We start from the raw sequence: 220,042 nt of genomic DNA, 5'->3' as shown, positions 1-220,042 counted from the left end.
CGCCCCACCGGGACTTCTTGACCCGAAACCCGCCGACCGACAGGAATTTCGACCCCCCGTTTCCGGGGCAACCCCTCTAACTTACCCGAACCCCCAGCCCGGCGCAAAACCACCGAGAACCAGAAGATCGAAAAGCCAAAGGAGCCGCCGGCAACCGCCGCGCACACACAAGACAACCACCGAAGTGATCGAAGAGGAGTGCGCCGAACCGCGCCGACACCACAAGATTACCAGGGTCCGGCACCGCCATGACCCGGTTCGAGAACAACGCCCTCACCGTGCGGGGTATTCCCCCGCTGCGCCGGCTCGGCCCGTGGGCAGCGGTCGTCGGACACGCGAGGCCGTGGCGGCTGTTCCCGCAGGTCGGAGCCTGGAGCGCACCCCGCATGCCATACGTGGCAAAACGGGCGAGCGTGCGGGGACAACCAGATCCGTCTCTCAGGCATCTACTTAGCGCCGCGGCGATCAGCCGGCACGGCATGGACGATCGGGGAGGCACGACGTGAAGGACGACAGCCGCGCATGGCCGTCTTCCCCGCGTCCCGCGACGGCTGCAGGTGGCCGCCGTCTTCCCACGCAACCGAACGTCAAGCCGCTCGCAATCGCCCCGCGCTACGAAGACGATGCGGAAGTCCCCGTACGGCGCCAACCCGGCCGCCCGGACTTCTGTCGCTGGAGGTGGCCATCATCATGCGGTCGGAGTTCGACGACATCCGCGCCCACATCACCGCCGAGCCGCCGCGGCCGAGCGAGTTGCTCGAGCTCGCGCACTCCCTGCTCGACGACCTGGAGCAGTTGCGGACCCGCGAGGCGATCCTGCGCTCGCACTACCTCGCTCTGCTGACCGCCGCCCGCGCCACCGTGGCCGCGGACTCCGCCGGGCACCCCGCCGCGCTCACCTTCCTGCAGCACGAACTGGCCGAGCACGGGCAGCTTCCCGACGGCGAGCAGGCGCAGCGGATCCTGTCGGACGCCGTGGCCGCGCAGTCCATGCTCGCCCACCTCGACGAGCCCGCGGGACCCCGTCGGTCCCGCGGCGCCCGCGGCCCTGTCTGCGGCGGAGTCAGCCGCAGTCTGCGGAGCTGAGCGGCTCAGCCACCGGGGATGAGCTCGTGCACGAAGACGACGTTGGGGTAGGCCGGGTTGTCGGTGTACCCCTGGACGTTGCCAAGGTAGGCCCGCTGGTAGTTCGAAACCCACGGCACCGCCACCACGGCCTTCTCGTCGATGAGCGTCTTCTGGAGTTCGGCGTACGCCGTCTCCGCGGCGGACCGGTCCTTCGTCAGCAGTGACGGCAGCCGGTCGATCTTCGCGTCGACGTCCCTGTCCTTGAGGTAGGTGAGGTTGAAGGACACCGGATCCGCGCTGTGGAAGACGTTGAGGAACCACGAATAGGCGTCGGCGTAGTCGGGCCACCAGTACATGACGAGGATGTCCTGTCGCTTGGCCGGGTCGGCGGCCTTGCCCTGGTCCCACTGCTGGGTCCACTGCATCGCCTTCGCGTCGAGCTGGACGTTCAGCTCGGCGAGCGCGCTCCTGAGCTTGCGCACGAGCAGTTCCTCGTCGTCGTCCCCCTGCGCGTACGTCAGTGTCAGGCGCAGGGGCCTGGCGCCCGGGCCGTACCCCGCCTCGTTCAGCAGCGCGGCGGCGGCGGTCAGGTCCTGCTTCTGGGGGAAGCCGGGCGTGTGCCCGAGCAGGCCCTCGGGGACGAGCCCGGAGGCGGGCGCCCCGGCGCCCTTGAGCGCGGTGATCAGACCGTCGTAGTCGATCGCCTTCTGCACCGCCTTGCGCAGCCGTACGTCGGTCAGCGGGCCCGAGGCGGTGTTGAACAGCACGAGCATGTTCTGGAACGACGGCACCTGGAGGGTCCGGACGCCCGCGGTCGTGCGGGCCCGGCGGTACAGCGCGGGGTTCAGCCGTTGCACGTAGCTCGCCTCGCCGCGCAGTAGCAACTGGTAGGCCCTGTTGAGGTCGGGCGTCACGCGGAACTCGATGTTCCGGTAGTGCGGGCCCTCCCAGCCGCCCCAGTAGCGGTCGAAGGCGCGCAGCACCAGTTCCTTCTCGCGGCCCTTCTTCCAGTTCGCCACCGTGTACGGCCCCGAGCCCGCGTCCCTGCCGGCCTGGAACCACTTCTTGAGGTCGCCCGCGCCCGCCGCCTGCGTGTCGTAGATGTACGCGGCGTAGTCGGCGGAGGCGATCAGGTCGAGCGGTGCGGCGTACTTCAGCCGGAACTCCACGGTGAGCGGGTCCTTGACCGTGATCTGCTGGACGGAGTCCCAGATGTAGGCCGCGCCGGCGCCCATCCGCTTGGTGCGCTCGACGGACGCCTTGACCGCGGCGGCGTCCACCGGCCGGCCGGTGTGGAAGACCACACCGGACCGCAAGGTGAAGGTCCAGACCTTGCCGTCGGACGCGCTCTGCCAGCGCTCGGCCAGGCGTGGCGCGGCCCTGCGCGTCCGGGGGTTGTACATCGTCAGCGAGTCGTAGACGTTCTGCATCGACATGATCTCGTTGGAGTACGAGCTCGCGGGATCCCAGTCGGTGACGACGTCGAGATTGGACAGGTAGACGAAGGTGGAGTCCTTCGTCGAGGGGAGGTTCGCGGCCGAGATCTCCCGGACCTCACCTCCGCCGCAGCCCGCCAGGGCCAGCACGGCCATCACTCCCAGCACGAGTAAACGGCGCATGCGTGCGGGTCCTTTCCGTGTCTACCATGATCGACGCTACTGCAAGATCACGATTGGACACGATATTTCCGGCTAACCGATCACAGACCCCTCATCCGACCCACCTCGCTGCTAGTCTCTATCCCTGTCGCAAAAAGGTTTTATGTGAGGCTTGTCCCTCACTGGGCGAGGTGCCATGAGTCCGCGCAGGCGTGACCGGCCGATCAGGTCCCGGCTCATCGGCCTGCTGCTCGTACCGCTCTTCTCGCTGATCGCCCTGTGGGCGGTCACCGCCGGCGTCACGATCGGCGAGAGCCTGAGCCTGCGCACCTACAACACGCTGTGGTCCACGCTCCGGCGGCCCGCCGACTCCCTGATCGTCGACCTGCAGGCCGAGCGCCTGACCACGGCCCGCTACCTCGGCACGCGCAGCACCACCGACCGCGACGCCATGGTCCTGCAGCGCCAGCGGACGGACAAGACCAGGGAGCAGGTCCGCACGCTCGCCCTGTCGAGCTCCTCCCGCTCGGCCACCACTCCGGCCATGCGCACGCAGGTCGACGAGATGCTGGCGGGGCTCAGCCGGATCGACGAGATCCGGGCGGAGGTCGACGAGGGGCTCTCCGAGCGGCTGCGCGCCATCGAGACCTACAACCTGGTCAGCGACTCGATCTACCGCATGCACTACAGCCTGGCGCTGATCGACGACATCCCGATCTACCAGCAGTCGCGTGTAGTGATCTCGCTCGGGTACGCCAAGGAGCTGCTGACCCGGGAGCAGGCGCTGGAGGCGTCGGTCGGCGCGTCGGGCGGCTTCACCGACGAGGAACGCAAGCTGTTCACCCAGCTCGTGGGCAACCGCCGGTTCCTCATCGACCAGGCGCTGCCCGAGCTGGACACCGGCCTGCGGCAGCTCCACGTCAACCTGATCACCACTCCGCTCTACCAGCGGCTGCGGCTGCAGGAGGAGCAGATCATCGCCGCGCCCAGGCTCTCGGCGCGTACGCAGCGGGTGTGGCAGTCGACCTCCGACGACCTGGCCGAGTCGTTCCAGAAGGCGCAGACGGAGGCGGCGGCCCTGCTCGCCGAGCGCGCCGCGCCGATCGCCGACTCGATCCTGCGGCGGGCCGTGCTGGTCGGAGGTTTCGGTCTCCTCGCGGTCGTCGCCTCGATCCTGATCTCGCTGCGGGTCGGCGGACGTCTCGCCCGCGAGCTGGCCGACCTGCGGCAGGCCGCGCTCGACCTGGCCAACAAGCGGCTGCCGGGCGTGCTGGCCAAGCTCAAGCAGGGCGACGACGTCGACGTGGCCACCGAGGCGCCCCCGCTGCAGACCGCGGGCGGGACCGCCGAGATCCAGGACGTGGGCCGGGCCTTCTCGACGGTGCAGGAGACCGCGGTGGAGGCCGCGATCGGGCAGGCCCGCCTGCAGCGGGGTGTCAGCCAGGTCTTCCTCAACCTGGCGCGGCGCAGCCAGACGCTGCTGCACCGCCAGCGGACCCAGCTGCACGGCATGCAGCGGCACACGACCGACCCGGACATGCTGGAGGAGCTGTTCCGGCTCGACCACCTGACGACCCGCATGCGCCGGCACGCCGAGGGCCTGATCATCCTGTCGGGCAACGCCCCCGGCCGCGCCTGGCGCAAGCCCGTCCCCATGTACGACGTCGTACGCGGGGCCGCGGCCGAGGTGGAGGACTACGCCCGGGTGAACGTGCTGCCGATGGAGGACCACGGGCTCGACGGAGCCGCGGTGGCCGACGTCATCCACCTCATCGCCGAGCTGGTCGAGAACGCCACGATCTTCTCGCCGCCGCAGACCACCGTGGCGGTGCGCGGCGAGCTCGTCGGCACGGGCTTCGTGGTCGAGATCGAGGACCGCGGACTCGGCATGACCAAGGAGCGGCTCGCCGAGCTGAACGAGCGTCTGGCCAACCCGCCGGAGTTCGACATCGCGGACACCGACCGCATGGGGCTGTTCGTCGTCGCGCGCCTTGCCGCGCGGCGGGACGTCCGCGTGACCCTGCGGCCCTCGCCCTACGGAGGAACTACCGCCATCGTGCTGATCCCATCCGTGCTCATGGTCGGCCCCAAGGACCCCGATCTCGCCCGTCTCGCCGCGGGAGAGGTCACCCCGGAGGACATCATCCTCGCCTCGCTGCAGCGGGGGCCTCAGGAGAACGAGAACACCGGCGAGGAGGACCGAAAGTGACGGAACGCATGCAGGACCAGTGGCTGGACGAGGAGGCCGGGCCGGTCGTGCCGGCCTACGCCCTGACCCGCGGACGCGTGCGGCCCTCCAGCCAGGACATCGACCTGGTCGCCATCGTGACCGCGACCGGCGGGCCCACTCCGGTGAGCCTCGGTCCCGAACAGTGGATGATCCTCAGCCTGTGCGCCCGCCCGGCGTCGCTGGCGGACATCGCCGCGGCGATCGACCTGCCGCTCGGCGTCGTACGCGTGCTGGTGGGCGACCTCCACGAGCAGGGTCTCGTGCAGGTGCGCCCACCCGCCAACGTCGCGCGCTTCCCCACCCCCGGCATCCTGACCGAGGTGATCAGCGGCCTGCGCGCGCTCTGATCCTTCTTCGGCGGTAGCCGGCGCCGGATCAGAGCGCGTGCGGGTCCTGGCGCGTATGGGTTGGAGCGCGTGTGGGTCAGAGCGCGTGCGGGTAGTGCCGCGCGGCGTGCTCGGGGGTGATGTATCCCTCCCGCAGGTCCGCGCGCACAACCTCGGGGTCGCGCTCGGCGGGCGGGCCGTACCCGCCGCCCGAGCCGGTGCGCAGGTGCACGACCGCGCCCTTGGGCAGGAAGATCCGCGTCTTCAGGGAGAAGTCCTCGGCGCGCCCGTCGGGATACTCCACCGTGAGCCGGTTGGGCCGGCCGGGCAGGCCGCCCTCCAGGCCCCAGGGCGCGAGCGCGGTCCTGGCCAGGCCCGCGGTGAGGTACTGGTCCTCAAGGATGCGGAAGGACAGGTCGAGCCCCAGGCCCCCGCGGTGACGGCCCGGGCCGCCGGAGTCCTCGGCCAGGGCGAGCCGCTCGATCCGCCAGGGGTTGCGCGCCTCCCACACCTCGGCAGGGGTGAAGCGGGTGGCCGACTCCGAGATGTACATGAGCGCGCTCGCGCCGTCGGCCGACGGTCCCGCGCCCTGGCCCACCGGGTGGGGCGCGCCGTCGGCCCACGGCTCGCCGGTCGCCTCGCGGTTGCCCCACCACACCAGGGCGTTGATGTCCCCGCCGCTGGCGGCCGGCACCGATTCCGGCACGGCCTCGGCCAGCGCCTTGATGATCAGCTCGATGGCGTGGTCGGAGGGGATGCCGTACATGAAGCAGGGCGCCGGCCGTACGGGGTGGAACAGCGAGCCGAGCCTGGTGACCAGCTCCAGCGGGCGGAAGTGGCCCTCGTTGGGCTGCTCGCCGGCCCCGGCGAGGAAGGCGACCGCGATCCTGACGGCCGCCACGGTGGACGGCAGCGGGCAGTTGACCGGCCCGCCGACCTGGTCGGGGCAGTCGGTCAGGTCGACGGTCACCGACGAGCCCTCCACGACGACCCGGACGCCGAACGGGATCGGCGTGCCGTTCACGCCGTCGGAGTCGATGACGCTGGACTCCTGGTAGACGCCGTCGGGCAGGCGCTCGAACCAGCCGCGCACCAGCGCCTCGCCATGGGCGTACATGCGGGCGACGCAGCGGCGGAAGGTGTCCAGGCCGTGCCTGCGCACCAGCGCGCCGAGGGCCTCCGCCCCGGTCCGCGCCCCGGCCACCATCGCGTTGATGTCCCCGATGACCATCTCCGGCATCCGGCTGTTGGCCAGGATCATCCGGTAGACGTCGCTGACCAGCCGCCCGGCGTCGTACAGCTTGACGCCGGGGAAGATCGTGCCCTCCTGGTGGACGTCGACCGTGTCGGTGCAGTAGGGGTCCTTGCCGCCGATGTCGAGCCAGTGGGCCTTGATGGCCGAGTAGGCGACCAGCGTGTCCTCGTGGAAGATCGGCACGACCATGGCGGCGTCCTGGGGATGGGAGCCGGTGCCGTACGGGTCGTTGTAGAGGATCACATCGCCGGGGCTGAGCGCGGCCGGACCGCCGACGCCCTCGACGGCCTCCCGCACGCAGAAACCGAGGGTGCCCATGAACGCCGGCAGTGTCGGGGCCTGCGCCAGCATGCACATGTCGGCGTCGTAGAAGGCGACGGCGAAGTCCAGCGCCTCGTAGATGATCGGTGAGAACGCGGTGCGGATCAGCGACTGCTTCATCTGGTCGGCGGCCGCGTTGAGGCCCTGCCGGATGATCTCGGTGGTGACGGGGTCGGCGCCGTCGCCCAGGCCGGGGTGGGCCTCCGCGTATCGGGTGCGGACGATGGTCATGCGCTGTCCTTCCGTGTGATCAAGAGGCAGCCGCTCTCGTGCGTCTCCGCCGCGAATCCGGCGTCCACGTAGGTCGTCGCGGTCGGCTCCACCACCAGCAGCGGGCCCTCGGCCACGCCGTCCAGGTCCTCCCGCCGTACGACCGGGGCCTCGGTCCAGGCGCCCCGGCGGAACGACCACAGCCGCGTCGTCCCCCGCCCGCTCCCGCCGGACGGCGGGGCCGGCACCATCGGGCGGTCCGCGTCGAGGACCACCCTGCCGGTCGCGCGTACGGTGACGATCTCCAGTGGGTCGGGCAGGGTGTGGCCGAACGCCCGGTGGTATGCCTCGGAGAACCGGGCCGACACGGAAGCCACGTCGTCCTCACCCAGCCGCACCGGGATCGTCAGCGTGTGCTCCTGTCCCCGGTGACGCAGGTCGAGGTCCACCTCGCGTACGGCTCCGGGCTGCGCGAGCCGTTCGAACAGCGTCTCCGTGACCCGCTCGACCAGCGGCAGCGCCTCGTCGTCCAGGGGGCGCACCATGGTGCGGGCCGCCGTCCGCACGATGTCGGCCTGCACCAGGCCGACGGCGGAGAAGTTGCCCGCGTTGGGCGGCACGACCACGGTGTCCACGTCGAGCTCGTCGGCGAGCAGGCAGCCGAACACCGGTCCGGCGCCGCCGAAGGCGACCACGGCCCCGCCGCGCGGGTCCACGCCCCGCTCCACCGTCACGCCGCGTACGGCCTGGGCCATGTGCGCGGCGGCGATCCTGACCACGCCGACCGCGACCGCGTCCACGCCGTCGATGCCGGTCGGTTCCGTGAGCGGCGCGAGCGCGCGGGCCGCCGCGTCCTCGGACAGTTCGATGCCGCCGGAGATGTGCCCGCGGGGGATCATGCCGAGGTGCAGGGCGGCGTCGGTCACCGTCGGCTCGGTCCCGCCGCGCTGGTAGCAGGCGGGCCCGGGGTCGGCGCCCGCGCTGCGGGGGCCGACGCGCAGCAGGCCGCCCGCGTCGGCGTACGCCACCGAGCCGCCGCCCGCGCCCACCGACCGCACGTCCACCCAGGGGCTCTGCAGCGGCAGGCCGACGACCTCGCCCTGGTAGAGCAGCGGGAGCCGCCCGTCCTCGATGAGCGCGGTGTCGAAGCTGGTGCCGCCCACGTCGGCGGCGACGGCCGTGCCCATGCCGAGGGAGGGGCCGAGCGAGGCGGCCAGGCGGGCGGTGGCGGCGGCCCCGGCCACCGGGCCGGACAGGATCGTCTCGAACGGCCGGGCCGCGGCCTCGGCCAGCGCCAGCGCGCCGCCGCCGGACCGGGTCACGAGCAGCTCGCCCGCGAACCCCCTCACCCGCAGCTCGTGGTCGAGGTTGTGCAGGTAGGGGCCCATGCGGTGGCGGACGAAGGCGTCCACGACCGTGGTGCAGGTGCGCTCGTACTCCCGGTATTCCCCCGAGACCTCGTGCGACAGCGAGACCGGCCCGGCGAACCCCGCCTGCCTGAGCAGCTCGGCCGCCCGCGCCTCGTGCGCGGGGTTGGCGTAGGAGTTCATCAGCACGATCGCGACGGCGTCCACGCCCTCGGCGGCGAACGTCTCGGCGGCCCGCCGCACGTCCTCCGGCTCCAGGTCGCGTACGACCGAGCCGTCGGCGGCCACCCGCTCGGCCACCTCCAGGCGCAGCCGCCGGGGCACGAGCGGCGGCGGCGGGGTCCAGAACAGGTCGTAGGGGTCGTCGCGGTCGCCCCTGCGGATCTCCAGCACGTCGCGGAACCCGGCCGTGGTGAGCAGGCCGACGGTCGCGCCCCGCCGTTCGAGCAGCGCGTTCAGCCCCACGGTGGTGCCGTGCACGAAGTGCCGGCAGCGCGCGAGCAGCTCCGGCGGCACCGCCGCGTCGACCGCGGCGAGGACCCCGCGTTCGGGGGCGGACGGCGTGGTGGGCTGTTTGGCGACCCTGATCTCGCCGGTCGCGGCGTCGTGCAGGACGAGGTCGGTGAAGGTGCCGCCGACGTCCACTCCGATGACCGTTGTCATGCCTGGCAACGTAGATGCGGCCGCGCGCCGCGTCGATGTGTCCTCACGACGACGAGATCGTCGTTGTTGTCCCGGGGAGACAGTCGTAGTCGAGGACCACGTGGCAGGCGAGTTGGAGCGCGAAGCGGGTCTGCGGGTCGGACAGGTCGGCGTCGAGCGCCTCGGCGATGCGCCTGATCCGGTGGGCCACCGCGTTGGGATGCAGGCTGAGCAGCTCGGCCGCCCTGGTGCGGGAGCCCCAGCTGTCCAGGTAGGCCTTCAGCGTGGGCAGCGCGTGGGCGCTGAGCGCCCCAAGGCGTTCCAACGGGGCGAGCATGTCCCTGGCGGCCACCAGCGCGCTCTCGCTGCCGCTCAACTCCGCGAGGAGCGCGTGCACCCCGAGCCGGTCGAACCGCACGACCTCCCCGGCCGCGGCGCGAGCGGCGGCCGCCCGCGCCTGCGCGGCCGTACGGCGCAGCCCGTCCGGCCCCGCCTGGCAGGTGCCGAGCCCTGCTCCCGTGCCTCCCGCCGCCGAACCCCCTGTCCCCACGACCGACGGCCACAGCGCCGATGACCGCTGCGCCGGCGACCGCTGTGCCGACGACCGCTGTGCCGACGACCGCTGCGCCGACGACCGCTGCGCCGGCGGAAGGTCGATGGTCGTCCGCTCGTCGGCGGTGAGGAGCACGAGCACGCCGTCCTGCCACCGGGTGACCAGCGGCGGCGCGGACAGCTCGGCCGTCCCGCCGAGACCGAGCGCGCCGGGCAACGCGGCGGCGATCCCGCGTGCCTCCCGGAGCACCGGATCCGCCGCCCCCGGGGGCGCGTCGCCGCCGGGGTCGCGCAGGAAGACGGCGACGTGCCAGCCGTCCACCGGGACGCCCTCGTGCCGTGCGCGGCGGGCGGCGATCCGGGTGTCCTTGGCGCCGAGCAGGGCCAGCAGCGCGCGCTCGCGGGCCGCCTCCGCCTCACGCGCGGCCGCCCGCACCCGGCCGAGCGTGGTCGCGACGACCTGGGCGACGATCGCCGCCGCCGGGTCCTCGCCCTCCCAGCACACGTAGCCGTCCGGCCGGCCGCCGACCCGGATCACCGTCGCGTTCGCCCCGGGGCCGGCCAGGCCGGCGACCACGTACGCGACGCCGACGGAGGCGGACGCCGCGCGCAGGATGTCCTCTTCTCCCGCGCCCTCCATCGCGCCGATGCCGTCGATCGCCTCGCGCGTACGGCGCAGCAGCAACCCGGGATCGGCGCGTACGGCCGCGCTGAGACCGAGCACGGTGTCCGACAGCGAGTGGTCGGAGGCACCGGCGAGCAGCGCGACCCGCTCCCGCCTGGCCAGCTCCACCATCTCCGGCGTCGTGCCCGAGGGGCCGGGCAGCACGATCCCGGCGAGGCCGCCGCGTCCGGCCAGGCGCAGCGCGTCGAGCACGTCGCACGACCGCATGGCGTGACGGGACAGGATCGCCAGCGCGCCGGGGGCCGCCGTGGTCAGTTCGCGCATCTCGTCGACGAGGACCACGCTGCCGACCTCCCGGGCGTCCCAGGGTCCGGCGACGAGCGTCAGCCTGCGGCCCGCGGGCGTCCTGAGCAGGTCACTGACGCGGCGCATCGGGGGTCTCACCTCCATGGGGGACGCGCGGAGCCGAGGAGGCCGGGGTCTGCAGCACCTCCTCCGCGCGATGACATGCCACCCTACGCCCCTCCACCTCACGCGCCTGCGGAGTCTCCTCCCGGCAGCGGTCCACCGCGAGAGGACAGCGCAGCCGGAACGGGCACCCCGTCTCCGCCGCGGCCGCCTCGGTCCGCCCGGCAGCGCGCGGGGGCTCGCCGCCGAGGCGCGGCACCGCGTCGCGCAGCGCCCGGGTGTACGGGTGGGCGGGCCGGGTGAGCAGCTCCCCGGTCGGGCCCGACTCGACGACCCGCCCGGCGAACATGACCGACGACGTACGGCACAGCCGCCCCACGACGCCGAGGTTGTGCGTGATGAGCAGATAGCCGAGCCCGTGCTCGGCGGCCAGCCTCTCCAGGAGGTCGAGGATCCTGGCCTGCACGGTGACGTCGAGCGCGCTCGTGGGCTCGTCGAGCACCAGCAGCCGCGGCTCCACGGCCAGGGCTCGGGCGATGGCCACGCGCTGCCGCTGCCCGCCGGACATCTCGTGCGGCCTGCGGGCGGCGAGCCCGGGGTCGAGTCCCACGTCGGCGAGGAGCGCGGCGACCCGGTCCGCCCGCTCGGTCCTCGACATGCGGTGGTGGGTGGTCAGCGCCTCGGCGATCGACGCTCCGGCCGTCATGCGGGGGTCGAGCGCCTCGCTGCCGTCCTGGAAGACCGGCTGCACGGCCCGGCGGAACTCGGCCCGGCCCGCCCTGCCGAGCCCGGCCAGGTCGCCGGCGCCGTACCGGACGACGCCGGAGCGGGGGCGCATCAGACCGAGCAGGGCGCGGGCGAGCGTGGTCTTGCCCGAGCCGCTCTCCCCGATCAGTCCCACTCCGCCCTCGTCCACGGCGAGGCTCACGTCGTGGACCACCGCCGTCGTGCCGTAGGCGAGGGTGACCCCCTCGGCGGCGAGCAGCGTCATGCCCCCTCCTCGGCTTCGGGTAGCGCGGGCCCGGCCTCCGGTAGTGCGGGCGCTGCTTCTGGTAGTGCAGGCACGGCGGCGATCAGCTCGCGGGTGTAGGAGTCGCGCGGCCGGGTGAACACCTCGGCGGCGGGCCCGCTCTCCACCACGGCGCCGTCGCGCATCACCACGACCCGGTCGGCGATCGTGGAGACCAGCGCGAGGTCGTGGGAGACCAGCAGCACGGCGAGGCCGCGCTCGTCACGCAGGCGGCGCAGCACCCCGACCACCTCGGCCTGCACGGTCACGTCCAGGGCGCTGGTCGGCTCGTCGGCCAGCACGACCTGCGCGCCGAGCGCGAGGGCCAGCGCGATGGCGAACCGCTGCGCCTGGCCGCCGGACACCTGGTGGGGGTAGCGGCGCAGGATGCCCGGGTCGAGCAGCACCGCGCGGACCCCCTCCTCGGCCCGCTCCCGTGCGTCCGCGCCCTTGACGCCGTGGCGGGCGAGCGCCCGGCGCATCAGCGTGCCCAGGCGCATGGTGGGGTTGAGCGCGGCCTGCGGGCTCTGCATCACCAAAGCGGCCCGCGAGCCGCGGATCTCCCGCAGCCGGGCCTGGCTCGCCGTGAGCACGTCCAGGCCGCCGACCGTGATCCGGCCGGAGACGTCCGCGCCGTGAACGAGGCCGAGCGTGCTGAGCAGGGTGGTCGTCTTGCCCGACCCGCTCTCGCCGACGATCGCCACGCACTCCCCCGCGGCCACGTCTAGCTCGGGGACCGACGCGATCACCCGGTCGCCGATCCGCACGACGAGATCTCTCACGCTGACCAAACTCATCGCGACAGCCTCGCCCTCAGTCCCTCGCCGAGCACGTTGAACGAGAACGCGGTGACCAGGATGGCGAGGCCGGGGAAGGTCACCACCCACCAGTCGGTGGTGAACAGCGACTGGCCCTGCTGGACCATCAGCCCCCACTCCGAGGTCGGCTCGTGGGCGCCCAGCCCGAGGTACGACAGCGCGGCGGCGGTGAGGATGACCCCGCCGCCGTCCAGCGACAGCTGGACCAGCACCGGCGTGAGCGAGTTCGGCAGCACGTGCCGCAGCACGATGAGCGGTGCGGGCACGCCCAGGCACCGCGCGGAGTCGACGAACCCGCGCGTGGCCACGGACGCGGCGACCGACGCCGTGAGCCGGGCGTACCACGGCCACCAGGTGACCGCGATCGCGACGATCACGGTGGTCACGCTCGGCTGGAGCACCACGGCGAGCGCCAGCGACAGCAGCAGCGCGGGGAAGGCGAGGAAGACGTCGGTGACCCGCATGATCACGTCACGGGCCCAGCCGCCGGCGTACCCGGCGACCACTCCCAAACCGACGCCGACAACCCCGGAGATCGCCAGCACCGCGACGGCGATCAGCAGCGAGGTGCGGGCGCCGAACAGGACCCGGCTGAGCACGTCGCGGCCGACCTGGTCGGTGCCGAACCAGTGGGCGCCGCTCGGCGGGAGCAGCGACTCCAGGGGATGCGTGGCCGAGCCGCCGTCGTCCGGGTAGGGGGCGATCCACGGCGCGAGCAGCGCCGCCAGCACGACGACGCCCAGCAGCACGCCCCCCGCCACCGCGAGGCGGTCCACCCCCGCCAGGTGCCGCAGCGGCGTACGGCGGAACGTGGTCAGGGCCGGAGCGGTCATCGCGCCCTCACCCTCGGGTCGACCACGCCCTGGAGGAGGTCCACGGCGAGGTTGGCGACGACGTACAGGACGGCGACCAGCAGCGTGACCCCGGCAATGGCGGGAGTGTCGAGCGAGCGGATCGAGTCGGCGGCATACCGTCCGAGGCCCGGCCAGTTGAAGACGGCCTCCACGAGGAAGCCGTTCACGATCGAGTACGCGAAGACGAGCGCGATCAGCGACAGCACCGGGTTCAGCGCGGGCCGCAGGGCGAACCGGGTGAGCACCGCGGTCTCGCCGAAGCCGAGCGCGCGCTCCAGCCGGGCGTGGTCGCGCGACGACTCCTCGATGAGGGCGGCCCTGGTCATCTGGGCCACCACCCCGGCCGGATACGCCGCGATCACCAGGGCGGGCAGCACCAGGTGTGCCAGCGTGCTCGTGAGAATCGGCCAGTTGCCGGTGATCAGCGCGTCCACGGCCGTGATGTTGGTGTAGAGGTGCAGGGGGCTGGTCCGGTCGAGCGACGCGTCGTACTCCCCCGCGACGGGGAACCAGCCGAGCCCGCTGGCGAAGACCGTCTGCAGGGCCAGCGCCAGCCAGAACACCGGCACCGACACGGCCAGCATCGACGACAGCCGCACCGACAGGTCGGGCAGCCGGCCCTTGTAGCGGGCCGCGGCGATCCCCAGCGGGATCCCCACGACCAGTGCGATGATCAGCGCCGCGCCCACGAGCTCCAGGGAGGCGGGGAAGGCCTGGAAGAGGTCGTCGCGCACGGGCTGCCGGGTGTGCAGGCTCGTCCCCCAGTCGCCGCCGAGCAGGTCGCGCACGTAGTTCCACAACTGCACCGGCAGCGGGTCGTCCAGGCCGAACCGCTGCCGGGCCGCGGCGAGCTCGGCCGCCGTCGCCTTCGGCCCGGCGTACGCCACGGCGGGGTCGCCGGGCACCAGGCGCATGATGGCGAACGTGAGGACGATCACGCCGGCCACGACCAGGAAGGCCTGGCCGAGCCGGCGGATCAGATACCTCGGCATGATCAGGCGCCGGGCTTCAGGTCGTAGACGAACACCACGTTGGGATAGGCCGGGTTGTCCACGTATCCCTGCACCGACTTGGCGAACGCCCGCTGGTAGTTCTGCACGTACGGCACGGCCACCGCCGCCTGCTCATTTATGATCTTGTTCTGGAGGTCGGAGTACGCCTTCTCGGCGGCGTCCTTGTCGGTCGCCGTGAGCGCGGGCAGCTCGTCGATCTCCTTGTCGATCGCCGCGTCCTTCAGGTAGGAGAGGTTGAACTGCACGTCCTTCTCGCCGTGGAAGACGTTGACGAACCACGAGTAGGCGTCGGCGTAGTCGGGGAACCAGTACATGACGAAGATGTCCTGGCGCTTCGACGGGTCCTTCGCCTTGCCCTGGTCCCACTGCGTGGTCCACTGCAGCGGCTTGGCCGACAGCTTCACGTTCAGCTTGTCCAGCGCCGAGGAGAGCAGCGTGACCAGCAGTTCCTGGTCGGCGTCGCCCTGGGCGTAGGTCAGCGTGAGGTCGAGCGGCTTGCCGCCGGGGCCGTACCCGGCCTCCTTGAGCAGCGCCTCGGCGCCCGCGAGGTCCTGCTTGGGCGTCATGCCGGGGATGTTGCCGAGCAGGCCCTCGGGAACCAGGCCGCTGGCGGCCACGCCCGCGCCCTTCATCGCCGCCACGAGGCCGTCGTAGTCGATCGCCTTCTGCAGGGCCTGGCGCAGCTTCACGTCCTTGAGCGGGCCGTCGGCCGTGTTGAACAGCACGAGCAGGTTCTGGAACGACGGCGTCTGCGAGGTCTGCACCGTGTCCGTGCTCCCCGCCTGAGCGAACAGCTGCGCGTTGAGCCGCTGGACGAACGACACCTCGCCGCGCTGCAGCAGCTGCCAGGCGGTGGTCAGCTCCGGCGTGACCCGGTAGGCGATCTTCTTGTAGTGCTGGCCGTCCCAGCCGCCCCAGTAGTCGTCGAACGCCTTGAGCGTGAGCTCGGTCTCCTTGCCCTTCTGCCAGCTGTCGATCGTGTACGGCCCGGAGCCCGCGTCGTGGCCCTCGCCGAACCACTTCTTCAGGTCGCCGGAGTCGGCCGTGGTGTCGTAGACGTACGACGCGTAGCCGGCCGAGGCGATCAGGTCGAGCGGCGCGGGGTACTTGAGCGTGAACTCGAGCGTCGTGGCGTCCTTGGCGTCGATCTTCTTGACCGCACCCCAGATGTAGGCCGCGCCCTGCCCCTCCTTCATCGTGCGCTCGATCGCGGCCTTGGCCGCCGCGGCGTCCACCGGCTTGCCGGTGTGGAACTTCGCGCCCTCGCGCAGCGTGAACGTCCACTTCTTGCCGTCCGGCGAGGAGGTCCACGAGGCGGCCAGCCGCGGCTCCGCCTTCTTCGTCTGCGGGTTGTAGCGGGTCAGCGACTCGTAGATGTTCTCCATCGCGATGTTCTCGTTGGAATACGAGCTCGCGGGGTCCCAGTCGGTGACGACGTCCAGGTTGGGGACGTACACGAACGTGCTGTCGGCCGTGCCTGCGGCCGAGCCCGCCGAGGAGCCGGGCTCCGGGGAGGAGTCGGCGGCGCCCCGAACCTGCCCGCCCGAGCAGGCCGCGGCGGTGACGGTCACGGCGGCCACGGCCCCCGCGGCGAGAAGACGCATGTGCCAGCGCATGTGAGGGAGTTCCTTTCCTATCCGGCCTGCCGGGCGAGGGGGCCGGCGGCCTTGACGTGCAGGCGCACCGCGGGCTCAGGAAGGTAGCTGAGAGGAATCTCGCTGAGCTCGACGATCTGAACGGTTGCGGGGTCGGCCCCGGCGGCGACGGCCCGTGCGGCCGCCTCCTCCTTGGCGTTGTCGATCAATCTAGCCCTGGAGCTCCCACCACCAGAAGCGGGCACGATCGTTTCGATCCTGCCGCTGGCGAGGGCGATGGCCGCGCCCACCGCGTTGGCCACTTCCGCGTGCGCAGGGCGGATCACCTCGCGAGCGCCCGGCACCTCGTCGGCCAGCAGGAACGCGCCGCCGCCGACCGCCACGAGCGGCCGTTCGGCCCGCCCGGAACGCGAACGACCGAGCGCGACCCGGTCCACCGCGTCCGCGACGGCCTCGTCGGCCGCACGCACGGCCAGGGCCAGCCGCTCGCGCCACTCCTCGGGAACGGGCCGGGTGCCGACCGTTCCCCGCCCGGCCGCCACCGCGGCGTCGGTCATGGTCGGCGTGGAGCCGCCGAAGACGAGCGCCTCCGTGCCGATGCGGTAGCCCACCGAGCGCGGCTCCGCCCCGACGATCGTGCCGCCGCCGAGCGCGATGGACAGGATGTCGGGCATCCGGAAGTTGGTCGTGACCCCGCCGATCTCGACCGCCGCGGCCGACTCCCGGGGAAAGCCGCCCACGAGCACGCCGAGGTCGGTCGAGGTGCCGCCGACGTCGGCCACGATCGCGTCCGCCACGCCCGACAGGTACGCCGCGCCGCGCAGCGAGTTGGCCGGACCGGAACCGATGGTCAGCACCGGGTAGCGAGCCGCGTAGTCGACGGCCATCAACGTGCCGTCGTTCTGCGCGAAGAACGTCTCGACCTCCAGGCCCCTCGCCGTCAGGGCCTCGCGCAGCGCGGCGGTGACGTCGCGGGCCACGCCGTACAGGGCGGCGTTGAGCACGGTCGCGTTCTCGCGCTCCAGCAGGCCGAGCGAGCCGATCTCGTGGCTGAGGCTCACCGGCACGTCGCCGACCTCGGCGCGGATGATCTCGGCGACCCGGTTCTCCTGGTCGGCGCCGGCCGGGCTGAACACGCCGGCGACGGCGATCGCGTCGGCGGGCGTCGTGGCCACGAACTTCCTGACCGCGTCCACGTCGAGCGGCGCGATCTCGCGTCCGTCGACGAAGTGCCCGCCGCGCACGATCGCGGTTCCGGCCGCGACCGTGTCGCGCAGGTCGTCGGGCCACTCGCTGAGCGGCGGCACGGACGTGGTCGCCGGGGCGCCGAGCCGCAGCACGGCCACCCTGCCGAGGGCGCGCCGCTCCAGGATGGCGTTGGTCGCGTGGGTGGTGCCGAGCATCACCCGCTTCACGCGCTTTTCCATGCCCGGCTCGGGCAGCTCGGCGAGGACCGCGTCGAGCACCGCGCGCAGGCCCCCGGTCACGTCGGGGCTGGTGGGCCGCTTTGCTGTGGCGAGGACCCGGTCGTCGTCGTCCAGCACCACGGCGTCGGTGTTGGTGCCACCCACGTCGATGCCGACCCGCAGCATCCCACTCATGCCACCTCCTCGCCTTCGGCTCGGAGTGGCATTCGCCAGACGCGGTGTTCTCCGATTCGCTCGCTTCGCTCGCTCATGCGATCTTCTCCACCGGCAGGTAGTCCATGTCGTAGCCGAACGCCCGCGGGCCCGCCGTCTCCAGGCCCTTCGGCGTACGCCACAGGGGGTCGCAGGGCCAGGCCAGCACGGTCACCCGCTGGCCGTACCGCAGCCCCTCGGTCTGGATCGCCGTCGCCGTCTGGCTGTCGACCACCGTGATCAGGTCGGGGACCATCGCCCTGACCCGGCCGTCCTCGACGGCGACGAGGTTCTCGTTCTGGATCTCCAGGGTCAGCGTCCTGCCCCGGTCGTCGCCGGTGCCCTCGATCGTCGCCGTGCCCCGGGCGAACCCGCCGGTGGTCCTGCGCTCCAGGTCGGCCAGCTTGCCGGAGATGAGCCGTACGGCGCCGAGCTCCGCGGTCAGGGTGGCCAGCGGGTCGGCGGCGCCCTCGGTCGCCCGGCCGACGGCGATGGCCCGGCTCACCGTGCCCTCGATCACCGCGCCCGCGCACTCGCGCGCGGTCAGCACGTAATCGGCCATCAGGGCGCTCGACCCCGCCGCCACGCAGACGGCCCGCGCGATCTGCTCCGACCACAGGCCGTCGATCGGCCGGATCGTCACGACGTTGCCGACGACGTCGGTCATGACCACGAGGTTGGCCGGGATCCCGGCCACGTACATCGAGACCATCTGAACCTCGGGGAAGGCCCGGCCCATCGCGTCGGCGTCGAGCAGCGGCAACCCGAGCCTGGCCGCCCAGGCCACCGGGGCGACGCCGTTGCCGCCGCCGATCTCCGATGACATGACCGCGGCGGGCGGCCGGCCGAAGATGCGCTCGATCTCCTCGGCGATCCTGACCGGCTCGTCCGTGCCGTGGACCATCTCGTTGCTGACGGTCGGGGCGCCGATACCGGACAACGGCAGTACGAGGGCGTCATCGGGCAGTTCGTCCAGGGTGACCAGCGGCACCTCGCCGTGCTCGCGTATGGCGCGCCGGGCGGCGATGGCGCCCGGCCGGACGTCCCCGCCGCCGCCGGTGCCGAGCACGGCGCAGCCACGGGCCAGCGCGGCGACGTCCTCCAGTGTGATGCGGGCCTGCATGCGGGGAGCCTTCACCACCGGACGGTCCGGCCTCAATGTCGCCCTACGACATCAACTGCCGATTTGTTGTCGTGCCACGACAAGGCGCCCGATGCACGATGACCAGGCAAAAGCCTCCATCAATGCGACAATCAACGCTTTATTCCTTTACAGGGCATATCCCCTGCGGAGTAATCCGGAAATGTTGTTCATTTTGGAACTTTGACATCCCGGGAACCACCACCCTCATGCGGTACGTTCTACCGGCACACAGCAAAACGAATGTAAGGAGCCTCCAATACGAACAGTGATGTTCATCTAGGAAGCTGCCTTACCGAACATAAGCCGGGAAGGATCGGCAAATATGGCTAAAAATGGGCATTCAGGGATGCCGACCCTTATCTGGCGCGCTCTCGAACTATTCTGGGCGGCCAGAACCGGCCGCCGCGACGGCCGGCTCGGCATTCCGTACGACATCGCCATCGGGCCCGCCGGCGGCACCGTTCAGTCGGGCGGGGCTCAGTGGGATGGGGCTCAGCGGGGCGGGGTCCAGTGGGACGGGGTCCGGACGACCGAATTCATGCGGACGCTCGCGGCGCGGGCCGAGCGCCGCCGCACCCGCGTGATGCGAGGCTTCGTCCGCGGCGCCGAGCGAGACCGAGGCGCCATGCTCCGGGCGGCCGGCGCGGTGATCGACCTGACCCGGCGGCTGGCGCAGGACGGACCCGCCCCCGCCCCGGACGGCGGGCCCGCGTCCTATCCCCTCTCCTACGCCGACGTGCAGACCGCCCGGCAGGCCCGGCGGCGGCACGAGCGCAGGCAGGCCGCCGGCCGCGAGCTCGCGGACGCCCGCCAGGCGCTCTCCGCGGCCGTGTCCGCCTTCGAGGCCGCCGTACGGCAGATGCGCACGGACCTGGCCGAGATCACCAGCTGGGCCAACGAGGTGGCGGCCCACTACCGGCAGGCGCTCGACGCCGCGTATTTGGAACGTGCCAGAAGGCAGGGCGGCACCGCACCGGTCCCGGCGTGGAACCCGGCGCCGATCGCTCAGCACGAGGCCGAGGAGCGAGCGGTGCTGTCGAAGGACATCGTCAGCCTGCTTCCCACGGGGGTCGCGGACGTCGTGAACGAGGCGCTGCGCCACCTCGGCGGCCTGGCGGGAGAGGGAGGCCGGGCATGATCGCCGCCGGGCGGGCCCTCGCCGCGGCCGCCGCGCTGTGCCTGGCGGCGACCGCCGCGACCGCCTGCTCCGGCCCCTCGGGGCACCGATTCTGCGGCATCGCCGCCGACGCGACGTCGTTCGCCGAGAACACCGACGTGCCGAAGAAGATCCACGACACCGTGCCCCGGTTCCTCACCGGCTGCGACACGGTCGCCATCACCGTCATCACCGGTTCGGTGCAGCAGTCCGACTGCCGGCGCGCCCCGATCCCGCTGACCCCGACCGCGGAGGACAACCCCAACGACAACCCGAAGACCGCCGAGCGGATCAGCCTCGCCAGGCGGGCGTTCGCGGTCAAGACGCTGAACGACCTCGTCTCCTGCGCCCGCGCCGAGCGCTCGACCCGCAACGGCTCCGATGTCGTCGGCGCCCTTCTCGACATCGCGCAGAAAACGCGCGGGCTGGAGCCCCCACCGCGGATTCTTCTCATCAGCGACATGGCACAGCGCGCGCCGGAACTGAACCTTTATACGGCGAACATATCCACCGAAGAAGCGCGAAAGTCGATCATTTCGAGCCTGTCGGACCGCATGCCCCGTCTGGAAGGCGCCGAGATCCAGATCCTCGGTTTCGGCGTCGGGGTGAAGTCAGACCATGTGCGGCAGCAGCAGTTCCGGGACTTCTGGGAGCTGCTGTTCCGTGAATCCGGCTCTCTGCCGCCCGCCTACCTCTGAGACCCGACAGGAGACATCACATGGGATCCAACCAGCGGCGCGCCCGGTGGTGGCGGATACAGCCGTACCTCGGCGGCGGGCGCAACGAGGCGCTCGACCTCGAACTGGAGATGGAGCAGGACCCGTACGGCGGGCCCGTGCCGGCCGTACCGGTTCCCGAGAAGGAGCTGCGGCGGCTACGCGACGAGGCGCGGCGGCACGGCGCCCGCGACGGCTCCTCCGGCATGTACGACGAGTGGAGCCTGGCGACAGGGAGCCGCCCGCCCTACCTGATGATGCTGGACGCGCGATGCAGGCAGGTCGTCGCCGACGAGGAGGTGCGCAAGCTCAGGGACGCCCACCGGCTCGACCAGCGCATCGCGGCGGCCAAGCAGGACCTCAAGCTGTACGAGGAACGCTCGCGGCGGACCCAGGAACGACTGGCCACGGTGCGGGAGGAGGAAGAGCGACTCGAGAAGATGCTGGACGGCGCACCCGAGGAGGCCGGGAACGGCGCGGGCCGATGGGCCGAGGCCACCCGCAGCGTCGGCAGGCAGCGTGCCGGCGCGGCCGCCCGCGCCCTCGTGATCGCCCTGTTCGCCGGTGTGGAACTGCCCATCCAGTACGCCACCTTCCTCTCCTTCGGCGAGAGCCGGGAGATGACCTGGGCATTCGTCCTGGGCACGGTCGGCGCGATGATGGTGGCCCCGCACCTGGCCGGCGGCTGGACGAGACGGCTGTGCGTGGAGGGCCGGCGGTCGGTGCTCCTGGTGACCACCGCCCTCGTCGCCCTCGCCTGGGTCACCGGCGTCGTCCTGCTGGCCTCCCTGCGGACCGACGTCCTGTTCGCCCCCACCGTCGACTCGGTGACGCTGGAGAAGGCGGCGTCGGCGATCGAGGGCCTGGGGCTCGGGCACACCACCGTGACCTTGCTGTTCACCGCCCTGCTCCTGCTCAGCGGGGTCGTGACGTTCTCCTTCGGCTACCTCGCGGAGAACCCGTACGCCGCCAAGCTCGCCGACGTCCAGCGCGTGCGCGCGAAGCTGGAGAAGTCGCTCGACCGGGCGGTGGGCGAGCGCGACAAGAACCAGCATCTGGTCGGGCTGGAGACGACGCTCAAGGAGCGGCACGCGCAGCGCTGGGAGGCGAGGATCGCCGCCCGCGCCAGCACGTTCGAGGTGTGCAGCGCGCTCTACCTCCAGGCGGTCGCGGAGACGATGCGCAACCCCGCCTTCACCGAGTCGGCCAGCCAGTGGCTGAAGACCCCGGCCCTCTGATCCCCCAGCGGAGCGACACACGTGGACAAGGTTCGAGTCCTCGCGGCGGGCCTGGGGCTCGCCATGATCCTGGCCGGGGTGTTCGCCAGGCCCATCACCGTCATGAACGCCGTCTCGATCGACCCCACCGACGCGGGCACGAGGTTCGAGCTGATCGTCATCGGCGCCGTGCTGTTCGCCGGGTGCCTGCTGCTTGAGAGGCAGGCCGACGGCCTGCGGCTGTGGCACGTGACCGGCGCGGTGGCAAGCGGGCTTGCGGGCCTCGTGGTCGTCTACCTGACGAGCACGGTCGCGATCTCGCCGCACAAGCTCGCCGGCCCCTCGCTCAGCGGCAGGTGGCAGGGCCGGATCGACTACGGGGAGGTGGGAAGCCGCGAGGTCACCCTGTACGTGAAGCCGGTCACGCCCGGATACACGCGCACCGGGCAGCTGATGATCGACCTCGGCAACGGCGCCTGCGTCTTCGGTCTGGAGGCCGAGCCGGACGGCATGTCGTTCGCCATCTCCCTTCCGCCGGACGGAGGCGGCCCGGTGTGCCAGGACCTGGACGGCGGCGAGCTGCTCCTGGAGGGCACGCCCGGTTACGACGTCCTGCGGCTCGCCCTGACCGCCTCCGGCATGGCCCAGGCGAGCGGCACGGTCAGCCGCTATCGCCCGATGCGCGGCACGCCTCCCGCCTGAGCCGCGTCCGCCTCCTGCTGGCCCTCCTGTGGACCCGGTACGGCGGCCGGGTACAGCGATCAGCGCAGCGGGTCGAACTCCCGCAGGGCGTCGGGCTGCTTGCCCGTGGTGATCTGCTCGGCGAGGAGCCGTCCGGTGGCCGGGCCGTGCGCCAGGCCCCACATGCCGTGCCCGCCGGCCACGTAGATCCCCGGGGCGTCGGTCGCGCCGATCAGCGGCCGCCCGTCCGGCGTGACCGGCCGGGGGCCGACCCAGACGTCGGTGCGTTCCTCCCAGCGCACGCCCCGCAGCAGGGGACGGGCCGAGGCGATGATCGCCCGCAGCCGGGCCTCGACGGCCGGAGCGTCCGGGTCGCGGAACTCCATCGTGCCCGCGACGCGCAGCCCGCCCTGGTAGGGCGTGCACGCCACCCGCACGTCCGGCAGGTAGATCGGGCCGGGCACGGGGTGGTCCACCGGCACGGTGAACGAGTAGCCGCGGCCGGCCCGCACGGGCACGCGTAGGCCCCGGCGGCCCGCGAGCCGCGACAGCCAGGCACCGGTGGCCAGCACCGCCGCGTCCGCGGACAGGTTGGCGCCGTCCCGGCCCACGACGACGACCTTCCCGGCGTCGGTGCGCACGTCGGCGACCTCGTGCTTCTCGACCGTGGCGCCCCGGGCCACCACGGCTTCGCCCAGCGCGTGGACGAAGCGGCCGGGGTCGACGTAGCGCTGCCCGTCGATCCGCACGCCCGCGGTCAGCGCCTCCGAGGCGAGCGGCACGGCCTCGGCCAGCCGCCGCCCGTCCAGCGCGGTGTGGTCGACCGGCTGCCCGGCCTCGGCCATCCTGCGCAACTCGCGGAGCAGGCCCTGGGCCTCGCGCGGCGTCCGGAACCCGGCGGTGATCGGCGCGTCCTCCACGGGGGCGGCCACGCCGTTGGCGGCGAGCACCTCGTACGCCTCGATGCACTCGTCGTTGAGCGGCAGGTTGGCACGCACGGCCCGGGTCCACGACGACCACCGGCAGTTGGCGGCGAAGCGGGTCAGGAACGCCCACAGTCCCGGATCGACGGTCGCCGGCACGTGCAGCGGCGCGGCCGGGTTGAGCAGCGAGCGCAGGCCGTACCGCAGCACGGAGGGCTCGTTCAGCGGGATGGCCAGGCCGGGCGCGATCCAGCCCGCGTTGCCCCAGGACGCGCCGGCCGCCACGCCCCGGCGGTCGACCACGGTGACCTCCACACCGCGTTCCTGCAGGAACCACGCCGTGGACAGGCCCACGATCCCCGCGCCCACCACGACGACCGACCGCGGCCAGTCGTCGACGCGCTCGGACATGCCCCACCTCCACACCAGGCGACTGTTTGCCCTGCCAGCATCGCCCGTACGGCGCCGCGAGCCGTTGTAGAGGCCGCACAATCGCGGCGCTCCTGTTGTGGATTTCGGACAACCCGCTATTCGTCCTCGGCCGCCAGGGTGATGACCATGGCGAGGCGCTTGCGCGGGTCGTCCAGGTTCAGCGGGGTCACCTCGCTCATCCTGCGCAGACGGTTCCGGACGGTGTTGGCGTGCACGCCGAGCCGTTCGGCGGCGGCCACGAGATCGCCCTGGGCCTCCAGCCAGGCCCGCAACGTCGCCACGAAGTGGGTGTCGTGGACGGCGTCGTGTCGGCGTAGCGCGCTCACCGGTCCGCGTGCGGGGACGCGGCCCGCGCGCGCCGCGGCGCGCAACCGCTGGAGCAGGATGTCGTCCCAGGACTCGTCGTACGCCGGCGGCTCTGTGCGGGAGGCGTCCCTTTCGTGCAGCGCCAGGCACTCCTCCGCCTCCCGGCGGCTCGCCGGAAGCTCGGCCGCCTGGGCCGCCGCCCCGATCCCCGCCACGACGCGCACGCGCGGCGGCAGCCCGGCCGCGAGGGCGGCCACCCATTCCCGTGCCGCCGCCGCCCCCGCGTCGGGCAGGACCGTGTAGAGCGTGTCGCCGAGCAGCGCGCTCCTGCCGGGCCTGGACCAGCCGAAACCGGTGGTGGCCCGCTCGAAGGCCAGCAGGAGCATGGCGTGCGGCTCCTCCGAGGTGTGCGTGCGCACCGCGACGACCCGCGTCTCACGGGCCGCCAGCCCCAGCCGGCTGACCACGGTCGCCGCGTCGGCGGTGCCCTCCAGCAGCCGGACGACCAGGTCGGACTCCACCTGCCGTTCCAGGTCCGCGCTCGCCCTGGAGCGCAGCAGATGCAACGCCACGGTGCGCGCGCCGTTCGCCAAAGCGGTGTGCCGGGTCCCGGTCAGCGGGCTGCCGCACGTCACCCACAGCGACCCGAGCAGTTCGCGGCCCGCTCGCACCGCCACCGCCATCCGCCCGGTCATACCGTGCGACGGGTCCGGCTCGACGAAGATCGGCTCGTCCGTCGCCGCCAGGCGGGCGAACACCCCACGCGCCCGGAACGTCTCCCGCAGCCGCTCGGGCACCTGCCGCACCAGGATCGTCTCCAGCCGGGCCGGGTCGCCCGCCTGCTGGGACCGGGAGTACGCGAGGACCCGCGAGAGCGGGTCCTCAATGGTCACGGCGCCGCCGACGGCGTCCGCCAGGCTGTCGGCCAGCGCGAACAGGTCCGTGGGCCCCCGCCCCGACTCGGTCTCCCGCCCTTCCAGCACCAGTCCGTAGACCACTCCGACGAGGTGGCTCCACGAGACCGCGGGATCGACCAGCATCACCGCCACGTCGTTGCTCTCGCCGGCCACGGCCGCCTCGCGCGCGGTCTCGGCGCCCGCCCGCACCAGGACCACCACGGCCTGCGCCGCGACCGCCCACCGCACCGCCTCGGTCACCGACCCGGCGCCCACCGCCAGGAGTACGTCACCGGCGACCCGGCCGTCGGTGGCGTCCGGCATCGCCACGCTGCGCAGCCGCGCCGAGCGCCTCTCCGGCCGCCCGCACAGCCGCACGCCGTACGCGCCCAATACGTTGACCAGGCGATCCAACGTGATCATGCGCTACTCCCGCCCGAGGCCCTGATGGCTGTGCCCGCACCGGACCGGACCCGTGAAACACCGAAGGCCCGGTCTCCGTTTCCGGAGGCCGGGCCTTCGACTCTTGGTAGCGGGGACAGGATTTGAACCTGCGACCTCTGGGTTATGAGCCCAGCGAGCTACCGAACTGCTCCACCCCGCGTCGTTGTGTCCACAACCTTACCCGTCCCACGGACAAGTGCCAAATCGTTTCTCAGGACCCCGCCCAAGCTGCTCTTCACCCCCACTGTCGCCTCATGCTCAGCGGCCGGAATCAGATTCAGTCCGGGGAGAAGGAGACCCAGAACTTCGGCGGATCCACCAGAGGATCGATCACATGCAATCGGGCCTTCGACGTCGGGTCGATGCTGCGCAGAGCGATCAGTCGCTGGCCGTTCGCCTCCTGCAATACGGCCAAGGCGCCGGGGAGACCCGCAGCGACTGTCGCGATGGCAATCCCCATACCCGCCAGGCCATGGTGCTTGTGTGGATACTCGATTCGGTGCAGGCCCGAGGCTGCGATCGCCGCGACCTCCCGCGGGCGCTGCATCTGCCGCCCGTCGTTGGTCACAACCACGTGGAATCCCTCGGCCGCCGCCAGCGTGTTAAGGCTCTCGTCACGAGTGCCAGACCAGCTTGGCACGTCAAGCAGGTGAATGATCTCGTGATTCAGAATGAAGGCGGCGAGGGCCTGGTAGAGCGGCTTGGGGACGTTCTCATCCAGCAGCAGCCTCACGCGCTCCTCTAGGGGGGTCGTAGCTGTCGACGTAGTCGGCGAAATCCGCGGCCTCGATCGCGGCAGTCGCGGTGACGCTCGGGTAGTAGGCAGGGATCCGCTCAGCGGGAACACCGTCACGGAGGAGCGCGGCGACCTCGTCGTAAGGCACCCTCGTGCCCTCGATCACCGGGATTCCACCTCTGACCGCCGGATCCACCGTGACGTGATCACGCGGGCGCAGGAGATCGGGGATATGACGACCGTCGCGGTAGAACGGCCGCAGGACGTCCACCATCTCGTGGATGACGACGTTCCTCTTGCTGCGAACCAGGTCGACGGCCTGACCGGGCTCCACCAAATAGATGCTGCTGCCGTCAGCCACGAGGCGGTAGGCCGAAAGGTGGTCACGCTCTCCCAGATCATCGCGGAGCGTGTCCAGCGCCCTTCTGATCTTCTGCAGTGAGGCGTCGTTGCGCAGCTTGACGCAGGTTCGCAGCGCCATAACGTCCCGGAAGGAGTACAGGACAGGACGGACGGCGGAGATCTCGGGGACCAGCACGGCCCCACGACCTGAGCCGGCCTTTCGCCAGTGGGCGAGCTGGCGAAGCGTGGCACCCGACAGCGCCGCGGCGAGCTTCGGACTGTAGGACAACCACTTCACCTTCTCCCTACCGGGGCGTGCGGGACGCTACCTGGCCCATCATGGCAAAGATCTCCCCGATGTTCCCGGTCTTCCCCGCCTCCTGTGCAGCCGCTCATCGCCCCTGTTCAGAGGCCCAGACCATATTCGCTCAGGCCGCCTCGCAAACCTGCATGGCCTTCATCGCACGCTCGACATCGTCATGTCGCGGCCCTTCCGGGAGAAATAGGCCGTCCTCGACGACGGCGGGCTCTCCCCCCGCCGAATCTGGACGAAAAGAAACCCCCGGACCTGTGGGTCCGGGGGTTTCTCCGATGTCTCGCGACATCTTTTGGTAGCGGGGACAGGATTTGAACCTGCGACCTCTGGGTTATGAGCCCAGCGAGCTACCGAGCTGCTCCACCCCGCGTCGGCTCTGTAAGGCTATCCCGGCATCGCGCGGGAGGCAAACCGGAGCCCCGCGCCCGTGGGGACGCGGGGCTCCGGAAGGGCTCAGCCGCTCGTGTCTCAGCCGCTCGGTGCCGGGCTGGGAGTCGCACCGGCCGGTGGACTCCCGCTCGCACTCGGACTGGCGCTCGCGCTCGGGGCGGGAGACGCCGTCGAGGCGGGCGTCCCGCCCTTGAGCTTGCCCAGGTCGTCCAGCGCCTTCTTCAGCGAGGTCTGGGCGTCGCCGTACGCCTTCCAGTCGGGCGGGTTCGACGACAGCGCCTTCTGCGAAGCGTCGTACGCTTGCTGGGCCCGGTCGAGCGCCGACGTCAGCGCGGACGAGTTCTCCGGCGGACTCACCTGATCGGGCGGCTGGTTCGCCGTCTGATCGGGTATCTGGTCCGGCGGCGTCGCCACGGTGCCGCCGAACACCTGCTCCAGCGCGTTGCTGAGCGTGGGGCCGAAGCCGACCTTCTCGCCGTACAGGACGAGCACCCGGCGGAGGGTCGGATACTTGCCCGAGGTCTCCGCGCGCGGCTGGATGTAGACCGGCTCGACGTACAGCAGGCCGTTGCCGAACGGCAGCGTGAGCAGGTTGCCGTACAGCACGTCGGTGCCGCCGCCGCGCAGCAGGTTGAGCTCGGTCGACACCGTGGTGTTCGACTCGAACAGGTTCTGCGCCTGTGGCGGACCCTGGATCGCGGTCGTGCTCGGCAACTGGAGGATCTCCAGTGACGGGTTCGGCGTGGCGGCCGTCGCGTCCACCGCCATGAACGCCGCCATGTTCTGCCGCTGGTTGGGCACGAACGTGGTCGTCAGCGAGAAGCGCTCGGTGTCGCTGCCGGGCATCTTCATCGTCACGTAGTACGGCGGCTGCTTGCTCTTGCCGGTCGCCGGGTCCTCGGGGACCTTCCAGAAGTCCTGACCGCCGAAGAACGCGTTGGCGTCGGTGACGTGGTAGGAGGTGAGGATCTCCCGCTGGGCCTTGAACAGGTCGGCCGGGTAGCGCAGGTGGGCGCGCAGCTCCCCGCTGATCTGCGAGGCCGGCTTGACGACCCCGCCGAAGGCCTTCTCCCAGGTCTTGAGCACCGGGTCGGACTCGTCCCAGGCGTACAGGGTGACCGTGCCGTCGTAGGCGTCCACGGTCGCCTTGACCGAGTTGCGGATGTAGTTGATCTCGTCCCTGGGCACCTGCGGCACGCCGAGGCGGCTCGACTGCACGTCGGTGGTCAGCGACTCCAGGCTCTTGCGCTCGGAGTAGGGGTAGGAGTCGGAGGTCGTGTACGCGTCCACGATCCACACGATCCGCCCGCCCACCACGGCCGGGTACGGGTCGCGGTCCAGCGTGAGGAACGGCGCGACCTGCTGGATGCGCTGCACCGGCTCGCGGTTGTAGAGGATGCGGGACTCGGCGTTGATGTTCGAGTTCAGCAGCAGGTTGGTCTCGCCGTACTTCACCGCGTAGAGCAGGCGGCGGAAGAAGTTCCCGACCGAGACGCCGCCCTTGCCCTCGTAGGTGCTGTTGACCTGGCCGGTCTTGTTCTGCTGTGCGTCGCCCGCCTGTCCCTGCTGCGGGTAGTCGAGCTCGTTCTTCTTGCCCGTCTTGGGACCGCCGACGATCGAGTAGTCGGGCGAGTTCTCGCCGAAGTAGACGCGGGGCTCGTAGTCGCCGAGGTCGCCGACGGGCGGGATGTCGCGCTCGCTGAACTCCGGCAGGCCGCTGCTGTCCACCTTGTTGCCGGGCGCGGCGACGAAGCCGAAACCGTGCGTGTAGACCAGGTGGTCGTTGATCCAGTTGCGCTGCCCGTCCGGCGGGCGGCCGATCTCGCGGACCGCCACCACCGTGTCACGCGGCTTGCCGTCGACGGGATACCTGTCGATGTCGAGCTGCTCGGGGAACTGGTAGTAGCCCTTGATCTGCTGCTTCTGCTGGAACGTCGGCGACAGCAGGCTCGGGTCGAGCAGGCGCATGCCGGGGATGGCCGACGCCTCGGTCTGCAGCACGGAGGCGTCGGCGTCGGTCTTGGCGCTGTACTCCGTGACCTTCGCCGTATCGACTCCGTAGGCTTTTCGTGTCGCGTCGATGTTGCGCTGGATGTACGCCTGCTCCTTGCTCTGCTGGTTCGGCTTGACCTGGAACTGCTCGACCAGCGAGGGATACACGGTGCCGATCAGGACGGCCGACAGCACGAGCAGCCCGAACGCCACGCCCGGGAACATTCCGCCCGGCCGGATGACGCCGGCGAAGAAGATCAGCGCGCAGATGAGGGAGATGACCGCGAGGATCCCCTTGGCCGGGAGCACCGCGTGGACGTCCGTGTACGACGCGCCGAAGGTCTTGCCGCGGTCGGAGAAGACCAGGCTGTACCTGTCGAGCCAGTAGGCCGCGGCCTTGAGCAGGACGAACACGCCGAGCAGCACCGACAGGTGCGCCCTCGCGGCCCGGGTCGCGTGCACCCCGCCGGGCGAGGAGATGCGGAACCCGCCGTACAGGTAGTGCACGACCACGGCCGCGATGATCGACAGCACCACGGCCGTGAACAGGAAGTTCAGCAGCATCCGCAGGAACGGAATCGTGAACACGAAGAACGACAGGTCGAGGCCGAACTGCGCGTCCTTCTCGTTGAAGGGCGTGCGGTTCACGAACTGCAGCCAGGTCCTCCACAGCCCCGCCGTGGACGAGCCCGTGAACAGGGCCAGGACGCCCATGCCGACCAGGAAGACCAGCCGACGGTGCGGGTCGAGCGCGACGCGGTAGCGGTCGGCGCCCTGCGGCGCTCCGAACATCCCCGGTCCGAACATCGGGCGGGTGCGGTGCGCGAGCACCATGTTGCCGCCCACGATGGCGATCATCAGGACGGCGCCCACGATGAACAGCACCACCTGGGTGATCAGCATCGTGGAGAACACCGAGGAGAAGTGCACCGAGTCATACCAGAGGTAGTCGGTGTAGATCCCTGAGAAGACCAGCAGTAATACGACGATCGCCACGACGGCGATCAGCACAGGTATCAGAAGGCGCGGCCGTCGGGGCAAGCGCACCGCCCGTCCGGCTCCGGGGCTCCGGAAGCTCAACGCTCAACCCCTTGTCTCAGATTGGCAGGGCCCTGATTGTCAGAGGGCAACGGTCCGTGCTTGGAAACCTACACCGCGACCGGCGTGGTCGTGGTAACAGATCTGATCGTTATCACGACGCCACGTGCGGGCAAGACGAGCAGGTCACGGCCCCGCGCCCGCGGCGTACGGTCAACCGGCCGGGCAGGCGGGGACGTCTCCCGCGTGATCGCGCAGGGCGTCGACCGCCTTGATGGCGCCCTCCAGCGTCTCGACCCGCACCAGGCGCAGCCCGGCGGGCACGGCCTTGACGGCGTCGGCGCAGTTGCCGGCGGGCGTGAGGAAGACCGTCGCCCCGGCCTTGCGCGCGCCGACCATCTTCTGCTCGATCCCGCCGATCGGGCCGACCTGGCCGGCCGGGTCGATCGTCCCGGTGCCCGCGATCGACATGCCTCCGGTGAGCGCCCCCGGCGTCAGCTTGTCGTAGATGCCCAGCGAGAACATCAGGCCCGCGCTCGGCCCGCCGACCTCGCCGACGCTGATGTCGACCTTGAACGGGAACCGGTAGCCCGAACGCATCTGGACGCCGACCTTGGTCTTGCCGTCCTTGCCCGCCACAGTGCCGACCTGCACCTGCGTCGAGGCGCCGGCGCGCCTGACCGTGAACGTCACCTGCTCGCCGGGCTTGCGGCTCTGCACGGACGTCGCGACGGACGCGAGCTCGCCCACCGTCGTGCCGTCCACGGCCGTGATCTCGTCGCCCGCCTTGAGCTTCCCGTCGGCCGGCGCCCCCTTGTCGGTCTCGGCGACCGTGACCACCTTCTCGATCGGGATCTTGAGGGCGTTCAGCGCGGCGGCGGTGGCCGACTGCTGCGAGTCGGTCATCTCCTGGGTGTTCTGCTCCTCGACCTGCTGGGCCGAGGTGGACTTCGGGAACAGCGTCTCCTCCGGCACCACGGCGACCGTCGGGTCGAGCCAGCCGCGCAGCGCGGTGAGCAGGTCGAGACGGTTGTCGGGCCCGCCCTGGTAGGCGACGGTGACCAGGCTCAGCCTGCCCTGGGTGGGATAGGTCTCGTGGCCCGAGATCGCGATGACCGGTTTCCCGCTGACGTCCCCGATCGTGTTCTCGGTGGGGCCGGGGCTCAGCACGACGTACGGCACCGGCAGCATGGCGCCGATCACGGCCAACGCGAGCGCGAGGAAACCCGCGACCAGCAGGGTCAGAGCGCGTCGGGACATGGACGAACTCTATGCGTTCCGGGCTCCGGGCATTTCGGGTGCACTAGTCGCAGGCGCCGACCCACTCGGTGTCTCCGTCGGCGAACACCTGGTGCTTCCAGATGGGCACCTCGTGCTTGAGGTCGTCGATCAGCCTGCGGCACGCCTCGAACGCCTCGCCGCGGTGGGGGCAGGCGGCCGCCACGACGACGGCGATCTCCCCGAGGCGCAGGTCGCCCACCCGGTGGACGGCCGCGAGCGCCGTCACCCGGTGGTCGGCCGCCACCTTCTCCGCGACCCTGCGCAGGTGCTCCTCGGCGGACGGATGCGCCGAGTACGACAGGAGCGTCACCGGCCTGCCGCCGTCCTGCTCGCGTACGGTGCCGACGAATACCGCCGTGCCTCCGGCGGCGTGGTCCTCCACCGCGCCCAGCACCTCGTCCACGGACAGCGGGGTGTCGCGAATGCCCAGCAATCGGATGACGTCCACGTCACCGAGGGTAGTGCCTGCGGCGGATCAGGTGCGGCGCTTGCGGCGCGCGGCGCGGACGATCGCGGCCGTGCCGATGACCGCGACGGTCGCGCCCGCGGCGGTGATCGTGGCCTCCTTGCCCGACAGGCGGCGGCCGACGACCGCGTGCCTGCCCTCGCACAGTTCGAGCAGTTCCCGCAGGGCGGCGTCGTTGGTCCAGGCCGGTTTCCAGCCCGCCTCCCGCAGCGCCACGCCGTCGACCACCCAGGGATAGACCACGTAGTGCAGGTCGGTCGCGGCGGTCGGCGTGATGCCGAGCCGGTGCAGCCGCTGCGCGGTGCCGAACGTCACACCCGCCGGCAGCTCGAACCGCTTCAGGCCGGAGATCTCCTCGACCTGCTCCATCTCCAGCCAGCCCTCGGAGCCGACCGCCACGACCCCGCCGACCCTGCCCAGGGCGGCGGCCTCCAGCGCGGACACCAGGTCCTCGATGTGGCAGAACTGCCAGCGCGGCAGGCAGCCCTTCACCACGAGCAGCCGCGGCGCCTCGAAGTGGCGGGTGATGACGGTGTCGACGCCGGGCCCGACCAGGGCGGCGGGCCGCAGCACGGTCACCTCGAGGCCGGGGTGCGCCCGCAGCGACCGCCGCACCAGGGCCTCGATCTCCAGATGGTCGCCCACCAGGCCGGTGTCGGGCTCGGCCGCGACCGGGGCGTCCTCGGGCAGGGGCACCGGGTTGTCGGCGGCGGCGCCGTAGACCATCGCGCTCGTCACCAGCACGACCCGCCGCACCCGGGCCGCGGCGCAGGCCGTGAGCACGGTCTGGGCGGCGCGCAGGTTGTAGCGGCGGCGCTCGGCGGGATCGGTGTCGAGCGACTCGTCCGTGCCGAGATGCACCAGGACGTCCACATCGGAGATCCGGTTCGCCAAGAGCGGATCCCGAATGTCGAGGACCCGCCAGGTGACGTCCGGGGTGTCGCCGCGCTGCTCGTCGATGGCCACCACGCGGCGGAAATCCGCAGACGAGGCCACTTTCGCGAGGAACGCCCGGCCGAGACCGGAGGCGGCGCCGGTGACGGCGACGACGGGGGGACGCAGGCGTTTCGAGGTAGGCACGAGGTCCTCACTTTGCACTGATCCGCCCCACGGCGGATAACGTGGCGGATGTGGACTCCTCCATCCTGCACGAGGTGGCGCGGTGACTGACCTGCCAGGTCGCGAAAACGACCCCAACGACAACCCGTTCGCCATGTTCGGCAGCCCGGAGCAGATCGCCGCGGCCATGCGGCAGTTCGCCGACATGCTGTCGGCCTCACCGGAGGCCGGGCCCGTCAACTGGGACATGGCGAAGAACATCGCACGGCACGCCGTGGTCGCCGAGGGCGATCCGAGCGTCATGGAGGGCGAGCGACGCCAGATCGTCGAGGCCCTCAACCTGGCCGACCTGTGGCTCAACGAGGTGACCACGCTGCCGAGCGGCGTGACCACCCCGCAGGCATGGAGCCGGTCGGAGTGGATCGAGAAGACGATCCCGGTCTGGAAGCAGCTGTGCGATCCCGTCGCCGCCCAGATGGTGGAGACGATGGGCGGCACGCTCGGCGGGTCGGGCCTGCCGCCCGAGGCGCAGGCCATGGCCGGGCCGCTCATGGGCATGCTCAGGCAGATGGGCAGCATGATGGTCGGCCAGCAGATCGGCCAGGCCCTCGGCTCGCTCGCCCGCGAGGTGGTCGGCTCCTCCGACATCGGCCTTCCCCTGTCGGACACCGCCGCCCTGCTGCCCGGCGGCGTGGCCGCCTTCAGCAGCGGCCTGGAGACGCCCTCCGACGAGATCCGTCTCTACCTGGCGCTGCGCGAGGCGGCGCACCACCGGCTCTTCCAGCACGTGCCGTGGCTGCGGGCGCACCTGCTCGGCGCGGTCGAGGAGTACGCCCAGGGCATCACGGTGGACGTGTCCGCCCTGCAGGACAAGCTCCAGGGCCTCGACCTCAGCGACCCCGAGAGGATCCAGGAGGTCCTGGGCGGCGGCGAGCTGCTCAAGCCCGAGGAGACCGAGCGGCAGAAGGCGGCGCTCACCCGGCTGGAGACCGCGCTCGCGCTGGTCGAGGGCTGGGTGGCCAGGGTGGTCGACTCCGCCGCCGAGGGCAAGCTCCCGTCCGCCGCGGCGCTGGCCGAGACCGTACGGCGCCGCCGCGCCACGGGTGGCCCGGCCGAGCGGACCTTCGCCACGCTGGTGGGCCTGGAGCTGCGCCCGAGACGGCTGCGCGAGGCGGCCGCCCTGTGGAAGGCCCTGGGCGACGAGCGCGGGATCGAGGGCAGGGACGCCGTCTGGGGTCACCCCGACCTGATGCCCACCGCTGACGACCTGGACAACCCCGAGTCGTTCGTGAAGGGCGAGGCCGAGTTCGACCTGTCGGCTCTGGAGGAGCCCAAGGAGCCCAAGGAGCCCGGCTCCGGCGGGGAGAGCGGCGAGTAGCAGCGGCCGCGAGGTTCACCGGCTGTCGGTAGGCTGCGCCGGTGAGCCTGCATCGTGACGCGCAAGCCGTACTGGCCGGATGGGTCGCGCCCACCCCCGAGGAGGAGCGGCTCCGCGAGGAGTTCCTGACGCACCTGCGCAGCCACGAGGACGCCATGTGGCGCGAGTGCGCTCCCGGCCACCTCACGGCGACGACGGCCGTCCTGTCGCACGACGGCGAGCGGGTGCTGCTGACCCTGCACCCCAAGGCCGGGATGTGGCTGCCCATGGGCGGGCACTGCGAGGCGTCCGACACCACGCTCGCGCGGGTCGCTCTGCGCGAGGCCACCGAGGAGTCGGGCATCCCCGGGCTGACCCTGCTGGACGGGCCGCTCGCGCTCGACCGGCACAAGGTCTGGTGCCACCCGCCGCACAGCTGGCATCTGGACGTCGAGTACGGCGCGGTCGCGCCTCCCGGGGCCGAGGCCGTGATCAGCGAGGAGTCCCTCGACCTGCGCTGGTTCCCGGTGGAGGAGATCCCGGAGCTGAGCGACGAGGCCACGCGGCGGCTGGCCCGCCGCGCCCGGTCGCTGTGCCGCGCCTGACTTCGCACGCTTCGTGCACGTGCTCCTTACATCGCGTTTCGCATCCGGTGGTTAGTGTCGCCACATGACCAAGGTGGACGTGGGCGGTGAGATCGTCTCTCCCCCGCGCCGCAGGCTCCGGGTCCCTCCGCTCCTGGCGTGGATCGCGGTGGCGCCGTTCGCGATCTGGGCGGCGGCCCGCCTCACGGGGGCCGACGGCGCCGTCCCCCTTGGGGAAGTGGGCGTCGCACTGATGACGGGCACGCCCTACGTCGCCGCCGCGTCACTCCTGGCGGTGCTGATCGCGCTGGCCGCCCGCCGTGCGGCAGTGATCGCGGTGGCGGTGGCGGCGTCGGTCCTCCTGGCGGCCGTGGTCCTGCCGCGCGCGGCCGGCTCGGCCTCCACGGCCACCGGGCCGTCGCTGCGGATCCTCACGGTCAACCTCCTCTTCGGCGCGGGCGACGCCGCGACCGTGGTGGACCTCGTACGCAGGCTCCACCCGGACGTGCTCAACACCCAGGAGCTCACCCCGGAGGCCGTCGAGGCGCTGGACGCGGCGGGTGTGGCGAGCCTGCTGCCCTACCGGCACCTGGAGGACGGGCCCGGCCCCTCGGGCAGCGGGATCTACGCGCGCCACCCCCTCACCGAGGCGCCCGACTTCGTGCCCGAAGGCGGCCACAAGATGCCGAGGGCCCGGCTCGCCCTGCCCTCGGGGCCGCCCGTGGAGATCGTCGACGTGCACACCCTCGCCCCGTTGAACGGTCCCCACGCAGCCCGGTGGACCGCTGAGCTGGCGGCGCTCCCGGCCGCGTCCCCCGGCGTCGTACGCGTCCTGGCGGGCGACTTCAACGCGAGCCTCGATCACGCCGCCCTGCGCGCGGTGCTCGGGCGGGGCTACGCGGACGCGGCCGACGCGACCGGCGACGGCCTGACCGCCACCTGGCCCGCCAACCGGCGGTTCCCGCCGTTGATCACGATCGACCACGTGCTGTACGACCAGCGGGCCTCGGCGGTGAGCACAAGCGTTCACCGGGTTCCGGGCAGCGACCACCGGGCGTTCTTCGCCGAGCTTCGCCTGCCCGCACGCCTGTGAGTCCCCGAGCGGGACTCAGGTCAGCAGAGCGCGGGTGTTGTCCCAGCCCTCGAGGCCGGGATCGAGTCGGGCCACGTCCTGTGGTTTCCTGAGCCGGTGCCAGCCGGGGCCGGTGGCGACCATGCGGGGACCCGGCGCCCGGCGGCGCATCGCCGCGACGGCGTCGGGTTCGTCGAGATCGGGCGCGGCCCACCCGGGGACCGGCAGGCGCGCCGCCACGGCGACGGCGCCTCCGCCCTCGGCCGGGCAGACCGCGAGGTGCGCCCGCCCGAGCTCCCGGAAGAGCTTTCCGATCAGCAGCGGCGGCAGGTCGGGGGCGTCGGCGCTGACGATCACGCCCTCCTCGGCGGTCTCGTCGCCGGCGGGCAGCGCGGCGAAGGCGTCGGCGGGCGAGGCGATGCGCAGGACGGGCGTGCCCGGCCAGGCGATGTCCTCGAGCCCCGGCACGCCGGCCGACAGGATCACCGGCCGCACCAGTTCGAGCCCGGCGACCATCTCGTAGGTGTCCTCGGCCATCGCCGTCAGGAACTCGGCCGGGTCCACGCCGGGCGGAGCCGCGTCCGCCATGCCCGGAGTGACCAGCACCGCGGCGATCCGGGTCAACACTCCTCCGGTGAGCCGTTGGCGGCCATCGAGAAGCCCTCCAGGAAACCCCTGGCACGTTCCGCCCGAGGGTAGCGCTCCACGAGGGCCCAGAAGCGCGGGCCGTGACTCGGCACGAGCAGGTGGACGAGCTCGTGCATGATGACGTAGTCGACGACCCAGGCCGGCATGCCCCGCAGCCGGACCGACAGCCTGATCGTCCCGTGGTCGGGGGTGCACGAGCCCCACCTGTGCATCTGGTTCTCCACCCAGCGGACACTGGTGGGCAAGGCCTTGCCGTCCAGGTAGCGCGCCGACAGCTCCGCCGCCCGCTCGAGCAGGTCGTCGTCGCTCGGGCGTCTTCGCTGCTCCTTGGCCGCAAGGCGGTCGAGCATGCGGCGTACCCACTGCTCCTCGTCGGTCGTGCTCAAACCAGCCGGAAGCAACACGATGGTCTTGTCTCCATCGCGGTACGCGGAAACGGTTCGCCGCCGTCGTGCGCTCCGACGAACCTCGACTGTCTCGGGGGGCACATATGAAAGGTAGCCGACACGCGCCGAATTCCACAGGGGGTGGTACACGTTCTCCCTGGTCAATCGGGCGAACGTGACCTTGCGGGCGTGAAAACTACGGGGTTGCGGATATTCACCGGCCACGATCACCCCGGTAATTATCCACAGCCCCGCAGGTACCGGCGCCGCGCCTTCCCGGTGTATGGCAAGGTCTGGCGACTATGAGACCTCGCCTCAAGCCCGTCCTGCGCCGGGTAGAACGGGACGGCCGCACGCTGCAGTTCGGCGTCCACCCGCTCCGGGCCGTCGTGCTGACCGGCGTCGAGCCGCCCGTGCGCCGCCTGATCGACGGTCTGGACGGCGCCCGCACCCTCAGGCAGGCGGTGGCCTGCAGCGGCCTCGACGAGGCGTCCGCCCAAGAGGTCGTCGCCCGGCTCGCCGCGCACGGCCTGATCGAGGACGCCGCGGCCCGGCCGGAACCCCTCGCCGACCTGCCGCTCGCCGAGCGGGACCGCCTCCGCCCCGACCTGGACAGGCTGGCGCTGACCTCCACCGACGGCGGCATGGGCGGCCTGTCCGCGCGGAGAGCGGCCCGGGTCCGCGTGTACGGCGCCGGCCGGGTCGGCGCGCGGGTCGTCACCCTGCTCGCCGCGGCGGGAGTGGGCCACATCTGCGTGGTCGATCCCGGCACGGCCACCGCGGGCGACGTGGTCCCCGGCGGGCTCGGCCGCGCCGAGGCAGGGATGACCCGCGAGGAGGCCGCCGTGCTCGCGGCCCGGCGGATCTCCCCCGCCGTCAACGCCTGGCCCGGGCGGGCCGCCTCCCGCCTGTCCGACGGCGGGGTGCGCCCCGACCTCGTAATCCTCGCGCCCGCCGACCCGCTCGACGCCACGCTGGTCCACGAGATCGTCACCGAGGGGGTGCCGCACCTGCTGGTCTGCGCCTTCGAGGGACACGGCTCGGTGGGGCCCTTCGTCGTCCCCGGGCTCACCCCCTGCCTGCGCTGCCTCGATCTCAGCCGCCGTGACCGGGATCCTTCCTGGCCGCTCGTGGGCGCCCGGCTCGGGGGCTACCCGGCGGGCGAGATCGCCTGCGACGCGGTGCTGTCCTGCCTGGTCGCCGCGCAGGCGGCCGGTCAGGCTCTGGCCTATCTCGACGAGGGACGCGTGCCCGGCGGCCTGCTGGAGGTGTCGCCCGGGTGGCGCTGGCGGCACCGCGCCTGCGAGCCGCACTCCGACTGCGGCTGCGTCCCGAGCGACCCGACCGGCGCGGCACGCCTCTCACCGGCGGATACTCCCGTCACGGCAGTGACGATGTGACCAATCTCATAGACCGCCTATTCCCCCGGGAGGGTCGCGCCCGCCGGAGCCGGGGTGCCCGCTCGATCGGAAATTGTGGTCGAAAGCACTCTTCATCGCCGACAATGGTCGTGTGAGTGACCTTCCCCACCGCGCCGTGACCCGCTCGGCGAAGCTCGCGACACTCCCTCTCGGGTTCGCCGGCCGCACCGCGCTCGGCCTGGGCAGGCGGCTCGGTGGCGCCTCCGCGGAGATCGTCGCCCAGGAGATCCAGAAACGTACGGCCGACCAGGTCTTCAAGGTGCTCGGCGAGCTCAAGGGCGGGGCGATGAAGCTCGGCCAGGCCCTGTCGATCTTCGAGGCCGCGCTGCCGCCCGAGATCGCCGGGCCGTACCGGGCGACGCTGACACGCCTGCAGGACGCCGCGCCGCCGCTTCCGGCCGCCACCGTCCACCGGGTCCTGACCGAGCAGCTGGGCGACGACTGGCGGGAGAACTTCCTGGAGTTCGACGACCGGCCGAGCGCCGCGGCGTCCATCGGGCAGGTGCACCGCGCCGTATGGCACGACGGCCGCCCGGTCGCCGTGAAGATCCAGTATCCGGGGGCGGGCAAGGCGCTCATCTCCGACTTCAACCAGCTCGCGCGGCTCGGCAAGCTCTTCGGCGCGCTGCTGCCCGGCCTGGACATCAAGCCGGTGCTGGCCGAGCTGAAGGAGCGGGTGGCCGAGGAGCTCGACTACCTCAAGGAGGCCGAGGCCCAGCAGGCGTTCGCCGAGGAGTTCCGCGACGACCCGGACTTCCACGTGCCCGCCGTGATCGCGGCCAACGAGCAGATCCTCGTCTCCGAGTGGATGACGGGAACCCCGCTCTCCAGGATCATCGCCGACGGCACCCAGGAGGAACGCAACCACGCCGGCCTGCTGTTCGTCCGCTTCCTGTTCTGCTCCCCCGCCCGGGTCGGGATGCTGCACGCCGACCCGCACCCCGGCAACTTCTGGCTGCTGGAGGACGGGCGGCTCGGCGTGCTGGACTTCGGGGCGGTCAACCGCATGCCCGACGGCTACCCCGTCGCCTTCGGCAGGCTCACGCGCATCTTCAACCAGGGCGACATGGGCGCCGTCGAGCGCGGGCTGCGTGCGGAAGGGTTCATCCGCCCCCACATCGAGGTCGACGTCGACGCCCTGCGGGCCTTCCTCGCGCCGTACGTCGAGCCGACCCGGGTCGAGGAGTTCGCCTTCAGCAGGGAGTGGCTGCGGGAGCAGGCGGCGACCGTGGCCGACCTGCGGTCGAACAGCGTGGTTCGCCAGCTCAACCTGCCCGCGTCGTACGTGCTGATCCACCGCGTGCACGCGGCCGGCGTCGGCGTGCTGTGCCAGCTCGGCGCCACCGCCCGCTTCCGGGACGAGGTGGTGCGCTGGGTGCCGGGCTTCGCCGACGAGACGGGCGAATCCGAGGACAGCGCGCTCGCCCTGACCTGAGCCGGCGCGCTCCGCGCTATCGGCCGCCGCCCCGGCTCTCGACCGTCCGCAGGTTCTGGTTGATGACGCAGCTCTTGATCCCTCGCTTGCAGTTGCCGTTGAGGGTGTTGGTGAAGACGCTGACGCTCGACACCTGCTGGACGCCGGCGAAGGTGACGGCGCTGTTGGCCGCGGGGGCGTTCACGTTGCGCCGGCCCCCCGATATCTGCTTGGGCGGGCTCTTGATGGTGGGCGAGTTCGACGTGTTGGTGCCCCCGGTAATCTGCGTCGCGCCGTGGCCGTCCCCGTCGCCGTGGCCGTTGCCGTGACGGGCCACCCGGAGTGTTCCGGCGATCGGCGCGGCCTCGGCCCCCGGCGTGACCGAACCCCACAGTCCGACGACGAGCGCGGTGACGGCGAGCCGTCGCGCACCCGCCACGAGATCACGTGCGCCTGACGTACGGTCGCCCATCCGAGTCCCACCCACCGCTAGTGCACCACTTCGCCCGCCGCCCGTGACCATCCGGCCTGGGGCGGCGCTCCGGCTCATACCCCGTGGTCCTCGCCCGCTCCCGCGGCAGGCGATCTCCTGTGCGTTCGGTGATCTCATCTTTACGAGGACGGCCGAAGGCCCGGGCCGTCAGCCGGGCCCGGGCCTTCGTCATCGGTTCACTTCGCCGGTTGTCGCGTCAGGCTCGCGTCACATGCGCGCCAGCGCGGAGCTCAGCCGCCGGGACGCGCGCTCGGCCTGCCGGCGTGCCCTCTGCACGCTCCTGATACGGCCGGCCAGCCGCTCCTCCGCAGCCTCGCGGTGGAGGTTTCGTATTCGCTCATGCGCCAGTTCTTGGTGCAGATACAGGGCGGTGGTCGGGGAGATGCTCATCTGAAATCGGTTCCTTCCGGAATTGCTGTGGTTGCTGCTGGTCAGGCGGCGACAGGAGACTTGCGCGGGCGCCCACGGGGACGCTTGCGGGGCACGACGACCCCCCGCAGGATGAGCTCCCCGCCCCACACGCCCCACGGCTCCTCGCGCTCCAGCGCGCGGGCCAGGCAGGCCTTCTGGATCGGGCAGCCGCCGCAGAGCGCCTTGGCGAACTCCACGTCCTCGGGAGACTCGGCGAACCACAGGTCGGGCTCGGTACGACAGGGGATTTCGGCTTCGATCAGGTCCATGACCGGGGCCGCCATCTGCGTCACCTCTTTGAATGAATTGGTCTGGGTGTCCTCGTTCTGGGGTGTGGATTCGTGGCCGACAAACAAGAAGGCCGCGGATCCTAGTGCGGATCCGCGGCCTGGAGGTGGAGACCGGTCAGGGTATGACTGGTCCTCTCCAGGCATCGTGCGGACCCTGCGCACCGCCGCGAGCGGCGGCGCGGATCTGCTCATCGCCCATCGGCCGGTGCACATAGACCGGACGCTGGACGGGGTTGCGGTGGCTGGCCAGGCGGGCGAACGCGCCGAAGGCGGCCGAGCCCGGGACTCCGGTCACCGGAGTCTGGGCAGAGGCGGCCCCGCCACGCCGCAGTTTCGTCGGCATGACAATGGCGGCCGGGCATGCGGAGGCGAGCCACAGCGTGCGGGATGTCGTTATGTTCCTCACTGGACTCACCTCCATTTCAGTGCGATCGTGCCGGAGCGAAGCGTCCGGCTGACTTGTCCAAGACCCTAAACCGCCGCGGCAGGGTGGGCAACCTATTTTCTACCTGCGATTTTCACGACTTCGTGACACCGGCGTGCAGCGCGGGCGACACCCGGATGAGGCACTCCTGGACCACGGATACGGCGAGCTCCCCGGCGGCGGTGAACATCTGCCCGCGGGCGAGCCCGCGCGCCGCCCCCGACCAGGGCGACTCCTGGGCGTACAGCAGCCATTCGTCGGCCCGGAAGGGCCGGTGGAACCACATCGCGTGGTCCAGCGAGGCGCCGGACACCGCCGAGGACCCCCAGGCGAGCCCGTGGGCCAGCAGCACCGTGTCCACCAGCGTGAAGTCGCTGGCGTAGGCCGCGAGCACGACGTGCAGCAGCGGGTCGTCGGGCAGGTCGGCGTCGTACCGGAACCAGACGTTGTTCTCCGGGGTGATCAGGGCGGGGTCGTGGGCGGCCTCCCACGTCAGCGCGTTCACGTACCGCGCGTCCACCGGGCGCGGCTTGGCCAGCAGCTCGCGCCAGCCCGGCTCGTCGCCCACGACGTCGAGCATCCGCTCCTGGAAGGTCGGCAGGGTCTCGGGATCCGGCACCTGCGGCATGCGCACGGCCTGGTGGCTCACGCCCGGCTCATCGATGTGGAACGACGCCGACATCGAGAAGATCGCCTTCCCGTGCTGGATCGCCGTGATGCGCCGGGTGGTGAACGACCGCCCGTCGCGCACCCGCTCGACGTTGTAGACGATCGGGACGGCCGGGTCCCCCGGCCGGATGAAGTAGGCGTGCAGCGAGTGGACCATCCGGTCGGACGGCACCGTACGGCCGGCCGCCACGAGCGCCTGCGCCGCCACCTGACCGCCGAAGACCCGCTGGATGCGCTCCTCCGGACTGCGCCCCCGGAAGATGTCGAGCTCGATCGGTTCGAGATCGAGCAGGTCCAGCAGCTCCTTCAGGGCCGAGTTCACGGGAACCTCCAGCGCACGGGGGTATTACTCGTCGGTAACACTATCGGCGCCGCGGCAGAGCTCGAGGACCGCGTCGCCATACCGCTCAAGTTTGACGCGTCCGATTCCGGCGATCGCGAGCAGGTCCTCCTCGGAGGCGGGCGCCCGCTCGGCGATGGCCTGGAGGGTGACGTCCGTGAAGACGACGTACGCCGGCACCTTGGCCTCCTTCGCCGCCGCCGTGCGCCACGTCTTGAGCCGTTCGAGCAGGGCCTCGTCGTAGTCCGCGGGGCACGTCGCGCAGCGGCCCAGCTTCTGCTCGGCCGCGACGGAGAGCGTCTTGCCGCAGATCCGGCAGTGCAGCGGCGCCGCCGACCGCTTCGCCCGTCCGCCCGCGCCTCCCGGCCGGTCGGCCCGGGCCACGCTCGCCGTACGCGGGGACAGCCCGTCGAGGAAGCGCGAGGGCCTGCGGGCGCGGCGGCCTCCCGGCGAACGGGCGAGCGCCCACGACATGTGCAGGTGCTCGCGGGCCCGGGTGATCCCGACGTACAGCAGCCGCCGCTCCTCCTCGATCTGGTCCGGCGTCTCCGCGTAGACGATCGGGACCATGCCGTCGGTGAGGCCGACGAGGAAGACCGCGTCCCACTCCAGGCCCTTGGCGGCGTGCAGGGAGGCGAGCGTCACGCCTTCGACCGGCGGCGCGTGCTGCTCCATGGCCCTGCGCTCCAGCTCGCCGACGAACCGGGGCAGGTCGGCGCCGTCGGCCGCCATGTCCTCGGCCAGGTCGGCGAGCGCCTTGAGCGACTCCCACTTCTCCCTGGCCTTGCCGCCCCCGGGCGGCTCGGCGGTGAGCCCGATGCCCGACAGGATCGCGTGCACGGCGGGCGCGAGCGGCTCGTCGGCCGACGACCGGGCCGCGCCGCGCAGCAGCACCACGGCCTGGCGCACCTCGGGCCGCTCGAAGAACCGCTCCGCCCCGCGCAGCAGGTAGGGCACGCCGGCGTCGGTGAACGCCTGCTCGTACGCCTCTGACTGGGCGTTGACCCGGAACAGCACCGCGATCTCGCGGGTGGGCACGCCGTCGGCCATCAGCTTCTTGACCGTGAGCGCGACGCCGAGCGCCTCGGCCTGCTCGTCGTCATACTCCGTGAAGACCGGCTCGGGACCGTCCGGCCGCTGGGCGACCAGTTCCAGCCGGTGGGGCGAGCGCGCCATGACGCGGTTGGCCAGCGTCACCACCTGCGGGGTCGAGCGGTAGTCGCGCACCAGCCTGATCACGGCCGCCGAGGGGTGCTCGACGGCGAAGTTGGTCAGATAGTGGGGCGTCGCGCCGGTGAACGAATAGATCGTCTGGTTGGGGTCGCCCACCACGCACACGTCGTCGCGCCCGCCCAGCCAGGTGTCGAGCAGCAGCTTCTGCAGCGGGTTGACGTCCTGGAACTCGTCGACCACGAAATAGCGGTACTGCTGGCGGATCTGCGCCGCGACCTCGCGGTGCTCGGTCATCACGGCCGCCGTGAGCTCCAGGATCGTCTCGAAGTCGATCAGGTTGCGCTGGCGGCGCAGGCTCTCGTACCCCTCGTACAGCCGCGCCACCTCCTCGGGTGCGATCGGCGGCGTGCGCCGCGCCTTGACCGCGGCGGCGGGGTAGTCCTCGGGACCGACCTGGGTGACCTTCGCCCACTCGATCTCGCTCGCGACGTCGCGCAGCTCGCCGCGGTCGGGGTTCCTGCGCAGGCGCCTGGCCGCCTCCACGAGCAGCGGCAGCTTCGACTCGACCACCTGCGGCGGGTCGCCGCCGATCACCCGCGGCCAGAAGTAGCTGAGCTGGCGCAGGGCCGCCGCGTGGAACGTGCGGGCCTGCACGCCGGCCGCCCCGAGGCCGCGCAGCCGCTGCTTGAGCTCGGCCGCCGCGCGGGTCGTGAAGGTCACGGCGAGCACACCCTGCGGCTCGACGACCCCGGTCTGCACGGCGTACGCGATGCGGTGGGTGATGGCGCGGGTCTTTCCGGTCCCCGCGCCGGCGAGCACGCACACCGGTCCGCGCACCGCCTGGGCGACCTCGCGCTGCTCGGGATCCAGACCGTCGAGGACGTCCAAGGAACGGCTCCCAACATGCGTTGCGGACGTTGTTACTGGCATCATCCTTCCAGCAGCCGACCGAGCGTGTCCCGGGGACCGGTCGGCGCACGACGCGACATCGGGGAGGAACACACCGTGGCCACCGCGGTCCGAACTGTCTTAGGCATGGGTGCCGCCGCCCTCGCCACCCTCATGCTCGCCCCGCCGGACGCCCAGGCGGCCACCTCGGCGGGCGCCCCCGTCCACCGTCCCTCCGCTTCCCCCAACCCGTCCGCGACGCCCTCCGCGCGGCCCTCGGCTCGGCCCCCGGCTCGGCCCTCCGCGAGCCCGTCGCCCTCCTCCTCGCCGTCTCCGTCGGCCTCGCCGTCGTCGGCGCTCGCGCCGCCCGACGTACGGATCCACACCTACGCGTACGGTTCGCACGCGCGCCAGACCATGGACGTGTGGTGGCACACCACCGGACCGCGGCGCCCGGCCGTGTTCGTCATCCACGGCGGCTGGTGGTCCGGGGGCGACAAGAAGTACATGAAGTCGATCAGCCGCAGCTACTCCGAGCTCGGCTACACGGTCGTGAACCTCGACTACCGGCTGTCGGGCGACGCGGCCTGGCCGGCGCAGCGCACCGACGTCCTGACCGCCGTCAGCGCCGTGCGCAGGCACGCCGCGTCCTTCAACACCGACCCCGGCCGCTACGTCCTGGTCGGGTTCTCCGCCGGCGGCCACCTCGCCGCCGCCGTCGGCGCGTACGGCGACGGCCGGCCGGGCCTGCGCGGCGTCGTCGGGATCTCCCCGCCCGTCTCGCCGCTTTCCGCGTTCGCGGACGGCAGCGCGTTCGGCACCAAGGAGCAGCAGAAGCTGCGCAAGGCGGCCATCAAGCTGGCCGGCGGCTGCACGCCCGCCAAGTGCCCGCGCATCTGGTCGAGCATGGAGGTGCCGTTCCACGCCTCGCCCGGCGACCCGCCGATGCTCGCCTTCCACTCTTCGGAGGAGTTCGTCCCGCCGTACCAGAGCGAGATGCTCAAGGATTCGCTGGCGAGCGTCGGGGTCCGGATGATCGTCAAGACCATGGCCGGCACCCAGCACAGCTCCCCGCTGTACCGGGAGCCGGGGGTCGCCGAGACCGTCCAGTCCTGGATCGTCGCCCGGCTGGGCCGCGTCGCCGGATAGCCGGGAACATGCGGCGCGCTCACGATGTTGCCATGACTGCTCTCGGCAACAGTGATGCGCACGGAAGGGACGACAGATGGCGCTGACGGTTTACACCACGAGCTGGTGCGGCCCCTGCAAGCGGCTGAAGAGCCAGCTCACCCGGGAGGGCATCGTCTTCAGCGAGGTGGATATCGAGCGCCACCCGGACGCCGCGGACTTCGTCGCGAGCGTGAACAACGGCAACCAGGTCGTCCCCACCGTGGTCGCGGACTGCCACACCATGACCAACCCCTCGGTCGCCGAGGTGAAGCGGCACCTCGAAGGCGCCTGCTGACTCACCAGTCGGTGTCGGGGATCGGCGCTCCGTACCAGGTCTCGATCAGCCTCCGGGCGATCGAGACCTGGCCGGGCAGCACCAGGTCGCCCGACCGCACCTGGGTCTCCAGCTCCTCCCGGGAGAGCCAGCGGGCCTCGGCGATCTCCTCCAGGTCGGGACGCAGGTCGGTGGTGACGGCGCGGGCGAAGAACCCGAGCATCAGGCTGCGCGGGAACGGCCAGGGCTGGCTGCCGAGATACCGCGGCGCGGTGACGGCGACGCCCACCTCTTCCAGGACCTCGCGGGCCACCGCGTGCTCCAGCGACTCCCCCGGCTCGACGAACCCGGCGAGCACCGACATCCGGCCTCGGGGCCACTCGGGGCCGCGCGCGAGCAGGATCCGGCCCTCGTCGTCGTGCACCAGCATGATCACCGCGGGGTCGACGCGCGGGAAGTGCTGACTGCCGTCGCGCGGGCACACCCGCATGTGGCCCGACGCGGTGACGTCCGTGAGGCTGCCGCACCTGGGGCAGTACTCATGTGTCGAGTGCCACGCCTCCAGGGCCACCGCGTAGACGAGCAGCCCGGCGTCGCGGTCGTCCAGCAGCACCGCGGCCTCCCTGAGCCCCGCGACGTCGCCCTCCGGGAGCGGCGTGTTGACGGCGAAGTAGGCCACGCCGTCCTCGTCCACGCCCAGCAGGTAGCGGGTGCCCTCCGGCGCCTCGGCCGGCGAGGTGAGCACCAGGGCCGCGCCGTCGGTAAAGCGGCGGACCAGCGTGCGGCCGTCGTGAATGAGGAGGACGCGCGTCTTCTCCGCCTCCCACGCCTGTCGCAGCCATTCCTCGTCGCCGCGCAGGGCCGCCGATCGGTCGATGGCGCTGCGCGCCAGGAGCAGGGGTCCGAGCAGTCCGTCCGCGATTTCCACGCCGTCATCCTTCCACTGGCGCCGCCCCGGCAATCTCCCCGCCCTTTTCCGTTCGCCGGTCAAATGATCGGGGTCCCGGCTAGGATGCGCTTACTTAGGTTAGCCTTACCTATGGAGGGCCGGTGCGGCTGTACCTCACCACGCTCAACCCGACCGATTCGGTGACCGGCGGGTTCCTCCCCGCCGCGGCCGCGCTGGGCTGGGACGTGACGATACTCACCGACCAGCCTGATCGGTATCCGGGCCACGACGTCGTGGCGGCGGACGTCCGCGACTTCCGTGCGGTGGTCGACGCGGTGGCCGCCCACCACCGGCCCGACGTGATCTTCTCCAACTCCGACCACCTCCAGGCCGCCACCGCGCTCGCCGCCGAGTATTTCGGCCTGCCCGGCAAGGACTGGCGGGCCTGCGTCACCGCCAAGAACAAGGCGCTCACCCGCCGTGCCCTCGCCGCCGTCGAACCGGTCAGGTCCGTACGGATCCCTCCCGGCGCGGGACTGCCGGAGGGTCTGCCGTACCCGGTGGTGGTCAAGCCCGCGCAGGGCGTGGCCAGCGAGGACGTCGTGCTGGTGGACGGCCCGGACGCGCTGGCCGCCGCCGTCGCGGCGACGAGGGAGCGGCGGCCGGAGGAGGTCCTGGTCGCGGAGGAGTTCCTCGACGGGCCGGTGCGCACGCTGGAGACGCTCGGCGACGGCGGCACCCGGCGCGTGCTGGGCGGATTCGCCACCACACTCGGCCCGCTGCCGCACTTCGTGGAGGAGCGCCTCGACTGGCGGCCTCCCGACGCGGCCCACCTGGCCCACCTGGGCGCGGCGCTCGACGCGGCCGGGGCCGGCTTCGGCGTGTGCCACACCGAGTATGCCGTCACCCGGGACGGCCCCCGCGTCATCGAGATCAACTATCGGCTGATCGGCGACACCTGCGACTTCCTGCTGGCCGACCTGCTCGGGGCGCCCCTGCACCAGTGGATCCTGCGCGTCCACGCGGGCGAACCGTTGTCCTCCTTCGATCTCGACGGTCTGCGCGCGGCGTACGGATCCGTGGTGAGCCTCGTGGCCGAGCGCTCCGGCACGGTCGCCGGCGCTCCGCCGGACCTCTCCACGCACAAGGACGGCGTACGGCTCTGGCACCGGGCACTGCGGCGGATCGGCGATCACGTCGAGGTGACGGGCACGAACCGCGACTACCTCGGCCTGCTCCGCGCCGTCGGCCCGGACCACGCGAGCGTCGACACCGCGATCGACGCCTTCAAGAAGGAGCACCCTTGGGTGCTCGCATGATCCCGGCGACGCGCGATCACCGTGAGTCCACGGGCGGGGAGCACTACCTGGCCGCGCGGGTGCTGAACGCCCTGCTGCGGGAGGACTACGCCGGAATCTCCGCCAGGGTCACCCACGACAAGGACGGGGTCGCGATCGTCCTCGCCTCGGGACGGCGGGTGGGGCTCGCCGCGGGCAGCCCGTTCCAGGACTTCGCCACGGCCCCGTACGAGCGCCTGCGCCTGGCGGAGGTGCTGGAGACGCTCCGGGCCGTCGCCCACCCCGCCGACGCCGAGGGGGTCGCCGCCTTCGAGCGGGAGTGCCACGAGGCGCTCGCGGCCCTGGAGGCCCACCACCGGATGCGCGGCGAGGTGGCCCGGCGGCTGCGCGGGCGTCGCGGCCTCATCCGCTATGAGTCGCTGGCCGCGTCGGTGGACCACCCGCTCTATCCGACGGCCCGCTGCCGCCTCGGGATCTCCCCCGGCGACCTGGCGGCGTACGCGCCCGAGTTCGCCCCGGAGTTCACGATGCGGTGGGCGGCGGCGCCGCGCGAGCGGGTGACGCTCTCGCGGCCGGACCTCCCCGGCTGGTGGCCCACGCCGCGTGACGTGGGGCTGCCGCCCGATCTCGCCCCCACGCACGTGCTCCTCCCCGTCCACCCGCTGACGGAGCCGCTGGTGGCCGGGCTTCCCGGGCTGCTGGCCGCGCCCGCGCCCCACCTGGTCGTGCGGCCCACCCTGTCGACCCGGACGGTCGAGGTCTCCGAGCGCGTCCATCTCAAGGTGCCACTCCCGGCCAGCACGCTGGGCCTGCGCAACCGCCGGTCGATCAGACCGGGCACCCTGCGGGACGGCGCGCTGGCCGAGTCGCTGCTGCGCGCGATCCTGGCGCGCGAACCCGGCCTGCGGGTCTGCCTGGCCGGCGAGCAGACCTACGGGCACGCGGAGCACGAATACCTGGGCTGGCTCGTCCGCGACCTGCCCGTAGGGGAGATCGTGCCGGTCGCCGCCCTGCTCGCGCCGCTGCCCCAGCCGTCGGAGGGGGGCGGCGGCCGGCGGCTCGTCCTGCACGAGGTGGCCGAGCGCCGCCACGGCGGCGACGTGGAGGCGCTGCTGCGCGACTACCTCACGGCGCTGCTCGCGTGGAACGTCACTCTGTTCGTCCGGTACGGCGTCGCGCTGGAGGCCCACCAGCAGAACCTCGCGCTGGTGTTCGGCGACGGGCCCATGCGGCTGCTGGTGAAGGACAACGACGGGCTGCTGGCCTCACCCCGGAGGCTGCACGCGGCGGGGATCGAGGCGCCCGGCTTCGGCGACGAGCGCATGCTGACCGACGACCCGTACGCGCTCGCCGACGTCTTCGTGACGATCACCCTGCACCTGGCCGCCATGGCCGTGGCCCACGGCGCGCTGCCCGGCTCCGCCGCCAGGCTCGTCGGACGGGCGCTGACGGCCGCGCTGGAGCCGTACGGGGACGACCCGATGGCCCGGCTGCTGCGGGCTCGCACGCTGGAGGCCGCCCGCCTCACCGGCAAGTCGATGGTCGTCGCCGGGACGCTCGTCGCCAAGGACCGCACCGGGGCCAGGGACGTCAACAAGTTCTACGGCACGACCGGCCCCAACTACCTGAGGGGTGCCTGACCCGTGGACGGCCTGCTGCTTGACCCGCACGCCGCCCTGGCCGAGGAGGCGGCGCTCGGGGCGCTGCTGCGCTGCTGGCTGCGCGAGGTCGGCGGCCCTCGTGGGCACGTGCACGCCGCGGGGCCCCACCTGACGCTGCGGGTCGCGGGCACGCCGGTGCGCGTACGCGTCCGCGGCGGCATCGCGCTGCGCTTCGACGGCCCGCCCGAGCACCTCGAGGAGGGGCGCTGGCGGCCCCTCGACCTGTCCTCGCTCGTCGCGCTGGTGGAACGGGAGCTGGACGGGGGCAACGAGGAGTTCGCCGCCCAGGTGCGGGCCGGGCGGGAGGCGGTCGCCGCGATCCTGGCCGCCCGCGAACGGGCCGTCCCGCCCGCCGACCCGTGGCTCGCCTCCGAGCAGGCTCTCGTGGCCGGACACCCGTTCCACCCCGCTCCAAAGGCGCGCTCGGGCGACGACTGGCTGGACTACGCGCCGGAGACGCACGCGCGGTTCGCACCGCGGCTGCTCGGCGTGCGCGCCGACCTGGTCAGCCAGGAGGGCGACACGGCGGCGCTCGACGCGTTCGGCGGCGCGCCTGCCGGGTACATCCCGCTGCCCGCCCATCCCTGGCAGCTCGACCTGCTGGCCGCCGAGCTGCGCGGGCCGCTCGCGGACGGGCGGCTGGCCGACCTCGGGCCCGCCCCCCGCGCGGTCGTGCCCACGTCCTCCGTCCGGACCGTGTACGACCCCGGCACCGGGATGTGCCTGAAGTTCAGCCTGAACGTGCGGATCACCAACTGCGTGCGGAAGAACGCGTGGTATGAGCTGTCCGGCGCGGTCGAGCTGACCCGGCGGCTCGCTCCCGTCTTCGAGCGGCTGGCCCGCCGCTTCCCCGGCACGCGGTGGCTGCCCGAGCCCGGCTATCGGTCGGCCGTTCTCGGCGCCCGGCTGCTGGAAGGGCTCGGGGTGATTGTCCGTACCGGCCCGTGGGCGGTGTGCGGACCGGGGACCACGCCGGTCCTCGCCGGCGCCCTGGCCGCGGGCGCGGACGGGGTGCCCGAGACCGTCCTGGCCCGCCGGGCGGCCGACCCCGTGGCGTGGTGGGAGGCGTACGTCGAGCGGGTGGCGTTCCCGGTGCTCGACGCCTTCTTCCGGCACGGGGTCGTGCTGGAGGCGCACGTGCAGAACGTGCTCGTCGGTTTCGACGCCGCCGGGTGGCCCGTCGAGGCGGTCTTCCGCGACCTGGAGGGCACCAAGCTGGTCGCCGGCCGGCACGACCTGACCGGCGTGCCGGGCGAGGTGGCGGCCCCTCTTTCGTACGACGCCACGCGGGGCTGGAACCGGGTCGCCTACTGCCTGTTCGTCAACCACCTGGCGGAGGTGGCCGCGACGGTGGCCGGCCCGGCCGGCGGCGTCCTGCGCGCGTTGTGGGCGGTCGCCCGGGAGTCCCTGGAGCGTTACGTGGCGGACCACGCCGTCGACACCGCCGTCGACACCGCCGGGCCGCTGACGCAGCTGCTGGCCGGGGCGCCGCTGCCGGCCAAGGCCAACCTGGGGGTGCGCTGGGCGAGGGCCGCCGACCGGGCCGCCGGATACGTCCCCGTCCCGAATCCGCTGGGGTTCGCGGAAGGAGAGCACCGATGAGCATCGAGGTCCCGGCCGGCCTTCGGAAGGTCGCCGAGTCTCTGGACGACGTCCCCGCCTACGTCTACGACCTCGCCGGGCTCGACCGCCACGCGGCCGCCGTACGGGCCGCCCTGGCGGGGACGGAGATCTGCTACGCCGTCAAGGCCAATCCCGACCCGGAGGTGCTCCGGGTGCTCGCGCCGCACGTGGACGGCTTCGAGGTCTCCTCCGGCGGCGAGTTCGCGCACGTCAGGGCGGTTCTGCCGGAGGCCGCGCTGAGCTTCGGCGGGCCGGGAAAGACCGGCGGCGAGCTGGCCCTCGCCCCCTCGGCCCACCGCTGGCACGTCGAGAGCCCGGCCGAGCTGCGGCGGATGCGGGAACCGGCGGACGTGCTGCTGCGGGTCAACCTCGACGTGCCCGTCACCGGTGCGGCGCTCGCGATGGGCGGCGGCGCCACGCCGTTCGGCATGGACCCCGGCGGCGTCGCCGAGTGCCTGGCCCTGCTCGGGTCCTCGCCGGTGCGGCTGCGCGGCCTCCACGCGCACCTCGCGAGCGGCCTGGCCGCCCCCGATCTGCTCGCACTCGCCGAGGCCGTCCTGGCGTACGGCAGGAGCCTCGGGCTGCGCGAGTTCAACCTGGGCGGCGGCATGGCCGTCTTCTACACCCGCCCGGAGGAACGGTTCGACTGGGCAGCGTACGGCGCGGGCCTGCGGGCGCTGGCCCGGCCGGGCGAGACGCTGCGCGTGGAGCCGGGACGCGCCATGACGGCCTACTGCGGGTGGTATCTCACGACGGTGCTCGACGTGAAGCGCGTCCACGGGGAGCGCTTCGCCGTCCTGTCCGGCGGCACGCACCACCTGCGGACGCCGGTGACGAAGGGACACGACCAGCCGTTCGTCGTGCTGCCGGGGGGCGGGGAGGGCGAGGACGGGCCGGTGACCCTGGTGGGGCGGCTCTGCACGCCCAAGGACGTCTTCGCCCGCCGCGTCACCGCCTCACTCGCCGTCGGCGACGTCGTGGCCTTCGCCATGGCCGGCGCGTACGCCTGGAACATCTCGCACCACGACTTCCTCATGCACCCGAAGCCCGCGTTCCACTACCTGAGGTGACGGGCTACCAGGACAGCGTGAGCGTGCCGTCGAGGACCTTGGCGGAGTTGGCGAGGCGGGCCTGGTTGAGCGACCTGATGACGTCGAGCCGGGCCCGGTTCCGGCCGATTATCCGGTTCTCGGCCTCGGCGACGACCTCGCGGCGAACGTCGGTGTAGCCGGTCTCGGCCCGGCATCGCGCGTCCGCGACCGCGGTGTCGATCTCGGGCTTCGTGCCGCGCGGCTTTGGGGTGTGGCCGATCGAGTCGTCGTTGACGGTCGCCGCCCAGCGCCGGTCGCCGACGGCGTGGACGGTGCTCCGATAGTCGAAGCCCTCCGACCGCATGCAGTCGCTCCACTCGCGTTCGGCCGCCGCGATCCGCGGGTCCTTGTAGGCGAGATCGGTCACGCTGTCGACAAAACGCGGCACCTCGTCCTCGTCGAATCTCTTGCCGGCATCGGCCGGGGTCACGCCCCGCGCTCCCCGGTTCAGCAGGGCGTCCGCCTTGGCCATGCAGCCTCCGGGCGGCACCGTACGCCCGTGGTATCGCCGGACCTTCCCTTCCAGCACATAGAACTCATCATCGGTGACGGAGTACGACGGAATACCGGTCATCTCATCCGGGCTCCGCCCGGCCTGCACATATCCGGATTTGGCCGCCTGGCGAGGATCAAGCCACCCGAGGAGATCGACATTGCGCAGGTCGGTCACCGGTTCGACGGCAGGTAACCGGAAATCGATCCCCATATGGCGCATGCATTCCTCCATCAGCATGAACCGGGCTCGTATCACCTGAGCACGATCCTTCGCGCCGAGACTGTAGGCGTCCAAGGGAAGGGCGAGATCCGGAGGATTCGCCGCTGCCGACGCCGAACACCCGGTCACCACCGCGACGCAGGCCGCCGCCATCGCCATCCGCACAACCGACATAGGACACTAATAGCCGATCATGAATGGTCGGCGTCTGCGGAATACAGAGTCGCTCCCGCGGATAATCCCGATCCCGGCGCGAGACGTTTGCGGCAGGTACGTCGCCCATGACCGATTCGCAGAGCTAGTTTTCCTTCACCCGGTAGGGCTTTCCTTCACCTCGCCGCCCTTTCCGGGGAATTTCCCTCCCACCACCTCCCTGTTACTTTCCGTGGCGATCCGGAAACCTTCCGTACTATCGATGGAGGAGCAGGAGAGGATGGCGGCATGGCCCTCACGAAGCCGACCAAGCACGGCAGGCACGACCACCCGGTCCCGCACAAGCAGGACGACCCCGTGCCCGACGATCTCGATTCGGACGAGCACGAGCCCTCAGAGGCCAGGCAGCCCGAAGAGTCCCAAGAGCTCCCTGACGAGGTGCTGCACCTGTGCGTGCAACTCCACGACGCCGGTTATCGGGCGGAGATTCGTCTCGGGCAGGTCGTCGTGACGCCGCCCGCGGGAAGGGAGAGCACATACATCGTCGACAGGCTCTCCAATCTGCTGATCCCGCTGAAACTGGCGAACGGCTGGCGGTTCCACCAGACCTGGGGGGTGCACATCCCGCCGTATCAGGATCTTCGACTGCCCGATCTCATGGTCGCCCCCGACGAGGTCGAGCAGTTCGACGATATGCGCGTGCGCGGGCGCTGCGCCCTGCTCGTGGATGAGGTGTGCTCGCCCGGGACGCACAAGGTCGACTGGCGGGAGAAGCCGCTCGACTACGCGCGGGCGGGCGTGCCGCTCTACCTGATCGTGGACCCCGTGGCGTCTCCGCGCAGAGTGACGCTGATGAGCGATCCTCTCCTCGACCTGGAGCCCTTCGATTACCACCGGCAGGCGTACCAGCGGATCGTCACCGTCGAGGAGGGCGCGGTCCTGGAACTGCCCGAGCCGTTCGGGATCAAGATCGAGACGAGCGCGCTGTTCGACTAGAGATCCTGTCCGGAGGCCGCTGGAGGGCGTCCGGATCACAGCGCGACCAGGCGCCCGCCACGCCCCTGGAGACGGACAGCGGCCAAGGCGCCGCAGGCCGACGCGACCACGAGCAGCACGCCGCAGGCCGTCGCCACGGTGGGCGTATCCCCGGCGACGGCCGGCGGCTCCCCCTGGGTCAGTCCTGCGGAACCCGCTGGATGAGCGCGGTGAGGCCGTCCGCGTCGAGGAGGTCCACGGGACGGACGGTGTCGTTCGAGCGGACGTAGTGGAAGGCCGCGCCGACCTTCTCCAGCGGCGCCCCGGCCAGCGCGGCCCAGGCCACCCGGTAGGCCGCGAGCTGCACCGAGGCGGTCTCGGCGGCCCTGCCCTGCGGCCGTTCACCGGTCTTCCAGTCGATCACCACGTAGCCGTCGCCCTCGCGGAACACCGCGTCCATCCGCCCGCGCACCAGCCGGTCGCCGATCATGGTCTCGAACGGCACCTCCAGGTCGACCGGCTCACGCGTGGCCCACTCGCTCTCCTCGAACCGGTCCTGCAGCTCGGCGAGCTGGATCTCGGTCTCCGACAGCTCGTCGGCGGCGCCGGGCAGCTCCAGGTCGTCGATCAGTCGCTGCTGGCCCCAGCGCGACTCCAGCCATCGGTGGAAGGTGGTGCCCCGGCGCGCCAGCGGGGCAGGTTTGCGCGGCACCGGGCGCCGCACCTGCCGGGCGAACGCCGCAGGATCCTGGGCCAGCGTGACCAGCGACGACACCGACAGCCGCGACGGCAGCTCCACGACCGCCCCGGCCCGCTGACGGTTCGTCTCCCGCTCGCGCAGCAGCAGGTCGGTATCGCGCGCCCAGGCCCGCAGCCGCTCCCGGTCCCGGTCCCTGAGGAGCGCGCGACCGTCCGCCGAGGCGGGCGGGGCGTCGCCCATCATCGCCTCCTCCACCAAGCGGGCGCCGTCGAGGATCCCGTCGCGCACCGTGACGGACGGCCACTCGGCCACCGGCGGCTCGGCCAGCAGCGGATTGTCCGAACTTTCCGGATCCTCCGCCCAGCGGACGACCCGGGCGCCCGCCTCGCGGATCTCCCGCAGGAATTCCGACGGCTCCAGCGGCCGCGACGAGGTCCCCCAGCGGTAGCCGGAGGCGATCAGCAGGTAGTGCGCCCTGGTGACGGCGACGTACGCCAGCCGCCGCTCCTCCATCAGATCGCGGTCGCGGCAGCGCTCGTCGAAGGCGCCCAGCGCCTCCCGGTCCAGCCCGGCCAGCTCGGGCAGGTCCGCGCTGTCCCCCCGCAGCGGGTACGGCAGCTTGCGCGGGTTCTCCGTCCACCGCGAGTTGGTGACCGGAGTCGCGGGGAACATGCTGCCCTTGATGAGCCCGCCCTTCTGGGACGTGAGCTGCGACAGGCCCGGCACCACCACGACCGGCCACTCCAGTCCCTTGGACGCGTGGACGGTCATCAGCTTGACGGTGTTGCTGTCGCCGACCCGCCCGGCCTCCAGCCCGAACTCCTCGCTCTCCGCCGCCTTGAGGTACGCCAGGAACGCGCCGAGCGTCGGGTCCTCGGAGTCGCCGGCGAACCGGGAGGCGGCGTCGAGAAAGGCATCGAGGTCGGCGCGGGCGGCAAGCGGGCTGCCTCCCCTGGCGGCGACCTCCACGTCGAGACCGAGCCGGCGTTCGATCTCGCTGATCAGGTCGGGCAGCGGCTGCCCGGCGTGGGCGCGCAGCTGGCGCAGCTCGCGGGCGACGGCGGGCAGCCGCATCCGCGCCAGCGGGGAGAACCGCTCCAGCCAGTCGGGCCGGTCGGGCAGCTCGTCGAGCGCGTCGATCAGGCTGCCGCGCTCCTCGGCGAGGTCGGCGACGACCTGGTCGAGCGGGTCCTCCGGCCGCGGTCCTCCCCTGGCCGTCCTGATCTCCTTGTTGAGCTCGCGGGCCAGGTCGCCCAGCACCTTGAGGTCGGCCGGGCCGATCCGCCGGCGCGGCCCGGCGAGCAGCCGGACCAGCGCGTCCCCTGCGGTCGGGTCGTACAGCGCACGCAGGGTCGCCACGATGTCGGCGACCTCGGGCACCGTGAGCAGCCCGCCGAGGCCCACGACCTCCACGGGGATCCCCCGGGCCTCCAGGGCCCGGCGCAGGGCCGGGAACTGCGACCGCTTGCGGGCGAGGATCGCGACGTCCTGCGGCTGCAGGGCGGGGCCGCGTTTGACCCGCTCGCCCTCGCCCCAGGGCAGGCCGTCCGGGGCGCCCTCGCCGTGCAGCATGCCGGCCAGGCCCTCGGCGATCCACTCCGCCTCGTCCTCGGCCGTCTCGTGGAAGGCGCAAAGCACCCGGCCGCGGCCCACCCGGTTGCCGCCCGGCACCAGCACCGGCACCTCACGGGCCTCGTGGCGCAGGGGCGTCTGGATCCGGGCCGCGACGCCGAGCACGTGCTCGCCGTTGCGGAAGCTGACCGACAGCCGCCGCACCTGCGCGGGATCTCCGGACGCCGCCGGGAAGTCCGTGGGGAACCGAGACAGGTTGCCCGCCGACGCGCCGCGCCAGCCGTAGATCGACTGGCAGGGGTCGCCGACCGCCGTGACCGGGTGGCCACCGCCGTACAGCGAACGCAGCAGCACGAGCTGGGCGTGGCTGGTGTCCTGATACTCGTCGAGCAGCACGACGGAGAACCGCGACCGCTCGGACGCGCCGACCTCCGGATGCCGCGAGGCGATCCGCGCGGCCAGCGCCATCTGGTCGCCGTAGTCGATGACCTCCCGGCCACGCTTGAGCCGTTCGTACGCCTCGACCATCGGCAGCAGTTGCTCGCGGACGGCCTGGGTCTCCACCGGCTTGCGCTGGTCCTTGACGATGCGCCCGGTGACCGAGGCCAGGCGCTCGCGCAGCCAGTCGCCGACCTCGCGTACGTCCGCCGGGTCGCGCAGGTGCTCGGCCAGCTCTCCGGCCAGTTCGAGCACGGCGGCGGTGACGCTGGGCGGGGACAGGTCCACCCGGTCCATCGGCCCGTCGTACTGGCCCACCACCCGCGCCGCCATCTGCCAGGCGACGGCGGGCGTGACGAGCCGCATGGTGGGCTCCAGCCCCTCGCGCAGCGCGTGGTCGGTCACCAGCCGGGCGGCGTACGCGTGATAGGTGGAGACCGTCGGCTCGGAGTCGAGCAGCTCGGGCTCGACCAGCCCGGCCGCCGCCAGCCCCGCCAGCCGCTGGCGGACCCGCTCGGCCAGCTCGGCGGCGGCCTTGCGGGTGAAGGTGAGTCCGAGGATCTGCTCGGGCCTGGCCAGGCCGTTGGCGACCAGCCAGACCACCCGCCCGGCCATGGTCTCGCTCTTGCCGGACCCCGCCCCCGCCGCCACCACCATCGGCTCCGGGGGCGCCTCGATGACGGCCGACTGCTCGGGGGTGGGCGGGAGGATCCCGAGCCGACCGGCCAGCTCACCGGGCGTCAGCACACCTGTCCTCCGTTGTCGTTCACAGGGCAGGCGATTTTAGCGGCACAGGTGCGGCAGCCGTCGTTGACCGTGGCGACGAACACTCCTGCGGACATGCCGGTCGCCACCGTCTTGACCAGGCTCTCCGCCCAGTCGGGCTCGGAGTCGTCGGCGAGCGCCCGCTGTGCCTGCTCCCTGGCGTCCGCCCCCTGGCCCGCGGCCTTGCCCAGGTGCAGCAGTGACGCGCCGCCCGGCTGGACGAGGCCGTGCCGTTCGAACGCCCCGAGCGTCGTCGCGAGCTGGTACACCCCAAGCTGCGGATGCCGGTCGATCTCGGTGTCCTTGGGCCTGCCGCTGCCGGTCTTGATGTCGATGATCACGGCCCGGCCGGTCTCGTCCCGCTCGACCCGGTCCACCCGGCCGGTGATCTGGATGTCGTGACCAGGCACCCGTACGGTGAACGCCTCCTCCACCGCCACCAGGTCACGTGGTCTGTCCTTCTGCCACCGGACGAACCTGTCGACCATCTGCTCGGCGACGCGGCGCTGCTTGCGGTTGAACCACAGCCCGCCGAAGTCGAACTGGTCCCAGATGTCGTCGAGCCGCTTGACGTAGTCGGTGCCGTCCTCGGTGGCCATGGAGGCGATCGCGTGGACGACCGTGCCGAGGCTCTGGGTGACGTTCGACGACCCGGCCCCGACCGCCGTCTCCAGCATCCAGCGCAGGCCGCACTTGGTGAAGCTCTCCACCGACGACGGAGAGATCTGGACGACGTCGTCGGGCCAGCCGAGCGGCCGGTCGTCGGAGATCGGGGTCAGCGCGTACCACTCGCCGGGATTGGCGCCGGGCACCCCGGCCTGGGCCAGCCTGGCGAGGTGCGCGGCGGCCTCGCGGCGCATCGCCTCGGACTTGCTCGTGTCGCACACGGCCGCGCGCAGGTCCGCGACCAGCGCGGACATGCTGAGCCACCGCGCCCGGTCGTCCACTGTCGCCGGCTCCACTCCGCCGGGCAGCAGCTCGGTGAGGAACCGGGAGGGCCGTTCGTCGGTGTCCTCGCCGCCGACCGCCGTGACGACGAGCTTCCTGCGGGCGCGGGTGGCCGCGACGTAGAAGAGCCGCCGCTCCTCGGCGAGCAGCTTGGACGCCAGCGCGGCCGTCGCCGCCTGCGTGGTGTCCAGCGCCGAGCCGCCCGCGAACTCCACCAGCGCCTCGGTGCCGAGGAGCGAGCCGCGCAGGCGCAGGTCGGGCCACAGGCCCTCCTGGACGCCCGCGACCACCACCACGTCCCATTCCAGGCCCTTGGACCGGTGCGCGGTGAGGATCCGTACGGCGTCCCCCTCGGGGGCGGACTCGGCCAGCGAGTCCCCGGCGATCTCCTGGGAGGTCAGGTCGTCGAGGAACACCGCCACCCCGGCCCTGGGCAGCCGGTCGGTGAAGCGGGCCACGTGGTCGAACAGGGCCACGACGGCGTCGAGGTCGCGGTCGGCCTGGGCGCCCCGGGCCCCGCCCGCGAGGCTGGCCTCCGTCCAGCGCTCCGCGAGCCCGCTGGCCTGCCAGATCTCCCACAGCGTCTCCTCGGCGCCCTGGCCGTGCCGTACGGCCTCGCGGGCGGTCGCGATGAGCCGCGCGAGCCGTTCGGCCGGCGCCGCGACGTGCGGCTCGACGCCGCCGAGCTCGCGGGCGTCGCGCAGCGCCGCGACCAGCAGCTCGTCCGACGAGCGCGGGGTGAAGGGCAGCGCCGGCTGCCCTGCCTCCTCCGCGGCGGCGGCCTCCGCGGCGATCGCCTCGTGCTCGGCGATCCGCAGGGCGCGGCGCAGCCGGCGCACGCCGATCATGTCGGTGCCGCCCAGCGGACCGGTCAGCAGTTCCTCGGCGGTCGCCACGTCGAGCGTGGACGGTGCGGCGGCGATCCGCAGCAGCGTGATCAGCGGCCGGACGCCGGGCTCCTGCACCAGCGGGAGCTCGTCGCCCGCGACCACGACGGGCACCCCCGCGGTGACCAGCGCCCGCCGCAGCAGCGGCACGTGCCGCACGGCGCTGCGCACCAGCACCGCCATGCGCGACCACGGCACCCCGTCGAGCAGGTGCGCCCGGCGCAGCGTGTCGGCGACCACCGCGGCCTCCTGGCTGGCGCTGTCGGCCAGCAGGACCTTCACCTCGCCAGGGTCGGCGTCCCCGACCGGGATCAGGTCGCGGTGGCCACCGGTCCTGTTCTCATGACCCGGTACGGCCGGCAGCCTTCCGGCGACGCGGCGGGAGGCCTCCAGCAGGGCCGGGCCGCTGCGGCGGCACACCCGCAGCGCGACCACCGGGGCGTCCTGCCCGTCGCGCGTCGGGAACCGCTCGGGAAACCGCAGGATGCCCTGCACGTCGGCGCCGCGGAAACCGTAGATCGACTGGTCCGGATCCCCCACGGCGATCAGGTCGCGGCCGTCCCCCGCGAGTTGTCTGAGCAGGAACTCCTGCGCCGGGTCGGTGTCCTGGTATTCGTCGACGAGCACCAGGTCGTACGCGTCCCGCTCGCGCCGCCGCACCTCGCCGTCGGCCAGCAGACCGGCCGCCTCGCGGATCAGCTCGGAGTAGTCGAGCGCGGGCACCGGATCGAGGTCGAACCGGTCCTGGTAGCGGTAGGAGAACAGCCCGGCGGCTTCCCAGTCGGGCCTGCCGTGCTCACGGCCCAGCTGCACCAGCGCGTCGCCGTACAGGCCGCGCTCGGCCGCACGGGACAGGAGGTCGCGCAGCTCCTCGGCGAACCCCCGGGTCTTGAGCAGCTCGCGCATGTCCGGGGGCCAGTGCCGCGCGCCGTCCTCCAGCTCGCCGTGCAGCAGCCGCCGGATCTCCAGCAGCTGCTCGGGGCCGGTGAGCAGGCGCGGGGGCGGCTCACCGGCCAGCACCGCCTCACGGCGCAGCAACGCGTACGCGTAGCTGTGGAAGGTGAGGGCCAGCGGGGTCCTGGTGGTCCTGCGCATCCGGGCGGTGATCCGCTCGCGCAGTTCACCGGCCGCCTTGCGGCTGAAGGTGAGGACGAGCACCCGCTCGGGGTCCACGCCGCGGCGCTCGACCCGGTCGACGACGGTCTCCACGATCGTGGTGGTCTTACCGGTGCCCGGCCCGGCGAGCACGAGCAGGGGGCCGCTGTCGTGCTCGACGACGGCGCGCTGATGTTCGTCCAGCACGGGAGCCGCGCGGCGTCCCACTCCCCCGCGACGCACCAGCCGGTAGTTCTGACCACTCACAACACAGCATTCCACCAGATCACTGAGACAGATCGTGCCCGAATGCCCACTCCGTGTCCCAGTAGGGCGGATCAGCCCGCCGCCGTCACCCGTACGTCCGGCTTGTCCAGATCACCCTGATAGGCCCGCCGCAGCCGGGCCAGTGTGCGGCCGGTAGGGGAGGCCGGATCGGCGGTGCACATCACGACCAGCAACTCGGGGTCCCCCGGCAGGGCCAGGGTCTCGTAGGCGAAGTCCAGGTCGCCGAGCTCCGGGTGGCGCAGCAGCTTGACGCCGAAGGTCTTCTCCGCGACCCGGTGCTCCTCCCACATCCGGGCGAAGTCGGGATCGGCGGACAGGTCGGCGACGAGCGGGCCCAGCAGCGGGTCGTCGGGGTGCCGCCCGGCGTACAGGCGCAGATAGGAGATGGTCTCGGCGGCCACGGTCGCCCAGTCGCGGTAGAGGGAGCGCGCCCGCGCCTTGAGGAACGTCTGGCGGGCCATGTTGCGCTCGCCCTCGGGCATGCCCGAGAAACCGTTGATCGCCTCGGCGAGGGCGTTCCAGGCGAGCACGTCCATCCGGGGCCCGATGACGAACGCCGGCATGGAGTCGGCCGCGTCCAGGAGCATCCGCACCCCGGGCCGGACATGGCTGAGGGGAGCCCGCCGGTCGTCCGGCGGCCGGAGGAGGCGGCGCAGGTGGGCCCGCTCGGTGCCGTCCAGGCGCAGCACCCGGGCGACCGCGTCGAGCACCTCGTCGGAGACGTTGCGGACGCGCTGCTGCTCCAGGCGGATGTAGTACTCCACGCTCATGCCCGCGAGCAGCGCGACCTCCTCGCGCCGCAACCCGGTGACTCGCCGCCGTCCGTGCGCCGGGAGCCCGGCGTCCTCGGGCCGGATCCGGGCCCGGCGGGATCGCAGGAACCGTCCCAGATCGCCATCCATGGCATCCAAGCCTAGTACTGGCTTTACCAGGAAAAAGCGTGCGCTGGGTAGGCCCGGCCCGCCCCGGCAGGGTGGTTCTCGTCAACCTCGAACTCGAAGGAGTCACCATGAGCTACGAGAACCTGGCCGGACGCGTCGCCGTCGTCACCGGGGCCGCCAGTGGCATCGGAGAGGCGACGGCGCGGCTGCTGGCCGCCTCCGGCGCGAAGGTCGCGCTGCTCGCGCGCCGCGCCGACCGGCTGGAGGAAGTGGCCCGGAAGATCGCCGCCGACGGCGGCACCGCCCTCGCCGTGACGGCCGACGTCACCCGGGACGACAGCGTGGCGGCCGCGGTGGACCGCGTCCACGCCGAGCTCGGGCCGGTGGACCTGGTGGTCAACACCGCGGGCGTGATGCTGCCCAACCCGATCGACGACGGCCGCATCGACGAGTGGACGCGGATGCTCGACACGAACCTCGCGGGCGCCCTGCGCATCATCCGGGCCTTCACGGCCGACCTGCTCGCGGCGGGGGCGCAGGGCCGGACGGCCGACCTCGTCAACATCTCGTCGATCGGCTCCCACGTCGTCTTCCCCGGCTATGCCGTCTATGGGGCGACCAAGGCCGCCCTCACCCAGCTGTCGGCGAACCTGCGTTCGGAGTTCGGCCCGCGCGGTGTGCGGGTGACCAACATCGAGCCCGGCCTGACGGCGACGGAGCTGGGCGACCACGTCGACAGCCGGGAGATCGGGGCGCAGCTCGCCGGGATGTACGAGGTCATCACGTCCCTGACCGCCGAGGAGGTCGCCGACCTGATCGCGTACACGGTCAGCCGGGCCAGGCACGTCAACCTCCGTCAGGTCGTCGTGCTTCCGACGAACCAGGCCTGAGGTCGCCGCGCGCCGGGCGTCCCCCGTCTCAGCCACGTGCAAATGAGCGTCGTACCGGAAACCCCGATTGAAGGAAATAACCAATTGTTTTCGGCGCGCAAGCGCCCCTGCCCGAAAATCGCCACCGCACCCGGACGCCACTCGACGCGCGACGGAATCAACCCGACCCGTGCGAGAGCGTCCGGGATTGGCCTTGTCGCGGATAGCGTGCGAAAGGAATTCCGTCAGCCGACGGTCAGGCCCACAACGCCCAGGTCGGCCCGTAGGTGTTGCTCATGTAGGAGCAGCTGTAGGAGGTCCACCATCCCCACTCGATGCCGAGGTTCCCGCCGTTGACGCAGTCGGAGTAGAGGTAGTAGACGTACCTGATGCTGGCGGCCTGAGCAGGGGCCGTGCCCACTGAAAGTGTCAGGCCGGCGGCCAGCGCCGCGGTGACGGCCAACGCTCGAGGTTTGCCCATTGACTCTCCCTGGGGATTCGTGACGGACATCTCGGAAATCATGACAGCGCTTCCCGCCCGCGACGAGCCCCGAATTTCTGCCGGCGCTCTCACGAAATCGTGAGCTTGTCACGGATCGCCGGAAGCCCCCGAGATCTGTGAAATATTCACGTGGCGACGCAAGGAAAACTCGACCGACGCCGGCACACCCGCTAAGAGGAAATCCCATCCGGTGTGTGCGGCCGGGTGACTCGGATCCTGACGAGGCTGATGAGCGAGGGACCGCCCCAGAAGCACCACAGGGCGATGACGGGATCGCAGACGGCGCAGCCGAAGGACGAGTCGTGGGCGAAGGGGATGATCGGGCTGCCCTTGAGGTGGTGGAGGATGTCCCAACCGGTGTGCAGCAGCCAGGCGATCCCGATGAACGTCCACGACTCCAGGCCGCGGAAGGCGCAGTACGCGACGAGGGCGGTGAAGGGGAACTCCCAGCCGCCGAGACCCCCGCCACTAAGGTAGGCAGCCCCCGCCCCGCCCACCATGATCGCGTTGAAGCGACGCCGGTGCGGTTCGGGGATCAACGACATCAGCACGGCGTAGGCGAGGCCGATCAGGATCGGCAGGACAACACTCATGATCGTGCGGCTCTCTCGAATGACTGTCGTGGGCGCGAGCGGCGAGCCCGCGCCAGACAGCCAACCAGCCGGCAACGTGCCTTCCCAGGGGCATTGGCGACAGATGCCGACGGAATTCCGCCAGACGTCGAAGCACGTCAACCTCCGTCAGGTCGTCGTGCTGCCGACGAACCAGGCCGAGGCCCTGACGAGCAGCGCCCCCGGTGTCCAGGTCGATGTCGAATGGGTGCGGCTTGATCACAGGGACCGGTTGACCTGGGACATTTATGGTCTTGTCACCGTGGGCGATCCCGAGACGACGCGGGTTCCGCCGAGCAGGTCGTAGGGCGTCCTGGTCGAGGGCAGGAAAAGGGCGCCCAGCCAGGCGAACATGATGACGTAGACGATGATCGTCAGCACCATCAGAGACGCGGACGGGTTCCGGCCCGCGGCGGCGAAGCCGTACGCGACCGTATGCCCCAGCTCCCACGGCAGAGCGATCTTGGCGGTGTTGCGCAGCAGCGCCCGCCCGAAGCCGATCGGTCGCCCGGAGTGGGCATCGACGACGATCAGGCCCCTGGCCCTTTTCCCGGGCGTGGCCTGGAAGCGGCCGGACTCGCGCGAGGCACACCACAGGGTCACCGGCGCGATCAGAAGGAGGAACGATATGAGGTTCCACAGGCCGACGGGCAGTCGCAGTCCCGCCGAGTAGACGGCCACGCCGACGGGGACCAGGAGCAGCGGAAGGATGAGGATGAGCAACCAGTCGATCAGCCAGGCGGCGATGCGGCGCCAGGCCGGTGCGCGGGTCCCCCCATTGATCGGTGACGTAGTCGACATGGCGTCCTTTCCTGAACGAACAGGACGCTACCCGGGCGGACTCGCAGGAGATACCGCATCCGTCGTGTGAGGCCGGGTGATCCAGGTCCGTACGAGGCTGATGAGCGAGGGACCGCCCCAGAAGCACCACAGGGCGATGACGGGATCGCAGACGGCGCAGCCGAAGGACGAGTCGCCGGCGAAGGGGATGATCGGGCTGCCCTTGAGGTGGTGGAGGATGTCCCAACCGGTGTGCAGCAGCCAGGCGATCCCGATGAACGTCCACGACTCCAGGCCTCGGATCCCGCCAGATGCCTAGGCGGACGGGAGTCCCTTGCCGGGCACGCCCGCGAGAGGGACGTCGCGCAGGCTCAGCAGCAGGAGGAAGGCGCAGCCCACGGTCAGCACGATGTCGGCGACATTGCCGACGAACAGGCCGCCGTAGTCGATGAAGTCCACGACATGACCCTGGGCGAAGGCGGGCGGGCGGAAGAGGCGGTCGAGCAGGTGGGTTGTGGCGCCCCCGAGCAACCCACCCAGCACGAAGGTCCAGGCCCGGGAGCGCAGCCGCCGCCCGACGAGCAGGATGACGGCGACCGCGGCGGCCGCCGCCAGCGTGAACACCCACGTCACCCCCGTGCCGGTCGAGAAGGCGGCACCAGGGTTCAGCAACAACCGCAACCGGATCAGGCCCGGGATCACCGTGATGGACTCGCCGTCGGAAAGCGCGGAGGTCGCCCAGAACTTGGTCGCCTGGTCCACGAGCAGCACCCCCGCGGCCAGCACGAGCATCCGCCTGTACGGCCGCATCCCCGGCCTCGCCCCCTGGGGACCTCCTCCGTCCGGCACCGCGCCTCGCGCTCCGGGGCGTTCTCGGTGCCGGTCAGGAGGAGAAGACATGGTCGATGACCCGGGCGGTGGCCTTCCCGTTGTCGTGCGGCGCGTAGGTCCGCGCGAAGGCCGCGTAACGGTCGGTCAGCTTGGCGGTCACCGCGTCGATGTTCCGCAGGGCCTCCACGACCTCGGGCGAGGTCTCCAGCCGCGGCCCCGGACGCTGGGACTCCAGGTCCAGGTACAGCCCGCGGGACGAGCGATACTTGGCCAGGTCCGGCGTGAACAGCACGACCGGCCGCCCGGTCGCCACGAAGTCGAACATCACCGACGAGTAGTCGGTGACGAGCACGTCGGCGATCAGCAGCAGATCGGCGGTGTCGGGATAGGTCGTCACGTCGATCGCGAAGCCGTCGTGTGCGTTCACGTGCGGGAAGGCCTGCATCATGTGGCCGCGGACCAGGACGACGTGATCGGCGCCGAGTGCCCGCTTCGCGTCCGTCAGGTCGAGCTTGACCGTGGCGTTCCTGCGGTCGTAGTCACGGTAGGTCGGCGCGTACAGGACGACCCGCTTGCCCTCGGGGACGCCGATCCGGCGCCGGATCCCGGCCGCCAGCGCGTCACGGTCGCCGGAGACGAGGACGTCGTTGCGCGGATAGCCCGACTCCAGAATCTCGCCCTCGTAGCCGAAGGCCTTGCGCAGGACGGACGACGCCCACGGGCTCTGTGACAGCAGCAGGTCCCAGCCGCGGACCTCCACCGCCTGGCGATGCCAGACCGGGGGACGGGGCTCGCGCTTCATGTGGGCCTGGTCGCGGCCGATGTGCTTGACCGGCGTGCCGTGCCAGGTCTGCACGCACACCTGGTCCTCACGGGTGCGGAACCACTGCGGCATGAAGCCGTTGGACACGATGTAACGGGCGCGGGCCAGCGCCTCGTAGTGCTCCCGGCTGCCCTCGCGGACGACCGTGGGCGCCACGCCGTCGCCGAGCCCCAGCTCGCGCGAGCCCGGCGGGACGAACGCGCCGTCCCTGACGACCCAGATGTGCTCGCCCTCGTCGCCGCGCCGCAGCCGCTCCTCGTAGATGGCGCGCGGGTTGTCGGAGTAGGCACGGCCGTCGAAGGAGACGTAGACGGTGGCCTCGCGCAGCGGCCGGGCGCGCTCGGCGGGGTAGAACGTGCGGCTGAGCGCCCACACGCCCGCCGCGCTCCGCTCGTCGCCGGGCCGGTCCTCGGCCGCCACCAGCACCGGCACGTCGTAGCGTGTGGCGACGAACCGGTAGACCCGGCCGCCGATGAGCCGGGGGCTCTCGTCCAGCGCGTCGAGGCCGGCGTGGTCGAACCGGACGGGCACCATCGCGGGGCCGTACCTGCCGGGCGGGGCCACCGAGACGTTCCAGGTGCCCTCGGTCAGCGGCACGGCCGACCCGAAGCGCGGCATCGCGCCGGGCGACAGCCGTACGGTGAAGCGCTCGCCGTCGCGCTCGAGGGGCACGCGGATCGTGAGCCCGCCCCGGTGCCGCAGCACGAGGTCACGCGGGCCCTGGTCGGGGTCGGGGTAGCGGCCGGTGAGCGTGATCGACTCGTCGTGCCACTCGGCCGAGGTGATCACGGGCAGGATCTTGTGGCCCGAGATGACGACCCGGTCGCGCCGGTCGCCCTGCACCGTGATCTCGCGCTCGCCGAGCAGGAGGCGGGTCTCCTCCGCGCCCTCCAGCATGACGGCCGCGGCCGGGTCTCCCTTGGGCTCGACCCACAGCCGCCGGGACTCCGCGTTGAGCAGGGTGCCGACCGCGAGCGACAGCGAGAAACGGCTGCCGCCCTCGATCGGGGCGAAGTCGGCCGACATGCGGTGGCCGCCGACGCGGGCCTTGCCCTTGGTGACGGGCCGGCCCGGCAGGAAGCCGGTGAGCTCGATGTTGTCGCCGTTCAGCCGCACACCGGTGAGCTCGGCGCGGGTCGGCTGGTAGACCACCTGCAGCGCCTTGTCCGAGGTCCACACGGGCCGCACCCACCAGCGCGGGCGCACCTGCAGCCCGGCCGGGCGCTCGGTGCGGCCGATCACCGGACCGCGCAGCACGCCCTTGGCGCGGGCGGCGCGGCTCCAGATCACGATCTCGGCCCGCCAGGTGGTGGTGTCCTGCACGATGTGGCGGCGGCGCAGCATCCGCTTCGTGCCGCGCACCAGGGCCCGCACCCCGGCGCGCCAGCGCAGAGCGAACGGATGCACCTCGGCCGTGAAGCCCGCCCAGTCGTAGTTGCATCCGGGTTCGCGGGCGGCGTGGGTCGCCTCGGGACGGTAGGTCCTGCGGGTCCTCATCGTGATCCGGGGCAGCCAGCGGGGACCGCGCAGCACGACGGTGGCGCGGTTGAACCGCCCGCTGCGGACCGACAGGCCCGCGATGTACGCGTGGCCCGTCACCCTCAGGCGGTTGCCCACCCAGGTGATGTCGTCGATCTGCGTGACCGGCACGAGGTCGGCCGCCCGCAGGCGCAGCAGCGAGGGGTCGCCGACCTCCACCGGCAGGTCGGCGTACCACCGCAGGCCCCGCCGCACCCGGCGGGAGGGCTCGGCCGCGGCGGCGGCGAGCTTGGCCAGGACGTCGCTCTCGGCGAGCTCGCCCGGGTCCTGCGTCTCGACCATGTGGCAGGCGACCCGGCGCCCGACCGGCAGCTCCCGCTTGACCTTCGGGTCGACCTCCGCGAGGTAGGGCCGGAGCGCGTCGATGGTCTGGCGGCGGCGGGCGGGCCCGCGTTTGGCTGCGGCGTCGAGGCGCAGACCCAGGGGACCGACGATCGCCTCACGGTCGACCTCCCGGCGCTGCGTGGGGCTGAGCCCCTCCGCGCGCACGAGCGCGACCAGCGCGTCTATCGGCTCGCCCCGGTCGTAAAGCTCCTGGACAGCCCGCAGTCGTTCAGCGACGGCGTCGCTCGTGGGTGCGGGTGTCATTCGGGAGGCACCACCCTTCGCCAGACCAGTGTTCAGAAAATGGTAATGCCCTCAGAACACTGCCAGACCTGACTCGCGGAAGCCTGTGGATTTCCTGTGAATCAGCGGGTGACACCCCTGTGGCACCGGGTGACGAGCGGCACTACCGCGACGGGTGAGGCGTCGATCCGACCGCCAGGGGCGCGGCTTGTCAGCCCCCAAGTCAGGGCCGGGGACAGGCTACGGTGATCACTGAGAGGGCCGGTCCCGGCCGTCCCAGCGGGCCGCGCGCATGTCGGCGCGCGTCCCCCGGACCGGGGTGCCCTCCTCGCGCCACCGGGCCAGGCATTCGGCCTCGAGACCGGCCGCCGGGGTGCCGTCGGCGTGGATCACCCGCCACCACGGCACGGCTCCGCCCCACAGCGACATCACGCGGCCGACCTGCCGCGGGCCGCCCTCGCCGAGATACTCGGCGACGTCCCCGTACGACATCACCCTGCCGCGCGGGATCCGCTCGACCACGTCGAGCACCCGCTCCGCGTACGGCGGCGGCTGGCCGCGGCCGTCTCTCAAGCGCTCCACTCGGTCGGCCCGGCCGCGATGATCTCTTCGAGCTTGCCGAACTCGTAAGTGGACGATCCGTTGATCTGCTCGACGACGCCGTTCCTGATGCCGTACGCCTCGCCGTCCTCACCCACGAGCCGGGCCCCCATGAGATCGGTGAGAAGTGCCAGTTGGGCGACCTGCCAGTCGGACCCGGGCTGGCCGGAGAGCCGTCCCGACCAGGTCGCGATCTGATGCACGGAGTCGCCGTGGCGCGCGACGATCTCGCCCGTCTCGTGCGACCCGCGCAGCTCGAATCCGGCCTTCGCCGAGACGCTCGCGAGTTCGGCGTAGGCGAGCGGTGCATCCCGCTCTACGCGCAGCTCGTACCCCATGAGCCGCGACCTTAGCGAAATTTGACCTGGCTTTGTCACCGGAAACCCGAACATCGGGAAGACCGCGTCCGAAATGCTGCAGAACGGCGGCCAACATGTGATCACCTGCGCCACCCGTTCATCGGCGACACCGCATCATCGGCGACGCAGTGCGATCGCCGCGGCGCAGAAACCGCCTATTCCGAGAGCGACGGCGATGCCGTAGATCCAGAGCCTAACCGGATCCGCCCCCGGGCGCGCGGGCCCCTGCGAGACCGGGCCCTTGCCGAAATGCGCGTCGTCCTGCACCGAGGACGCTGGGCCATATGCGGTCAGCTCCGCGGCCTTCCGCAGGGCCGCCGCCGCGTCCACGACGCCGAATCCGACTTTGTCGTCATAACCGGCGGGCGGATGAGGGCGGGAGGTCGTCGTCAAAGCGCGCGACACCAATTCCGGCGGCAAATCCGGATATTTCGCCTTTATTAGTGCGATAGTGCCCGCGACGAGCGCACTGGCGACACCGGTCCCCGACACGGCCCCCCGGCGGCTCCCCGCGAGGGTGACGGGCACGCGGTCCCCCGGCGCGGCCACCAGGACCGAGAGGTTGTCGCTGCTGCCCGGGGTCTTGGCGCCCTTCCGGTCGACGGCGGCGACGCCCACCACCCCCGGGTAGCCCGCGGGGAACGCCCAGTAGGAGGTGCCGTTCTGCCGGGCGTACGGCGACCGGCCGGCGTCCCCCACGGCTGCGACGACCACCACGCCCCTCGCCAGCGCGAAGGAGATGGCGTCCCGCTCCACGCGGTCCACGGCGTACACGGGGACGGGCAGGCAGATGACCTTGGCGCCCCGGCCGGTCGCGTAGCGGATGCCGCGCGCGAGCGGACTGTCCTGCGTCTCCGCGGGCGCCTGTCCCGCCGAGCCCTCGGAGTGGCTCCGGACCACGGGGACGGACAGCACCCGCGCCTCCGGCGCGATCCCGGGGGTCCCCCCGCCGCGGCCGCTCCCGGCGATCGCCGAGACCAGGGCGGTCACGTCGTCGCCCGGCCGCACCGTGTCGTCGCCGAACATCGCGCCCGCCAGGTCCGGCCCGAGTTCGATCCGGCCGCTCAGCTCGGGCAGGCCGGCGTCGGGGTGCCCGCCGCCGAGCAGGGCGACGGTCACGCCCGCGCCCTTGCTGACCTTCCAGGCGGCGCCGGCGTTGAGGGCGTCGAGCGCCCACCGCCCCTCCTCGCCGCCGGGGGCCGGCGCCGCCGCCACCGCCGGTCCGATCCCCAGCAGGACGGCCGTGAGCGCCGCGCAGAGGAAGGCCGGCCTCAGCACACGTTCCCCTGGGTGCAGCGGGGGACGTCGGGGGGCTCTCCGAGGGCGCGCGCGATGCGCCCGGCCACGGTCTCGGCCACGGGCCACATCTCGCTGTTCACCTGTTCCTCCAGGGGGACGGAGGCGCGCGTCCTTCCGTCGGTGTACCCCACAGTGGAGAAGACGATGTACGGCCCGGCGCCCACCCATCCGGTGCGCTGGCGCTGGGCCGCGCCGAACATGTCGGTGACCGTGCCGGGGAAGGCCACCGGCCGTACGCCCACGCGGTCGTCCACGGGCAGTTCGCCCGCCGCGTCGGCGCGGGCCTGCTCGCTCGGCAGCACGGCGACGCCCACGGTGACCGCGAACGTCGAGGTCTGGTCGACGTAGGTGGCGCGCAGCACGGCCTGGCAGCCGTGCTTGCGCAGCACCGACGCCACCGGCGCGTCGACCGCCGCGGCGCACGCCGCCTCGGAGGCGATGCCCACCCTGCGCGCGTACTGCTGGGCGCGGCCGAGCGCCGTGTACGGAAGTTCCTCGGGGAAGACCATGCCGGCGGGCCACGCGCGCCACCGGCGGGCCACGTCCTCGGCCACGTATCGGGCGCGCTCGGCCTCGGTGAGCGGCCTGACCTTGTTCTCCTGGATCAGCCCGACCGATCCCAGCAGCACGTTCACCGCGGCGACGGCGAGGACGACACCCATGATCGTCAGGTAGAGCGAGCGGAGGCGGATGCCGCGCTCGAGTTCGGCCCGCTCCCTGGCCGCCTGCGCGGCGGCGGCCCGTCCCCTCGACGCCGTCCAGGGCCGGGCGCGGGCGCGGCGCGCGGACGCGCCGAGTGGCAGCGCCCGCGGATTCGCCCGCCGGAGACCGGACGGCGTCCGCGCCGTCTGCGGGATGCGGGACTGCTCGGGCGGCATACCTCGATGCTACGTCGGCAGGCCCGTCGGCCAAGGAGCAGGCGGCAGCGCGTCGTCTTCCTCCCGCTCTCGTCTGCGCGCCCGCCGGCTGAGGACGAGGATGACGGCCACGCCCGCGCCGGAGCCGGCGAAGGCGCCGAGCGCGACGGCTCCGTAGAGGAGGATCGCCCCCGTGTCGCGCCGTACGACCACGATGGGGTCCTGGTCGGTCGCGGCCGGGCGGACGGCACGCAGGGGGTTCTGCACGCCCGTCCCCGACGCCGTGGCGCGATGGCGGGCGAGGGTGGCGGCGACGCTCAGCGCCCGGTAGGCGTTGACCACGCCGAACCCGGTGCCGGTGTTGTACGGCCCCTTCCGGGCCGGCGACGACGTGAGCGCCTGCGCGACGAGGGCGGGCGACATGCGGGGATACCGCGACTTGATCAGCGCGGCGACGCCGGAGACGAGCGCGGTCGCCTGGGATGTCCCCCGGCCGACCCAGTACTCGTCGCCGGGACCGGCCCCGAGGACGTCGACGCCCGGCGCGGCCACCATCACCGAGGAGTTCCGGTTGGAGAACGAGGCCCGCCTCAGCGTGGACGTGACGGCGGCCACCGAGATCACGCCGGGGATCGCCGCCGGGTAGGAGTACGGCGCGGTCCGCTTGCCCGCACCCTCGTTGCCCGCCGCGGCGACGAGGACGACGCCCTTGGAGATCGCGTATCTGATCGCCGTGCGCTCGTCCTTCGTCGGCATGTCCTTCGACAGCGACAGGTTGATGACCTCGGCTCCGTGGTCCACGGCGTAGCGGATGCCCTTGGCGACCACGGCCTCGTACCGGGCGTCGGAGTTGAACGTGCGGAACCCGGGCTCCTCGTCTTCGAGGATCACCCGCACGGACAGCACCCTGGCCTCCGGCGCGATGCCGACGATGCCGTCCGCGCCGCCGGGACCGTGCCCGTGCCCGGCGATGAGCGAGGCCATGTACGTACCGTGCAGGCGCACCGGCTGCACCCCGCGCGGGTTGGCCCCGGTCGTGAAGTCCCGCCCGGTGACGACCGATCCGGCGAGGTCGCGGTGATCGGGATCGACACCCGAGTCGAGCACCGCGACGGTCACGCCCCTGCCCTTCGTCAGCCGCCAGGCGTCGTCGACGTCGAGCGTGCGCAGCACGTCCTGCTGGCTGAGCCGTACGTCGTCGGCCCTGGCCGGGCCGGGAACGAGGAACGCGCCGCCCGTCAGGGCGAGCGCGGCGGCGGACGCCGCGAGGACCCTGCGGCGCAGCGCGGTCAGCACTGCCACTCCTTGGCGGTGCAGTCCGGGGACGCCGGGGCGGTGAGGATCGCGCCGACCTTCTCGGCCAGGTCCTCGGTGAACGAGAACATGGTCTCCCGCTGCTCCCCGAGCGCACGGGCCGGACGCCCGTCGACCTGGCCCGCCGTCGCCATCACGAGGTACGGCCCGGCGGTGCGCACGATCAGCGACTGGCGCCCGCCCGCCGAGAAGCGGTCGGTCACGGTGCCGGGAAACGCGAGGGCGCGCAGGCCCGGGGCCGCCGCGCCGTCGTCCGGGAAGATGGGGACGGCCGCGCGCGCCCTGGGCTCGTCGGGGAAGGCCGCCACGCCGATCGTCACCACGATGCCCTGCAGGGCGTCGAGGTAGGTGGCCCGCAGGACCGCCCGGCAGCCGGCCGCCGTCATCCGGCCGGCGACCGCTGTGTCGACGGCGCCGCGGCAGTCGGTGCGCGAGGAGATGCCCACCCGCCGCGCCAGCTCAGGCCCGCCCTGCTCGCTGGTGTAGGCCAGGGAGGCGGGGAAGATCCGGCCGGCCGGCCAGCGCTCCCATCGCAGCGCCGTCTCGGCCGCCTGCGCCTCGCGCAGCTCCGCCGCCCTCGGGCCTCTCGTCAGCTCGGCGACGGCGGCGCTGGCCGCGATCCCGCCGACGATCGCGCAGACGAGGGTGATCGCGGAGGCCACGGCCACGGCCGGCCAGGTCCGCGTCTCGCCCACTGCGCCTCCGTTCTCTTCGCGGCCTCCCTCCTCCAGTGACCTTAACGCGACCTACCGTCCGCCATCCCCACAAATGCACCCGGAAAGTAGTTGACGCTATGGAAAGTGGAAAGTACTTTCTGAGATGGAAAGAGGTGGTGCGGATGAACCCCGAGGAAGCGGCGCGGAGCCTGGCGACGATCCGGCAGACGCAGGCGAAGGCGATGAGATCCCAACCATGGCTGCCCACGTGGTTCATCTCGGCCATCGGGCTCACCGTGACCGGGATCCTCCTCGTCAGCGAGCCCGGCACGCCGATCCCGGTGACCGTGGGCGGCGGGATCCTGATCTGCGCGGCGCTGGGCGCCCTGATCGCGGTCTTCGCCAAGACGCGGCCGATGACCGTCCACGACCCCGCGATCACACGGGCCTTCTCGGCCGTCTACCTGCCCTGGCTCTTCGGCGGCATCGTCCTGTGCTGGGTGGTGTCGTTCGCCCTCCAGGCCGCGGACGTGCCGTACGGGATGGCCTGCGGCGGTGTCGCGATGACCGCGTACTTCGCCCTCGGCAGCCGGGCGATCTCCCGCCGCATCGCCCGCCGGGTGGCCCGCCGGTTCGAAGAGACCCGGTGATGGAGCTCGATCCCGTCATCCACGCCCCCACCCGGCTGCAGATCGTCTCGCTGCTCGCCGCTGCCGACGAGGCCGAGTTCGCGTTCGTCCGCGACACTCTGGGCGTCAGCGACTCGGTCCTGTCCAAGCACGGCAGCGCACTGGAGGCCGCCGGATATGTCGCCGTACGCAAGGGCTACGTGGGCAAGCGGCCCAAGACGTGGTTCAAGCTCACCGGCAAGGGGCGCGCGGCGTTCACCGCGTACGTCGAGAACCTGCAGCGCATCGTCGCGCCCAGCGGCCTCAGCGTGGTGCCGGACGAGCGCGGTTAGCGCCTGGACGACGACGGCCGCCGCCTCGTCGTGAGGCGGCGGCCGTCGACCGGTTTCCGTGTCAGTAGGTCGGCAGGCTCGGGTCGACCGTCTTGATCCAGCTCAGCACGCCGCCACCCACGTGGACGGCGTCGGAGAAGCCGGCGTTCTTGAGCACCGCGAGCACCTCGGCCGAGCGGGCGCCCGACTTGCAGTGCAGCACGATCTTCTTGTCCTGCGGCAGCGTCTCCAGGGCGGAGCCGTTGAGGAACTCGCCCTTGGGGATCAGCACGGCGCCAGGGATGTTGACGATCTCGTACTCGTTCGGCTCGCGAACATCGATGATCATGATGTCCTCGCCCCGCTCGCGCATCGCCTCCAGCTCGGCCGCGGTGATCGTGCTGCCGGCGGCGGCCTGCTGCGCCTCATCGGAGAGCGTGCCGCAGAACGCCTCGTAGTCGATCAGCTCGGTGATCGAGGGGTTCTTGCCGCACAGCGGGCACTCGGGGTCCTTGCGGACCTTGACGTCGCGGTACTTCATCTCGAGCGCGTCGTAGATCATCAGACGGCCGACGAGCGGCTCGCCGATGCCGGTGATGACCTTGATGGCCTCGTTCACCTGGACGGAGCCGATCGACGCGCACAGCACGCCGAGCACGCCGCCCTCGGCGCAGCTCGGGACCATGCCCGGCGGCGGGGGCTCGGGGTAGAGGCAGCGGTAGCACGGGCCGTGCTCGGCCCAGAAGACGCTCGCCTGCCCGTCGAACCGGTAGATGGACCCCCACACGTACGGCTTGCCGAGCAGCACGGCCGCGTCGTTGACCATGTAGCGCGTGGCGAAGTTGTCCGTGCCGTCCACGATGAGGTCGTAGCCGGAGAAGATGTCCATCACGTTGTCGGTCGTGAGAGCGACGTTGTGGATGATGACGTTGACCAGGGGGTTGATCTCACGCACGCTGGCGGCGGCGGACTCGGCCTTCAGGCGGCCCACGTCCGACTGCCCGTGGATCACCTGGCGCTGGAGGTTCGACTCGTCGACGACGTCGAAGTCGACGATCCCGAGCGTCCCGACCCCGGCCGCGGCCAGGTACAGCAGCGCGGGAGAGCCCAGGCCGCCCGCGCCCACACACAGCACCTTGGCGTTCTTGAGGCGCTTCTGACCCGCCATGCCCACGTCAGGGATGATCAGATGGCGCGAGTAGCGGCGCACCTCGTCAACCGTCAGCTCTGCTGCCGGCTCTACCAGCGGTGGCAACGACACAGTCCCACTCCTGCTCTCCGTGTCCCGTTTTCGTGCCAATGGTCGCGCTCGGCTCCATGGGCCCAACACAAGCTCTTCTCACAACTTAACCGGGGTAGCCCCGCATTCCCCAATCAAGGCATTCCCCGATCACGCTGTCCGGCGCAGGGGCGTCCTCGTGTAGGCCAGCAGGCGCCGTGACTCCCGGGCCACGAGCTCGGGATACTCCATCTGGGCCACGTGACCGGCGTGCGGGAGCGTCACCAGGCGCACGTCGCGGAAGACCCGCCCGGCCCGGTGCGCCATGCGGGCGTGGACCAGCCGGTCGCGCAGGCCGTACACGACGAGGGTGGGCGCGGTGATCCGCTCGGCCTGCCGCCAGAGGTTGTCGGGGCCCAGGCGAAAGTACTCGCGCACGATCGCGCGGGCGCAGCCGACCATGGCCGCCCCGGCGTGCGGCAGACCGTCGCGGTGGCGCAATTCCTCTATCGCCTCGCGCAGCCGCTCCGGGTGGACCCGGCCGGCGTCGCCATAACACATGCTGAGCGACGCCTGGACGCGCCGTTCCGGCGGCAGCGCACCGAGCCAGCGGACGGCCAGCTCGCCCAGGCGCGGGGCGGCCGACATGGCGATCCTGGCCGGGCCGTACCTCGGCAGCAGGTCGGGCAGCGCCGGCGAGACCAGCGTCAGCGACCTGACGAGGTCGGGCCGCGTGGCCGCGACCCGCACCGAGACCGCGCCGCCCATGGAGTTGCCGAATAGGTGGACCGGCCCCTTCCCCAGGGCCTCGACGAGCCGGACCACGGCCCCGGCGTGGGCGGGGACCGAGTAGTCGCCGTCCGCGGGCTCGGGGGAGTGCCCGGCTCCCGGCAGATCGACGGCGACCCCCCGCGCCTCGTCGGCGAGCTCGCCCATCAGGTCGGTCCAGTCGGTCGCCGAGCCCGCCAGGCCGTGCACGTATACAGCGGTCTCGGGCGGCCCCTCCGGGGTCGTCCGCACATGCAGGCGCGCGTCCCCCACCTGGATGAGCCTGCCGGGCCACGGTGGAATCGGCTCGACACCCATGCGTCCTCCCCTGTTCGCCTCGCGTTTCTCGACCATAACCCTGCCCGTACGCCGTCTCGGGCGGCACTTCCGCGCTACCCGGGGGACGCGGGATCGATCATCCGGGTTCGCCCCGATCAGTGAGAGCGACATATGGCCAATATCGCCCTCATTCGGACATATCGAAATGCGGATACGAATCACAATTCGGACCAAAGCCGCCCTATCGGTGTCAACGATGCCAATAAAGCGATAAGTGAATGGCAAAAGCCGCCGACCGCCGTTTGTCGCTAGGACGGTGAGGAAAACAAGACAATGCAGGGATGATCCACCAAGGGTCATCAGTAAGGGCATTTTCCGAACGACTTGGAAAACGCCGGAGTGTCGGGGCAACAATCCTTCAAGGAGGACATGAAATGCCCAAGTTCAACAACCTGGTCGGGATCCTCGCGATCAGCGCCGCCCTGACCGGTGGCGCCGTCACCCTGGGCACCGCTGTGGCCGCCACCAGCGCGAACGCCGCCACTGTCATGGGCGGCTACGTGGGCGGCGGCGGCTACTACCCCAGCTACAACTACAACCGCAACCGCAATGCGCAGCGCCAGAAGAACAAGGGTGCGAACGCGAACAAGAACAAGAACAAGAACAAGACGAAGCAGTGGCAGCACGAGCGGCAGAACCAGGCTCAGAACCAGTTCCTGCTGCGTGACTTCACGCTCGTCCTCACTCCGTTCCAGAAGACGGACACCGACGCGCGGGCGCTTCCGTACAACTGGCAGTACGGAAACACGCAGTCGTACCCGTACACGCGCACGAACAGCTTCAGCGACCAGTTCAACAACCCGCGCCAGGACCAGGACTCCCTGGCCCAGCCGAAGACGAACACGGCCACCGAGGTCAACCCGCGCGTGAAGAAGAAGGACATCGACGCGGACATCGACGTGGACGTGGAGAAGGAGAAGAAGAAGGGCTACGACCGCGGCGAAGACCCGGTGATCGTGCCCTGACGGGATCCACACGAGCGGCCTCGGTGAGCGTCCCGGCCACGGCGGGTGACGCGGCAGCCGACGGCCACCCGTACTCGTGACCGGCGGCCTCACCTGAGCCGGAACCCGCGAGCGACGGGAGACACGCGCGAGCGGCGGAGCGGCGGACACCGCCCGGCGGGTGGGCGGCGCCCGGTGACCGTGAGACACGGCGCCGGCGCCACCCGTCCGCCGCTTCGCCGGCGGGCGAACGAGCAGTCGAGAGAGCAGCGCACCGGCGGCGCTTTCGAGGAGAGGACAGCCGGTGCCAGGCGAACGCATCGCGCCGCGTCACGCACGACGGCGCCGAACCCACTACCACCCGCCCTGATCCTTCACGGGACCGGGCCGGGGTTGCGATATTCAGAGGAGAAACACCCAGATGTCCGTGTTGAAGAACATCGCCGGGGCCCTCGCCCTCGGCACCGCGCTGAGCGGCGCGGCCATCGTGCTCGGTGGCGCCACCGCCGGCACGGCCAGCGCAGCCACCGTCATGGGCGGCTACATTCCCGCTCCGTCCGGCGGCGTCCGCTACGTGCGGCCGAGCTACAACCGCAACTACAACACCAACCGGCAGGGCCAGGGGCAGAAGGGCAAGAACAAGAACAAGAACAAGAACAAGAACAAGAACCACGAGTGGCAGCACGTTCGTCAGTCGGAGAACCAGAGCCAGTTCCTGCTGCGTGACTTCACGCTCGTTCTGACGCCGTTCCAGAAGTCGTCGAACGGCTCGGCGGCGGTTCCGTACAACCAGCAGTGGTCGCAGAACTCCACGCTTCCTTACACCAGCACGAGCGACTGGAACCAGCTGCACAACCGGCCCTGGCAGGACCAGTCCGCGCAGGCCGACCCGCGCACGAACACGGCCACCCAGGTCAACCCGGAGGCCAAGACCAAGGATGTCGACCTCGACGTCGACGCCGACATCGAGAAGAACGACAGGCACAAGAGGGGCAACGGCCCTCGGCCGGAGTACGAGGCCATCCCCTGATCCGCAGCGGTCCACCGCGCGGCCGCGCTGACCGGTCGCGCTGAGCCTCGGGCCAGTGGCCCGGGCGTCGAATGAATGTGCCCGTGCTCGCCGGGGCGTGGACTCACGCCCTTCGCGAGCACGGGCACTCGTCGTCTCCCCCACTTCCGGTGTTCGTCATCGGCTCGGTCTCCCCCAGCCGCCCGCGGTCGCCTTTCCCGAGCCCGTCCGTGGCCACCCTGGGACCGCCACCCTGGGCCGCCGCCCTGGGACCGCCCCAGTCCGCCGCGGCTCCCTCCCCGCCCCCGCGAAACGCCCCTCGGTGCACCCCCTCGATGCGCCCTCGGACGTGCCATGCGCTCCCAGCTGCTCACGCAGGCCTGTCGCCATGCTCGCGCCACCGCTTTCGCGCATCCGGCGCCTCGGATTGAAATCGGACATTACGGGACAAGTCGCCCCTATTATCCCCAATTCGTTCCATAGGCTGCTAATAGCTGATCAAAAGCCATAGAGGCGCGTTTGTCGGGTGATGCTGCCGGACATCAACGTATCGCAGGAACCCGGCCCACGGGGGCCAAAGAGATATTTCTCTCGAATCTCCAGCGAGAAATATCGAAGGATGCGGGGATTTCCAATTCTTTCAAGGGGGACAGCAATGCCCAAGTTCAAGAACGTTCTCGCCGGACTCGCACTCGGCACCGCGATCGCCGGTGGCGCGATCGCCATGAGCGCCACGGCTGCGAGCGCCGGCACCGGAGACTTCTTCGGTCTCGGTGGCATGCCCTGCAACAACAACACCTTCGTTCCCTTCAACTGCAACAACAACAACAACTGCCAGCCGTTCAACAACAACAACTGCAACAACAACAACTGGTGCAACAACAACCAGAACAACAACTTCTGGAACAACCAGAGCTTCTGGAACCAGAGCGCGTTCAGCGACAACCTCGACAGCGACTCCAACTTCGCGATCGTCGGCCCCTGCGCCACGATCGCCTTCAGCGACAAGACCAACCGCGACAGCAACTTCTTCAACAACGGCTGGTTCAACAACAACTCCTGGTTCAACAACAACCAGAACAACAACTGGTGCAACAACAACAACGACAACAACTTCTGCAACTGAGAAGGCGGGGCCGCCAACGGCCCGTGAGACGACCGCGCCGCTCGGAATCCCGGCAGGTGAAGGGATGACGCAAACGGCCGGCCGCACCGTCCTCCACCGCCTTGACAGGAGAACGGCGCCCTGAGGCGCAGTCACGTTCCCGTGGCGTCGAAAGCTCCGTGAGCGCTCCCCGCTCCGGGAACGGCCGTTCGATCAGCAGAGACAAGGGCTCCGGCGAGACTCTCGCCGGAGCCCTGACTTTTTCTCCCCCTACTCCGAGCCCAGGAGCCCGAGCGGCAATTTCACGCGCGCAAGCCGGCTACCGGACAGCATGAAGCCCTCCCGCGCCTTTCCCCAGGCCGGCAAGGACCGGCCGCGCCCCCAGGCCGCAGCAACAGGCCCCAGCAACAGGCCGACGCAATACGGCAACGGCACGCATACGGACGACGCCCCGGACACCACAGGCGCTCAGGCCCGGCCATCGCCGCCCCGCTCTCACTGCCGAGCTCTGGGGCGCGAACACCCTTCGCTAAATCGGTCAATCGAGACATTTCTCTCTTAATACCTCTAAGTCAGTTCATAAGACTCTAACTAGTGATCAAAAGGCTTAGACGGCTGTTTGTCGGGCCACCTCGCTGGAAATCATGACAGCACAGGAAGTTAGGGCTCAATTAAGAGCCCGAAGGACATCTCTCACAATCAAGAGAAATGCCCTGAACAAATTCAGGAATACTGAATCCTGTCAAGGGGGACACGCATGTCCAAGCTCCACAAGATCATCGCCGGTCTCGCGCTCAGCACCGCCGCTGTCGGCGGCGCGCTCGCCCTGGGCGCCGGTGCCGCCGGCGCCGCAACCAGGACCGGCGACGTCGACCGTCCCATCGCCCGGGACGGCCTGGCCAACGGTGTCGACGACAGCACGGGCGGCATCGCCCAGGGCAACAGGGGTATCGGCGATCGCGGTGATCGGGAGAACGTCTTCCCTGTCTTCTTCAACCCGAACAACAACAACAACTTCGAACGGAACGATCGCAACCAGAACCTGAACCAGAACAACGACAACAACTGGTGGAACAACCAGAGCTTCTGGAACCAGGGGGCGTTCGCCGACCGGCGCGACGACTCCTCCGGCTTCGGGCTCGTGGCCAAGGACGTTGCGATCGGCTTCCAGGACAAGACGAACAAGGACAACACCTGGTTCAACAACAACTGGTGGAACAACAACAACTGGTGGTGCAACAACGACGACAACTGGTGGAACAACAACAACAACGACCGCATGAACTGAGAAGGCAGGTCCAGCGGCTCCTGCGAGACGATCGCGCCGTTCCGAGAAGATGACGGATCCGGAGAACCTCCACGAGGCCTCCGAGCCCGGCTGACGGACTGGCGCCGTTGAGTGCAGAGACACGTTCCCCGACCGGCCGGCCGCTCGCTCACCGAGCGACGGCGACCTGAACGGGAACGGCCGTCAATCCTTCTACAGTGACAACCAAGGGCTCCGGCGGGAAGGTTCCGCCGGAGCCCTGCTCTTTGCCCCGGCCGCGCTCGTCGCCGCTACTCACCTCCCTTTTGCCTCCTTCCCTCCGCGGCCTTTCCCCGGCCCACCACCGCGACCGCCGCCGAACCTCCACCGGCGCGAGCGTCATGACGTACGAACCGGCGGCACGCCCCCCGCACCGCCCCCATCGGGTCGCCCCATCAGGTCGCCCCACCGAATCGCCTCACCGAATCGCATCGCAATGCGGGTAAGCCGGCACCCCTCCGGCCGAGGCGTCAGAAGGCCGTCACGCCAGGGGGGCAAATCGTACCTATCACTACATAAGGCGCATTATCCATCGAATCAAGCCTATACGCAGCTAATCATTAACCAAAAGCAGCAGACGTCAGTTTGTCGGGCCGCCCGGCAGGAAATCACCACTAGCGTCGGAAGCAAGGCTCAATAAGAGCCACGAAGGAATTCCCGCCCACAGCAGGCGGACGGGAAATGCCGATAGACGCAGGGCAATTCGAAATCGAATCCTGTCAGGGAGGAACCATAATGCCCAAGCTCAAGAAGATCTTCGCAGGGCTCGCGCTCAGCACCGCGGTCGTCGGCGGAGCCGTCGCCATGGGCGCCACGGCCGCCAGCGCCGACGACAACCCCTTCTGGGCCAAGAAGAGCGACGAGCGCCCCATCGCCAAGGACGGCGCGGCCAACGGCGTCGACGACAGCACGGGCGGCATCGCCCAGGACAACAAGAAGGGGGACGACTTCTTCCCGCGGACGTTCTCCCCGAACAACAACCGGGAGCGCAACGACCGCAACCACAACATCGACGACCGCAACCAGAACAACATGTGGGACACCAACAACTGGTGGGGTCAGAACCTCTACAAGGACGACAAGTCGGGGCACGACGCCTTCGGCCTCGTCGCGAAGGATGTCGCGTTCGGCTTCCAGGAGAAGGACGACCGCGCATTCAACTGGCTCAACAACAACTGGTGGGCCGACCAGAACTGGTGGGACCACAACAACAACGACTGGTGGAACCGCAACGACCGCGAGCACAACGACAAGAACAACAACAACCGCAACGACGTCTGATCCGCGAGGCGTGACGCCTCGCGGGACACCGCGCCGTCCGGCCGGGTGACGGGAGCCGGTGGGCAGGACCGCCCACGAGCGCATCTCCGTCATCAGCCGGGGACGACGGCGCCGGTGAGTGCAGCCAGGTGTTTCCAGCGCAACCGCGCGCCGAGCGACGGCAGGCCTGGAAACACCTTCCACCGGATGGCATGAGACAAGGGCTCCGGCGAGATCCTCGCCGGAGCCCTGACCATTTCCGGCCCCCGAACCCGCCCCCGATCCCGCCCTGCTCCCCCCTCACGTGCCGCCCCCAACGGCCCGCTCCCACGGGCCGAAGCGAACGAGAACAGGGGATTGAGGAACACCACCGTGGGGAACCACGGCCCGCCCTACCCCGGCTGCCGCACTGACACGTCAGGCATGAACGTCGATCAGGTCAGCGGTCGCCTAACCCGAGGCATCGCGCCACAACGCGGGCCCAAATTCCCTCCGGGCCAGTTTGCCGGTGGGCCGTCTCGGCAATTAAGACGCCACGGGCGATGACCGGACATACAGGACATCGCCTGACATTTCCGACAGACACCGGGAATGTCGCACTCGGGCACTCCATCCTTCGAGGAGGACCTCAATGCCCAAATTCCGGAACGTCATCACCGGTCTGGCGGTCAGCACGGTAATGGCAGGCGGTGCTCTCGCCCTGAGCACCACCGCCGCTCACGCGGCCGCCCCTGGCGCCCCGACCATCAGCGCCAACTGGGGCCACGGCTCAGGCCACTGCAGGCGTCACGGACGCGGTTTCCGCAACACGGCCGTCAACCGCAACGACCTCCGCTTCTTCAAGTTCAAGAAGGAGAAGAAGGTCATCCGGCCCGTCGAGGCCCACGCATCCGGTGACGCCGTCCTCGAGATCGACGGCGACGACGACGACTGACACTGACGGGTGAATCCATTCGTACGGGGCTGTCAGCGCGAAGCCGCGGTGTCCGGGCCCGCCCTGATCACGCCTCCGCCACCTCCGTGGCGATCGGGCGGCGGTGAACGGGCGGCCGAGAGCTTACGGCCCTGTACGGATCGCCCACTTCCGTACCGTGAAGAAAGCCCCGGCGGCAATGCCCGCCGGGGCTCCTCTGAAGAGATCCGAACAGACCTGGCAGGCTCAGGCGGAGCGGCGGGTCTTCCGCTTCTTCGGCGCATTCTCCTCCTGGTCCGCACCGTCAGAGGCGGCCTTCCCGGAGGCGGCGGCCTTGGCCTTGGCGGCCCTGCCGGGCGACTTGGCCGGGGCGGCGCCCTGGCGCTCCCGTTTGGCCGCCTCCACGCTGGCCCGCAGCGCGGCCATGAGGTCGACGGCCGGCCCGGCCTCGGCCGGGGCCTCGGGGGCGACGATCTCCTTGCCCGCCACCTTGGCCTCGATGACCTCCTGCAGCGCCTCCCGGTAGGCGTCCTTGTATTCGGCGGGATCGAAGTCCGCCACCATCGTCTCGATCAGGGACTCGGCCATCTTCAGTTCCTGGGGCCGTACGTCGACGTCCTCCTCCAGGAACCCGAAGTCGGCCTCGCGGATCTCGTCCGGCCAGAGCATGGTCTCCAGCACGAAGACGCCGTCGCGGACGCGGAGCGCGGCCAGCGACTCGCGCTGCCGCAGGGCGACCTTCACGACCGCCACCTGTCCCGACCGCTCCAGCGCGTCCCGCAACAGCACGTACGGCTTGGCGCCCTGACCGTCCGGCTCCAGGTAGTAGGACTTGGCGAAGTAGATGGGGTCGATCTGGTCGGCGGGGGTGAACTGCAGCACGTCTATCCTGCGGGAGGTGGTCAACGGCAGGTCGGCGAAGTCCTCGTCGGTCAGCACGACCATCTCGCCGGTCGCGAGCTCGTACCCCTTCGCGATGTCCGAGTAGGGCACCTCTTCGCCGTCGACCGAGCAGACCCTCTTGTACTTGATCCTCCCGCCGTCCTCCCGGTGCACCTGGTGGAACGCGACGTCCTTCTGCTCGGTCGCCGAGTAGAGCTTCACCGGGATGGTGACAAGACCGAACGAGATCGCGCCTTTCCAGATGCTGCGCATAGCCACATTCTCGTCTCTGTGTTCGAACGACGCTATGGTGGGATTCAAGGGAGTTACCTCATGGGCAGGTACCCACTATGGCGGTGCCGTATCCGATCGAGCCGATGCTTGCCATTCCAGGAGAAATCCCTTCCGACTCCGGGGCGTACGCGCTGGAGGTGAAGTGGGACGGCATCCGCGCACTCGCGTACGTCGACGGCGGCGTGCGGGTCACCGGGCGGCACGGCGCCGACTTCACCTCCCGATATCCCGAGATCTCCGCCGCCATGGCCCCGCTGGCCGGGCGCAGGGCGGTGGTCGACGGCGAGGTGGTGGCCTTCGACCCCGAGGGCAGGCCCAGCTTCGGCCGGCTGCAGAGACGCATGCATGTCACCGATCCCGCCGGGGCCCACCTGCTCGGCCGGTTGCCGGTCTCCTACCTGCCCTTCGACCTGCTCCATCTCGACGGGCACACGCTGCTCGACCTCCCCTACCTGGACCGGCGGGCGCTGCTCGACTCGCTCGGCCTGGGCGCGCCGCCATACCTCCCCTGCGAACCGGCGGTGCTGGAGGCGACCAGGCGGCAGGGGCTGGAGGGCGTGGTGGCCAAGCGCCTCGACTCGCCCTACCGGCCGGGGCGAAGGGCGGAGTGGTGGATCAAGGTCAAGAACCTGCGGACCTCCGAGGTGGTCGTCGGCGGCTGGCGGCCGGGCAAGGGCCGCCGCGCGGGCGGCATCGGCTCGCTCCTGCTCGGCATGTACGCCGGGGCCTCCCCTGCCGAGTTCCTCTTCGTCGGCCATGTGGGCACCGGGTTCACCGACGCGATGCTCGGCGACGTCCTCCGCCTGATTGAGCCGCTCGAGATCGGGCAGAGCCCCTTCTCTGACGGGCTTCCGCGGGAGATCTCCCGGAACGCCCGGTGGGTCAGGCCCGAGGTGGTCGGCGAGGTGGCGTTCAGCATGTGGACGCGCGACGGACGGCTGCGCAACCCCGTGTGGCGGGGCGTGCGCGCCGACAAGATCCCCGCGGAGGTGCGGCGGGAGGAGCTGCGATGACGGAGAAGGTGCGGGTGAAGGTGGAGGGCCGCCTGCTCGTCCTGACCAACCTGGACAAGGTTCTCTATCCCGACGCCGCATTCACCAAGGCCGAGGTGATCGACTATTACACCCGGATCGCGCCGGTCCTGCTGCCGCACCTCAAGGGGCGTCCGCTCACGGTCAAGCGTTACCCGAACGGCGTCGACGGCCAGTTCTTCTTCGAGAAGAACGCCCCCGAGCACACCCCCGACTGGGTCCGTACGGTCACCCTGCCCGCGCCGGGCAGCACCAAGAACCGCGAGGAGATCGACTTCGCGGTCGTGGAGGACCTGCCGGCCCTGGTCTACTACGCCAACCTGGCCGCCCTGGAGATCCACGTGCCGATGTGGCGGGTGGCCAAGGACGGCGAGCCGCAGCCGCCCGACACCCTCGTCTTCGACCTCGACCCCGGCGCCCCCGCCACCATCGTCGACTGCTGCCGGGTCGCCGTCCTGCTGCGGCAGGCCCTGGCCGACGACGGCCTGGAGAGCCACCCCAAGACCAGCGGTCAGAAGGGCATGCAGATCTACGTCCCCTGGGACCGGGGCCAGGACACCTCCGGCTACGCCAAGGCGCTCGCCCGGCGGATGCAGGCCGAGCATCCGTTCGTGACGAGCGTGATGGCGAAGAAGGAGCGGCCGGGCAAGGTCTTCATCGACTGGAGCCAGAACAACCCGGCCAAGACGACGGTCGCGCCCTACTCGCTGCGCGCCGCCGGGCGGCCGACCGCGTCCACCCCCCTCCTGTGGGAGGAGGTCGAGGCGTGCGACAGCCCGGACCGGCTGGTGTTCACCGCACCTGACGTGCTGGAGCGCGTGGAGAAACACGGCGACCTGTTCGCACCCCTCACCGCTTAGCCCCGCTGCTTAGTTCCGCCGCCACCCTGGCCGTAGTGTGGACCTGTCGCAGCCGACCGTCGAACGGAAGGACAAGCACATGCCCGAGATGGACCCCCTCGACGAGGTGGTCGAGGAGATCTCGATCGAGGCGCCGGAGGCCGACGCGGTCGAGCAGCACCAGCTCGTCAAGGTCGCCGACGACAGGCGCTGGCCCGAGCACGTTCCGTTCGACGCCGACCCGGCCGACGTGGCCGAGCAGGAGCGTACGGTCGACCTCGACGACGACGACTATCGCTGATCCGGATTACCGACACGTAGGATGAGGCCCCGGGGCGGGAGCCCCCGATGCGCATCTTGCAAGGAGACTGCCGTGACCGCTACCCCGGACGCCAAGCCCCGGGGCACCCGGCTACCCCGGATGGCCCGCCGCCGCCAGTTGCTGAGCGCGGCACAGGAAGTGTTCGTGGAGAACGGCTATCACGCGGCGGCGATGGACGAGATCGCCGAGCGGGCCGGTGTGAGCAAGCCGGTGCTCTACCAGCACTTCCCGGGCAAGCTGGAGCTGTACCTCGCGCTGCTCGATCTGCACGTCGACGACATGGTGACCCGGTGCCGGCAGGCGCTCGAGTCCACCACCGACAACAAGCAGCGGGTGCAGGCCGCCATCGGCGCCTTCTTCGACTTCGTCTCCAGCCAGGGCGAGGCGTTCCGGCTCGTCTTCGAATCCGACCTGCGCAACGTCGCCCCCGTACGGCAGCGGATGGAGCGTTCGCTGCACGAGAGCGCCGAGGCGATCAGCCGGGTGATCCAGGAGGACACCGGCTGCTCCAGCGACGAGGCGCACCTGCTCGGTGTGGGCCTGGTCGGCATGGCCGAGGTGAGCGCGCGCTACTGGCTGAGCAGCCACGGCTCGATCCCCAAGGAGGCGGCGACCCAGCTGATGGCGCGCCTGGCATGGCGCGGAATCAGCGGTTTCCCGCGCACCGGCTGACCGGAATCCTGTTCGCTTCACGCGATCACGGTGCCGGCCGCTCCCGGAGGCGACGACGATGGGGAGTGGACCAGCCCTCGCGAAAGGGGAGCCCGATGGAAATCAAGATCGGCGTACAGTCGGTGCACCGAGAACTCGTCGTGGAGACCGACCTGTCGGCCGAGGAGATCGAGGAGGAACTCCGCAAGGCGCTCGCCTCCGAGAAGGGCGTCTTCTCGCTCACCGACACCAAGGGCCGCCGCGTGGTCGTCCCCGTGGACTCACTCGGCTTCGTCGAGATCGGCGAGGACGAGTCGCGCCCCGTCGGCTTCGGCGGGACGCTCTAAACGCCTCCGTCATCGCCACCGGCCGCCCGGCGGCGCGCGCCCACACCGCGCGCCGTCACGGCGGCCGATCGTGATCCGCGCTGGGTCAGGTGCGTCCGTATCCGCATCCGCGGGGACGGCGGGTCAGATCCGCGCGATGGGGATCCCGCCTCCCGCTGATCGTCGGACAACCCGCGCTTCCTCTCCGCAACACCGCACGCGGAGTCCAGGTGTTCGGCCCACATCTCGTCAAGGAAGTGCCGTAGCGGCGCGAGGCCCTCATGCTCGCACCGTACATCCGTTTGGCACGTGCGCGACCCATGAACGCCGGACCGGCCGGTGCGCGAAACGGGCTCCCGGCCCTCCCCGCCGCCGCCGTTCCGGAATCCCGGCCAGGTCAGAGGGATCGCGGGCACCGAGCGCCGCATCGACGGCCCTGGCGCGAAGCCGTGAAGATCACGGTCCGGGCGTGAGGCCGAGGGCGGCCATCCGCTTGCCGTGCTCCTCGGTCAGCCTGGCGAACATCCGCCCGATCTCCGCCAGGTTCTCGCCCTCCTCGCCCACCAGCAGAGCGGCGAGCCGCGGCCGGACGGCGGCGAGCCGCTGCCCCTGGCTCAGCGCCTCCCCTACCATGCGGCGCGCCCACAACGCGAGGCGGCCGCACAGCCGCGGGTCGGCGTCCAGCGCGGCGCGCACCCGCTCCACCGCGAACTCCCCACGGCTCTCGTCGGTCAGCACCTCGTCCACCAGGGCGCTGATCGAGGGAGTGGTGTGCCGCGCCGCCTCGCGGTAGAAGTCGCCCGCGATCCCCACGCCGACGTACGCCTTGATCAGCGCCTCGTGCCAGTCCTTCGGCCTGGTCTGGGCGTGCCAGTCGTCGATCGCCTCCACGAAGGGGGCCATGGCCTCCTCCGGATCGACGCCGAGCGAGGCCAGCCGGTCTCGCAGCACCCGGAAGTGGCCGTACTCGGTCGCGGCCACGTCCCCGAGGGCGGCCCTGTCGTTCAGCGTCGGAGCCAGCAGGGCGGCGTCCTCGGCCATCCGGAGGAAGGCGGCGAGCTCGGCGTACGCGAGAACACCGAGCAGGTCCACAATCCCGGGAGAGGAATCACTCATGGGTGCAGCGTACGGCTCCGCGGCTCCCCCGCCGGCGCCCTCGCTCACCCCCGGCGCAGCAAGAGCTTTTAGCGAGAAGACGCAGAAATCGGTTCCGTGTTGTGGTATCGAGTAGACTGCTTCGTGGAAGTGCGACCGCACTGTGTGGATCGGTGCTGTGTAGATCACCGTAACGATCCCTGTGTCGATCCGGGGCCATCCCCCGGACCCCAGGAACCACTGGATGCCGCGGTCGCTGATTCATGACGAGGGCGTGACTGTCCGCGAGGACCCGGACCGGGGAGGCTCTGCCGGCCGGCTGTCCCGGAGGGTCGCCTTCGCACTGATTGAGGCAGGCCACGCTGACAACGACGTTCCGAGACCTGGGAGTCATCCCGGAGATCGCCGATGCACTCGAGACCGAGGGCATCACTTCACCATTCCCAATTCAGGAGATGGCGCTCCCGCTGGCGCTCGCCGGCCAGGACGTCATCGGACAGGCGCGCACCGGCACCGGCAAGACCTATGCCTTCGGCGTCGCCATGCTCCAGCTCGTCGGCAAGCCGAGGAAGAACCGCAAGAAGCCCCGCGGTCTGGTCCTCGTCCCGACCCGCGAGCTGGCCCTCCAGGTGACCGAGGACCTGGTCCTCGCCGCGGGGAAGCTGGGGTCGCGCATCCTCACCGTGTACGGAGGGCGCGCGTACGAGCCGCAGATCGAGGCGCTCAAGAACGGCGTCGACGTGATCGTCGGCACGCCGGGGCGGCTGCTCGACCTGGTCAAGCAGAAGCACCTCGACCTCGGCCAGATCACCATGCTCGTCCTCGACGAGGCCGACCGCATGCTGGATCTCGGCTTCCTCCCCGACATCGAGCGGATCATCAAGCTGGTGCCGGAGCAGCGGCAGACCATGCTGTTCTCCGCCACCATGCCCGGTGAGATCGTGAACCTGTCCCGCCGCTACCTCACCCGGCCGACCCGGGTCAGGGCGGAGAGCAGCACGGCCGAGGCCGAGACGACCACGCTGACGACGCAGCACGTCTACCGCACGCACCGCATGGACAAGATCGAGATCGTGGCCCGCCTCATGCAGAGCAGGGGCGCCGGGCTCACGATGGTCTTCTGCGAGACCAAGCGGGCCTGCGACATGGTCGCCGAGCAGCTCAAGGACAAGGGCTTCGCGGTGGCGGCCGTCCACGGCGACCTCGGCCAGGGCCAGCGCGAGCAGGCGCTGCGGGCGTTCCGCAACGGCAAGATCAGTGTGCTGGTGGCGACCGACGTCGCGGCGCGCGGCATCGACATCGACGACGTCACCCACGTCGTCAACTACGACTGTCCGCAGGACGAGAAGACCTACGTCCACCGGATCGGCCGCACGGGCCGGGCGGGCCGCACGGGCGTCGCCGTGACCTTCGTCGAGTGGACCGAGCTGGCCCGCTGGAAGGTCATCAACAACGCCCTCTCGCTGGACTTCGCCGATCCCGTCGAGACCTATTCGAGCTCCCCCCATCTGTACGCCGAGCTCGACATCCCCGAGGGGACCAAGGGCGTGCTCCCGCGCGCCCAGCGCTCGCGGGCGGGTCTGGAGGCCGAGGAGATCGAGGACCTCGGGGAGACCGGGCGCACCCGCTCCCGCGGCAAGTCCCGGCGTGACGACGCCCGTGACAGCGCCCGCGACACCGCCGAGGACCGCCGTGAGCGTCCCGCCCGCACCCGCGAGCGGCGGCGGACCCGTGGGGGCCGCCTCCATGACGCCGCGGCTCCCTCGGGGGAGACCGAGGCGGCGCCGGTGGAGACTCCCGTGGAGACTCCTGCCGAGGTCACCGTGGAGACTCCGGCCGAGGCCGCGTCTGGGCGGCGCGGGCGCAGGGGCGCGAACACGGCGGCCCTGACCGGCGCGCTGGCCGACGCCTCGGCCGTGAGGTCCCCTGCGGACGGCACGGTGGACGACGCGGTGGACGGCGCGGTGGACAGCCCCGTGGACAGCACGGTGGACGGCGCGGTGGACCACGCCGAGGCCGTGGACGGGCCGGAGCCGGAGGCCACGCGCAGGACCACCCGCCGCAGGGCCCGCGCCGCCGATCCGGCGCCCGCGGCCGAGGCGCAGGTGGAGGAGCGCCCGGCCCGCCGCCGCAGGACCCGCGCCGCCGACGGCGCCGGTCAGGCGCTCCCGGTGGAGGCGGAGCCGACCGTGGCGGCGCCCGTGAGCGAGGTCGCCGACGAGCCCGCCGTGCGGCCGGCTCCGAAGCAGGAGCCGAAGCACGAGCCGGAGCAGGAGCCGGAGCGGATCATCCCGGCCAGCCCGTTCATGATCGTGTTCAAGTCTCCCGACCTCGCGACCGATGACGACGATCCCGCGCCGTCCGCTGCGAGCGAGCGCGCCCAGCAGCGGCGCCGCCCGCCCCGGCCGCGGCCCCGCCGTACGGGGTGAGGGGCCGGCACAGGCCCGTCCGGCGATGAGCACGACCGCAGGGGCAGGGAGGGCACCGGGCAACCGGCGCTCTCCCTGCCCCCTTTCTTTGAGGGCCGCTTCGCCCGCAGTGGGTATGACCTGGACAGGAGGCATGCGCAATGACCGTCCGAAACCCTCGTAGTCGCTTTGGCAGTGTCGCCGGGATCTTTCCTGGGTATCGTGATGCCACGTGAGTGAGCGAGCCTTCAGCAGACGGTCCAGGACGTGTGGCCGGTCCGGCCCATCGGTTCCCGGGATCCGGGGTGAGGTGGAGGAGGCCTCGTGAGCACGCCACGGTTCCTGACCCTTCCTCCAGGTGTCAGCAGTGAGCAGATCGAGACGCCGCTGGGCTCGTTCGCGGTGCTCGAAGCGCTTCCGGTCAGCGGCGTCCCCGAGCGCTGGCCCGCCCTTCTCGTCCCCGGCTTCACGGGGTCGAAGGAGGACTTCATCGCCGTCCTGCAGACGCTCGCGCAGGCCGGTCGCAAAGTGATCGCGGTCGACATGCGCGGGCAGTACGAGACGCCCGGCCCCGACGACCCGGCAGCGTACTCGTGCGCGTCCCTCGGCGCGGACGTCGCCGCGATCGCCGCGGTGGTCGGTCAAGGTGAGCCTGTCCACCTGCTGGGGCACTCCTTCGGCGGGCTGGTCTCCCGGGAGACGGCGCTGAACGGCACCGCCAAGCTCGCCTCGCTCACGCTCATGAGCTCGGGGCCCGCGGGCATCGTCGGACCGCGGGAGCAGATGGGGCGGGTCATGCTGGCCGAGCTCCCGGAGTACGGCCTCGACTACATGTGGTCGAACCGGATGGAGCCCGAGGCGCTGGCGGCGGGCGTCCCCGACGACATCGTCGCGTTCCTGCGCAAGCGGCTGCTCGCCAACCACCCCACCGGTCTCGTGACGATGGCGCACGAGGTCCTGGGCGCCCCCGACCGCTGCACGGAGCTGGCCGAGTGCGGTCTCGATCTCCTGGTCCTGTACGGCGAGCACGACGACGGCTGGCCGCCGCTGCTGCAGGCGGAGATGGCCCGCAGGCTCGACGCGGAGTGCGTCGTGGTGCCCGGGGCGCTCCACTCGCCGGCCGTCGAGGCCCCCGAGACCACCGCGGCGGCCCTGACCCGATTCTGGAACGCGGCGGAGAGCCGGCTGCTCCAGCACCAGCACGGATGACCCGGTCGCCATGCCCGGAACCAGCGGCCTGACCGCCCAGCCTCCGGAATCGGCGACGTGGCTGGTCCACGTCGACCGGACCATGTGGGTGGGCGGCGTGCGCGGCCTGATGCTGCAGGCCCTGCATCCGCTGGCGATGCGGGGCGTGTGGCAGAACTCCAACTTCCGGGAGGACCCCTTCGGCCGGCTGCGCCGCACCGCGGACTTCGTGGGCCGCGTGACGTACGGCAGTCCCGAGGAGGCCGAGGAGATCGGCAGGCGGGTGCGCGCGATCCACCGGACCCTGCGCATCCGCGACCCCGACACGGGCAGGACCCACCGGGTGGACGAGCCCGAGCTGCTGCTGTGGGTCCACTGCGCGGAGGTGACGTCCTACCTGGAGGTCGTCCGCCGCGCGGGCGTCCCGATCACCGACCGGCAGGCCGACCAGTACCTCGCGGAGCAGCGGCGCAGTGCCACGTACGTCGGGCTCCACCCGGACGACGTGCCTGGCTCCGTCAGCGAGATGAACGACTACTTCGCCCGGATGCAGCCGGTCCTGCGGGTCATCCCCGAGTCGGCCGCCGCCGTGCGGTTCCTGCTCTGGCCGCGCCTGCCGGAGAGCATGCGCTTCCTGTCCCCGGCCAAGCCGGTCTACTTCCCGTTCGGCGCGCTGTGCTACTACACGTTGCCCGACTGGGCCCGCCGCCTGTACGGCGCGCTGCCCGAGGTGCCGCAGATCGCGGTCACGGCGGCGTTGCGGGCCTTCCGGCTGACCATGAACACGATCCCCGACTTCGTGCACCAGCAGGTGCTCGACGACGGCACCAGGGCGATGCTGCGGGCCTCACGCGAACGCCTGGGTGCCGCCGGATACGACGTCGACAGGGGCCTCAGGGCGCTGGTCGATCCTCGCCGCCATCCCGGCCGGGTGACGGGGTGACCGGCGTCTCCGCCAGGCCGTCCCAGGGGAGCCGGTCGGGCGAGGCCGCCCGCCCCTCGGGGCAGTGGCGGCGGAAGTCGCACCAGGAGCAGATGGGGCCGGGCTCGGGCGGGAACAGCCGGTCGATCTCGGGCGGCACCGCGAGCGCCCCCGCGCCCTCCTCCCGTCTCGGTGCGGGAACGGCGCCCTTCGTGGGTCCGGCCCACTCGCGATAGGCGTCGTCGGCGTCGGCCGCCTCCGTCGCGATGTCCTCGGCACGGCGCAGGTGCCGGGCGAGCGACTCGTCCGTGTGCTCCCACTCGGCGACCGTGCCCGAGGGCAGGTGGTGTAACTCCACGCGGTGGCAGGCGCGGCGCATCATGCGGGACGACGCGATCGCGTAGATCGCCAGCGCGATCGACGAACGGGCGTCGTCGGAGGTCGGCGGGCGGCGGCCGGTCTTGTAGTCGACCACGACCAGTTCGTCCCCGCGCCGGTCGAGCCGGTCCACCCGGCCGGAGACGGCGATGACCGACGTGCGCGTGGCGACCGTGCGCTCGACGCCCACCGGCTCGTCACCGGGGTCGAGCGTGGCGACGTAGGAGGAGACCATCGCGCGGGCCCGGTCCCGCCACGCGGCCGACTGCTCCTCGTCCCTGAACCCCTCGCGGATCCAGCCGTTGGTGAGCAGCACGGCCGCCATGACCGGCGAACGCCGGTCGTACGGCTCCCGCCACCACGCCGCCAGCGCGTTGTGGACGGAGGCCCCCACGCTGTTGTGCGCCCACGGGGGCCCCTTCTGCGGAGCGGGCCGGTCGAGGTAGGTGAAGCGGTAGCGACGCCGGCAGTCGAGCCAGGTGTTCAGGCGCGACGGAGTGCAGGTGTAGAGCCGCCTCGGCATACCGTCGAGGCCGAGCTGCTCCACGGCCCTACTCGTCGAGGTTCAGCTTGATGCCGGACGCCGTGGTGCCGTCCACGAGCGGCGGCGGCGCCGCCTCGGCCTCCTGGGCTCCGGTCAGCGACCCCGACAACCAGCGGTCGAACTCGGGCTCCAGGTCGCCGATCCTGCCCTCCTCGCCGTGCGCGGGCAGCACCCTCGTCTCGTGGGGCAGCGTGAACAGCCGCTCGCCGATCGAGGTGAGCTGGTCGGCGAGCGCGGGATACTCCCCGCCGAGCTTGCCGGGGCCGTCCATGAGCAGGGTCTTGCCGCTGAAGACCGCGCCGAGGCCCTCGCAGTAGAGCGAGACGCCGCCCGGCGTGACGCCCGGCGTGGAGAGCACCTCCAGCTCGACGTCGGCCACGGAGAACAGCCCCTCGTCCTCCATCTCGATGTCGGGCCAGGTCTCCTCCCAGGTCTGCCGCCACAGGCGCTTGTCCTTGGGGTGGACGGCGATCACGGCCTCGTCCCTGGCCGCCACCTCGATCGCGGCGCCCACGTGGTCGGGCAGGCCGTGGGTGCAGATGACGGCGAGGACCTCGCGGTCGCCGACCTTTTCCAGGATCTTGTCGGCGTCCCGCGCCGGGTCGATGACGATCACCTCGTCGTCGTCGCCCACGATCCAGGTGTTGTTCTCGACCTTGTGCTCGTCGCCTTCGATGTCCACGAGGCCCGAGGTCACCACTCGTTCGATGCGCGCTGTCACGGCTCAGAACCTTACTATCCCTCGCGGATCCAGCCCGCCGTTCAGACATCCCCGTCGAGGCGCGGCGAGAAGGCGCCGAACGGCAGATCGAGCGCCTGATCCTGGTCCCGCAGGTCACGCAGCGACAAGTTGGCCAGCGCGATGAAGCAGCCGGCCTCGACCGGCCAGGCGACCGTCCACAGCCAGTTGCCGAGAGCCTCGCCCACGTAGACGGCCCGGTCGCCCGGCACTCCCCGCCCCGCGCACCACAGCGCCGTCGGATGGCCGCGTGCGTCGATCTTGGCGTGCGGGGGGCCGGCGTCGAAGCCCTCACCGGGGTCCGGGCCCGGCAGCCCGGCGTACGCGGCGCCGAGACCGATGCCGGGTTCCTCGGCGATGATCAGCATGTCGGCAGGCCCCTGGGTGACCGACGGGCCCGTGAGGGCGACGACGCTCGCCCTCACGCCGGTGCGGTCGTCACCCACTTCTCCGAAGCCCGTCACCAGCCACCCGGTGGGCAGCGGCCACGGGAGCCAGACGGGCACCCTCGCCGCCTCGCACAGGGCCTCTGCAGCGGCCTGGGAGGGCCGCCGGGGCGGCTGGAAGGGCAGGACGTCCCCGTGAGCGGCGCATCGCCAGGAACTCGACCAGACGTTCGGTTCGTGTAGCGGCCCGAAGCACCGCGGACATGTTGGCGCGGTTCTCACAAATATTCACGGTGCTTCCGTGACGTCCGTACGTCAAGAGTCTGCCCGTTATCCAGTCGTAATCTTGGTGATGTGCGGTGCATCAGATGTGTGGGCGCGATCGTCACCGACACCGAAGGGCGTCTGCTGCTGGTGCGGCGGGGGCGCCCTCCCGGCGAGGGGCTGTGGTCGCTGCCGGGCGGCAGGGTCGAGCCCGGCGAGACCGACGAGCAGGCGCTGCGCCGCGAGCTGCGCGAGGAGACCGGCCTCGACGTCACCGTCGTACGGCTCGCCGGGACCGTGCTGCGGCCCGCCCCCGGCGGCGGGACCTACGAGATCCACGACTACGTGGCGACGGCCTCGGAAGGCGTGCCGGTGGCCGGGGACGACGCCGCCGACGCCCGCTGGTGGGCGCCGTCCGACCTGGCGCGGCTCCCGCTGACCGACGGCCTCGCCGGCGCCCTCGCCGAATGGGGAGTCGTCCCCGGGATCACCGCTCCCTGATCATCGCTCCGTGACCGTGCTCCGCCAGATCGTCAGATGGTCGTCGGCGTAACCGGCCGACCTGCCGACGGCCACCACGCGGTCTCCGGAGACCGCGACCGCCCCGAGCCACTGCGATCCCTCGCCGCCGAGGCCGTCCTGGGTGAGCGTCTGACGCGACCAGTCCACCCCGTTCTCGGACGCCCACGCGGCGCTGTCGGCCTCGCCGCCCTCCCCGGGCGACCGATGCGATCCGACGGCGACCAGTCCCCGCCCGGTCGAGGTCAGGTCGAGGACCGAGGCGGCGGCGTCGGCGGGCAGCGTGCCGAACTCCCAGCTCGCGCCGTCGTCGGTGGACAGCGCGGAGAACGGCCGGGGGCCTTCCTCGGTCATCGCGGTGCCGACGACCACCACGCCGGCCTCGGTCGCGACCACGTGGCGCAGCCCGGCCGAGGTGGTCTCCGGCGGCAGCACCCGGCCGCGGGCGCTCCAGTTGAGCCCGTCGGAGGAGACCCAGACCACCCCCGTCTCGCGGTCGGCGGTGCCCGACCCGCCGACGGCCATGAACCCGTGCGGCGTCGCCGTGACGCCGTACAGGCGCACACCCGCCCCTCCGGCCGGCATGCTGCCCGGCGCGGAACGGGTGTACCGCTTGAGGTCGGGGCTGAACCACAGGGCGGGCAGCGTCCCCGTGGCGGACCGGTCCTCCCCCGCCAGGACGTAGCCCTTCGGTCCGGCGGCCACCACGCCGGGCGCGAGCAGGAAGTGGCCCGCGGGCACCTCGATCGCGGGACCCGGCCGCCAGCTCTTCCCGTCGGCGGAGGTGACCAGCAGCGGCCGGGTGACCGCCGGGTCGGTCGTCGTGCTGCCGACGGCGAGCCATCCCCTGGGGCCGTGCGCCACGCCGCTGAGCGCCTGGCGTCCCGGCCCGCCCAGCAGGTCGGGGAACGCCGCGTCCTTCCAGTTGGCGCCGTTGTTGCCGCTCGTCCAGATCGCGGCGTCGCCGTTGGCCGCGCCCACGGCCACGAACGTGCCGCCGGACGCCGCGACGTCCGCGGTGTCCCTGGCGAGCCGGTTGAGCCCGGCGATCTCCTTGAGCGGCACGGTGTGCGCCGCCTCGCCCTTCCCCGCGGTGATCAGCACGGGGAGGTTCTCCACATCGCCCGGCCCGCGCCTGTCGCCGCCCGCCACGAGGACCCCGGCGTCGGTGATGGCCAGCCCGCGCAGCGTCCCGGGGATCTCGCCGAGATCGGCGCTCCTGGTCCACTTGTGCCCGTCCTGGCTGGTGTAGACGGCGTACCGCTCCCAGGCCGACTCGGCCACCGCCGCGACGCCCGCCGCCGACGCCGCCAGGCCGCGCACGCCCGTCCCCTCCGCGCCGAGCGGCCCTATCGTGCCGCACTGGGTCCAGTCGGCGCCCTCGGGCGAGCAGTAGACCCGGACCTCGCCGGCGTCCGACTTCTGCCGCGTGGGCACGAGCACGAAGCCCTTCTCGGTGACGGCCAGCGCGCCGGGCTCCGCGCGTACGTCCGCCAGGGCCGCGGCCGTGCGCAGCCAGGTGCGGCCGCCGTCGTCGGAGCGCAGGACGACCGAGATGGAGTCGCCCGAGCCCGGATCGGCGAGCGCCACCACGCTGTCGCCCCTGGCGGCCACCGCCCGCATCGCCCTGATCTTGTCAGGGGTGCCGATCTGGTCGCCGTCCACTCTCGTCCAGCCGACGCCGTCGGGTGACACCCAGGCGACCGGGCCCGCCGTGCCGTCCCGCAGGGTCGTGGCGCCCACGGCGAGGAAGCCGGTCGCGGTCCGCGCCACGTCGGTGATCCTGTCCTGGCTCCAGAACGCGGTCAGCCGGGCGGGATCCACCGCGGTCCAGGACCGGCCGTCGGAGGAGACCCAGATGCCGCGGGCGGCCGGGCCCGCGGAGCCGGGCGCGTCGGTGCCGACGGCGAGCCAGCGCCCGTCGCCGCCCGCGATCCTGCCGACCGCCCCGGGCGCGGACTCGTAGCCCGGGGCGTCGGCGACCCGGCCCGTCTGCCAGTGCGCGCCTCCGTCGGCGGACACGAGGAACAGCGGCCGGGCGAGCGGGCTCGTCGTGTCGCTGCCCGCCGCCACCACCGTCGCGCCCGCAGCGGCGAACGCGGTGAGCACCTGGCTGGAGCCGTTGCCCGGCAGCCCGGGCGCGGAGAACGCGGCGTCGCCCGACTGGCCGTCGCCGGCGGCGAGGCGCAGCCCGGCCCTGGACGGCCCGCCGGCCCACCTGACGACGGCCACGCCCAGCACGGCGGCCGCCACGAGGACCACGGCGATCACCGCCGGAGCGACCATCCGGGGCAGGCGCGGGGTGAACCGCCGGACCGGCAGCACCCGCCTGTGTCGGCGTCCGCCACCCGGCCGGGGCGGGCCGGAGGCCACGAGCATGTCGGGACGCGCCGGGCGGCCTCCCGGCGGGCGCCCGATGCGCTCGACCGGCTCGACCGGCTCGACGGGTTCGGCCGGCTCGACGGGCGGGTCGTCGCGCTCGGGCTCGACCGGGATCTCGGAGCTGATGCGGATGCCGCCCGGCTCTCCCAGGCCGTGGCGGGAGGCGGGCTCGGGCGGCGTGTGCGTCCACACGTGCTCTGTGCGGTCGTGCTCTGTGCGGTCGTGCTCTGTCGGATCGTGCTCTGCGGGGTCGTGCTCGCGCAGCGGTCCCGACGCGGGGGTGTCGATCTCGGGGGCGCCGGGCCCGTCCGGGTTCTCACGGGGGATCTGGGCCCGCCGGGGCCGGGGCGGGCCTGAGGCGACCAGCTTGTCCGGCCGGTTCACGATCCGGCGACGCCGGCCCTCCTCCTGCCCGGGTGACTCCTGCGCCGGCTCCCCCGCCGACCTGGCACCCTCGCCATGCCAGGTCGTGGGGGCGCCGGCGGGACCGGGCGGGCCGGTCGCGCCCGCGTCGCCCGCGTCGCCCGCGTCGCCGGGGTCGCCGGGGTCGCCGGGGTCGCCGGGACTTCGTCCGCCGGAGCGGCTGTGGCGCGGCTCGCCCGTCCCGTAGGGCCTCGCCCCGTACGGCGCCGCGTACGGTCTGCGGCCCGTCCTGGGCCCGCGGTCGCGCCGCGCCTCCGGCTCCGGCCCGTCGCCCGCATCCGATCCGGGGCGCGGAGCCCAGATGCCGCCGGGTAAGTCCGGGTCGCGTAAGCCCGGGTCGTCGATCTTGCGGTACGGCCGGGTGTCCTCGTCGTCCTCCGGCTCGCCCGCGTCATCGGCCACGTCATCGGGGATGGGGGCCGCGAACGGAGGCAGCGCCCACGGGGACGGGCCGGGCGGCCGGTGGTGCAGCTCCGGCGGGGGCACGGAGGAGGGTTCGCCGGCGGCGCGCCGGCGGTCGGGCTCGTCTTCGTGGGGGCCTGAGGCCACGCTCAGCACCTCCTCCCCGGAGAGGTCAATCCGGACCGTTCCACCTGTCGTACGGCAAAGCGATCACAGTGATACCCCATCACGAATCCAGAGCAACACGGGAAGAGCGTGGGGGCCATACCTCTCTAGTGAGATTTATCGGGAGAGAGTCTGAATTGCCCACTTTCGGGCGATTATCAGCACCCCGACGCCGAAAACCGCGAACTGGACGGCCGATCCGATGAGCGCCTCCCAGGGCACCTCGCCCTGTTCCATCGCACTTCCCATGTCCCCCGAGGCCGCGACAACCCCGAAAGCCATGATGTTGTTGGTCGCGTGCAGCGCGATCGGCGCCTCCAGCCCGCCGGTGCGGACCGCCAGCCACCCCATGAGCATGCCGAACGCGAAGACGTAGACGATCCCCCAGCCCGTGTAGCCGTGCGAGGCGGCGAAGGCCGCCGCGCCCACCAGGATCGCCGGCCACGGGTTGCGCAGATACGCCCCGAACCCCTGGATGATCCACCCGCGGTAGGCGTACTCCTCCGCCGCCGACTGGAACGGCACCAGCAGCAGGATCACGATGATGGCCGGGAGGAACTCCTCCCAGCCCGCCCAGCTGAATCCGGGGTCCACCCCGGCGGACATCAGCATCCCCGCCTCGACCGCCTGCCCGAGCACGACCGCCAGCAACGCGACCAGCAGGCAGGCCCCCAGCCACCGCCACCGCAGCCGCAGGGCCACCGACGACAGCGACCCCGGCGGCCGCCGCTGGATCAGCCACGCCGCGCCGAGCACCAGCGGCAGCAGCAGCGCGATGACCCCCAACTGGAACCCGAGGTCGAGGACGGGGTCGGCGAACAGCCGGGCCCCCGTCCGCGCCATGGGCACGCCCGTGACGAGCGACACCGCGAAGGCCACCAGGCCGACGAGGATCGAGAGCGCCAGGAAGGCCGCGATGATCGCCGCCGTGCCGAGGATGGGCCGCCACCAGCGGTGCAGCGGCGTACGGCTCAGCCGGTCGTAACGGGTGCCGGGCGGAGGCGGAACGTCCCAGCGGGCACGCGGGGGCGGTCCCCACGAGTACGGGCCGGGATACGGCCAGGCCGCGGGGGGCGGCTGCGGCGGCGGCTGTGGCTGCGGCGGACCGGCCGGCCAGGCCGTCCCGCCCGCGTACGGCCCGGGCGCCAGGTAGGGACCGGGCAGCTGGTTCGGGCCGGCGGCCTGATCCGGGCCCGGCTGTGGTTCGTTCATATGTCCATTCTTCGCGTGCCGAGGGTGATCAGCTGGGCGGGGTGAAGGAGCTCGACCTGGAAAGACCGGCGGCGCGGCCCTTGGCCGCCACAACCAAGGCCATCTTCCGCGACGCCTCGTCGATCATCTCGTCCCCCAGCATGACCGCGCCCCGCTTCTCGACCGTCGTGTAGTACTCGTACGCGTCGAGGATGAGCTCGGCGTGGTCGTAGTCCTCCTGCGACGGCGAGAACACCTCGTTGGCCGCCTCCACCTGCGACGGGTGGAGCACCCACTTGCCGTCGAAGCCCAGCGCGGCCGACCGCATGGCGACCCGGCGGAAGCCGGTCAGGTCGCGGATCTGCAGGTATGGCCCGTCGATCGCCTGGAGGCCGTTCGCGCGGGCGGCCATGAGGATGCGCATGAGGATGTAGTGGTAGGCGTCGCCCTCGCCGTACCCGGGGGGCTGCTCGCCCACGACCAGCGTCCGCATGCCGATCGAGGCCATGAAGTCGGCCGGGCCGAAGACCAGCGTCTCCAGCCGGGGCGAGGACGCGGCGATGTCGTCGGCGTTGACGAGGCCCCTGGCGTCCTCGATCTGCGCCTCGATGCCGATGCCGCCCTCGGGCAGGCCGATGGCCCGCTCGATCTGGCCGAGCAGGGTGTCGAGCCAGGCCACGTGGGAGGCGTCCGCGACCTTCGGCAGCATGAGGCAGTCGAGCCGGTCCCCGGCGCCCTCGACGACCTCGATGACGTCCCGGTAGGTCCAGCGGGTGGTGAGGTCGTTGACCCGGACGACGACCGTCTTCCCCGCCCAGTCACCCTGTCCGAGCGCGGCGACGACGTTGCGGCGCGCCTCGTCCTTCGCATCGGGGGCGACGGAGTCCTCCAGGTCGAGGAAGACCTCGTCGGCCGCGAGACCCTGGGCCTTCTCCAGGAAACGCGGGTTGCTGCCCGGCACCGCCAGGCACGAACGTCGAGCGCGCATGGGCACACCGTAGCGCGGTGATTAGGCTGGGGCGCATGACCCTGCCGGTGATCGAAGAGGGCGCGAAGAAGTCCGGTGTGCTGTGGCTCGGCCTGCCGTCCGGGGTCCGGCTGGCCTGGCACGCGTGGCACGACGGCGCGATCCACGTGGTGACCGGCGGAGGGGAGCAGTCCCTGCCCGGGCTGGCCGAGCTCGCCGCCGGGCACGGCGAGATAGAGGTGGTTCTGCGCAGCAAGGACAACGGCGCCGAACTCATCCGTTTCCCGGCCGTCGCCGAGGTGGTGGACCAGGCGGCCGCCCCGGGGGCCGTGGCCGCGCTGGCCAAGGAGCGCCTCAACGCCCGCGACGCCGCCGGGCTGACCGCCCGCTGGGCCGAGGAGTCCACCGTCGTGCGGCTCGCCCCCCGGACGTGACGGCGTCAGACGCGTACGGTCTCCACCACCTCGGCGGCGTGGCGCTCGGAGCCGAGCCGTACGGTCGCGGTCTGGGCCAGCAGGGCCCCGGCGAGCACGATGACGCCTCCGGCGATCTGGGCGGCTCCCAGGCGCTCGCCGAGCAGCACCCAGGCGACCAACGCCCCCGCGATGACCTCCACCGAGGCGACCGTCGACCCGACCGCGGCCGACAGCCGCCGCACGGCCGTGACCCCGGTCGCGTACGCGACGACCGTGGCCACCACGACCAGCACGACGGCGGCCGCGGCGACGGGGACCGAGTGACCGGAGACCTCGACGACGCGGGTGAACGCCGCCCAGTCGATGTTCCAGGGCCGGGAGAGGGGCAGCAGGACCACCGCCGAGCCGAGCATGGCCCAGCCGATCAGGCCCAGCGTGTCCACGTCGTCGCCGAACGAGTCGCTCATGAGGAAATACCCGGCGCAGCAGGCGGCGGCGATCAGGGCGAGCAGCAGCCCGAGCGCGTCGAGGCGCAGGCCGTCCCAGACCTGCACGACGATCGCCAGCCCCACGACCGCGATCAGCGCCCCCAGGTAGGCTGAGCGCGGCAGCCGTAGCCGCCGGACGAACCGCACCCACAGGACCACCAGCACCGGCGAGGTGTACTCGATCAGCAGCGCCACGCCGACCGGCAACCGGGTGATGGCCACGAAATACAAGGCCTGCACGGCGGCCACCGCGATCACGGCGTACGCCGCGAAGAACAGCAAGCGGTCGCGGGGGATGCGCAGGGCTCGCGGCCTGACGGCGGCCAGCACCGCCAGCAGGAGCACGCCGGCCCCCGCCATGCGGATCCACACGGCCTCCAGCGGCGTGAGCCCGGCCATGCCGAGGACCTTCGCCATCGGTCCGGAGAACCCGAAGCAGAAGGCCGAGACGCCCGCGATCGCCAGGCTGACAACCCTCATCGTCACCTGCCCATGTAATTACCAATAAACGGCTTTGATCCTGTCATAACACGGAGCGGCCCGCATCCTTGCGTAACCTGACAGAGTGGATCGGATCTTCGTGGCCCGCCTGGCGGGGCTGGCGGTCTTCGACCCGGCCGGCGACCAGATCGGCCGGATCCGGGACGTCGTCGTCTCACTGCGGGGACCGCTGCTCCCCCGGGTCCACGGCTTCGTCGTGGAGGTCCAGCCACGCCGCCGGGTCTTCCTGCCGATCACCAGGATCACCAGCATCGAGGCCCGCGCCCTCATCTTCACCGGCAAGCTCAACATGCGCAGGTTCGAGTGCCGGGACGCCGAGACGCTGGCCATCGGGGAGATGCTCGACCGCACCGTCGAGTACAAGGGCGAGCGGGTGACCGTACAGGACCTGGCCATGGAGCAGCCCCGGCCGTCCGAGTGGCTCATCACGAAGGTCGCGGTGCGCCGGGGGACGCGGCGCAAGGGCGAGACGCTGATCGTGGACTGGGACGAGATCACCGGCTTCACCGGGATACAGAAGGACCAGGGCGCGGCCAACCTTCTCGCCGCCTTCGAGGCGCTGCGCCCGGCCGACCTGGCGAACATGCTGCACGAGCTGCCCACCAAGCGGATGGCCGAGGTCGCCGCCGCCTTGGACGACGACCGGCTCGCCGACGTCCTGGAGGAGCTGCCCGAGCGCGACCAGGTGCTCGTGCTGAGCCGGCTGCACCGGGAGCGCGCCGCCGACGTGCTGGAGGAGATGAGCCCGGACGACGCCGCCGACCTGCTGCAGGAGCTGCCCGCGGAGCAGGCCGAGGGGCTGCTGCGGCTCATGGTGCCGGAGGAGGCCGCGCCGGTCCGGCGGCTGCTGACCTACGGGGAGTTCACCGCCGGCGGCATGATGACGACCGAGCCGGTCGTCCTCCCGCCGACCTCGACCGTGGCCGAGGCCCTCGCGCACATCCGCCAGCAGGAGCAGACCCCCGCCATCGCCGCCCAGGTGTACGTGACCCGCCCGCCGACCGAGACCCCGACCGGACGCTTCCTGGGGGCGGCGCACTTCCAGCGCCTGCTGCGAGAGCCGCCGTCGACGCTGCTCGGCAGCGTGATAGACATCACGGTGGACCCGATCAGGCCCGAGCTCACGGTGCACGAGGTGGCGGCCTACCTCGCGACGTACAACCTGGTCGCGGTCCCCGTCGTGGACGAGCTGTGCCGCCTGCTCGGCGCGGTGACCGTCGACGACGTGCTCGACCACATGCTTCCGGAGGACTGGCGGGAACGCCCATGACAGAACGTCTCGACCAGCCGCGCGAGCTGACTCCCCGCCTGCGGCTGTACTACGACCCCGAGGCGTTCGGCGAGTTCTCGGAGCGGTTCGCGCGGTTCCTCGGCACGGCGCGGTTCATCGTCTACATGACCGTGTTCGTCTCGGTCTGGCTGCTCTGGAACGTGTTCGCGCCGTACAAGTTCGACCCCTATCCGTTCATCTTCCTGACCCTGATGCTCTCGCTCCAGGCGTCGTACGCCGCGCCGCTGATCCTGCTCGCGCAGAACAGGCAGGCCGACCGCGACCGCGTCCAGTACGAGCAGGACAGGGTGGCGGCCGAGCGCAACCAGGCGGAGATCGAGTACCTCACCCGGGAGATCGCCGGCCTGCGCATCGCGCTCGGCGAGGTGGCCACGCGCGACTACATCCGCTCCGAGCTCCAGCGCCTGCAGGAGGAGCTGAGCGAGGCCGGGGCTAGATCACGTGGGGCGGGTTCGGAGGATTCCCGCTGAGTCCATAGCATGGATTCATGGCACCATCCCCTGAACTGGTCATGGCCGCGCTGGCGACGGTGAACGACCCGGAGATCCGCCGGCCGATCACCGAGCTCGGCATGGTCAAGAACGTCGACATCTCCCCCGACGGGGTGGTGCGCGTTGGCGTGTACCTGACCGTCGCCGGCTGCCCGCTGAAGGACACCATCACCCGCGACGTCACCGGCGCCGTGTCCCGGATCGACGGCGTCTCCCGCGTCCACGTGGACATGGACGTCATGAGCGCCGAGCAGCGCAAGGAACTGCAGACGAAGCTCCGCGGCGACCGCGGGCCGGAGAAGGAGATCCCCTTCGCCAAGCCCGGCTCGCTGACCCGCGTGTTCGCGGTCGCGAGCGGCAAGGGCGGCGTCGGCAAGTCGTCGGTCACGGTGAACCTCGCCGCTGCGATGGCCTCCCAGGGCCTGAAGGTCGGCGTCGTCGACGCCGACATCTACGGCCACTCGGTGCCGCGCATGCTCGGTGTGAGCGAGCGGCCCACCAAGGTCGAGGACATGATCATGCCGCCGGTGGCGCATGACATCAAGGTCATCTCGGTCGGCATGTTCAAGCCCGAGGGCAACACTCCGGTGGTGTGGCGCGGCCCGATGCTCGACCGCGCGCTCTACCAGTTCCTCACCGACGTCTACTGGGGCGACCTCGACGTCCTGCTGATGGACCTGCCCCCGGGCACCGGCGACATCGCCATCTCGGTCGCCCAGCGCATGCCCACGGCCGAGATCCTCGTCGTGACGACCCCGCAGCAGGCCGCCGCAGAGGTGGCCGAGCGCGCCGGGTCGATCGCCGCCCAGACCCACCAGCAGATCGCGGGCGTCATCGAGAACATGGCGTGGCTGCCCTGCCCGCACTGCGACGAGCGCATCTCGGTGTTCGGCGAGGGCGGCGGCCAGACCGTGGCCGACGCGCTGACCCGCACGCTGGGCGCGCGTGTGCCGCTGCTCGGCCAGGTGCCGATCGACATGCGGCTGCGTGAGGGCGGCGACGAGGGCAAGCCCCTCGTGCTGACCGACCCCGACGCCCCCGCGGCCGCGGAGCTGCGCAGGATCGCGGCCGGGCTCGGCAAGAAGTCGACCAGCCTCAAGGGCCTGAAGCTCGACATCTCCCCGGTCAAGCACTAGGGAGTGCCTGACACGCCCCAGAGCAGGTCAGGTCGCCTCGTTGTCGTAGGGCGGGATCTCCCCCACGCCGAGTTCCGGCGTGGGGGCGGCGACCGGCTCGGCCGTCGCCGGAGTGTCGTTCCAGTCCTTCTCGATGTCGTCGAGCAGGTGCTTGCGCACGAAGTTCTTGGGGTTGAGATCGGCCGGGTCGAAGTTGGCGAACTCGGGCCCCATGTTGGCCTGCAGGTCCGCCTTCGCGTTGTTGGCCATCTGCCGCAGCTGCCGCAGCGTACGGCCCGCCTGCGATGCGGCCTGAGGCAGTTTCTCCGGCCCGAAGACGAGCAGGGCGATCACCACCAATGCCAGGGCCTCCCCCCAGCCGAGTCCGAACATGGCGATCTCCTCCTGCACGTACGACTGAATTCAGATTAATGCCCGCGCCCCAAGCTGTGGACAGGGGAGCCCGGCTCTTATGACGGCCGTGCGTTGGGGGCGGGGGCCGCGCCGACCGTGACCGTCGCCGTCCGCACCTCGCCGTCGTGCCGGAACTTGATCCGCACCTGGTCGCCGGGGGCCTTGCTGCGGATGGTGACGATCAGCTCCTGGCTGTCGCTCACGGGCCGGCCGTCGACCTCCAGGATGACGTCCCCCGCGTGCAGGCCCGCCTTCGCGGCCGGGCCTCCCGGCGTGACCGGCACGGCGCCGCCCTCCGTCTGGGTGGCGATCCGCACCCCCTGGCCCTGGTAGGTCTGGTCGATCGTGATGCCGATCCTGGAGGTGCGGGCCGTTCCGGTGGTGATGAGCTCCTGGGCGATCCGGCGCACCTGGTTCACCGGGATCGCGAAGCCCAGGCCGATGCTGCCGGACTGCTGGCCGAGCAGGGAGCCGCCGACGGTGGCGATCGCCGAGTTCACGCCGATCACCTCGCCCGCGGCGTTCACCAGCGGGCCGCCCGAGTTGCCGGGGTTGATGGCGGCGTCCGTCTGGATCGCGTTGATGAGCGCGTAGTCGGACCCGGTGCTGCCGCCCGCCTCGACGGGCCGGTTGAGCGAGCTGACGATGCCGGTGGTGACCGTGCCGCTCAGCCCGAGGGGCGAGCCGACCGCGATGACCGGGTCGCCGACCACGACGCCGTCGGAGTTGCCGAGAGGCAGCTCGGGGGCCCTGACGGTTCCGTCGGGCTTGACGACCGCGATGTCGGAGTTGGGGTCGCGGCCGACGACGCGCGCGCCCGAGGAGGTGCGGTCGTTGTAACGGATGCGGATCTCCCCGGCCTGCCCCGCGACGGCCACCACGTGGTTGTTCGTGACGATGTAGCCGCCCTTGACGACGAAGCCCGATCCGGTGCCGGACTCGCTGTTGCCCTTGACCTCCAGCGAGACCACGCTGGGCAGGACCTTGGCGGCCACCCCGGCCACGGACTGCGGCGGCCGGTTCGTGGGCTGCTTCGTCGGCGTGCTCAGCGTGTATGCGGGGTCGATGCCGGAGGACGGGCGCGTCAGCAGGAACGTGCCCCAGCTCGCCAGACCGCCCGCCACGAGCGCGATGACCACCGCCAGGGCCGCGTAGAGCGCGATGTTGGGGCCGCGCGGCTCCCGCTGCGGCACGACGGGGTACAGCGGCGGCGGAGCCCAGCCGGGGCCCATGCCGTACGGGCCGGTGGGGGGCGGAGGGCCGTCGGGAGGGCCCTGCGGCTCCTCGCCCGCGGGAAGGAACTCGGGCCGGTCCGACGCGCCGTACGGACGCGTGTTGTCGGTCATCGCGGCAGTCACTCCTCGCACACGGCGTCATCCGCTGGGCAGCCGCGGTAACGAGGAAGACGGCACACGACGGCTGCGGTGTCCGATCGTATGCCGATTCCCCGAATCAGCGCGAAAAACCCCTGCTTACGCTGGGTGACGGGCTGGGTGACACGCTCACCACGGGCGCCCTGTTCTGCGCGGGATGCTGTACGAACATCTGGCCGGGCGTCGGGTTCGGGGTGGCCGTGGATCCCCCGGCCATGAGCATGGTGCCGAGGGCGACGGCGGCGCCGGCCATTCCCACGGCGACGTATCCGGCCCGTCTGGCCCTTCCCGGCCGCCCGGGCCCCGATCGTCCCTCGTCCCGGCCTCGGGGCCGGTTGTCCATGGGTCCGGCGGCGTGCATGCCGGGTAGCCGCCCGGTGCCGAAGGCCGGGTGGTCGGGAAAGGGCCGCATCCGCGGCGGCAACGGCCCTCCTGGCTCGGCCATGCGCAGCAGCGACATGGTGAGGTCCGCCGGCATGGCGGGCGGATCCATGGACCGCAGGCGGGTCTTCAGCGCCCGCATCGCGTCGACCTCCGCGCGGCAGTCCGCGCAGAACGTCAGGTGCGCGAGCGCGCGTTCCCGCTCGTTGTGACTGAGTTCGCCGTCGATGAGCGCGGAGACGCGCTCGCCAAGATGACTCACAGTCCCTCCCTGCTGATTGAAGGGGGGGTTTGATCGCCGTTCCGGTTCGCGGAGGGCGCCCGGTGGTCGAGTGCCTCCCGCAGTTGGGCGCGGCCCCGGTGGATGCGGCTGCGCACCGTGCCGAGTTTCACGCCGAGCGTCGCGGCGATCTCCTCGTAGGACAGTCCCTCGATGTCGCACAGCACCACGGCCGCCCGGAAGTCCGGGGCCAGGGCGTCGAGCGCGGCCTGGATGTCGGGCTCCAGGTGCGCGTCGTCGTACGCCTGCGCCGGGGACGGCTCGCGGCCGCGCAGCCGCTCGGCGGCGTCGTCCGCCAGCCCCTCGAAGCGGATGCGCTGCCTGCGCCGCGCCATGTCGAGGAAGAGGTTCGTCGTGATCCGGTGCAGCCACCCCTCGAACGTTCCCGGGGTGTAGCTCGACAGGGACCGGAAGACCCGGACGAAGACCTCCTGAGTGAGGTCCTCGGCGTCGTGGACGTTGCCCGTGAGCCGATAGGCCAGCCGGTAGACCCGAGCCGAATGAGTTCGGACGACCTCCTCCCAGGTGGGAGGCGTCCAGTCGGACACCGAAGTCTCCGCCTGGTGGTCGTGCTCGTCCACCGGCATTCCTCTCTGCAGGATCGTCGCTACAGCCATAGTGCCTGGTTTCGCCCCTTCCTGCGCACCGCGGGCTGAGCGGTCTCGAACAAAGACCGTTCAAAGCGTGCAACGTCCCCGTTGTGGCGTGAGTTCCCGTTCCGGTCCGACTCCCCTAGGCTGCGTCCAAGATGAAGCAGGGGAGGGAGAGGCCGATGGCGACACCGGCCAGCCTGGAGTACGCGGAGGAGTTCGTCCCGGAGGACGACATCCTGCGGACCGCGCGCCGGCGGGGCATCGAGGTCGGGGCGCGCCCGATCCTGCCCGGGTGCGGAGCGGCGCTCTGCTTCCTCGCCACCGTGGTGAACGCACGCTCGGTGGTGGAGGTCGGCACCGGGTGCGGGGTCTCCGGCCTGTGGCTGCTGCGCGGCATGCGCCCGGACGGCACGCTCACGAGCGTGGACGTGGAGCCGGAGCATCAGCGCATGGCACGGCAGACGTTCGCGGAGGCGGGGTATTCCGGCAGCCGCATCCGCCTGATCGGCGGCCGCGCGCTCGACGTCCTTCCCCGCCTCGCCGACGGCGGCTACGACATGGTCTTCTGCGACGCGGCCAAGCAGGAGTACATCGACTACCTCACCGAGTCGGTGCGGCTCCTGCGCCCGGGCGGGGTCGTCGTCTTCGGCGACGCCTTCTGCGACGACCAGGTCGCCGACCCCACCCAGCGCGACCCCGACACAGTCGCGATCCGGGAGCTGGGCAAGCTCGTCAGGAACGACGAGCGACTGCGCCCCCTGATGGTGCCGCTCGGCTCAGGGCTGCTGGCCGCCGTCAGGCTCCTCTGACCGGCGCCGGCCGAGACGCGGTGGCGAGGTAGCGGAGGAGCAGGCGGACGCCGAAGCCGGTGCCGCCCTTGGTGATCTCGCCCTCGTCTGAGGCGGCCCGCGCGGGCCCCGCGATGTCCAGGTGCGCCCAGGGCCGCCCGCCGGTGAACTCCTGCAGGAACAGCGCGGCGGCGATCGACCCCGCCGCACCCGACATCGTCCTGTCGACGTTGGCCAGGTCGGCCACGTCGGAGTCGAGCATCGCCCGGTAGTCCTCCACGAGCGGCATCCGCCACAGCCGCTCCCCGCCGGCCTCCCCGGCGGCGATCAGGCCGGCGGCCAGCGACTCGTCGGTGGCGTAAAGCGCGCCCAGGTTCACGCCGAGCGCGACCTTGGCCGCGCCGGTCAGCGTGGCGACGTCGATCACCACGTCCGGGTCGAGTTCCGCGTGCGCGTACGCCAGCGCGTCGGCCAGCACGAGACGGCCCTCCGCGTCGGTGTTCAGCACCTCGACCGTGCGCCCGCCGTACTGGGTGATGACGTCTCCCGGCCGCTGCGCCGAGCCGGAGATGGAGTTCTCCGCGCAGGCCACGAGGCCGGTGACCCGCACCGGCGCCTCGAAGGCCGCCAGCGCGCTCATCGCGGCGATGACGGCGGCCCCGCCCGCCATGTCGGTCTTCATCGTCTTCATGCCCTCGGTGGGCTTCAGGGACAGGCCGCCGGTGTCGAACGTGATGCCCTTGCCGGCGAGCACCACGTGGGCGCGCGGGTTCTCCGGCGTGTAGGAGAGCTGGACCAGGCACGGCGGGCTGATCGACCCCTGCCCGACAGCCCGGATGCCGCCGAACTCGCCGAGCTCGGGCCCCTCCCACACGCATACGCCGAGCCCGGACCCGGCGGCGACCGCCTTCGCCTGGTCGGCGAGCCAGGCGGGCGTCTTCACCGACGACGGGGTGTTGACGAGGTCGCGGGCGAGCGCGGTGGCCCGCGCGACCGCCTCGCCGCGCTTCAGGTCCCGCTCGTCCCCGCCGAGGAAGACGATCTCCCCGACCGGCTTCGTGCGGCCGTTGCCGATGGTGAACGTGTACGCCGCGAGCAGCGCGCCCTCGACCAGGGCGGCCGTCTCCCCCTCGGACGGCACGACGACCGACAGCGACGCCCGGCCCTTCGCCCGCCTCGCGACGGCCGCCCCGGCCTTGCGCAGCGCGGCGGCCGAGCCGTCGCCGGTGCCGTACAGCAGGACGCGCCGCACGCCGCCGTCCCTGACGGTGGGCACCTCGACGACCTCGCCCGGCTCTCCCTTGGCCTCGTGGTGCGCCAGCAGCGCATCAACCGGCACCGGAGACTCCAGCCAGGGCGCCGGGGCAAGGACCGGTCCGGGTCCGAAAGGCACGGCCACCAGGTCGGCGTCCGGCGCGGGCCCGGCGCCGTCACGACCGGCGACGCCGTGAGAACCGGTGAGGACCGGCGTGGTCTCGATGGGCACGTCCACCTCCAATAGGGCGGCCCCGGCGCGGGATCACCCGCCGCCAGGGCCGTGAATCAAACGGGTCGGCTGACGAGGTCAGCCGACCACCTTCTTGAGCGCGTCACCGAGGGCGCTGGCCTCGTCCGCGGACAGCTCCACGACGAGTCGGCCGCCACCTTCGAGAGGGACCCGCATGACGATGCCCCGTCCTTCCTTGGTGACCTCCAGCGGACCGTCACCGGTCCGCGGCTTCATCGCCGCCATGCGTGTATCCCTTCCCGCGTTGTCGGCCGCCCCGGAGGGTAACCGGCGTATTCACGTTTCTGTGATGTTCTATTATCCCGCCTCCGAGCTCAAAAAGGTAACGGCCCGGCTCCGGTCAGTGGATCAATGCGGCGAGACGCGCGTTGTGGACGGACCGGGCGTGACCCCACACTGGGTGGGGTGAACGCCCGAGCCGCGCTTTTCGATCTCTATGGGGACCACCTTCGCACCCGCGGCGGCCGTGCCTCCGTGGCCGCGCTCGTGAGGCTGCTCTCGCCGCTCGACGTCGCGGCGCCGGCCGTCAGGACCGCCATATCCCGTATGGTCCGGCAGGGCTGGCTCGATCCCGTACGGCTGCCGCAGGGACCGGGGTACGCGGTCACGCCGAAGTGCGAACGCAGGCTCGACGAGACCGCGACGCGCGTCTACCGGCGGGGCGACGCACCGTGGGGCGGCCGCTGGCACGTCCTGGTGCTCGAACCGGTCAGGGACCGGGCGCGGCGCGAGCGGCTCCGCGCCGACCTCGCCTTCCTCGGGTACGCCCCGCTGTCGGAGACGACCTGGATCGGTCCGCGGCCCTCGCCCGAGCTCGACGCGCTGCTGGTCCCCGGCCACCGGTTCGACGCCGCGTACGAGGGCGACCCGCGGGACCTGCTCGCACGCGCGTGGGACCTGGACGGCATCGGCAGCGCGTACGAGGATTGGCTGGCCAGCGCGGCGGAGCTGGTGGGCTCGCTGCCGGAGGACGCCCCGGACGACCGGGTCTTCGCGGTTCGCAGCCGGCTGGTGCACGGCTGGCGCAACTTCCTGTTCCGCGACCCCGGACTGCCCGCCGACCTGCTGCCGCCGGGCTGGCCGGGCGAGAAGGCCCGCACCTTCTTCGAACAGGAGGCCGCCCGGCTGCTGCCCGCCGCCGCCGCGTTCGTCGAGCGCAATCTGACCATGATGTGAACGGAGCCGCCCGAGATGACCGTGACGTATGACGTCGACGAAGCCGTCGCCACGATCACGCTGAACCGCCCCGACGCGATGAACTCGCTGACCGTCGCCACCAAGACCGCCCTGCTCGCCGCCGTGCGGCGCGCCGCCGGCGACACGTCGGTGCGGGCGGTGCTCCTGACCGGCGCGGGCCGAGCCTTCTGCGCGGGGCAGGACCTGCGCGAGCACGCCGGCAACCTCGACCGGGGTCTCGGCCTGGCGAACACGGTGCGCGACCACTACAACCCGATCGTGCTGGCCGTCGCGACGATGGGCAAGCCCGTCGTGGCCGCCGTCAACGGGGTGGCCGCGGGGGCGGGCGCCTCGCTGGCCTTCGCGTGCGACTTCCGCGTGGCGGCCGAGACCGCGAAGTTCTCGATGGCGTTCGCCGGGATCGGGCTCGCCCCCGACTCCGGCGCGTCGTGGACCCTCCAGCGGCTCGTCGGCCCCGCGCGCGCCCGGGAGATGCTGCTGCTCGGCGAGGTCGTGGACGCGACCAGGGCTCTGGAGCTCGGGCTGGTCGGGCAGGTGGTCCCGGCCGACCGGCTGGCGTCCGCCGCCCGCGACCTCGCCGTACGGCTCGCGCAGGGCCCCACCCGGGCGTACGCCGCGACCAAGGCGGCGCTGGACCACGCGGCGTCGTCCTCCCTCGCCGAGGCGCTGGAGCGGGAGGCGGAGCTTCAGGACGAGTGCGCCGCCACCGCCGACCACGCCGCGGCGACCAAGGCGTTCCTCAACAAGGAACGGCCCCGCTTCGAAGGCCGATAGGCGCTTCGAAGCCATTGAACACAGCGAAGGCCGATAGGCGCTTCGAAGCCATTGAACACAGCGAAGGCCGATAGGCGCTTCGAAGCAATCAGACACGGCGAGGGGCGGTGACGGCCTCGCGGACGTGGCAGTCGGCGACGTGGTCGTTGACCAGGCCGATGGCCTGCATCAGGGCGTACGCCGTGGTGGGGCCGACGAAGCGGAAGCCGTGCTTCTTGAGCTCCTGGGCCAGCGCCGTGGAACCGGGCGTGCGGGCGGGGACGTCGGCGAGAGTGGCCGGGACCCTGCCGGGCTCCTCGGCGTGCCTCCACACCAGCTCCGACAGCCCGCCCGGCACCTCAAGCGCGGCGCGGGCGTTGGCGACGGCCGCCTCGATCTTGGCGCGGTTGCGCACGATGCCCGCGTCGCCGAGCAGGCGTTCCATGTCGCCTTCGTCGAACGCCGCCACCGCCGGGATCGAGAACCCGGCGAACGCCTTGCGGAAGTTGTCACGCTTGCGCAGGATCGTCAGCCACGACAGGCCGGACTGGAACGCCTCCAGGGTTATCCGCTCGAAGACGAGATCGTCCCCGTGGACCGGGCGGCCCCACTCCTCGTCGTGGTAGGCAACGTAGTCGGGCGTCGTGCCCGCCCATCCGCAGCGGACCAGCCCGTCGTCGTGCGCTGTCACCATGCCTCTTCCGCGTCGGCGCGATCACCGGCCAGGCCGTCGGAGTCTTCGGTCTTCTCCGTCGTGAACTGCTGCGTTTCGGTCTGTCTGACCTCCTCGCGGGCCTGCAGCCGTGCATACGATAACTCGGCCACGCGCTGCTCCAGCACGGCGATGCGGGTGTCGCGCTCCCCGAGCGCGACCGAGACGCGGTGCAGCGTCTCGTCCACCGCCTGGGTGCTGTAGCCGACGAGACCGATCGGAAGCCGGAGCGCGATCAGATCGGCGGGAGTCATCTGGCCGGCCACGGGCAGTTCGAGCGGCGGCACGTCCGGGGGAAACTCCGCCATCTCGCCGCCGTGTCCCAGCGAGACCATGACCACACAGGCGATCACGGCGAGTCCGGCGATGACGAGTACGACCAGCACATACGAATCGTGCCACAACTCTTTTGCGTGCGAGCATGGAAGCATGACGCGCGTGATCGGGCCCGACGACGAGACCGAGTCCACCTGGGTCGAGGCCGCCTCGCTGCCGGAGGCGTCCGCGCTGGCCCGGGCGGGACACACCGTCGTGGTGACGCTCCCCGGTGACGAGACCGAGGCGATCGCGGCCGCGGCCGCGTACGCCTGGGCGGGCGCGAGCGTCTTCCGCACCTCCCACGACGTGCGGCAGGCTCTCGACATGACCGAGGCCCTGCTGGGCCGCAGGCCCCCCGCCCTGACCCGCCGCGGCCTGGCCTGACGGAGCGTTACTAGCTCTCGCCGAGTTCCTCGCCCGTGGGGCTGAGGCGGACCGTGGACAGTTCGAGCAGGTCGAGCGCCTCGTCCACCGTGGTCGCCCACGAGATCGCGTCGAACACGTTCGGCCGGGTGAAGCCCTGCTCGTACATGCCGTCGACCAGGTCGCGCAGCGGGCCGTACAGGCCCCACGGGTCGAGGACGACCAGTGGCCTCTCGTGCATGCCGAGCACCCGGGAGGTCCAGATCTCGAACAGCTCCTCCAGGGTCCCGATGCCGCCCGGAAGCACGAGGAACGCGTCGGATCTGGCGTCCATGATCCCCTTGCGCTCGCGCATGCCGGGGGTGACGATCAGCTCGTCGGAGTCGGTGTCGGCGATCTCGATGTCGACGAGCGCCTGGGGGATCACCCCGACCGTGTGGCCGCCGCCGTCGCGGACGGCCCGGGCGACCTCGCCCATGCAGGAGACGATGGCGCCCCCGCTCACGAGGCCGTGGCCGCGGCGGGCCAGCTCGGCGCCCACCTCCCGAGCGAGGTCGAGGTACTTGCGGTCGATTTTCTGACTGGACGAGCAGTACACGCAAACGAACACGTCGCAACCCTACTGAGTGGGGGCGCGCCGGTCCGCCTCCAGGATGATGCGCACGGCCTCGTCGGGGTCGTCGGTGACCGAGACCAGCTCCGCGTCCTGCGGCGAGACCTTCCCGGTGGCCAGCAGCGTGTCGCGGATCCAGTCGATCAGCGGCGACCAGAACGAGACGCCCATCATGATCACCGGGAACGAGGTGACCTTCCGCGTCTGCACCAGGGTCAGCGCCTCGAACAGCTCGTCAAGCGTTCCGAACCCGCCGGGCAGGGCCACGAACCCGCTGGCGTACTTGACGAACATCGTCTTGCGCACGAAGAAGTAGCGGAACTCGATGCCGAGGTCCACGTAGTCGTTGAGACGCTGCTCGTGCGGCAGCTCGATGCCGAGGCCGACCGAGACGCCGCCGGCTTCGAGTGCGCCCTTGTTCGCCGCCTCCATCACTCCGGGGCCGCCACCGGTGATCACCGCGTAGCCCGCCTTGGCGAGCGCCGAGCCGACCTTCACCCCGAGTTCGTATTCGGGACTGTCGGGACCGGTGCGAGCCGAGCCGAAGACCGTCACCGCCGGAGGAAGGTCGGCCAGGGCGCCGAAGCCCTCGACGAACTCCGACTGGATGCGCAGGACGCGCCAGGGATCCTCGTGAAGCCAGCCGGTGGGGCCGCGGCGGTCGAGGAGGCGCTGGTCATGGGTGGATTCGGGGACGAGGCCGCCGCGGACCAGCGACGGTCCCTGGCGGCGTTCGGGTCGGGTGTGGTTCATGACGGTCACGCTAACGGTCGGGGTCGGGAACGGCGCAAGCCGCACGCGCCTCCCCCAGCCCGAAAGAATCTTGAAAGAGACCTCGGAAGGATGGAACCGGTCGTCGCCGAGGCCCCGTCTAAGAAACGAGGGTGCTGCTCGGGACGAAAGTGGCTTTCCCCGCCAAATGGCCGGCGAGGAAAGCCACTTTCCTCTATCTACGGCCTATTCGGCCAGCCAGGCCGTCATCCGGCGCTCGCTGTCGACGATCTTGGCGAGGCTCACGTTCTCCCCCGCCGTGTGCGCGATGTCGGGATTACCGGGGCCGCAGTTGACGGCGGGCATCCCGAGGGCGGAGAACCGCGCGACGTCGGTCCAGCCGAGCTTGGCCCGAGGTGTGCCGCCGATCGCGGCCGCGAAGGCCGCGGCGACGGGGTGGGTCAGCCCCGGCCGAGCGCCCGGCGCTCCGTCGGTGAGCCGCACGTCGAAGCCGTCGAAGACCTCCTGGACGTGGGCGAACGCCTCCTCCAGCGTGCGGTCGGGGGCGAAGCGGTAGTTCACGGTCACCACGCACTCGTCCGGGATCACGTTCCCGGCCACCCCGCCGCGTACGCCCACCGCGTTGAGGCCCTCGCGGAACTGGAGGCCGTCCACCACCGGGCGCCGGGCCTCGTACCGGCGGAGGGCGTCCAGGACCGGCGCGACGCCGTGGATGGCGTTGACGCCCTCCCACGACCGGGCGCTGTGCGAGCGCACGCCCTTCACCGTGATCTCGGCGCGCAGCGTGCCCTGGCAGCCGCCCTCGATCAGCCCGTCGGTCGGCTCCATCACGACCGCGAAGTCGCCCGTGATCCACTCGGGATGGGTGCGGGTGAGCCGCAGCAGGCCGCTCCGCTCGGCCTCGATCTCCTCGCAGTCGTAGAAGACGAAGGTCAGGTCGCGGTTCGGCTCGGCCAGCAGGCAGAGCTTGAGCTGGACGGCCACGCCGCTCTTCATGTCGGACGTCCCGCAGCCGTACAGCACGCCGTCCTCGACCCTGCTGGGCAGGTTGCCGGCCACCGGGACCGTGTCGATGTGCCCGGCGATCACCACGCGCTCGGCCCGGCCGAGGCCGGTCCGCGCCACCACCGCGTCGCCGTCCCGCAGCACCGTCAGGTGCGGCAGCGGAACGAGCGCCTCCTCGATGGCGTCGGCCAGCGCCTTCTCCCCGCCGCTCACCGATTCGATGTCCACCAACTGCGCCGTCAGCGCACCCACGTCCTGGGCTAGGTCAAGCCGCATGTCACCCGACCTTAATCCACGGGTTCACGCGACCTGGACGGTGGCGACGGGCTTGGTGGCCTTGCGCCAGCCGTCGTGGCCGCTCGCGGCCGTCCAGGTGACGCCCTCGAAGCGCACCTGGCGCAGGCCGTACTTCTGGGCGTGGGTGACGTACCAGGCGGCCACCAGCCAGCCGCGCTTGGGCGCGGAGTCGGTGCCGAGCGCGCGCACGAGCTGCTTGCGCGCGGTCTCGGGCTGCGGCGTGACCGGCTTGTCGGACGGCGGATACCAGCAGTGCACGGCCTGGGGCACGCGCCCGATGAACGCCGCCGACAGGATCTTGGCGTTGTACTCGTGCTCGGCGTAGGCCGAGCCGTCGGCGGAGCGCTGCACGGCCTGGGCCGCCTCGTGCAGCGGCAGGGTCTTGTAGTGCCTCACCTTCTCCAGGGCGGAGAAGAACTTCCGCGCGGCGTAGACCGGGTCCTGCAGCTGCTCGGCCGTCCCCCAGCCCTGCGAGGGCCGCTGCTGGAAGACGCCCACCGAGTCACGGTCGCCGTACGGCAGGTTGGCCAGCTTGGACTCCTGGATCGCCGTGACGTAGGCGATCTGCAGAGCGCGCTCGGACAGCTTGCGCCGCACCGCGACGGCGGCGATGGTCGCGGCCACCTGGGCCTGCTCGATGTCGAGATCGAGTGTGCCGTCGGGGGTCTGCACCATGCAGTGTTCGCCCAGAGCGAACGGCTGGGTCCGCTTCAGCAGGTGATAGGCGCCGTAGAAGATGGCCGCGCCCAGCAGGACGACGATGACCATGACGGTCACGACAGGTTTGGTAAGGCGCCGTTCCACAAGCAGAACCTACCCGTGTGATCAGGGAAGCCGATCCACTCGAATCGAACCAGGAGTCAGCGGCCGGGCGTAGGACGCCTCCCACTGCCCCCCCTGCACACGCTGGAACGACAGCAGGCGGCCGTCGCCCGTCCGGTAGTCGGCGAAGTCGAGCAGGCCGCGCTCGGGCAGCCCGGTGTTCCCCTCCGAGCGGAAGGCGGCCGTGCCGCGCTCGATCGGATAGAACTCCAGGCCGTCGACGATGAGCATGTGCCTGGCCGGCACCATGCCCTGGGTCGGTACGTCGGTCCATAACAGGACCTCCAGGTGGAGGGTCTCGCCCTCCTTGCCCGGCCGTTCCTCGACCGACAGCCAGTTGTAGCGCCTGGCGCCCTCGTCCAGCAGGTACTCCGTCCACTTCTCGCCCTGCATCGTGCAGTGCAGGGCGCCGACGGCCCGGTAACGGGCGGCCTCCACGTAGACGGTGTCGCCCACCCTGATCGTGCGGGGGTCGAAGAAGTCGGGTTCCGCCTCGGGATCACGCGGCGACGGTTCTCCCGGCGCGGCGGGCGGTGTGCGGACCGGCTCGCGCGTACGTACGCGCCGGGTCACGGCGATGGCGCCCAGCACGACGACGACCGTGGCGAGGCCAAGCACGATCACGATCGCTGTCGTCATGGCGGGCGATCCTACTGGAGGCGGCTCACCGCCGCATCGACGCGCTCGTCGGTGGCGGTGATGGCGACGCGGACGTGGTCGCGCCCGGCATCGCCGTAGAACTCGCCCGGCGCGACGAGGATGCCACGCTCGGCCAGCGCGCGCACCTGGTCCCAGCAGCCGGTGCCGTTGGTGGCCCACAGGTAGAGCCCCGCGGCCGAGTGCTCGATCCGCCAGCCGGCCCGCTCCAGCGCGGGCCGCAGCACCGCCCTGCGCCGGGCGTACCGCTCGCGCTGCTCGTCGGCGTGCGCGTCGTCGTCCAGCACGGCCGCCGTGGCGGCCTGGACCGGGGCGGGCATCATCATGCCGGCATGCTTGCGCACCTCCAGCAGCCGCCGTACGAGCCGGGGATCGCCGGTGACGAAGCCGGCGCGGTATCCGGCGAAGTTCGACCGCTTCGACAGCGAGTGGACCGCGAGGAGGTTCTCGTGGGAGCCCTCGCACACGTCCGGGTGGAGGACGGAGACCGGGTGCTCCTCCCAGCCCAGCTCGATGTAGCACTCGTCGGACGCGACGACCGCGCCACGCTCGCGCGCCCACGCGACGACCTTGCGCAGGTGCTCGGCGGGCAGGACGCGCCCGGTGGGGTTGGACGGCGAGTTCACCCAGACGAGGGGCACCCGCTCGGGGCCCAGCGCGAGGAGCCCGTCGGTCGCGTAGGGCTCGGCCCCGGCCAGCCTCGCACCCACGTCGTACGTGGGATAGGCGAGCTCGGGGAAGACCACGCGCTCGCCGGGCCGCACGCCGAGCAGCGTCGGCAGCCAGGCCACCAGTTCCTTGGAGCCGATGGTCGGCAGCACGTCGGCGGGGTCGATCGTGACGCCGTGCCGCCGCCGCAGCCAGCCCGCGGCCGCCTCACGCAGCCGCGGCGTGCCGTACGTCAGGGGATAGCCGGGGCTGTCGGCGGCGGCGGCGAGCGCCTCACGGGCGACCGGGGGAACCGGGTCGACGGGCGTGCCGACCGACAGGTCGACGATCCCGCCGGGATGCGCCCGCGCCAGGTCCTGATAGGGCACGAGCCGATCCCATGGGAAGTCCGGCAACGCAAGCAAAGAAAATCCCCCAGTCGTCACGGACCACGCCGGTCAGGCGTCGATCAGTGGTCCGGTCAGTGGTCCTCGCCCTGCGGCGGGAGCGCCGCGACGAGCGGGTGGTCCTTGTTGATCTTTCCGACCTTCGAGGCGCCGCCGGGCGACCCCAGCTCCTCGAAGAAATCGACGTTGGCCTTGTAGAAGTCCTTCCACTGCTCGGGAAGGTCGTCCTCATAGAAGATCGCCTCTACGGGGCACACCGGCTCGCACGCACCGCAGTCCACGCACTCGTCGGGGTGGATGTAGAGCATGCGTTCGCCCTCGTAGATGCAATCGACGGGGCACTCCTCGATGCACGCCTTGTCCAGGACGTCCACGCAAGGCTGCGCGATGACGTACGTCACCTCGGGCTCCTTCTGGGTTGCACGGCTCGACCGCGGGTTGCTAGCCCTAGTATTGCGGTGCCTGCCGACTAGCCGGAACAGGAGGGGGGCAATCGTCGTGGCCCCTCGGTTCGGAGCCCGTCTCGTGATCGCCATCACCCCTGCGGACGTGGGCAAACGGGTGACGACGCGACGCAGGGTGCCCGGTGGGCACAGGGACGCCGTCGGCGTGTTGGAATCCTGGCACGACGGGATGCTTACCGTGCGCAAACGGGACGGAAGCCTCGTAGAGATCGCCGAGGACACCCTGGCCGCCGCCAAGGTCGTGCCGCCGGCACCGCCCGCGCCACCTGCCCGGTAATCCCCGCGCCTGGTGCGTGCGCCGACTCGGTAATGCGCCAGCGCGCCGCCGGGAACGAGCACCGCCGTGCGGGGAGCATACGCGGCGTGACCATACGTGCCTGCGTCGTGACGATCTCCTCGGCGGCCCTCCTCCTGTTCGCGGTCTCCGCGTGCTCGAAGCCGTCGTCGTCGCCCTCGTCGGACAAGCCGCTGCCGCCTCTGAACCCCCGCGCCGACAGTCTCGAGTCCGGGTTCGGCACCATGGACAGGCTCGTCGACGCGGCCAAGAAGGAGGGCGCGCTCACGGTCGTGGGCCTGCCGGGCGGCTGGGTCGGCTACAAGGAGATCATCGCCCGCTTCTCCGACAAGTACGGCATCAAGGTGACCTCGGTCGTGCCGGAGGCGAGCAGCAAGCAGGAGATCGACACCGCGGCCCGAATGAAGGGGACCGCGCAGGCGCCGGACGTGTTCGACCTCACCCTTGAGGTGGCGGTCGCCAACGCCAAGCTCTTCGCGCCCTACCGGGTGACCGGCTGGTCCGACATCCCGGACGAGGCCAAGGAGCAGCGGGGCCGCTGGTTCGCCGCCTACGGCGGATACATGTCGATCGGCTACGACCCGAGGAAGGTCCCCGCTCCCGCGTCGTACAGCGCGCTGGTCAGGCCGGGGACGATCGTGGCGCTGCCGGGCGACCCGCTCCGGATGGCCTCGGCGTTCAGCGCCGTGATGGCCGCCTCGCTCGGCAGCGGACTGCCGGACGCCGCACGGGGCGTGGACCTGTTCGCGCGGCTGAAGAAGGGCGGCATGCTCGGCCGGCCCGACCAGGCGACCGCGGTGGTGGACTGGGACTTCATGAACGCGGCGCGGGCCGCCTCCGGGCGCGGCGCGGCGGCCTGGCGGGTGACGATCCCGAAGAACGAGGTGCTCGCCGCCTACTACATGCAGGCGATCAGCGCCGACGCGCCGCACCCGGCCGCCGCCCGGCTGTGGGAGGAGTTCCTGCTGTCCGACGAGGGCCAGAACCTGTTCCTCAAGGCGTACGCGCGGCCCGCCCGGATGGAGGCCATGGAGATGCGCGACACGCTGGACGGGGACGCCGCCGCCAAGCTGCCGGAGGCGTCCGGCGACCCGGTGATCCTGAACATCCCCGAGCAGGATCAGGCCAAGTCATACGTGACCGCGCACTGGGCCCGGATGGTCGGCTGAGCCCGCCGATCGTCCCCCGATCTCGCGGAGGCGACGGAAGCCGTAAAGTGTGTCGTTAGCCCAGCAGTCTCACAAGTCGGCATGAGATTGCGGCAATCAAGACACCGGGCACCACGTGTCAGAATGCGAGCCGATCTTGAGGTACGAAACTCCCAGTCTCAGCCGGTGGAACGCTCGCGCCTACGACAGCTCCTTCGGCTACGTCTCGGCTCAGGGCGCGCCACTGGTGGAACTGCTCGACCCGCGCCCCGGTGAGCGCGTGCTCGACCTCGGATGCGGCACCGGCGTGCTCACCGCCGACATCGCCAGGCGCGGCGCCCACGTGCTGGGCATCGACGGCTCCCACTCGATGATCGAGCAGGCCATCGCGCACCACCCCGGACTCGACTTCACCGTGGGCGACGGTTACGACTTCACCGTCGCCCAGCCGTACGACGCGGTCTTCTCCAACGCCGCGCTCCATTGGATGAGCCGCGACCCCGGCGCGGTGATCGACTGCGTACGGGAGGCGCTGCGGCCGGGCGGCAGGTTCGTCGCCGAGATGGGCGGCGCGGGCAACTGCGCGGCCCTGACCTCCGCCGTGCTCACCGCCTGGCGGGAGTACGGCCTGCCCGAACCCGAGCTGCCGTGGTACTTCCCCAGCCCGGCGGAGTACGCCCACCGGCTGGAGAAGGGCGGGTTCACCGTCCGGCTGCTGGAGTATTTCGACCGCCCCACCCCGCTCGACGAGTGCCCGAACGGCGCGGCCGACTGGGTCCGGATGTTCGCCGGCTCGCTGCTCGACCGGGTCCCCCCGGCGGCCGTGGAGCCGCTGCTGCGCCGGGTCAACGAGCTGGCCGCCCCCGCGCTTCGCCGGGAGACCGGCTGGATGGCCGACTACGTCCGCCTCCGTTTCGCCGCGGAACGTCACTGACATCTCCACCACGACGGGGCGATTTGCCAGACTATGGACTGGTCTTCGTGAGTGATGGGGAACGCATGAACTTCTGCCTGAGTGACCTCGTGCCACCGCTGCGCTGGAGTGACGCTGCCCGCATCACGGCCCTGGCCGACCGGCCCGGCCTGCCGGACGCCTGGTGGCGGGCGCTGCCCCTGCACCGGGTGCTCGCCGTCCTGGACGCCGAGGCGCTGGGTGACCTGCTCACCGAGCTCGCGCTCGACCACTGGCCGGCGGCGGCCGTCGGCGACGTGCTGCCCGCGCTGCACGTGCTCGACCCCGACGAGGCCGACGACCCCCAGGTCGCGATCGCGCTCGACCGGGCGGGGTCGTGGCACGGCCTGCTCGCGCTGTCCGGCCGCGAGCTGGCCGACCAGCCGTTCGTCAAGGCCCGCCCCGTGCTGACCGCTCTGTTCACCGCCGTGTTCTTACGGATGTCCCCGGAGTCGCCGGTCTCCGAGTCTCTCCCCGAGCCGATCCCCGAACCGATCCCTGAGCCGGTGGAGGATCCCCCGGACGAACAGGTCTCCGAGCTCCCCGAGCTGATCGACGCGGCGTTCGGCGACCTGGACGACCAGACCTGGATGGTGGCGCAGAACCGGGTCTTCGCCGACGAGCCGTCCGACTCCGAGCAGCTGGCCAGGCTGCTGGCCGTCCATCCCGCCGTCATCCACGACCTCGAAGCGGCCCTGCGCGACCGGCTGTCCCACTGGCTCGCGCTGCCGGAGGCGAAGCCGTACACCGAGCATCTGACCTGGCTCACCGACACCTTCGGAGCCGCGGTCCCGAAGGACCGGTTCGTCGCGGCGGCCGAGTGGCACGGACGTGAACTGCGCTCGCTGGAGGTGCCCGCCTGGCGGTTCGTGCTCGCCACGCTCCCCGGGCATCGCCTCTCCGGCGACTGGCTCGTGGCCGGCGACATCGAGGACCTGCGGGAGAGGACGCGGAGCCTGATCGCCTCGGCCGAGCGCCCGCCGACCGTCCCCCAGGCGCTGGAGATGATCGCCTCTCTCGGCATCCGTCCCGACGTCGCCAGGCAGTGGCTGGAGAGCGTGCCGCAACTGCGCGCCCAGAAGGCGTCCCAGATCGACCCCGACCGCCAGCAGGGCGGGCAGCCAGGTGGACAGCAGGGCGGGCTCAAGGACGTCGCGCTGACCCGGCGGTGCTTCCGGCAGCCGGACGGCAGGTGGTGGCTCAGGGTCGACGTCTCCGGCGACCACCTCGACGGCGGCGAGGTGCCGCTGCCCAGCGGGTTCGCGGCGTACGTCGGTCTCGCGCCGGGCGAGGACCGCGCGGTGCGCAGCGCGGCCGGAGAGGTCGGCCTCTCCTGGCACGCGCGGCCGATCCTGGGCTCCCTCAGGCGGATTCTCGACGAGGTCTCCGCCGAGGAGGGCAGCCACATCTTCCTGACCCTGTCCGAGGAGGGCATGCTGCGCGTACGGCACCTGCCGGCGGCGAACGGCGGCGACGAGACGAGCCGCGCGCTGCGCCTGGTCGGCTACACCGCGCCGAGCGGCACGCCCGAGCAGGCGGCGCGGGTGATCGCGGCGCGCGTCGGCCTCACCGCACCCGTCGAGCGGCCCGAACTCCTCGCGCGGCTGCGAGAACGCGGGGACCGCGACCTGCTGACCCTGCTGGGATAGCCGATGCCCCGGCTCGCGATCTCCCCGGAGTTCCTGCGCGGGCTCGGCGCGCTCACCCGGCCCGTCCGCCGCGACGTCGCCGTCGCGGTGCGCCGGTTCCTGCTGAACGCGTCCGCCGCGCCGCACCCCGAGAGGGTGCGCAACTGCCGCGATCCCCGCGTCGTCACGCTGCGGCTCGCCGACCGCCACCGGGGAGTGGTGGTGCGGCAGGAGGACGTCTACTGGCTGCTGACCGTGCTGCCGGACGCCGAGGCGTGGTCGTACGCGCAGCGGTACAGGTTCGGGGTCAACACGGCCATCGGGATCGTCGAGACCTGGGACGCCGAGGCCCTGGAGCGGATCGAGCCGGCCCTGCGCCGCGCGTCGGAGAGCGGCGGCCGGCCGCTGTTCGAGAACTGGTGCGACGCCGATCTGCTGAACATCGGCGTCGACGCCCACCTGCTGCCGCTGTTGCGGCTGATGACGTCGGAGTCGCATCTCGCGGCCGTGGAGCCCCTGCTCCCGTACAGCCAGTACGCGCCGCTCGCGGCGCTCGCCCGCGGCGGCTCCCTCGCGGCGGCCTGGCGCGAGCTGGACGCCTGCCGTTCCCGCGTCGCCGACGAGATCGACCCCGAGGACCTCCTGTCGGCGCTGCGGCGCAGCCCCGACCGGGCCGCGTTCGCCGCCGACGCGGCGGAACTGGAGCGCATCCTCACGCTGCCCGGCTGGTGCACGTTCCTCTACCCGCCCCAGCACACGTACGCCAACTGGCCGGCGTACGAGCAGCCGCTGCTGATCACCGGGGGCGCGGGCACCGGAAAGACGGTCATCGCGCTGCACCGGGCGGCCCTGCTGGCGCGGGCGGCCACCGGCCCGGTGCTGCTGGTGACGTTCTCCCAGAGCCTCGCGACCGAGCTGTCCACGCGGCTCGACATGATCATCGACGACGAGGTGGTCCGCAAGCGCGTCGAGGTGGGCAACGTCGACAGGATCGCGCACCGCATCGTCGCCGAGGCGGAGGGCCGCGCCCCCGCCCTCGTCTCCTCCGACGACCTGGCCGAGCTGTGGCAGGAGGCGGCCGTCGGACGCTTCGGCAGCGCGTTCCTGCTGCGCGAGTGGGAGCAGGTGATCCTCTCCCAGGACCTGCGGACGCTGGAGGAGTATCAGTCGGCCGGCCGGCCCGGCCGCGGCGTCCGGCTCGACGCCGAGTCCAGGGCGCTGGTGTGGGAGGCCGTCCAGCAGGTCGTGCGGCGCCTGCGCGAGTCCGGCCGGCGCACCCTGCTCCAGCTCGCCTCGGACGCGGCGGGCCTGCTCGGGCGGGCCGTGGGCGACCTGCTCGGCGACGAGGCGCCGGGGCGGGAGCCGTACCGGCACATCGTGGTGGACGAGGCGCAGGACCTGCACCCGGCCCAATGGCGGCTGCTGCGGGCGGCGGTCCCCGTCGCCCCGAACGACCTGTTCATCGTGGGAGACCCGCACCAGCGCATGTTCGACACCCGGGTCGCGCTGGCGGACGTCGGCATCCCCGCCCGCCACTTCCGCCTGAGGATCTCCCACCGGCTGCCCACCGAGATCCTGTCGTGGGGAGTGCGCCTGCGCGGCGGCGGTCCCGCCGACGGCCTGGTCGCGGGCAACGCCGCGATGTACGGCTACCGCGCGGTGGACCACGGCTTACGCCCGATGGTGCGCGCGTACGTGGACGCGGAGGCGGAGATCACCGGGCTCGTCTCCACCGTGGCCGAATGGCTGGAGGAGGGCGTGCCGACCGCCCAGATCGCGGTGGCCGCCCGCACCTCCGACCTCGTGCGTACCGCCCGCACCGCACTACGCGAAGCGGGCATCACGGTCAAAGTCACCTCCCTCCACGGCATGAAAGGGCTGGAATTCCGCCGCGTGGCCGTGATAGGCGTGGCTGACGGAATCGTGCCGGCGCCGGACGCGCTGACCCCGGCCGACGAGGACCCGACGGCCCGGGCGCACGATCTGCAACGCGAACGGGGGCTGCTCTACGTGGCGTGTACGCGGGCGGGGGAGGTCCTCTACGTGTCCTATTCGGGGCGCGCCAGTCCCTTCATCCCGGCCTGACGTCCGATCCCCTAGTCTGAACTGCGGATATATTCCCCCTGCCGGTTGGACCTGCATGAACCTCAGCCTTAGCGACATCGTGCCTCCGCTGCGCTGGACCGCGCCCAGCCAGGTAGAGCCGATCGCGAGCGACCCCGGTCTTCCCGACGCGTGGTGGCAGGCGCTTCCCCTCGACCGGGCCTGCGCGGCGGTGGGAACCGGCCAGGTCGCCTCCCGGCTCGCCGACCTCACCACCGCCTGCTGGGCGCACCTGGTCCTCGGCGACATCCTCCCGCTGCTGAGGTTCACACACCCCGAGGAGAGCCTCCAGACGCCCGGCCCGCGGGAGAGCGTCCACGACCTGTACGTCGACGTGATCGACAAGCTGCTCGCCACGGAGCCCGCGCGGGAGCCGGCCGGGGCGGCGGTTCCGCCGGCCCTCCCCGAGCGGCCGATGCCCGAGATCGTCGACGAGATCTTCGCCCGGCTGGACGACCGCCAGCGGGCCATCGCGCGCGACCGGCTCTACTTCGACACCTCCCAGCAACCGGGACAGGGCCAGCGGGCCACGCTGGACGAGCTGGCCCAGCGCTTCTCCGTCACCCGCGAGCGCATCCGGCAGATCGAGCGCGACCTGCGCGACCACGTGATGGACTGGCTGAACGGCCCGTCCGCCGCGCCGCTGAACGCCCACCTGTCCTGGCTGCGCACCCGGCTGGGCTCGGCCGTGCCCGCCGACGACCTGGCCGCCGCCGTGCCGTGGCACCGCACCGAGCTGATCACGCTCGCGATCCCCGCCTGGCGGGTCGTCCGTACGCTCCTGACCGGGTATGAGCAGGTGGACGGCTGGCTGATCGCGGGCGGCGCCGACGAGCTCAGGGAGAAGACCCGGCAGCTGTTCGCCGACGGCCCCCGTCCGCTGGAGGAGGCGGTCTCCCTCGTCGCCCAGCTCGGCATCCGGGAGGACGTCGCCGAGCGCTGGCTGACGTCGGTGCCGCAGCTGCGGATCATGGACGGTCACGCCGTCCCCTGGCCGCGCAGCATGGGTGACAAGGCGGAGGCCGTGCTGGCCGTCGCCCACGCCCCGCTCACCCCCGAGGACATCCAGTCCCGCATCGCCGAGGACTACAGCCTCGTCGGCATCCGGAACCAGCTCGCCTCCGACGAGCGGTTCATCCGGCTCGACCGCAGCAAGTACGGACTGCGGCGCTGGGGCGGCGACGAGTACCTGGGCATCCGAGAGATGATCATCCGGGAGATCGAGCGTGCGGGCGGCGAGGCGTCCGTGAGCACGGTCGTGGACAACCTGACCTCCCGCTACGACGTGAGCGAGAGCTCCATCAGGGCGTACGCCGGAGGGCCCGGGTTCGAGCGGACCCAGCGCGGCTACATCAGGGTGGCCGTCCAGGACCAGGCCGAGGCCTACCAGCCGCGCCGGGACGTGTCGATGACCCGCCGCTGCTTTCGCAGCAGGGACGGCCGTTGGTGGCACCGTGTCGACGTGAACGCCGAGCACCTGCGCGGCTCGGGCTCCCCGCTGCCGACCGGCTTCGCCGCGCACCTCGGCATGGCGCCAGGGGGGCAGCTCACCGCCTCCACCACGTCGGGTGAGGTGGTGATCAGCTGGCACAACCAGCCGACCATCGGCTCGATCAGGCACGTGCTCGCCGAGTACAACGCGTCCGAGGGCGACCACGTCTTCCTCACGGTCTCCGACGGCGGCGAGCTGCTGACCCGCTTCCTGCCCGCGGCGGGGGCCGGGCTGCCCGCGATCAACCATGCGCTGCACCTGATCGGATACACCGCTCCGGTGGCGTCCGAGGCCGAGGGCCTGCGGCTCATCGGCGCCCGCATCGGCCTGCCCGAGGGGTCCGCCCGCGAGGAGGTCCTCGACCGCCTGCGCGACCGCGGCGACCGCGACATCCTGACCTTCCTCCCCTGATTCCGGGGATTTTCCTGTGAATGTGATCAGGATCCGGGGCCGGGGCGGGGATGTCGGGGGCAGCACGTAGGCTCGGAGCATGTTGCGGCTCCACGACACCCTCACCCGGCAGGTCGTGCCCGTCGCCCCGGCCGGTTCGCGGATCCTGCGGATGTACACCTGCACCGCGCACGAGCCCGCCGGCCTCGCCGACCTGCGCCCCGCCCTGCTCGCCGACCTCGTCCGCCGCGTCGCCGAACGCGCCGGGCTGCGGGTGCTCGCCTGCCGCAACGTCTCCGACCTCGTTCACCGGAACGGCGGTCGCGCTCGTGACGGCGACGGCGCGTCCTTCGACGCCGACACGCTCGCGCTCAATATGCGCGCTCCCGAGCACTCCCCCAGGACCAGCGAGACGATGGGCCTGGTGATCGAGCTCATCGGGCGGCTCATCGAGCGCGGCCACGCGTACACCACCCCGGAGGGGGCGGTGTTCTTCGACGCGGCGTCCTTCCCCACGTACGGCGAGATCTCCGGCAAGCCGGGCTCGGCGCCCGACTGGCCCCTCTGGGAGCCGGCGCCGGAATCGCCGGGGGACTCGGCCGGCGACCACGCCGGACCGGTCTGGAACGGGCCCTGGGGCCGCGGGCTCCCCGGCCACGACATGGAGTGCTCGGCCGCGCCGCTGCGGTTCCTCGGCCCCCGCTTCGACCTGTACGTGGGCCGTGCCGACCTGTGCTTCCCCCACCACGAGAGGGCACGGGCCCAGTCGAACGCCGCCACAGGCCGGGAGGCCGCCGCCCACTGGGCGCACTCCGGACACCTGCTGTTCGAGGGCCGCCCGGCCGGCACCGGGGACGTCGTGCCGCTGTCCGGCGTCGTCGCCGCCGGTCTCGATCCCCTCGCCGTACGGCTGGCCCTGCTGGAGCACCACTACCGGCGGCCGGTCGACCTCACCTGGGACGCCCTTCGCGCCGCCGACGAAGAACTGCGGCGACTCCGGCGGCGGGTGGCCGAATGGGCGGAGTCACCGAGCCGCCCGATCGACCAGGCACACTCCGAGCGCGTCCAGCGGGCATTGGACGACGATCTCGACACTCCTGCGGCGCTACGCCTGCTGCGCGATCTGGAGGCCGACGAGTCGATCGCGCCGGGGTCCAAGTTCGAGACCTTCCTCCACTTCGATCACGTGCTCGCCCTCGGCCTGCCCGCCGACATCGGCCGCATCTGACCGACGTTCCGCGCGCCTGAACGGGCCGATCGGGATGTTCCTCGCATACTGACGTCGAGTCACGACCGTGCGCGGCAGCAGGTCCAGGTACAGGTACAGGTGCAGATGCAGGCGCAGGTCCGCGAGCCGACGGACCGGCGGAGTTGAGGACCGGCGGAGCTGTGGACCGGCGGAGCTGTGGACCGACAGGCCCAAGCCGCGTTCGGCTTTGCCCTGCTTGCCCGGCCTCCGATGCGCGGGTGCAGCCGGACAACTCAACCTGTCGCTCCAACAATTCGCTGCTCACCCCGGTGTGCAACGCACGACGCCATGAAAGATCCTGCTGGAGCTCGCAACCAAAGCAGGCGCGGCCGAGGTCGCCAAAGCGGGCCGCTACCTGCGGGCGGTGCTGGACCCCGACGGAGAAGACCGCGACGAGCGGGCCGACTACGGGCGGCGATTCCTACGGGTGCGCTCCGGCCGGGGCGGCGGCCTGGAAGGGGAGTTCTACCTCCCCCGCGAGGCGGCAGCCCGGCTACGCGCCCTGCTCGACGCCTACGCCAAACCCCGCGCGGAAGGCGATGACCGCCCGCTGAGCGTGCGCCAGGCCGATGCCCTCATCGCCCTGCTGGAACAGAAGATCGCCACCGAACTCCTCGTCCTCGTCAACGCCGAATCCCTCCCCAGCGACCCCCACCCTGCCGACTCCGACCCCGCCGACACCGCCGACACCGCCGAAGCCGAGACTGAGGCGCATGCCGGTGCCGATGGAGCGGCGGCCGCCGGTGCCAGGAGCGACGCCGGAGCCGATGGAGCCCCGGACGCCGATGCCGGAAACGCCGACCGTGCCACCACCGGTCCCCGCGATGAGGAGTCTCGCCACCCCGGACCTGGCGAGCGCGGGGCGGGTGAGCACGGAACCTCCGAGCGTGGGACTGGTAGGCGCGCGTCCCGTGAGCGCGGGGCTGGTGAGCGGCGGGCCGGTGAGTGTGAGCCGCGTAAGGCCGCGAGCGCCGTCTCTGCCGAGGGCGACGACACCGCGCCCGTGGAGGGCGATGACTGCGGCCGTGCTGTGGCACAGACTGGGGCACCGGACGCGGGGCGGCGCGGGTCAGCATCGCCTGCAGACGGTGGCGGGCCTTCGAACCCAGCGCCTTCGGACGCAGCGCCTTCGAACCCGGCGCCTTCGGGCATAACACCTTCCGGGACAGCGCCTTCCGAGGCAGCGCAGCAGGATCCTCCTCCCGAGGATGCCTTCGAGCATCACGCCCACGCCGGGTCTCGGCCTGCGAGGGACTGCCGCCATGGGCAGGGCACGCGTGAGGACCACGGCGACGTGCGCCGTGGCCAGGACCGCCATGACCGGAACCGCCACGAGCAGGGCGGCGAGGAGCAGGGCCGGGCTCGGCAGGACGCGGCGGACGGCCAGGGCGCGTGCCGGTGCGGCAGCGCGGCGCGGTGCTCGTGTGCGACGCAGGCACCGGGAACGGCGGGACCAGAGCCGGAGACGCCACCGGGACATCCACCGGGACCAGAGCCAGGGACGCCGGGGGCGCTGTTCGGGACGTCACCGGGGGCGTTGTTCGGGACGGCGTTGGGGACAGCGCCGGGGTTGTTGCTGGCGACCGGGCAGATGCTGCCCGTCACCAGCGTGCACCGCCTCGCCCGCACCTCGACTCTCGTGCGGCTGGTCATGGACGCCGAAGGGCAGGTGCTGGACATGGGCCGCAAGGTCCGCCTGGCCATCCCCGCCCAACGGCGGGCGATCTTCGCCCGGTATGCCACCTGCTGGATCGACGGCTGCCCGCTCCCGGCGAGCATGTGCCAGATCGACCACGCCGACAACTCGAGCACCGGCGGCCTGACCGACCTGAAGCTGCTCGGACCGGCCTGCCAGTTCCACAACCGCGACCGCTACCAGCACCCCCACCGCTACACCCGCCGCCAAACCGGCACCGACCGCTGGACCTTCACCTACGAGCGGCCCCGGCCCAGGCGACTACGGGAATGAGGGAGGCGGCCGGGTGGCGGCACCAGCAGTCGCCGGGTAGCTCAGACGCCGAGGCGCTGATCGCTGATGAGGATGCCGTCCTCGTCGCTGTAGAGCCATGCGCCCGGGGCGAAGGTCACGTCGCCGAAGTTCACCGGGACGTCGATCTCCCCCAGGCCGGTCTTGGCGCTCTTGCGCGGGTTGGCGCCGAGCGCCTTGATACCGAGGTCGAACCCGGCCAGGGCTGCCGTATCTCGTACCGCGCCGTTGATCACCACGCCCGCCCAGCCGTTCTCCATTGCCGAGGTCGCGATCATGTCACCGAGCAGCGCCGTACGCAGCGATCCGCCGCCGTCGACCACCAGCACCCGGCCCTCTCCCGGTGTCGCGAGCACCTGTTTGACGAGCGCGTTGTCCTCCAGGCAGCGGACCGTGGCGATCTGGCCGGAGAATCGCGCGCGTGAGCCGTACGAGCGGAACTGGGTGACACAACTGCGCAGCGCGTCACCGTGGGCGTCGTAGAGATCAGCGGTCGCGAAGCTCATGGCCGCATTGTGCCAGTGCCCGCGCGGTCGTTGCCGCTGCCCGGAAATACAGAGTTCGTCATTCCGTAAATGCCCTGATTATGAGAGCGAAGCCCACCGCGAAAACAATACGGATGTGCATGATGTTTCGCGCTTCCGCCCGCTTCCGCTCGCCGTGCTCGCCGCTGTCGCGCTCAGTGGGTGTCAGGCGAGCGGAACAGCCGTCGCGGGGGGCGCCGCTCTCACCGCGTCGCCCGTGCTGAGCGGCAGCCAGACAGCTGGGCAGACAACCGAGAAAGCGACCGAGAAGGCAGTACGGATGCTCGACAACGCGATTCTCCCCCTGGACGCTTTCGCACCGACACCCGAACAGCAGGCCCGGCTCGTCAACGCCGTGCGCCACTCGGTGGCCCTGTGCACGAATAGGTTCGGAATGAAGGGATACGACGACACCCCGTTGCCACCGCAGCGCGATACGACGCCCAGAGCCCGCCGTTACCTGTTCGTCGATCCTGCCCTCGCCGGCCGATACGGGTACGCCGTGCCGTTGCAGCCTCCCTCGCAGCAGCAGAAACCGCCAAGATCCACGAGAGCGGGCACGGGCATGACCCCGATCGAGGAGCAGGCCGTTCTGGGCGGACAGGGGCCGAAGACGGTCAGAGGCATCCGCGTGCCGGAGGGCGGCTGCATCGGGGCGGCGAACCGGCGCGTGATGAAAGGGGTCCCACCCGACGCGGAGTGGCTGGTCGTCCGGCTGGGCATGCAGGCCTACGACAAGGCGCTCGATGATCCCCGGGTGAAGGCGGTGAACGCGGCGTGGAGCGCCTGCATGAAAGGGGCCGGCTACACCTTCTCGGCACCCGTCAAGGCGTGGGAGAACCCGCGCTGGCGAAAGGCGGGTGACAAGCGGGAGGAGGCCACCGCGGCGGTGACGGATATGCGCTGCAAGCTGCAGGTGGATTACCTGACGGTGCGGCTGACGACGGAGATCGAGGCCCAGCAGAAAACGATCAAGGCACACGGCTCCGAGCTCCGGGCGTTTCGGCGGCATCTGGGCACGCGACTGGCCAACGCCGCGGCGATGCTCGGAGAGCGGCCCTAGCCACAGCCCGAGCCACAGCCGGAACCGCTCTCCCGCAAGCGCATCCGGGCCGTCCCGTCAGGGGAGCGTACGGCTCTCGCCGACGGCGAGGTCCCACAGGTCGGCGGGATCGAGGCCGCGTGACTCCCACACGACGCGGGCCTCGCGCACGGGCTCCAGCAGCGGCTCGCCCGACAGCACGAACGTGCCCCAGTGCATGGTGGCCATCCGCCGCGCTCCCACGTCGAGGCAGCCCTGCACGGCCTGGGCGGGGTCGACGTGGGAGACCTTCATGAACCAGCGCGGCTCGTAGGCGCCGACCGGCATGAGAGCGAGGTCGATGCCCGGGTAACGCTCGCCGATCTGGGCGAACCGCTCCCCGTAGGCCGTGTCGCCGGCGAAGTAGACCCGATGCTCGGGGGAGGTGAGCACCCATCCGCCCCACAGGGTGCGGCAGGTGTCCCAGAGGGTACGGCGGCTCCAGTGGTGAGCCGGGACGAAGTCGAACGTCACGTCGCCGAGGCGAGCCGACTCCCACCAGTCCAGTTCGGTCACGTCACGGAAGCCTCGCCGCCGAAACCACCCGCCGAGCTTGGCAGGTGCGAAGACGGCCGTGTCCCTCGGCAGGCGGCGGATCGTCGGTGCGTCCAGGTGGTCGTAGTGGTTGTGGCTGATCACGATCGCGTCGACCTCGGGCAGGTCGGACCAGGCGACGCCGGGAGGGGTCAGCCGCTGGCGCACGCCGGGGATCTTGCGTGACCACACCGGATCGGTCAGCACGGTGAGCCCGCCGATCTGGAGCACGAACGTCGCGTGGCCGACCCAGGTCACCACGGTCTCGGTCGCGGCGGCGCGGGGCAGGCCGACACGGTGGACGGGAATCTGGTCGCTGTCCCCGATGTCGGGCCGCAGCTGCCCGTGCCACATAACACTGGTGACCTCGCGGAAGTCGGGAAGAGGGGCGGTCAGCCTGTCGGCGAAGCTGGACGGCCACCGGCGGGGTCCGGCGGGCCGGACAATCGGCGCGCTCGGCGCATTCGGAACGGGAGATACGGGGATTTCTGGAGCCTCAGGACTTTCCGGGTGAATCGTCTGCGACATGGGGAACTCCCTTCCGCTCTCCATGATCCCCGCAGGGCCGAAAATATTCCTCCTACGACTGGTCGATTCGCATCATGTTTCCTCCACCCTCAGGCGGAATGCGACCTACTCCCCCTTCTCCTCCACCATGGGTGCATCCGGGGATAACCGCCGTCGTCCAGACCGGCCATCCGCTCGAAAAGATTCCACGAGGCCGGATGACCGCAGACGGCGTACGAAACGGCTGAGGCGAGCACGTACAGCACGAGCATGGGCAGGCCGACGCAGAACGCGTACTGGGTGGCGTGGCGAGACTCGTGGTCGAGCAGGCAGCCGGTGAGATAGCCCTCCCCGTGCTCGGTCAGGACGACGTTGCCCACCGTGAACGCCCCGGCGACGGGGAACGGGATGCGGTATCCGTGCGCGTAGACGAGGCCCCGCTCCCCCCTGCGGGTGCGGGCTCCGCCGATCCGCGCGATCAGCAGCCCGAGGGGCGTGGAAAGGTTGACGTAGTTGATGACCTGCCGGACCCGGTGCGACCGCCGCATGTCCCCAGGATCCGCGACCGGTCCCACCTGTACAAGCTCACGGGCGGCCGTACGACTTCAGCAGCCACGAACCGGCGGAGCGGGTGACGACCACGGCCGCCGCGACGGCGACGGCGCCGCCGTAGAGGTACCAGTAGCCGGCCGAGTTGCCCGCGATGGCGAGGTCGCCGGCCCGCTGAGGCGTGGCCAGCAGGAACGACGCGAGGAGCCAGCCGGCGGCGGGGACGAGCGCGCCCAGCTTGCCGCCCATCAGCCGTCCCATCGCGTACGGCACCGCGAACAGGGCGGCCAGCCAGGCGATCGCGGCGACCGGCACCTCCCCGGCGTACCACGCGTGCTGGAAGCCCCCGACGACGCCGAGCACCACGCCCAGCAGGAAGAGCACGCCGTACGCCGCGCCGGTGACGGCCCCGGCCAGCGGGCCGGGGACGTTCTCGGCGGGTTCGACGCCGCTCTGCGCCTCCTGGGTCATACCGCCCAACTTATCCGACACCTCAGCCGATACCGGCGAACAGGTCGGTCTCGCGGTTGTACGGCTCGCCGATGCCGCCCACCTCGGGCGGAGCGCCGATGCCGGGCTTGCCGGGAACCCCGGCACGCAGGATGAAGTGCTCGACCCCGAGGGCCTGCTGGCCGACGTTGTTCGACAGCGCGAACCACGGCGCGTCCACGGCGATCTGCGTCGCGTGCGCCCGCATCGCGTCGAGCTTGGCCTCCACGTGGGGCCTGGCGTCGATCTCCGTCGTCACGTCCTCGTCGGCGCACCCCGGCATGTCGTCGATCGACTCCGGCACCCAGAAGCCGACGCCGGCCTCGCGCATGGTCTCGATGGTCCGCCGCAGCACCGACTTGGGCATGGCGGTGAGGTAGAACTTGGCGATCCGCCACGGCTCCCCGCCGGGAAACGCGGGGTCGGCGGCCAGTTCGAAGGCCCGCCGGGAGACGCGGTGCGCCTGGATGTGGTCGGGATGGCCGTAGAAGCCGTTCTCGTCGTAGGTGACGAGGACCTGGGGCCTGACCTCGCGGATGACCTTGACCAGCTCGCCCGCCGCCTCGTCGAGGTCGGCCCGCCAGAAGCAGCCGGGGCGGTCGTTGGTCGCCGCGCCCATCATGCCCGAGTCGCGCCAGCGGCCGGCCTCGCCGAGGAAGCGGTGGTCGGTGACGCCGAGGGCCTTGCACGCGGCGGCCAGCTCGCCGATGCGGTACTGACCGAGGGTGTCGTCCCTGTCGGCCGCGTGGTGGGCGAGCTCCGGAGGGATGACCTCGCCCTCCTCCCCCAGAGTGCAGGTCACGAGCGTCACATGCCCGCCCTCGGCCACGTACTTGGCCATGGTCGCCCCGGTGCCGATCGTCTCGTCGTCGGGGTGGGCGTGCACGAGCAGCAGGCGGCGGTCAGTCATGCCTCCGAGGGTAGTGCCCCTGTGCTGGCAGTATGAGGAGCTATGACGGAGAGCTTCCCGCGGTTGCATGCCAGGACCCGGCGGTTCACCCTTGGGGTGCCGCGCAACTTCACGATCTCCCCTGACGGGGGTCGGGTGACCTTCCTCAGGACGCGATCGGGCACCGATCCGGTGACGTGCCTGTGGGAGCTGGACGTCGCGTCCGGGGCCGAGCGGCTCGTCGTCGATTCCCTCGCCCTGGGCGCCGCCGACGAGGACCTGCCGCCGGAGGAGCGCGCCCGCCGCGAGCGGTCGCGGGAGTCGGCGGGCGGCGTGGTGGCGTACGCCACGGACCGGGAGGTCCGGCGGGCCGTCTTCGCGCTGTCGGGCGACCTCTACCTGACCGATCTAGCCTCGGGCGGGGCACGGCGGCTCCCGGCGGCCGGGCCGGTCATCGACCCCCGGCTCGACCCCACCGGCGCGCGGGTCGCGTACGTCACGGGCGGCGCCCTGCACGTGCTGGAGATCGATACCGGAGCCGGCACCTTGCTGGCCGAGCCCGAAGGCGACCTGGTCACCTACGGTCTCGCGGAGTTCATCGCGGCCGAGGAGATGGGGCGGATGCGCGGCTACTGGTGGTCGCCCTCCGGCGACCGCCTGCTCGTGGCCCGCGTGGACGAGTCTCCGGTGACCCTGTGGCACATCGCCGACCCGGCCAACCCCGATCGTCAGCCCGTCCCGCAGCGCTACCCCGCCGCCGGCACGGCCAACGCCGAGGTCACGCTGCACGTCATCGGCCTGGACGGCGCGCGTACGGCGGTGCCGTTCGAGCAGGAATACCTGGTGACGGCGGCCTGGGACGCGCACGGCCTCGCGATCGTCACGCTCTCGCGGGACCAGCGGACCATGCGCCTGCTGTCGGCCGACCCGGACACGGGCGAGACGACGCTCCTGCGCGAGGACACCGACCCGGCCTGGCTGGACATCGTCGCCGGCGTTCCGGCCCGCCTGTCGGACGGCAGGCTCGTGTGGGTGGCCGACGCCGACGGCGGCCACCGCCTCGTGGTCGGCGACGAGCCGGTCACGCCGCCGTCCCTGCAGGTGCGCGCGGTGCTCGACGTGGACGGCGACACCGTGCTCTTCCAGGCGAGCGGCGAGCCCAGCGAGGTTCATCTGTGGACCTACACGGCGGGCACCATCAGCGCCGTCACCACCGAGCCGGGCGTCCACTCCGGCCGCCGGGCGGGCGGCGTGACGCTCGTCGCCCGGCAGAGCCTCGACACCGAGGGCACGACGGTGACCGTCGGGTCGGCGTCGATCAATTCCCTGGCCGAGCGCCCCGGCCTGGAGCCGCGGGTGTCGCTCGTCCGGGCGGGCTCTCGCGAACTGTCCACGGCGATCCTGCTGCCCTCGTGGCACGTGCCCGGCTCCGGTCCGCTGCCCGTCCTGATGGACCCGTACGGCGGGCCGCACGCCCAGCGGGTGCTGTCGGCCCGGCGGATGTTCCTGGAGTCCCAGTGGTGGGCCGAGCAGGGCTTCGCGGTGATCGTGGCCGACGGGCGGGGCACGCCGGGACGCGGCCCCGCCTTCGAGCGGGAGATGCTGCACGACTTCACGATCTCGCTGCAGGACCAGGTGGACGCCCTCCAGGGCGCGGCGGCCCTGCACCCGGGTGACCTCGACCTGTCGCGGGTGGCGATCAGGGGCTGGTCGTTCGGCGGCTACCTCGCCGCGCTCGCCGTGCTGCGCCGTCCCGACGTGTTCCACGCCGCCGTCGCCGGGGCGCCGGTCACCGACTGGCGGCTGTACGACACCTGCTACACCGAGCGCTACCTCGGCCACCCGGACGAGGGGCACTACGAGAGGTCGTCCCTCCTCGGCGACGCGGAGAAGGGAGACACGGAGAAGCTGGAGCGCCCGCTGCTGCTGATCCACGGCCTGGCCGACGACAACGTCGTCGCCGCGCACACGCTGCGGCTGTCGTCGGCCCTGCTCGCGGCCGGCCGCCCGCACACCGTGCTCCCGTTGTCGGGCGTCACCCACATGACGCCGCAGGAGGTCGTCGCGGAGAACCTGCTGCTCCTGCAGCTCGACTTCCTCAGGAAGTCGCTGAACATCACCGGCTGACGTGACTACCGGGCGGTGCCGTGCCAGCTGTCCCACAGCGCGGCGTAGGCACCGCCCGCCTCCACCAGGTCGTCGTGGGAGCCCAGCTCGCTGATCCGGCCGTCCTCCACCACGGCCACCCGGTCGGCGTCGTGCGCGGTGTACAGCCGGTGCGCGATGGCGATCACCGTACGGCCCTCCAGCACGGCGGCGAGCGACCGCTCCAGGTGGCGGGCGGCCCGCGGGTCGATCAGCGACGTGGCCTCGTCCAGGACGAGCGTGTGCGGGTCGGCCAGCACCAGCCGGGCGAGCGCGAGCTGCTGCGCCTGGGCAGGGGAGATCGCCGTGCCGCCGGAGCCGACGGCCGCGTCCAGGCCCTCGGGCAGCGCGGCCACCCACTCCCAGGCGTCCACGGCCTCCAGCGCGCGGCGCACCTCGGCGTCCGAGGCGCCGGGCCTGGCGATCAGCAGGTTGTCGCGCAGCGTCCCCCGGAACACGTGGTGCTCCTGGGTGACCAGGGCGACGTGCCCGCGCAGCTCGTCGAGCGGCAGCTCGACCAGCGGCACCCCGCCGACCGTGACCGACCCGCTCGCCGGCGCGTGCACCCCGGCGATGAGGCGGCCCAGCGTGGACTTGCCCGCCCCCGAGGGTCCGACCATGGCCAGGCGCTCCCCCGGGCGTACGTCGAGGTCGATGCCGTGCAGCACGTCGTGGCCCTCGCGGTAGGCGTACCGCACGCCGCCGACCTTCAGCTCCTCTCCCACCGGCCGGGCGTCGCCCGAGACCCGGTCGTCGGGCACGTTGGCCACGCCCAGCAGCCGGGCCATCGAGGCCCCGCCGACCTGGAGCTCGTCCACCCACGACAGCAGGCGGTCGAGCGGGTCGATGAGCTGCTGCACGTAGAGCGTGGCGGTCGTCACCTGGGCCACCGTCACCCAGCCCTCGATCGAGAACAGCCCTCCGATGAGCAGGGTCGCCACGACCGGGATCACGTAACCGAACTCGACCGCCGGAAACCACACCGTGCGCAGGCCAAGCGTGTACCGCTCGGCGGCGAACGACCGGGAGATGTCCCGGTCCGTACGGTCCCGGCGGCGGCCCTCCAGCCCCAGCGCCTCGATCGTGCGCGCGCCCTCGACGGTCTCGGCCAGGCCCTCGGTCATGTCGGCGTACGCGGCGTTCTCCCGCAGATAGCCGTCCCTGGCGCGGTTGAGGTACCACCGGGTGGCGCCCCACAGCAACGGCACGGCGACCAGCGACGGCACCGCCATCACCGGCCCGACGAGGATCACCGCGCCGACGACGAAGACGCCGGTGACGACCGCGATCAGCGTCTCGGGCACGGCGTGCCGCACGCTCCGGGACAGCGCGTCCACGTCCCTGGACGTACGGGTGATGAGGTCGCCGGAGCCGGCCCGCTCCACCGTCGAGAGCGGCAGCGCGAGCACCCGGCCGACGAAGTCCTCCCTCAGCTCGGCCAGCACCTTCTCGCCCAGCCGCGACGACGCGTACACCGCGAGCCTGACCAGCACGGCCTGCACGACCACGAAGGCGGCGATGGCCAGGACGACGGTGTCCACACGCAGATCGCTGCGGCCCTTGGCCAGGCCGCCCACCAGGTCGCCGAGCATGCGGGGCGCGACGAGCCCGGCCATCGCCGCCAGCGCGTGGAGCGCCAGCGCGAGACCGAGCTCGCGCGGATACTTCAGCGTCAGCCGCCGCGCGTAGGCGCGCACCTGCGCCCGGTCGGCGACCGGAAGGATCTCGCGGGCCATGCTCAGTCTTCCCCTCGTGTCACGGTCGAGCGGTACGCGGGCACCTTCTCCAGCAGCGCCCGGTGGGCGCCCTCGGCCCGCACCACGCCGCCCTCGACGTACAGCACGTGGTCGGCCCGGTCGAGCACGAGCGGGCTGGTCGTGCAGACCAGGGTCGCCCGGCCCGTGCGCGCCTTGCCCAGCCGTTCGGCGACGCGCGCCTCCGTGTGCGCGTCGACGGCGCTGGTGGGCTCGACCAGGATCAGGATCTCCGCGTCGGCGAGCAGCGCCCGGGCCAGCCGCAGCCGCTGCTGCTGACCACCGGAGAACTCACGGCCCGACTCGGCCACGTGCGCGTCCAGGCCCTCGGGCAGCGCCGCCACGATGTCCTCGGCGCACGCGGCGTACAACGCCTCGCGGACGTCCTCGTCGGTCGCCGCGCCCCGCACGTCGAGCTCGTCGCGCAGCCGTCCGGTGAACAGCCGCGCGCCGTTGTCGGCCACCAGGATGTGCCGCCTGACCTCGGTGAGCGGCGACTCCGCCAGCGGCACGCCGCCGAGCGTGACGTCGCCGGGGGCGAACCTGCCCAGGCGGTCGGCGATCGCGATGGCGTCCTCCGGCGCGGCCGCCGCGAGCGCCGTGAGCCGGCCGGGCCGGACCTCGACCCCCGACTCGCCGTCGCGCAGCGTGCCCTCGCCCGTGAAGAGGCGGCCGCCGCCGCCCGCGATCTCGGGCTCCAGCGACAGGATGCGGCAGACGCGGCGCGCCGCCACGTGCCCCTTGGTCAGCTTGTCGGCGGCCTCGGTCAGCGTCCGCAGGGGCGCGATCAGGAACACCGCGTAGCCGTAGAACGCGACGAGCTGACCGGGCGTGATGCGGCCGTCGAGCGCGAAGTGCGCGCCGAGCCAGGTCACACACGCGATCAGCACGCCGGGCAGCAGGATCTGGGCGCCCTCCAGCAGGGACTCCACCGAGGCCACCCGCACGCCCGCCTGCCGTACGCGCTGCGACTCCTCGCGGTAGCGCGCGGCGAAGACCTGCTCGCCGCCGATGCCGCGCAGCACCCGCAGGCCGGCCACGATGTCGGCGGCCCGGGTGGCCAGGTCGCCCTGGAGGTCGCGTTGCTCGTGCTGGCGCCGGTGCAGCGGCTTGAGCAGGGGGCCCACCGCGGCCGCCATCAGCGGCACGCCGACCAGCACGACCAGGCCCAGCGGAACCGAGGTGGCGATGAGGATCACGGTCACCGCGACGATCGCGACGCCGGCGCCGGCGCCGCGCAGGACGATCTCCATGGCGTTGCCGATGTGGGCGATGTCCGAGTTGCCCACGCTGACGACCTCGCCCGTCGACAGCCGCTTCGGCAGCGTCGCCCCGAGCCTGGCCGCCTGCCGTACGGTCACCTGGACGGTGCGGTAGGCCGCCGACAGCCAGCTGAAGACGGCGTAGCGGTGGCGTGCGACACCGGCGAGCGCCTGGACCACGCCGAGACCGAGCACCACGGCCGACCATCTGAGCAGCGTGCCCGCGTCCCGCGCGGCCATCGCGTCGATCGCCTTGCCCAGGGCCGCCGGGACGAGCGCCTGCCCCAGCCACCACAGCACCGCCAGACCGATTCCGGTCAGCATCGAGCCGGCCTGGCTGCGGGCCACCCACCACAGGTAGCGCAGCGGCCCGCGGGCGTCGGGAGTGCCGGGATCGGCCACAGGAAGAGTGCGCATCGTAGTTCCAGGCTCGCAAACACGCAGGTCGACCGGCAAATCGTTTTACCCGTCAACCAAGGTTGACATCTGGGTCGCGTCAACCTATGTTGACGACATGAGTGATACGGCACAACTGGCGAGCGACGCCGGCAGCCGCGATCCGGCCGTCGGCCTGCGGGCCGTACGGGCCCTGCGACTCCTGGTGGAACGGCTCGAAGCGCTGCAGGTGGAGAACGCCCGCAACGCCGGGTGGTCGTGGCAGGACATCGCGCTCCTGCTCGGGGTGTCCCGGCAGGCGGTGCACAAGAAGTACGCGGGCGGCCGAGGACTGCTGAGACGGGAGAAGTAGATGCTGGAGAGATTCACCGACGACGCGCGGCAGGTCGTCACGCACGCCAACGAGCAGGCCAGAGAGCTCCGGCACAGGCAGGTGGGCACCGAGCACCTGCTGCTCGGCCTGCTGAGCCGTCCGGAGACGCTGTCGGCCCGGCTCCTCACGTCTCGCGGGATCACCCACGAGCGGGTGCGGGCGGAGGTCGTACGGATTCTCGGCGACGCCGCGGGCGGGGACATCGACGCCGAGGCCCTGGAGTCGATCGGCATCGACCTGTCGGCCGTCCGGGAGAAGATCGAGGAGGTCTTCGGCGTCGGGGCCCTCGACCGGGAGCCGCGCCGCGATCACCGCGGGGCTCTCCTCAGCGGGCGCCGGGCCCCGTTCGGCCCGCGGGCGAAGAAGACGCTCGAACTCGCGCTGCGCGAGGCCATCGCGCTCAAGAGCAGAGACATCCGCGACGGGCACATCCTCCTGGGCGTCATCCGGGAGGGCGAGGGCCTGGGCGTCCGGATCCTGACCGATGCCGGGGTCGACCTGTCCGAGCTGCGGGCGGAGGTCAGGAGCGTCCTCTGACCGACGTCAGCCGTCCAGGGCCGTCAGGGCTTCCGCGACGGTCTCGTGGATGGGGAACGCGACGTGCAGCCCGGTCACGGTCAGAATCCTCCGGAAGACGCCCCGGACGCCGACCAGCTTCATGAACCCGCCCGCCTCCACGGCGTGGTCGTGCGTCTCCAGCAGGAGCCGCAGGCCCATGGAGTCACAGAAGGTCAGCTCGGAGGTGTCCACGACCAGCCGGGCGGCGCCCTCCTCCGACAACTTGCCGAACACGGTGCGCAGGCGTTCGCCGGAGATCACATCCAGCTCGCCGGTCAGGGTGACGAGAGTGTGCGTCGCCTCATGGCTCACCGTGACGCCAAGTCTCGTCGTCATCGCCTGTCCTCATCCTGAAAGATCTTCCTCTTGGGAGATCTACAGAGAAGTTACACCCCTACTTACCCCGCCAGGCAGAGAGAGGCAAGGAGGACGGGACGGCGGGGCCGGCAGTGCTCAGCGGTCGCCGGCGATCTCGTACAAGCCGCCGGAATCGGAGTCCGAGCCCGGCCCGCCGTCGGGCCGAGGGTGACGCGGGCCCGCGTCGGCCGCCTGGCTGAGCGCCTCCGCGACCGTCGGGTGCTGCTCGAACACGTTGCGCAGGCCGGTGATCGTCAGCACCCGGCGCAGCACGCCCTGCACGCCGCTCAGTATCAACCGGACGTTCAGGGCCTGGCCGCGCTGCAACGCGGAGATCAGCTCGCTGAGCCCGCGCGAGTCGCAGAACGCCAGCTCGGCGACGTCGAGCACGATGACGGACGTCCCGGGCGACTCCCAGGCCTGATGCAACTCGTTGTGAAGCAGATGAACGGTGCCGGCGTCCAGGTCGCCTTCCACACGCACGACGACGGCCGCGCCGTGCACTGCGGACGCGACCTTCAAGGTGGAACGTGGACCGGTCACGGACATGCTCACTCCCTCGCCTGCGGGATCACGGCAGGCGTGTTACGCCAACACAAAGCACACGTTACCCAGGAGGAGAGGTGATTATGTTACGGCTGACCGGTCCACGTTCTCGACCGCTACTGGAAGACGGCTACTCGAAGGCGGCTACTTGGAGGCGGCCCTGAGGTAGTCGGCGTTCATCTGAGCGATCGTGTCGAACGGGATGCCCTTCGGGCACACCGCCGTGCACTCACCCGTGTTGGTGCAGCCGCCGAAGCCCTCGGCGTCCATCTGCTCGACCATCGCCCTGGCGCGCGACTCGCGCTCCGGCTGGCCCTGCGGCAGCAGGCTCAGGTGAGTGATCTTCGCCGCGGTGAACAGCGACGCGGAGCCGTTCGGGCAGGCCGCGACGCAGGCGCCGCAGCCGATGCAGGTCGCGGCGTCGAAGGCGGCGTCGGCGTCGGCCTTCGGCACCGGGACGGAGTGCGCCTCGGGGGCGGACCCGGCGGGAACGGAGATGAAGCCGCCCGCCTGGATGATCCGGTCGAACGCCGACCTGTCCACGACGAGGTCCTTGACCACCGGGAACGCCGCGGCCCGCCACGGCTCGATCGTGATGACGTCGCCGTCCTTGAAGTGCCGCATGTGCAGCTGGCATGTCGTGGTGAGCTTCTGCTCGCCGTGCGCGACGCCGTTGATGACCATGCCGCACATGCCGCAGATGCCCTCGCGGCAGTCGTGGTCGAAGGCGACCGGGTCGTCGCCCTCCAGGATCAGCCGCTCGTTGAGGACGTCGAGCATCTCCAGGAACGACATGTCGGGCGAGACGTCGTCGACCCGGTAGGTCACCATCCGTCCCTTGTCCGACGAGCCGTTCTGCCGCCAGATCTTGAGGGTCAGGTTCACTTGTAGCTCCGCTGGGTCATCTTGACGTACTCGTAGTTCAGCTCTTCCTTGTGCAGGACCGGGCCCTCCGGAGTCCACTCCCACGCGGCGACGTAAGCGAAGTGCTCGTCGTCGCGCAGCGCCTCGCCGTCCTGGTCCTGCGACTCGGCCCGGAAGTGACCGCCGCACGACTCCGTGCGGTGCAGCGCGTCGACGCACATCAGCTCGGCGAGCTCGAAGAAGTCGGCCACCCGGCCGGCGCGTTCGAGCGCCTGGTTGAGCCCCTCGGCGTCGCCCGGCACCTTGACGTTGTTCCAGAACTCCTCGCGCAGCTCGGGAATGCGCTCCAGCGCCTTGCGCAGCGACTCCTCGGTGCGCTCCATGCCGCAGTAGTCCCACATGATCCGGCCGAGCTCGCGGTGGAAGGAGTCGGCGGTGCGGTTGCCGTTGACGGACAGGAGCTTGTCGATCTTGTCCTGGACGGCCTTCCTGGCCTCCGTGACGTCACCCTCGTCCACCGGCCCGAACGAACCGGCCCCGGCGAGGTAGTCGCCGATCGTCGTCGGCAGCACGAAGTAGCCGTCCGCCAGTCCCTGCATGAGGGCCGAGGCGCCCAGGCGGTTCGCGCCGTGGTCGGAGAAGTTGGCCTCGCCGATCACGAACAGCCCGGGGATCGAGGACTGCAGGTCGTAGTCCACCCACAGCCCGCCCATCGTGTAGTGGACGGCCGGGTAGATGCGCATCGGCACCTCGTACGGGTTCTCGCCGGTGATGCGCTCGTACATCTCGAAGAGGTTGCCGTACTTCTTCTCGACGGCCTCCCGGCCCAACCGCCTGATGGCGTCGGCGAAGTCGAGGTAGACGCCGAGCCCGCCGGGACCGACGCCGCGGCCCTCGTCGCAGACGTTCTTGGCGGCGCGGCTGGCGATGTCACGCGGCACGAGGTTGCCGAACGCCGGGTAGATGCGCTCCAGGTAGTAGTCGCGCTCGTCCTCGGGGATGTCGCCGGGCGCGCGGTTGTCGCCCTTGCGCTTCGGCACCCAGACCCGGCCGTCGTTGCGCAGCGACTCCGACATCAGCGTCAGCTTCGACTGGTGGTCGCCGCTCTGCGGGATGCAGGTCGGGTGGATCTGCGTGTAGCAGGGGTTGCCGAAGTACGCGCCCTTCTTGTGCGCCCGCCAGATCGCCGTGGTGTTGCAGCCCTTGGCGTTGGTGGACAGGTAGAACACGTTGCCGTAGCCGCCGCTGGCGAGCACGACCGCGTCGGCGAGATGGGTCTCGATCTCACCGGTGACCATGTCGCGGACCACGATGCCCCGGGCCCTGCCACCGCTGATTACGAGCTCCAGCATCTCGTGGCGGGTGTGGACCTCCACGTTCCCCGCCGCGACCTGCCGCTCCAGGGCCTGGTACGCGCCGAGCAGGAGCTGCTGGCCCGTCTGGCCCCGGGCGTAGAAGGTGCGCGACACCTGGGTGCCGCCGAACGACCGGGTGTCGAGCAGGCCGCCGTACTCGCGGGCGAACGGCACGCCCTGCGCCACGGCCTGGTCGATGATGTTCACGCTGACCTGGGCGAGGCGGTAGACGTTCGACTCGCGGGCGCGGTAGTCGCCGCCCTTCACGGTGTCGTAGAACAGCCGGTAGACGCTGTCGCCGTCGCCGCGGTAGTTCTTGGCGGCGTTGATGCCGCCCTGGGCGGCGATCGAGTGGGCTCGGCGGGGCGAGTCCTGATAACAAAACGACTTGACCTTGTAGCCCAGCTCGCCGAGCGTGGCCGCGGCGGAGCCGCCCGCCAGGCCGGTGCCGACCACGATGACGGTCAGCTTGCGCTTGTTGACCGGGTTGACCAGCTTGGCCGAGAAACGACGCTTGTCCCAGCGGTCCTCGATGGGACCCTCCGGCGCCTTGGTGTCGCGGATAGGGTCACCCACCCGGTAGTGCCCGGCGATGGCCGGTTCTGCGCCCTGATTCTCCTGCTGGGCGTTCTCTTGCTGGGCGCGGCGGCGGAACTTCACTTGACCACTCCGATCAGAATGCAGACGGGCGCGGCGACGAACCCGATCACCAGCACCGCGGAGACCGCGACGGCGGTCGTCTGCAGGGTGCTGCGGACCTGGGGACGGCGGGTCAGGCCGAGCGACTGGAACGCGCTCCACATGCCGTGGCGCAGGTGCAGGCCGACCATCACCATGGCGACGAGGTAGAACAGCGCCACCCACCAGCGGTCGGGCTGGAAGCCGGCGATCATGCGGGCGTACGGCGTGGCGTCGCCGCCCTCGGGGTTCACCGTGCCGAAGGTCATGTCCAGCAGATGCCAGATCACGAACAGCACGATGATCACGCCGCCCCACCGCATGGTGCGCGCGGCATACCCGTTGGCCTGCGACTTCCGCTTGGCCGCGTACTTCACGGGCCGCGCCTTGGCCGCCCGCCGGGCGAGCGACACCGCCGCCCACATGTGCAGCACGACGCAGACCGCGAGCACGATCTCGGTGATCGTCAACACCGTCCGGTTCGGCAGCGCGGGCGAGCCCACGGTGCGCAACCATTCGGCATAGTGGTTGAAGGAGTCGGCGCCCAAGAAAATCTTGAGGTTGCCCAGCATGTGGGCGATCAGGAAGAGCACGAGAACGGCGCCCGTGACGGCCATGACGGCCTTCCTGCCGGCCGAGGTGCCGAGCAGTCCACGACGGGCGGGCGTGCGGGGGGAATTGGGGGAATTATGTGTGGGGACCGGAGCGGTCGCCGAACCGCGATCCACGGAAGCGGAGTCCACAGAGTGGTCAACAGTGGCAGTCACGACTCCACACGCTAGGTTTGCGCTGTTCAGACGTCCAAGTCATGACAGGCCTGGTTTCGATAGCCCGCGGCTATGTGCTCTGTCCCACACGGTTTCCAAGAGCCGAAGGTCCCGAGGGTGTGCGACGAAATTCACATCGGGTCACACGGTGGGGGGCGCATCGAGCCGGCTTCGGCGATAGCCCTAGGCTATTGAGGTGTGCAGCTCCAGCAACTGGCCTACTTCACGGCCGTGGCCGAGACGCGGCACTTCACCCAGGCCGCGGAGCGGATGCGAGTCGCCCAGCCGTCGCTGAGCAAGCAGATCAAGAGCCTCGAGACCGAGCTGGGAGCGCCCCTGTTCAGCCGGGCCCGGGGCAACGTCACGCTCACCGCGGCGGGTGAGGCGCTGCTCCCGCTCGCGCGCCGCATGCTCGCCGACGCCGAGACCGCCCGGCGCGAGGTCGCCGAGCTCGCCGGGCTGCGGCGGGGACGCGTGCGCCTCGGCGCGACTCCGTCGCTGTGCGCCGGGCTGCTGGCCGACGCGCTGGCCCGCTTCCACCTCGCCTACCCCGGCGTGGAGCTGAAGGTCGAGGAAGGCGGGTCCCGCGACCTCGTCCGCGACCTCGCCCGGGGCCAGCTCGACCTGGCGCTGATCATCCTGCCGCTGCAGAGCAGCGACCCCTCCCTGGTGACCCAGGAGATCCTCAGCGAGAACCTCGTCGTGGCCTCCGCGTCGCCCCGGGGGCGCAGATCGTACCTGCGGATCGAGGACCTGCGCGGACGGCCCATGGTCATGTTCCGCAGGGGCTACGACGTGCGGGAGGCGACGCTGGCGGCCTGCCGGCAGGCGGGGTTCGAGCCGCGCTTCGCGGTGGAGGGCGGGGAGATGGACGCGGTGCTGCGGTTCGTCGAGGCGGGGCTGGGGATCGCGGTGGTGCCCTCGATGGTGCTGGAGAACCGGCCGACGCTGACGGGCACGCCGTTGCTGCCCGGGCTGCGCCGTACGGTCGCCCTCGCGCACCGCAAGGACGTGGAGCCGACCCGGGCCGCGCAGGCCTTCCGCGGGACGCTGTTGTCGTTTCTCGGCGAGGCCGCGCGTGATGGGACGCTTCCTCAGGGAATAGAGGCGCTCGTTGACGTGTGAGCCCTAATCATGCTGTTCCCAGACGATAGGTTTGTGCGCACGATGCTGCACGACGATGATGCCGACGCTGACGAGAGGCGTTCGTGACCCCCGTCTCCCCTGATCTGCCCGATCCGCTCACCCTCCTGCTGATCGAGGACGACGCCGGCGACGCGTTTCTCGTCGAGGAGTTGCTGGCGGGCGCCGAGAGGCCGCCGAAGATCACTTGGGCGCGGACGCTCGCCGAGGGGCGGGCGCGGCTCACCGACGACGTGCAGTGCGTGCTCGTCGACCTCTCCCTTCCCGACGCATCGGGGCTGGAGGCGCTCCAGCAGGTCCTCGCCATGGCGACGGACACGGCGGTGCTCGTCCTCACCGGGCTCGGGGACGCGCACGTCGGCATCGAGGCGGTCGCCGCCGGGGCGCAGGACTTCCTGGTCAAGCAGGATATCGACGCCCGGCTGCTGATCCGCGCCATCCGCTACGCCATCGAGCGCAAGCGCGCCGACCTCGCCATGCGCGAGCTTCTCCAGGAACGCATCCTCAGCAAGGAGAACTCCCGGCTCGAACGCGGCCTGCTGCCCGTCCCCCTGCTCGACCCCTCGATCCTGCACCACCAGGCGCGCTACCTTCCCGGACGTGCGGGCGGGCTGCTCGCGGGCGACTTCTGGGACACCGTGCAGACGCCCGACGGCGCGGTGCACGTGCTGATCGGCGACGTGTGCGGGCACGGGCCCGACGAGGCCGCCCTCGGCACGGCGCTGCGCATCGCCTGGCGCACGCTGGTGCTGGCCGGGCAGACCGGCAACGACGTGCTGCGCACGCTCGACACGCTGCTGCGGCACGAGCGCAAGTCGCCGGAGATCTTCACCACGATGTGCACCGCGGCCATCGCCCCCGACCTGACCACCGCCCGCCTGCACGTGATCGGGCATCCACCGCCGCTGCTGCTGCGCGACGGCGTGCTCGGCGTGGTCACCGAGACGCCCTCGGGCCCGCCGCTCGGGATCTTCCGGGGCGTCGAGTGGACGCCCATCGACGTCACCCTGGGCGATCGGTGGTCGCTGCTGCTCTACACCGACGGCCTGATCGAGGCCACGGTCGGCGAGAACCGCGACCTGCTCGGCACCGAGGGGCTCGCGAACCTGATCCGCGCCCATGCGGGGATCGACCTCGACCGCATCATCGCGAGCCTCGACGGCGCCATGCACGACGACGTCGCGGCCGTCCTCGTGTCCCGGGGTGAGGACGAGTGAGCTCGCCGGCCCCGCTGCCCCCGCTGGCGCCGTCCACTCGGGGCTCACGCCTGCCGGTCGGCCGGTGGTTCGTGCTCGCCGGAGCCGGCGTCCTGGTCATCTTCGTGATCGCGGTCAGCGCCATCCTGCTCGCGCTCTCCACGACGCACGAGGCCCGGGAGACCCTCGTCGACGCGGTCGACCCCGCCGCCCTGCAGACGCTGCGCGTCGCCCGGGCGGTGCAGGCCCAGGAGGGCGCGATCCGCGGATACGGGCTCACCGGCGAGCAGCAGTACCTCGACGCCTACCGCCAGGGGGTCGCCGAGGAGCGCTCGGCGACCGACGAGATCGGCAGGCTCGCCCCCCGTCTGCCCCAGGGGTACGGCGTGCGCGCGCAGATCGGCGCGATCAACGACGCCACGACCGCGTGGCGGCGCGACTACGCCGAGCCCGTGGTCACGCGGACCCTCAAGAGCGGCCCCGGCTCGCTCACCGACCTGGCGAGGAACAACCTCCAGCGCTTCTCCGCGGTCAGGAGCGCGCTCGACACGCAGCAGGCGCTGCTCGGGCGGCTGCACGACGTCGCCAGAGAGCGGCTCTACTCCGGCTGGAACACCATCTATGCGGCGGTCGCGGCGCTGGCCGGCGCGATGGTGCTGGCGATCGTGTTCTGCACGCTGATCGTGCGCCGCGCGGTCACGAGCCCGATCGCGCGGCTGACCCGGCAGGTCCGGGCGGTGGCGGCGGGCGACTTCGACCACGAGCTCGGGGTCGAGCGCCCGGCCGAGCTGTGGGAGCTGTCCGGCCACATCGACGGCATGCGCCGCCGGATCATGACCGAGTGGCAGTCGTCCGTCGATGCCCGCCAGCAGCTCGCCGAGCAGGCCGAGGAGCTCAGGCGCTCCAACCGCGAGCTGGAGCAGTTCGCCTACGTGGCCAGCCACGACCTGCAGGAGCCGCTGCGCAAGGTGGCGAGCTTCACCCAGATGCTGGAGCAGCGCTACGCCGACCGGCTCGACGACCGCGCCCGGCAGTACATCGGCTTCGCCGTCGACGGCGCCCGCCGCATGCAGCTGCTCATCAACGACCTGCTCGACTTCTCGCGGGTGGGCCGGGTCGGCGGCGAACGTGAGGAGATGGACACGGGCGACGCGCTGGCCGGCGCGCTGCGCAACCTCGACGCCCGGCTGTCGGAGACCGGCGCGACGGTCACCCACGACGATCTGCCCAAGGTCGTCGGCAACCGCACGCTGCTGACCCAGCTCTTCCAGAATCTCGTCAGCAACGCGCTCAAGTTCCGCTCCGAGGAGCCTCCCCGCGTCCACATCGGCGTACGGCGGGACGGCGACATGTGGGAGTTCAGCTGCTCGGACAACGGGATCGGCGTCGAGCCGAAGTACGCCGACCGAATCTTCCTGATCTTCCAGCGCCTGCACCCGAGGGACGTCTATCCCGGGACGGGCATCGGACTGGCCCTGTGCCGCAAAATCGTCGAATATCATGGCGGCCGGATCTGGCTCGACACGAGCGAGGACGCCGGAGCCACGTTCCGCTGGACCCTGCCGGCCCTGGGAGACCCCAATGAGTGAGTTCCGCCCCATCGAGGTTCTCCTGGTCGAGGATGACCCGGGCGACGTCCTGCTCTGCCAGGAGGCGTTCTCCTACAACAAGGTCGGCAACAACCTCCACGTGGTCAACGACGGCGAGCAGGCGCTGGCCTTCCTGCGCGGCGAGGGGCAGTACGGCTCCGCGCCCCGGCCCGACCTGGTGCTGCTCGACCTCAACCTGCCCCGCGTGAACGGCTTCGAGGTGCTGGAGGAGGTCAAGAAGGACCCCTCGCTGCGCACCATCCCCGTTGTGATCCTCACCACATCGGAGGCCGAGCAGGATATCCTGCGGGGATACAACCTGCACGCTAACGCGTACATCACCAAACCCGTGGATTTCGACCAGTTCACCCGGGTAGTACGGCAAGTCGACGAATTCTTCGTGACCGTGGTCAAACTGCCGGGGAAGTGACCGAGATCACATGGAGGAGGAGTGACCCTCCTCACACTTCGTGATGTGCTCGTCGTAATGTGTGCCCCACCAATAACGCGCACGGCCTGAGCAGTACGGCGCGGTCGCTCCGGCGTGCGCGGAGTCAGTGAGGGTGGAAGGTCTCCGATGACCCAGACAACGGCCGAGAGCGCGGCAAGGAAACAACGCGCACAGATCAGGGTGCGCACTCTTCGCACCGACCGATGGTGGCTGGCTCCGGCGTTCACGTTCGCCGGACTCCTGTTGTTCTTGATTTACGGATTGTGGGCGATCTTCGACGGAAGCTACTTCGTCGACCCGTACATCGCGCCCTTCTCGTCGCCGTGTCTGGCGACGTCCTGTCCCGAGGGGGCCCGGTTGTTCGGGCTCGCCCCGTTCGGCGACTGGTACACGTTGCCGCCCGGGATTCTGATCCTCGGTTTGCCCGGTGGTTTCCGGCTCACCTGCTACTACTACCGCAAGGCCTACTACAGGTCGTTCTGGCTGTCGCCGCCGGCCTGCGCCGTGGCCGAGCCGCACGGGAAGTACACCGGCGAGACGCGTCTGCCGCTGATCCTGCAGAACATCCACCGCTACTTCTTCTACTTCGCCATCATCATCGGCCTGATCCTGACGTACGACGCGGTGCTGGCGCTGGTGCACAAGCCCGCCGGGCTGGGCAGCTGGATCCTGCTCGTGAACGCGGCCCTGATCCTCTGCTACACGTTCGGCTGCCACTCGTGCCGTCACATCACCGCCGGGCGCCTGAACCACTTCTCCAGGCATCCGCTGCGCTACAAGGCGTGGACCCTGGTCTCCAAGCTCAACGCCAGGCACCAGCAGTTCGCCTGGGCCTCGCTGTTCTCGGTCATGATCGCCGACCTGTACGTCCGGCTCGTCGCCAAGGGCGTCATCAACTTCCCGTTCGCATAAGGATTTCAAGTGGAGCGTCACGAATACGACGTCGTCGTCATCGGAGCCGGTGGAGCGGGGCTCCGCGCGGCGATCGAGGCGCGGCAGCAGGGCAAGCGGACGGCGATCGTCTGCAAGTCGTTGTTCGGCAAGGCCCACACGGTCATGGCCGAGGGCGGCGCCGCGGCCGCGATGGGCAACGTCAACTCGAGCGACAACTGGATGGTGCACTTCCGCGACACCATGCGCGGGGGCAAGTTCCTCAACAACTGGCGCATGGCCGAGCTGCACGCCAAGGAGGCCCCGGACCGCGTCTGGGAGCTGGAGGCCTGGGGCGCGCTGTTCGACCGCACCAAGGACGGCAAGATCAGCCAGCGCAACTTCGGCGGCCACGAGTACCCGCGCCTGGCGCACGTCGGCGACCGCACCGGTCTGGAGCTGATCCGCACCCTCCAGCAGCGCGTCGTCGCCCTGCAGCAGGAGGACGAGAAGCTGCACGGCGACCCCGAGGCGTACATCAAGGTCTTCGCCGAGTGCACGGTCACCCGGCTGCTGAAGGACGGGGACGCCATCTCCGGCGCCTTCGGCTACTGGCGCGAGACGGGCGACTTCATCGTCTTCGACGCCCCCGCCGTGGTGCTGGCCACCGGCGGCATCGGCAAGTCGTACGTCGTCACGTCGAACTCCTGGGAGTACACCGGTGACGGTCACGCGCTGGCCCTGCTCGCCGGCGCGCGGCTCATCAACATGGAGTTCATCCAGTTCCACCCGACGGGCATGGTCTGGCCCCCGTCGGTGCGCGGCATCCTGGTGACCGAGTCGGTGCGCGGCGACGGCGGCGTCCTGCGCAACTCCGAGGGCCGCCGCTTCATGTTCGACTACATCCCGGACGTGTTCAAGGACAAGTACGCCACGACCGAGGAGGAGGCGGACCGCTGGTACGACGACCAGGCCAACAACCGGCGTCCGCCGGAGCTGCTGCCGCGTGACGAGGTGGCGAGGGCGATCAACGCCGAGGTGAAGGCCGGGCGCGGGTCACCGCAGGGCGGCGTGTTCCTCGACGTGTCCACCCGCCTGCCCGCCGCCGAGATCACCAGGCGGCTGCCGTCGATGCACCACCAGTTCAAGGAGCTGGCGGACGTCGACATCACCAAGGAGCCCATGCAGGTCGGCCCGACCTGCCACTACGTCATGGGCGGCGTCGAGGTGGACGCCGACACCGGCGCGGCCTCGGTCCCCGGCCTGTTCGCGGCCGGCGAGGTCTCCGGCGGCATGCACGGCTCCAACCGCCTCGGCGGCAACTCGCTGTCCGACCTGCTGGTGTTCGGCCGCCGGGCCGGCGCGGGAGCCGCGGCGTACGTGGACGGGCTGGCCAAACGGCCGGCCGTGACCGGTCTCGATGAGGCTCAGACCGAGGCCCTGGCCCCGCTGGAGCGGAGCGGCGGGGAGAACCCGTACGAGGTCCACCACGAACTGCAGCGCACGATGAACGACCTGGTCGGCATCATCCGCAAGTCCGAAGAGATCAGCGAGGCCCTCCAGGTCATCGAGAAGCTCAAGGAGCGGGCCAAGAACACCGCCTCCTCGGGCAGCCGGATCTACAACCCGGGCTGGCACCTCGCGATCGACCTGCGCAACATGCTGCTGGTCAGCGAGTGCGTGGCGAAGGCCGCGCTGCTGCGCGAGGAGAGCCGCGGCGGCCACACCCGCGACGACTACCCCGGCATGTCGGCCGAGTGGCGGCGCAGGCTGCTGGTCTGCTCCGCGAAGCCGGACGGCACGTCCATCACGGTGGAGGAGGAGGTCCAGCCGTCCATGCGGGGCGACCTCATCAGCCTGTTCGAGCGCTCCGAGCTGGAGAAGTACCTCACCGAGGAAGAGCTGGCGGAATACGACGCCGCGGTCAAGGAGTCGTGATGGGATACAAGGCGAAGTTCCGCGTCTGGCGCGGTGAGGGCGGGGAGGGCCGCCTGGAGGACTTCACCGTCGAGGTGAACGAGGGCGAGGTCGTCCTCGACGTCATCCACCGGCTCCAGGCCACGCAGGCCCCCGACCTCGCGGTCCGCTGGAACTGCAAGGCCGGCAAGTGCGGCTCGTGCTCGATGGAGATCAACGGCAAGCCGCGGCTGGGTTGTATGACCCGGATGTCCACCTTCGAGGAGAGCGAGACCATCACGGTCACGCCGCTGCGGACGTTCCCGGTCATCAAGGACCTGGTGACGGACGTGTCGTTCAACTACCAGAAGGCCCGCGAGATCCCGTCGTTCACGCCGCCCGCCGACGTGAAGCCGGGCGAGTACCGCATGCAGCAGGTCGACGTCGAGCGCTCGCAGGAGTTCCGCAAGTGCATCGAGTGCTTCATGTGCCAGAACGTCTGCCACGTGATCCGCGACCATGAGGAGAACAAGCCGAACTTCGCCGGCCCGCGTTACCTCATGCGGATCGCCGAGCTCGACATGCATCCGTACGACGTGGCGGACCGCAAGGAGTCGGCGCAGGAGGAGCACGGCCTGGGCTACTGCAACATCACCAAGTGTTGCACCGAGGTCTGCCCGGAGCACATCAAGATCACTGACAACGCCCTGATCCCGATGAAGGAGCGCGTGGTCGACCGGAAGTACGACCCGCTGGTCTGGCTGGGCTCGAAGATCTTCAAGCGGCAGCGCTGAGCCTGCGGAAAAGGCGCCGATCGGTCCGTCCGGTCGGCGCCTTTCTGTTGGTCCCTGTCAGTTGGTCACTGCCGGGTGGCCGGGTCCTCGCCCTCGCCGACCGCCTGGCTCCAGGGGTCGGGCGCGCCCTGAGGAGGCTGCTGCGCCTGCGCCTGCATCTGGGCCTGCATCTGGGCCTGCTGCATCTGGGCCTGCTGCATCTGGGCGGGGTCGGCCACCGGATACCCGTACGGCTGGGCGTAGCCGTACGGCACCTGGTAGCCGTAGGGCTGCTGCGGATAGCCCACGGTGTAGGGCTGGACGGGCACGAAGCCCATCATCGGGGCGTAGCCGGGGGTGGCCGTCGGGTAGGCCGCCGCCGCCACCTCGGGAGCAGGCGTCCGCGCCGCGGCCGGGCCTCCTCGCCGTACGGCGGCGGCGTGCGCCATCCTGCGCAGCCGGCCCTCGAAGATCAGCCAGGCGATCAGCGCGATGCCCACGAGCACCCCGGCGGGGATGGCGAGCCGGTGGGCCAGCGTGGGCTTGTCGTACTCGGGAGACGCGTTGCGGATCTCGATCGGCACCGTCTGGGGATCGGGCTGCTCGAACGACACGCCCGGGCTGGGGGACTGCTGCGCCGTGTCCGGCGTCGGCTCGGCCGACGCGGGGGGCAGGCTCACCTCCCCGTTCTCCTCCACCGTCGGGCTGGGATTCGTGGTGGGGGTGTCGGTCAGCGTCGGGATCGTCTGCGCAGGGTTCTGCTCGGTCGTGGACGCGGGGGGAGCGGTCGTCGTCGTGACCGGCTTGGGCTCCTTGGTCTTGGTCTGCTTCGGCGACGGCGTCGGCGTGATGGTGACGGTCTTGGTCACCACGGGCTCGGCCGTGGGGCTCGCGCTCGCCGAGGACGTGACCGGCGGCGTCTGGGTGACGGTCACTGTGACGACGGCGCACTGGGGGTCCTGGGTGGGGTCACACGGCTCCACCGGCTCGGCGTTGGCGCCGAGCACCGGGCCCACGGCCAGGACCGCCAACGTGGCGATGGCCACCGACGCGACAGCCGAGGACGCGGCTCTCATGTACACGCGTCCGATCAACGCTCGCCTCCTGTCGGCCCTGCTTCGAGGTCAGAACAAATTGTAGATTGGTAAAAGCAGGAGCAAAGCCCGATCTTGCGAACGATTCGGCGACTATCCGCTCCGATTCGGCAGCAACTTCTCGATGGCGGCGACGACCGGAAGATCCGCGGGAAGCCAGGGGACGTCGTACAACTCGTGCGGTTCCAGCCAGCGCAGTGCGAGGTGCTCCAGCGGGCGGGGCGCACCCGCGGCGACGGTGGCGAACCACACGTGCATCACATAGCCGTCCTGCAGGGGCCAGTCCCCGCCGACGCGACCTCCGAGGACGACCTGGACGCCGAGCTCCTCGGCGCACTCCCGCACCAGCGCCGCGCGCTCGTCCTCCCCCGGCTCGACCTTCCCGCCGGGGAACTCCCAGCCGCCGCGCATCGCCGGGGGCCCGGACCGCTGGGCGGCCAGGAGGCGGCCGCTCTCGACGATCGCGGCCCCGACGACGAGGCGCGCGTCCGTCACGTCTGCGCCCGCTTCAGCTGCGCGATGACGGTCTCGTTCTCCAGCGGCCGGGTGAAGCCCACGATGTTGGGCCGATCGTGGTACGTCGAGACCTTGATGGGCCCGCACAGCGTGCACCGCGCCTCGATCATCTTGCCGGGCGACACGACCATCCCGACATGGCCCGGATTGTCCTTTGAGGTGCCGGGGCCGGCGTTGAAGAAGACGAGGTCACCGGGCTGCTCCTTCCCCTCCTCGATCTTCGCGCCGAAGGGCCACTGGCCGAAGGTCGTGCGGGGAATGCTCAGACCCGCGTTGCGGTAGGCCATGTAGATGATCCCCGAGCAGTCGAAGGCGTCCGGGCCCGTGCCGCCCCACCGGTACGGCTTGCCCCGCTGCGCCAGAGCGTACTCGAGGATCTTGCGGACGACGTCGTCGGGGGCGCTGTCGACGAAGCCGGAGTCGCAGGCCGGATCGGCCTCGGGCGGCAGGCCGATCTCCCCGGTCGCCGCGTAACGCTTGGCGATCTCCAGCACCTGGTCGACGTACCAGGTGGCCCGGTTGTAGACGAAGATCGCCCTTCTGAGGTCGTCGGGTGCGCCGTTGCGCTTGAGCATCTTGGCCGCGCCGAGGATGGCGTCCGCCGGGTTGTAGACGTCGCCGTAGCCGTCCCCGTCGCCGTCGGAGGCGTAACCGTTGATCCCCGGCTCGATCTTCATCTTCGCCTGGCCGCCCCAGGTGCTGATGAGAAACTGCATGGGCCCGGCGGCCCCCGCGTAGTTGGTGCCGGTGCGCACCCCCGGCAACGTCGAGCGGCCGTGGTTCGTCTCCCGTTTGCCGATGGCGGCCAGGACGTTCCACTGCACGCCGATCTGCTTGCCGAACTTCTTGTAGAGCTCCAGGTAGTCGGCCGGGATGTCACCCTGAGCGGTCTGCGAGACGGTGGTGACGGCCCCGCCCGAGGTCTCCCCCGTGGCCGCCTCGGCGCAGTTCTCGGCCGCGCCGCCGCCGAAGAGGATCGACGGGCTGGGGGTCATCAGGATGATCGAGCCGAACAGCGTGGCCGGGACGATCACGATGAGGGCGACGGCGATCGTCCGCCAGTCCCGTCCTGCCGACGCGAGCCTGCGTACGACGCGCGTCGAGGCGGGAGTCATGCGCGGCGGAGCGGTCACGGCGAGCTGTCCCCGTCCTGACCGGCGTCGGCCAGTTGCAGGTCGTACACCCGCCAGTCGGTCCCCGCCTTGATCACGGTCACCGCGAACCGCTCGGGCACGTCCTTCTGACCGTTCTTGTCCGTCACGTGACGGGCCGAGTCGACGACGAACACCACCTGGTCGGCCGTCATGTCGCGGATCGTCGTCACCTTCGCCGACCCCTTCGAGGTCACCTGGTCGGCCTCGTTCTGCTCCACCACGGCGGGGTCGGTGACGGTCCTGGTGAGCTGGCCGGCGAACTCGTCGGTCGCGAACCGCTTCAGCCGGTCGGCCCGCGCCGCGGGATCCTCGCCGGGCGAGAAGGTGCCGTACGCCTCGGTGAAGCGGCGCGCCAGGTCGGCCGCCGCGCCGATCTCCTCCCGGGACAGCGGCAGGTACGCGTACACGTCGAAGGCGGCCGGAGTCGTGGCCACCGGGCTCGGCTCGCGGGCCGCGGCCGTCGCCCGCGAGGTGGCCACGACCGACTGCTCCCTCGTCTGCGCGTCATCCGCGGAGGAGCCCGAGGGCCCGCTCATCGTGAGGTAGACGCCGACGGCGGCGAGCACCGCGACGGCCGCCGCGAAGGCGAGGCCCTTCCCCCGGTCACTGTTTCGGCTTCTCATCAGTCGCCGTCAGCGGGCCTGGCCCAGAACGGAGTGGGCGCGTCGCTGTCGCGGCGCGTGCCCTCTCCCCTGCTCGGCAGCCAGAGCGGGGGCGGCTCGGCGGAACGGGGACGGCTGGACGAGCCCCCGGACGAACCGGAGTCGCGCGGCGGGGCGGGCCGGGAACGGCCGCCGTCGCTGCGGCGGGACGATCCGCCGAAGATGCCCCCGGACGAACCACTGGACGAACCACCGGACGACCTGTTCGAGGACCTGCCGGAGGAGCCGCCCGACGAGCCGCGCGAACCGCCGCCGAAGAACCCGCCCGAGCCTCCGCCGGACGGCCGGGGGGACGACGGCCGAGACGCCCAGCCACCGCCGGACCTGCCGCCGAACCAGCCACCGCCGGATCCGCTACTCGACCCGCCACTCGATCCGCCGCTCGACCCGCCGCTCGGGCGGCCGCGGGACGGCGTGGGCTGCGCGGCCGGCGGAGCAGGAGCGGGCGAGACGCCGGTGACCCGCTGCGGCGGAGCAGCCGGGCTTCCCGCCGGCGATCCCGCGGCGGACGCGGCGGACGCGCTTGACACGGCCGACGCGGCCGACGCGGCCCGCGCTGCGGGGCGCACCCCAGACAGGTTGAGCGGCGGGGCCGTTCCCGGACGCGAGGCGGCGACCCCGGCCTTGCGGCGACCTGCCCCCTGCGCGTCGGCGTCCAGCGGCGCGGGCTGGGCCCCGGCACGGGCTCCCGCCTGGGCGGGGACGGCGCCCGCGCCCTCCTCGCCGCGCACGCGGCCCTGCGCCACGCCCGCCGCGGCGGCCGCCGTGCCCGCACCGGTCGCCATCGCGGCCGCGCTGATGACCGGCTCGGCCTTGCGCAGGCCCCACCGGGCCGCCCGGGCCGCCGCGACCGGCGGCAACGCGTTGGCCGCCCGCGAGAAGGTCGGCGCGGTGGCGGCCTCGCCGAGCATCCGGGTGGCGATCGTGTGCCCGTCCATCGAGGCGAACAGGTGCTGGAACGGCCGTCTGTAGAAGAAGACCGCGATCGTCAGCAGCGCCATGAACAGGATCTGCATGCCCCAGGGCAGGCTGGTCGAGATGATCAGCGCGTAGCCGTACACGAGGACGCCCAGCACCAGGGCCAGCACCGCCTGGCGCAGCAGGGTGCCGACCAGCATCTCCACCCAGCGCATGGCGATGATCCGGCCGGAGCCCGGATGCACGCCGATCAGCAGGAAGACCGGCCCGAGCATCAGCAGCAGGAGGAAGCCGACCTTCAGGACGAGCAGCGATACCGCGACGAGGAAGATGAGCAGACCGGCGACCATGGCCGCGATGAACGCGCCGATAGCGATGCCCAGCCGGCTGGTCCAGTCCTTGCCCTGGAACAGGAAGTACGCCGGGGTGCTCTGCATCGGTTTGGCGACCTCCTCCTCGAAACGCTGCTGGTGCGAGTCGGAGGCCGGCGTCTGATCGGCGGCCTGCTCGGCGGCGTCGATCGCCTGGAGGTTGAGCAGCTTGGCGCCCATGCCCTTAACGAGCCCGGAGTTGGGGTCGGCCGTGCCGAACTCGCCCATCAGCCACGGCTTGCAGACCAGGACCGACCACAGCGCGTCGGCGTTCTGCTCCACGCCGGGCGTGCCCTGGCGGCCGTAGCCGCCCGCCGTCGGGGCGCTCGGCACCTCGCCCGGCGCGGTCTCCTTCATCGGCAGGCAGGACGCACCGCCCGCCCCGGGCAGCCCGGAGAACGCCGAGTTGACGATCTCGCCGGTCTTGTCGGTCACGGTCTTGCCGAGGCTGGTGAAGTCGCCGGGGCGGCTGAAGAACCAGATGGCGACCGTGACCGCGAGGACCATCCAGATGACGCCCTCGGTGGTCGTCGTCGCGCGCTTGCGGATCAGGCCGTACCACGCCAGCCAGATCGCGCCGAGGATGACGATCGGCCGCAGGTAGGGCCAGTACATCGCGTTGGCGAGGTTGGTGACGATCTCGTCGGCGACGTCCTTGATGGGCTGCAGCGGCCCCTCGGTCGCCGCCGCCTGGTAGGTGCTGATCGTCAACCGGTCGACGGCCTTGGCCCACGAGAACACCGTGTTGGCCCACGCGTTGCCGAGCACGGCCGTGACGTCGGAGCACCCGAGGTCGTAGGTGTGCCAGAACTGGCCGGCCATGCCGTACCGCTCGTAGTTGGTCGCCGGTTCCTTCGGCGCCTGGGGGGTGCTCTGGCCGGCGGCCGTCGCCTCTTCACTCGACGGCGGCTGGACCAGCCCGTCGACGCCGCCGCCCACGATCTCGGGAGCGAGGCTGGGCGACAGGTCACAGGGACCGACCGCGCTCGCCGTACCGGTGGGGAAGACCAGCGGAAGCGTCACGAACGCCGCGAAGGCGACGAGAAGCAGGGCCAGGGTCCGGCGGACCCTCCTGCCGCGTCTGCCGCCCTCCCGGGTGCGACCCCTAGGACCGTTCCTGCGCACGCTCACGATCGCACCTCCTGCGCGACCCCCGACCGACCGGAGCCCCCGTCAAGAAGATCATGCACGTTCTCGTTGGGTTTGTCGTGTGTCGGATTGGTGTCAAGCCAGCGCAGCAGCTCCTCCGAGATAAGGTCCACCCCGATACGGCCCGCCCGGCCGTCCAGATCCCGGAAGACGCACTCCCCGTTGCCCAGGGAGCGCAGCACCGCCTTGTGTTCCTCCGACGGGTCGACGCCGAGGAGCTCCATCACGTGCTCGACCTCCACACGTTCCGTCGAGCGGAACGCGAAGACCGACGACAGACAGTTGGTCACCTGCTCGTTGAGCAGGTCACCGGCGTTCTGCGAGACCAGGACGAGCGCCGTGTTGCGCGAGCGGCCCATCCGGGAGACCTCCGGCACGAGCTTGGCCCCCTCGGGAGTGGACGTGATCGCCCACGCCTCGTCGAGGAAGATCGCCTTCGGCGTGCGCCGGTCGAGCCCGTTCATCAGGCGCCGCGCGAACTGCGACACGAGGTAGAGCAGCGCGACCGACAGCCGCTGCTCGTAGGAGTAGTCGTCCCTGGCCGTCATCACGTCGGGCAGCGTGAGGCCGCCGAGCGTGAACACGGTCGTCCAGCCCTCGGTGTCGATCTGCTCGCCGCCCGAGGCGTCGAAGCACAGCCGGGCCAGGTGCATCTCCGACATCGACCGCAGCACGGCGCCGAGGTTCTTCGACGCCGGGTCGGTGGACTGCTCCAGGTGGTCCACCACCTTGCCCAGTGAAGGGTCGGGCTCGTTGGAGACCGCGGCGACCGCCTGGATCATGGCGGACTCGCGCTCCTCCGACATCCTCGGCAGCAGCAGCCGCAGGGTCTCGGTCGCCATCGTCTTCTTCGTCGCGATGTCGTCGCCGAACGAGAACGGGTCGAGCAGGCCCGGCGCGGCCGACCCCAGCGGGATGACCCTGGCCTTGCGGCCGCGGTTGCGCAGCAGCCGTACGAGCGACTCGGCGTCGCCCTTGGGGTCGATGACCGCGTTCGTGACGCCGCGCAGCGCCATCTGGTAGATCAGCAGCAGCGCGAGCGTGGTCTTGCCGCCGCCCGGCTCACCGGTGATCGCGATGGCGGTCGGGCGGTTGCGCGCCGCCGCGACGAGCGGGTCGAAGTGCACGATGCTGCGGGCCCGTCCCAGCGTCTCCCCGACGTACGGCCCGATCCACCCGGCGTTCGACTCGTCCACCCGGTCGCCGAGCTCGACGGTCGCGGTGGCCATGCCGCCCGCGATCGTGCGCAGCGGCTGCCGCTGGGCGTACGCGTTGACCCGCAGCCGCTCGCCGGGAAGGGCCTCGCAGAACAGCGAGAACTGGTCGCCGGTGGAGTTGACGACGTCGATGCCGAGGTCGCGGTAGTGCTCCACGACGGCCTCGACCCGCTGGACGCACATCTCCTCGGTCGGCGCGCTGACGCTCAGCCGATGCCAGCCGTATACGAACGGCAGCCGCTCCTTGGTGATGCCGTGCTCCAGCATGCGGGCGGCGTCGATCTGCTCGGCCAGCGCGAGCGGCGCCTCGGCACCCGCCTCGCGGATGTGGATGTCCATGTCGCGGGCGTGCGCCAGCTTGCGCGCCACGTCCTTGCTCGCCCTGACCGGGGGGATCAGCCGCATCCGGCTGGAGACCTCCACGGGGAACGGCAACTGGTCGGCGAAGTGCAGCCACGGCTCGCCGTCGGGGAACGGCATGAGGTCGGGGAACCGGGCGAACGACAGGTGCGCGGTGTAGGAGTCTCCGGCCGGCTGCTCGATCCGCAGCAGCGACCTGCCGTTGTGGATCTGCCCCTCGACCAGCGCCTCGATCTCGCCCTTGCCCCACCTGCGGCGCGGCGTGGCCGAGGCCAGCGGCTCGCCGAGGCCGCCCGCCGCCGCGTGCTGGAACAGCCAGGCGATCTCGGTTGAGGTGGCGTGGCGGGCGTACAGCGCGCTGGAGGCCAGGGCCCGGCCGAGCCGCTCGGCGGCCTCGGTCCACCGGGTGATCTCCTTGTCCGGCACGTGGTCGTCCTCGATGCCGAGCGCCTTCTCGCTGCGCTGGTAGAAGCCGAAGAGCTGGGCGAGCACGCCGGTGCCGAGCTGCGCGCCGCGCGGCCCGAGCCGTACGCCGAGATAGACCTCCTTGCTCCAGAAGTCCTTGGCCCAGACGTGGCGGTACATCTCCTCCAGGTACTCCCGCCAGCCCGAGCCCTCGTCGGAGGTCGAGTTGAGCGCCATCGCCCACTCCGCCGCCGGGTAGGCCCGGTGCGCGATCCGCAGGTGCACCTCCGCGTCGGGCATCCTGATCGCGGCCAGCGCGATCGTGATGTTGGTGGCCAGCGCCTCGCGCTCCTCGGGGGTGAGGAACTCGTAGCTCACCGTCGGCAGCCGGAAGTAGGCCCAGGCCGCCGAGTCGGTGAGGAGAACGCGATCGTCGAAGTAACGCACCGCGAGGCGACTGCGCGCCCTGCTCATCGACCTCTCACCAGCTTCCTCGCTCGCCCCTCATCTGGCCACCTCCTGCTTGGCCTGGACAGCCGCCAGGCCGCTCACGATCACACCCGCAAGCGCAACGTACGCCCTGCGGCCGCCCATTCGGAGGTGATTGACATCGACCGGTCCCGGCCGCCCTGGGGCCAGCTCGTCCTCCCAGGGCACCCGGACGATCGCCCGGCAGCGGCCGCTGGCCACCGCCTCGGCCTGCTCCACGTCGGGGAGGCTGCGGCGGCTCACGCCGTTGATCACCATCACGGCGCGACGCCGCAGGTCGGAGCAGCCGTGTCCGTCGAGCCACTCGTAGGTCATCGCCACCGCCTCGGAGGCGTCCTCGCTCGCGGGGGCGACCAGCACGAGCTGGTCGGCGTACGGCAGGAGCCGGGCCGCCAGCGCGGCCGCGGGGTCGATCACGGTAAGCCGGTAGTGCCGGTCGAGCGCGGCGAGCGTCCTGCGCCAGTCGGCCAGGAAAGTGCGTTCGGCCAGGCGCTGCGTCACCCGGTCGTCGGTGTCCGCGCCGACGACCTCCAGTCCCGATTCGCAGCGCGTCGTGTACGCCCGCATGCCGAGGTAGCCGGTCACCCCTTCGGAGCTCTCGATGAGCGAGCTCAGCGTCTCGGGGGACTCGGCGGAGATCCTCGTCGTGAGCGTGTCCTCTCCGGTGTTCGCGTCCAGCGCGAGCACACGGTCATCGCGGTAACGGGCCAGTGTGTGGCCCAGCATTAACGCCGTGGTCGTCTGCCCGGCGCCGCCCGTGCAGCCGAGCACCATGATCCGCCTGCTCGTGCTGAGCGGGACGCGGGTCCGGGCCTCGTCGACCTCCATGCCGTCCGTACGGCTGCCGCCCACGACGACCTGCGCCAGGCGCCGCCAGCCCCCCGAGTTGTCACGCCCGACGACGGACTCGACGCGGCGCAGCCGCGGCGGCTCCTCGTGCGCCGGCCTGCCGGGGGTGGTCGTCGCGGGGGTGGGCAGCGACGGCCGCGCGGGACCGGCCGGGCCGGCGGCGCGGGGCCCCGAGGGCACGGCCCGGATCGACACTGCCGCCGGACCCGCCGGGGGCGGCGCCACGTCCCCCTTGCCCGTCGCGCCCTCGTACGGCCTGGCCCCCGTGGGGTGCGTCGCCTCCCGCACGGGGTGGGCAGCGGGGTGGGCAGCGGGGTGGGCAGCGGGGCGCGCGCCGGAAGCGGGCTCGTCCGGGAGATCCTTCTGCGTGTCCGCCGATGCGTGCTCGGCCGCGGCGTCCACAGGAGTGGCCTCCGCAGATGCGGCCTCCGCGTCGCCGGGAACAGTGTCCCCGGGGACCGGCGCCTCGCCCGCAGGCTCGTCCCCTGCGCCGCCCGGCACCCGGGGCCGCACGAGGCGCGGCGGACGGCCCTTGCGATGCTGCTCAAGGGCCTCGGCGTCGTGCGCGGGCTCCACGGCGGCCGGCTCGGTGGAGGAGGCGACGTCGGAGGGCCCTTCGGCGCGGGGTTCGGCCGAAGCGGCGAGCCTGCGCAGGCGGCGCAGCGTCTCGGTGCCGATGGGCGGGACGGCGGAGGGCGCCTGCTGCACAGGTCCCTCTTCGCGGCTCTCTTCGCGGCTCTCCGGGGCCTCCTGAGGCTCTGGCGGCTCCTGCGGAGCCTGCGGCTCGCGAGCGGCAGGTCCCTCGCTGAGTCCCTCGCTGTGTCCCTCGTGCGGGTCGCGTTCGCGCTCCGGCGGGCGCGGAGAGGGCGCGAGCGGCGTGGGCGCGGGGGGCGCAGGCGACGTGGGCGGCTCCGTGAGGTAGAAAACGCGCTCACCGGTGGCGCCGGCCCGGGCGGCGGCACCGCTTCGGGGCAGGGGGGCGGGAGCCGTGTCGGTGACCGGCACGGCGGCGGCGGCCGCGGCCGCCACGGCAGGGCGTACGACACGTGATGGGTCCACCGGATGCGCGTCCACTCGCGCGGCGGCCCCCGAGGCCACCCGTGCGCCGCTCCTTGAGACCTTCGGGACGGGCACCTTGACCGAGACCGCGCGGCGCGCCTTGCGGGCCGCGCTGCCGTGCGGCGCCGCGACCGGCGGCGTGGTCCGCCAGACACGCGCCGTCACGGCGACCTCGTCCGGCTCGTCGAACGGGGCCATGCGGCACCACGTCCGGGGCTCGCTCATGTAGCGGAGCTGCGACTGCAGCAACTCGGTGAGGCGCTTGCTCTCGATGACGGGGCGGGTGGACAGCCAGGTGAGCACGCCCGGAGGGACGAGGTAGATGACGTGCCAGGGGGCCGCGAACGGCAGTCCGATCAGGTAGAGGAAGACCCACCACGGCACGGAGACACCCACGAACACACCGATCCAGACGACCGGAAGCGGCATCGGCAGCCGTAGGTCGTACAGCTTGTACAGCCGCTTCTCAATACGCCAGATATTGGTATACGTGGGCAGATCCACCCCGAACCTCCTCTCCGCCCGATCACTTGATGCCAAGTGCGCCCGCGATCGCCTTCGCCGTCACCTCGATGATGTTGGGAACGTAGAAGATCACGCCGATCGCGATCGCCAGGATGATGAACTGGACGAACCTGGTGATCTCGCGGGTGAAGAGGAAGAAGATCGCCACGACGGAGACGACCGCGAGGAAGAGCGGAGCGAAGAACTTCCGGAGGAAGTCGGCGAGACCTTCGGTGTTGATGCCCGTCGTCGGCGCCGGTGACGGCGCGGCAAGATCAAGAAAGTGGTCCGCGATGGTCTTCAGTATCAACTCTCGCCCTCCCGGGGGGATGGATCAGCGATGTCTTTGCCGGGCATGCGCTACCCCACGGACCGGTTCGCACCCTGGATGTCCCTGACGAACCACTTGCCGCCCTGCTTCTCGATCGTCAGCTGATAGGCCTGTTCGAGACCGGCCGGCTGCGCCGCCGGGTCCTGCGACGGGCTCGCGACCGCCGTCGACTGTCCGGACGCCACCGCCCACACGACCACGGCCGTGACCTTCCTGCTGTCGGCGCCGTCCGGCGGGACCACCACGTCCTTCAGCTCGGCGAGGGTGAACTCGCCGTTGAACCCGTTGACGGTCACCCCGCTCGCGACGTAGCGCTGGAGGTCGACCTGGTTGCCCGCGGCGTACGCCTTGAAGAAGCCTTCGAGCTGGGGACGCAGTTCGGCCTCGGTGGCGGAGTCGCGGTCGGGGTCCGGGAGCTGCGGCAGGCCCGCCGGCCCCGGCGCGGGCAGCAGAGCCGGCTGGGCCGAGACCACGAACCCGCCGTTGTCGTAGTAGACCGGCACGGACAGCAGACCGCGGCTGCCCCCCGACTGGTACGTCACGGTCACCCGCGCGTTGTGGTCGTCGATCACGTCGATCCCGGCGAACTGGAAGGCCCCCGCCGACATGCGTCCGTAGCCGTTCCAGCCGAACTGCTCGTCGGCGCCCTCGGGCAGGAACGACCTCAGCCGTTCCGCGCGCTGCTGGGGATTGGCCGCGTCGTAGTTGAGGTAGACCGCCGCGAACTGGTTGGCGAAGGCCGCCGCCTGCGTCGCGGGGAATCCGGACGTCGCCGTGCCGGTGGGGGTCACGCCGGCCGGGTCGTCCTGTGTCAGCCGTTCGAACGGAGCGCGGACGCCGTTGACCACGATGACGACGATCAGCGCCCAGAGGATGACCCGCCCCGTCCAGACGAGCCAGCGGCCTCCACCACCGCTCCAGCCTCTGCGACGGGGGGCCGTGCCGTGCGCGGTGCTCGCCGCCTCGAAACCTTCCAGTGGGTACGGGTCAGGGTCGCCAGCGATCCGCGGATCCTGCTGGACGTCTGACCTGCGAGCCATCACGCCTCCGCTCGCGCCGATCCCTCCGGCTGGCGCGGTTTCCTCTTGCTCTCGATCCGGTTAACCGCATTGAAGTATTCACCCTAGCGGCCTCGCCAATTCTTCCAGGTAAGCCACGCCCATGGTGCAAGCATCGCCGCGACCGAGCAAACCAGGTCCACATCCCGTAGAGACGCCCCACACCTATCCACTCCGCGGAAAAGCACGTTACGCCTGGCCAGCGAGGGCATCGATTACCTAACCGCCACCTATTGCTGTCTTCGCAGCTCGCAGGCATATCGAAACCGACCGTACGTGCGACGACGGCCCCGCCGGGCGGGGCCGTCGTGCCTGCCGAACCACTACGCCTGCGCCCTCACTGGCACGCCTCGGAGGAGGACGAGGAGGACGACTCACTCGACGCCGGCGGGATGCCCACCGGTGGGATGCCCGCGGGCGGAACGTTCTCCGGAGCCGAGATCTCGGGAGGGACGTTCTCCGGCGCACTGCCCAGAGCGCTGCCAGGAGCGCTCTCCGGCAGATCGGAGCTCTGCGACTCGCCCGCGGACGACTGCGACTGCTCCTGCTCCGACAACTCCTGCTGCGCGCGCTGGGACATCTGCTCGATGCGCTGCTGCGCGCTCGCCGCGTCCTGCATGATCTGCTGTCTGGCGCTGCTCGCCTCGTCCCTGATGCTCTGGCGGGCCTCCTCTGCCATCTGCTCCATCGACGCGGCGCCCATGCCCGGGAACTCCGCGACCGTGAGCATCGGCATGCCGCTCTGCATCGTCCCGATCACGGGCATGGCCTCGGCCGCCAGCAGCGGGTCGCTGATGGTGGTGGTGTACGACGTCGCCCGCACCCAGCCGCCGGGCTCGCCCGCCTGCGGCGCCCACGCCGACCCCAGGGCGCCGGTGGCCGCGGAGGCGGCGCCGCCGAGCAGCGCGACTCCTCCGGCCGTGAGCGTCGAGGCGAAAATCGCCGCGAGAGCCAGCTGTCTGGTTTTCCGATGCATGGTCCCCTCCTTGGGCCCGATCGGGCCTCGCCAGGTCAGGCCACCTGGGCTTTTCCCGGTGCCCGAATTCGGCCGACATCCCCTTCCGCTGTGCCGGATTACGGCAGCGAAGAGATTTGTCACGAAAAGGGATTCAAACGACGACTATGCGCCAAACGGCCTCATCTCGATGCTTCAACGAACCTCACGAATGCGTCTAGGGCAGTTGACCCAAGCGTTTCCGCTGGCCATGGAGGATCTGACCGGAGGGAGAGGTGTGGCGGGTGATGCCGCTCACCGCCATGACCGCCGCTTTTGCGCGACCCGGTCGCCTCAAGGCCGTTCGAGGTCGTAGGCGGCGTCCGCCGTCGCCCGCAAAATATCGTGCAGTCCGCCGAGCCGGTCAGGAAGTATGCGGAGGTGGCCATACCGCAGCAAGAGCATCCGGTACGGCAGGCGACGGCGGCCGACGCCGCTGCCGTCGCCGAGTTGCTGGACGCCTTCAACCGCGAGTTCGACGCGCCGTCACCGGGAACGGACGTGCTCACGGCACGCCTGCGCCGGCTGATCGGCGGAGACCACCTCGTCGCCCTTCTCACCGGCGAACCGGCCGTCGGCGTCGCGGTTCTGACCTTCCGGCCCGACGTCTGGCACGAGGGTCCGGCCGCGGTCCTGGACGAGCTGTACGTGCGGCCCGGCCTGCGCGGACGGCGGTTCGGGCACGCCCTGCTGGAGGAGGCGTGCCGCCTCGCGCGGGAACGCGGCGCGGACATCCTCGCGATCAACGTCGACGGCGAGGACACCGACACGCGCCGCTTCTACGAGGCGCACGGCTTCGCCAACACCGAACCCGGGGCGGCCGAGCCGATGTTCTACTACTACCGCGACCTCGTCTGAGCACCATCTGAGCAGCGCGAACCTCAGTGACACGCGTTCCAACAATCTCTGCCATAACCGAGCGCAACCGAACGTACGCGCACGCCTGAAACTTTCATCGCGGGCGACAGCCGTCAGGCGCGTTTCTGCTGCACGCCAGTTCAGCCACGTTCACACGCCATCTTTCCCTCCTGACCGTGCCTTGACATGCCCTGACCGCTCTGACATTTTCAAACGGCTTCCAACAGAAAGCGATCCAGCAGGGCTGGTGAACCGCCCTCACTCATCCCCCACACGGACAGCCCCGGAGGTCCGGCATGCGCAAACGTCGACCAGTCGGCGACAGGAAATGGGTCCGCATCATCATGGCGACGGTCACGGCGGCCGTGACCGGCGCCGGCGCCGTGGTGATGACCGCGCCGGCGGCCCAGGCGGCCACGACGACCATCACGGTGAACGGCGGCTCGACGGGACGCACGTTCGACGGAGTGGGGGCGATCAGCGGCGGCGGCGGCAACTCCCGGCTGCTCATCGACTACCCGGAGACGCAGCGCTCCCAGATCCTGGACTACCTGTTCAAGCCCGGGTACGGCGCGGCGGTGCAGTTGCTGAAACTGGAGATCGGCGGTGACGCCAACTCCACCGACGGCTCCGAGCCCAGCATCCAGCACACCCGCGGCGACATCAACTGCAACGTCGGCTACGAGTTCTGGCTGGGCGAGCAGGCGGTGGCCCGCAACCCGAACATCAAGCTGATCGCGCTGCCGTGGACCGCGCCGGGCTGGATCGGCGGCGGGAACTTCTGGTCCCAGGACATGATCGACTACGACATCTCCTGGCTCAACTGCGCCAAGCAGCACGGCCTGACGATCAACTACATCGGCGGATGGAACGAGCGCGGGCACAACAAGACCTGGTACAAGAACCTCCGGTCGGCCCTCGACTCCAACGGCTACGGCAACGTGCAGATCGTCGGCGACGACAGCTTCGGCCTGTCCACCGCCGACGACATGCTGAGCGACCCGGCCTTCAAGGCCGCGGTCGGCGTGGTCGGGTCGCACTACCTGTGCGGCTACCTGGGCGACGCCACCTCGTGTCCGTCCAGCGCGAACGCCGTGGCCACCGGCAAGCCGATCTGGAACAGCGAGTTCGGATCGCAGGACTACATCAGCGGCTCGGCCCCCTACATCCGCAGCATCACCCGCGGATACCTCGACGGCCAGATGACGGGCTTCGTCAACTGGCCGCTGGTGGCCGCGCTCTACCCGAACCTGCCCTTCAACACCACCGCCCTGGCGGTCGCCAACTCGCCGTGGTCGGGCTCCTACCAGCTGGGCCGCAGCCTGTGGGCGAACGCCCAGGTCGCCCAGTTCACCCAGCCGGGCTGGCGCTTCCTCACCGGCTCCGCGAGCGGATACCTCGGCGGGAACCGGAGCAACGGCAGCTACATCTCTCTGAAGTCCACGAACAACACCGACTACTCGACCATCTACGAGACCAGCACGTCGACGACCACGCAGACCGTGAACGTCAACGTGACCGGCGGGCTGAGCACCGGCACCGTGCACGTCTGGTCCACCAACCTCGGCTCGAACAACCCCGCCGACTGGTTCGTCAGGCAGCCGGACATCACCCCCAGCAACGGCTCCTACTCGCTCACCATGCAGCCGAACCGGATCTACTCGGTGACCACGACCACCGGTCAGGGCAAGGGCACGGCGGCCGGACCGGCGAGCGCGCCGCTGGCTCTGCCGTACTCCGACGACTTCGACGCCTACGCCTCCCGCACCGAGGCCAAGTACTTCTCCGACATGCAGGGAGCCTTCGAGGTCCGGCCCTGCGCCGGCGGCCGGGCCGGTCAGTGCCTGCAGCAGGTGACCCCCGTGCGTCCGATCGAATGGCAGGACGACAGCGACGCCTTCGGCCTGGTCGGCGACCCGTCCTGGAGCAACTACAAGGTCAGCGTGGACGTCAACTTCCAGCAGGGCGGCACCATCACGCTGCTCGGGCGGGCGAACACGCAGTCACGCCCGCAGAGCCACCAGGCGGCCTACCAGTTGCGGCTGAACAACTCCGGCGCCTGGTCGATCGCCAAGAGCACCACGTCCGGCACGGTGAGCACCCTCACCTCGGGCTCCCGGAGCTCGCTCGGGACCAACACCTGGCACACGATCTCGCTCAGCTTCTCGGGCAACCAGATCAGCGCCACCCTCGACGGCGCCGCGCTCGGCTCGGTGACGGACAACTCCTACTTCGCCGGACAGGTCGGGCTCGGAGTGGTCGGCTACCAGACCGACATGTTCGACAACCTCTCCGTCACCGCGACCAGCGGCGGAAACGGCAACACCAGCGTCGGCCCCATCAGGGGCCAGGCCTCCGGCCGCTGCGTCGACGTCCCCAACCAGTCCCAGACCAACGGCACCCAGGTCGCGCTCTGGGACTGCAACAGCGGCGCCAACCAGACCTGGACCCTCACGCCGTCCAAGCAGCTGATGGTCTACGGCACCAAGTGCCTGGACGCCTACGGGCAGGGCACGGCGGACGGGACCCGGGTCGACATCTACGACTGCAACGGCGGCACCCACCAGCAGTGGACGCTGAACTCCGACGGCACGATCGTCGGAGTCGGCTCGAACAAGTGCCTGGACGCCTACGGCGGCGGCACCGCCAACGGCACGCAGCTGGTGATCTGGACGTGCAACGGCGGCGCGAACCAGAAGTGGTCGCGCAGCTGAGCCTGCGATGACACCGGTCGGCCGGGTCCGCGCCGCAGCCCGCGGCGCGCACCCGGCCGGCCGTTCGCCGCGAGCACGGCGGACGGCGCCGGTTCAGACGTTGAAGCGGAACTCCACCACGTCGCCGTCGCGCATCACGTAGTCCTTGCCCTCGATGCGGGCCTTGCCCGCCGACCTGGCCGCGGTCATCGAACCCGCCCCCACCAGGTCGTCGAACGAGATGACCTCGGCCTTGATGAAACCGCGCTGGAAGTCGGTGTGGATGACCCCGGCGGCCTCGGGCGCGGTCGCGCCCTTGCGGATCGTCCAGGCCCTGGCCTCCTTGGGGCCGGCCGTCAGGTACGTCTGCAGGCCGAGCGTCTCGAAGCCGACCCGGGCGAGCTGGGCGAGGCCCGACTCCTCCTGGCCGACGGACTGCAGCAGCTCCAGCGCCTCGTCGTCGGGCAGCTCCACCAGCTCGGACTCGATCTTCGCGTCGAGGAACACGGCCTCCGCCGGCGCCACGATCGCCGAGAGCTTGGCCCGCAGGTCGGCGTCCATCAGCTCGTCGGCGTCGAGGTTGAACACGTACAGGAACGGCTTGGCCGTGAGGAGATGGAGCTCGCGCAGGTCGGCGAGGTCGATCCCGGCCGCCTTGCCCCCGGCGTACAGGGTCGTGCCGGTGTCGAGCAGCTTCGCCGCGGCCTCGGCGGCCTCCAGGAGGACCTTGCGGTCCTTGTTGTTGCGCGCCTCCTTCTGCAGGCGGGGCAGCGCCTTCTCGATCGTCTGCAGGTCGGCGAGGATCAGCTCGGTGTTGATCGTCTCGATGTCGCGCTCCGGCGCCACCTCGCCGTCCACGTGGGTGACGTCGGGGTCGGAGAAGACCCGGATGACCTGGCAGATGGCGTCGGTCTCGCGGATGTTGGCGAGGAACTGGTTGCCCCTGCCCTGGCCCTCCGACGCGCCCTTCACCAGGCCCGCGATGTCGACGAACTCGACCTTCGCCGGGAGGATGCGCGCGGACCCGTAGATCTCCGCCAGCTTGTCCAGACGGGCGTCCGGCACGCCGACGATGCCCACGTTCGGCTCGATCGTGGCGAACGGGTAGTTGGCCGCCAGGGCGTTCCCGCTCTTGGTCAGTGCGTTGAAAAGCGTGGACTTGCCGACGTTGGGCAGGCCGACGATCCCGATGCTCAGGCTCACGTACCACGAGTTTAGGGGCCTCGGGGGGTGCGCCGGACATCGGCGGCCGCGTGGTCCGGCTCGGCCCGCTCCCAGGCGCGCCTCCCTGTTTGGCACGCCAATGCCTGAAATCATCCAGACCGTGGATGTCGTGGCGCTCGCAGTGGGACTGGTGATCGGCGTGGTGGTCGGCGCGGCCCTGGCCGGGATGCGGACCGCGGGCCGGACCGCCCAGGCGGCCGCCAGGGTGGCCGAGGCCGAGGCGCGGACGCGGGCGGCCGAGGACAAGGTGGCCTACATGGAGAACCAGCTCACCGAGCGGTTCCAGGCCATCTCCGCGCACGCCCTCGACGTGGCCAACCTGCGTTTCCTCGAACTCGCGGAGAACCGGCTCAACACCACGAGGGCCGAGGCGGCCGGGGACCTCGACCAGCGCAGGCAGGCGGTCGAGAACCTGGTCGCGCCGCTGCGGGAGACGCTCTCCAAGGTGGAGAGCCAGCTCAGGGAGAGCGAGTCGGGCGCCCGCGCCGCCCGCGCCGAGCTGAGCAAGCAGATGGAGTTCGTACGGGAGAGCTCCGATCGGCTCAAGGCCCAGACGGACGCGCTGGTGCGGGCGCTCCAGCGGCCGGAGGCCCGGGGGCGGTGGGGAGAGCTGCAACTGCGCCGGGTGGCGGAGATCGCCGGAATGGCCCGCTTCTGCGACTTCGACGAGCAGGTGAGCGCCGTCACCCGTGATGGCGTGGTCCGGCCCGACATGGTCGTACGGCTCAGCGGCGGCAAGAACGTCGTCGTGGACGCGAAGGTCTCGCTCGCGGCCTACCTGGAGGCGGCCGAGGCCGCCGACCCCGCGTTCGCCTCGGCCCGGCTGGACGCCCACGCGCGGCACGTGCGCGAGCACGTGGACCGGTTAGCCGCGAAGTCCTACTGGCAGGCGTTCAACCCGTCGCCCGAGTTCGTGGTCCTGTTCATCCCCGGCGAGGCGTTTCTCGCGCCCGCCCTGGAGCGCGACCCGGGACTGCTGGAGTACGCGATGCGCAGGCGTGTCCACATCGCCACTCCCACGACGCTCGTCACGATGCTCCGCACGGCCCAGTACGCCTGGCAGCAGACCGCGGTCAGCGAGAACGCCAAGGCCGTCTTCGATTTGGGCAAGGAACTGTACGAGCGGCTCGGCGGTCTGGGACGGCACGTGGACAACCTCGGCAAGGCGCTCACGAGAGCGGTCACCGCGTACAACCAGACGGTCGGCTCGCTGGAGAGCCGGGTCCTGGTCAGCGCGCGGAGAATGAACGACCTCGGTCTCGTGGACTACTCGCTCGACGCCCCTTCGGCGGTCGAGGAGGTCCCCCGGCCGGTCGCCATCCCCGAACTCGAAGGTGAAGAGCGGGTAAGCCCCCCTCCCCCGCATCGTCAGAACGGTAAATTGACGCGAGACTTGTCGTAAGGGGGGCCCGATGACAGGCACCGGTCGAGCGGGGCTGCGGCTGACCGCTCGGGGGGCGATCGTCATGCTCTTCGTGATCACTCTGGTGGGCATGCCGTTCCTGCCCGGGCCCGCGTTCGTGGCCGGTTGCCTCGCGGCGGTCCTGTTGGTGCGTCCCCGCGATCTGCTGCCGCTGGTGGTGACGCCTCCGCTGGTCTTCTTCGCCGCGGCGCTGCTGGTGGAACTCCTGCGGGCGCTCAGGTCCGCGTCGATGCTCCAGACGTTCGGGCTCGGGATGTTCACCGCGCTGTCGTCCGGCGCGCCGTGGCTGTTCCTCGGGGCCGCGCTGGCGCTGGGCATCGCGTGGGTGCGCGGCCTGCCCGCCAACCTGAGGGAGCTGCGCGCCGGGGCCGCGCCCGAACCGACGCCGGCCGCCCGCTCCCGTTCGCGCCGTGGCCGGGCCCGCACGTTCGACCCGGAGCCGGAGGGGTACTTCGAGCCCCGCGTGTACGGCAAGGCCGCCGACGAGTGAGCTGCGCCGGCGTGACTTGGGCCGGAGTGAACTGAGCCGGCGTGACCTGAGGCCGATCAGACCGCGCGGAGGTCCTTGCGGAGTTCGTGAGGCAGGGCGAACCGCATGCTCTCCTGCACCGACTCGACCTCCTCGACCTCGGTGAAGCCGTGCTCGGCCAGCTTGGCGAGCACTCCCCGCACGAGTTCCTCCGGGACAGAGGCGCCGCTGGTCAGGCCGACCGTGGCCACGCCCTCCAGCCACTCGTCCCGGACGAACGAGGCGTCGTCGACGAGGTAGGACGCGGCGGCGCCGTAGTCCTTCGCGACCTCGACCAGGCGCTTGGAGTTGGAGGAGTTGCCCGAGCCGACGACGATGACCAGGTCCGACTCGGCGGCGATCTGCTTGACCGCGGTCTGCCTGTTGGAGGTGGCGTAGCAGATGTCGTCGCTCGGCGGGTCGATGAGGTTGGGGAACCGCGTCCGCAGCCGCGCGACCGTCTCGGTGGTCTCGTCCACCGACAGGGTCGTCTGGGAGAGCCAGACCACCCTCTCCGGGTCGCGTACGGACACGCCCTCGACGCCGTCGAGCCCGTCCACGAGCTGGATGTGCTCGGGCGCCTCGCCCGCGGTGCCCTCGACCTCCTCGTGCCCCTCGTGCCCGATGAGCAGGATGTCGTAGTCCTTGGCCGCGAACCTCTTGGCCTCGTTGTGCACCTTGGTCACCAGAGGGCACGTCGCGTCGATGGTCCGGAGACTGCGGCTCGCGGCCTCCTCGTGCACGGCGGGCGCGACACCGTGAGCGGAGAAGACGACGATGGCCCCCTCGGGGACCTCCTCGGTCTCCTCCACGAAGACGGCGCCGCGCTCCTCCAGCGTCTTCACGACGTGGGTGTTGTGCACGATCTGCTTGCGTACGTAGATGGGCGCGCCATACTGCTCAAGCGCCCGCTCGACCGCCTGCACCGCTCGGTCGACACCCGCGCAGTAACCGCGGGGCTTGGCGACCAGGACACGGCGGGTCGCTGAGGTCTGCACGTCCATGTTCCTATGCTATGTGGAACGCGAGCCACCTCTTGACCCTGGTCTTGCAAGACTGGGTGTACCAGATACGCATCTCCCCGGGAGCCGAAATGTCCGTCCTTAGAGCAATAACGACCGTTCTTCAGACCGCTCTGAACGGGGTCGGACAGGCGCTGCTGGCCGGCGACAAGATCAAGACCACCATCAAGGAGCGCTTCGCCGGTGGCGAGGCGCAGGACGGTGAGCGGCGCGAGACCGCCGAGGCGCCGCGGACCGAGGAGACGGCAGAGCAGACCACCGGGCAGACCACCGGGCAGACCGCCGGGGAGCGGCCCGCGCGCCGGGAGCCCGTCATCTTCGCCCCCCGGCCGAGCAAGGCCGAGAAGGCCGAGGCGGTGACCACCGAGGCGACGACGACCGAGGCGGCGCCCGCGGAGACCGCCCCCGCCGAGGCGGCGCCCGCCGAGCCTCCGGCCGTCGAGAACGTCGAGGCCCCCAAGCCCGCCGAAACCCCCAAGCCCGCGGAGACCGCCACTCCGGTCGAGGCCGTGGAGGCGGCAGCCGAGCCGAAGCCCGAGGCCGCCCCTGCCGCGGAGCCGAAGAAGCCGCGCACCCGCCGCAAGGCCACCGAAACCACAGAAACCACCGAAACCGCCGAGCCTGCTGCAAGCGCCGAGCCCGCCGCAACCGCTGAGGCCGCCGCGACCCAGGAGGAGGCCGCGCCCGCCGCGCCGAAGAAGCCGCGCACCCGCCGCAAGGCCGCCGCCGAAACCACCGAGAGCACCGAGAGCACCGAGAGCACGGTCACCGCCGCGCCGAAGACGACCAGGACGCGCAAGAAGCCCGCCGCGGCAGCGCCCGAGCCGGTTCAGCAGCCCGTGCAGCAGTCCGTGGAGCAGCCGGCGGCAGAGGAGACGACCGCCGAGGCGGCGGAGCCGATGCCGGGCTACGCGAACCTCACCGTGGCGTCGCTGCGGGCCCGGATGCGCGGCAAGTCGGCCGAGCAGGTGCACGCGCTGCTGGATTACGAGCAGGCGCACCTGAACCGCCCCGAGGTGGTCCGGATGTTCCAGAACCGGCTGGCCAAGCTCCAGTCCGAGTCCTGATCCCGGGCCGCGCCCGCTCGGCCGTACGCCGGGCGGGCGGATGAGGCGTCCTCCGCCTGGTCGCCTGTGGATTGTCGGCAGGTACGGCTAGCCTGCAGATGCGAGCCGGGCCAGGCGAGGAGGGCACTTGAGCGCGAAGACGTCTCCTGAGGCGCCGCTGCCGATCAGGTCGGTGCTGCAGATGGTCGCCCAGTGGATCGGCAAGCTGGGCACCGTCTGGGTCGAAGGGCAGATCACCGAGCTGACCGCCCGGGGCGGCACCGTCTTCCTGACGCTGCGCGATCCCGTGGCCAACGTCTCGGCGAGGATCACCTGCGCCCGGGGCGTGTACGAGGCGAGCGTGCCGCGTCCCGTCGACGGCGCGCGCGTCGTGATGCACGTCAAGCCGGACTTCTGGGTCAACAAGGGCTCGTTCGCGTTCACGGCCCTGGAGATCCGCCCGGTCGGCATCGGCGAACTGCTGGCGCGGCTCGAACGGCTCCGCCAGGTGCTGGCGGGCGAGGGCCTGTTCAACGTCGACAGGAAGAGGCGGCTGCCGTTCCTGCCGGGCACCGTCGGGCTCATCTGCGGGCGCGACTCGGCGGCCGAGCGTGACGTGCTGGAGAACTCCCGCCGCCGCTGGCCCGCCGTCCGGTTCAAGGTGGAGCAGGTCGCCGTCCAGGGGTCGTACGCCGTGGGCGAGGTGACCGAGGCGCTGCGCAAGCTCGACGCCGACCGCGAGGTCGATGTGATCATCATCGCCAGGGGCGGCGGCTCTCTGGAGGACCTGCTGCCGTTCTCCGACGAGTCGCTGGTGCGGGCCGTCGCGGCCTGCCGTACGCCGGTGGTGAGCGCGATCGGCCACGAGCAGGACAGTCCGCTGCTCGATCTGGTCGCCGACGTGCGCGCCTCGACCCCGACGGACGCGGCCAAGAAGGTCGTGCCCGACGTGGGCGAGCAGCTCACGCTCGTCCACCAGCTCAGGGACCGGGGCCGCCGGGTGCTGCGGGGCTGGGTCGAGCGCGAGATGTCCTGGCTCGAGTCCGTGCGCTCCCGGCCGTCGCTCGCCGATCCCGTCCGGGAGCTCGACCGGCGGGCCGAGCAGGTCGACGCGCTGCGCGAGCGGTCCAGGCGCTGCCTTTCGGCGTCCCTGGACCGCTCGGCCGACTCGCTGGAACATCTCAGGGCCCGGCTGGTGGCCCTGTCCCCCGCCGCCACGCTGGAGCGGGGTTACGCCATCGCGCAGCGTCCTTCCGGAGAGGTCGTCCGCCTGGCGGAGGACGTCAAGCCGGGTGACGAGCTCACGATCCGCTTCTCCGACGACCGGGTGACCGTGACCGCCCAGGACGCGTGAACCGGAGCCGCGGGCGGCGGCGGGTCAGATCGCGAGACGCACGTCGTAGGCGCCGAGCCACGCGTTGATCTGCAGGATGCCCTCCAGCGACGTCCGGGCGCCCTGCAGGCTGACCGCGCCCAGGGGCTGGTCGAGGATCGTGCGCACCTTCCCCGCGTCCACCAGGCAGCCGATGGCCGGGCTCCCGTCGAGCACGCGGGTCACCTCGGCACGCAGCGCACGCTCGTACGCCGGGTCCTGCGTCGAGGGGTAGGGCACCTTGCGACGCTCGACCACCGAGCGGGGCAGCACGTCGGCCGTCGCCGCGCGCAGCAGGCTCTTCTCGTGCCCGTCGAAGGTCTTTATGGCCCAGGGGGCGTTGAAGACGTACTCGACCAGGCGGTGGTCGCAGAACGGCACCCGGACCTCCAGGCCGACGGCCATGCTCATGCGGTCCTTGCGGTCGAGCAGGATCTGCACGAACCGGGTCAGGTGCAGGTAGCTGACCTCGCGCATCCGCTTCTGCAGCCCGGTCTCCCCCGGCACCCGGGGCACCTCGGCCAGCGCCCGCTGGTAGCTGTCGGCGCGGTAGGCGGGGATGTCGAGCTTGCGCAGCAGTTCCTCGTTCAGGAACTCGCCCCGGGTGGACAGTCCCGTCTGGCCCCGCATCGCGAGCCACGGGAAGGTGCCGGAGTTGACCGCCTCGGGATCGTGGAACCACCGGTAGCCGCCGAACACCTCGTCGGCGGACTCCCCCGACAGCGCCACCGTCGAGTGCCCCCTGATCGCCTTGAAGAGCAGGTAGAGCGAGGTGTCCATGTCGCCGATGCCCAGCGGGAGGTCCCGCGCCCGCAGGACGGCCGCACGCACGGCGGGATCCATGAGGTCGGCCGAGTCCAGCACGATGTCGGTGTGATCGGAGCCGACGTGCCGTACGACGTCGTGGACGTACGGGGTGTCCGGGGTGTCGCGCATGTCGTCGGCCTGGAAGTTCTCGCTGTAGCCGGCGAAGTCGACGGAGAACGACCGCACCCCGCCCTGGCCGGCCAGCGCGCGGGCCGCGAGCGCGGTGACCGCGCTGGAGTCGAGCCCGCCGGACAGCAGCGTGCACAGCGGCACGTCGGAGATGAGCTGCCGCTCGACGATGTCGTCGAGCAGCTCGCGCACGGTCCTGATCGTCGTCTGCAGGTCGTCGGTGTGCTCGCGGGCCTCCAGCCGCCAGTAGCGGCGCTTGCTCAGGCCCTCGCGCCGCACCTTCACCACCTGGCCGGGCCGCACCTCGTACATGCCCCGGAAGACGGCGCACTCGGGCGTCTTGACGAAGGCCAGGATCTCGCGCAGGCCGTCGGCGTCGACCACCCGCTCGGCGAGCGGGTTGGCCAGGATGGCCTTGGGCTCGGAGCCGAACAGCACCCCGTTCGCCGTCGGGTAGTAGTACAGCGGCTTGATTCCCATGCGATCGCGCACGAGCAGCAGTTCCTCGCGGCGGGCGTCCCAGATGGCGAAGGCGTACATGCCGTTGAGCCGGGAGACGAAGTCCTCGCCCCATTCGAGGTACGCCTCCAGGACGACCTCGGTGTCGCTCTGGGTCCGGAAGCGGTGCCCGCTCCGGGTGAGCTCGGCGCGCAGCTCCCTGAAGTTGTAGACCTCTCCGCTGTAGGTCAGGGCGGCCACGACCTCGCCGCCGGCGTCGGCGGTCATGGGCTGGCGCCCGCCCTCGATGTCGATGATGGCCAGCCGCCGGTGGCCGAACGCGGCGTGCGGAGTGAGCCACATCCCTTCGGCGTCGGGCCCGCGGCACGCCATCGTGTCCGTCATGGCCTGCACGGTCTCCCGCTCGCGACGGAGATCGCGTCCGTAGTCCACCCAGCCGCTGATTCCACACATGAGGATGACCCCCCGATCATCGCCCTCGACAATGGTTAGTACCTCTAAGTAACGGACAAAGCCTACGATTTATGCCCAAAGCGGACAGAGTTAAGAGGCCTCGGAGTGTCGGTCCCGGCCTCTAAGGTGGGGGACGTGGCTGAGGACAAGCAGACCCCGTCGGAGAAGCGGACCCCGTCGGAGAAGCAGACCCCGTCGTACGAGCAGGCCCGCGAGGAGCTGACCGAGGTGGTGCGCCGCCTGGAGACCGGCGGGCTCACTCTGGAGCAGTCGATAGAGCTGTGGGAGCGGGGAGAGCGGCTGGCGGCCATCTGCGAGGAGTGGCTGCAGGGCGCCCGTGCCAAGCTGGCCGCCGCGATGGCCCAGCGCCAGGAGCCCCAGCCGAACGGCCCCGAGGAGGCTCCCTTCTGACCCCGGGCGGGCTAGGCGTGCCAGAGGGCGGCGAGCTGCCGGGTGGCCAGCCGGGACGGCACAGCGCGCAGCAACGTGTCGCGTAGCCACGCGGCCACGCCGGTCTGGGAGGTCAGCCGCGACTGCCGGGCCGCCGCCACCATCATGCGATTGGCTCTGGGCCTGCGCTCGGCGTCGTAGCGCAGGAGCCGCCGGGCGACGTCGGCCGGCTCCGCGCCGGCCAGATGGCGGGTCAGCGCGGCGGCGTCTTCGAACGCCTGGCTGGCGCCCTGGCCGAGGTCGGGTGACATGGCGTGCGCGGCATCGCCGAGGAGCGCGATCCTGCCGGTCACGAACGAGGGCAGGGGTTCGGCCAGGCGGGCGATCGGGTCGACGTAGATGCCGGCGGGCGGGGTCGCCTCGATCAGCGCCGCGACGAGAGGGTGCCAGTCGGCCATCAGGGACAGCATCTGCCGGCGCGCCTCGTACGCACCCGGCGGCGGGCCGTGCAGGGCGGAGTCGGTGAACCAGTACAGGTGGTCCTCGCCGACGGGGAAAAGGCCGAACATCGCCCCGCTGCGCCGGTCGACCAACTGGCTGACGAGCAGGTCCGGTGCCATGCAGGGAGGGCGGGGCAGCATGCCGCGCAGGTCCAATCGACCGGTCCGCCGCAGCCCGGGGTGACCGGGGAAGAGCTGTGCACGCAGCGTGCTGCCGATGCCGTCGGCCGCGATCACCGCGTCCGCCCTGGCGACGGGACCGCCTTCGCTGATCACGGTCACTCCGGTGGAGTCGGACTCCAGGCGCTTGACGGGGGTGGTGGTCCGCACCAGCTCGGACGGCAGCGGGGCGCGGAGCGATCGGTGCAGTTTCGCTCGCTCGATCATGACGGGCGCCCCGATCTCCCGTCTCGCTCCACCCTCCTGCTGCGCCCTGACCAGGTCGGTGACCAGCAGCGGCCGTCCGCGCCAGTCCCGCAGTCCTCCGCGGGCCGCATGGATGACGTGCCCGCGAACGTCCTCGGCCAGCCCCAGGGTGTCCAGCGCGCGAAGCCCGTTGGGCATGACCACGATCCCGGTGCCCGCTTCCCGCAGCTCGGCAGCCCGCTCGAGGAGTGTCACCTCATGGCCTGTGCGATGCAGCCCGACCGCGGCCGCCACTCCTCCGAGCCCGGCGCCGACCACCACGATCCTCATGAGACCTCCCGCTCATTCACTACGATCGTACTAGTACGGCTATTGGTACCATCTGCCCATGCCGCCCACTAATCCGGCCCGTCGGCGCGCCCTGACCGATGCCGCCATCGACCTGCTGGCGTCGTCGGGCGTGCACGGCCTGACCCACAGAGCGGTGGAGAAGGCGGCGGATCTACCGCCGGGAACGGCTTCCAACTACTTCCGCACACGGGAAGCGCTGCTGGTGGCCACCGCGGAGCGCATCATCGAGTTGCATCACGCGGACACCGACCAGGCCGTCAAGCGGCCCGCCACGCCGGTCGACCTGTTGACGGAATCGTTGCTCATGGCGGCGACCACGCTGCGCACCCGCTATCTGGCGATCTTCGAACTGCAACTGGAGGCCGCGCGCCGGCCGGTGCTCGCGGCGGCTCTCGCGTGCCTGCAGGACAAGGCGTCGCTGGTCACCGCCGGGCACCACGACGAACTCGGCCTCGACATCCCACGCGAGAAGATCCCCGCCATGATCGCGCTCTACGGGGGTGCGCTGTTCACCCTGGTCAGCACACCCCCGGAGCACGTCAGCAGGGACGTCGTCCGGAACCTGGTCGAGGTGATCGTGTACGGGTGCGATCCACCGGCGTGAGCGTACGTCCGGCGTGACGGCACGGGCCGTCAGACCCCGGGCCGTCAGATCCCGGGCCGTCAGATCCCGGGCCGCCGCGCGTCGACCTCGATTTCGATCTTCATCCGGGGGTCGGCCAGACCGCACTGCATCATCGTGGCGGCCGGCCGCACGTCGCCGAAGTGGCGGCGCAGGACGGGCCAGCACGGCTCGAAGTCGGCCTGGTCGGGCAGCAGGTAGCGCACCCGCACCACGTCGGCGAGGCCGCACCCCGCCTCGGCCAGCGCGGCCTCGATGGTGCGCAGGCACTGTTCGGCCTGCTCCACGACGTCCTCGGAGATCGTCATGGTGGTGTAGTCGAAACCGGTCGTCCCGGAAACGTGCACCCGGTCGCCGTCCACCACGGCCCGGGCATAGCCGATCTGCTCCTCGAACGTCGAACCGCCGAGGATCGCGCGTCGCTCCGTCATGCGCGGAACGCTAGGCCGACGCCCGGCCATACGTCTAATACATCCTTGGACATGGGCTGATATCTCTAGGCGTATGGTGCGCCCCGAACTCCCCCTGGCCCAGTTGCACGCCTTCGTCGTGCTCGCCGAGGAACTGCACTTCGGCCACGCCGCGGCCCGCCTGGGCATCGCCCAGCCGCCGCTCAGCCAGCAGATCCGCCGCCTGGAGGACAAGGTGGGCCACGCGCTGTTCACCCGCGAACCCGGACGCGTCGCGCTGACCGCGGCGGGCCGCGAACTGCTGCCCGCCGCCCGGCGCGCCCTCACCGATCTCGCCGACGGGCTGGCCGCCGCCCGGGCCGTCGGCAGCGGCCGGGCCGGGCGCCTGCGGATCGGCTTCGCCGCCTCCCTCGCCCTGACGGTCCTGCCCGGTCTGCTGCGCGCGTTCCGGGAGCGTCTCCCCGACGTCCGTCTGGACATCCGCGAGATGACCACCGCGCCGCAGATCGCCGCCCTGCGCGACAAGACCATCGACGTCGGCCTGTTGCGCGAACCCCCTGCGGGCGACACGGCCGGCGACACTGGCAGCGACACTGCCGACGGGGCGGAACTGTGCTTCAGGACGGTGCTCACGGAGCCCTTCGTGGCGGTGCTGCCGTCCGCCCATCCGCTGGCCGCCCTGCGGACCGTACGGCTCGCGCGGCTGGCGGACGAGCCCTTCGTGCTCCTGCCGCGCGCGGCCGGCCCGCGACTTCACGACCAGATCGTCGGCCTGTGCGAGGCGGCCGGTTTCACCCCCTGGATCGCGCAGCGGGCGGTGGAGTGGCAGACCGTGTGCGCCCTCGTGGAGACCGGCCTGGGCGTCTCCCTGGCCCCGGCGAGCATCCGGCGCATCAGGCTCAAGGGCGTCGCCTTCCGCACCGTCGAGCCCAACGCGCGCACCCGGGTCGCCGTCGGCTGGCGTAAGGACGACCGGAGCCCCCTGGTCGCGCAGTTGCTGGCGACCGTCAGCGGGGACCCGGGCTCAGCTCGATGACGGCACGGGAGAGGGTTTGGGCTGCGGCGCGAGGGTCCGGGCGAGGGCGGTCAGCTCGTCCCAGTCGGCCGTCCCGGTGACGACCACCGCGTGATCGGGGAAGACCCGGACCAGCGTCCGCTGGTTCTTGTCCTGACGGAACCGCTCTTCCCACGTCACGCCGTCGATCTGCCGGCTCCCGCCGGGCTTGTCGGTGTTGGCCATGCGGTTGACGAAGTCCGCGGACGGCCTCTCGTCGCTCTGGGCGAGCATGGCGTGCTGCCGCTTGGCCGTCGCGAACCCCAGCCGCCACGTCACGGCGCCGTTCTTCTGGGTCAGCGACGTGCTGTTGGGCACCCAATTGGCCGGCACCCGGTCCGGGGCGACGACCTCGTACGGCGCCGTACGCGCCGCGTTGACCCGGTCGATCGAGAAGTCCACCCGCGGGATGTGCTCGGTGCGGCTCTGCGGCGTGACGAGCAGGAACACTCCGACCGCGGCGAGGCAGACGAAGAGCGCGAACGCGTAGCCGTAGAAACCCTGGGTGAATCGTCCCACGTAAGGCGAGACTAGTCGGTGGAGTGGGCGGTGCCCGTATCGGCCGTCAGGCGTGCCGAATATCGCCGATGATGCGAAGAGCGTCCTCGGTCATCCTCCGGGCCTGTTCCGGGTCGTCGGACAGCGTGACCTCCTGCACGACGGCCGCCAGTGCGCCGGTGACGACGACGACCAGGGCGTCCTCGTGCTCGAACAGCGCCGCGGTGCGCCTGGCCCACTGCCGGAGACGGTCGCGCATGATGACCTCGAACCCGGGCGGGGCGTCGCCGCGGAGGAAGAGCGCGGCGAGATCGCGCTCGGCGAGGCAGCCCTCCAGGTAGGCCCGGGCGGCGGCGAGGAACTGGGGCATGGGGTCGGTCTCCCCGGCCGCCCGGGCCTCCTGCACGGCCTGCCGGGTGCGCTGGGTCTGCCGCTTCTGGAACTCCTCGAACAGCGTCAGGTAGAGATCGGCCTTGCCGGAGAAGTGGTGGTAGAGGCTGCCGACGCTGGCGCCGGCCCTGGCCACGACGTCGGTGACGCCCGCCTCGGCGAAGCCGCTCGTGATGAACGTCTGCTTCGCGGCGTCCAGGAGAGCCCCCCGGGTCGCCGCGCCGCGCTCCGACGTGCGCGTCGTCACTGGTCGTTCGGTGTCGCCGCTCATGCGGCGACGATATCCCCGACCCGTCCGTTCCGGGGGTCCGTGCCCTCAAATGGCCTCCCACCAGGCCCAACAGGTTCAGACCAATCGGACAAGAAGGGCCTCGCGAACTACGATCGCTAGAACGGCACCTACCTAAAAGGGGACCAATGGCTGATCACGTACCGGCCGCTCTCGCGACGGGGGAACGCGCACCCGACCGCAACCTGGCTCTGGAACTGGTCAGGGTGACCGAGGCCGCGTCCATGGCTGCCGCGCGCTGGGTGGGACGCGGCGACAAGAACGGGGCGGACGGCGCCGCGGTGAACGCCATGCGCCAACTGATCAACACGGTGTCGATGAAGGGCGTCGTGGTGATCGGGGAGGGTGAGAAGGACAACGCGCCGATGCTGTTCAACGGCGAGGAGGTCGGCGACGGCACCGGCCCCGGGTGCGACGTCGCCGTGGACCCGATCGACGGCACCCGGCTATGCGCGCTCGGCATGAACAACGCGATCTCCGTGATCGCGGTCAGCGAGCGCGGCTCGATGTACGACCCGTCGGCGGTCTTCTACATGGAGAAGCTCGTCACGGGCCCGCAGGCGGCCGAGCACGTCGACATCAACGCCCCGGTGGCCGACAACATCCGCGCCGTGGCCCGGGCCAAGGGCGCCAAGCCGTCCGACGTCACCGTGGTGATCCTCGATCGGCCCCGGCACGAGCGGATCGTGAAGGAGATCCGGGAGACCGGCGCCCGGATCCGCTTCATCACCGACGGCGACGTGGCCGGCGCGATCATGGCGGCGCGCAACGGCACCGGTGTCGATCTGATGCTCGGCATCGGCGGCACGCCCGAGGGCATCGTCGCCGCCTGCGCGCTGAAGTGCATGGGCGGCGTCATCCAGGGCAAGCTGTGGCCGCGCGACGAGGAGGAGCGTCTCAAGGCCCTCGACGCCGGGCTCGACCTCGACCAGGTGCTCACCACCGACGACCTCGTACGCTCCGACGACGTGTTCTTCGCCGCGACCGGCATCACCGACGGCGAGCTGATGCACGGCGTGCGGTTCCAGGGCGGCGCGGCGGTGACGCACTCCCTCGTCATGCGGGGACGGTCGGGCACGATCCGCAAGATCGAGAGCGAGCACCAGCTCTGGAAGCTCGGCGCCTACAGCGCCATCAACTTCGACACGGCCGTCTAGCGGCGGCCTACCGGCCGAACAGGCGGCGACGGGGGCGTTTCGGCGAGCGGGCGACGACCTTGCCGCCGAAGACGAACCCGGCGAGCTCGATCACGGGCGCGTCCGGCGCGAAGCCGGTCGCGCCCGGCGGGAGCCGCACCTCGTTCCTGAGCGACCGGACGCGGGCGTCCGGGGCGGTCACGATCCGCACGCCCTCGGGGACCGTCAGGTTGACCGTGCCGGCCATGACGGCGAGCTGCACCACCACGTGCCGCGACTGGAGCAGCGCCTCGCACAGGTCCATCGTGACCGTGCCGCCCAGCGACGTCACCGGCACCTGGGAGGGCACGACCCACCGGCCGCCGCGGGTCTCCGTACGGAAGAACGCGGTGACCGGACGGCTGTCCATCCGGAACGGCTGGCTCTCGGGCGGCAGCAGGTCCACGGTCAGCTCGGCCAGCTCTCCGAGGGTCCGCGCGGCCCAGACACGCTCCACCCTTTCCTCGTGCTCCAGCGGCGTGAGCCGCCCGTCGGTGACGGCGTCGGAGAGCACCTCGACGATCCGCTCCCGATCGGCGTCGGAGGCCCGCAGCAGGGAGGGGTCGGGCGTATCCGGAGTGCGCGGCGAGAGGAAGGCGGAGATCCACTTTGCGGCTGAGGACTCGCTGCTGCTCACACCATCGAGAGTAAGCGGTCCACGAACGATGGTCACCATGCGACGCGGCGCCCGGCGTCGCCCCCCCCGCCATTGACCGGGGACTTCGTGGCCGCTTAGCGTGAGGAGGTGGTCGCGGGGGCGGTGACACGGCAGGTCGGCAACCTTCCGGCCGACCTGACGAGTTTCGTCGGCCGCAGGCGTGAGCTGGCCGAGATCAGGCGGCTGCTTTCCGCGTCGCGCCTGGTGACCCTCACCGGAGTGGGCGGCGTGGGCAAGACCCGGCTGGCCCTGCGGGCGGCCGCCGAGCAGCGCCGCGCGTTCGACAGCGTCTGGCTGGTGGACCTCAGCACCGTCACCGATCCCGCGCTCGTGGCGGAGACGGTGGCGGCGACCATGGGCGTGCGGGACGAGGCGGCGGACTGCCCTGTGGACGCGCTGGAGCAGGTGCTCTCCTCGCAGCGGACCCTGCTCGTGCTGGACAACTGCGAACACCTGCGTGACGCCTGCGCCGTGCTCGCCGACCGGCTCCTGCGGGCGGCCCCCGAGCTGCGCATCCTCGCGACGAGCAGGCAGTCGCTCGGCATCACCGGCGAGCACCAGATGAAGATCTCGCCGCTGCCCGTCCCCGAGCCGGACCGGCCGCTCAGCCGCAGGTCACTGGAGTTGTACGACGGGATCAGCCTGCTGACGGAACGGGCGGCGGCGGTCCTGCCCGGCTTCACCGTCACCGAGGACAACCAGGCGGCCGTCGCCGAGCTGTGCCGCCAGCTCGACGGCATCCCCCTGGCCATCGAGCTCGCCGCGGTGCGGCTGCGGGCCCTGTCGGTGAGCGCGCTGGTGGAGCGCCTGCGCGACCGCTATCGCCTGCTCACCGGAGGCAGCAGTGCGGCCGTGCCACGTCAGCAGACCCTGCACGCGCTGGTCGACTGGAGCTTCCAGCTGCTGCCCGCGGCGGAGCGGACGCTGTGGACCCGGCTGTCGATCTTCCCCTCCCACTTCGACCTGGACGCCGTCGAGGCGGTGTGCACCGGCGACGGCATCGAACGGGACGACGTGCTCGACCTGCTCGACGCGCTGCTGGACAAGTCGCTGCTCCTGCGCGAGGAGCACGGAGGTGCGGTCCGCTACCGCATGCTCGACACCCTGCGCGAGTTCGGCCGCAAGCGGCTCAGCGGGCCCGCGGAGCGCCGGTCGCTCCAGCGGCGGCACCGGGATCACTATTTCCTGCTGGCGCGGCAGGCGGACGCCGAGTGGTTCGGCCCCGACCAGTTCTCCTGGCTCAGACGGCTGAACCTGGAGCAGGCGAACCTGCGTGCGGCGATGGACTTCTGCCTGCAGGAGCCCTGCGAGGCGGAAACCGGACTGCGGATGGCCCTTCACCTGACCGACCCCTGCTGGCTGGCCAACGCCTACTACAACGAGGGCCGCCACTGGCTGGACCGCATGCTGTGGGCGGCGCCCGAGCCCACCGTCCCGCGGGCGCTGGCGCTGTGCGCCGACGCGGAACTGGTGCTCATCCAGGGTGACACCGACAGGGGCCGGCGGCTGCTGGCGGAGAGCCGGGCGCTCGCCGAGCGGCTGGGCGACCCGGAAGCGCTCGCGCAGACGTCCCTGATGGCCGGAATGGCGGAGCACTACTCGGGCGACTACGCGAAGGCGAACCCGCTGCTGGAGCGGGCGGTCGAGGAGGAGGAGGCCGTCGGCAACCTGACCGGCCTGCTGACCGCCCTCATCACGCTCGCGGCCGGTGTCGGCTACCTCGGCGACCGGGCCCGCGCCACGGGGCTGTTCGAGCGCGCTCTCGCGCTGGCCGAGGCCCACGGCGAGTGCTCCGGCCGGGCCTGGGTATACGCGATCTTCGCCATCCACCTGTGGCAGGGCGGGGAGAACGCCCGAGCGCTGGCGATGGCACGCGAGTCCCTCCTGCTCGCCCGCGACCTGGGCGACCGGCTGAACATCGCGATGAACCTGGAGGTCATCGCCTGGGTGCAGGCCAGCGAAGGCCGCCACGCCTGCGCCGCCCGGCTGCTCGCGGCCTCGGAGGAGATCGGCTGTTCCGTGGGCATGGCGCCGCGCCGCGACAAGCGGTTCGCCGAGTTCCACGAGCGGTGCCTCACCGATCTCCGTACGAGTCTGGGCGACCGGGCCCTGAGCCGCGAGACCCGCAGGGGGAACCGGCTGACGATGTCCGAGGCGATCGAGGAGGCGATCGGCGACCGGGCCGAGCGCGGGCTCGCGCGCGCGGGCGAGACGGTCGCGGAGGCCGAGCCCGCGCCGCCGGAACGCCCCCCGGCGGCCGAGCCGTCCCCGCTCACCCGGCGTGAGCAGGAGATCGCCGAGCTGATCGCGCAGGGACGGAGCAACAAGGAGATCGCCTCCGCCCTCGTCATCTCGCAGCGGACCGTGGAGGGCCACGTCGAGCGCATCCTGGACAAGCTCGGCTTCGCGTCCCGGGCCCAGATCGCCGCCTGGATGGCCGCGCGCGGGGCGGGCGGCCGGTCCTGACCGGCGGACCCCATTGACCGGGCGGGTGACGGCTCCTACGCTGGCGAAAACTTGAACCCCCCTCATGTTCGTGGAGGCCCACGATGCCAGTAGAGGACACGGCGTCGGCGCGGGACACGGCGCCCGCTTCTCGCGACCGGCAGGCGCGGCTCGCCACGTTCGCGGTGTTCTTCGTCCAGGGCCTCACCTTCGCCACACTGCTCACCCAGGTGGCGGCGCTGCAGCGCAAGCACGGCCTGACCGACGGCGAGCTGACCGTCCTGCTCCTCGTCGTCCCGGTCATCGCGGGGGCCGGCAGCGCGCTCGCCGGCGTCGCCGCGTCCCGATGGGGCAGCCGCCTGGTCCTGCGCCTGGTGCAGCCGCTCGCCTGCGCCGCCGTCGTGCTCGCGGGCCTCGCCTCCAACGTCCCCATGCTGGTGGCCGCCAACGTCCTGTTCGGCCTCGGCCTGGGCGGGGTGGACGCGGGCATGAACATGCAGGGCGTCGCGGTCGAACGCGAGTACGGACGCGCGGTGCTCACCGGGTTCCACGCGCTGTGGAGCGTGGCGGCGGTCATCGGGTCGGTGTGGGCCTCCGCGGCGGCCACCCTCGGCCTCGGCCTGCCCGTCACGTTCGCGATCGCCCTCGTCCCGGCCGCCGCGGTCGCCGTCCTCGCCTCGATCTGGCTCTACCGGCCGGAGGAGGAGCACCGCGCGGCCGCGGTCCGCGACGAGGCCGCGGGCGCGGCCAGGCCGGCCGGGGTCGCATGGCGCCCGATCATCCCTCTCTGCCTCGCGATGGCGTTCCTCTACGTCGGCGACTCGTCGGTCTCCAACTTCGGCACCGTCTTCATGGACAAGGTCCTGCACGCGTCGGCGACCGTGATCCCGCTCGCCCTGGGGGCCTACCAGCTCACGACGTTCCTGGTGCGGGTCGGCGGCGACTTCGCGGTGCGCCGGTGGGGCCCGGCGGCCATCGTGCGCGCCGGGGGCGCCGTCGCGACGCTGGGCTTCGTCGCGATCGTGGCGGCGCCGACGGTGCCGCTGGCGATCGCGGGCTTCGCCCTCACCGGCATCGGCCTGTCCGTCGTCGCCCCGCAGTCGTTCTCCGCGGCCGGCCGCCTCGACCCCGCGGGCACGGGCGTGGCGATCGCCCGCGTCAACATGTTCAACTACGTGGGGTTCATCGTCGGAGCCGCGCTCGTCGGCGGCCTCGCCGACGCCTCCGGCTTCCGCGTCGCCTTCGCCGCACCGCTCGTCCTCGCCGCCGCGATCATCCTGCTCGCACGCGGCTTCCAGCCGCGCAGGGCCGAGCCGGCCACCGCGACCACCGTCGTCACCCCCTGACCTCCCCTCCGGCGTTCCCCGCCAGGGCGCGTACGGCCTCGGCGACGCGGTGGGCGGGCAGGCGGGCGAAGCCGAGCACCAGCCCCGGCGATCCGTGCGCCGACGTCACGACCTCCGCGGACAGGCCCGCGGCGCGGGCGGCCTCGGCCAGGCCGGACGGGTCGCCCCCGTCCTCCGCGTCCGCTGCGTCCGCTGCGTTCACCTCGGCGTACAGGTGCAGCCCGGCCGAGATGCCGCGCACCGTCAACCAGGGCAGGTGCTCGGCCAGGGCGTCGGCGAGGGCGTCCCTGCGCCGCCGGTACTCCCGCCGCATCCGGCGCAGGTGCCGGTCGTACGTCCCGCTCTCGATGAGGTGGGCGAGCACGTACTGGTCGATGACCGGCGAGCCGAGGTCGAGCTCGCCGCGCGCGAGCCGTACGGCGCGGGCGACGCGCGGGGGCGCCGCGATCCAGCCGAGCCGCAGCCCCGGGGCGAGCGCCTTGCTCACGCTGCCGGCGAGCACGACCCGGTCGGGCGCGAGGCCCTGCAGGCACCCGACGGGGTCGCGGTCGAAGCGGAACTCCGCGTCGTAGTCGTCCTCAAGCACGAGGGCGCCCGTGCGGGCCGCCCAGTCGACCAGCGCGGCGCGGCGGGCCGGGGACAGGACGACGCCGGTCGGGTACTGGTGCGCGGGAGTGACCACCACGGCGTCGGCGTCGCCCGGCAGGGCCCCGACGACGATCCCCTCTCCGTCGACGGGCACGGGGACGACGTCCGCCCCGGCCCGCCGGAGCAGCGGGAGCTGACGCGCGCTCGTCGGGTCCTCGACGGCGAGGACGATGCCGCGGCCCCGGTCCCGCACCAGGGCCTGGACGACGAGGCTGAGCCCCTGGGCCACCCCGGTCACGACCACGACGTCGTCCGGTGACGCGTCGGCCGCGCGCACCCGGCCGAGGTACGCGGCGAGCTCGCGGCGCAGGGCCGGCACACCGCCGGGGTCGCCGTAGTCGAGCCCGGCGTTGGGCAGCGTGGCCAGGACGTGGCGGACGGCGGCGAGCCACGCCTGCCGGGGAAACAGGCCGAGATCCGGGGACGTGGGCCGATGGCCGTAGTGGGGCCAGCAGCCGTCCCGCCGGTCCTCGGGACGCTCAGGGGCGGCCTGGCGCCCGGCCCCTGCCGCGACCCTTGCCGCGACCCTCGTGCCCGCGCCCGTCCTGGATTCGAGAAATCCCTCGGCCGCCAGCTGCTCGTACGCCTCGACCACGACGCCCCGCGAGAGGCCGAGATCGCGGGCGAGGTCGCGGGTCGCGGGAAGGCGGGCGCCGGGGACGAGCCGCCCGGAACGGACGGCCTCCCGCAACTCGCGGGCGATCTGCCCGGCGAGCCCGCCGGCGGTCCTGTCGACCACGAGATGGAGATCGGCCATTGGCCCACTCTAAACGCGTGTGATTGGACCATGAGCGAGGGCCAAGCCGTCCCTAGCATCCCTGACATGAACACTCATGTGGCCGGAGCGGCGGGTGCGATGTTCCTCGTGGGGACGTTGGCGGCGGTCTCCGGCGTCATCGCGGACTACCCGGTCTACGGGGGGCAGGCGCTCCGCTACGCCCTCGCCACCGTGATCCTGCTCGCCGTCGCCCGGGCGCGCGGACTCGGCCTCGTGCGGCTCCGGCAGCGCGAGTGGGCGCTGCTCGCCGCGCTGTCGCTGACGGGGCTCGTGCTGTTCAACGTCTGCGTGGTCGAGGCGACCCGCGCGGCCGGGCCCGCGCTGCCCGGCATCGTCCTCGGCACCGTGCCGCTGGCGCTCGCCCTCGTGGGACCGATCTTCACCGGCACCCGGCCCTCCCCGCGCGTCGTGGCCGCGGGTCTGGTGGTGGCCGCCGGAGCCTCCCTGGCGACCGGCGCCGGCAGCGGCAACCTGCCCGGGCTGTTGTGGTCCCTGGGCGCCCTGGTCTGCGAGCTCTGCTTCTCGCTGCTGGCCCTGCCGCTGCTGCCGCTGATCGGCCCCCTCAGGCTCTCCGCCTGGACGGCCGCGCTGGCGGTGCCGTTCCTGCTGGTCGCCGGCCTCGCCCTGGACGGCCGTCACGTGCTGCGCGCCCCGACCGCCGCGGAGGCGGGCGGTCTCGTCTACCTCGCCCTGGTGGTGACGACCGTGGCGTTCTTCCTGTGGTACCGGTCGCTGCCCCGCCTGGGCGCGGACCGGGCCGGGCTGTTCGCCGGGATGATCCCTGTCGGCGCGCTCGCCACGGCCGCCCTTCTGGGGATCGCCGTCCCCTCCGCGGCCGACCTGGCGGGAGCCGCCCTCGTGATCAGCGGGATCGCCCTCGGGCTCCGCTCGCCCTCGCCTCGTCGGCCCGCCCGTCGGCCCGCCCGTCAGCCCGCCCGTCGGCCCGCTCTTCGGCCCGCTCTTCGGCCCGCCCGGCCGGCGGCGGCTCCTCGCGCGGCGTCACTCGCCTCCCGGGAGGGGACCACCAGGTGATCTCGCCGTCCCTGACCTGCCGCAGCACGAGCGTGAGCAGCGACACCGCCAGGGCCACGAGAATGCCGATCGCGAAGATGACCATGACCCACACTTCGGCGCTCATGACCCCTCCCTTCTCTGTCCTCTGTCTCAATTATCCCGCTTTGTGGTCAGATAGTCAGTATGAAGTTATTCAAAAGCTACGCATAGCCCGGACATGATGACCGCCGCCCGTGCGCCGTACGCTGTGCAAAGACCATGGGCGGTCCGCAGGGCGGGCGCGCCCGACCGGGCAGACCACGAGGAACCGAGGACGATGCCGGAGTTCGACTACACCGACCTGCTCCCGCTTGGACCGGACGAGACGGAGTACCGCCTGATCACCAGCGAGGGGGTGCGGGTCACCGAGGCCGCCGGGCGCAGGTTCCTGGAGGTCGAGCCGGAGGCCCTGCGGCTGCTCACCGAGACCGCGATCCACGACATCTCGCACTACCTGCGGGCATCCCACCTGGCCCAGCTCCGCAAGATCGTCGATGACCCCGAGTCGAGCGGCAACGACCGTTTCGTCGCCCTCGACCTGCTCAAGAACGCGAGCATCTCGGCCGGCGGCGTGCTGCCGATGTGCCAGGACACCGGCACCGCGATCGTCATGGGCAAGCGCGGCCGGCACGTGCTGACCGACGGCCGCGACGCCGAGCACCTCAGCCGGGGCGTCTACGACGCCTACACGAAGCTCAACCTGCGCTACTCGCAGATGGCGCCGCTGACGATGTGGGACGAGAAGAACACCGGCTCCAACCTGCCGGCCCAGATCGAGCTGTACGCCGAGGACCCGAACGGCCACCCGGACGAGTACAAGTTCCTGTTCATGGCCAAGGGCGGCGGCTCGGCCAACAAGTCATTCCTCTACCAGGAGACCAAGGCGGTGCTCAACGAGAAGCGCATGCTCGCCTTCCTGGAGGAGAAGATCCGCTCGCTCGGCACCGCCGCCTGCCCGCCGTACCACCTGGCGATCGTCGTGGGCGGCACCAGCGCGGAGTACGCCCTGAAGACCGCGAAGTACGCCTCGGCCCGCTACCTCGACTCCATCCCCACCGAGGGCTCGCCGAACGGGCACGGCTTCCGCGACCTGGAGATGGAGAAGAAGGTCTTCGAGCTGACCCAGAAGCTGGGCATCGGCGCGCAGTTCGGCGGCAAGTACTTCTGCCACGACGTACGCGTCATCCGGCTGCCCCGGCACGGCGCGTCCTGCCCGGTCGCCATCGCGGTGAGCTGCAGCGCCGACCGGCAGGCGCTCGCGAAGATCACGCCGGAGGGCGTCTTCCTCGAACAGTTGGAGACCGACCCCGCCCGTTTCCTGCCCGACACCACCGACGAGCACCTCGGCGGCGACGTCGTCAGCGTCGACCTCAACCGTCCTATGCCGGAGATCCTCGCCGAGCTGAGCAGGTATCCGGTGAAGACCCGGCTGTCGCTCACCGGCCCCCTCGTCGTGGCCCGCGACATCGCCCACGCGAAGATCGCCGAGCGGCTCGACGCCGGCGAGGACATGCCGCAGTACATGAAGGACCACGCCGTCTACTACGCCGGTCCGGCCAAGACCCCCGAGGGCTACGCGTCCGGCTCCTTCGGCCCCACCACCGCAGGGCGGATGGACTCGTACGTCGAGCGCTTCCAGGCGGCGGGCGGCTCGATGGTGATGCTGGCCAAGGGCAACCGGTCGAAGCAGGTCACCGAGGCGTGCCAGAAGTACGGCGGCTTCTACCTCGGCTCGATCGGCGGCCCGGCCGCCCGGCTGGCCCAGGACTGCATCAAAAAGGTCGAGGTCCTGGAATATCCGGAGCTGGGCATGGAAGCGGTCTGGAAGATCGAAGTCGTGGACTTCCCCGCCTTCATCGTCGTCGACGACAAGGGCGACGATTTCTTCGCCGACACGACCGGTCCCGTCCTTACCATCGGACGGCGCTGATCTGCGGGGAGGTTGTCAGGATCTTTGACAGAAGATCTCAACAATTTCCCGGCATGGTCTCTACAGGTCGCACTACACAAATCGGTAAGCTGCCACCCATGCGTGCGCCGTCCGGATACCTGCTAGCCGCGCGCTATCGGCTGATCGAGCCGGTCGGGCGCGGCGGGATGGGCACTGTGTGGCGCGCGCGTGACGAGCTGCTCGACCGCGAGGTGGCTGTCAAGGAGGTGCGGCTTCCGCTGGTCCTGGACGAGGACCTGCGGGCGGAGCTGTGCGCGCGCACCGAACGCGAGGGCCGGGCGACCGCCATGGTCGCCCACCCCTCGGTCATCACGCTCTTCGACGTCATCACCGAGGACGACCGCCCCTGGATCGTCATGGAGCTGCTCAGGGCGCGGTCGCTTGAGGAGCTCATCCGCCAGGAGGGCCCACTGCCGCCGCGCCGGGTGGCCGACATCGGCCGGCAGGTGCTCGGCGCGCTGCGCGCCGTCCACGCCAAGGGCATCCTGCATCGTGACGTGAAGCCCAGCAACGTGCTGGTGACCGACGACGACCGGGCGGTGCTGACCGACTTCGGGCTGGCCGCCCTGGAGGGCGACGCCTCCATCACCCAGGCCGGGATCGTCCTCGGTTCCGCCGGGTACATCGCCCCGGAACGCGTCCTCGGCGACAAGGCGAGCCCGGCGGCCGACCTGTGGTCGCTGGGCGCCACCCTCTACACCGCCGTCGAAGGCCGCGGCCTGCACGGCCGCCGTACGGCGGCGGCCGCGCTCGCGGCGCTGACCAGCGGCGCTCCGATCCCCATGGACAAGGCGGGACCACTCGCCCCGGTCCTGCGCGGCCTGCTCCAGATCGACCCCGCGGCCAGGCTCGACGGCGTCCGCGCGGCCCACGCGCTGTCCAGGGTCGCGGCCGGGGGCGTCGCCGACGACCCGTTCGCCTCCCCGTTCCGGACCGGCCGGCCCACGCCGCCGCCCATCGCCCCGCAGCCCACCGCTCCCGAGACCCGCAAGCCGTCGCAGCGCAGCCAGCGCGGACAGCACCGGGCCGAGTCGCGCCCCACGCCCAAGGTGACGCCGCGCGACCGCGACTCCGGGCCACACCGCCAGCAGGGGCCGTACGGCCAGCCGCACCGGCCCGGGGAGCCGGTCCAGCCCAACGCGTACGACCCGTACGCCTCGGGGCGGTACGACCTGTACGGCTCCCGCGGACAGTCCGGGCCGTACGGGCAGTCGGGGCAGTACGGGCAGTTCGGCCAGAGTGGTCAGCTGCGGCACGGCGGGTCCTACTCCGGGTCCCGCAGCGGCCCCTACGGAGACTCCTACAGCGGCTCCCACAGCGGTCCCTACAGCGGCTCCCACAGTGGCGCGTTCAGCGGCCCGCACCAGCAGTCGGGACAGTCGGGGCAGTCCGGCCGCCGGCGCGGCTATCCGCGCGAATTCGGCTACTCGCGGGAGGCGCCGGCCGTGCCGTCCCAGCGGCGGCGGCCGAGCGAGGGCCTGCACCGCAAGCCGTCGGAGCCCGCGCTCCACCAGGTCGTGCGCATTCCCATGATGCGGCACGTGGCAAAGATGATCAAGCTGCTGCTCCCCCGCCGGTATTGGCCGAGAATCTTCATCAAGTAACCAGAAAGCGATTTCCAAGGCGGAATCGCTATCTTTCTAGATATGCCGGAACAGCACCCTCGGCCGCTTGCCGACCGCTACGAGCTGCGCACCCGCATCGGACGGGGAACCATGGGCACCGTCTGGCGGGCGTACGACCGGTCGCTGGGCCGGGAGATCGCGGTCAAGGAGATTCGCCAGGACCCCTCGCTCAGCCCCCGGCAACGCCAGGAGCTGCGCGAACGCATGATGCGCGAGGGCCGCATGGCGGCGCGTGTCAGCCATCCCTCCGTCGCCACCATCCACGACGTCATCGTGTCCGACGGCATCCCGTGGATCATCATGGAGCTCGTCGAGGGGCGCTCGCTGGAACAGGTGATCGACGAGGAGGGCCCGCTGCCGCCGCGTCTGGTGGCGGAGATCGGCTACGACCTGCTCGGCGCGCTGCGTGCCGCCCATGCCCAGGACATCCTGCACCGCGACGTCAAACCGGCGAACGTGTTGCTGACCGATACCGGCAGAGTGGTGCTGACCGACTTCGGCATCGCCAAGGCGCTCGGCGACCACGCGCTCACCCAGACCGGCATGGTGATCGGCTCGCCCGGATACACCGCGCCGGAGCGGGCCCGGGGCGAGTACACCGGCCCCGAGTCCGACCTGTGGTCTCTGGGCGCGACGCTGTACTTCGCCGTCGAGGGACGGCCGGCCTACGAACGCTCGACCGTCGGCGAGACGCTGGCCGCCCTGATGACGGAGGAGGCCGACCCGCCCGCGCAGGCCGGTCCGCTGCGGCAGGTCCTGGACGGACTGCTGGTGAAGGACCACACCGCGCGCCTCACGCCGGAGCGCGCCGCCGCGATGCTGCGCCTGATCGCCGACACCCCCACGGGCTCCATTCCCGCCGTGACAGCGGCACCGGCGCCGCCCCCACCCCCGACCCCCGCACATGATGCGACGGCGCGTCCGGACGGCAACGGCTCGGCCGCCCGGCCCCTTGGAAGGACCATGACCGGAGACGACGAGGACGACGCGAACCGCACGATGGTCGTCCCCCGCCCCGCAGGCGGTCCCCGCCTCCCTGCCCCGCCTCCGGGCGGCACCAGGAACGGCGCCGCAGGCGAGCCCGTCCGCGAGCACGCCTCAGAGCACGCCTCCGAGGCCGCCGACAGGCACAGCACCACGGTGCCCGGCAGGCTGCCCGGCCGGGGACCGGCGACGCCCCCGCCCCCCGGTCCCGGCTTCACCGGGAACGGCCCGGCGCCCATGCCGGGGCCTCCCGCCACCCCGCCGCACCCCGGTTCCTTGCACCCCGGTTCCTTGCACCCCGGTCCCTTGCACCCCGGCCCCTTCCTCCCGCCCGGGGACGGCGCCCCGGGCGGGTCTCCCAGCCTGGGGACGGACCTGTTCGCGATGCAGAGTCCCGGCGAGCCGGACGCCAAGACCCAGGTCCGGGTGCTCGTGACGATGGGGATCGCGCTCTTCGGCGTCCTCGCGCTGATCCTCCTGGGCGTCTTCATCTTCGCGAAGTGACTGCTGCGACTGTCCGGACACCGCCGGCCCCCGAGACCGGCCGTTCGGAGGGGGCGGATCTGGGCGGGTGAAAGACTGAGGCATGGACGAATTCCGCATCGAGCACGATTCCATGGGCGAGGTCCGGGTGCCCGCCCGTGCGAAGTGGCGGGCCCAGACGCAGCGGGCGGTGGAGAACTTCCCGGTCTCCGGGCGGGGGCTGGAGACCGCGCACATCGCGGCGCTCGCCCGCATCAAGGCCGCGTGTGCCAGGGTCAACGCCGAGTACGGCGTCGTCGACAAGGACATGGCGGAGGCCATCCAGGACGCGGCCGAGGAGGTCGCCGAGGGACGGTGGGACGACCAGTTCCCGGTGGACGTCTTCCAGACCGGCTCGGGCACCTCGTCCAACATGAACATGAACGAGGTGGTCGCGACGCTGGCGCAGGAGCGACTCGGGCGGCCCGTCCATCCGAACGACCACGTCAACGCCGCCCAGTCGTCCAACGACGTCTTCCCGTCCTCGATCCACGTCGCGGCGACGTACGGCGTGGTGCACGAGCTGACGCCCGCGCTGGAGCACCTGGCGACCGCGCTGGAGGAGAAGGCCACCGAGTTCGCCGACGTGGTGAAGTCGGGCCGCACCCACCTGATGGACGCGACGCCGGTCACGCTCGGCCAGGAGTTCGGCGGCTACTCCACCCAGATCGAGCTGGCACTCGAACGGCTCCAGGCCGCGCTGCCGCGCCTGGCCGAGCTGCCGCTGGGCGGCACGGCCGTGGGCACCGGTGTGAACGTGCCGGGCCCCGGCTGGGCGCAGGCCGTGATCGCCGAGTTGAGCCGGACGACCGGCCTGCCGTTCACGGAGGCCAGGGACCACTTCGAGGCGCAGGGTGCGCGCGACGGCCTGGTCGAGCTGTCGGGCATGCTCAAGGTGATCGCCGTCTCGCTCAACAAGATCGCCAACGACCTGCGCTGGATGGGGTCGGGCCCGCGCGCGGGCCTCGGTGAGATCAGCCTGCCCGACCTGCAGCCGGGATCGTCGATCATGCCGGGGAAGGTCAACCCGGTGATCCCGGAGGCCGTCACGATGGTGGCCGCGCAGGTCGTGGGCAACGACGCCGCGATCACGATGGCCGGGGCCTCGGGATCGTTCGAGCTCAACGTGATGCTGCCGGTGATGGCGCGCAACGTGCTGGAGTCGATCCGGCTGCTGGCCAACGTGTCGCGACTGCTCGCCGACCGCTGCGTCGCCGGGATCACCGCCAACGTGGGCCGCCTGCGCGAGTACGCCGAGTCGTCGCCCTCGATCGTCACCCCGCTCAACCGGTACGTGGGGTACGAGGAGGCCGCGAGGATCGCCAAGCAGGCACTGAAGGAGCGCAAGACGATCCGTGAGGTCGTCATCGAGCGCGGCCACGTGGCGAGCGGCGCGCTGACCGAGGAGCAGCTCGACCGGGCGCTGGACGTGCTGTCCATGACCCGCCCCACATAGGAGGGCAGACATCTATGTCGCCGTCCGCCATGTGCCGGGAAGAGCGCGGTTCCTATCGTGAGGCAGCATGAGCCTTGAAGGGCGTCTTGAAGGGCGCACGGCCCTCGTCACCGGCGCGGGGAGCGGCATCGGACGGGCGTGTGCCCGGCGCCTGGCCGCCGAGGGCGCGCACGTCGTCGTCGCCGACATCAACGCCGAGGCCGCGGGCAAGGTGGCCGCCGAGATCGGCGGCACGCCGGTGGCCGTCGACCTGTCCGATCCGGAGTTCCTCGTGGCCTGGCGGGGCCAGCTCCCGCCCTCGCCGGACACCCACCTCCGCGCCGACATCGTCGTGAACAACGCGGGGTTCCAGCACGTGGCCCCGATCGAGGAGTTCCCGCCCGAGATCTTCAGGAAGATCATGCGGGTGATGGTCGAGGCGCCGTTCCTGCTCGTGCGCGACGTGCTGCCCGGGATGTACGAGCGCGGCTGGGGCCGCGTCGTCAACATCTCCTCGGTGCACGGCCTGCGTGCCTCGCCGTTCAAGGCGGCCTACGTCACGGCCAAGCACGCGCTGGAGGGTCTGTCGAAGGTGATCGCCCTGGAAGGGGCGCCGCACGGCGTGACCTCCAACTGCGTCGATCCCGCGTACGTCCGGACGCCGCTGGTGGAGAACCAGATCGCCGACCAGGCGCGCACCCACGGGATCAGCGAGGACGAGGTGGTGGAGCAGATCATGCTCGCCCCCGCGGCGATCAAGCGGCTGATCGAGCCGGACGAGGTGGCCGAGATGGTCGCCTACCTGTGCGGCCCGCAGGGATCGTTCGTCACCGGCGTCTCGATCCCCATCGACGGAGGATGGAGCGCGCGCTGACCACTCCGGCTCCCAAGAACGCGACGGCCCCCAAGAACGCGACGACTCCCAAGAGCAGCGCGCACGCCTACCTCGACCTGCTCGCCCGGGAGGCGTCGGCGGTCGAGTTCGAGGGCCCGATCCTGCAGGCCAGGGCGGCCGGGGCCGACTCCGCCACGCTGGAGGAGCTGGAGCGGGCCAAGGTCGCGGCGCTCCAGGTGCGGGCCGTGCTGCGCCGGCGGGCCAAGCGGGAGGCGGAACTGTCGGCGCTGTTCGACACCGCCAGCGACCTGGCCGGGCTGCGCGACCTCGACGCGGTGCTCCAGGCCATCGTGCACCGGGCGAGGCAGTTGCTCGCGACCGACATCGCGTACATGACGCTGAACGACCCGGAGCGCGGCGACACCTACATGCGGGTGACCGACGGGTCGATCTCGGCCAGCTTCCGGCGGCTGCGGCTGCCCATGGGCGCCGGGCTGGGCGGGCTGGTGGCGCAGAGCGGCACGCCGTACAACACGGCGGACTACTTCGCCGACCCGAGGTTCCGGCACACGAACACGATCGACGTGGCCGTCCACGAGGAGGGCCTGGTGGCGATCCTCGGAGTGCCGCTGCGGCTCGGCACGCAGGTCATCGGCGTGCTGTTCGCGGCCAACCGCAGCGCCAGGCCGTTCGCGCAGGAGGAGGTGGCGCTGCTGTGCTCGCTGGCGGCGCACGCCGCCGTGGCCATCGACACCGCCCGGCTGCTCCAGGAGACCCGGGCCGCGCTGGCCGAGCTGAGCGAGGCGAACACGCTGATCAGGGCGCACAGCGAGTCGATCGAGCGGGCCGCCGACGCGCACGACCGGATGACCGGCCTCGTGCTGCGCGGCGGCCTGCGTGGAGGCGGGGTCGAGGACGTCGCCGCGGTCGTCACCGAGGTGCTGGGCGGCCGCCTGACCGTGCTGGACGACGAGGGCCGCCCTCTCGTGGGCGAGTCCGGCGACCTGGAGGTGGGCGTCTTCGACGCCGCCCAGTCCTCGCGGGCCCTCGGCCGCACGGTCAAGCGGGGCGACGCGTACGTCGCCTCGGTGGACGTCGGGGCGGCGCCGCTGTGCACGCTGGTCCTGCGGACCGACCACCCGGTGTCCGACACCGACCAGCGCATCCTGGAGCGCGCCGCGATCGTCACCGCGCTGCTGCTGCTGTTCCGCCGCAGTGTGGCCGAGGCGGAGGGGCGGGTGCGCGGCGAACTGCTCGACGACCTGGTCTCCCGTCCGGAGCTGCGCGGGCTGGACGACCGGGCGCGGCGGCTCGGCGTCGATCTCGACGCGCCGCACGTGCTGGTGGTGGCGCGGCACGACGGGCAGCGGGAGCGCGGCGCCTTCTGGGCGTCGTCGCAGGCGACGCTGGCGCACGGCCTGGCCACCGCCCGGGGCGACGAGGTCGTGCTGCTGCTGCCCGGCGACCGGCCGGGCGCGCTGGCCCGGCGCGTCGCGGCCGAGCTGAGCGCCTCCCTCGGCCGCCCGGCGACGGCGGGGGCCGCGCCGGCCTCCGGGCCGGTGACGGCGGTGGCGTCGGCCTACGCCGAGGCCCGTCGCTGCGCCGGGGCGCTGGTGGCCCTCGGCCGTACGGGTGACGGCGCGAGCGCCGAGGAGCTGGGTTTCGTCGGCCTGCTGGTGGGCGAGCGGCGCGAGGTGTCCGGCTTCCTCGCCGGCGCGCTCGGGCCGGTGCTCGACTACGACGCGCGCCGGGGAACCGCCCTGGTCAAGACGCTGAACGCCTACTTCGGCACGGGCGGCTCGCTGTCGCGTACGGCCGAGGCCCTGCACATCCACGTGAACACGGTGACCCAGCGGCTCGACCGGGTGGGGCAGCTGCTCGGCGAGGACTGGCAGGAGCCCGAGCGCGGCCTGGAGATCCAGCTCGCCCTGCGACTGCACCGGCTGCGCACCCACATGCCGGATGCCTGAGGTGTGTGGCGGCGCCCCATAGGAGTGACCTCGGTCACTGCATACCGTGTGCGGAACCCCCCCATCGGAGGAGTTCCCATGGCAAACACTCCACCTGCCCGGATCGGAAAGGTCGTCGGGGCCAGCCTGATCGGCACCACCATCGAGTGGTACGACTTCTTCCTTTACGGCTCGGCCGCCGCCCTGGTGTTCAACAAGCTCTTCTTCCCCACCGAGGACGAGCTGACCGGCACGCTGCTGGCGTTCCTCACCTATGCCGTCGGCTTCGTCGCCCGGCCCCTCGGCGGGCTGGTCTTCGGCCACTACGGCGACCGGCTCGGCCGCAAGCGGCTGCTGGTCATCAGCCTGCTCATGATGGGCGGCTCGACGTTCCTGATCGGCTGCCTGCCGACGTACGCCGCCCTCGGCGCGGGCGCGCCGCTGCTGCTGACCCTGCTCCGCCTGGTGCAGGGCTTCGCCCTCGGCGGCGAGTGGGGCGGCGCGGTGCTGCTGGTCTCCGAGCACGGCGACCCCCGCAACCGCGGCTTCTGGGCGTCCTGGCCGCAGGCCGGCGCTCCCGGTGGCAACCTGATCGCCACCGGCGTGCTGGCGCTGCTGGCCGCGGTGCAGTCCGAGGAGGCCTTTCTCGCCTGGGGCTGGCGTATCGCGTTCCTGCTGTCCGGCGTGCTCGTGCTGATCGGCCTGTGGATCAGGCTGACGGTCACCGAGTCGCCGGTGTTCCAGCAGGCGCTGGAGCGGCAGGAGCCCGCGCCGCAGGCCCCCATCATCGGCGTGCTGCGCCACCACTGGCGCGACGTGCTGGTGGCGATGGGCGCCCGGATGGCCGAGAACGTCTCCTACTACGTGATCACGGCGTTCGTCCTCGTCTACGGCACCACCACGGCGGGCCTGCCCAAGGGCACCGTGCTCAACGCCGTGCTGATCGGCTCGGCGATCCACTTCGTCACGATCCCGCTGTGGGGCGCGCTGTCGGACCGGATCGGCCGGCGGCCGGTCTACCTCCTCGGCGCCGCCGCCGTCGGTCTGTGGGCCTTCGCGTTCTTCCCGCTGATCGACACCAAGAACTTCGCCCTGGTCACCGTGGCGGTGACGGTCGGCCTGGTGCTGCACGGCGCGATGTACGGCCCGCAGGCGGCGTTCTTCTCCGAGCTGTTCGCCACCCGCATGCGTTACTCGGGCGTGTCGATCGGCTACCAGCTCGCCTCGATCGCGGCGGGCGGCGTGGCCCCGCTGATCGCGGTCGCCCTGCTCGACGCGTACGGGTCGAGCGTGCCGATCTCCGTCTACGTGGTGGCGGCGGCGATCCTCACGATCATCGCGGTGATCGCCTCCAGGGAGACCCGCGACCGCGACCTGTCCGCCATCGAGCCGACCTCGGGCACCGCCCAGGCCGCCGTCATCGTGAAGGAGGCCTGATGCGCCCCGGTTCCGCCCTGCTGGCCGCCCTGGCGCTGGCTCTCCCCCTGGCCGCCGCCGTGCCGTCCGAGGCGGCCACCTGCCCGAGGGTGACCGTGCCGGGCGCGCAGAAGCAGGTGACCGCCTGCCTCGACGATCTGACCACGAAGGGCACGCTGGTCTCCGGGCACACCGACCAGTCGGACTGGTCTGGCCTCAACTCCCCCGGCGCGGTCAACCCCAGCGGGGTGCCCGGCATGCAGATCGACGGCTACTTCCCCGACACCTCCACCGGCAACACCAACCACGGCTGGAACCACGACGCGCAGTTCGTCATCCGGCTGCCCCAGCACTGGAACGGCGGCCTGGTCGTCGCCGGGTCGCCCGGCAACCGGGAGACGTACGCCAACGACTTCACGATCTCCGACTGGGCGCTGGCCAAGGGCTACGCGTACGCCGCGACCGACAAGGGCAACACCGGCGTGGCGTTCTACCGCGACGGCGTACGGCCCGGCGACGCGGTGGCCGAGTGGAACCGCCGGGTCAGCGAGCTGGCGGTCGCCGCCAAGACGGTCGTCCGGCAGCGGTACGGCAGGCCGGCCCGCACGACGATCGCGGCCGGTCAGTCCAACGGCGGCTACCTGGTCCGCTGGCAGATCGAGAACCGTCCCGACCTGTTCGACGGCGGCGTCGACTGGGAGGGCACGCTCTTCACCGCCGACGGGCCCAACCTGCTGACGTTCCTGCCGCCCGCGCTGCGCGCGTACGCGAAGGGCGACGCGGCCGGGGTCGCGGCGGCGGGCTTCGCGCCGGAGTCCGACTTCCTGTGGCCGTTCCACTACCAGTACTACTGGGACCTCACCCAGCGCCTCTACCGCGAGGAGTTCGACCCCTCCTACGACGGCGACGCCGAGGCGGGCACGCCGTTCTGCGCGTCCGGCACGCCCGGCTGCGACACGGACTACGACTACGCCTCCAGGCCCGCCTCGGTGAAGCAGGCGGTCGCGCGGGTGAGCCTCACCGGGAAGATCAAGAAGCCGCTGGTCGTCGTCCACGGCACCCTGGACACGCTGCTGCCGATCCGCGAGGATTCCGACGTCTACGCCAAGATGATCGGTGATCGGCACCGCGACCGGCTGCTGCGCTACTACCGCGTCGAGGGCGGCAACCACGTCGACAGCCTCTACCCGGCCTACCCGGACCGGCTGCGACCCCTGCTTCCCTGCTTCCGCAGCGCGTTCACCGCGCTGGAGACCTGGATCGGCACGGGCACGCCGCCGCCACCGAACGCCACCCTGCCTCGCCCGTCCTCGGGCGACCTCGAGAACACCTGCACACTGGGAGCAACACCATGACCCTGCCCATATCCGCCGAGCGCGTCAGCACGTCCCGTCTGACCCTCAACGTCCTGTCCGTACCGGGCTCGGCGGGCGACCCTGTGGTGTTCGTGCACGGCAACGTCTCCTCCAGCGCGTTCTGGCGCTCGACGATGACCGCGATCGCGGCGGAGGGGTTCCGTCCGTACGCGCTCGACCTGCGCGGCTTCGGCGACACCGACCCCGAGCCTGTGGACGCGAGCCGGGGTGTGCGCGACTACTCCGACGACCTGCTCGCGCTGCTCGACGTGCTGGGCCCGGCGCATCTGGTGGGATGGAGCCTCGGTGGCGGGGTCGTCATGCAGGCCCTGCGCGACCGGCCCGCGGCCGTCCTGAGCGCGACGCTGGTCAACCCCGTCTCGCCGTACGGCTTCGGCGGCACCACGGGCCCGGACGGCGTGCTCACCAGCCCCGACGGCGTGGGCTCCGGCGGCGGCGCGGCCAACCCCGAGTTCGTGGCCGCGCTCCGGGCGGGCGACACGTCCGCCGACTCCCCCGTCTCGCCCCGCAACGTGCTGCGCGCCACGTACGTCGCCGCGGGAACGGACCTGGGCGAGGAGGAGGACGCGTTCGTGGAGTCGATGCTGTCCACCCGGATCGGCGAGGACCACTACCCGGGCGACTCCCTGCCCTCGGACGCCTGGCCGAACGTCGCCCCGGGCAAGCGGGGCGTGCTCAACACGATCGCGCCGACCAACTTCCGGATCGACGACCTGCACGAGATCGACCCGAAGCCGCCCGTCCTGTGGATCAGGGGCGACCAGGACGTGATCGTCTCCGACACGTCGCTGTTCGACCTCGCCCACCTGGGGGCCATCGGCGCCGTGCCCGGCTGGGACGGCACGCCCGCCCAGCCCATGGTGACCCAGACGCGAACCGTGCTGGACCGCTACGGCGCCTACCGTGAGGTCGTCGTCGAGGGCGCCGGCCACGGCCCGCACCTCGACAGGCCCGAGGAGTTCCGCGCGGCGCTGCTCGCGCACCTGCGCCGATAGCCGGCGCGTCGCTACCTGCGCTCGCGCAGGACGCGGACGGCGATGCGCCGCAGCAGCGAGGGGGCCTGCGGCGACGCCCCGGCGGGCAGGACGCGCACCTGCCCGCCGCGGCGCACGGTCAGCCCGAACAGCAGGTCGACGTCCTTCTGGTCGACACGGAGCGCGGGCCGCCAGGACCCCGGGCCGAGGCAGTCGTCCCCGCCGATCCGGCTCAGCGGCACCCGCGCCACGAGCTGACCGGCCACCCGGCCGGGTATCCCCGGCTCGACCAGCGCGGGCACGACCATGCTGCGCCCGCGCCCGTCCTGCTCGCGCAGCACCAGCTCGGCCGGCGGCCCGCCGCTCGGCGGCACGTACGGCACGGGCACGACGACGAAGACGTGCCCCTCCTGCCTGGCCACGGTGGCCCGGGACGAGACCAGCGCGATCGACTCGGGGAAGGACTTCGGCTCCACGCAGACGCCCAGCTCGCCGCGCTCGGACCAGCACGGCACGACGAGCCGCCTGGGCTCGCCCGCGAGCGCGCCCGCGCAGCTCATCGGCAGGGCGGGGCGGGCCACCCGGGTGCGGCCCGTGTGCACGCCTCGCATGCGCACGTGGATCTCCCACAGCCCGGCGGGCAGCGGCCGTCCGAGGGCCGCGGCGCCGGCGTCGAGGCGGGCCTGGCCGTTCACCCACACCCGCACCTGGCCGCCGCGCGCGTGGTCGCCGAGGGCCGCGCGGCCCACCGAGCAGGTGACCGGCAGCGAGTGGACCACCCCGGTCTCCACGTGGCGGACGCAGACCTCCACGCGGGCCCTGCGCACCGCGTCGGTCACGTCGGCGCCCTCGTCGTCGAGCAGGCCGTCGAGCACGCCCTCGACCCCGGGAGGCGGGGTCCACAGCAGCCGGTCCTCCCGCTGCCGCAGCCAGAGCGGGGCGCCTCCGGCCCGCAGGATCTCCACGCTCAGGTCGAGCTGCAGCACGCCTTGGTCCCAGCGCAGCTCCCGCAGCTCCGCGCTGAGCCTGGTGCCCCGGGACGCCTCGGCGAGCGCGACCAGCGCGTCGAGGCGGTCCAGGCGCAGCAGCGCCGCACGGGCGCGCAGGTGCGCGGGCAGGTGGACGTCGAGCGCGGCGGGAACCCGGTCGAGGGTGAAGCGGCGCAGGAAGGAGAACAGGACCATCCGCGCGTCGGGCTCGGCGGAGAGGAACCGCGCGCCCGCGAGACGGCGCAGCCCGAGCGTCCGATACCAGTGGGCCTGGATGCGCTCCCGCTGCGAGCCCGGCTCGGTGTAGGCGTCCACCACGTCGAAGATCGCGTTGAGGCCGTCGAAGAGCGCCTCGGCGTCCGGCGTCTCCTCCTCCGCGGTCCCCGGGGACGCCGGGCCCAGGTGGCAGCAGATCTCGTCGGCCAGCACGGCGATCACCTTCGCCGCGAGGTACGCCCTGGTCACGAATGCCTGCTCGGACAGCGGCCGGTCGGCGAAGCGGAGCTGGCAGGTCTCCAGGAAGTCGCGGCTGAACAGCTTGTGCGCCGTCGGCAGCGCGAGGAGATGGTCGCGCAGCACGTCGGCCCGGTCCCGGTCGCGGGCGAAGGCGGCCGGCGGCGGCCCCTGGTCGGCGAGCCTGCCGATCAGCACGTCGGCGTCGGTCTCCACGGCCCTGTCGTACATCCGCTCCAGGGCGTGCGGCTCAAGCCTGTCGTACTGGCCGATCAGGTAGACGTACTCGCCGCGGGCCACCGACAGGCCGACGTTGCGCCCGCGCGCGGGCGAGCCGCTGTGATCGAGGTGCAGGACGCGCACGTTGTCGCGCTGCTCGGCGATCGCGTCGAGCCGCCTGCGGGTCCCGTCCGTCGACCCGTCGTCCGCGAAGACGACCTCGTACTCCTCCGGCGGCAGCGACTGCTCCAGCACCGAACGCACGCACGCGCCGAAGGCGTCGTTCGACAGCCCGGGGTTGGACACGGGCATAACCACGCTGACCTTCACACCCATGAGGCCAAGCGTGCAGTGAGATCCCCGCCGTACGCGCGGGCTTGCCGAAAGGTCGAGAAACCCTGACCAGAGTTTCGGGGTTCAGTACCAGCCGGTGGACTGGGAGTGCGCCCAGGCGCCGCAGGGCGTCTTGTAGCGGCCGGCGATGTAGCCGAGACCCCACTTGATCTGGGTGGCGGGGTTGGTCTGCCAGTCGGAGCCCGCGCTCGCCATCTTGCTGCCGGGAAGCGACTGGGGGATTCCGTAGGCGCCGCTGTAGCGGTTCATGGCCCGCTCGTTCCAGTGGCTCTCCTTGTCCCACAGCTTCTCCAGGCAGCCCCACTCGCCGCCCCAGCCGCGCGCCTCGGCCATCTGCTTGCCGAGCGCCTTGTTGCTGCCGGGGTCCGGGCTGGAGCCGGGTGGGAAGTCGGCCGGGGTGAAGCCGCCGCCTCCGGGGGCCTTCTGGGCGATCTCGACCGGGTCGAGGCCCTTCTTCCGGTCGTCGCGGGTGCTTTCCAGCCTGTCCTTGCGCAGGGCCTGGACCGCCTGCTCCTTGAGGATGTCGGTCTCGGGGTCGGGCGCGTTCGGATCGAGGGCGAGGAAGCTGTCCGGGCCCAGCACCTGCTTGGGCGCGTTGCTGTGCTCGACCGAGGTGCGGACCACGAAGGCCGTCCCGCCCGCGAGCACGGCCACGCTGACGCTCAGGATGGCGATCCGCTTGGGGGTCAGCCCGCCCGACCCGGAGCGGCCGCCGGCTCCCCGCCGGGGCCGGGAGGCGCGGGGGCGTTCCTTCAACTGCTGACCAGAGCTCACGGCTTATGAGCTTGCCCTGTGGTGGGGGGTGCTCCGCAACCGAATCGTGGTACCTGTTTGGTGACGTCTTGACTCGACGGCCGATCACATGGACTTTCCCCTAGAGTGTGATTTTAGTCACACTTTGCGCCACAGGGAGGGGCATGGGTGCCCGGCACCAGCCTGCTCCCGCTTCTTGATGATGGCGTGCGGACCAGGTCACAGGGCTGTGACAAATAGGGAATTGGTGAGGTTCGCACCATAATGACCGGGTGGCAGGCATCCTCCTGGTCGAAGACGACCCCTCGGTCCGTGCCGGACTCGAGCTCGCGCTCACCCGGCAGGGCCACTCGGTGACCGCGTACGCCACGGGCGAGGAGGCCCTCGAACACGTACGCTCCCGCCGCCCCGAGATCGCGATCCTCGACGTCATGCTGCCCGGCATCGACGGGGTCGAGGTGTGCCGCCGCATCCGCAGGCTCGACCCGCTGCCGATCATCCTGCTCACGGCCAGGGGCGACGACCTCGACGTGGTCGTGGGGCTGGAGGCCGGCGCGGACGACTACGTCGTCAAGCCCGTCGAGCCGCGGGTCCTGGACGCCCGCATCCGCGCCGTTCTGCGCCGGCTGGAGTCCGCCTCGCCCGACCGCCTCACCTTCGGCGACCTCGTGATCGACCGCGGAGCCCTCAAGGTGAGCCTCGCGGGCAAGGAGATCCACCTCACTCCGACCGAACTGCGCCTCCTGCTCGAACTGGTCCGCCACCCCGGCCAGGTGCTCACCCGCCGCTACCTCCTGCGCGCCGTGTGGGACCACACGCACGTGGCGGACTCGCGGCTGGTCGACGCCTGCGTGCAGCGCATCCGCGCCAAGATCGAGCCGGTCCCCGCCGACCCCGTCTACATCCACACGGTGCGCGGCTTCGGATACCGCTTCAGCCCGCCATGACCTGGGTGCCCACCGGGCTGCGGGCCCGGCTGGTGATCACCTTCCTGCTGGTGGCGGTCACCGCGTCCGCCATGGTGGCGGGCCTGGGATACCAGATCGTCCGCCGGGGCCTTCTGGACCGCGCGGAGCGGGGCGCGGTCGCCGACGTGCGCGAGACGCTGTCCAGGATCACGCTGCCGATCGGCGCGAGCGACGTGGTCTGGCCGAGCGACACCACCGTCACCGACGAGGACCTCGGCGGGGTGGTGCAGGCGCTGGAGGCCCCGGAGCGGACCGTCATCGTGACCTACGGCGACCACCGGCGCTCCAACGCCGGCGCCAGGTTCACCATGACCGACGTGCCCGACCAGCTTCGCTGGCAGGCGGCCCGGCGGCTGGTCTACCAGAGGGTGCTGTTCGGGGACCGTCCCTGGCTGATCGTCGCCACGCAGATCCAGCGCGCCACCCGCGACGGGGTGCTGCGTCCGACCGGCCTGACGGCCTACGTCTTCGTGCCGCTGTCGGGCGAGGAGGCCGTGCTGAACCGCCTCAGGACCGCCCTCGCGCAGGCCGGAGGCATCACGCTCGTCCTGGCGCTGACCCTGGCCCTGCTGTCGGCCCGGCGGGTGCTGCTGCCCGTACGGCGGCTGGGTGCGGCCGCCCGCGCTCTCGGCGCCGGTGAGCTGCACGTCCGCCTCCCCGTACGGGGCAGAGACGAACTGGCGGAGCTCACCGCGACGTTCAACGAGACGGCGGCGGCGCTGGAGGGCAGCGTCTCGGAGCTGCGGACGCTGGAGTCGATGTCACGACGGTTCGTCGCGGACGTCTCCCACGAGCTGCGCACGCCGCTGACCGCAATGACCGCGGTGACGGACATGCTGTCGGAGGACGCCGAGGACCTGCCGGACGACGCCGGGGAGGCGGTGCGGATCGTCGTCCGCGAGATCGACAGGCTGCGGGTGCTGGTCGAGCACCTCATCGAGATCAGCCGGTTCGACGCGGGCGCCGCCACGCTCCGCCGGGAGACGGTCGACGTGGGCGACACGCTGGCCGACTGCCTGGAGGTGCGCGGCTGGGCCGACCGGGTGAAGCTCACCGTGCCCGTCGGGCTCACGTTCTCGCTGGACGCCCGGAGGTTCGACGTGATCGTCGCCAACCTCGTCGGCAACGCGCTCAACCACGGCGCACCTCCCGTCGTGGTGAGCGCCCGGGTGGCGGTCGGCGGCGAGAACCACGGAGCGCTCGAGGTGAGCGTGCGCGACCACGGGAGCGGCATCCCCGAGCACGTCCTCCCCCATGTCTTCGACCGCTTCTACAAGGCCGGCACCGACCGGGCCAGGAGCGTGGGCAGCGGCCTCGGCCTGGCCATCGCCAAGGCCAACGCCGAGCTGCACGGCGGCTCGATCATGGCCGAGCGCTGCGACCCCGGCACCCTCTTCCGCGTCTGGATCCCGAAACCGTGAGCGTGAGACGGGGTGGGAGACGGGTCGGGCGCGCTGCCGCGGCCCTGCTCGCGGGGCTGCTCATGCTGCCGGCGGCGTGCGGGGTCGCGCCGACCGGGGTGGTCGACGCCGGTCCCGCGCCGGTCATCAGCGGCACGCCCACCCTCGTCACGATCTACCTGCTGCGGAACGGCCGGCTGTGGCCCACCCGGGTCGCGGCGCGCTCGCCCCACGTCAACGACGTGCTGGACGCGCTGTTCGCGGCCAGCGGCCGGACGTCGAACCAGCTGTCCACCTCGCTCACCGGGCTCACGCTGGCCCAGGTGCAGCTCGTCAGGTACGCCCCGGACGCGGGCAGCCGCAACGACCCCGACAACATCCTCAGCCTGCGCGTACGGCTGTTCGTGAGCGGCTGGAAGATCACCAGGACCGCCATGGCCCAGATCACCTGTACGGCGCGGCTGCAACCGGAGATCTGGGCCGTGGAGATCGCTCACGCGACTCCCGGCAAGAACGGCCCCCTGAAGGTCCACACCTGCCGGGAGTTCTGGGATCTGGCCCCCAAGGACGGCCATCTCCCCCCGTGATCGCTGTGCTCCTCCCTAGGTCGTGTCTGACAAATCATGGCCCTGCTGCGCGTGGCCCAGGCGGCGCCTCGCCGCGCTGTCGTCGTCGCCCATAGCTCCGCTATGGCCTCCTCCTCCGCCTTGCGATGCATCCACCTGGATCCACGCTCGCGACGGGCAGCATTTGTCAGACGCTCCCTAGAGCGTGATGTCCTCCAGCATCTCGGTCACCAGGGCGGCGATCGGCGAGCGCTCGGACCTGGTCAGCGTGATGTGGGCGAACAGCGGGTGGCCCTTGAGCTTCTCCACCACCGCGACGACGCCGTCGTGCCGGCCCACCCGCAGGTTGTCGCGCTGCGCGATGTCGTGGGTGAGCACGACCCGCGAGTTGGCGCCGATGCGGGACAGCACGGTCAGCAGCACGCCGCGCTCCAGCGACTGCGCCTCGTCCACGATCACGAAGGCGTCGTGGAGGGAACGGCCGCGGATGTGGGTCAGCGGCAGCACCTCCAGCATGCCCCGGTCGATGACCTCCTCGATGACCTCGGGGGACGTGACCGCGCCCAGCGTGTCGTAGACCGCCTGGGCCCACGGGCCCATCTTGTCGTTCTCGGAGCCGGGCAGGTAGCCGAGCTCCTGGCCGCCCACCGCGTACAGGGGGCGGAAGACAATGATCTTGCGGTGCTGGCGGCGCTCCAGCACCGCCTCCAGGCCCGCGCACAGCGCCAGCGCGGACTTGCCGGTGCCGGCACGGCCGCCCATCGAGACGATGCCGACATCGGGGTCCATCAGCAGGTCGAGCGCGATCCGCTGCTCCGCCGACCGGCCGTGCAGCCCGAAGACCTCACGGTCGCCCCGCACCAGACGCACCGACTTGTCCGGAAGGACGCGGCCGAGCGCGGAGCCGCGGCTCGACAGCAGCCGCAGACCGGTGTGGCACGGCAGGTCGCGCGCCTCGTCGATGTCGGCCGTGCCGACCTCGAAGAGGGCGTCCATCTCCTCCGTGGTGACCTGGAGCTCCGCCATGCCGGTCCAGCCGGACTCGACCACCATGCCGGCGCGGTATTCCTCCGCGGCGAGGCCGATGGACGCCGCCTTGACCCGCATCGGCAGGTCCTTCGACACCAGCACCACGTCCTTCCCCTCCGCCGCGAGGTTCTGCGCGACGGTGAGGATGCGGGTGTCGTTGTCGCCCAGGCGGAAGCCCGCCGGGAGGCAGGACGGATCACTATGGTTCAGCTCGACCCGGATGTTCCCGTCGCCGATCGGCATGGGCTCATCCAGCCGTCCGTGCCGCACTCTGAGGTCATCGAGGAAGCGCAGCGCCTCCCGGGCGAAGTAGCCGAGCTCGGGGTGGTGACGCTTGGCCTCCAGTTCCGTGATGACGACGATCGGGACGACGACCTCGTGCTCGGCGAAGCGGCTCATCGCCGCCGGGTCGGCGAGCAGGACAGACGTGTCCAGAACGTAGGTGCGGGATGTGGACGGGTTGCTCGAGGACACTGCCACGCGTTCTCCCCCGGGCGCCTGAGGTGGGCGCCCTGCCTTGACTGGTGGTGAACGGACCGGGCCCGTGACCTGCGAAGGCAGACCGGGGCTCCGGCCCTCCTCGCATGGTGGTCGCGCAAGGACGGGCCCTCTCCCGAGGTGGTGGCCGCCGATCCCCTCGACGGCCGCTCAGCTACCACGTTACGTAACGAATCTCCCCAGCCCAATAGGTTTACGCTGGTAAAAAGACGCTGGTCACGTACCGTCTCAGGAGCCGTACCGACGGTGCCGTGCGGCGTACGAGCGGAGCGCCCGCAGGAAGTCGACTCTGCGGAAGTCGGGCCAGTAGGCCTCGCAGAAGTAGAACTCGGAGTGGGCGCTCTGCCAGAGCAGGAATCCGGAGAGCCGCTGCTCTCCCGAGGTCCGGATGACGAGATCCGGGTCGGGCAGGCCGCGCGTGTAGAGATGCTTCGCGATGTGCTCGACGTCGAGGACCTCGACGAGGTCCTCGATACTTGCGCCCTTGCTGGCATGCTCCTGGAGGAGGGAGCGCACCGCATCAGCGATCTCACGCCTTCCTCCATACCCAACGGCAACGTTCACAATCAGGCCTGGACGATGCGATGTGGTTTCTTTTGCGTGTTTGAGGACACGAGCCGTGTGATCGGGCAGAAGGTCGAGCGAGCCCATGGGGTTGAGGTGCCATCCCTGGTCCACGAGATCCTGGACGAGGTTCTCGATCACCTGGAGCAGCGGATCGAGCTCGGCCCTGTCCCTGGCGAGGTTGTCGGTGGAAAGCAGCCACAGCGTCACGTACTCGACCCCGGCCTCGCGGCACCACACCAGCAGCTCGGAGATCTTGTCGGCGCCCTTCTGGTGGCCCCGGCTGACGTCCCGCAGGCCCATGGCCCGCGCCCATCTGCGGTTGCCGTCCACGATGACGCCGACGTGGCGGGGGATCTGGTCGGAGGACAGCTTCCGTTCGAGCCTGCGCTCGTACAGCTTGTACACGAGATCGCGCACGCTCATGCAACCCTCTTCCTCGCGACGGTGGGGCTCGATCACCAATTATCGCGGGCGAACCGGCATGCCCCGCCCTCCTCGGGCTTTCCTGAACACGGCCCGGATAACCCGCCAGGGGCGGCCGCCGGCGCGGCGCGCCCCCGCCGGGAACGGACATGCCGCCGGACTCAGCCGAGCCGCTGGACTCAGCCGAGCCGCTGGACTCAGCCGAGCCGCTGGACCAGGGCGCGGTACTCGTCCCACAGCTTCTCCGGCATGTGATCGCCGAAGGTCTCGAAGTGGGGCGGGATCAGCGCGGCCTCCTCACGCCACACCTCGGGGTCGACGCCGAGCAGGAGCTCCATGTCCTCGGGCGCGATGTCGAGGCCCTCGATGTCGAGTGAGGCCGGCACGCTGCCGATCGGCGTGGGCACGGCGCCGGCCACTCCGTTCAGCCGGTCGACGATCCACTTGAGCACCCGGCTGTTCTCGCCGAAGCCCGGCCACAGGAAGCGGCCGTTCGCGTCCTTGCGGAACCAGTTCACGTAGTAGATCCTCGGCAGCTTCTCCGGGTCGGTCATCGTGCCGACCTCGAGCCAGTGCGCGAAGTAGTCGCCCATGTTGTAGCCGCAGAACGGCAGCATCGCGAACGGGTCGCGGCGCAGCTCGCCGACCTTGCCCTCGGCCGCCGCGGTCTTCTCCGAGGCCACGTTGGCGCCCAGGAACACGCCGTGCTGCCAGCTCAGCGACTCGGTCACCAGCGGCACCGCGGTCGCCCTGCGGCCGCCGAACAGGATGGCCGAGATCGGCACCCCGGCGGGGTCCTGCCACTCGGGGGCGATCGTCGGGCACTGCTCGGCCGGAGTGGTGAACCGGGCGTTCGGGTGGGCCGCGGGCTCGCCGGACCCGGGCGTCCAGTCACGGCCCTTCCAGTCGGTGAGGTGCGCGGGCGGCTCGTCGGTGAGGCCCTCCCACCAGACGTCCCCGTCGTCGGTCAGCGCGACGTTCGTGAAGATGCTGTTGCCCCACAGCGTCTCGATCGCGTTGGCGTTCGTCGACTGCCCTGTCCCGGGCGCGACGCCGAAGAAGCCGGCCTCCGGGTTGATCGCGTACAGCCGGCCGTCGGGGCCGAAGCGCATCCAGGCGATGTCGTCGCCGATCGTCTCGACCTTCCAGCCCGGGATCGTGGGCCGGAGCATGGCGAGGTTCGTCTTGCCGCACGCCGACGGGAAGGCCGCGGCGACGTACCGCGCCTCGCCCTGCGGCGGCGTGAGCTTGAGGATCAGCATGTGCTCGGCCAGCCAGCCCTCGTCGCGGGCCATCACGCTGGCGATCCGCAGCGCGTAGCACTTCTTGCCCAGCAGGGCGTTGCCGCCGTAGCCCGAGCCGTACGACCAGATCTCGCGGGTCTCCGGGAAGTGGCTGATGTACTTGGTCGTGCTGCACGGCCACGGCACGTCGGCCTGACCGGGCCTCAGCGGCGCGCCCACCGAGTGGACCGCCTTGACGAAGTCACTGTGCTCATGGTCGCGCCTGCCGCGGCCCTCGTTGGCTCGCGCCTCGCTCCCTCGGGCCTTTCGCGCCGCTGCGCGCTCCTCGATCAGGCGCAGCGCCTCATCCCCCATGCGGGTCATGATCCGCATCGACACCACGACGTACGGCGAGTCGGTGATCTCGACGCCGAGCTGCGAGATGTTCCCGCCCAGGGGACCCATGCAGAACGGCACGACGTACATCGTCCGGCCCCGCATGCAGCCCTTGAACAGCGTGCCGAACGTGCGGCGCATCTCGTCGGGCGCGATCCAGTTGTTGGTCGGCCCGGCGTCCTCCTCACGCTCGGAGCAGATGAACGTGCGGTCCTCCACGCGGGCGACGTCACTGGGGTCCGAGGCCGCGTGGAAGCTGTTGGGACGCTTGACCAGTCGCGTGAAGGTGCCCTGTTCGACCAGAAGGTTGGTCAGGCGCGTCCATTCGGCCTCGGAGCCGTCGCACCATTCGATCCGGTCGGGCTGGGTCAGCTCCGCGATCTGGGTCACCCAGGCCGCCAGATCGCTGTGAGTGGTGGGCGTCGGTACCTCTACTGAAATGGACACGGGGGCGGCTCCTTAATCTCTCAGGGCCAGAGCATCATCCGCGACGAATGGCTTCCGAATCCAATTGGAGTAGACCACGGCGTTTCCACTCCGTTAAATCGGCGCCATTCTCGACTTCACGGCCTCGGATGCCATCGGCGCAGGCAGCGGCCGTGATGTTGTGGGACCTTACCCACTCTGGCCCTGTTGAAAAAACGTCCTTCTCCCCCTTACCCTCCTCACCGTCCCTACACATTGGTATAGGCCAATTCGAATGGTCCAGACCTCTCGGGGAATTGGTTCAGTCCAATCCGCCGGGGCCTTCCGCCCTGATCCGGTCCACGTGCTGGAGGGCATCGCGCAGGTCAGCGAGCCAACTGTCGGTGTGCTTGCCGACGAGCCTGACGCACCAGGCCAGCGCGTCGCTGCGGCTGCGCGCGACACCCGCGGCGACCAGGGTGTCGAGGACCTGCCGTTCCGGCTGGCGCAGCCGGGTCATGACGGGGACGGAAAGAGTGGTGAACATCACTGTCGAGTCACCCACGACGACGCCCCAGGAGACCTTGCGGCGGAAGCGGTGCTCGGCCTCCCTGGCGATGTCGATCCTGCGCTCGCGCGTCTCCTCGCGGAACCGCTCGACGTACCCCTCCATCGCCGCCGCGCGCTCCAGGTCGGGGAGCCCTTCGGCCACCGACAGCGGCGGAAGCGTGCCCAGTACGGCGATCTCCTCACGGTCCACCACGACCCTGGGGGGCCCGGCGAACCAGGTGTCCGGCAATCGGCCGGCGAACCAGGCGCTCAACGGTTCTTCTTCTGAATGCATGTAATCAACATTACATCCCTGCCGTCCGGAAGCCCAGATTGACAGTAGCTATTCTTTGAGAGTTACTTTCAAATTATGGCTTCTCTCACTTCTCGCTGGTGGGCGCTCGGCGCCCTCGTCCTGAGCGCCCTCGTCATCGGCATGGACGCGACCGTGCTCAACGTGGCGCTGCCGACGCTCGCGGCCGACCTGTACGCCTCGACGGGTGACCTGCAGTGGATCGTCGACGCCTACCTGATTCCGTTCGCCGCGCTCATGCTCCCAGCGGGCGCTCTCGGCGACCGCTTCGGCCGCAGGCGTCTGCTGCTGGCCGGGCTCGCGGCCTTCGGGATCGCATCGGTGTTCGCGACGTACGCGGGCGGCACCGGCGCCCTGATCGCGGCCCGCGCGCTGATGGGCGCCGGCGGCGCGGTGATCATGCCGCTGTCGACCTCGATCCTGCCGGTGGTCTTCCCTCCGGCCGAGCGCGGGCGCGCGATCGCCGCGTGGACGGCCGCCATGGCGCTCGGCCTGCCCCTCGGCCCCGTCGTGGGCGGCTACCTGCTCGACCACTTCTGGTGGGGCTCGGTCTTCCTCGTGAACATCCCGGTGATCGTCGTCGCGGCGGTGGCGGTGGCGGCGTTCATCCCCGAGTCGCGCGACCCCACCGCGCCGCGGACCGACGTGCCCGGCGCGCTGCTGTCGGTGACGGGCCTGGCCGCGCTGGTGTACGGCGTCATCGAGGCCCCGGCGCGCGGCTGGAGCGACCCTCGCGTGCTGGGCGCTCTCGGCGCCGGGGCGGTGCTGCTGGCGGTGTTCGTCCGCGTCGAGGCCCGCACCCGGCAGCCGATGACGGACCTCGGTCTGTTCCGCAGCCGGGTCTTCGTGTGGGGCGCGGCGGGCGCGACGTTCGTGAGCCTCGGTATGTCGGGCGTCCTGTTCGTCGTCCCCCAGCATTTGCAGGCCGTGCTCGGGCACGACGCTCTCGGCACCGGCGTTCGGGTGATCCCCATGGTGGCCGGGCTGATGGCCGGCGGCCTGGCCGGAGAGCGGCTCACCACCCGGCTCGGGCTGCGCGTGGTGATGCCGGCGGGTCTGGTCGTGCTCGCCGCCGGGTTCTTCCTGGGCTCCGGGACCACGGTGTCGGGCGGGGCGTCCTCGGCGTACGGCTTCGTCGCGGCCTGGCTGGCCGTCCTCGGCGCGGGCGTCGGCCTCGCCATGGTCCCCGCGATGGACGGCGTGCTCGCGACGCTGCCCGAGGAGCGGTCGGGCTCCGGTTCGGCGACCCTGCAGACGGTGCGTCAGGTCGGCGGCGCCCTGGGCGTCGCCGGTCTCGGCAGTATGCTCTCGGCGGCGTACGCCTCGGGTCTGCCGGACGGTGCTCCGGAGGCGGCGTCCGACTCGATCACGGCCGCGGCGGTCCTGGCCGCGCGTGCGGGGGACGCCGCGCTGCTGAGCGCCGCCAGGGAGGCCTTCGTGCACGGCATGGACCTGGTCCTGCTGGTGTGCGGGGCCACGTCGGTGCTGGCCGCCGTCCTGGTGGCCGTCTTCCTACCGGGGAGTACGGCCAGGCGCGGAAAGACGGCAGAATCGGGGCATGAGCTCACCCCAGCGCGCTGACCGGACCTCGTCCCCCTCCGACCGCGCTGTCACGAGCCTGCGCGAGCGCAAGAAGGCCAAGACCCGCAGGACCATCCAGGAGCAGGCCCTGCGGCTGTTCGCCGAGCAGGGGTACGACGCGACGACGGTCGAGCAGATCGCGGAGGCGGCGGAGGTCTCCCCCAGCACGTTCTTCCGCTACTTCCCCACCAAGGAGGACGTGGTCACCCAGGACGACTACGACCCGATCCTGATGGAGATGCTCAAGGCACAGCCGGCCGGCCTGCCTCCGCTGACCGCCCTGCGCGCCGCGTTCCGCACCGCGTTCGAGTCGATGGGGGCCGAGGAACTCGACAAGGTGCTCGCCAGGATCAAGCTGTCCACCTCCGTGCCCGCCCTGCGCGCCCGCACGGTGGAAGGGATGTTCGCCACGATCGACATGCTCGCGGGCGCGGTGGCCGAGCGGGAGGGCCGCGACCCGCACAGCCCCGCCGTACGGACGCTCGTCGGCGCGGTCATGGGAGTCATGCTCCCGGTGCTGTTCACCTGGGTGGAACAGGACGGCAGGACACCGCTGCCCGTGCTGCTCGACGAGGCCCTCGGCTACCTGGAGGCCGGGCTGCCGATCTAGTCCGTCTGGTCCGTCTGGTCCGGCACGACCCGTAGAACGATCTTGCCCTGGATGTGCCCGTGTTCGGCCCTTTCATGGGCCCTCGCGGCCTCGGCGAGCGGGAAGACAGAGTCCAGCCCGACGCGCAGCCGGCCCTCCTCCAGCAGGCGTCCCAGCTCGGCCATCTGCTTTCCGTCCGAGTGGACCTGGCCGGACCGGAAGGTGACGCCCAGCTCGGCCGCGCGCTCCCGGCGGTAGTCGCCGTAGAAGACCGGGCTGATCACGCCGCCGGGCCGCAGCACCCGGAGGAACCGATGGGCGTCCGGCCCGCCCACGGCGTCGATGAGCACGTCCACGTCCCGCACCTCGTCCTCCACGCGGGTGGTCGTGTAGTCGACGAACTCGTCCACCCCCAGCTCCC

The 220,042-nt window shown here is 71.5% G+C and carries 199 protein-coding genes, 2 tRNA genes and 1 pseudogene (1 of these 202 only partly in view); 92 read left to right on the top strand and 110 right to left on the bottom strand.

The features are described 5' to 3' along the window. Positions 1-690: 690 nt before the first annotated feature. A complete protein-coding gene (locus ACIBK1_RS30600; protein ID WP_231513833.1) occupies positions 691-1,086 on the top strand; it encodes a hypothetical protein in 396 nt (131 codons plus the stop codon). A gap of 5 nt (positions 1,087-1,091) precedes the next feature. Here ACIBK1_RS30600 and ACIBK1_RS30595 read toward each other — a convergent pair whose 3' ends face one another. Further along, positions 1,092-2,687, bottom strand: coding sequence for an ABC transporter substrate-binding protein (locus ACIBK1_RS30595; RefSeq protein ID WP_030507362.1), 1,596 nt, complete (start codon positions 2,685-2,687; stop codon positions 1,092-1,094). A gap of 175 nt (positions 2,688-2,862) precedes the next feature. On the opposite strand from ACIBK1_RS30595, the gene ACIBK1_RS30590 reads away from it, so the two are divergent. Both ACIBK1_RS30590 and ACIBK1_RS30585 read left to right on the top strand, forming a co-directional pair. After that, positions 2,863-4,875: a sensor histidine kinase gene (locus ACIBK1_RS30590; protein WP_076433835.1), complete on the top strand. Its 2,013-nt coding sequence runs from the start codon at positions 2,863-2,865 to the stop codon at positions 4,873-4,875. After that, positions 4,872-5,243: a DUF742 domain-containing protein gene (locus tag ACIBK1_RS30585; protein ID WP_231513834.1), complete on the top strand. Its 372-nt coding sequence runs from the start codon at positions 4,872-4,874 to the stop codon at positions 5,241-5,243. The genes ACIBK1_RS30590 and ACIBK1_RS30585 overlap by 4 nt, the downstream gene beginning before the upstream one ends. 76 nt (positions 5,244-5,319) lie before the next feature. Here the strand turns inward: ACIBK1_RS30585 and ACIBK1_RS30580 are convergent, their stop codons facing one another. The 10 genes from ACIBK1_RS30580 to ACIBK1_RS30535 all read right to left on the bottom strand — a co-directional run bounded on the left by ACIBK1_RS30580 (position 5,320) and on the right by ACIBK1_RS30535 (position 18,648). Continuing rightward, a complete protein-coding gene (locus tag ACIBK1_RS30580) occupies positions 5,320-7,029 on the bottom strand; it encodes a hydantoinase B/oxoprolinase family protein (protein WP_396739135.1) in 1,710 nt (569 codons plus the stop codon). Further along, positions 7,026-9,038 carry a hydantoinase/oxoprolinase family protein gene (locus ACIBK1_RS30575; protein WP_396739133.1) on the bottom strand — a complete coding sequence of 671 codons (2,013 nt, stop codon included), beginning with the start codon at positions 9,036-9,038 and terminating at the stop codon, positions 7,026-7,028. The genes ACIBK1_RS30580 and ACIBK1_RS30575 overlap by 4 nt, the downstream gene beginning before the upstream one ends. Positions 9,039-9,081: 43 nt before the next feature. After that, positions 9,082-10,626 carry a PucR family transcriptional regulator gene (locus tag ACIBK1_RS30570; RefSeq protein WP_396739131.1) on the bottom strand — a complete coding sequence of 515 codons (1,545 nt, stop codon included), beginning with the start codon at positions 10,624-10,626 and terminating at the stop codon, positions 9,082-9,084. After that, complete coding sequence (locus tag ACIBK1_RS30565) at positions 10,610-11,593, bottom strand: ABC transporter ATP-binding protein (protein ID WP_051761572.1); 984 nt, start codon at positions 11,591-11,593, stop codon at positions 10,610-10,612. The genes ACIBK1_RS30570 and ACIBK1_RS30565 overlap by 17 nt, the downstream gene beginning before the upstream one ends. After that, positions 11,590-12,408, bottom strand: coding sequence for an ATP-binding cassette domain-containing protein (locus tag ACIBK1_RS30560; protein WP_396739129.1), 819 nt, complete (start codon positions 12,406-12,408; stop codon positions 11,590-11,592). Before ACIBK1_RS30560 ends, ACIBK1_RS30565 begins: the two co-directional genes overlap by 4 nt. After that, positions 12,405-13,262: an ABC transporter permease gene (locus ACIBK1_RS30555; protein ID WP_030507370.1), complete on the bottom strand. Its 858-nt coding sequence runs from the start codon at positions 13,260-13,262 to the stop codon at positions 12,405-12,407. Before ACIBK1_RS30555 ends, ACIBK1_RS30560 begins: the two co-directional genes overlap by 4 nt. Then, the gene (locus tag ACIBK1_RS30550; RefSeq protein ID WP_030507371.1) at positions 13,259-14,275 is read right to left on the bottom strand and encodes an ABC transporter permease; all 1,017 of its coding nucleotides are present in this window, start codon (positions 14,273-14,275) and stop codon (positions 13,259-13,261) included. The genes ACIBK1_RS30555 and ACIBK1_RS30550 overlap by 4 nt, the downstream gene beginning before the upstream one ends. 2 nt (positions 14,276-14,277) lie before the next feature. Beyond that, positions 14,278-15,912, bottom strand: a complete 1,635-nt coding sequence (locus tag ACIBK1_RS30545; RefSeq protein WP_030507372.1) for an ABC transporter substrate-binding protein — start codon at positions 15,910-15,912, stop codon at positions 14,278-14,280. Positions 15,913-15,929: 17 nt separating this feature from the next. After that, positions 15,930-17,492: a hydantoinase/oxoprolinase N-terminal domain-containing protein gene (locus ACIBK1_RS30540; RefSeq protein WP_030507373.1), complete on the bottom strand. Its 1,563-nt coding sequence runs from the start codon at positions 17,490-17,492 to the stop codon at positions 15,930-15,932. Positions 17,493-17,565: 73 nt separating this feature from the next. Beyond that, on the bottom strand, positions 17,566-18,648 hold the full coding sequence (locus ACIBK1_RS30535; protein WP_231513835.1) for a DUF917 domain-containing protein: 1,083 nt from the start codon (positions 18,646-18,648) through the stop codon (positions 17,566-17,568). A 352-nt stretch (positions 18,649-19,000) separates the two neighbouring features. On the opposite strand from ACIBK1_RS30535, the gene ACIBK1_RS30530 reads away from it, so the two are divergent. Genes ACIBK1_RS30530 through ACIBK1_RS30515 form a run of 4 tightly spaced genes read left to right on the top strand, consistent with a single transcriptional unit; the run spans position 19,001 to position 22,445 of the window. Then, complete coding sequence (locus ACIBK1_RS30530; protein WP_030507375.1) at positions 19,001-19,792, top strand: hypothetical protein; 792 nt, start codon at positions 19,001-19,003, stop codon at positions 19,790-19,792. After that, entirely contained in the window at positions 19,789-20,508 is a 720-nt protein-coding gene (locus ACIBK1_RS30525) for a hypothetical protein (protein ID WP_396739126.1), read from the top strand. The genes ACIBK1_RS30530 and ACIBK1_RS30525 overlap by 4 nt, the downstream gene beginning before the upstream one ends. A 20-nt stretch (positions 20,509-20,528) precedes the next feature. After that, the gene (locus ACIBK1_RS30520) at positions 20,529-21,764 is read left to right on the top strand and encodes a hypothetical protein (protein WP_396739124.1); all 1,236 of its coding nucleotides are present in this window, start codon (positions 20,529-20,531) and stop codon (positions 21,762-21,764) included. Between the two features lie 21 nt (positions 21,765-21,785). Then, positions 21,786-22,445, top strand: a complete 660-nt coding sequence (locus tag ACIBK1_RS30515) for a hypothetical protein (protein ID WP_396739122.1) — start codon at positions 21,786-21,788, stop codon at positions 22,443-22,445. A 59-nt stretch (positions 22,446-22,504) separates the two neighbouring features. Here ACIBK1_RS30515 and ACIBK1_RS30510 read toward each other — a convergent pair whose 3' ends face one another. The 10 genes from ACIBK1_RS30510 to ACIBK1_RS30465 all read right to left on the bottom strand — a co-directional run bounded on the left by ACIBK1_RS30510 (position 22,505) and on the right by ACIBK1_RS30465 (position 33,066). Beyond that, on the bottom strand, positions 22,505-23,758 hold the full coding sequence (locus ACIBK1_RS30510) for an NAD(P)/FAD-dependent oxidoreductase (protein WP_396739120.1): 1,254 nt from the start codon (positions 23,756-23,758) through the stop codon (positions 22,505-22,507). A gap of 116 nt (positions 23,759-23,874) precedes the next feature. Next, positions 23,875-25,404, bottom strand: a complete 1,530-nt coding sequence (locus ACIBK1_RS30505; protein WP_396739118.1) for a PucR family transcriptional regulator — start codon at positions 25,402-25,404, stop codon at positions 23,875-23,877. A 104-nt stretch (positions 25,405-25,508) separates the two neighbouring features. Beyond that, a tRNA-Met gene (locus tag ACIBK1_RS30500) sits at positions 25,509-25,585 on the bottom strand. Positions 25,586-25,702: 117 nt separating this feature from the next. Further along, the gene (locus ACIBK1_RS30495) at positions 25,703-26,158 is read right to left on the bottom strand and encodes a PIN-like domain-containing protein (protein WP_396739116.1); all 456 of its coding nucleotides are present in this window, start codon (positions 26,156-26,158) and stop codon (positions 25,703-25,705) included. Next, positions 26,139-26,699: a DUF433 domain-containing protein gene (locus ACIBK1_RS30490; RefSeq protein WP_396739114.1), complete on the bottom strand. Its 561-nt coding sequence runs from the start codon at positions 26,697-26,699 to the stop codon at positions 26,139-26,141. Before ACIBK1_RS30490 ends, ACIBK1_RS30495 begins: the two co-directional genes overlap by 20 nt. Positions 26,700-27,112: 413 nt before the next feature. After that, positions 27,113-27,189, bottom strand: a tRNA-Met gene (locus ACIBK1_RS30485). 98 nt (positions 27,190-27,287) lie between these two features. Then, positions 27,288-30,248, bottom strand: a complete 2,961-nt coding sequence (locus tag ACIBK1_RS30480; protein WP_030507382.1) for a UPF0182 family membrane protein — start codon at positions 30,246-30,248, stop codon at positions 27,288-27,290. Positions 30,249-30,452: 204 nt separating this feature from the next. Next, positions 30,453-31,499: a PDZ domain-containing protein gene (locus ACIBK1_RS30475; protein WP_396739112.1), complete on the bottom strand. Its 1,047-nt coding sequence runs from the start codon at positions 31,497-31,499 to the stop codon at positions 30,453-30,455. A gap of 43 nt (positions 31,500-31,542) precedes the next feature. Next, positions 31,543-31,968, bottom strand: a complete 426-nt coding sequence (locus ACIBK1_RS30470; RefSeq protein WP_030507384.1) for a molybdenum cofactor biosynthesis protein MoaE — start codon at positions 31,966-31,968, stop codon at positions 31,543-31,545. Positions 31,969-31,995: 27 nt separating this feature from the next. Next, positions 31,996-33,066, bottom strand: coding sequence for an NAD-dependent epimerase/dehydratase family protein (locus tag ACIBK1_RS30465; RefSeq protein ID WP_030507385.1), 1,071 nt, complete (start codon positions 33,064-33,066; stop codon positions 31,996-31,998). 82 nt (positions 33,067-33,148) lie between these two features. On the opposite strand from ACIBK1_RS30465, the gene ACIBK1_RS30460 reads away from it, so the two are divergent. The 3 genes from ACIBK1_RS30460 (at position 33,149) to ACIBK1_RS30450 (ending at position 36,079) form a co-directional block, all read left to right on the top strand. Further along, complete coding sequence (locus ACIBK1_RS30460; RefSeq protein ID WP_396739109.1) at positions 33,149-34,423, top strand: zinc-dependent metalloprotease; 1,275 nt, start codon at positions 33,149-33,151, stop codon at positions 34,421-34,423. A gap of 41 nt (positions 34,424-34,464) precedes the next feature. Next, on the top strand, positions 34,465-35,007 hold the full coding sequence (locus ACIBK1_RS30455) for an NUDIX hydrolase (protein WP_030507387.1): 543 nt from the start codon (positions 34,465-34,467) through the stop codon (positions 35,005-35,007). A gap of 64 nt (positions 35,008-35,071) precedes the next feature. Continuing rightward, positions 35,072-36,079: an endonuclease/exonuclease/phosphatase family protein gene (locus ACIBK1_RS30450; protein ID WP_396739107.1), complete on the top strand. Its 1,008-nt coding sequence runs from the start codon at positions 35,072-35,074 to the stop codon at positions 36,077-36,079. Between the two features lie 15 nt (positions 36,080-36,094). Here the strand turns inward: ACIBK1_RS30450 and ACIBK1_RS30445 are convergent, their stop codons facing one another. Both ACIBK1_RS30445 and ACIBK1_RS30440 read right to left on the bottom strand, forming a co-directional pair. Beyond that, positions 36,095-36,682, bottom strand: coding sequence for a glycosyltransferase family protein (locus ACIBK1_RS30445; RefSeq protein WP_081903454.1), 588 nt, complete (start codon positions 36,680-36,682; stop codon positions 36,095-36,097). Beyond that, entirely contained in the window at positions 36,679-37,194 is a 516-nt protein-coding gene (locus ACIBK1_RS30440; RefSeq protein WP_051761612.1) for a M48 metallopeptidase family protein, read from the bottom strand. Before ACIBK1_RS30440 ends, ACIBK1_RS30445 begins: the two co-directional genes overlap by 4 nt. Positions 37,195-37,394: 200 nt before the next feature. Here ACIBK1_RS30440 and ACIBK1_RS30435 point away from each other — a divergent pair, with 200 nt between their 5' ends. Next, positions 37,395-38,492: a ThiF family adenylyltransferase gene (locus ACIBK1_RS30435; RefSeq protein ID WP_396739105.1), complete on the top strand. Its 1,098-nt coding sequence runs from the start codon at positions 37,395-37,397 to the stop codon at positions 38,490-38,492. A 112-nt stretch (positions 38,493-38,604) separates the two neighbouring features. After that, on the top strand, positions 38,605-39,948 hold the full coding sequence (locus ACIBK1_RS30430; protein WP_396739103.1) for an ABC1 kinase family protein: 1,344 nt from the start codon (positions 38,605-38,607) through the stop codon (positions 39,946-39,948). Positions 39,949-39,964: 16 nt separating this feature from the next. Here the strand turns inward: ACIBK1_RS30430 and ACIBK1_RS30425 are convergent, their stop codons facing one another. The 5 genes from ACIBK1_RS30425 to ACIBK1_RS30405 form a co-directional block, all read right to left on the bottom strand. Then, positions 39,965-40,366 carry a hypothetical protein gene (locus tag ACIBK1_RS30425; RefSeq protein ID WP_030507393.1) on the bottom strand — a complete coding sequence of 134 codons (402 nt, stop codon included), beginning with the start codon at positions 40,364-40,366 and terminating at the stop codon, positions 39,965-39,967. 261 nt (positions 40,367-40,627) lie between these two features. Beyond that, the gene (locus tag ACIBK1_RS30420; protein ID WP_030507394.1) at positions 40,628-40,810 is read right to left on the bottom strand and encodes a hypothetical protein; all 183 of its coding nucleotides are present in this window, start codon (positions 40,808-40,810) and stop codon (positions 40,628-40,630) included. A gap of 41 nt (positions 40,811-40,851) precedes the next feature. After that, the gene (locus ACIBK1_RS30415) at positions 40,852-41,115 is read right to left on the bottom strand and encodes a WhiB family transcriptional regulator (protein ID WP_030507395.1); all 264 of its coding nucleotides are present in this window, start codon (positions 41,113-41,115) and stop codon (positions 40,852-40,854) included. Positions 41,116-41,639: 524 nt separating this feature from the next. Then, on the bottom strand, positions 41,640-42,536 hold the full coding sequence (locus ACIBK1_RS30410) for an acyl-CoA thioesterase (RefSeq protein WP_030507396.1): 897 nt from the start codon (positions 42,534-42,536) through the stop codon (positions 41,640-41,642). 24 nt (positions 42,537-42,560) lie between these two features. Continuing rightward, complete coding sequence (locus ACIBK1_RS30405; RefSeq protein ID WP_396739101.1) at positions 42,561-44,657, bottom strand: ATP-dependent DNA helicase UvrD2; 2,097 nt, start codon at positions 44,655-44,657, stop codon at positions 42,561-42,563. A gap of 105 nt (positions 44,658-44,762) precedes the next feature. Between ACIBK1_RS30405 and ACIBK1_RS30400 the strand changes: the two genes are divergently transcribed. Together ACIBK1_RS30400 and ACIBK1_RS30395 are read left to right on the top strand one after the other, a co-directional pair. Next, entirely contained in the window at positions 44,763-45,764 is a 1,002-nt protein-coding gene (locus ACIBK1_RS30400) for an alpha/beta hydrolase (RefSeq protein WP_030507398.1), read from the top strand. Positions 45,765-45,840: 76 nt separating this feature from the next. Next, complete coding sequence (locus ACIBK1_RS30395; protein WP_030507399.1) at positions 45,841-46,080, top strand: mycoredoxin; 240 nt, start codon at positions 45,841-45,843, stop codon at positions 46,078-46,080. Position 46,081: 1 nt separating this feature from the next. Here ACIBK1_RS30395 and nudC read toward each other — a convergent pair whose 3' ends face one another. Then, positions 46,082-46,981 (bottom strand): NAD(+) diphosphatase, encoded by a 900-nt coding sequence (gene nudC, locus ACIBK1_RS30390; protein WP_030507400.1) that lies wholly within the window; start codon positions 46,979-46,981, stop codon positions 46,082-46,084. Positions 46,982-47,109: 128 nt separating this feature from the next. Here nudC and ACIBK1_RS30385 point away from each other — a divergent pair, with 128 nt between their 5' ends. Genes ACIBK1_RS30385 through ACIBK1_RS30370 form a run of 4 tightly spaced genes read left to right on the top strand, consistent with a single transcriptional unit; the run spans position 47,110 to position 52,600 of the window. Then, positions 47,110-48,267, top strand: a complete 1,158-nt coding sequence (locus tag ACIBK1_RS30385; RefSeq protein ID WP_396739099.1) for an acetyl-CoA carboxylase biotin carboxylase subunit family protein — start codon at positions 47,110-47,112, stop codon at positions 48,265-48,267. Next, positions 48,252-49,886, top strand: a complete 1,635-nt coding sequence (locus tag ACIBK1_RS30380) for an IucA/IucC family protein (protein ID WP_396739097.1) — start codon at positions 48,252-48,254, stop codon at positions 49,884-49,886. The genes ACIBK1_RS30385 and ACIBK1_RS30380 overlap by 16 nt, the downstream gene beginning before the upstream one ends. Before the next feature lie 3 nt (positions 49,887-49,889). Then, positions 49,890-51,509: an IucA/IucC family protein gene (locus tag ACIBK1_RS30375; RefSeq protein WP_396739095.1), complete on the top strand. Its 1,620-nt coding sequence runs from the start codon at positions 49,890-49,892 to the stop codon at positions 51,507-51,509. After that, positions 51,506-52,600 carry a type III PLP-dependent enzyme domain-containing protein gene (locus ACIBK1_RS30370; RefSeq protein ID WP_030507404.1) on the top strand — a complete coding sequence of 365 codons (1,095 nt, stop codon included), beginning with the start codon at positions 51,506-51,508 and terminating at the stop codon, positions 52,598-52,600. Before ACIBK1_RS30375 ends, ACIBK1_RS30370 begins: the two co-directional genes overlap by 4 nt. Before the next feature lie 4 nt (positions 52,601-52,604). Here ACIBK1_RS30370 and ACIBK1_RS30365 read toward each other — a convergent pair whose 3' ends face one another. Continuing rightward, entirely contained in the window at positions 52,605-53,336 is a 732-nt protein-coding gene (locus ACIBK1_RS30365) for a hypothetical protein (protein WP_363528262.1), read from the bottom strand. A gap of 441 nt (positions 53,337-53,777) precedes the next feature. On the opposite strand from ACIBK1_RS30365, the gene ACIBK1_RS30360 reads away from it, so the two are divergent. Next, a complete protein-coding gene (locus ACIBK1_RS30360) occupies positions 53,778-54,485 on the top strand; it encodes a Uma2 family endonuclease (RefSeq protein ID WP_396739092.1) in 708 nt (235 codons plus the stop codon). 178 nt (positions 54,486-54,663) lie between these two features. Here ACIBK1_RS30360 and ACIBK1_RS30355 read toward each other — a convergent pair whose 3' ends face one another. From ACIBK1_RS30355 to ACIBK1_RS30345, 3 genes are all read right to left on the bottom strand, one after another. After that, on the bottom strand, positions 54,664-57,921 hold the full coding sequence (locus ACIBK1_RS30355; RefSeq protein WP_396739090.1) for an ATP-dependent helicase: 3,258 nt from the start codon (positions 57,919-57,921) through the stop codon (positions 54,664-54,666). Next, positions 57,915-61,136: an ATP-dependent helicase gene (locus tag ACIBK1_RS30350; protein WP_076433868.1), complete on the bottom strand. Its 3,222-nt coding sequence runs from the start codon at positions 61,134-61,136 to the stop codon at positions 57,915-57,917. The genes ACIBK1_RS30355 and ACIBK1_RS30350 overlap by 7 nt, the downstream gene beginning before the upstream one ends. A gap of 71 nt (positions 61,137-61,207) precedes the next feature. Further along, positions 61,208-62,059: a helix-turn-helix transcriptional regulator gene (locus ACIBK1_RS30345; protein ID WP_030507409.1), complete on the bottom strand. Its 852-nt coding sequence runs from the start codon at positions 62,057-62,059 to the stop codon at positions 61,208-61,210. A 38-nt stretch (positions 62,060-62,097) separates the two neighbouring features. On the opposite strand from ACIBK1_RS30345, the gene ACIBK1_RS30340 reads away from it, so the two are divergent. Continuing rightward, positions 62,098-62,928, top strand: coding sequence for an SDR family oxidoreductase (locus ACIBK1_RS30340; protein ID WP_396739088.1), 831 nt, complete (start codon positions 62,098-62,100; stop codon positions 62,926-62,928). 235 nt (positions 62,929-63,163) lie between these two features. On the opposite strand, the gene ACIBK1_RS30335 is transcribed toward ACIBK1_RS30340, so the two are convergent. The 12 genes from ACIBK1_RS30335 to ACIBK1_RS30280 form a co-directional block, all read right to left on the bottom strand. Beyond that, complete coding sequence (locus ACIBK1_RS30335) at positions 63,164-63,388, bottom strand: hypothetical protein (RefSeq protein ID WP_396739086.1); 225 nt, start codon at positions 63,386-63,388, stop codon at positions 63,164-63,166. A 191-nt stretch (positions 63,389-63,579) separates the two neighbouring features. Further along, positions 63,580-64,002, bottom strand: coding sequence for a DUF6010 family protein (locus ACIBK1_RS30330; RefSeq protein WP_396739084.1), 423 nt, complete (start codon positions 64,000-64,002; stop codon positions 63,580-63,582). A gap of 264 nt (positions 64,003-64,266) precedes the next feature. Continuing rightward, positions 64,267-64,821: an RDD family protein gene (locus ACIBK1_RS30325; protein ID WP_030507413.1), complete on the bottom strand. Its 555-nt coding sequence runs from the start codon at positions 64,819-64,821 to the stop codon at positions 64,267-64,269. A 27-nt stretch (positions 64,822-64,848) separates the two neighbouring features. Then, positions 64,849-65,094, bottom strand: coding sequence for a DUF6010 family protein (locus ACIBK1_RS30320; protein WP_357324835.1), 246 nt, complete (start codon positions 65,092-65,094; stop codon positions 64,849-64,851). A 21-nt stretch (positions 65,095-65,115) separates the two neighbouring features. Further along, entirely contained in the window at positions 65,116-65,610 is a 495-nt protein-coding gene (locus ACIBK1_RS30315; protein ID WP_363419110.1) for a signal peptidase II, read from the bottom strand. Between the two features lie 73 nt (positions 65,611-65,683). Next, positions 65,684-68,581 carry a CDP-glycerol glycerophosphotransferase family protein gene (locus ACIBK1_RS30310; protein WP_396739081.1) on the bottom strand — a complete coding sequence of 966 codons (2,898 nt, stop codon included), beginning with the start codon at positions 68,579-68,581 and terminating at the stop codon, positions 65,684-65,686. A gap of 228 nt (positions 68,582-68,809) precedes the next feature. Further along, positions 68,810-69,133, bottom strand: coding sequence for an MGMT family protein (locus ACIBK1_RS30305; protein ID WP_030507416.1), 324 nt, complete (start codon positions 69,131-69,133; stop codon positions 68,810-68,812). Further along, positions 69,130-69,498: a hypothetical protein gene (locus ACIBK1_RS30300; protein ID WP_030507417.1), complete on the bottom strand. Its 369-nt coding sequence runs from the start codon at positions 69,496-69,498 to the stop codon at positions 69,130-69,132. The genes ACIBK1_RS30305 and ACIBK1_RS30300 overlap by 4 nt, the downstream gene beginning before the upstream one ends. A 135-nt stretch (positions 69,499-69,633) precedes the next feature. Beyond that, a complete protein-coding gene (locus tag ACIBK1_RS30295) occupies positions 69,634-70,797 on the bottom strand; it encodes a S8 family serine peptidase (protein ID WP_396724224.1) in 1,164 nt (387 codons plus the stop codon). Further along, positions 70,791-71,696: a hypothetical protein gene (locus tag ACIBK1_RS30290; RefSeq protein WP_396739079.1), complete on the bottom strand. Its 906-nt coding sequence runs from the start codon at positions 71,694-71,696 to the stop codon at positions 70,791-70,793. The genes ACIBK1_RS30295 and ACIBK1_RS30290 overlap by 7 nt, the downstream gene beginning before the upstream one ends. A 9-nt stretch (positions 71,697-71,705) precedes the next feature. Continuing rightward, positions 71,706-72,971, bottom strand: a complete 1,266-nt coding sequence (locus ACIBK1_RS30285) for a S8 family peptidase (RefSeq protein ID WP_396724223.1) — start codon at positions 72,969-72,971, stop codon at positions 71,706-71,708. Further along, complete coding sequence (locus ACIBK1_RS30280; protein ID WP_357320349.1) at positions 72,965-73,684, bottom strand: hypothetical protein; 720 nt, start codon at positions 73,682-73,684, stop codon at positions 72,965-72,967. Before ACIBK1_RS30280 ends, ACIBK1_RS30285 begins: the two co-directional genes overlap by 7 nt. 143 nt (positions 73,685-73,827) lie before the next feature. Here ACIBK1_RS30280 and ACIBK1_RS30275 point away from each other — a divergent pair, with 143 nt between their 5' ends. Then, a complete protein-coding gene (locus ACIBK1_RS30275; protein ID WP_357320346.1) occupies positions 73,828-74,295 on the top strand; it encodes a hypothetical protein in 468 nt (155 codons plus the stop codon). Further along, entirely contained in the window at positions 74,295-74,606 is a 312-nt protein-coding gene (locus ACIBK1_RS30270; RefSeq protein ID WP_030507423.1) for a winged helix-turn-helix domain-containing protein, read from the top strand. The genes ACIBK1_RS30275 and ACIBK1_RS30270 overlap by 1 nt, the downstream gene beginning before the upstream one ends. A 61-nt stretch (positions 74,607-74,667) precedes the next feature. Here ACIBK1_RS30270 and moeZ read toward each other — a convergent pair whose 3' ends face one another. Beyond that, on the bottom strand, positions 74,668-75,846 hold the full coding sequence (moeZ, locus tag ACIBK1_RS30265) for an adenylyltransferase/sulfurtransferase MoeZ (protein ID WP_357320341.1): 1,179 nt from the start codon (positions 75,844-75,846) through the stop codon (positions 74,668-74,670). Positions 75,847-75,975: 129 nt separating this feature from the next. Beyond that, positions 75,976-76,890: an alpha/beta fold hydrolase gene (locus ACIBK1_RS30260; RefSeq protein ID WP_030507425.1), complete on the bottom strand. Its 915-nt coding sequence runs from the start codon at positions 76,888-76,890 to the stop codon at positions 75,976-75,978. A gap of 395 nt (positions 76,891-77,285) precedes the next feature. Between ACIBK1_RS30260 and ACIBK1_RS30255 the strand changes: the two genes are divergently transcribed. The 6 genes from ACIBK1_RS30255 to ACIBK1_RS30230 all read left to right on the top strand — a co-directional run bounded on the left by ACIBK1_RS30255 (position 77,286) and on the right by ACIBK1_RS30230 (position 83,469). After that, positions 77,286-77,876 carry a hypothetical protein gene (locus ACIBK1_RS30255; protein ID WP_030507426.1) on the top strand — a complete coding sequence of 197 codons (591 nt, stop codon included), beginning with the start codon at positions 77,286-77,288 and terminating at the stop codon, positions 77,874-77,876. 400 nt (positions 77,877-78,276) lie between these two features. Further along, positions 78,277-78,885 carry a hypothetical protein gene (locus ACIBK1_RS30250; protein ID WP_030507427.1) on the top strand — a complete coding sequence of 203 codons (609 nt, stop codon included), beginning with the start codon at positions 78,277-78,279 and terminating at the stop codon, positions 78,883-78,885. A gap of 634 nt (positions 78,886-79,519) precedes the next feature. Continuing rightward, complete coding sequence (locus ACIBK1_RS30245; RefSeq protein WP_387072239.1) at positions 79,520-79,990, top strand: hypothetical protein; 471 nt, start codon at positions 79,520-79,522, stop codon at positions 79,988-79,990. 736 nt (positions 79,991-80,726) lie between these two features. Continuing rightward, entirely contained in the window at positions 80,727-81,257 is a 531-nt protein-coding gene (locus tag ACIBK1_RS30240) for a hypothetical protein (RefSeq protein ID WP_396739076.1), read from the top strand. Between the two features lie 753 nt (positions 81,258-82,010). Continuing rightward, entirely contained in the window at positions 82,011-82,556 is a 546-nt protein-coding gene (locus ACIBK1_RS30235) for a hypothetical protein (RefSeq protein ID WP_396739074.1), read from the top strand. Between the two features lie 610 nt (positions 82,557-83,166). Then, complete coding sequence (locus ACIBK1_RS30230) at positions 83,167-83,469, top strand: hypothetical protein (RefSeq protein WP_030507431.1); 303 nt, start codon at positions 83,167-83,169, stop codon at positions 83,467-83,469. Positions 83,470-83,694: 225 nt separating this feature from the next. Here the strand turns inward: ACIBK1_RS30230 and ku are convergent, their stop codons facing one another. Further along, entirely contained in the window at positions 83,695-84,603 is a 909-nt protein-coding gene (gene ku, locus ACIBK1_RS30225) for a non-homologous end joining protein Ku (protein ID WP_030507432.1), read from the bottom strand. Positions 84,604-84,680: 77 nt separating this feature from the next. Between ku and ligD (ACIBK1_RS30220) the strand changes: the two genes are divergently transcribed. From ligD (ACIBK1_RS30220) to ACIBK1_RS30200, 5 genes are all read left to right on the top strand, one after another. Beyond that, positions 84,681-85,637 (top strand): non-homologous end-joining DNA ligase, encoded by a 957-nt coding sequence (gene ligD, locus ACIBK1_RS30220; protein WP_030507433.1) that lies wholly within the window; start codon positions 84,681-84,683, stop codon positions 85,635-85,637. Continuing rightward, the gene (ligD, locus tag ACIBK1_RS30215) at positions 85,634-86,515 is read left to right on the top strand and encodes a non-homologous end-joining DNA ligase (protein WP_030507434.1); all 882 of its coding nucleotides are present in this window, start codon (positions 85,634-85,636) and stop codon (positions 86,513-86,515) included. Before ligD (ACIBK1_RS30220) ends, ligD (ACIBK1_RS30215) begins: the two co-directional genes overlap by 4 nt. Before the next feature lie 79 nt (positions 86,516-86,594). Beyond that, on the top strand, positions 86,595-86,795 hold the full coding sequence (locus ACIBK1_RS30210) for a hypothetical protein (protein WP_030507435.1): 201 nt from the start codon (positions 86,595-86,597) through the stop codon (positions 86,793-86,795). A 72-nt stretch (positions 86,796-86,867) separates the two neighbouring features. Beyond that, positions 86,868-87,488: a TetR/AcrR family transcriptional regulator gene (locus ACIBK1_RS30205; RefSeq protein WP_030507436.1), complete on the top strand. Its 621-nt coding sequence runs from the start codon at positions 86,868-86,870 to the stop codon at positions 87,486-87,488. A gap of 95 nt (positions 87,489-87,583) precedes the next feature. Continuing rightward, positions 87,584-87,814, top strand: a complete 231-nt coding sequence (locus tag ACIBK1_RS30200; RefSeq protein ID WP_030507437.1) for a DUF3107 domain-containing protein — start codon at positions 87,584-87,586, stop codon at positions 87,812-87,814. Between the two features lie 435 nt (positions 87,815-88,249). On the opposite strand, the gene ACIBK1_RS30195 is transcribed toward ACIBK1_RS30200, so the two are convergent. Continuing rightward, the gene (locus tag ACIBK1_RS30195; protein ID WP_396739071.1) at positions 88,250-88,909 is read right to left on the bottom strand and encodes a ferritin-like fold-containing protein; all 660 of its coding nucleotides are present in this window, start codon (positions 88,907-88,909) and stop codon (positions 88,250-88,252) included. A 434-nt stretch (positions 88,910-89,343) separates the two neighbouring features. Here ACIBK1_RS30195 and ACIBK1_RS30190 point away from each other — a divergent pair, with 434 nt between their 5' ends. The 3 genes from ACIBK1_RS30190 to ACIBK1_RS30180 all read left to right on the top strand — a co-directional run bounded on the left by ACIBK1_RS30190 (position 89,344) and on the right by ACIBK1_RS30180 (position 93,427). Beyond that, entirely contained in the window at positions 89,344-91,317 is a 1,974-nt protein-coding gene (locus ACIBK1_RS30190) for a DEAD/DEAH box helicase (RefSeq protein WP_396739069.1), read from the top strand. Positions 91,318-91,620: 303 nt separating this feature from the next. After that, on the top strand, positions 91,621-92,505 hold the full coding sequence (locus ACIBK1_RS30185; RefSeq protein ID WP_030507440.1) for an alpha/beta fold hydrolase: 885 nt from the start codon (positions 91,621-91,623) through the stop codon (positions 92,503-92,505). 10 nt (positions 92,506-92,515) lie between these two features. Next, positions 92,516-93,427: an oxygenase MpaB family protein gene (locus ACIBK1_RS30180; RefSeq protein WP_030507441.1), complete on the top strand. Its 912-nt coding sequence runs from the start codon at positions 92,516-92,518 to the stop codon at positions 93,425-93,427. Here the strand turns inward: ACIBK1_RS30180 and ACIBK1_RS30175 are convergent. The 3 genes from ACIBK1_RS30175 to ACIBK1_RS30165 are packed head-to-tail and all read right to left on the bottom strand — an operon-like array spanning position 93,378 to position 95,735. Beyond that, positions 93,378-94,331, bottom strand: a complete 954-nt coding sequence (locus tag ACIBK1_RS30175; protein WP_363419146.1) for a RecB family exonuclease — start codon at positions 94,329-94,331, stop codon at positions 93,378-93,380. The genes ACIBK1_RS30180 and ACIBK1_RS30175 overlap by 50 nt on opposite strands. 4 nt (positions 94,332-94,335) lie before the next feature. Next, positions 94,336-95,049, bottom strand: a complete 714-nt coding sequence (locus ACIBK1_RS30170) for an MBL fold metallo-hydrolase (protein WP_030507443.1) — start codon at positions 95,047-95,049, stop codon at positions 94,336-94,338. A 41-nt stretch (positions 95,050-95,090) separates the two neighbouring features. Next, the gene (locus ACIBK1_RS30165) at positions 95,091-95,735 is read right to left on the bottom strand and encodes a DUF6758 family protein (RefSeq protein ID WP_030507444.1); all 645 of its coding nucleotides are present in this window, start codon (positions 95,733-95,735) and stop codon (positions 95,091-95,093) included. A 72-nt stretch (positions 95,736-95,807) separates the two neighbouring features. On the opposite strand from ACIBK1_RS30165, the gene ACIBK1_RS30160 reads away from it, so the two are divergent. Continuing rightward, positions 95,808-96,218: an NUDIX hydrolase gene (locus ACIBK1_RS30160; protein ID WP_396739066.1), complete on the top strand. Its 411-nt coding sequence runs from the start codon at positions 95,808-95,810 to the stop codon at positions 96,216-96,218. Here the strand turns inward: ACIBK1_RS30160 and ACIBK1_RS30155 are convergent, their stop codons facing one another. The 3 genes from ACIBK1_RS30155 to ACIBK1_RS30145 form a co-directional block, all read right to left on the bottom strand. After that, on the bottom strand, positions 96,219-99,590 hold the full coding sequence (locus tag ACIBK1_RS30155) for a hypothetical protein (protein WP_396739064.1): 3,372 nt from the start codon (positions 99,588-99,590) through the stop codon (positions 96,219-96,221). A 135-nt stretch (positions 99,591-99,725) separates the two neighbouring features. Further along, positions 99,726-100,820 carry a CPBP family intramembrane glutamic endopeptidase gene (locus tag ACIBK1_RS30150; RefSeq protein WP_076433896.1) on the bottom strand — a complete coding sequence of 365 codons (1,095 nt, stop codon included), beginning with the start codon at positions 100,818-100,820 and terminating at the stop codon, positions 99,726-99,728. A 28-nt stretch (positions 100,821-100,848) separates the two neighbouring features. Further along, positions 100,849-101,787 (bottom strand): HpcH/HpaI aldolase/citrate lyase family protein, encoded by a 939-nt coding sequence (locus ACIBK1_RS30145; protein ID WP_030507448.1) that lies wholly within the window; start codon positions 101,785-101,787, stop codon positions 100,849-100,851. Positions 101,788-101,822: 35 nt separating this feature from the next. Between ACIBK1_RS30145 and ACIBK1_RS30140 the strand changes: the two genes are divergently transcribed. Further along, positions 101,823-102,200, top strand: coding sequence for a hypothetical protein (locus tag ACIBK1_RS30140; protein WP_030507449.1), 378 nt, complete (start codon positions 101,823-101,825; stop codon positions 102,198-102,200). A gap of 5 nt (positions 102,201-102,205) precedes the next feature. Here ACIBK1_RS30140 and ACIBK1_RS30135 read toward each other — a convergent pair whose 3' ends face one another. Continuing rightward, positions 102,206-103,150 carry an EamA family transporter gene (locus ACIBK1_RS30135; protein WP_396739140.1) on the bottom strand — a complete coding sequence of 315 codons (945 nt, stop codon included), beginning with the start codon at positions 103,148-103,150 and terminating at the stop codon, positions 102,206-102,208. A gap of 85 nt (positions 103,151-103,235) precedes the next feature. On the opposite strand from ACIBK1_RS30135, the gene ACIBK1_RS30130 reads away from it, so the two are divergent. The 3 genes from ACIBK1_RS30130 to ACIBK1_RS30120 are packed head-to-tail and all read left to right on the top strand — an operon-like array spanning position 103,236 to position 106,089. After that, a complete protein-coding gene (locus tag ACIBK1_RS30130; protein ID WP_363526381.1) occupies positions 103,236-104,441 on the top strand; it encodes a magnesium transporter MgtE N-terminal domain-containing protein in 1,206 nt (401 codons plus the stop codon). After that, a complete protein-coding gene (locus ACIBK1_RS30125) occupies positions 104,438-104,932 on the top strand; it encodes a DUF1003 domain-containing protein (RefSeq protein WP_036406038.1) in 495 nt (164 codons plus the stop codon). The genes ACIBK1_RS30130 and ACIBK1_RS30125 overlap by 4 nt, the downstream gene beginning before the upstream one ends. Positions 104,933-104,949: 17 nt before the next feature. Beyond that, the gene (locus ACIBK1_RS30120; RefSeq protein WP_030507453.1) at positions 104,950-106,089 is read left to right on the top strand and encodes an Mrp/NBP35 family ATP-binding protein; all 1,140 of its coding nucleotides are present in this window, start codon (positions 104,950-104,952) and stop codon (positions 106,087-106,089) included. Between the two features lie 27 nt (positions 106,090-106,116). On the opposite strand, the gene ACIBK1_RS30115 is transcribed toward ACIBK1_RS30120, so the two are convergent. The 4 genes from ACIBK1_RS30115 to sigE form a co-directional block, all read right to left on the bottom strand. Then, complete coding sequence (locus ACIBK1_RS30115; RefSeq protein ID WP_030507454.1) at positions 106,117-106,461, bottom strand: sec-independent translocase; 345 nt, start codon at positions 106,459-106,461, stop codon at positions 106,117-106,119. 77 nt (positions 106,462-106,538) lie between these two features. Next, on the bottom strand, positions 106,539-107,828 hold the full coding sequence (locus ACIBK1_RS30110) for a S1C family serine protease (RefSeq protein WP_051761583.1): 1,290 nt from the start codon (positions 107,826-107,828) through the stop codon (positions 106,539-106,541). A gap of 106 nt (positions 107,829-107,934) precedes the next feature. After that, positions 107,935-108,498: an anti-sigma factor family protein gene (locus ACIBK1_RS30105; protein ID WP_030507456.1), complete on the bottom strand. Its 564-nt coding sequence runs from the start codon at positions 108,496-108,498 to the stop codon at positions 107,935-107,937. Further along, positions 108,495-109,103 carry an RNA polymerase sigma factor SigE gene (gene sigE / locus ACIBK1_RS30100; RefSeq protein WP_030507457.1) on the bottom strand — a complete coding sequence of 203 codons (609 nt, stop codon included), beginning with the start codon at positions 109,101-109,103 and terminating at the stop codon, positions 108,495-108,497. The genes ACIBK1_RS30105 and sigE overlap by 4 nt, the downstream gene beginning before the upstream one ends. 185 nt (positions 109,104-109,288) lie before the next feature. Between sigE and ACIBK1_RS30095 the strand changes: the two genes are divergently transcribed. Beyond that, complete coding sequence (locus ACIBK1_RS30095; RefSeq protein ID WP_036406043.1) at positions 109,289-109,918, top strand: O-methyltransferase; 630 nt, start codon at positions 109,289-109,291, stop codon at positions 109,916-109,918. On the opposite strand, the gene ACIBK1_RS30090 is transcribed toward ACIBK1_RS30095, so the two are convergent. Continuing rightward, positions 109,905-111,383 (bottom strand): leucyl aminopeptidase family protein, encoded by a 1,479-nt coding sequence (locus ACIBK1_RS30090; protein ID WP_396739061.1) that lies wholly within the window; start codon positions 111,381-111,383, stop codon positions 109,905-109,907. The two genes, ACIBK1_RS30095 and ACIBK1_RS30090, sit on opposite strands and share 14 nt — an antisense overlap. Before the next feature lie 78 nt (positions 111,384-111,461). Further along, positions 111,462-111,629, bottom strand: coding sequence for a DUF3117 domain-containing protein (locus ACIBK1_RS30085; RefSeq protein WP_076433904.1), 168 nt, complete (start codon positions 111,627-111,629; stop codon positions 111,462-111,464). 180 nt (positions 111,630-111,809) lie between these two features. On the opposite strand from ACIBK1_RS30085, the gene ACIBK1_RS30080 reads away from it, so the two are divergent. Both ACIBK1_RS30080 and ACIBK1_RS30075 read left to right on the top strand, forming a co-directional pair. Further along, positions 111,810-112,580, top strand: coding sequence for a PaaX family transcriptional regulator (locus tag ACIBK1_RS30080; RefSeq protein ID WP_396739059.1), 771 nt, complete (start codon positions 111,810-111,812; stop codon positions 112,578-112,580). 15 nt (positions 112,581-112,595) lie between these two features. Next, a complete protein-coding gene (locus ACIBK1_RS30075; protein WP_396739057.1) occupies positions 112,596-113,375 on the top strand; it encodes an enoyl-CoA hydratase-related protein in 780 nt (259 codons plus the stop codon). Between the two features lie 88 nt (positions 113,376-113,463). Here ACIBK1_RS30075 and ACIBK1_RS30070 read toward each other — a convergent pair whose 3' ends face one another. Continuing rightward, the gene (locus ACIBK1_RS30070; protein WP_396739055.1) at positions 113,464-114,048 is read right to left on the bottom strand and encodes a DNA-3-methyladenine glycosylase I; all 585 of its coding nucleotides are present in this window, start codon (positions 114,046-114,048) and stop codon (positions 113,464-113,466) included. Further along, positions 114,042-114,452: a hypothetical protein gene (locus ACIBK1_RS30065; RefSeq protein ID WP_051761584.1), complete on the bottom strand. Its 411-nt coding sequence runs from the start codon at positions 114,450-114,452 to the stop codon at positions 114,042-114,044. Before ACIBK1_RS30065 ends, ACIBK1_RS30070 begins: the two co-directional genes overlap by 7 nt. A 43-nt stretch (positions 114,453-114,495) precedes the next feature. Here ACIBK1_RS30065 and ACIBK1_RS30060 point away from each other — a divergent pair, with 43 nt between their 5' ends. Then, positions 114,496-114,768, top strand: coding sequence for a hypothetical protein (locus tag ACIBK1_RS30060; RefSeq protein ID WP_363403900.1), 273 nt, complete (start codon positions 114,496-114,498; stop codon positions 114,766-114,768). Positions 114,769-114,778: 10 nt separating this feature from the next. Here the strand turns inward: ACIBK1_RS30060 and ACIBK1_RS30055 are convergent, their stop codons facing one another. From ACIBK1_RS30055 to fdxA, 7 genes are all read right to left on the bottom strand, one after another. Beyond that, positions 114,779-115,357: an LOG family protein gene (locus tag ACIBK1_RS30055; RefSeq protein ID WP_030507465.1), complete on the bottom strand. Its 579-nt coding sequence runs from the start codon at positions 115,355-115,357 to the stop codon at positions 114,779-114,781. Positions 115,358-115,366: 9 nt separating this feature from the next. Continuing rightward, positions 115,367-116,113 carry an LOG family protein gene (locus ACIBK1_RS30050; RefSeq protein ID WP_030507466.1) on the bottom strand — a complete coding sequence of 249 codons (747 nt, stop codon included), beginning with the start codon at positions 116,111-116,113 and terminating at the stop codon, positions 115,367-115,369. A gap of 204 nt (positions 116,114-116,317) precedes the next feature. Next, positions 116,318-117,373, bottom strand: a complete 1,056-nt coding sequence (dapE, locus tag ACIBK1_RS30045; protein ID WP_030507467.1) for a succinyl-diaminopimelate desuccinylase — start codon at positions 117,371-117,373, stop codon at positions 116,318-116,320. A gap of 24 nt (positions 117,374-117,397) precedes the next feature. Then, positions 117,398-118,162 (bottom strand): hypothetical protein, encoded by a 765-nt coding sequence (locus ACIBK1_RS30040; RefSeq protein WP_036406124.1) that lies wholly within the window; start codon positions 118,160-118,162, stop codon positions 117,398-117,400. Positions 118,163-118,219: 57 nt separating this feature from the next. Then, positions 118,220-118,855, bottom strand: a complete 636-nt coding sequence (locus tag ACIBK1_RS30035) for a DUF4178 domain-containing protein (protein ID WP_030507469.1) — start codon at positions 118,853-118,855, stop codon at positions 118,220-118,222. A gap of 11 nt (positions 118,856-118,866) precedes the next feature. Then, positions 118,867-119,946, bottom strand: coding sequence for a succinyldiaminopimelate transaminase (gene dapC / locus ACIBK1_RS30030; RefSeq protein WP_030507470.1), 1,080 nt, complete (start codon positions 119,944-119,946; stop codon positions 118,867-118,869). A gap of 56 nt (positions 119,947-120,002) precedes the next feature. Beyond that, a complete protein-coding gene (gene fdxA, locus ACIBK1_RS30025; RefSeq protein WP_030507471.1) occupies positions 120,003-120,329 on the bottom strand; it encodes a ferredoxin in 327 nt (108 codons plus the stop codon). A gap of 124 nt (positions 120,330-120,453) precedes the next feature. Here fdxA and ACIBK1_RS30020 point away from each other — a divergent pair, with 124 nt between their 5' ends. From ACIBK1_RS30020 to ACIBK1_RS29985, 8 genes and pseudogenes are all read left to right on the top strand, one after another. Further along, positions 120,454-120,669: a putative acetyltransferase gene (locus ACIBK1_RS30020; RefSeq protein WP_357328943.1), complete on the top strand. Its 216-nt coding sequence runs from the start codon at positions 120,454-120,456 to the stop codon at positions 120,667-120,669. Between the two features lie 86 nt (positions 120,670-120,755). Continuing rightward, entirely contained in the window at positions 120,756-121,856 is a 1,101-nt protein-coding gene (locus ACIBK1_RS30015) for an ABC transporter substrate-binding protein (protein WP_051761615.1), read from the top strand. A 136-nt stretch (positions 121,857-121,992) separates the two neighbouring features. After that, on the top strand, positions 121,993-122,769 hold the full coding sequence (locus tag ACIBK1_RS30010; RefSeq protein ID WP_030507474.1) for a class I SAM-dependent methyltransferase: 777 nt from the start codon (positions 121,993-121,995) through the stop codon (positions 122,767-122,769). 47 nt (positions 122,770-122,816) lie between these two features. Next, a complete protein-coding gene (locus ACIBK1_RS30005) occupies positions 122,817-124,436 on the top strand; it encodes a hypothetical protein (RefSeq protein WP_396739050.1) in 1,620 nt (539 codons plus the stop codon). A gap of 3 nt (positions 124,437-124,439) precedes the next feature. Then, positions 124,440-126,500, top strand: coding sequence for a UvrD-helicase domain-containing protein (locus ACIBK1_RS30000; RefSeq protein ID WP_030507476.1), 2,061 nt, complete (start codon positions 124,440-124,442; stop codon positions 126,498-126,500). Positions 126,501-126,555: 55 nt separating this feature from the next. After that, positions 126,556-128,421 carry a sigma factor-like helix-turn-helix DNA-binding protein gene (locus ACIBK1_RS29995; RefSeq protein ID WP_396739048.1) on the top strand — a complete coding sequence of 622 codons (1,866 nt, stop codon included), beginning with the start codon at positions 126,556-126,558 and terminating at the stop codon, positions 128,419-128,421. A gap of 79 nt (positions 128,422-128,500) precedes the next feature. Then, positions 128,501-129,628 (top strand): cysteine--tRNA ligase, encoded by a 1,128-nt coding sequence (locus ACIBK1_RS29990; RefSeq protein WP_396739046.1) that lies wholly within the window; start codon positions 128,501-128,503, stop codon positions 129,626-129,628. 316 nt (positions 129,629-129,944) lie between these two features. Then, positions 129,945-130,199 (top strand): annotated as a pseudogene (locus ACIBK1_RS29985) (DUF222 domain-containing protein); the annotation flags it as partial. Here ACIBK1_RS29985 and ACIBK1_RS29980 read toward each other — a convergent pair. Continuing rightward, complete coding sequence (locus ACIBK1_RS29980) at positions 130,143-130,523, bottom strand: hypothetical protein (RefSeq protein ID WP_396739044.1); 381 nt, start codon at positions 130,521-130,523, stop codon at positions 130,143-130,145. The pseudogene ACIBK1_RS29985 and the gene ACIBK1_RS29980 sit on opposite strands and share 57 nt — an antisense overlap. A gap of 678 nt (positions 130,524-131,201) precedes the next feature. On the opposite strand from ACIBK1_RS29980, the gene ACIBK1_RS29975 reads away from it, so the two are divergent. After that, on the top strand, positions 131,202-131,618 hold the full coding sequence (locus ACIBK1_RS29975) for an HNH endonuclease signature motif containing protein (protein ID WP_396739042.1): 417 nt from the start codon (positions 131,202-131,204) through the stop codon (positions 131,616-131,618). Positions 131,619-131,659: 41 nt separating this feature from the next. Here the strand turns inward: ACIBK1_RS29975 and rraA are convergent, their stop codons facing one another. Then, the gene (gene rraA, locus ACIBK1_RS29970) at positions 131,660-132,142 is read right to left on the bottom strand and encodes a ribonuclease E activity regulator RraA (RefSeq protein ID WP_396724207.1); all 483 of its coding nucleotides are present in this window, start codon (positions 132,140-132,142) and stop codon (positions 131,660-131,662) included. Positions 132,143-132,257: 115 nt separating this feature from the next. On the opposite strand from rraA, the gene ACIBK1_RS29965 reads away from it, so the two are divergent. Then, positions 132,258-133,223 (top strand): hypothetical protein, encoded by a 966-nt coding sequence (locus tag ACIBK1_RS29965; protein ID WP_396739040.1) that lies wholly within the window; start codon positions 132,258-132,260, stop codon positions 133,221-133,223. A gap of 57 nt (positions 133,224-133,280) precedes the next feature. On the opposite strand, the gene ACIBK1_RS29960 is transcribed toward ACIBK1_RS29965, so the two are convergent. The 4 genes from ACIBK1_RS29960 to mshB form a co-directional block, all read right to left on the bottom strand. Beyond that, positions 133,281-134,129: an MBL fold metallo-hydrolase gene (locus tag ACIBK1_RS29960; protein ID WP_231513843.1), complete on the bottom strand. Its 849-nt coding sequence runs from the start codon at positions 134,127-134,129 to the stop codon at positions 133,281-133,283. Between the two features lie 263 nt (positions 134,130-134,392). Then, complete coding sequence (locus ACIBK1_RS29955; protein WP_396739038.1) at positions 134,393-134,830, bottom strand: hypothetical protein; 438 nt, start codon at positions 134,828-134,830, stop codon at positions 134,393-134,395. A gap of 37 nt (positions 134,831-134,867) precedes the next feature. Beyond that, the gene (locus ACIBK1_RS29950; protein WP_076433921.1) at positions 134,868-135,302 is read right to left on the bottom strand and encodes a DUF6113 family protein; all 435 of its coding nucleotides are present in this window, start codon (positions 135,300-135,302) and stop codon (positions 134,868-134,870) included. Positions 135,303-135,324: 22 nt separating this feature from the next. Continuing rightward, positions 135,325-136,230, bottom strand: a complete 906-nt coding sequence (gene mshB, locus ACIBK1_RS29945) for an N-acetyl-1-D-myo-inositol-2-amino-2-deoxy-alpha-D-glucopyranoside deacetylase (protein ID WP_396739036.1) — start codon at positions 136,228-136,230, stop codon at positions 135,325-135,327. A gap of 42 nt (positions 136,231-136,272) precedes the next feature. Here mshB and ACIBK1_RS29940 point away from each other — a divergent pair, with 42 nt between their 5' ends. Beyond that, positions 136,273-138,336, top strand: a complete 2,064-nt coding sequence (locus ACIBK1_RS29940; RefSeq protein WP_396739034.1) for a DPP IV N-terminal domain-containing protein — start codon at positions 136,273-136,275, stop codon at positions 138,334-138,336. 5 nt (positions 138,337-138,341) lie between these two features. On the opposite strand, the gene ACIBK1_RS29935 is transcribed toward ACIBK1_RS29940, so the two are convergent. Next, a complete protein-coding gene (locus ACIBK1_RS29935) occupies positions 138,342-140,090 on the bottom strand; it encodes an ABC transporter ATP-binding protein (RefSeq protein ID WP_030507488.1) in 1,749 nt (582 codons plus the stop codon). 2 nt (positions 140,091-140,092) lie between these two features. Then, on the bottom strand, positions 140,093-141,787 hold the full coding sequence (locus tag ACIBK1_RS29930) for an ABC transporter transmembrane domain-containing protein (RefSeq protein WP_030507489.1): 1,695 nt from the start codon (positions 141,785-141,787) through the stop codon (positions 140,093-140,095). 97 nt (positions 141,788-141,884) lie between these two features. On the opposite strand from ACIBK1_RS29930, the gene ACIBK1_RS29925 reads away from it, so the two are divergent. Together ACIBK1_RS29925 and ACIBK1_RS29920 are read left to right on the top strand one after the other, a co-directional pair. Then, positions 141,885-142,118, top strand: coding sequence for a hypothetical protein (locus ACIBK1_RS29925; RefSeq protein ID WP_030507490.1), 234 nt, complete (start codon positions 141,885-141,887; stop codon positions 142,116-142,118). Next, complete coding sequence (locus ACIBK1_RS29920; RefSeq protein ID WP_363530726.1) at positions 142,119-142,676, top strand: Clp protease N-terminal domain-containing protein; 558 nt, start codon at positions 142,119-142,121, stop codon at positions 142,674-142,676. 6 nt (positions 142,677-142,682) lie between these two features. Here the strand turns inward: ACIBK1_RS29920 and ACIBK1_RS29915 are convergent, their stop codons facing one another. The 5 genes from ACIBK1_RS29915 to ACIBK1_RS29895 form a co-directional block, all read right to left on the bottom strand. Further along, positions 142,683-143,033, bottom strand: coding sequence for an STAS domain-containing protein (locus tag ACIBK1_RS29915; RefSeq protein ID WP_363530723.1), 351 nt, complete (start codon positions 143,031-143,033; stop codon positions 142,683-142,685). 117 nt (positions 143,034-143,150) lie between these two features. Further along, a complete protein-coding gene (locus ACIBK1_RS29910; protein ID WP_396739031.1) occupies positions 143,151-143,603 on the bottom strand; it encodes an STAS domain-containing protein in 453 nt (150 codons plus the stop codon). Between the two features lie 141 nt (positions 143,604-143,744). Next, positions 143,745-144,485 carry a succinate dehydrogenase/fumarate reductase iron-sulfur subunit gene (locus ACIBK1_RS29905; RefSeq protein WP_030507494.1) on the bottom strand — a complete coding sequence of 247 codons (741 nt, stop codon included), beginning with the start codon at positions 144,483-144,485 and terminating at the stop codon, positions 143,745-143,747. Beyond that, the gene (locus ACIBK1_RS29900; RefSeq protein WP_030507495.1) at positions 144,482-146,413 is read right to left on the bottom strand and encodes a fumarate reductase/succinate dehydrogenase flavoprotein subunit; all 1,932 of its coding nucleotides are present in this window, start codon (positions 146,411-146,413) and stop codon (positions 144,482-144,484) included. The genes ACIBK1_RS29905 and ACIBK1_RS29900 overlap by 4 nt, the downstream gene beginning before the upstream one ends. A gap of 62 nt (positions 146,414-146,475) precedes the next feature. Further along, complete coding sequence (locus ACIBK1_RS29895) at positions 146,476-147,225, bottom strand: succinate dehydrogenase cytochrome b subunit (RefSeq protein WP_357313477.1); 750 nt, start codon at positions 147,223-147,225, stop codon at positions 146,476-146,478. Between the two features lie 237 nt (positions 147,226-147,462). On the opposite strand from ACIBK1_RS29895, the gene ACIBK1_RS29890 reads away from it, so the two are divergent. From ACIBK1_RS29890 to ACIBK1_RS29860, 7 genes are all read left to right on the top strand, one after another. Continuing rightward, on the top strand, positions 147,463-148,389 hold the full coding sequence (locus tag ACIBK1_RS29890) for a LysR family transcriptional regulator (RefSeq protein WP_030507497.1): 927 nt from the start codon (positions 147,463-147,465) through the stop codon (positions 148,387-148,389). Between the two features lie 83 nt (positions 148,390-148,472). Next, positions 148,473-149,624 carry a PP2C family protein-serine/threonine phosphatase gene (locus tag ACIBK1_RS29885; RefSeq protein ID WP_030507498.1) on the top strand — a complete coding sequence of 384 codons (1,152 nt, stop codon included), beginning with the start codon at positions 148,473-148,475 and terminating at the stop codon, positions 149,622-149,624. Next, positions 149,621-151,192 (top strand): sensor histidine kinase, encoded by a 1,572-nt coding sequence (locus ACIBK1_RS29880; protein ID WP_051761590.1) that lies wholly within the window; start codon positions 149,621-149,623, stop codon positions 151,190-151,192. The genes ACIBK1_RS29885 and ACIBK1_RS29880 overlap by 4 nt, the downstream gene beginning before the upstream one ends. Beyond that, positions 151,185-151,622 carry a response regulator gene (locus ACIBK1_RS29875; RefSeq protein WP_030507500.1) on the top strand — a complete coding sequence of 146 codons (438 nt, stop codon included), beginning with the start codon at positions 151,185-151,187 and terminating at the stop codon, positions 151,620-151,622. The genes ACIBK1_RS29880 and ACIBK1_RS29875 overlap by 8 nt, the downstream gene beginning before the upstream one ends. Before the next feature lie 147 nt (positions 151,623-151,769). Further along, positions 151,770-152,555, top strand: coding sequence for a hypothetical protein (locus ACIBK1_RS29870; protein WP_396739028.1), 786 nt, complete (start codon positions 151,770-151,772; stop codon positions 152,553-152,555). A gap of 9 nt (positions 152,556-152,564) precedes the next feature. Continuing rightward, on the top strand, positions 152,565-154,451 hold the full coding sequence (locus ACIBK1_RS29865) for a fumarate reductase/succinate dehydrogenase flavoprotein subunit (protein WP_357313449.1): 1,887 nt from the start codon (positions 152,565-152,567) through the stop codon (positions 154,449-154,451). Beyond that, positions 154,451-155,203, top strand: a complete 753-nt coding sequence (locus tag ACIBK1_RS29860) for a succinate dehydrogenase/fumarate reductase iron-sulfur subunit (protein ID WP_030507503.1) — start codon at positions 154,451-154,453, stop codon at positions 155,201-155,203. Before ACIBK1_RS29865 ends, ACIBK1_RS29860 begins: the two co-directional genes overlap by 1 nt. Positions 155,204-155,268: 65 nt before the next feature. Here the strand turns inward: ACIBK1_RS29860 and ACIBK1_RS29855 are convergent, their stop codons facing one another. The 10 genes from ACIBK1_RS29855 to ACIBK1_RS29810 all read right to left on the bottom strand — a co-directional run bounded on the left by ACIBK1_RS29855 (position 155,269) and on the right by ACIBK1_RS29810 (position 168,294). Next, the gene (locus ACIBK1_RS29855) at positions 155,269-156,276 is read right to left on the bottom strand and encodes a hypothetical protein (protein ID WP_396739026.1); all 1,008 of its coding nucleotides are present in this window, start codon (positions 156,274-156,276) and stop codon (positions 155,269-155,271) included. A 93-nt stretch (positions 156,277-156,369) separates the two neighbouring features. Then, complete coding sequence (locus ACIBK1_RS29850; protein ID WP_030507505.1) at positions 156,370-156,771, bottom strand: (deoxy)nucleoside triphosphate pyrophosphohydrolase; 402 nt, start codon at positions 156,769-156,771, stop codon at positions 156,370-156,372. After that, positions 156,768-157,925, bottom strand: coding sequence for a C40 family peptidase (locus ACIBK1_RS29845; RefSeq protein ID WP_231513844.1), 1,158 nt, complete (start codon positions 157,923-157,925; stop codon positions 156,768-156,770). The genes ACIBK1_RS29850 and ACIBK1_RS29845 overlap by 4 nt, the downstream gene beginning before the upstream one ends. Continuing rightward, positions 157,922-158,569, bottom strand: coding sequence for a hypothetical protein (locus ACIBK1_RS29840; protein ID WP_030507507.1), 648 nt, complete (start codon positions 158,567-158,569; stop codon positions 157,922-157,924). The genes ACIBK1_RS29845 and ACIBK1_RS29840 overlap by 4 nt, the downstream gene beginning before the upstream one ends. After that, complete coding sequence (locus tag ACIBK1_RS29835) at positions 158,569-161,028, bottom strand: type IV secretion system protein (protein WP_396739023.1); 2,460 nt, start codon at positions 161,026-161,028, stop codon at positions 158,569-158,571. The genes ACIBK1_RS29840 and ACIBK1_RS29835 overlap by 1 nt, the downstream gene beginning before the upstream one ends. Beyond that, positions 161,025-163,502 carry an ATP-binding protein gene (locus ACIBK1_RS29830; RefSeq protein ID WP_030507509.1) on the bottom strand — a complete coding sequence of 826 codons (2,478 nt, stop codon included), beginning with the start codon at positions 163,500-163,502 and terminating at the stop codon, positions 161,025-161,027. The genes ACIBK1_RS29835 and ACIBK1_RS29830 overlap by 4 nt, the downstream gene beginning before the upstream one ends. 30 nt (positions 163,503-163,532) lie before the next feature. Beyond that, positions 163,533-165,929: a TcpE family conjugal transfer membrane protein gene (locus ACIBK1_RS29825; RefSeq protein ID WP_396739021.1), complete on the bottom strand. Its 2,397-nt coding sequence runs from the start codon at positions 165,927-165,929 to the stop codon at positions 163,533-163,535. A 22-nt stretch (positions 165,930-165,951) separates the two neighbouring features. Continuing rightward, entirely contained in the window at positions 165,952-166,224 is a 273-nt protein-coding gene (locus ACIBK1_RS29820) for a hypothetical protein (RefSeq protein WP_197042569.1), read from the bottom strand. Positions 166,225-166,289: 65 nt separating this feature from the next. Beyond that, positions 166,290-167,300 carry a conjugal transfer protein gene (locus ACIBK1_RS29815; RefSeq protein ID WP_030507512.1) on the bottom strand — a complete coding sequence of 337 codons (1,011 nt, stop codon included), beginning with the start codon at positions 167,298-167,300 and terminating at the stop codon, positions 166,290-166,292. A 355-nt stretch (positions 167,301-167,655) separates the two neighbouring features. Further along, positions 167,656-168,294: a hypothetical protein gene (locus ACIBK1_RS29810; protein ID WP_396739019.1), complete on the bottom strand. Its 639-nt coding sequence runs from the start codon at positions 168,292-168,294 to the stop codon at positions 167,656-167,658. 399 nt (positions 168,295-168,693) lie between these two features. Here ACIBK1_RS29810 and ACIBK1_RS29805 point away from each other — a divergent pair, with 399 nt between their 5' ends. After that, positions 168,694-169,170 carry a GNAT family N-acetyltransferase gene (locus ACIBK1_RS29805; RefSeq protein WP_396739017.1) on the top strand — a complete coding sequence of 159 codons (477 nt, stop codon included), beginning with the start codon at positions 168,694-168,696 and terminating at the stop codon, positions 169,168-169,170. A gap of 296 nt (positions 169,171-169,466) precedes the next feature. Beyond that, positions 169,467-171,884: an RICIN domain-containing protein gene (locus ACIBK1_RS29800; RefSeq protein ID WP_357316696.1), complete on the top strand. Its 2,418-nt coding sequence runs from the start codon at positions 169,467-169,469 to the stop codon at positions 171,882-171,884. A gap of 93 nt (positions 171,885-171,977) precedes the next feature. Here ACIBK1_RS29800 and ychF read toward each other — a convergent pair whose 3' ends face one another. Further along, the gene (ychF, locus tag ACIBK1_RS29795) at positions 171,978-173,066 is read right to left on the bottom strand and encodes a redox-regulated ATPase YchF (RefSeq protein ID WP_030507516.1); all 1,089 of its coding nucleotides are present in this window, start codon (positions 173,064-173,066) and stop codon (positions 171,978-171,980) included. A gap of 187 nt (positions 173,067-173,253) precedes the next feature. Here ychF and ACIBK1_RS29790 point away from each other — a divergent pair, with 187 nt between their 5' ends. Both ACIBK1_RS29790 and ACIBK1_RS29785 read left to right on the top strand, forming a co-directional pair. After that, positions 173,254-174,489: a DNA recombination protein RmuC gene (locus ACIBK1_RS29790; protein WP_396739138.1), complete on the top strand. Its 1,236-nt coding sequence runs from the start codon at positions 173,254-173,256 to the stop codon at positions 174,487-174,489. Positions 174,490-174,499: 10 nt separating this feature from the next. Next, positions 174,500-175,000 carry a DUF6542 domain-containing protein gene (locus tag ACIBK1_RS29785; protein ID WP_396739014.1) on the top strand — a complete coding sequence of 167 codons (501 nt, stop codon included), beginning with the start codon at positions 174,500-174,502 and terminating at the stop codon, positions 174,998-175,000. A 56-nt stretch (positions 175,001-175,056) separates the two neighbouring features. Here ACIBK1_RS29785 and ACIBK1_RS29780 read toward each other — a convergent pair whose 3' ends face one another. Continuing rightward, the gene (locus ACIBK1_RS29780) at positions 175,057-176,022 is read right to left on the bottom strand and encodes a 4-hydroxy-3-methylbut-2-enyl diphosphate reductase (RefSeq protein ID WP_030507519.1); all 966 of its coding nucleotides are present in this window, start codon (positions 176,020-176,022) and stop codon (positions 175,057-175,059) included. 89 nt (positions 176,023-176,111) lie between these two features. Between ACIBK1_RS29780 and ACIBK1_RS29775 the strand changes: the two genes are divergently transcribed. Beyond that, complete coding sequence (locus tag ACIBK1_RS29775) at positions 176,112-177,107, top strand: hypothetical protein (RefSeq protein WP_396739012.1); 996 nt, start codon at positions 176,112-176,114, stop codon at positions 177,105-177,107. Between the two features lie 127 nt (positions 177,108-177,234). After that, positions 177,235-178,440, top strand: a complete 1,206-nt coding sequence (gene xseA / locus ACIBK1_RS29770) for an exodeoxyribonuclease VII large subunit (protein WP_030507521.1) — start codon at positions 177,235-177,237, stop codon at positions 178,438-178,440. A 24-nt stretch (positions 178,441-178,464) separates the two neighbouring features. Here the strand turns inward: xseA and asnB are convergent, their stop codons facing one another. Continuing rightward, entirely contained in the window at positions 178,465-180,306 is a 1,842-nt protein-coding gene (gene asnB, locus ACIBK1_RS29765) for an asparagine synthase (glutamine-hydrolyzing) (protein WP_396739010.1), read from the bottom strand. Between the two features lie 135 nt (positions 180,307-180,441). On the opposite strand from asnB, the gene ACIBK1_RS29760 reads away from it, so the two are divergent. Then, entirely contained in the window at positions 180,442-180,717 is a 276-nt protein-coding gene (locus ACIBK1_RS29760; protein ID WP_051761617.1) for an exodeoxyribonuclease VII small subunit, read from the top strand. Between the two features lie 11 nt (positions 180,718-180,728). On the opposite strand, the gene ACIBK1_RS29755 is transcribed toward ACIBK1_RS29760, so the two are convergent. Further along, complete coding sequence (locus tag ACIBK1_RS29755; RefSeq protein ID WP_030507524.1) at positions 180,729-181,892, bottom strand: FAD-dependent oxidoreductase; 1,164 nt, start codon at positions 181,890-181,892, stop codon at positions 180,729-180,731. 58 nt (positions 181,893-181,950) lie between these two features. Between ACIBK1_RS29755 and ACIBK1_RS29750 the strand changes: the two genes are divergently transcribed. Continuing rightward, positions 181,951-182,517 (top strand): TetR/AcrR family transcriptional regulator, encoded by a 567-nt coding sequence (locus ACIBK1_RS29750; RefSeq protein ID WP_396739008.1) that lies wholly within the window; start codon positions 181,951-181,953, stop codon positions 182,515-182,517. Between the two features lie 59 nt (positions 182,518-182,576). On the opposite strand, the gene ACIBK1_RS29745 is transcribed toward ACIBK1_RS29750, so the two are convergent. Beyond that, positions 182,577-182,966, bottom strand: coding sequence for a RidA family protein (locus ACIBK1_RS29745; protein ID WP_030507526.1), 390 nt, complete (start codon positions 182,964-182,966; stop codon positions 182,577-182,579). A 73-nt stretch (positions 182,967-183,039) separates the two neighbouring features. Between ACIBK1_RS29745 and ACIBK1_RS29740 the strand changes: the two genes are divergently transcribed. Further along, positions 183,040-183,981 (top strand): LysR family transcriptional regulator, encoded by a 942-nt coding sequence (locus ACIBK1_RS29740; RefSeq protein ID WP_396739006.1) that lies wholly within the window; start codon positions 183,040-183,042, stop codon positions 183,979-183,981. On the opposite strand, the gene ACIBK1_RS29735 is transcribed toward ACIBK1_RS29740, so the two are convergent. Together ACIBK1_RS29735 and ACIBK1_RS29730 are read right to left on the bottom strand one after the other, a co-directional pair. Further along, entirely contained in the window at positions 183,970-184,518 is a 549-nt protein-coding gene (locus ACIBK1_RS29735) for a DUF4245 domain-containing protein (RefSeq protein WP_396739004.1), read from the bottom strand. The two genes, ACIBK1_RS29740 and ACIBK1_RS29735, sit on opposite strands and share 12 nt — an antisense overlap. Before the next feature lie 46 nt (positions 184,519-184,564). After that, complete coding sequence (locus ACIBK1_RS29730) at positions 184,565-185,158, bottom strand: TetR/AcrR family transcriptional regulator (RefSeq protein WP_030507529.1); 594 nt, start codon at positions 185,156-185,158, stop codon at positions 184,565-184,567. A 146-nt stretch (positions 185,159-185,304) separates the two neighbouring features. On the opposite strand from ACIBK1_RS29730, the gene glpX reads away from it, so the two are divergent. Further along, positions 185,305-186,333, top strand: coding sequence for a class II fructose-bisphosphatase (gene glpX / locus ACIBK1_RS29725; protein WP_030507530.1), 1,029 nt, complete (start codon positions 185,305-185,307; stop codon positions 186,331-186,333). 7 nt (positions 186,334-186,340) lie between these two features. Here glpX and ACIBK1_RS29720 read toward each other — a convergent pair whose 3' ends face one another. After that, on the bottom strand, positions 186,341-186,988 hold the full coding sequence (locus ACIBK1_RS29720; protein ID WP_231513845.1) for a DUF1707 SHOCT-like domain-containing protein: 648 nt from the start codon (positions 186,986-186,988) through the stop codon (positions 186,341-186,343). Positions 186,989-187,096: 108 nt separating this feature from the next. On the opposite strand from ACIBK1_RS29720, the gene ACIBK1_RS29715 reads away from it, so the two are divergent. Together ACIBK1_RS29715 and ACIBK1_RS29710 are read left to right on the top strand one after the other, a co-directional pair. After that, positions 187,097-189,475: an ATP-binding protein gene (locus tag ACIBK1_RS29715; RefSeq protein ID WP_036406062.1), complete on the top strand. Its 2,379-nt coding sequence runs from the start codon at positions 187,097-187,099 to the stop codon at positions 189,473-189,475. An 83-nt stretch (positions 189,476-189,558) separates the two neighbouring features. Further along, positions 189,559-190,800 (top strand): MFS transporter, encoded by a 1,242-nt coding sequence (locus tag ACIBK1_RS29710; RefSeq protein ID WP_030507533.1) that lies wholly within the window; start codon positions 189,559-189,561, stop codon positions 190,798-190,800. Here the strand turns inward: ACIBK1_RS29710 and pdxR are convergent. Then, the gene (gene pdxR / locus ACIBK1_RS29705) at positions 190,790-192,205 is read right to left on the bottom strand and encodes a MocR-like pyridoxine biosynthesis transcription factor PdxR (protein WP_396739002.1); all 1,416 of its coding nucleotides are present in this window, start codon (positions 192,203-192,205) and stop codon (positions 190,790-190,792) included. The two genes, ACIBK1_RS29710 and pdxR, sit on opposite strands and share 11 nt — an antisense overlap. A gap of 66 nt (positions 192,206-192,271) precedes the next feature. Between pdxR and ACIBK1_RS29700 the strand changes: the two genes are divergently transcribed. The 10 genes from ACIBK1_RS29700 to ACIBK1_RS29655 all read left to right on the top strand — a co-directional run bounded on the left by ACIBK1_RS29700 (position 192,272) and on the right by ACIBK1_RS29655 (position 206,367). Next, a complete protein-coding gene (locus tag ACIBK1_RS29700; RefSeq protein ID WP_396739000.1) occupies positions 192,272-193,258 on the top strand; it encodes a DMT family transporter in 987 nt (328 codons plus the stop codon). 298 nt (positions 193,259-193,556) lie between these two features. Then, positions 193,557-195,209 carry a fumarate hydratase gene (locus tag ACIBK1_RS29695; protein WP_030507536.1) on the top strand — a complete coding sequence of 551 codons (1,653 nt, stop codon included), beginning with the start codon at positions 193,557-193,559 and terminating at the stop codon, positions 195,207-195,209. Positions 195,210-195,307: 98 nt separating this feature from the next. Next, positions 195,308-196,834: a serine/threonine-protein kinase gene (locus tag ACIBK1_RS29690; RefSeq protein WP_231513846.1), complete on the top strand. Its 1,527-nt coding sequence runs from the start codon at positions 195,308-195,310 to the stop codon at positions 196,832-196,834. A gap of 42 nt (positions 196,835-196,876) precedes the next feature. Further along, complete coding sequence (locus ACIBK1_RS29685) at positions 196,877-198,343, top strand: serine/threonine-protein kinase (protein ID WP_396738998.1); 1,467 nt, start codon at positions 196,877-196,879, stop codon at positions 198,341-198,343. Between the two features lie 82 nt (positions 198,344-198,425). Then, positions 198,426-199,817, top strand: coding sequence for a class II fumarate hydratase (locus ACIBK1_RS29680; protein ID WP_030507539.1), 1,392 nt, complete (start codon positions 198,426-198,428; stop codon positions 199,815-199,817). Positions 199,818-199,884: 67 nt separating this feature from the next. Next, on the top strand, positions 199,885-200,670 hold the full coding sequence (locus tag ACIBK1_RS29675; protein ID WP_076433957.1) for a 3-hydroxybutyrate dehydrogenase: 786 nt from the start codon (positions 199,885-199,887) through the stop codon (positions 200,668-200,670). Then, positions 200,655-202,601, top strand: coding sequence for a helix-turn-helix domain-containing protein (locus ACIBK1_RS29670; RefSeq protein ID WP_396738996.1), 1,947 nt, complete (start codon positions 200,655-200,657; stop codon positions 202,599-202,601). Before ACIBK1_RS29675 ends, ACIBK1_RS29670 begins: the two co-directional genes overlap by 16 nt. Before the next feature lie 78 nt (positions 202,602-202,679). Beyond that, a complete protein-coding gene (locus ACIBK1_RS29665; protein WP_396738994.1) occupies positions 202,680-204,017 on the top strand; it encodes an MFS transporter in 1,338 nt (445 codons plus the stop codon). Further along, complete coding sequence (locus tag ACIBK1_RS29660; RefSeq protein ID WP_357324687.1) at positions 204,017-205,351, top strand: 3-hydroxybutyrate oligomer hydrolase family protein; 1,335 nt, start codon at positions 204,017-204,019, stop codon at positions 205,349-205,351. Before ACIBK1_RS29665 ends, ACIBK1_RS29660 begins: the two co-directional genes overlap by 1 nt. After that, positions 205,348-206,367, top strand: a complete 1,020-nt coding sequence (locus ACIBK1_RS29655; protein WP_030507544.1) for an alpha/beta fold hydrolase — start codon at positions 205,348-205,350, stop codon at positions 206,365-206,367. Before ACIBK1_RS29660 ends, ACIBK1_RS29655 begins: the two co-directional genes overlap by 4 nt. Before the next feature lie 11 nt (positions 206,368-206,378). Here the strand turns inward: ACIBK1_RS29655 and ACIBK1_RS29650 are convergent, their stop codons facing one another. Beyond that, positions 206,379-208,343 carry a glycosyltransferase family 2 protein gene (locus tag ACIBK1_RS29650; protein ID WP_396738991.1) on the bottom strand — a complete coding sequence of 655 codons (1,965 nt, stop codon included), beginning with the start codon at positions 208,341-208,343 and terminating at the stop codon, positions 206,379-206,381. A gap of 81 nt (positions 208,344-208,424) precedes the next feature. Beyond that, entirely contained in the window at positions 208,425-209,135 is a 711-nt protein-coding gene (locus ACIBK1_RS29645; RefSeq protein ID WP_030507546.1) for an aggregation-promoting factor C-terminal-like domain-containing protein, read from the bottom strand. Positions 209,136-209,386: 251 nt separating this feature from the next. On the opposite strand from ACIBK1_RS29645, the gene ACIBK1_RS29640 reads away from it, so the two are divergent. Genes ACIBK1_RS29640 through ACIBK1_RS29630 form a run of 3 tightly spaced genes read left to right on the top strand, consistent with a single transcriptional unit; the run spans position 209,387 to position 212,069 of the window. After that, positions 209,387-210,061, top strand: coding sequence for a response regulator transcription factor (locus tag ACIBK1_RS29640; protein ID WP_030507547.1), 675 nt, complete (start codon positions 209,387-209,389; stop codon positions 210,059-210,061). Further along, entirely contained in the window at positions 210,058-211,503 is a 1,446-nt protein-coding gene (locus ACIBK1_RS29635; protein ID WP_396738989.1) for a sensor histidine kinase, read from the top strand. Before ACIBK1_RS29640 ends, ACIBK1_RS29635 begins: the two co-directional genes overlap by 4 nt. Continuing rightward, complete coding sequence (locus ACIBK1_RS29630; RefSeq protein ID WP_363419292.1) at positions 211,500-212,069, top strand: hypothetical protein; 570 nt, start codon at positions 211,500-211,502, stop codon at positions 212,067-212,069. The genes ACIBK1_RS29635 and ACIBK1_RS29630 overlap by 4 nt, the downstream gene beginning before the upstream one ends. Positions 212,070-212,246: 177 nt before the next feature. Here the strand turns inward: ACIBK1_RS29630 and ACIBK1_RS29625 are convergent, their stop codons facing one another. The 4 genes from ACIBK1_RS29625 to ACIBK1_RS29610 all read right to left on the bottom strand — a co-directional run bounded on the left by ACIBK1_RS29625 (position 212,247) and on the right by ACIBK1_RS29610 (position 217,433). Next, on the bottom strand, positions 212,247-213,557 hold the full coding sequence (locus ACIBK1_RS29625; protein ID WP_030507550.1) for a PhoH family protein: 1,311 nt from the start codon (positions 213,555-213,557) through the stop codon (positions 212,247-212,249). A 246-nt stretch (positions 213,558-213,803) separates the two neighbouring features. Further along, a complete protein-coding gene (locus ACIBK1_RS29620) occupies positions 213,804-214,565 on the bottom strand; it encodes an isoprenyl transferase (protein WP_030507551.1) in 762 nt (253 codons plus the stop codon). Between the two features lie 197 nt (positions 214,566-214,762). Further along, positions 214,763-216,631: a phosphoenolpyruvate carboxykinase (GTP) gene (locus tag ACIBK1_RS29615; RefSeq protein ID WP_396738987.1), complete on the bottom strand. Its 1,869-nt coding sequence runs from the start codon at positions 216,629-216,631 to the stop codon at positions 214,763-214,765. Positions 216,632-216,911: 280 nt separating this feature from the next. Beyond that, entirely contained in the window at positions 216,912-217,433 is a 522-nt protein-coding gene (locus tag ACIBK1_RS29610) for a hypothetical protein (protein ID WP_030507553.1), read from the bottom strand. A gap of 75 nt (positions 217,434-217,508) precedes the next feature. On the opposite strand from ACIBK1_RS29610, the gene ACIBK1_RS29605 reads away from it, so the two are divergent. Together ACIBK1_RS29605 and ACIBK1_RS29600 are read left to right on the top strand one after the other, a co-directional pair. Next, on the top strand, positions 217,509-219,032 hold the full coding sequence (locus tag ACIBK1_RS29605; protein ID WP_396738985.1) for an MFS transporter: 1,524 nt from the start codon (positions 217,509-217,511) through the stop codon (positions 219,030-219,032). Beyond that, positions 219,010-219,642, top strand: coding sequence for an acyl-CoA-like ligand-binding transcription factor (locus ACIBK1_RS29600; RefSeq protein ID WP_051761595.1), 633 nt, complete (start codon positions 219,010-219,012; stop codon positions 219,640-219,642). The genes ACIBK1_RS29605 and ACIBK1_RS29600 overlap by 23 nt, the downstream gene beginning before the upstream one ends. On the opposite strand, the gene ACIBK1_RS29595 is transcribed toward ACIBK1_RS29600, so the two are convergent. After that, positions 219,639-220,042: the end of an NADP-dependent oxidoreductase gene (locus ACIBK1_RS29595; RefSeq protein ID WP_396738983.1), read on the bottom strand. 586 nt of this gene lie beyond the right edge of the window; the window shows 404 of its 990 coding nt (coding positions 587-990); the start codon falls outside the window, past its right edge; the stop codon is at positions 219,639-219,641. The two genes, ACIBK1_RS29600 and ACIBK1_RS29595, sit on opposite strands and share 4 nt — an antisense overlap.

Origin of the sequence: Microbispora rosea (assembly GCF_044460045.1) — a bacterium.
GTDB lineage: Bacteria > Actinomycetota > Actinomycetes > Streptosporangiales > Streptosporangiaceae > Microbispora > Microbispora rosea.
Note: the sequence above shows the minus strand (reverse complement) of the source record. Positions and strands in the feature narration are given on the sequence as shown.

Coding starts and splice junctions, on each gene's coding strand:
- ACIBK1_RS30600 (WP_231513833.1), top strand. CDS start 691: ATGCGGTCGGAGTTCGACGACATCCGCGCCCACATCACCGCCGAGCCG.
- ACIBK1_RS30595 (WP_030507362.1), bottom strand. CDS start 2,687: ATGCGCCGTTTACTCGTGCTGGGAGTGATGGCCGTGCTGGCCCTGGCG.
- ACIBK1_RS30590 (WP_076433835.1), top strand. CDS start 2,863: ATGAGTCCGCGCAGGCGTGACCGGCCGATCAGGTCCCGGCTCATCGGC.
- ACIBK1_RS30580 (WP_396739135.1), bottom strand. CDS start 7,029: ATGACCATCGTCCGCACCCGATACGCGGAGGCCCACCCCGGCCTGGGC.
- ACIBK1_RS30575 (WP_396739133.1), bottom strand. CDS start 9,038: ATGACAACGGTCATCGGAGTGGACGTCGGCGGCACCTTCACCGACCTC.
- ACIBK1_RS30570 (WP_396739131.1), bottom strand. CDS start 10,626: ATGCGCCGCGTCAGTGACCTGCTCAGGACGCCCGCGGGCCGCAGGCTG.
- ACIBK1_RS30565 (WP_051761572.1), bottom strand. CDS start 11,593: ATGACGCTGCTCGCCGCCGAGGGGGTCACCCTCGCCTACGGCACGACG.
- ACIBK1_RS30560 (WP_396739129.1), bottom strand. CDS start 12,408: ATGAGTTTGGTCAGCGTGAGAGATCTCGTCGTGCGGATCGGCGACCGG.
- ACIBK1_RS30555 (WP_030507370.1), bottom strand. CDS start 13,262: ATGACCGCTCCGGCCCTGACCACGTTCCGCCGTACGCCGCTGCGGCAC.
- ACIBK1_RS30550 (WP_030507371.1), bottom strand. CDS start 14,275: ATGCCGAGGTATCTGATCCGCCGGCTCGGCCAGGCCTTCCTGGTCGTG.
- ACIBK1_RS30545 (WP_030507372.1), bottom strand. CDS start 15,912: ATGCGCTGGCACATGCGTCTTCTCGCCGCGGGGGCCGTGGCCGCCGTG.
- ACIBK1_RS30540 (WP_030507373.1), bottom strand. CDS start 17,492: ATGAGTGGGATGCTGCGGGTCGGCATCGACGTGGGTGGCACCAACACC.
- ACIBK1_RS30530 (WP_030507375.1), top strand. CDS start 19,001: ATGCCGACCCTTATCTGGCGCGCTCTCGAACTATTCTGGGCGGCCAGA.
- ACIBK1_RS30525 (WP_396739126.1), top strand. CDS start 19,789: ATGATCGCCGCCGGGCGGGCCCTCGCCGCGGCCGCCGCGCTGTGCCTG.
- ACIBK1_RS30520 (WP_396739124.1), top strand. CDS start 20,529: ATGGGATCCAACCAGCGGCGCGCCCGGTGGTGGCGGATACAGCCGTAC.
- ACIBK1_RS30510 (WP_396739120.1), bottom strand. CDS start 23,758: ATGTCCGAGCGCGTCGACGACTGGCCGCGGTCGGTCGTCGTGGTGGGC.
- ACIBK1_RS30505 (WP_396739118.1), bottom strand. CDS start 25,404: ATGATCACGTTGGATCGCCTGGTCAACGTATTGGGCGCGTACGGCGTG.
- ACIBK1_RS30475 (WP_396739112.1), bottom strand. CDS start 31,499: ATGTCCCGACGCGCTCTGACCCTGCTGGTCGCGGGTTTCCTCGCGCTC.
- ACIBK1_RS30450 (WP_396739107.1), top strand. CDS start 35,072: ATGACCAAGGTGGACGTGGGCGGTGAGATCGTCTCTCCCCCGCGCCGC.
- ACIBK1_RS30435 (WP_396739105.1), top strand. CDS start 37,395: ATGAGACCTCGCCTCAAGCCCGTCCTGCGCCGGGTAGAACGGGACGGC.
- ACIBK1_RS30420 (WP_030507394.1), bottom strand. CDS start 40,810: ATGAGCATCTCCCCGACCACCGCCCTGTATCTGCACCAAGAACTGGCG.
- ACIBK1_RS30415 (WP_030507395.1), bottom strand. CDS start 41,115: ATGGCGGCCCCGGTCATGGACCTGATCGAAGCCGAAATCCCCTGTCGT.
- ACIBK1_RS30405 (WP_396739101.1), bottom strand. CDS start 44,657: ATGCCAGTAACAACGTCCGCAACGCATGTTGGGAGCCGTTCCTTGGAC.
- ACIBK1_RS30400 (WP_030507398.1), top strand. CDS start 44,763: ATGGGTGCCGCCGCCCTCGCCACCCTCATGCTCGCCCCGCCGGACGCC.
- ACIBK1_RS30395 (WP_030507399.1), top strand. CDS start 45,841: ATGGCGCTGACGGTTTACACCACGAGCTGGTGCGGCCCCTGCAAGCGG.
- ACIBK1_RS30370 (WP_030507404.1), top strand. CDS start 51,506: ATGAGCATCGAGGTCCCGGCCGGCCTTCGGAAGGTCGCCGAGTCTCTG.
- ACIBK1_RS30365 (WP_363528262.1), bottom strand. CDS start 53,336: ATGCGCCATATGGGGATCGATTTCCGGTTACCTGCCGTCGAACCGGTG.
- ACIBK1_RS30360 (WP_396739092.1), top strand. CDS start 53,778: ATGGCCCTCACGAAGCCGACCAAGCACGGCAGGCACGACCACCCGGTC.
- ACIBK1_RS30345 (WP_030507409.1), bottom strand. CDS start 62,059: ATGGATGGCGATCTGGGACGGTTCCTGCGATCCCGCCGGGCCCGGATC.
- ACIBK1_RS30335 (WP_396739086.1), bottom strand. CDS start 63,388: ATGGGCAAACCTCGAGCGTTGGCCGTCACCGCGGCGCTGGCCGCCGGC.
- ACIBK1_RS30330 (WP_396739084.1), bottom strand. CDS start 64,002: ATGAGTGTTGTCCTGCCGATCCTGATCGGCCTCGCCTACGCCGTGCTG.
- ACIBK1_RS30325 (WP_030507413.1), bottom strand. CDS start 64,821: ATGTCGACTACGTCACCGATCAATGGGGGGACCCGCGCACCGGCCTGG.
- ACIBK1_RS30315 (WP_363419110.1), bottom strand. CDS start 65,610: ATGCGGCCGTACAGGCGGATGCTCGTGCTGGCCGCGGGGGTGCTGCTC.
- ACIBK1_RS30310 (WP_396739081.1), bottom strand. CDS start 68,581: ATGACACCCGCACCCACGAGCGACGCCGTCGCTGAACGACTGCGGGCT.
- ACIBK1_RS30300 (WP_030507417.1), bottom strand. CDS start 69,498: ATGGGGTACGAGCTGCGCGTAGAGCGGGATGCACCGCTCGCCTACGCC.
- ACIBK1_RS30290 (WP_396739079.1), bottom strand. CDS start 71,696: ATGCCGCCCGAGCAGTCCCGCATCCCGCAGACGGCGCGGACGCCGTCC.
- ACIBK1_RS30275 (WP_357320346.1), top strand. CDS start 73,828: ATGAACCCCGAGGAAGCGGCGCGGAGCCTGGCGACGATCCGGCAGACG.
- ACIBK1_RS30270 (WP_030507423.1), top strand. CDS start 74,295: ATGGAGCTCGATCCCGTCATCCACGCCCCCACCCGGCTGCAGATCGTC.
- ACIBK1_RS30260 (WP_030507425.1), bottom strand. CDS start 76,890: ATGGGTGTCGAGCCGATTCCACCGTGGCCCGGCAGGCTCATCCAGGTG.
- ACIBK1_RS30255 (WP_030507426.1), top strand. CDS start 77,286: ATGCCCAAGTTCAACAACCTGGTCGGGATCCTCGCGATCAGCGCCGCC.
- ACIBK1_RS30250 (WP_030507427.1), top strand. CDS start 78,277: ATGTCCGTGTTGAAGAACATCGCCGGGGCCCTCGCCCTCGGCACCGCG.
- ACIBK1_RS30245 (WP_387072239.1), top strand. CDS start 79,520: ATGCCCAAGTTCAAGAACGTTCTCGCCGGACTCGCACTCGGCACCGCG.
- ACIBK1_RS30240 (WP_396739076.1), top strand. CDS start 80,727: ATGTCCAAGCTCCACAAGATCATCGCCGGTCTCGCGCTCAGCACCGCC.
- ACIBK1_RS30235 (WP_396739074.1), top strand. CDS start 82,011: ATGCCCAAGCTCAAGAAGATCTTCGCAGGGCTCGCGCTCAGCACCGCG.
- ACIBK1_RS30230 (WP_030507431.1), top strand. CDS start 83,167: ATGCCCAAATTCCGGAACGTCATCACCGGTCTGGCGGTCAGCACGGTA.
- ku (WP_030507432.1), bottom strand. CDS start 84,603: ATGCGCAGCATCTGGAAAGGCGCGATCTCGTTCGGTCTTGTCACCATC.
- ligD (WP_030507433.1), top strand. CDS start 84,681: ATGGCGGTGCCGTATCCGATCGAGCCGATGCTTGCCATTCCAGGAGAA.
- ligD (WP_030507434.1), top strand. CDS start 85,634: ATGACGGAGAAGGTGCGGGTGAAGGTGGAGGGCCGCCTGCTCGTCCTG.
- ACIBK1_RS30210 (WP_030507435.1), top strand. CDS start 86,595: ATGCCCGAGATGGACCCCCTCGACGAGGTGGTCGAGGAGATCTCGATC.
- ACIBK1_RS30200 (WP_030507437.1), top strand. CDS start 87,584: ATGGAAATCAAGATCGGCGTACAGTCGGTGCACCGAGAACTCGTCGTG.
- ACIBK1_RS30195 (WP_396739071.1), bottom strand. CDS start 88,909: ATGAGTGATTCCTCTCCCGGGATTGTGGACCTGCTCGGTGTTCTCGCG.
- ACIBK1_RS30190 (WP_396739069.1), top strand. CDS start 89,344: ATGGCGCTCCCGCTGGCGCTCGCCGGCCAGGACGTCATCGGACAGGCG.
- ACIBK1_RS30180 (WP_030507441.1), top strand. CDS start 92,516: ATGCCCGGAACCAGCGGCCTGACCGCCCAGCCTCCGGAATCGGCGACG.
- ACIBK1_RS30150 (WP_076433896.1), bottom strand. CDS start 100,820: ATGAACGAACCACAGCCGGGCCCGGATCAGGCCGCCGGCCCGAACCAG.
- ACIBK1_RS30145 (WP_030507448.1), bottom strand. CDS start 101,787: ATGCGCGCTCGACGTTCGTGCCTGGCGGTGCCGGGCAGCAACCCGCGT.
- ACIBK1_RS30140 (WP_030507449.1), top strand. CDS start 101,823: ATGACCCTGCCGGTGATCGAAGAGGGCGCGAAGAAGTCCGGTGTGCTG.
- ACIBK1_RS30135 (WP_396739140.1), bottom strand. CDS start 103,150: ATGAGGGTTGTCAGCCTGGCGATCGCGGGCGTCTCGGCCTTCTGCTTC.
- ACIBK1_RS30125 (WP_036406038.1), top strand. CDS start 104,438: ATGACAGAACGTCTCGACCAGCCGCGCGAGCTGACTCCCCGCCTGCGG.
- ACIBK1_RS30120 (WP_030507453.1), top strand. CDS start 104,950: ATGGCACCATCCCCTGAACTGGTCATGGCCGCGCTGGCGACGGTGAAC.
- ACIBK1_RS30115 (WP_030507454.1), bottom strand. CDS start 106,461: ATGTTCGGACTCGGCTGGGGGGAGGCCCTGGCATTGGTGGTGATCGCC.
- ACIBK1_RS30110 (WP_051761583.1), bottom strand. CDS start 107,828: ATGACCGACAACACGCGTCCGTACGGCGCGTCGGACCGGCCCGAGTTC.
- sigE (WP_030507457.1), bottom strand. CDS start 109,103: ATGCCGGTGGACGAGCACGACCACCAGGCGGAGACTTCGGTGTCCGAC.
- ACIBK1_RS30095 (WP_036406043.1), top strand. CDS start 109,289: ATGGCGACACCGGCCAGCCTGGAGTACGCGGAGGAGTTCGTCCCGGAG.
- ACIBK1_RS30085 (WP_076433904.1), bottom strand. CDS start 111,629: ATGGCGGCGATGAAGCCGCGGACCGGTGACGGTCCGCTGGAGGTCACC.
- ACIBK1_RS30075 (WP_396739057.1), top strand. CDS start 112,596: ATGACCGTGACGTATGACGTCGACGAAGCCGTCGCCACGATCACGCTG.
- ACIBK1_RS30070 (WP_396739055.1), bottom strand. CDS start 114,048: ATGGTGACAGCGCACGACGACGGGCTGGTCCGCTGCGGATGGGCGGGC.
- ACIBK1_RS30060 (WP_363403900.1), top strand. CDS start 114,496: ATGACGCGCGTGATCGGGCCCGACGACGAGACCGAGTCCACCTGGGTC.
- ACIBK1_RS30050 (WP_030507466.1), bottom strand. CDS start 116,113: ATGAACCACACCCGACCCGAACGCCGCCAGGGACCGTCGCTGGTCCGC.
- dapE (WP_030507467.1), bottom strand. CDS start 117,373: ATGCGGCTTGACCTAGCCCAGGACGTGGGTGCGCTGACGGCGCAGTTG.
- ACIBK1_RS30040 (WP_036406124.1), bottom strand. CDS start 118,162: ATGGTCATCGTCGTCCTGCTGGGCGCGGCCATCTTCTACGGCGCCTAT.
- ACIBK1_RS30035 (WP_030507469.1), bottom strand. CDS start 118,855: ATGACGACAGCGATCGTGATCGTGCTTGGCCTCGCCACGGTCGTCGTC.
- ACIBK1_RS30000 (WP_030507476.1), top strand. CDS start 124,440: ATGCCCCGGCTCGCGATCTCCCCGGAGTTCCTGCGCGGGCTCGGCGCG.
- ACIBK1_RS29995 (WP_396739048.1), top strand. CDS start 126,556: ATGAACCTCAGCCTTAGCGACATCGTGCCTCCGCTGCGCTGGACCGCG.
- ACIBK1_RS29990 (WP_396739046.1), top strand. CDS start 128,501: ATGTTGCGGCTCCACGACACCCTCACCCGGCAGGTCGTGCCCGTCGCC.
- rraA (WP_396724207.1), bottom strand. CDS start 132,142: ATGAGCTTCGCGACCGCTGATCTCTACGACGCCCACGGTGACGCGCTG.
- ACIBK1_RS29960 (WP_231513843.1), bottom strand. CDS start 134,129: ATGTGGCACGGGCAGCTGCGGCCCGACATCGGGGACAGCGACCAGATT.
- ACIBK1_RS29955 (WP_396739038.1), bottom strand. CDS start 134,830: ATGCGGCGGTCGCACCGGGTCCGGCAGGTCATCAACTACGTCAACCTT.
- ACIBK1_RS29950 (WP_076433921.1), bottom strand. CDS start 135,302: ATGACCCAGGAGGCGCAGAGCGGCGTCGAACCCGCCGAGAACGTCCCC.
- mshB (WP_396739036.1), bottom strand. CDS start 136,230: ATGACTGACCGCCGCCTGCTGCTCGTGCACGCCCACCCCGACGACGAG.
- ACIBK1_RS29940 (WP_396739034.1), top strand. CDS start 136,273: ATGACGGAGAGCTTCCCGCGGTTGCATGCCAGGACCCGGCGGTTCACC.
- ACIBK1_RS29935 (WP_030507488.1), bottom strand. CDS start 140,090: ATGGCCCGCGAGATCCTTCCGGTCGCCGACCGGGCGCAGGTGCGCGCC.
- ACIBK1_RS29930 (WP_030507489.1), bottom strand. CDS start 141,787: ATGCGCACTCTTCCTGTGGCCGATCCCGGCACTCCCGACGCCCGCGGG.
- ACIBK1_RS29925 (WP_030507490.1), top strand. CDS start 141,885: ATGAGTGATACGGCACAACTGGCGAGCGACGCCGGCAGCCGCGATCCG.
- ACIBK1_RS29920 (WP_363530726.1), top strand. CDS start 142,119: ATGCTGGAGAGATTCACCGACGACGCGCGGCAGGTCGTCACGCACGCC.
- ACIBK1_RS29915 (WP_363530723.1), bottom strand. CDS start 143,033: ATGACGACGAGACTTGGCGTCACGGTGAGCCATGAGGCGACGCACACT.
- ACIBK1_RS29910 (WP_396739031.1), bottom strand. CDS start 143,603: ATGTCCGTGACCGGTCCACGTTCCACCTTGAAGGTCGCGTCCGCAGTG.
- ACIBK1_RS29875 (WP_030507500.1), top strand. CDS start 151,185: ATGAGTGAGTTCCGCCCCATCGAGGTTCTCCTGGTCGAGGATGACCCG.
- ACIBK1_RS29870 (WP_396739028.1), top strand. CDS start 151,770: ATGACCCAGACAACGGCCGAGAGCGCGGCAAGGAAACAACGCGCACAG.
- ACIBK1_RS29860 (WP_030507503.1), top strand. CDS start 154,451: ATGGGATACAAGGCGAAGTTCCGCGTCTGGCGCGGTGAGGGCGGGGAG.
- ACIBK1_RS29840 (WP_030507507.1), bottom strand. CDS start 158,569: ATGAGAAGCCGAAACAGTGACCGGGGGAAGGGCCTCGCCTTCGCGGCG.
- ACIBK1_RS29830 (WP_030507509.1), bottom strand. CDS start 163,502: ATGAGCAGGGCGCGCAGTCGCCTCGCGGTGCGTTACTTCGACGATCGC.
- ACIBK1_RS29815 (WP_030507512.1), bottom strand. CDS start 167,300: ATGGCTCGCAGGTCAGACGTCCAGCAGGATCCGCGGATCGCTGGCGAC.
- ACIBK1_RS29810 (WP_396739019.1), bottom strand. CDS start 168,294: ATGCATCGGAAAACCAGACAGCTGGCTCTCGCGGCGATTTTCGCCTCG.
- ACIBK1_RS29800 (WP_357316696.1), top strand. CDS start 169,467: ATGCGCAAACGTCGACCAGTCGGCGACAGGAAATGGGTCCGCATCATC.
- ACIBK1_RS29790 (WP_396739138.1), top strand. CDS start 173,254: ATGCGGACCGCGGGCCGGACCGCCCAGGCGGCCGCCAGGGTGGCCGAG.
- ACIBK1_RS29785 (WP_396739014.1), top strand. CDS start 174,500: ATGACAGGCACCGGTCGAGCGGGGCTGCGGCTGACCGCTCGGGGGGCG.
- ACIBK1_RS29780 (WP_030507519.1), bottom strand. CDS start 176,022: ATGGACGTGCAGACCTCAGCGACCCGCCGTGTCCTGGTCGCCAAGCCC.
- ACIBK1_RS29775 (WP_396739012.1), top strand. CDS start 176,112: ATGTCCGTCCTTAGAGCAATAACGACCGTTCTTCAGACCGCTCTGAAC.
- asnB (WP_396739010.1), bottom strand. CDS start 180,306: ATGTGTGGAATCAGCGGCTGGGTGGACTACGGACGCGATCTCCGTCGC.
- ACIBK1_RS29755 (WP_030507524.1), bottom strand. CDS start 181,892: ATGAGGATCGTGGTGGTCGGCGCCGGGCTCGGAGGAGTGGCGGCCGCG.
- ACIBK1_RS29750 (WP_396739008.1), top strand. CDS start 181,951: ATGCCGCCCACTAATCCGGCCCGTCGGCGCGCCCTGACCGATGCCGCC.
- ACIBK1_RS29745 (WP_030507526.1), bottom strand. CDS start 182,966: ATGACGGAGCGACGCGCGATCCTCGGCGGTTCGACGTTCGAGGAGCAG.
- ACIBK1_RS29740 (WP_396739006.1), top strand. CDS start 183,040: ATGGTGCGCCCCGAACTCCCCCTGGCCCAGTTGCACGCCTTCGTCGTG.
- ACIBK1_RS29730 (WP_030507529.1), bottom strand. CDS start 185,158: ATGAGCGGCGACACCGAACGACCAGTGACGACGCGCACGTCGGAGCGC.
- glpX (WP_030507530.1), top strand. CDS start 185,305: ATGGCTGATCACGTACCGGCCGCTCTCGCGACGGGGGAACGCGCACCC.
- ACIBK1_RS29710 (WP_030507533.1), top strand. CDS start 189,559: ATGCCAGTAGAGGACACGGCGTCGGCGCGGGACACGGCGCCCGCTTCT.
- pdxR (WP_396739002.1), bottom strand. CDS start 192,205: ATGGCCGATCTCCATCTCGTGGTCGACAGGACCGCCGGCGGGCTCGCC.
- ACIBK1_RS29700 (WP_396739000.1), top strand. CDS start 192,272: ATGAACACTCATGTGGCCGGAGCGGCGGGTGCGATGTTCCTCGTGGGG.
- ACIBK1_RS29695 (WP_030507536.1), top strand. CDS start 193,557: ATGCCGGAGTTCGACTACACCGACCTGCTCCCGCTTGGACCGGACGAG.
- ACIBK1_RS29690 (WP_231513846.1), top strand. CDS start 195,308: ATGCGTGCGCCGTCCGGATACCTGCTAGCCGCGCGCTATCGGCTGATC.
- ACIBK1_RS29685 (WP_396738998.1), top strand. CDS start 196,877: ATGCCGGAACAGCACCCTCGGCCGCTTGCCGACCGCTACGAGCTGCGC.
- ACIBK1_RS29680 (WP_030507539.1), top strand. CDS start 198,426: ATGGACGAATTCCGCATCGAGCACGATTCCATGGGCGAGGTCCGGGTG.
- ACIBK1_RS29675 (WP_076433957.1), top strand. CDS start 199,885: ATGAGCCTTGAAGGGCGTCTTGAAGGGCGCACGGCCCTCGTCACCGGC.
- ACIBK1_RS29670 (WP_396738996.1), top strand. CDS start 200,655: ATGGAGCGCGCGCTGACCACTCCGGCTCCCAAGAACGCGACGGCCCCC.
- ACIBK1_RS29665 (WP_396738994.1), top strand. CDS start 202,680: ATGGCAAACACTCCACCTGCCCGGATCGGAAAGGTCGTCGGGGCCAGC.
- ACIBK1_RS29660 (WP_357324687.1), top strand. CDS start 204,017: ATGCGCCCCGGTTCCGCCCTGCTGGCCGCCCTGGCGCTGGCTCTCCCC.
- ACIBK1_RS29655 (WP_030507544.1), top strand. CDS start 205,348: ATGACCCTGCCCATATCCGCCGAGCGCGTCAGCACGTCCCGTCTGACC.
- ACIBK1_RS29650 (WP_396738991.1), bottom strand. CDS start 208,343: ATGGGTGTGAAGGTCAGCGTGGTTATGCCCGTGTCCAACCCCGGGCTG.
- ACIBK1_RS29635 (WP_396738989.1), top strand. CDS start 210,058: ATGACCTGGGTGCCCACCGGGCTGCGGGCCCGGCTGGTGATCACCTTC.
- ACIBK1_RS29620 (WP_030507551.1), bottom strand. CDS start 214,565: ATGAGCGTGCGCGATCTCGTGTACAAGCTGTACGAGCGCAGGCTCGAA.
- ACIBK1_RS29610 (WP_030507553.1), bottom strand. CDS start 217,433: ATGCATTCAGAAGAAGAACCGTTGAGCGCCTGGTTCGCCGGCCGATTG.
- ACIBK1_RS29605 (WP_396738985.1), top strand. CDS start 217,509: ATGGCTTCTCTCACTTCTCGCTGGTGGGCGCTCGGCGCCCTCGTCCTG.
- ACIBK1_RS29600 (WP_051761595.1), top strand. CDS start 219,010: ATGAGCTCACCCCAGCGCGCTGACCGGACCTCGTCCCCCTCCGACCGC.